Genomic DNA, 230,686 nt, shown 5'->3' with positions numbered 1-230,686 from the left:
CGATATTCATGAGCCCGCTCCACAGGAGGCCGCGACAGTGAAGATCGTCGCGCCGATACTTAGCTAATTAACTAAACGGAGGCATGATAACAGCCGGGTTCCATCCCCCGCACGGGGGTGCGTAAGCCCCGCCTGCCGGGCCGACAATGGCAGGCGCGTCCGCGTTCACCCATCTTCCGTCTCACCCATGAAGCCCTTCCCTTCGCGCCCGCGGCCTCTCGCTGCAGCCGCCTTCCTCGCTGCCTGCAGCACCAGCGCCCGGGCAGCCGGCCCGGTCCCCGACTGGGTCGGCATCGGCGTGATGGCCGGCATGCTGGGCCTGGTCAGCTTCGCGGTGGGCTTCCATGTCCGGCGTTTGGTGCGCTCGCTGCGGCGGCGGCGGCTCGACCGTCGTTGTCCGTGGCCGGCGGCTGCCTGGCAGGGCCCGGGGCAGGCGCTGTCTGCCCGGCTGCTGGGCTTTGGCGCGGTGATGACGGCGAATGCCGGGCTCGCCCCGGAGCGGCTGCAGGCCCGCCTGGCGCAGGCGGCCGAGAAGGAAGGCCTGCAGCAATGGTGGGGCATCGTCGACGGCGACAGCGCGCGCAAGTGCATCGACGATCTGATCGATGCCGCCCGCGCGCCGCAGCGCGGCGCCGACGCGATGCTCGCGGTGCTCAACAGCGGCCAGCCGGGGAGCGAGCTGCAAACCTGGCTGGACGAGCTCTACGGCCGGCGCGGTTATCTGGAAGCCCCGGACGAGGAGCCCCCGCCCTTCACCGCCGAGGAGGCGGCGCAGAGCCCGCGCGTGCCGGCCAGCTGCCGCGGCCAGGCCGCCGACCTGGCCAACTTCTGCCTGCTCGAGCGCGGCTGCAGCACGCTGGCCGAGGCTCGCAAGCACCTTGCGGCGGCGGTGCAGGCCACGGCGCGCGCCCGCGACCTCGTCCACGACGCCTTCGGCGCGGCGGCTGCCGGCCGCTGTGACACCACCGCTGCCTATGACTTGGAGCGCGCTGCCTACCTGGCGCGCATCTGCTGCAACCTCGGCTACCTGCATCCGCGCGAGGCCTGGAGCTGCCTGCAGCGCGCGGCCCTGGCGGCGCGGCGTTTCCCCGACTGGGACACCTACCTGCTTTCGCTGCTCTACGGGCGCGGCGTGTGGATGGGTTTCAACGCCGACGAGTTCGCCGAGGCCCTGCACCGCTACAAGGCCAGGCGCGACAACCTGTGGAGCCGCCATCCGCTGCCCGAGGTCTGTGCCACCGAGTGGCCGCTGGACTTCTACGCGCAGGACTGGGGACGCGACGCCGCGCTGCCCTACGCCCGCGCCTGGGCGGCCGCGTCGCTGTGTGTCGACCATCTGGCTGTCGGCGAGCTGCCGCGCGGCCGGGCCCTGCTCGACGTGGTGGCCGCGATGAAGGACCGGCCGGGCGAGCCGCCCCGCATCGCCGGCCTGCACGCCTGGGCCACCAAGGAATTGCGCAGCGCCCTGGCGGCCGCCGGCCGGCTGGCCGAGGCGCAGGCGGCCTGCGCCTCGCTGGAAGCGCTGGCCCGGCACCATCCCGACTCGCAGCAGGTGGCGCGCAGCCTGGCGCTGGCCGCCGCCCAGATGGCGAACGACCTGTCCGCGCAGGACGACGCGCTCAGCCACATCGACGCGATCTCGGCCCTGCTGGCGACGGCCGAACGGCTGGCACGCCGCTTCCCGCGCGACCCCTTGTGCGCGGCCATGGCGAGCGGCATTGCCGCCGACCTGGCCTTGCTGTCGCAGCAGGCGGGCCAATGGAGCGGCGTGCGGGCGGTGTTCCGGCTGGCCGCCGACATGGAGGCCCTGCACCCGGCCGACGCCTTCGTGGCCGGGCGCTTCGCGACGGTGGCCGCGGCGCTGCAGATCGGCGAACTGAGCCAGGGCCGCCTGCACAAGGCGCGCGACCTCTACAACCAGATCGCCATGGTGGCGCATCGCCATCCCGGCGATGCCCAACTCGCCGCCGCGCATGCCGGCGCGGCGCAGCGTCTGGCCCGCGCCTATCTGCACGAGGAGCTCGACAGCGAAGCACACGAGATGCGCTCGGTGCTCGCCGGCATCGTCGGCCGCCATCCCGCCGACGCGGGCTTGAGCGCGCTGGAGCTTGAACTCGATGCCCTGTTCCGCGGTCTGGCCGATGGCGGCGACGAGGAGCCGCGTGCGCAGCTGGCGCGCAACCGGGCCCTGCACTAGTTCAGGGGACTAGGAGGAGCCGGTCGACCCGTCGGCCGCCGGGCGACCCGGCAGCAGCTGGCGGATCTTCCGGGCCAGCTCCTCGCGCCGGTAGGGTTTGCTGATGAGGTGCACGCCGGGGTCGAGGCGGCCGCCGTGCACGATGGCCTCCTCGGTATAGCCGGAGGTGAACAGCACCCGCAGCTGGGGCAGCAGGGCCTGCGCCTGACGCGCCAGCTCGGGACTGCGCAGCGGCCCCGGCATCACGACGTCGGTGAACAGCAGGTCGATCGGGATGCCGCTCTGCACGATGGCCAGCCCGCTCTGGCCGTCGTGGGCCTTGAGCACACGGTAGCCCAGCTCCGAGAGCGTCTCCACTGTCGTGGCGAGCACCTCCGGATCGTCCTCGACCACCAGGATGGTCTCGTCGCCGCCCCGGACCGGCCCCGTGGCCGGCTTGTCGCTGCGGGTGTCATCCTCCAGCGCACGCGGCAGGAACACCTTGACGGTGGTGCCGTGGCCCGGCTCGCTGTAGATCTTCACGTGCCCGCCGCTCTGGGTGACGAAGCCGTACACCATGCTGAGGCCCAGCCCGGTGCCCACGCCCTCCGGCTTGGTCGAGAAAAACGGCTCGAAGGCGCGCTCCAGCACCTCCGGCGGCATGCCGCTGCCCGTGTCGGTGACCGCCAGCAGCACGTACTCGCCCGGCCGCACATCGGCCTGCGAGCGGGCGTAGTGCTCGTCCAGCACCGCGTTCTCGCAGGCCACTGTCAGCTTGCCGGCCTCGCCCATCGCGTCGCGCGCGTTGATCGCCAGGTTGAGCACCACGTTCTCGAGCTGGGAGGGATCGGCGAAGGTGTTCCACAGATCGTCCGCGACCTTCACCTCCAGCTCGACCGTCTCGCCCAGCACACGCCGCAGCAGGTCATTCATGCCGCGCATCACGCGGCCCAGCGCCAGGGTGCGGGGCTCCAGCGGCTGGCGCCGCGCGAAGGCCAGCAGCTGGCCGGTGAGCTTGGACCCGTTGGCCACCGCGTTGTCGGCCACACCCAGCCAACGTTGCGCGGTGGCGTTGCCGCTGGTGAGACGCTTGAGCAGGTGCAGGCTGTTGCCGATCACCTGCAGCAGGTTGTTGAAATCGTGCGCCACCCCGCCGGTGAGCCGGCCCAGCGCTTCGAGCTTCTGCACGTGCTGCAGCTGCGCCTGGGTCTCGGCCCGCTGGGCTTCGCTGCGCTCCAGCGCCTCGGTGCGCTCGCGCACCAGCGCTTCGAGCTGCGAGCGGTAGCGGTTCATCTCCTCCTGGGCACGACGCTGCTCGGTGATGTCCTGACCCTGGGCGAAGATGCCCGAGACGTTGCCGCCGGCGTCCAGCACCGGCTGGTAGACGAAGTCGAGATAGCGCTCCTCGAGCGCGGCCTCGGGCTCGCGCTGTACCTCGACCCGCATGCCGCGGCCGACGAAGGCCTCGCCGGTCTCGTAGACACGGTCCAGCAGCTCGAAAAAGCCCTGCCCGGCAACCTCGGGCAAGGCCTCGCGCGCGGGCTTGCCGACGATGTCGCGATGGCCCACCAGCTGCACATAGGCCTGGTTCACCAGGTCGAACACATGCGACGGCCCGCGCATCACCGCGATGAAACCCGGCGCCTGCTCGAACAGCCGGCGCAAGTGGCGATGCTGCATGTCCAGCACCTCGTGCGCCGCCTGTACCGCCTGAGCGCGCTTGAAGACCCCGCCTTCGATCTCGTTGGCGCGCGCCTGCTCGACGGCGCGCAGGGCCTTCTTGAGCTGCTGCAGCTCGGTCACGTCCACGGTGTGCTGCAGCACCGCCACCACCTCGCCCGCGTCGTCCAGCACGGGGGTGTGGGTGGCACTCCAGTAGCGCTCCTCGAACACGGTACGGCCGTCGCGCTGCTGCGGGATCGCGTAGCGGATCAGCGCCAGGTGGTGGGGCCGCCGCTGTTGCAGGGCCTGTTCGAGCGAATCGCGCAGCTGCGCCACGCTGGCATCGTCGGGATCCGCCGGGTTGCCGGGGAAGGCCTCGAACATGTTGCGGCCGATCAGCTCGTCGCGCGTGCGCGAGGTGACGGCGAGGTAGGCGTCGTTCGCGTCGACGATGGTCCACTGCGGGTCCAGCACCGTGTAGGCGTTGGGCGACAGTCTGAACAGCAAGCTGTGGTTGATGCGGTGGGGCATGGGAGGGCAGTGACCCGCAGGGCGGCAGGGTCGGTGACCCCGGCGCGAACGCCCATGCGACGCATGAGCGGCGATTATAGGAGCCCGCGGCGGGCCTCAGCCGGCCCCGCCGTCCCAGTAAGCGCCTGCGTAGCCCCGATAGGGGTTGCCGTACACGCGCCGACCGGCCTCGCGGTGTTCGGCCATGAAGGCCTCGACCGACTCGGGCCCGCCACCCTTGTACATCTCCTTGAGCACGCCGTCGGGCAGCAGGGCCCGGTAGCGCACCGGCATGCCGGCATAGGCCGCGCCCTCGGCGAGGTCGACAGGAATCTCGGTGGGGTCCAGGAAGCGGCTCTCGCCGAATTCGCTGTCATGGTGGCGGCGCACGCGCTGAGCTGCGTCGAGAATGCCCTCGACGACGTCACTGAGCGTGCGGCCGCTGATCTTGGCCCGCCAGGAGGCGCGCAGGAACAGCAGTTCACCCGGATCGACACCGGGGCAGGCGCCCTGGTAGGCCGCCGTCAGGCAGTGGTCGCCGGCAGCCAGCAGGCGCTGGGTCTCGGTGGGCTCGCGCTCCAGCAGCATCAGCACCTGGCCCAGCGAGGCGCCGCGCAGGTAGTCCTCGGGTGGCACGGTGTAGCCGGGGTCGCCGGGATGGTGGTGGTCTACCCTGAGCGCCGCCTCGCGCCCCGGCAGGCCACACTCGACAAGCACCAGCGGCGCCTTGGGCAGCAGCAGCGCGGGCCGGTGCACGTTGTCGGGCCCGACCTTCACGACCCCGTCGGCCGCATAGGCGGTTTGCGGGCTGCAACGCCGCCCTGCCCTGGCGGCATGCAGGCAGACCAGCTTCTCATCCTCGAGCAGGCGCTCGATCTCCCGCATCTCGGGGTCCTGAGCGCCCAGCACGAAGGTCGAGTCCTTGTCGATCAACAGCCACTCCTTGTTGTCTTGTACGGCCGGTACGGGGGACGGCGGTTCCATCCACGCGGACCTCGCGGCGATCCTCGGCGTCCGGTTCAAGCCCTGTGGATCTGCGCCTGCCCTGCCTGAGCCTCCCTGGCATCGAATCGCGCCTGGGCCGCCAGCGTCCGCACGATGGTCTTGACCGACCAGGCGCGCAACAGCAAGCCGGCCCAGGGCCCTTCGACGTCGTTCCCACCATCGTGGTTTCCTCCGGGTATCCAGTCACCTTGCGGTATCCGATTGATACCGCCTCCCTGTCACGCCAGCATAGCGTCAGTCGAAGGAAGGGCCCGGGCTGTCCATCGCTCCACGCCCCCGCCTCCATCGCGCCATACCGACATGAAAGGAAAAACCATGAATCCATCTTCTTCAGACCGTCCGGCTCGAGCGCTCGTCGCGCATGCCTTCGATCGTTTCGCTGCGGGCGAGCTGGAGCCGCTCATGACCCTGCTGGCCGACGATGTGGTCTGGGAGGTCAAAGGCAGCACGAGCTGGTCCGGCGTCTATACGGGAAAGGATGCGCTGACTCAACAGCTGTTGTCCCCCCTCTTTGCTGCTCTTTCGGCTCCGCTGGTCCCGCGAGCGATACGCATCTATGCGGACGGCACGGCCGTGATCGTCGAATGGAAAGGGGACGCTCTGACACAGGCAGGACAGCCCTATCGAAACGACTATTGCTGGATCTGCGAGATGAACGGAGAAAAGATCGCTCGCGTCAGCGAATACCTGGACACGGCCCTGGTCGAAACAGTCCTCGGAGACAAGAACCCCGGCGCTGCGCGATGAGCAGCTCCGCAGCGCCGTCCGAACCAGCAGTGATGCCTGCCGACGCTTCCACCCTTGCGTTCGAATCGCGCCGTGTGACGACCGACGGCATCGGCATCCACGAGATGAAAAACTGCGGGCACAACATCCCGGAAGAACAGCCCGAGGCGCTCGCACGAGCCTTGTTATGGTTTTTCGGGCGCCGGCATGGCGGGCAGCGGGTGCACGTCTGAATCCCGCCAACGTTCGCGCAGCGGCGGACAGGGGCCACCGAGGGAGCTGTACCGTTGGGGACGCCGGTTGCCATCTCCATCTCGTCCATGCCGCCAGCCGGTCGAAGACCACGGTGCCGACTGCGTTGGACGCCGGCGGCACGCCTTCGACCGGCATCAACTGCTACTTCACCGGCCTGACGCAGTTTCGTCACGCGACCACCCGACCGTGCTTCTGGAACGGCATCACGGCCGTGATGCGACCGACCACGGGCAGGATCGTCAAGGTGGTGCTGCCCGACTTCGCCACGGTGACGAGCATGAACATCGTGCGGGGTCGCCCGTCGGGCATGGCGGAGGGCTCTGCAGGGCGAGTTTCGGTGGTGGCGGTTCTGGCATCGGAGACGCCTATCGCGGATAGGTGTCCTGGATGAGGATCGCCAGCGTTTCTGAGCCCGGGACTTCTCCCAATTGTTCCAGATCTTTCAAGCAATGCTCGAACTGTGACTTCAGATCTGCCCGGTCCACGCCCCGACCTTGATGGTGTGGCGGCAAGCCCAGGCATTCAGAAATGCGATCCACGGCATCCAGAAATTTTTCCTGGCACTCAGAAGGAAGAAACGCGAACAGATACTCCAGATCCGCTTGATCCCATTCACCGTCCTGTTCAAAGATCTCCTCTCCCCGATTCAGCACTTTCACCTCAGCCACCGCACTGTGCTGCCACGGCGGCACCCGCCCCTTCCGGTCCAGGCTGAATACATCGTCGTGCAATGTGAACCCGGCCTGAAGCAGGCACGCTCGCAGTGTTGCGATGGGTTTCGGAGACTCGGCGATAAACGACACCACCTCTTTCTCGTGCAATCTATCGTATTCCATGACTATAGAATTCCCCTACATGTCTGGACGCCAGCCCTGTGCCTGAACGGATCGACTTCAGCGTGCTGATCCGGCGTCAATTCGCGCAGATTCAATGGGTTGTTGGGCCCGGCATATTGTTGCGCATGCACATGATGCAGTTCGCGCCGCTCCCATTGTCCGGTCCTTCGATTGTAGTCCATCGGCGCATTTCCCTTTCGCAGTTCAGCGAGCTGCTGCGGCGAAAACTCCCCCGTGTGTCTTGCTAGCTCGTACCTGTTTTTCCAGTATCTTGATCTCACGGTATCCCAGTCGGGCGCGCTTCCATCCGGCAGCGGCTTGTCGATGGGCTCGCCTCTGCGCCATCTCTTGAAGCCGACAACACTCGCCAGACCGAGGGGATCTGACCATGTTTTGGTGTTCGGCGCATATTGGTAGACATTCGTCCCACCGAGAAGTCCAATCGGGTCGGGCGCCAGAAAACACCCGACATGCGGCGCATAGTACCTATATCTGTTGTAGTAAAAACCCGTCTCCACGTCTTCGTACTGCCCTTGCATGCGGATCGGATTGAAAACTGTGCCGATATGCAAGGTACCGAGCCGTCCCCATACGTCGTACTCCGCGGCCCAGACCACCTGCCCGCTTCTGTCGATCAGCCGTGTGGGAGAACCGTTCGGTTCATTTTGGTAATAGAAAAACGGCCCCGCTCGCGCTTCTTTGTCTATCAGGATCAAAGGAATGAAAGTACCCGGGTCGTACACGTACTCCCTGACGCCGCTGCCCGGTCGATGCTCGCCTTGGAGGCCGGGCAGCACGGGCTCGACCGCTTTTGGCCACAGTTCGTCGCGGGGGGCAGCAAGGCTTTGCTCACCTAACAGGGCATCGCCATCCCAGAAGAAGACCGTACTGCTGTCGCCGGTTCTCTTCAGCACTCTCCGGCCCAAGGGGTCGTACAAGTAGATGGTTTCGGTGCCATCGGTCTCACTGCGCACCAGTCGCTGATTGGCATCCCACAGCAAGCTGACGTCTTTCTCCGCAGCATGCGAGGCGTCGGTCGAACTCCCTGCGGAGTGGCAAAAGACCAGACGGCCTGCGCGGTCGAACCGGTAGCAGTCCTCCTCGTAGTGGCACACCCTTTCCCACTCGCACGCCATGTGCTCATGAGGCGCAACACCTCCCGCAGCCGTTTCGAGGACGTCGCTGCGCCAGCGATCCCCAGCGGGATCATTGAAGAAGCGCCTCAGTTCCCCTTGCGGATTGACGTGCTCGTGGATCTGTCCCTGCAGATCGTAGCTGTACCGGTCCAGCCCGTACTTGGTATCGCGGCGTTCTGTCAGTTCACCGGCACGGTTGTACTCGAACTGGGTCGCAAAAAGCCATTCCTCGCCTCGCTTCAGCCCTTGAGCAAGGACGCGACCTTGTTCGTCATACCGATAGTGCCGATCCAGTCCTGAGCCCAGTGTTTCCTTGAGCGCCTGTCCGGCCGCGTCCCGTTCGATGGTCAATGCCGGCTCGTCATTGACCTGCACCATAAGGAGGCGGCCCAGAGCGTCATGGTCATAGAGAACGCGGTTCCCAGCACTCGTCTCCCGTTTGACCCGATTGCCGACTTCGTCGTATGTGTTGCGGACAACGAAGGAGCCTTGTCGTTCTTCGACCAAGCGACCCTCGAGGTCGAAGCATCGGACAACCTCGATATCAGGATTTGCGCAACGGATGAGCCTGCCATTGAGGTCGAAATCGAAGCTTTCCTCGTACAGCTTGCCGGCCACCAGAGGATGTTCGAATGTCTTGCGGCGTATCCTGCCGCATGCATCTGCGTCGAACAGGACAATCTGGCCCAAGGCATTGCAACTGCGCCGGAGATGCCCGCTGACGTCGAATTCATAGCTCGTGGATTGCCCCCAGTAGTCGATTTCTTCCACCACTCGGCCGAGCGCGTCACGTCTGAGTTGGTAGGTCTCGCCGCGCTGGTTCGTCACACCGACCAAGCGCTCTTCCCCATCGTAGTGATACTCGATGCTGTGTCCGTCCGGCTGGGTTCTCCGTTTCACTGCCCCCTGCCCCAGATAGTCGAACCGGGTCTCGGCACCGTTCTCGTCGACATATCGCACCAGGCGGTCCTGCGCATCGTAGTTGCAATGAATGCGCGTACCGTCGGGCAGCCCTACCTCGATCAGCCGGCTCTTCTCATCGTAGGCATAGGTCCTCGCGTGTCCCAAAGGATCGGTACGTTCCAGGACATTTCCGAGATCATCTCGGCGCACCCGCGTGACGTTCAGCAACGGGTCCCGTATTGCAGCGAGGTAGCCGTTGACGTCGTAATCAAAGCCCGTCATTCCCTGGAGGGGATCAATCTGGGCAACAGGCAGACCGGATTCCGCGTACTCGTATCTCGTCACCGCCCCCAATGGGCTAGCTTGTTCCAAGAGAAGTCCGCGGGCGTCCCAGCGCTGCCGCCAGAGTCCCCCGTTCGGGTCCCTGATACATGTCGGCTTGTTGTCCGCATCGAACTCGATCTCGATGGAGCTTCCGTCCGGCCGGATCAACGTGACCAGGTTGCCGCGTTCATCGAAGCTGTACGCGGTCCGATGGTTCCCGGCATCCACGACTGCCACGGTCCGGCCCGCATCGTCGTATTCGAAGATCGTGCGTCCCCCGAGCGGGTCGATCTCCAGAATGGGCAGGCTGCGCTCGTCGCAGTGCACCACCCAGACATGGCCGAGTGCGTCCGAGATGCGGGTCTCGCGAACCGCAGGCCAGTACGAGAAGCGATAGTCGTGCAAGCCGCCGTCGCCCCAGGCATGCACCACCTGCCGGCTCTCGCCAGAGCTGTCGTACGCATAGTGGAAGGACAGCCCGGTGCGGTCGGTGTGCCGCACCATATGGTGCGCGTCGTAAGCGAAACAGTAAGGGTTACCCAGCGCGTCGCGCACTCCGGTCAGGTCGCCCGCCGCGTCGTACTCGTACTCCACGAATGGATGTCTGAAGCCGGTCTCGGGCACCGACAGCCAGAGCCGGTATATCCGCCCGTTCTGATGCTCGATACCCAATTGCCGTCCGGCCGACTCGCGGATGGCACTCAGCTCTCCTTCTAGACGCTCGTACTGGAGCCAGTTGCCACACAAGTCGCTGATGCGACCGATCGGGTACTCCAGCCGGCCTTCGTCGATTGCCGCCATGAGTGCTTTGGGAAAGTGATAGATCAGATCACCCTTGGTGCGCACTCGAAACTCGTCGCCGTGCTCGCTCAGCAAGGCCCCGTCCATCAGCTCCAGCACTGCGGCGCCGTCGCCTTGTGCGGCGGGCAGGTTCGGGAATAGCGCCGCCCCCTCGCTCGGATGACAGAACATCACACTGCCGTCTTCACGGTCGACTTCCAAGCGTGCATCGGCCGGGCTCTCCCAGCCGTAGCCACAGGCGCCCTGACGGCGGCTGTTGGAACTGTAGGAGCGCACCCACGCGAGCGAGATGCGCCCCTGAAGCGTGAAATCCACCTGCTCGACCACGACCTCACCGGTCAGGATGTTGACCGGCTCCGCCCGCAACACCTTGCACTTGAGGAATCCCGGGTCCATGTTTTTGAACAGCTTCTGGCGGAACTTCTTGAAGCGGTCGCCCAGGTTCTTTGCGAACTTCGACTTGGCCAGCTTGCCCAGCCCGGCGAAGGCCCCCTTCGCCGCCATCCCCATCATCGAGATGGTCGGCGGCCCTCCCACCCTCACAGTGGTCGGGATCGCGAGGTTGAAGGTGGTGGGTAGCAGCCGGGGCGGCGAGATGCGCTTTTTCTTGGGCCGCGGCGGGCTTGGCATGCCGGCCACCTGGCAGCCGAGCACTGGCAACGCAAGGTAGGACAGCGGGTCGCCGTCGGCCAGCACGGTGGCGCTGCCCATAAACAGTTCGTCGTCCTTGTCCGGCAGCATCGGCGCGAAGGGAAAGCCCGGCGGGATGTGCACGACGATGGCGCCGGTGCCGGCGGTTGCGCGCTTCATGCCGAACACGGAAACCGTCGCACCGATGATCGGGACGTAGTCGAACGGATCGAAAACCACCGACATGTGCGGCGTTGGCAGCGGCACCGGCGAGGGCGACGGCGGCACGACGCACAGGTGGATGTCGATGCCCAGCTGCGGGTCTCCATGCTTGGCTGAAGGCATCATGATGTGGGCGCTCCTGACGCACGGGCAGCGGTCAGCCGCGCCTTCGGAACAGTACCTGGCAGAGCCAGCGGCCAGCCGGGACGGGATAGGCCGGGCACCGGTTCGAACACTCGGAGAACATCGGGACAGCGGCCCCCTCCCGAGCACGGTGGGAGGGTCTCATCAAAGACTCTTGTTGCCATCTTCAGTCTCAAGAAAGGATGGTGTGTTTGCCGGGTTCGCGGTGGCGCCCGCAACGCCGGGCTCCAGCAGACAACGATCCCGTCGAGATGTCGACGCGCCTCCCGATCAGGGCATCCTAGAAGACGTTGCGAGGCCCCGCGCTCCCTAGCTCTAGGGTGCCCAAAATTGAGAGGCAGCTCCGATCTGACGCCCGTCTTGCTCACGGGCTCAAACCCCCTTCCATTCCGCGTGAGTCCCCTCACTCGACGTGCAGCGTGTAGGTAAGGGCTTGCAGCATGCTGGACAGCGCTCCACCGAAGTTGAGGGTGTGCGTGCCCGGGCTCAGCGGGCGCAGCATCACGTAGTAGCCGTTCGCCGCGGAAGGAAAGACGCAGATCCTGGGCTCTACCCGAGCCCCCGTGTCGAAACACTGTCACGCCCGCATACCGACCCAGATGACCAGCTCGGTCGAGAGCGAGACGACCGGCGCGAGCAGCTTGATCCAGAAGCCGTCGCCCCTCGTGTGCGAGACGGACCGATCATGGTGCGCCTGCTCCTCACCCACGATGGAGCGGATCGCGGCGACGGCGGTTTCATCGGTCCCTGCGAGCGCCCGCAGCTGCTGCTCGAGATGCCTCAGGACCACACGCTCCACCGCGACCGTCGTCGCTGCCATGGCGCGGCGCCCGAACAGCGCGGTCGACAGCCCCAGGACATAGCCGCCGACACCGCACAGCCAGTAGCTGCGACAACGCGGCCGGTGGCGCCGCTGCAGTTCGTCTCGGAAGACGGCTCTGTGACGCTCCTCGTGGGATTTGAACTCCTTCAGCTCCGCCACCATGGACGGCGCGGTCCATCGGGCGAGCAGCAGCTGAGCCCGATAGATGTTCACCGCGCCATGTTCGCCGGCGTGGTTCACCTTGAGCAAACGATCGCCCAGGCTCTCGTTGCCACGCAGACGTACGCTCAATGCCATAGCTTCCCCAGAGATGCGAGCGAATTCGGAATCGGCTTGCATCATCCCATGGACGGGTGAAGCGCCTGTGGGGAAGCTCCGTTGCAGGCCGCGACGTCCCCTCCGCCGGAGCGCTTCACTCCGCGTGCACCCTCAAGTCTCGAATGACGTGGCCCCCTGCCTGCCATCTCGCTCGCCACAAGGTGCACGGTCTCGCGCGGCGTGCCGGCCGGGGCGACACGCCGGCCCAGGTGCTGCCCGTGTAGCCGACAGTGCCCAGGTCGATGAAGCACAGCGGGATGCTCTTGGCGGCGGCCCACTCCGGTGAACTTGTGGTGCTCGCCCGGGGCACCCGACCCGGCTGCGCGCGACGCGTGGGCTGCGGCCGTTTCGACAGGATTCGCCCGCACTTCAGCGCCCGCCCACACCTCTTCAACGAATTTCCAATTCAGCACGCTGGCGCGCCAGCACGCGGCCGCGCTCAGAACGTGTGGGGATGGGTGAGCAGGCCGACGGCGAAAGCCTTGGGCCCGATGGCCACCGCCACGCCCAGACCGCAGATCGACTCCACCACCTGCACGCCGGACTGGGCCAGCCGCCCCTTCATCCCTGCATAGGGGGCAATTCGCTGCAGTTCCTCCAGCGGACCGCCATAGGAAACGCAGACGATGGGCGACTGCAAACCCCGCGCTGCCTCGCGCTCGATCACCTGGCACAGCTGCTCGACCGCGGGCTCGAAGCCGCGCGCCTTGCCGACGGGGTAGCTGTCGCCGGCTTCGACGCGAATGATCGGCTTCACGTCGAGCATGGCGCCGACGCGGTACTTGAACCAGCCGACGCTCTGGTCGCGATTGGCCTGCTTGCTGCGCTCGTACATGGTTTCGAGGTCATTCGGCACGAAATAGCCGACGACCCTCGGCACCATGCGCTCGACGAGCTCGATCAGTTCGACGAAGCTGACGCAGTGCTGCGCCTGCTGCGCCAGGTGCGCTACCAGCGCGGCATAAGCGGCGGAGACGTTGGCGCTGTCGATCACGCGCAGACCGAACGGCGCCTTGATGCCGCGCTGGAAGCGCGGCGAGACCGCCTCGCGCACGATCTCGCCCTCAACGGCGCGTGCGTTGGCAAAGCAGTTCGAGCGCGTGCGCATCGTCGTGATCACGAACACGAACTCGTACTCGAAAATCAACTTGTCGAGGAACAGCGACTTGAACTCGTCGCTGGAAAACGGCGTCGATGTCGAGTCAGCCGCATGCGACCTGTCGAGCGCCTGCAGCCATTGCAGCGTGGCGGCCGGGTCGCGTTCGTCGCGCACGCGCGTGTCGCCGAGCTGGATATGGGTAGGCACGACGGTGATGCCGTACTGCTGCAGAAACTCCGGCGGCAGATCGCAGCTGGAGTCGACGACAAAGCCGACGCGTATGGACATGGACTCTCTCCTGGAACGCAGGTTGTGCGGACTGCAGGCGCTGCTGCAGCACAGACAATCTGTAACATTCTAGAGTAGGCATCGCTTTGCCGATCCGTGAAAACCGTCATCGCGCCACCGCTGTCCAAGAACACCGCGTCAGCTTCCCGTGAAGTAGACGTTCCAGAACTGGAGTCTGCGGCGGATGTGATCCTGGGCAAGAACTGCCGCGGAGGCAGACCGCCCGGAGCGCCATGAGGCCGGCGCTCGTTGTCTTCGAGCGACCGCTCCTCGGTCATGTGCTGCACCTGCTTGATCGACTTCAACAGGTCTGCGTCGAGTACCTCGGTGCGGTAGGTGCGGTTGAAGCGCCCGATGTGGGCATTTTTGATGGGGCTCGCCCGGCCCGACAATGTCGTTCAGCGCCTGCACCACTTCCGTGTCTAGCGTACTGCTCCGACAGCCGGATATCGTGAGCCGTGGCGAGCAAAGTCCACTCGTTCGATCTAAGGCTGTGACAGCTGCGCGCCTCAGCGAACCAACATGGCTACCGCCGCCGCTATCATGATCGCCGCCACGCCGCGGAACAACTGCTGTTGAGCACGTCGACTCGACAGGAGGTGCCGGATGCGCACTGCGGCGAAAATGCACAGCGTACCGACGCCTAGATGCACCAAGATCGTAATTGGTACCAGCATCAGTGCCCAACTCTGTAACGAGACCGTTTCCAAGTTGATCACTACCGGCAAAAGCCCCAGATAGAATGCAATGGTCTTCGGGTTGCCTAGAGTAATGGTGAGTCCAGATATTGCCGCCGACAGCAACTCCTCCTTCTTCGCTGGCTTGCCCACGACTATCACCTGGGGGTTGGCAAACCAGAACTGCCAAGCCAAATAACAGAGATAAAGCGCTGCCCCCCAGCGCACCAGCTGAAACAATGGGTTGAAGTACTCGGCAATCATCGCTAGACCAAAGACTGCAAACGACAGGTAGATCAAATCACCGAGAACCAACCCACCCAGCAGGCAAAAGCCCGACAACGTGCCACCGCTTACGCTCCTAGCGATCAGCGCTGCCATACCGGGGCCTGGAATAGCAGCGCCAATGCCCATCGCCACTGAAAAGGCGAGTATTTGCGTCAAATCAAGCATGTGGTGTTCCTCAGTGACTTGCTGTTGTCTTGCACGCCCAGGAAACAGGAAAACCAATGATTTCAGCCGGATGCGGCGACCCACCGCCTAGTTGCTTTCCTGAAAAATGACCAGATCCTGTACAGCCAAATCCGATTGACTGGAAGATCGTCATGCCCTGCTCATGCTCATACAGCCTGCGTGCCATCGGCGAAGATGAGTGCCGATCCCTGCCCCTTGGCATGGCACGAAGCCTTTATTAACAGCCTTAATCGCGCATTCAGATACGGCAAAACTGATCGGCTGCAGTCAGTGAACAGAACGCTGTCCTGACGCCTGTCTTCATGCAGTTTCTTGGATCCCGCTGCAGCAGGAAATCGACCATTACAGCGAGACCGAAGTAAAGAAATTCGAGCAGGAAGCAGTGCAGCTAGAGGACAGTTGCGTGCGATACCATCAGTGTCGACGTCGACTTCCTATAGCAGGCGGTGAGTGACACGTCTCACTCCCATGGCGTTCCTTACCTTGGTCAAACGAACATCTGTCCCTTCCGCGGGCCCGGATGAGGTTCGGCCTAAAAACAGTTGCAGGCGGCAAAACAGAAGGCAACCGCACCCAACATGGGCGGTGATGAACCGTCGTCACCTCGATGCAGCGGAGCAAAAAATGCCCAGTTGATGTTTTCAATGTGAAATACATCGGCCATCATAATAGCGACAAATTGGGTGAACACCAACCTGCGAGAGGTGTCAGTCAATGCACCCAGCCGTGAATACTCAACTCGGCTGACATCGCAAGTGACGCGCTCGTCCAACCGGAGCCAAAAGCAAGCGCGCTTCAGCCTCCCGACGAGCCGCCGAGCCGGGCAGTTCCCGCCTGAATCGCCCCGGGTTTGGTGGAGCTTCCAACCTTTTGAGAGGATGGAGCCGTGAACAAGTCGACCAAGTTCTCAGCGGAGGTGCGCGAGCGCGCGGTGCGTGGTGCAGGAGCATCGCGGGGAGTACGGGTCACGGTGGGCGGCGGTTGAATCGATCGCGCCGAAGATCGGCTGCGCACCGCAAACGCTGCTGGAATGAGTCAAGCGAGCGGAAGTCGGTTTGGGCCTACGCGAAGGCGTGACGACGGTCGATCTGCAGTGTGCAGTAGCTTGCTCCTTCGGGATCTCCTTCGGAGATATCGGTGCCATACGTTCGAGCAGCGCGATGCGTCGCGCAGGAGCGCACGTGCTCGACGTGACGAGATGCTCTTGCCGCACATCGAGCGGGTGTGGCAGATCAACATGCGCGTCTACGGAGCCGACAAGGTCTGGCGCCAAATGCACCGCGAGGGCCTTGCCGTGGCCCGCTGCACCGTTGAGCGGCGAGCGGCCCAATCAGCCAATCAGCGGTGGGCGTCCGATTTCACGTACGTCTCGACTTGGCAGGGCTGCGTCTACCTGGCCTTCGTCATCGACGTGTTCGCGAAGCACACCGTGGGCTGGCATATCAGCTCATCATGCGAACGGATTTCGTGCTGAACCCTCTGGAGCAAGCCCTTATATGCCTGGCAACCCGAACGCGACAGCGAGTTGGTACATCACTCGGACCCAGCGGGCGCAGTCCGTCAGTATTTGACGGGGAAGCTTGCCCTTGGAATTCTCGTCGACCATACGCTCGATTAGAGGACGGCCTGACGCAAAGATCAGCTGCAAGAAATTTCATTGCAAACGCGAAGCGCGCTTCTAACATTAAAGCGTCCTTGCTGAGAGGTCGAAGTAAAAACCCAAGCGAACCGATCAAAAAGATGAATGGTCTGCCGCAGCAGGCCCTCCATACGAGGAAGAGCCCGGAATGCCAACGAACAGCACCACAGACGAAGTTCTCGAGAAATTACGCGCCGAACTCGACAGGATCGACGAGGAGTTCCTGGAGGTGCTGTGTCGGCGCATCGAATGCTGCAGTCGCATCGGTCACCACAAACGCGAACACGACGTGCCGATGATGCAGCCTCACCGCATCGGGCTCGTCCATCGGCGTGCCGAGGAGTTCGCGATCAAGCACGGGCTGAACTCCAAGTTCCTGCGCAACCTGTACGACCTGATCATCGAAGAGACCTGCAGGCTCGAGACGTTGATCATCGGGAAGGGCTAAACCCAAAGGGGCCGGCTGCAACGACGATTCGACTGCGGGTCCGGATTATGGGTCCTTGAAAATTCTCTTGGATGATTTGAGCAAACATTGCTGGCATAACGGCGCATTGCCGGATTGCCGGGCTGCGGCCGCGTCGATCGCTAGCCGCTCCCATGAACCACCGAGCAGTTCGTGGACGGCGTGGACGGCGTTACGCAACTGCTTGCGTTCGGGCCACCGCGCACGTACTGCATCCGTCCGATCGTCTACCGAGGCGGACAGGGGTTATGGCTGACGAGGGCAGAAGGCCGTCGATCTGTCGATCTTCGGCGTGCCGTCCAACGGGGCGCGCGGACGCTGGTGTATTACGAGATCTCTCCGATCGAGCACGTGTCGAGCCGTGCCATGCCGGTGCGCTGGAAGGCCTCGAGCGAAACCTCTTCCCCGCGGACCTGCTGGATTTCGACGGTGTTCCTGTCGTCGTCGAGCTCGGCCACTTCCCGATGCCGGGCTGTTTTTACTCGAAACCTATTTCCGCACAATCATGAAAACATTATTGATCGACAATTTTGACTCGTTCACCTACAACCTCTATCAGCTGCTGGGGGAGGTCAACGGCATCGCTCCAACCGTCATGACCAATGACGCAGACTACGAGTCCATCCGCTTCGAAGACTTCGACAACATTGTCATTTCTCCGGGGCCCGGCCACCCGAAACGCAATGAGGACTTCGGCATTTGCGCGAGAGTGATCGACGAAGGCATGCTGCCAATTCTCGGCATCTGCCTCGGACACCAGGGCATCTGCCATCAGTTCGGCGGAGTCGTCGAGCACGCGCCGGAACCAAGGCACGGGCGGTCGTCGAGGATTTACCACCGGGGCGAGAACCTCTTCGCCGGCATTCCGTCTCCGTTTTCCGCAATCCGATACCACTCCCTGGTGGCAACGACCTTGCCTGACAGTCTCGAATCCATTGCCTGGACGGAAGACGGTCTCATCATGGGCGTCCGTCATGCCACGAAGCCGATCTGGGGCGTGCAATTTCACCCGGAGTCCATCTGTTCGGAATTCGGGCGCAAAATTCTTGCGAACTTTCGCGACCTTTGTAAGCGGCGCTCCGGCACCGACGAATCGAATGGCCGCGATGTGACCGTGCAAGTGCCCGCAGCACCCGCGCGCGAGTCCTATGAGATCCATGTGCGCAAGATCGCCGGCTTGCCGGAAGCCCTCGACTGCTATCGAGGTCTCTTCGCCGATGCTCCGCATGCTTTCTGGCTCGATAGCAGCCTGGTCAAGGAAGGGCTGTCGCGATTTTCATTCATGGGAGACGGCAGTGGTCCGCTGTCGGAATGCGTCCGCTACGATGTCAACCGTGGTGAAGTCACTTCGAGCGTGGGCGGAGAGACGCACGTCATCAGCAAGCCCTTCTTCGACTATCTCGACGAACAGCTCAGGACGCGCGCGGTTTCGGTGCCGGAAGGACTGCCGTTTGACTTCAACCTCGGTTATGTCGGCTATCTCGGCTACGAGCTCAAGGCTGAGACGGGCGGCAAGGCCGCGCATCGTTCGAACGCTCCCGACGCCTCGCTGCTGTTCGTCGATAGGATGGTGGCGCTCGATCACATCGACGAGGCCTGCTACGTCCTCAGTCTGAGCGAGGAATCCACGCGCCACGTCGCCGAGGCGTGGGTCGATGCGACCGCTGACCGCCTGTCAGCCTTGATCGAACAGGCGGCGGTGATGGACTTTCCCTTTGCTCCGGCAAGCGCCATCGATCCTGTGGACATGCACGCCCGTTGTTCGTTTGAACTCCGGCATGACAGGACAGCCTACCTCGAGCGAATTCAAGAGTGCCTGAACGCCATCCGCGATGGTGAATCGTACGAAGTCTGTCTCACCAACACCGCCACCGCTGATCTGCAGTTCGACCATCTTGATGCGTATCAGCGACTGCGAAAGCTGAGTCCTGTGCCTTACAGCGCGATCTTGAAGTTTGATTCCACCTCCGTGCTATGCGCATCGCCCGAGCGTTTTCTCACGATCGGAGCGGACCGGCGCATCGAATCCAAACCCATCAAAGGAACCCGACGCCGAGGCAAGGATCGTCAAGAGGACGACGCCCTTCGGGTCGATTTGGAGGCGAGCGAGAAGGATCGCGCGGAAAACCTGATGATCGTCGACCTGCTGCGCAACGATTTCAATCGGGTGTGCGAGATCGGGTCGGTGCATGTCCCGGTACTGTTCGACGTCGAGACCTACGCTCCGGTCCACCAGTTGGTGTCCACCGTGAGAGGGACGATACGTCGGGACAAGACCGCGGTGGATTGCATCCGCAGCGCGTTTCCCGGCGGTTCCATGACCGGGGCGCCGAAGATCCGCACCATGGAAATCATCGACCGCCTCGAAGGCGGCGCGCGCGGCGTTTACTCGGGCGCCCTGGGATGGATGGGACTGAGCGGTGCTGCCGATCTCTGCATCGTGATCAGGACCGTCGTGGTTGCCGGGACGCGGGTTAGCATCGGTATCGGTGGCGCGATTGTCGCGCTGTCGAACCCGGTCGACGAATTTGAGGAGACGCTCATCAAGTCGAGGGTCATGGTATCGGCGGTCGCCGGCCAGGCGGGCGTGCTGATTGGAGCTGCGCAATGACGGGAACGAGCACCGACATCAAGCAATGCGCGGTCGTTGGGGCGGCAGGCTCGATCGGCGAATTTTTCCTGAAGACTCTCCGTGGCTTTGGCGTGACGGCCTCCGGAGTGGATCTGCGGCCGGGTTCGCCGCTCCAGGCGTCGCTCGGCGAAACCATCCTGGCCGGAGACATTCGCGCGCCGTCCGCGGAGATGCGCACTCTCATCGGTACATCGCAGCTCGTCATGCTCGCGCTTCCGTTGCCGGTGACGCTCAAGGTTGTGCTGACGGTGATTGATGCGATGCAGCCCGGCGCTTTGCTGGTAGAAACATCTTCGGTGAAGACTGAGGTCGCCAAGCTGCTGGAGATCGCGGGTGACAAGGTCGAGGTGCTGGGCGTCAACCCGATGTTCGCGCCGGACCTGGGCGTGAAGGGCCGTGCTATCGTCGCTGTGCCCATCCGTTCGGGACACCGGACCGACGCTTTCCTGGATCTCCTCTTGAAGTCTGGCGCCAGCGTCGTGAAGATGGATGCGACCCGACACGACCGGTTGGCGTCGGTGACGCAGTCGCTGACCCACGCCGCCGTGCTGTCGTTCGGGCTCGCGCTCGTATCGCTCGGTGAGCCGATTGCGGACCTGCAGGCGGTGGCGCCCCCACCTTTTTCGCTCATGATGGCGTTGCTCGCGAGAATCAGCTCCGGAACCCCGGAGGTGTATTCGGAAATCCAGTACGCCAACCCGTCGGCGCATCACGCGCGTGTGGCGCTGCTCCAGGGATTGCAAGCATTGGCGCAAGACGGTACCGCCGAGAGCATCGACTTTGAACACGTGATCCAGTCGCTGAGGAAGTGCCTCGGCGGTGCACGCGAACCGCACGCGAGACTCTGCGCCGAGCTGTTCGGCTGTTTCACCGCGACTTCTCTGATGGCGACTCCGAGCCCCCAGAAATAGCAGGCGGATATTCCCAAGAAAGATGAAGTACTTTCGCGACACATCCAGGGTGGACGCGCACGCGTGTTTATAGAACGTGCTTCGGCTCCCAATGCCTGCAACATCAGGTACCGGAACGACTCCTCGTGCCTCGTCTTGACGAGACGTCTCGCTCACCGGCTCAAGCGCCCCTGCCATTGCGCGCGGGTCCCCTCACTCGACGTGCAGCGTGTAGGTCACGGCCTGCAGCATGCTGGGCAGGGCTCCGCCGAAGTTGAGGGTGTGCCTGCCCGGGCTCAGCGGGCGCAGCATCACGTAGTAGCCGTTCGCCGCAGAAGGAAAGACGCGGATCCTGGGCTCTGCGCGAGCGCCCATATCGAAACACTGCGGCGTCGCCTGGCGATGACGGACCAGGTTCTGCACCCGGACGCCGTCGATGTCCAGAACCAGCGCCGCGACATCGTTCGTCATCGAAGCGGCCGAGCTCATAACCGCCATGCAGCTGGTCGGCCGGTCCGTCCTCGGCATGACCACATAGTTGATCAAGGGGAAAAACAAGTACGTGCCGCGTGGCACCCTGCAGGTCCTGACGGTCCGCCGAGTCCCGTACGTACCGGCGAGGAACCAGACCGCGCCGCTCTGCTTGCGGTCGCACAGCTCGCCGGTGGTATCGGCGACCGGACTCTCGCTGCGCTCGAAGGAGCCGGCCCACTGCCACCAGGCGCGCGACCATTCGGCTTGTGAAAGCCCGCCCACCGGCTCGTCGGCCGGAAGCACCGGATCGTTCTGGGCATGGCCGGCCGGGGAACCGAACAAACAGATCGAGAGAAAGAGCGCGACGGAAGATGCTTTGAAGAGGGTCATCGAGACGGTGCATTCAGGCCTGAGCAAGAGGCTGCGAGTGTCGCTTTTTTTCGCAGCTGGAGCAGGGCCGGCGGCGGGCTTTCGCGCCGGAACAACAAGGCGGCCCCGCATGCAAGGGTGCTCCCGCGTCTCGCGCCGCCCCGCCCCACGCCCGCATACCGACCGAGATGACCGGCTCGGTCGAAAGCGAGACGACCGCGCGCAGCTGCTGCTCGAGATGCCTTGGCTTGGCGAAGAATCGGCATCAAGTTGCGCCGGAAGTTGCCGATAACCAAGCGAATTCCGTACTCGGCTCGTCCGAAATCCCTGGTCCCGGCTGATTCTTGTCACCCCATGCCACTTGCCCGCACCCTGCATCAGTTGTCCATCGTCGCCAAGCTGCGGCTTCTTTCCGCCATCGGCATCCTGGCCTTGATCGCCGTCTCGGCCGTCGTGTTGCTGAACAACTACCAGCGGGGACTCGACGACAGGCGCCAGCTCGTCAAACAGACTGTGGAGACGGCCTATGGTGCCCTGCTTCATGCCCATCAGCAGGAGCTCGGCGGCACCCTGACGCGGGTGCAGGCGCAGCAGCTTGCCCTGCAGACGCTGCGCGGCATGCGCTACGGCCAGGAGGAGTACTTCTGGATCAACGACATGCAGCCGCGCATGCTGATGCACCCGATCAAGCCGGAACTCGAGGGCAAGGACCTGAGCACGAACAAGGATCCCAACGGCAAGGCCCTCTTCCTGGTCATGGTCGATGAAGTGAAGGCTCACAAGGCAGGCTTCGTGGACTATCTGTGGCCCAAGCCCGGTTCTCAGGCTCCGGTCGAGAAGATCTCCTATGTCAAGGGCTTCGAGCCGTGGGGCTGGATGGTCGGCTCCGGCCTGTACTTGGACGACGTCCACGCCGCGCTGTCGCGCGATCTGTGGGTCCTGGGCAGCTGGGTCCTCGCGGCCTCGCTGCTGAGCTGGTTCATTGGACGCATGGTCTCGCGCAATATCGTGCGCGGCATCGACAAGGCCGTGCGCGTGGCGGAAGGCATCGCCGACGGCGACATTGCGCAAGACATGGTGCCGCGCGGGCGCGACGAGATCGCCCGCCTCATCCGGGCCATGCAGCAGATGACCGTCAACCTGAACAGCATGGTGGGGTCGGTACGGCGGTCCGCCGACGCGATGGCGACGGCGGCGGCCCAGATCTCCAGCGGCAACCACGACCTGTCGCATCGCACCGAGCAAGCCTCGGCCGACCTTCAGCAAACGGCCGCATCGATGTCGCAGCTCAACGGCCTGCTGCAGCAAACCGAAACCTCCGCCCGGGATGCGGCCAGCGTGGCCAGCTCGGCGACCGGCGTGGCCACGCAAGGCGGCAGCGCAGTCCGTGACGTGGTGGCCACGATGGGCGAGATCCACGCCAGCTCGCAGACGATGGGCAATATCGTGGCCGTCATCGACGCGATTGCGTTCCAGACCAACCTGCTGGCGCTCAACGCGGCGGTCGAGGCAGCGCGCGCCGGCGAGCAAGGCCGCGGCTTCGCCGTGGTCGCCGCCGAGGTGCGCGGGCTGGCCGCGCGATCGGCCGAGGCGGCGCGCGAGATCAAGGCTCTGATCGGCGACAGCGTCAGCAAGGTGGAGTCGGGGACCCGCCTGGTCGAAAACGCCGGCACCACGATGCAGGCGATCGTCGAATCGGTCACGCGTGTGGCCGGCATCATCGAAGGCATCCGAGAGGCCGCCAGCCATCAGGCACAGGGCGTCGGCGAGGTTCACCAAGCGGTCACCCGCCTCGACGGCATGACGCAGCAGAACGCGGCGCTGGTGGAAGAGTCGGCCGCCGCCGCCACATCGCTGCAGGAGCAGGCGCAACAGCTCCTCAGAAGCGTGCAGGCGTTCAGGCTGGCCGGCCAGTCGGCGTAGTCTCGGCGGTTCCGCAGCGCAGTATCGACTTGCCGCCCCGGCCGCCCGCCAGGCCTGCCGAGCGGCCATACTTCGGCGCAGCCGAGTCGCACTTCGGAAGCACCCGGTGCGAGAGCCTGCCCCGCTGCACAGACATGAAGATCCTCACCGCTGCACAAGCCGCCTCGCTGATCGAGGACGGCTGGACCGTCGTCACCGCCGGCTTCGTCGGGGCCGGCCATGCCGAGGCCGTGACCTCGGCGCTGGAGCGCCGCTTCCTGGCCGAGGGGGCCCCGCGCGGGCTGACCCTGCTGTACGCGGCCGGCCAGGGTGACCGGGCGCACCGCGGCGTCAACCACTTCGGCCATGCCGGGCTGCTCCGGCGTGTCATCGGCGGGCACTGGATCTCGGCGCCCAAGCTCGGCGCGCTGGTCGCGCGCAACGAGATCGAGGCCTACAACTGGCCGCAGGGCGTCATCTCGCACCTCTACCGCGCCATCGCGGGACACAAGCCCGGCGTCATCACCCGCATCGGCCTGCACACCTTCGTCGATCCGCGCCACGACGGTGGCCGGCTCACGCCGCGCACCACCGAACCGCTGGTGCAGCTGATCGAACTGGCCGGCGAGGAGCAGCTCTTCTACCCCAGCCTGCCGGTGCACTGCGCGCTGATCCGCGCCACCACGGCCGACGAGCACGGCAATCTCAGCACCGAGCACGAACCCTTCCATCAAGACCTGCTGGCCATTGCGCAGGCGGCACACAACTCGGGCGGCATCGTCATCGCCCAGGTCAAGCGCCTGGCACGCGCCGGCTCGCTGAACCCCAACCTCGTGCGCGTGCCGGGCATCCTGGTCGACCACGTGGTGCTGACCGAGGACCCGGACGACCACTGGATGACCTTCGGCGAGGCCTACAACCCGACCTACAACGGCGAGCTGCGGGAGCCCGAGCACGCCTGTGCACCGGCGCCGCTGGACGCCCGCAAGATCGTGCAGCGGCGGGCCTTCCTGGAGCTGCAGAAGCTGCACGGCCCGGTCGTCAACCTGGGGGTCGGCATGCCGGCGGGCATCGGCCACATCGCCCGCGAGGAAGGCCACCGCGACTTCACGCTCACCGTCGAGGCCGGCCCCATCGGCGGCACGCCGGCCCAGCTGCTGAGCTTCGGCGCCAGCGCCAATCCCGAGGCCATCATCGACCACGCGGCGATGTTCGACTTCTACGACGGCGGCGGCATCGACATCGCCTTCCTCGGCATGGCCGAGCTGGACCCCGAGGGCAATGTCAACGTCAGCCGATTCGGCGACAAGATCGCCGGCGTGGGCGGTTTCATCAACATCACCCAGACCGCGCGGCGGGTCGTGCTGATGGGCAGCCTGACGGCCGGCGGGCTGGAGGTGCGGGCTGTAGACGGCCGGCTGCGTATCGTCAGCGAAGGCCGCGTGAAGAAGGTGGTGCCGCGGGTCGGGCACTTGAGCTTCAACGGCCCCTATGTCAGCGGCCTGGGGCGCGAGGTGCTCTACGTGACCGAGCGCGCGGTGTTTGTACTGCGTGACGGGCGACTGACCCTGACCGAGGTGGCGCCGGGCATCGATCTCGAACGCGAGGTGCTGGCGCAGTGCGCGGCGCCGGTGGACGTGGCGAGCGACCTGAAGACCATGGACGAGCGCATCTTCCGAGAGGCGGCGATGAACCGCGGGGCCTTGTCGATGAGGGGTTGAAGCCGCCCTGCCCCGCGCGCCGCGGGCCGTCGCTCGTCAAGCTGCACGGTCTTTCATGTCCCCACTTGTGTCCGCCGCGCGGGTGATCTGCCGCATCCGCCTCAGCAGTCGCTCTTTCCGCGATTCGGGGTGCCGGTCGAGTTCTCGCGTCATGTACCGAGGAGAAAGGGCTTCCGAGTGGCATGAAGGCTTCCTGTCGAACCCACTCCGGCTTGGCTCCACTGCATGTTCAGCGCTGAAAGGTGAACACGCCCATTGCGGACAGGTCCTTCGGATCCTGTTTCTGTTCTGTCGTTACCGGTTCTCCGACATCCCTCGCTGCACCGGTCCGAGGGCCGCGAGCACCTCATCGGGCCAAGTCACAGGGACCTGCGTCTTGTAGCTCAGCCAGTTACCCGTGCCCCAGAGCAGCGACATGGGCAGCGTCAGCGGAAGCACCAGGTGGTGCATCAAGGTGATCATGGGGCTGGTTTTCCACCAATGCAGGTACTTGGGGCCGAACGGGAGGCCTATGGCGCCCATGCTCTCCCACCAGCTCTGCGGCACCGTTCGGTCCGCCAGCGGTTCATCGGGACCGGGGAGATGAGGACCACCTTCTTCCATGAATCGACGAATGTGTTCCCATACCCCGTCCGTGATCCCATCGCTCATGGCCATCACGTTGCCTATGCGAAAGGTGTCAATCACGGTCGAATCCGTGGCGCTCTGCTTCACGAGAAACCACAACTCATGCTGGCGGTACGCCGTCGAGCCCGTGGTCACCAGCGTCGCACGGTGCTCCGCCTCCACGAGGTCCCAGTCGTACTCCAGCACCTGCAGCGGCCAACGCTGAAGCAATCCTTTGAAGCCCGATTTTGCTTCGCGCGAGATGCGGTACACCTTGCGTCGCTTGCGGTCGAAAATCGTTGGCTCGTCGTTGGGGCGGAATAGTTCCCAGCGCATCATCCAAAGAAGCATGTACGAGCCAAAGGCCAAGCCTCCCAGTGTGAGGAGGATCCCGCATGCAACAACGAACCAATCTTGAACATGCAGAGCCCAAATGCCTGAATCCGCTATCACGCCGCCTACTGCTGCGGCAAATACACCAAACGTTATCCCCAACCCTCGCACATCTTTGGCCGCGCCTACATACTCAATAGCATCAGCATACGTGGCCTTGATCCATTCCATGGCCAAGGGTTGCTGGTGGAGGCGTTCTTCCTTGCGATATTGCTTGACACTCGTGGCAAGTCCACGGTTTTGTGGGATCGGCCTCTGACTTCCCGGCTCCGAATCAACTTTACTCATCACAGCCTCTGGTTCGGTCAACCCAGCCGCCGTTCTTGTTGCGTTTCAAGTCGTCCATATTTACAGCCCAGCAAGGCGAAGGAACAAAACCAGCGCATTGGTCAGCACGTTTTTTCCTCCGGTTCGAACAGCTTCTTCAGCGCCTGGTGCTCCGCTTTCCAGTCATCGAATTTTTTGCTCTCGCTGTCAGTGCCACGGCTTTTCCCGAAGCGGGTACGGCTCACCCACACTTGCAGAGGAGTCGGGGTTCGCATCACTGCGAACACTTCGAACCCAATACCGACGCCAAGCAAAATCCATCCCAAGCCCGGAATGGAAACCCCAGCGAGGGCGAGTACACCGCCAACTCCCACACGAGTTGCAATACCTTGGAGCGCTTGTTGCCCTATCCGCCTCACAAAGAAGTTGCTTAGAGCACCGCGTGCTTGAGCTTTCAACAGAGTTTCTGCAACAGCCCCCGCCACCGACATTGTCCCCGTAACCGCAGTCCCATAAAACATAACCGCTGATCCGACATACAAGCGCATCACGTCGCTCTGGCCCGCCTGCTTGGCTTTATCGGCCTTCTTCATTGCGCTTATACCTCCTAGCACACCACCCACCGCGCCAAGGAAGCTGCCTATGGCTCGCATCCCAGCCAGCTTTGAGCTGTCCGCAGCTATTCCTCCAGCCGCTTCAAGGCGCTTTGTCATCGCAAAACCGACCAGTTCAAAACCAGCGGCAATCAATCCCGCTGACGCATCCATGAACCCCAGCCAGTCTCTTTCTTCGCCGGGCTTCACATTCGATAAGCTGCAGACGCTTTTGCCAAAACCGGCAGCGGCAATCGCCACCGTGCCTAGCGCGAGTCGGCCGTCGACGGTGCTCGCCATGCGCTGCCCGTCAATCACCAGTGCGTTGCTCGCCGCCGCACGTGCGAGTTTAAGGAGCTCGTTCCGCCGATGCCAGGCACGCTCAAACTGCGTTCTGCTGAGGCTGACCGGCAGGCGTCCGCTGCCGGGTGGGGGTTGAAGCAGAACACCGGGAGCATTCGCCGGCAAGGTCACCTTGCCCGCACCTTGGACAATGGCGTCGTCCACATCCCCCGCGTATTTCGCCAGATCCTCGCTGTCGATCAACAAATGCACGGTGACGGTATTTCCTGATGACCGGGCGTTCTCCACCTGCTGTCTGGAAAATCCACCGCGCATTTGGGCGAGCCGGTGGTCAGCCATGTGAACCGGATATTCCACACTGATGAGCACAGGAACGTTGAGGCGAGTGCCGGCCATCAGGGTCTTCAACGCCTGGTCAACCATACGCTGCCCGAGCTGGCTGCTCAATGCCCGATTGAAGGCCCGCTGGATCAAAGCTTGCGTGGCAGGGCTGGCCTGCACACCGCGCACCGTGGCAAGGAGCGCTGCTGCCGCCACAAAACTGTTGGCAATCGGCAAGCCGAAAGCCCCGACGATATCACCCAGGCCCCTGCTCAGCCAGCTGTACTTAACGATTGCTTTCTGGATTGCGTTCGGATTTTTTGCTTCTGCAGACAGGGTAATGAGGCCCTTACCCAAATCAAAGACTTTGTCGTAGCGGTCCTCTTTCAAATACGCAACGAGGTCCTGTTCCTGACCCACCTTCTTGTGGAGCTCCTCCTTGGGCTTCACAAATGCGCTTGCCACCGACAGATCGGTGTCGGCCACGGCGGCCAGCTGTGGCAGCACAGCCGCTTGATTGCACACCAAGGCTCGCCACATCAAAGCATCGGGCTGCGTTGGCGATCGGCTCAATTCGTCCAAATAGCCCGTCAGCGGCATCCCATCGCAAAAGGGCGCTGGTGTCAGTGCCCGGCTGACCTCGGCCGCATAGACGGCGCCGGGAGAGTGACGTTGCTTGGGCTCGTTCGGATCGTTCTCGTCGAAGTGCAGGGCGAAGTAATTGCAGAATTCGCTATCCTGCCGAGCACTCCACCAATCCGCTTCATACCTGGCCACGGGGTCATAGTGCTTGTCCTTCATCATCTTCTCGAAGGAGGCCAGCCATTCGACGCGCGCCGACTCGTCGTAGTAGTCCTTCTCCATTTTTGCCCAGGTGACCCTGGCGGCCTCCTCGGCCTCCTCCCGCAACTGCTTTTCGCGCCCGGGGGAGACGACACGGCCCATGCCGACGCCGTACTTTTCGCGGTTCTCCTTGGTGTCTTCCAATGGCTCCCAGCGTCGCGGCACGTCGGTGTTCGAGTAAGGGTCGAACTTGGGCATGGCGTCAAACTTCTGTTTGCTTACGATGGGCTCTTCTTTGGCCCTCCGTTCTTGCGCCTGCACAAGGTTGCCGTCCAGGATGACTTCCTTGAGCGTCATGAGCGCTTCGGAGCTTTTGAGCTCATGCTCGTATTCCGGCTTCTTCACCTCGAGACCTGCCAGCTCGTGTCGCCGCAATCTGAGAGTGTTGAGTTCGGTCGCAATGGCGGCGGGGTCGCGCAGCACGAGGGCCAGCTCCTTGCCTTTCGTCTTCGGATGACACGCAGCGGCTCGCGTCAGCTGTTCAGCCAGATTCTCGACCCGATCCGCCACGCTGATGAAGCGATAGTCCACGCCGATGCTGCTTCTGGTCAGCGCCGCCTCAAGAACCTTGCTGCGAAGCTGGGACACCGTCGGCTGGAATGTGTTGTTCGAGCCGCCCCCGAGAGACACCTGCTGCATGGCCCGAGGATTGGCTTTGTTCCGATGCCGCAGCGTGTCGTTCCAAAGGTTGGCGCTGTAGGCAATCCAGAGATCGCTGATCCGGTGTGCCTGAGGGATGTTGAGCAGCTTCATCCCCATGACGTTGTGCTTGTCGGTTCGCTTGCACGCGATGGACGTGTCGGGCGCTCCGAAATAGGCATTCCCCTCCGGCACCAGATCTGCATCCGATGTCACGCGAAACACCAGCCAGTTCTTCACGCCCGGCGGAGGCGCCGGGATGTAGACATGGACATACCCCGCCCGCAGCAGGCGCAGAACAAAACGCGACTCCGTGGGCAAGCGTTGCGGGAGAAGACCGCTCATGACGGCCTCGTCGCTTTCGACGGCCGACGAGCCGACAGGCGCCAGCTTGTCACGCAACGCGATCGGACTCGGACGTAGCAGCAGGAGCGACAGGGAGCTCTTGTTGCAGGTGTCGCACCCTTGGGCAGCTGTGGCAGTCATCTTGTTCTCCCTCGGTATTTCAACGGTTCAGGTTCCGACATCGCCGGCCTCTGGGTGAACCGCTTGGTGGTCAGCCCACTGGGTGATCGCTGTATGGAGGTAGCGCACCGGCTCCGGTGGATCCTCCGCACTGCCGGTTTGCTGCATCAAGTCCACGATGGCGGCCGTCTGAAGTCTTTCTGGGTACAGCAAGCTCAGCGCGGCCCAAACCGTCCGATCCTGAAGGCGATTGAAGCGGTGCGGCCAGCGTCTCGCCGCAGCCTCGGCCTGCGCCAATGCCTGTCTTGCGGATCCGTACAGCTCGGCCGCAGAAAGACGGGCAACTTCGGCGGCCGGTTCTTGGGCCCCGCCTTGCGCTCGGCGGGCCACCTCACCGAGCCACTGCGCCAAGGTTCGTGCGATGGCCTCACCTTCGTTCATCACCGCCCATTCCGAGCTGCTCAGACGCAGCGACTGCGTCTCTTCTCCTGCACTGCGCAGGACGATCAGACGGCCCTGCAGATCGAGATAGGCCCAGCTATGCAGGCGACCGAACTGGGCGGCGACCTTCGCGTCGCCAACGACGTGTCTCAACAACGCCATGACCCGCCGGTCGGCCAAACGAAGATAAGTCGCACGTGTTGGCGCTTCGGTGTTCACACGCATGAGAGGCGACAGTTGAGCCGCCAGGCGGTCGATCTGCAACGCGCTTTGCAGCCAAGCTCCTATGCGATGTGCTGCCGCGCCTTCGCCGTCCAGCCCACCGGAGAGTACCTGGTCGCGCTCTGCCTGGGCCAGCTCGAGGGTGGTTGCAAGCCAAGGATCGTCCGGCCCCTGAAGCTCAACCAGGTAGGGATGCAACCCGGGGGCCAGCTTCACATGGCGAGCCAGTTCGACCGCAGCGATCGGGCGGCTCCAGAGTTTTTCTCGCTCCCGTTGCCAGTCCGTCGTCGTGTTGTGTTCACCCGCACTCGGCAGCGGCTCGCCGAGCAAGGGGTCGATCAACACGAAGATGGGTGTCATCGGGTCGAAGGACATGTGCAAGTCCTTCAGCTGCGCCTCAGCGATCGCTGCGCGGGGGTCGAAACGCTGCGATTCTCGCGACTCTGGCTGCTGCATCTGCAAGCGCTCAGATCGCACTGGCACCACCGGCACCTGCCGCGCCAAGGGCGCTCGGGCATTCCGCGAGCTTGCCGAGGTCCGGCAAGACGAGATCGCTGCCGGCCCCCGCCGGCCCAGTCAACTCTTTCATGCTCGCCTTGAACCGCGCGGCCCCCGGCGTGGTGAGCGTGATATTGCCGCCCTCGATGCGGATCGCGGAGCCGCCGGCCGTCAGGAGGATGTGCTTCGGCGCCCCCATCTGGATCGCCGCGTGCGTGCTGCTCACCTCCACGGCCTTGTCCGCGGTCAGCTTCGTGGCCGCATGCTGGCTTTGCGAACTCACCTTGCCGCTGGCCGCATGCAGCTTGATGCCGGTCTCCTGGTTGGGCTTGCTCGCACGGCTGGCCTTGCCGTAGGTGAACCAGCCGATGCCGCCCTGCACCGCCAGGCTGTAATGCCGCTGCGCGGTGTGCGTGATGTCCTGCCCCGCCACCCAGCTCGCCGTATTGCCTGCGCTCATCACCGTATGAGCCGGGCTGAACAGGCCGATGCCGGCCGGCGCCGAGGTCACCAGATCCGGCCGGCCCCAGGCCTCGACCGTCCCCCCGCCGCCGCCGATCTCCCGGTCCGGGCTGCTGCCGGCGCTGCCGCGCTGGTCGGTGGCCTGCAGGCTCTCCTGCAGCGTCTTCTGCGCCTGCGCTACCGGCAGGTCCTGCGGCGCCGCTTCATCCTTCAGCTGGGCCTTGTGCTTCTGTGCCGTGTCGATCAACGTGGTGGTCAGCTCGGCGCTTTGCCGCAGCTGGCCCTCGGCCTCGCGGGTGTCCAGTTGTGATGTAGTGCCGGTCGAGCCGGCCGCCCGTGCGTCGGCGCTGATCAACAGCCCGCTGCCCGCGCGCACCGCCCCGCTGGCTTCGGTCACCAGCTCCGCACCATGCCCCCTGGGATGCAAGCGCTGGTTGTCGTTCTGGTTCAGCAGATGCCCCAGATTCAGCTGCGTACGGTGCTGCGTGCTCGCCAACTGCACCCGGCCTTGTCCGGGGCTGTCGTCGAACACCAGCTGGTTGTAGCCGCCGGCCCCGCTCTGGCTGGCCGACAGCTCCTGGGTCTTGAACCCGGCCATCACGGCCCCGTGCTGGTGCCCCTGGTGGGGCCCGGCCGCTTCCGAACCGGGGAACCAGGCCGGTGCATTGCCCGTAGCGTTCGCCGCGCCACCGCCGATCTGGTTGCCCTGCGCGTTGTCCTGGCCCACCCCGCTGTAGAGGCTGCCGATCACCACGGGCCGGTCGATGTCCCCGTCGAGGAAGGCCACGAGCACTTCCTGCCCCAGGCGTGGAGTAAAAACGCTGCCCCAGTTGGTGCCGGCCACCATCGTGCTCACCCGCACCCAGGTCCCGCTGGCGTCGTTGGCCGGCGCGTTGTCGGCGCCGGTCGCACCCAGCCGGTGGCTGCCGTTGGCGCCACGCTGCCAGTGGAACTGCACCTTGATGCGGTGGTCGCGGTCGGTGTGGATGGGCGCGTCCAGGCCCACCACCAGGGCCGTCTGCGTGCCATTCACTGTGGGCCGCGGGTGTTGCACGATGCTGTTCAGCCCGGCCTGCGGATCAAACACGAGGTCCAGCGCCGGTGCTCGCACCGGCACAGCTACCGGCAGTGCCACCACCTTCACGCTGTACAGCGGCTCCTCGCTGGCGTTGGCCGGGACGGACTTTTGTCCGGCGTCGAGCACCGTGCCCAGCAGGCGGTCGATCGCGGCCCGCTGGTCGGCCGACACGTTGTTGCGTGCCCGGTGTTCGGTCCGCAACAACACAAAACGGTCTTGTTCGCCGCCCTGATGGTTGGGGTGGTCCAGGACGGTGACCACGCTACAGGGCGCGAAGGTCCGCACGCTGCCCTCACCAAAGAAAATCTGCCCGCGGGCGTCCAGCGCTTCCTGCTGGCGCTGCACCAGCCGCTCGCCCTGGGCGCTGGTTTCGTAGGCGTAGACGCCCGGCACGTCCTGGCACTCGCTGGCGATACCGCCCGCGGTATGCAGCGCGGCGGCGCTGACCGGGCGCAGCTGGGTGCTGCGGTAGTCCCAGCTGACCAAGCTCACGGCCTGGGTGGTCACGCGTTGCTCGCTGTGCCACTGGCGCAGGCTGTCTTCCTTCATCACCGCGCCGGGCTGGGTGTAGCGCACGCGCGGCTGGGGGTTCGGCTTGAAGGCCGCGTTGTGGTCGGCGATGATCAGGGTGTGTTGACCCAAGGTCGCACCCCGGGCGTCGCCTTGGTGCTCCCACCAGAAAAACAGGCCCTCTTCCCGCAGAAGCCGCTGAAGGAAGGCCCAGTCGGTTTCGCAATATTGGGTGCACAACGAGCGCTGCGGATACGCTTGTCGGTCGGCCAGCTCCCAGCGCCAAGCGGGCACCAGCGTACCGTGTCCCTGGTAGCCGGCGAACACGGCCTCGACGATCTCCATCACCGTCCTGCCCTGGAAGGTGCGGCTGTCCTGCCGGTAGGCCGCAAAGGCCAGCCAGGGCTCGACGATCAGGCGGTAGCGCGCCAGCCCGCCATCGGCGCCCAGCAGCGAGACCGCCGTGACATGGCCGTGGAAGGGCCGCAGCTGACTGCGGCTGGCCTGGGTCAGCAGCTCCAGCAGCACGGGCCGGCCGATCAGCTGCTTGAGTTCCAGGTGGGCGTCGGCGCTGAGGGCGGTGATGTCGAGCTTGAAGCCGCAATCGGGGCCGCTCGGGCCGATGCTCTCGGTCGCCGTCACGCGCTCGGCCAGCAGGACGTTGTCGCCCAGCAGGGTGGACAGCCTCAGCAGGCGGTCGGTTTGGGTGTAGCCGCTCAACAGGGCCTGGATGGCGGCCGGCAAAGAGGAAAGGATGGACATGCGGGCCCCGGTCAGCGGGTGAGGCCGCCAGCACGACAACGGCGGGCCGCTCCAAGGCAGGCCCCGGTCAGAATGAACTTGAACATGGACTCCCTCGGCGGTTGGCAGGCGCGCGGCGCTGGAGCGCGGCACCCTTGTTGGACCGCCGAGTTTAACGACGCTCAACCGCAGGGAGCCGGTCTTTCCCCCACCTGAGGGGGGATTTCACCCTGAAGTGAAACGTCTCGTTCAGCGTCAGGCAGCGAGTCAGCGAATCGACACCGCCGCCACGCTCAACGGAAATCCCGGCTCTCGGTGTCCAGCCGCCCCAGCAGCGGCGTCCAGTCTTCCAGCCGGTGGGCCACCAGGTGTTTCACCTCGCCCTCGCGCTGCCAGACGCCGTAGACCGCCAGCAGGCGCGACTGCAGCAAGGCCTGCCGGAAGGCATCGCGCACGCGGCGCCAGACGATCACGTTGATGGCGCCCTCCTCGTCCTCCAGCGAGACGAAGATCGTGCCCTGCGCGGTGTCGGGCTGCTGCCTCAAGGTGACGATGCCGCAGGCACGCGCCAGCCGGCCGTTCGGCAAGGCACCCAGCTGTCCCGAGGACAGCATGCGCCGCTCGGCCAGCAGCGGCCGCAGCAAGGCCAGTGGATGGCGCCTCAGCGTCAGGCCCAGCGAGGCATGGTCGAACACGATCTCCTCGCCCTCGGGCGCGGCCGGCAGCTCCAGCGCCGCTTCGTCGATGGGCGCGTCCTGCAGCAGCTCGGGCGCCGCCTGCAGCGCGGCCGCGTCCCAGACTTGCTGGCGCCGGTGGCCCGCGAGGCCACGCAAGGCATCGGCCGCGGCCAGCAGCTTCATCTCGGCCAGCGACAGGCGGGCGCGCCGCGCCAGATCGTCGGCGCTGTCGAACAGGCGCTGCCGGCGCGCCTGCACGATACGCTCGACCGCCATCGCCTGCAGCCCGCCCACCATCGCCAGGCCCAGCCGCACCGCCGGCGTGTGCGGCAGGTCCTCCAGCGTCGCCCCGGCTTCGCTGTACAGGACGTCCACCGGCCGCACCTCCACGCCGTGACGTCGCGCGTCCTGCACCAGCTGGCTGGGTGAATAAAAGCCCATCGGCTGCGAGTTGAGCAGGGCCGCCAGGAAGGCCGCCGGCTCATGGCACTTGATCCAGCAGCTGGCGTAGACCAGCAGCGCGAAGCTGGCCGCATGGCTCTCGGGAAAGCCGTATTCGCCGAAACCCTGGATCTGCTGAAAGATGGCCTCGGCGAACTCGGCGTCGTAGCCGCGCTCGGTCATGCCCAGGACGATGCGGTCGTAGAACTTCTCCAGCCCGCCCTTGCGCCGCCAGGCCGCCATCGCGCGGCGCAGCTGGTCGGCCTCGCCGGCGCTGAAGCCGGCAGCCAGCATCGCCACCTGCATCACCTGCTCCTGGAAGATGGGCACGCCCAGGGTGCGCTCCAGCGCCACCTTGAGCGCCTCGCTCGGGTAGTGGACCGGCTCCTTGCCCTGGCGCCGCCGCAGATAGGGATGCACCATGCCGCCCTGGATGGGGCCGGGCCGCACGATCGCGACCTCGACCACCAGGTCGTAGAAGCAACGCGGCTGCAGCCGCGGCAGCATGGCCTGCTGGGCGCGGCTTTCGATCTGGAACACGCCCACGGTGTCGGCCTTGCAGATCATGTCGAAGGTCGCCTGGCAGCCGTCGGGGATGTCCTGCAGCTGGAAGTCGTGGCCGCGGCGCCGGCCGATGAACTCCAGCGCGCGGCGCAGCACGCTGAGCATGCCCAGCGCCAGCACGTCGACCTTCATCAGGCCCAGCGCGTCGAGGTCGTCCTTGTCCCACTGGATCACGGTGCGCTCGGCCATCGCGGCGTTCTCGATCGGCACCATGCGGCTGACCGGCCCGCGCGAGATCACGAACCCCCCGGTGTGCTGGCTCAGATGGCGCGGAAAACCCAGCAGCTCCAGGGTCAGCGACAGCCACTGGCGCGCCCGCAAGTCCCCGGGGTCCAGGCCGGCCTCGGCCAGGCGGTCGGGCACCGTCTGGCGTCCGTCCCACCACTGGTGGCTCTTGGCGACACGGTCCACCGTCTCCGCATCGAAGCCGAGCGCCTTGCCGACGTCGCGGATCGCGCTGCGCGGGCGGTAGCAGATCACGGTGGCGGTCAGCGCGGCGCGCTCGCGGCCGTATTTCTCGTAGAGGTACTGCATCACCTCCTCGCGGCGCTGGTGCTCGAAGTCCACGTCGATGTCGGGCGGCTCGTTGCGCTCCTTGCTGATGAAACGCTCGAACAGCACCGAGGTGCGCGCCGGGTCGACCTCGGTGATGCCGAGGCAGTAGCAGACCGCCGAGTTGGCGGCCGAGCCGCGCCCCTGGCACAGGATGTGGCGGCTGCGCGCGAAACGCACGATGTCGTAGACCGTCAGGAAGTACTTCTCGTAGCCCAGCTCGCCGATCAGCGCCAGCTCGTGCTCGATCTGCTGCTGCACCGCGTGCGGCAGGCCCTGCGGAAAACGCCGCCCTGCCCCCTCGTAGGCCAGCTGGCGCAGGCAGGCCGCCGGCGAGCTGCCCGCGGGCACCACCTCCTCGGGGTACTCGTACTTCAGCTCGTCGAGCGAGAAGCTGCACAGCGCGGCCGCCTCGAGCGTCGCGGCCAGCAGGTCGGGCGGGTAGAGATTGGCCAGACGCAGGCGCGAACGCAGGTGGCGCTCGGCATTGGGCTGCAAGGCCTCGCCGCACTCGGCCAGCGGCCGGCCCAGCCGCGTCGAGGTCAGCACGTCCTGCAGCGGCTTGCGCGAGCGCACGTGCATGTGCACGTCGCCCGAGGCGATGAGCGGCAGCCCGGTCATGCGCTGCAGGTCGCGCAGCTTCTGCAGCCAGGCCTGGTCGTCGATCGCGTGCAGCAGCTCCACCGCGGCCCAGGCGCGCTGCTTGAAATGCCGCTGCACCCAGCGCGCCTGGCTGAACAGCTCGGCAAAGGGGGCATCGCGACCGGGGATCCACAGCAGCACGCAGCCGTCCAGCTCGGCCGGGCGGATGTCCTCGAAGCGCAGCCGGTAGCTGCCCTTGGGCGAGGCGCGCCGCAGCCGCGTGATGAAGGCGCTCAGGTTGCCGTAGCCCTCGCGGTCGCGCGCCAGCGCGACCAGCCTGAAAGGCGCGCTGGCCTCGACCGCGAACTCGCTGCCGATGAGCAGCTTGAGGCCGGCCTTCTGTGCCTCGACATGGGCGCGCACCACACCCGCCAGCGAGCACTCGTCGGTGATCGCCAGCGCGCTGTAGCCGAGCGCGAGCGCACGCTCGACCAGCTCCTCGGGCCGCGAGGCGCCGCGCAGGAAAGAGAAGTTGGACAGGCAGTGCAGTTCGGCATAGGCCGGCAAGCCGCTCACATCGTGCTCCCGCTTCAGGCGAACACGCCGTGCAGAAACCAGTGGCCGTCAGGCTCGTCGCCCGGCAGCCGCTCGCGGTAGATCCACAGCAGCCCGGCGTGCGGGCTGAGCGCGACGTAGTAGTCGCGCCCGACCTGCCGCTGCCGCGACGCCTTGCGGTCCCCGGACACGCCCGAGTCCCACCAGCCGGCCTCGATGCGGTGCGGCCCGGCCAGCAGCTGCAGCACGCCCTGGTACATGGGTTTGTCCTGGCGCACCAGCAGCTTCAGCGGCTGCGGCAGCACCCACGAGGGCTGCGGCAGGCCTTCGGCCGGCGAGGCGGCCGCGCGCGGCAGTGGCTGCGTGGCCGGCAGCCAGTGCTGCATCCACTCGATGCGGTGGTCCGAGGCCAGCACCGGACGGCGCACCCGCTGCGGCCCCAGGCGCGCCGACAGGCGCTCCAGCAGCTGGTGCAGCGGCTCGCGCTCGCGCACCGCGTCCAGCAGCAGGCTGGCGCTGGCGGCTTGCAGCGGCTGCACCTCGTCGGCCTGCAGCACCAGGTCGCCGACCGGCGCTTTCAGGTTCACCCGGGCCAGGTGCTCGCCGAGCAGGCGGGCCAGGTGCTCGATGTCGCGCGTGGCCTCGGCGGTGCGAATGCAGAGTGCGCCGTTGGCATCGATGTCGCGCGGCCGGTGAGCGTCGTGCAGCCAGCGCAAGGTGAAGGCCAGCACACCCGCATGGCGGGCCGCCAGCCAGCCGGCCATCTGCAGCAGCAGGCGCCGCGCGCCCGCCATCATCGCCGGTGCGTCCTCGACCCGGCCCGGCAGCTCCAGCCGGGCCTCGAACACCTCCGGCAGGGCCAGCCAGGCATGGCTCTCCGGCGCGGCGCCGTAGGCACGGTCGAGCGCAGCGAGCAAGTCCTTGCCGAAGCGCCGGTTCATGCCGCCGCGCGGCAGCCCGCGCACCTCGCCCAGCGTGCGGCAGCCCAGCCGCGCCAGCACCGGCCGCTGCGCCGCGGCGGCGCTCAAGGACTCCAGCGGCAGCGCATCGAGCAGCCGGTGCAGCGGTTGCACAAAACCGTCCGGCAGGCCGCAGCGCGCGAGCGCGAGCGCCCCCAGGCTGGTGGGGGCGGCCGCCACCGCTTCGCAGCCCAGCGCGAGCGCTTCGGCAAACACACGCTCGCGCAGCCGCTCCCCGCCGCCGAACAGACGCTGGCTGGCCTCGACCTCCAGGACCACGGCCTCCTCCAGCAGGCTCACACGCGGCGTGAACTGCAGCGCCCACCAGCCGATGGCCCGCTGCTGGGAGCCGGCCGACGCAAGCAGCGCGGCGGCGGGCTCAGGGGCTGACGGGAAGGCTGCGGGAGACGAAGGTATCAGAGCCAGCCAGTACGGCATTGCTGTGCTCCAGATCGGAAAGCGGGAGGGAAGCCGGCGTGGCGGCGCGGAAGCGGTGAGCCAGCACCCGGCCCAGCGCCGGCTGCACGCTGTCCAGCTCGACCACACCGTCATGCACAGGCCCGCGGCGCTTGAGCACCTGCAGCTGCACGCTGCCCCGGTCCCCCAGCGCCAGCAGCAGCCGCAGCGGCGCGGCCGAGGCCTCCAGCTGCGCGCTGGCGGGCCGGAACAGGAACACCGGCGCGTCGCCCTGCTGGGCCCAGACCTGCAGCCGGCGCACCTGCTCGGGCCGCAACTGCGGCAGCCAGGCCAGCACGGCACCCTCGGGATTGGACTTGATCACCTGCTCGGTCGCCCACAGGCGCTCGGCCGGCGTGGCGGCCTCGACCCACACCAGCCGGCGCGGATCCAGCCCCTGCTTGCGCAGACCCGGCAGGTGCGGATGCTGGGGCGGCGCCACCAGCACCACCGAACCGCCGGCCTTGAGCCGGGCGCGCAGGGCCGGGCCGAGCAGGCGCCACTCGAACACACCGGGCTGCGGCTGCAGCAGCTCGGTCAGCGCGCCGCAGGGCCAGCCGCCGCCGGGCAGCTCGGCGTCGAGCGCCGCATGGCCCGAGGGCAGCACCGCCGCAGGCGGCTCCGCCATCTGGTCGCCGCGCCAGACGGCGCTCTCGATGCCGGCCGGCAGGACCAGGCGGTCCCCGGGCGGAACGCCGTCCATGGAGGGACGGCGCAAGGAAAAGCCGGGCAAAGACGGGTCCTCCGGCGGCGGGGACGGGTCCCCCTGCCGGGTCGGGCTAGCACACATAAGACATGAAATATACTGTACGCCTATACAGTACCTGATGCGGACCCGACTTGTCGAGAGGTGTCGCGGGGGAGGCCGATGCGGCGTGGAGGAAGTGTGATTTCCAGCCGCGCCTCAGCCTCGCCTCAGGGGCCCAGGTCGGCGCCCGACGCCGCCGGAGCTGGGATCGGTGCCGGCCCCGGCGCCGACGCCGGGGGAACCTGCGGCGGTGTCGCCGCGTCGGGCGAGGTCAAGGTCGGCCGCAGGTCGGCGCGCATGCGTTGCGATTGCAGCTGTGCGAAGCCACTGGCGCGCCGCTGGCTCTCCTGCAGCCGGACCGCGCGCGGCGTGATGATGAACAGGCGCTCGCGCAGCTGCCCTTCCTTCTGCTGGCTGCTGAACAGCCGGCCCATCAGCGGCACGCGGCGCACGCCCGGCACACCGGCATCGGTCAGCCCCTGCTGCTGGTAGTTGTAGCCGGCGATGACCAGCGACTGGTTGTCCTCGACGATGGTCTGGGTGCTGACGGTGCTGCGCGCCACGGTGGGCCGCGTGCCTTCGGACTGCACGATCTTGCCGTCCTCGATGTCGATCATCAGCTGCACGCTGTGCGGCGACCCCTCGCGGATCACGGTCGGCGTGACCCGGAGCATGGTGCCTGCCGTGATCGGCACCGCGTCGGCCACGCGCTCGCCGACCAGCGTCAGGTAGACGGTCTCGCTGAGGTCGATCACCGCGCCCAGGTTTTCCATCGTCATCACGGCCGGCTTGCCGATGATCGCGGCGTCCCCCTCGCTCTCCAGCGCCAGGATGCGCGAGAGGAAGTAGGAGAAGTTGTTGATGACCAGGGTCGGGCCGGGGGACTTCTGGCTGGCCGGCATGTTGTTGGACTCGATCCGGGTGGTGCCGCGCCCGCCGCCGAAGGTCGCCGACCAGTCGATGCCCAGCTCCCGCAGGCGGTTGCGCTCGACGTCGATGATCATGGCCTCGATCTCGACCAGCTGCTGTGGCACGTCCAGCTGCGCGATCAGGCTGCGGTAGTAGGCGCGCTTGGACGGGTCGTCGCGGATGATGACGGCATTGGTCCTCACGTCGGGCTCGATCGCCGGCCCGGCGTCGGCATGCAGGCCCGCCCCCAGCAGGTCGCCACGAAGGCTGCGCCGAGGCGCAGCCGCCGAACCGCCCTCCTCGCCGCCGCCGGCGGCCGCCGACAGCAACGGTCCCACCAGCTGGTTCGCGACCGATCCGCGGCTGCCGCGCTCGCTGCCCGCGGCCTCGCCCGGCGGCACCTCGAACACCCCTCCGCTGCGGCCGCGCTTGCCGCCCTTGGCGAGGTTGCGCAGCACCGAGACCACCCCCGGCACCACCACCCGCTTGTTGCGGAACTCGATGACACGGTCCTCCAGGAAGGCGTAGCGCAGCTTGAACACCATCGCGCCCTCCCCGTCCGCCTCGCTCTCGCCGGTGATGGCGGTGCGCACCCGCTCGACATAGGCACGCGGTCCGGACACCAGCACCGCGCCGTCGTTCTGCAGCTCGCCCCAGCCGAACTTGGCCTCGAACAGGCCGATGCCCTGCAGCGCCTCGCGCACCTCAGAGGGGCTGGTCTCGCCCGTCAGCACCCGTTCGGTCACCCGGTCGCCGAGCGGCGAGACATGCAGCTGGTTGTTGTAGATGAACCAGTTGAACTGATAGGACAGCGCCAGCTTGTCGAGGAACTCCTGCGGCGTGGCGCCGCTGTAGCGGCCGCGCACCACGGCATCGCCAGCGATGGACATCTCGAGCGAGGCGCCGAAGTGGCGCGCGAAATCCTCCAGCACCCGCCTGAGCGGCTGGGCGTCGCTGCGGTATGCGAAGGTGCCTGCCTCGTTCCAGCTGGGCGGCGGCGCCGCCACCGCGGCGCTCGTGAACGTACCCAGGCACACGGCCACGGCCGCGCTGATCGACTTCAACAACACACGACTCTCCTTGGAACCCTATACAGCCCAGCTGCAAGAAAACGCCCAGGGCGGCAGCCGGACGTCTTCAGCGCCCGCCCAGCAGCTTCTCGCGCAGGCGGCTCTGCAGCCGCAGGTTGGCGTTCGGCGCCTGCCACTTGTCGCTGGGCGGTGCATCGGCATGGCCCAGCGCCGGCGTGACGCCGAGCGCGGTGCGCCACACCCGCGCCTCGCCCTCCAGCGTGTCGCTGGCCTTTTTCAAGGCCAGCGGCCCGGCCGGCCCGGGCAGCCAGGCGGTCAGCAGCAGGTCGGCGCCATGCGCCGAGAAGGCCAGTCCGCTGCTGTAGTGCGCCGCCGCCTGGAACCCGAAACCCAGCGCGTGCCGGCATTGCCCGGGCGTCGCCTGCGGCAGCAGCACGGTCCACAGCAGCGTGCCTGCCTGCAAGGTCTCGGCATGGACACGGATGTCGACGGCGGCGGTCATGGCGGGTCTCTCGGGTCGGTGGGGTCTGGCGGGGCGACACGCGCGCCTTCAGCGCGATTCGTCCAGCACCTTGTGCAGGGTTTTGACATTGAGCTTGGCGGTCAGCTCGACGGCCTGGTTCACCAGGTCGGCGCGCTGCTTCAGCTGCAGGAACTCGGCCTTGGCGGCTTCCTTCTGCTCGGGATCCACATCCGGCCCGAACATCTCGGCGGTGCGCTCGTTCATCTGCGCCTCCAGCTCGCGGCTCAGGCGTTCGTTGGACCGGTAGATGTTGAAGGTGGTGTCGGCTGCGCTTCTCATCGGACTCTCCTGTGGCGTTGCAATTCGGCGCTGGCGGGCTGGGTGGCCCGGCTGGCCGCGGGATGTCTCATGAGTGCGGCATCGGGGCGGATGGTTCGGCCGCCCGGTCCAGTTGCAGCAGTCGCTCTTGCAGCCAGTCGAGCAAGGTTTGCCGGATGACCCCGGCGGCGGCGTCGAAGCTGGCGTGCCAGGCCCCGCCGGCGGCCTCCACGCGCACCTCGCCGGGTGCCAGGGTCTCGTCGCGCACGGCGACAAAATCGCCTTCGGGCAGCCGCTCGCGATCGGCCTCGGCGTGGCGCAGCTCGATGTCCACCGCGCGCGGCGGCAGCTCCTTCAGGGCCAGTGCCACCGCGGCGGCCACCCGCTCGCGCGCGGGCGTTGCGCTGCAGACCTGCTCGAAGGCGCCGGCGGCCAAGGCCAGCACCAGCGGCTCGAGGCGGTGCCGGGTGCGCCCCCAGGCCGCGTCGATCTGCCGCAGCCGCTCGTCGACGGCCTGCTCCAGCTGTTGCCGGGTGGTGTCGAGCAGAACGCGCGCCTCCTCCTCGGCCCGCTGCTGCAGCGCCTCGGCTTCCGCGCGCGCGGCGTCGATCAGGCCTTGTCCAAGACGCTGCGCATCGGCGAACTGACGGTGCACCTCGGCCGGCACCACGCCGACATGGTGCTCGTAGCCGGCCGGCAGGGACAGGCGGCGCGCGGTGAAGCCGAGGCTCATGACCGGCCGCTCACGACAGCTCCAGCGTGGCCTGGATGCAGCGCTGCCAGCCAGCCGCCGCGCGCCACTGGCGTCGCGGCGTGGCGGCTGCCATAGTGCCGGCGAGCTGCTCGCGCAGCCCCTGCGCCTCGTCGTGCCAGGCCGCGGGCACCCCCTGGCGGACACGGGCCCACAGCCCCGGAAAACCTTCGTCGAAATAGAACGACAGCTCGGCCAGCGCCAGCGCCTCCAGCGTGCACGACTCGAAGCTGTGCCAGTCCAGCCGACGCGGCAGCGGCTGCGTGCTGGCCATCGAGAGGCCCCATTGGCGCTCCTCGCGGCTGCGCAGGCGATGCAGCAAGGCCGGTGTCTGGGCGCACAGGAAAGCGGCGAAGCGACCGAGGGCCTGCGGCCAGCGGTCCGGTGTCAGGCGGCAGGTGTGATGCCAGTCCCACAGCGTGGCGTCTTCCAGCGAAAAGGTCAGCGCCGCGTCACCCCAGGCCATCGCGCCGGCATCGCGGCGCGCCACGCAGCTGCGCTGCACGACGTCGACCGCATGTCCGGGCCAGCCGCCGAACCACCAGGCGGCAAAACCGGGGTCGATATCCGGCATGCAGACGGCACTGCTCATGCCGCCCCCGGCCGCCGCAGCTTCAGCGCCGGCACACGCGCCCGCAGCTTGCCGAGCCAGCCGAAACGCCGGTTGCTCCAGGCGCCGACGATCACCAGCAGCAGCAGACCGATCACGAGCGCCATCAGTGCCAAGGCGGTGCGCAGCGCCGCGGCCGAGCGCGACTCGACCATGAAGCCGGCCACACGCTCCCAGCCCATCGCCTCGGCCTGGTCGGCCGGCTGGGTCGCCGGCACCATGACCACCTGGACCTTGGAGGCCTGGCCCTCCTCGGAGCTCAGGCCCGGGATGCTGGCCGCCACCAGGCTGCGCACGCGCGGCGTCACGAGGTCGCTGTCCAGCGGCTCGCGGTACTTGATGAACACCGAGGCCGACGAAGGCTGCACCGGCTCGCCGGGCGCCACCCGCTCCGGCAGCACCACGTGCACCCGCGCCACCACCACCCGGTCGATCTGCGACAGCGTGTACTCCAGCTCCTGCGACAGGCCGTAGATATAGCGGGCACGCTCCTCGAGCGGGGTCGAGATCATGCCGTCCTTCTTGAACACCTGCCCGAGGTGCGACAGCTGGCGCCTGGGCAGGCCGGCCGCGGTCAGCAACTCGGTGGCGCGGGCCAGGTCCGGCTCGGACACCTGCAGCGCCACGCCGTCCTTGGCCGGCGCCTTGGCGGCCATCACGCCGCCGCGCTGCAGCACGCTGAGCATCTCGTTGGCGTCGGTGTCGCTCAGGCCGGCATGCAGCACCACGGTCTTGCCGCAGGCGCCGAGCACACAGGCCAGGACCACCACGGCCAGGTAGCGCGCCAGGCGGCGCCACGGAGACAGAAGCAGATTCATGAGCCGGATCCCGCTGGGCGCTCGGCGCCTCAGTTCATGCGCGTGAGCTGGTCGAGCGAGGTGGCCGCCTTGGACACCGTCTTCGTCATCAGCTGCACATGGTGCTGGTACTCGCTCAGCGCCAGCGAAGCCTTCATCATCAGCTCGTGGTCGCCGGTCAGGCTGGCGCGCTGGATCAGCGACGACAGGTGGCGGTGGTCGCGCTTGAGGTCGGCGGCCACGCCGCTCATGCCGCCGGCCAGGCGCTCGCCGAGCGAAGGCCCGGTCGCCGGACGCGGCCCGGCCTCCAGCGGCGTCAAGCTCAGGCGGTGCTGCTCCACGGCAACGCGGAAGTCGGCCGCATCCGCCGCCGAAGCGGGTGCGGCCGGGCCGGCGCCGCCGCCCCGCAGGGGGGCCACGCTCTCGAAGGCACGAACGTTCTGCAGTGAATCGACTTTCATGGTGTCCTCTTGATGGCTGGACCGGACCGCGCTCGGGCGGTTTCGCTGCCATGAATGTCGGCCCGAGTGTTTTGGTTCCCCGGCCCGGCGTTCGGCCCTCGCTCTCCCTTCAACCCCGCCCTTGCAGCCGGGTGGCGCTGACCGGCTCGATCAGGCCCAGGTCGATCAGCCGCTGCAGATCCGCCAGCTGCGCCAGGCCGCGCGTCTGGTGCAGGATCTCGCGCACGCTGCGCTGTCCGTTGCACAGCAGCAGCACCGGACGCAGCCGCCGCTCCAGCGAGGGGCAGCGCGTCTCGATCACGGTCCTGCCCTGTTTCGTCATTGCGTACTTCACCACCGGCCCTCCTTCGCGTGACCACCTGCAGCGCCGGGCCGCCGGCACCGCATACGGCATGAGTGGCGACTGCCTGCAAAGGGTTTCCTGCCGGATGGATACGAACACCCTTACCTCCCCCCTTGAGGTAGGGGTGAGAAACACCCGCTCCCGCCGCTACCATCACGATCACGCAGCTCACAGGGAGGAAAACCATGCCTGAGAAGCGTTACATCGTGGCCGGCTCGGACGGCTGGCTGCTCATCAAGCCGGAGCCTGTCGGCGCGAACATTTCGGTTCCGGAGTACCTGCAGGTCGAGCTGACCTCATCCAGTGCAGGACGTGATTTCTTCACCGTGCTGGAGGGTGTGAACGGGGGGAAGAAGTTCTCCGTGAAGACCGGCAACCTGAGTGTTCAGCGACCGGAGTACAAGGGGCCTGCGCAGCTGACGTTCAGCGTCAGCAGAGAGACGCTGACCTACGCGCAGGGAAGCGTCAAGGCCATCACGGAGCCCCGCAACCCCATCCCCGAGGGCATGCATCCGATCCAGATACCCGACCACCCGCACAGCGGTGGCCTGGGTTATCTCGGGAAAAGCCCGTATGCGAAAAACTGGTTCTACCTGGGGCATGGCGAAGCCATCCGCTATCACGGTGACCGCTACTTGCATCCCGGGCGCGTGAGCGCTGGTTGCATCACGGTGGACGCGGACCGATGGACGCAGCTCTACCGGTATCTGATCCTTTGCAGGAGTGGTGATGGCAAGACAGTTGGCACTGTTACTGTGGTTCGCTAGCGTGCTGCCCCTGGCTCACGCCTCGGAGAGTTCGGCGACCGGGCCTTCCGAGCTGTCGCAGAAGGATTTGGGCAACCCGAAAGCGGTCGAGACTTGGCTCAAAGAGAACGGCGCGAAGGCTCACAAGGCTGACAAGAAGAACTCGCAAAGAGCCTACGAGTATGGGCAGCTGAAGAAGCAGCGCAAGGAATGGGGAGCGGCGGCGAAGGCGTTCGGCGAGAGCGCCTTGTTCTACCCCACACCGAAGGCACTGAACGAATACGCAGACAACTGGCTCCGCATGCTCGGTGAGATCAGGCAGCGCGAAAAGACCTATGGGGAGCGTTGGCAAGCGGATTTGAGCGAGGCCGAAGCCACCTATCGCACGGCCCTTGCGGCGGACTCCGTGCTGAAGCTGATGACCGACAAGGAGCGGCAGCAAACCCGGAAAAACGCCGAGTGCCTGGCCGACTACATCAAGTCCCAGGTGAAGCAGGGCGACTGCCTTCCGCTGCAGCTCTATGGCGTGAAGAAGTGATTCCGGAGTCCGACATCGGCCGCTGTGGAGCGAAGCGTGCCTGCGATGACGGGCAGAAACTGGTCCGGATCCCCGCCGGGCGGCATCAGCGATCGCAACTCGCGCAATGCGCGCAGCATCTCCTCGGGCCGTGCGCCGAGCATGCGAAACGCCTGCGTCGCCACCTCCAGGCTCGGCAGCGCGGCAGCCCCTTCCGCCCTCAGACGCTCCAGCAAGTACCGCACGTAGTCGGCATCCAGCACGGGGTAGGGAATGGAAGTAGCGCCGGCAAAGGCCTGATTGCGGCGCGCAGTGAGCTCGCTCACCAGGGCGCGGTGCGACCCCGTGCCCACGAAGATGAAATGGCCGGGCGTGCCGGGGCGGGGGTTGATCCCGTCCCGGGCAGCCTTCAGGGCCAGCAGCATCTGCTTGCCCTCCTCCGACGTGATCGCCTGCTGCACCTCGTCGACGATCAAGACGAGGTCGCACTTCGCCTGGTCGACGACCTCGGTCAAGGCCTCGGCGAGCGTCGCCCCGCCCTCGGCGCCTACGCTTTCAACCTTGAAGCCGAACTTGAAGCCGGCCACAGCGAGCTCCGCGTTGCGCAACTTCTGAAGTTTTTGGACCACGGCTCCTGCGGGCGACTGCAGTTCGGCGAGGGTGCGCCGGATCGCTCCTCGCACCAGGGTGGCGGGATGGGTCTGCGTGTTCGACCACAGGTCAACGTAGATGACCAAGGCGCCCGCGCCCTCCAGCGCTGGCACCAGGTCGGCTTGAAGGAAGGTCGTCTTGCCTGTGCGGCGCAGGCCGGAGATGAAAAGCCCGGATCGAAGCCCCTCATCCAGCACGCCGGGCTGGAGTAGCTGACGCGTCATCTCTTGCGCGAGCTTCGTGCGGTGGAAAATCGTGTGCATGGGGCAAAGTTGGAGCAGGAAGAAAATTAGTCGATATAGCTAATTTCACCTAAATTTCTCCGCTACCGGCCCAGACGCCCCTCAAGCCGGCGGCGCGCCGTCCCCTTCGCACTCGGCATAGCTCAGGCCGCTCTTCTTCAACTCGTCCACCACCGCATAGACCAGCGCCGCCGAGGTGTAGGTCGCGCGCGGCACCGCCATGCCGTGCTTGACGGTCGCGTACAAGGTCCTCGCCAGCCAGACATGGCGCACCACCGGGATGCCCCGCTCGTGGGCGCGCCGGATCATGGCCTGCGCCACCGCGTCGCGCCCCTTGGCGCGCAGCACCGGCACTGGCGTGTCCTGCTCGTCGAAGTACAGCGCCACCGCGAAGTGGGTCGGGTTGACCACCACCGCGTTGGCGTCCTCGGTCAGCGCGGCTTCACCCGACATGGCCAGCTCCATCGCGATCTGCTTGCGCTGGCCCTTGACCATCGGGTCGCCCTCCATCTCCTTGTATTCGCGGATCACCTCCTCGCGGCTCATGCGCATCGAGCTCAGGAAGGACTTGCGCTGGATCGCGAAGTCGGCGATCGCGATCACGAAGGAGATCAGCATGCAGATCCGGAAGGAGCGTGCGAGCAGCTGCATGAAGGCGGCGTAGACGTCGGCCGGCTGACCGCTCGACAGGGCCGCGATCTCGGGCAGGGAGGCGTGGATCAGCAGGTACATCGGAATGCCGATGGCGCCCAGCTTGACCAGCCACAACACCATCTCCTGCAGCTTCTGCTTGGAGAAGATCTGCTGCACCGCCGAGGCCGGGTTGAGGCGCTCCGGCTTCGGCGCCAGCGCCTTGGGCGAGATCAGCACGCCGAACTGCCCCCAGAAGCCGGCCACCGCCGTCGCGGCGACGATCACCAGCTGCGCCGCGAACACCAGGAACAGCACGCCGGCCGCCGAGGTCGCCGCCTGAGGCAGCAGGAAGTCCATGTGCCGGGCGGTCGCCTCCAGGCTGTTCAGGAACAGCGACTCCAGCGCGCTGCGGGCCAGCCCCTCGGCCGCCAGCAGCGTCTCGCCGACGCAGTACACGACCAGGCACTTGGCCAGGTCTTTGCTCACCGGCACGCGGCCCTCCTCGCGCGCCTGCTGCAGGCGGTGTTCGGTCGGCTCTTCGGTCTTTTCGGAGCTCATGTCGAGGTCACGGTCAGGAGCTGCGCGGCGGCGCGCCGAACACCTCGCGGATGAGGTCGAGCAGGCGCGCGAAGTCGCCGCCGATGTGGTGCGACAGCGTGGCCCAGTAGGCGATCAGGATGAACAGCCCCAGCAGGCTCTTGATCGGCGAGCTGGCCACCGAGACCTGCAGCGAGGGCGCGAAGATGCCGATGGCCCCCAGCGCGAAATCGACCAGCAGCAGCGGGATCAGCAGCGGCGCGCCGTACACCACGACATGCCACAGCAGCTCGCCGAAGCGGCGCAGGACGGTTTCGGCCTTCACGACGTCGAAGGCCGGCGCCAGCTGCATCGCCGGCCAGGTGCCATAGCTCTCGATCAGGGTGTTCACCAGCGCCAGGATCAGCCCGCCCTGGATCATGATCATCACGCCCGCCTGCAGCATCACCGAGCCGGTGCCTGAGCTGTCCTGGTCGTTGGGGTTGGCGCCGGCGATGGGAATCGGCGAGCGCTGCGTGTCCAGGATGGAGCCGATCGCCTGCAGCACCCACAGCGGGATCCCCAGCAACACCCCCATCACCAGCCCGATCAGCGCCTCCTTGAAGACCAGCGCCATGCCGTGCAGCATGTCCGGAGGCGCGTCGCGCACGGCGAGGAAGGCCGGCAGCAGCGCCGGCAGCGCCACCGCCGCGGCCACGCCGGCACGGGTGGCGCCGGTCATCGCATTGAGGCCGATGCCAGGCAGGATCACCAGGCAGACCAGGGTGCGCGGCAGCACCAGCGAGAAAGCGATCAGCAGGAACTGGAAGTCCGCGAGCATGCCTCGCCTCAGCGTCCGACACTGGAGATCAGATCCAGGTTGCGGGTCATCAGCTGGATCAGCTCGCTGCCGAACCAGCGGCTCAGCAGCGCGATCATCACGCTCACGCCGACCAGCTTCACGACATAGGGCAGGGTCTGGTCCTGGATCTGCGTCAGCGCCTGGAGGATGGAGACGACGATGCCCAGCCCGGCCGCGGCGATCAGCGGCGGCGCGGACAGCATCACGGCCAGCCACAGGGCCTGCTTGAAGGCGACGATGGTTTCCATCCGGGACCTTTCAGAGATAGGACAGGGCCAGGCCGTGCAGCAGCTTGCCCCAGCCGTCCACCATCACGAACAGCAGCAGCTTCAGCGGCACCGTGATGCTCTGCGGCGACATCTGCTGCATGCCCAGCGCCATCAGGATGTTGGCCACCAGCAGGTCGATCACGACAAAGGGGATGTAGATCAGGAAGCCGATCTCGTAGCCGGTCTGCAGCTCTGACACCACGAAGGCCGGCACCAGCACCAGCACGTCGGTGTTGGTCGCGTCCTTGGCGATCTCGGGCGGCCACATGCGCTTGGCGGTGGCCAGGAAAATGTCGCGCTGCTCGGGCCGCGTGAACTTGATCATGAAGTCGCGCACCGGCTCGAAGGCGCCGCGGGCTCGGTCGAGCAGGGGCGCGTCGTTGCGCAGCGCGCCGCCGCCGGGTGTGGCCGCGGTGGTACTGCCGCTCAGGCGCTGGCCGGTGGCCTGCAAGGTCGGCGCCATGATGAAGGCGGTGATGGCGAGCGCGATGCCGTACAGCGCCAGAGTGGGCGGCACCTGCTGGACGCCGATGGCGTTGCGGGTGATGACCAGCACCAGCGAGACCTTCAGGAAGGAGGTGGTCGTGATCACCAGCAAGGGGATCAGCGACATCAGCCCCAGGACCAGCGCCAGCGAAAACAGGTCGTCGGGCGCTCCCATCATCCCCGGCCCCAGCTCGTCAGGCGGATGGCGAGCCGGCCATCGACGTCCACCAGCTCACCCCGGCCCAGCCGGCGGCCGTGGCAGAGCACCTCGACGTTGGGCCCGGTGGCGGCGCTCTCCAACGGCAGCAGCTCGCCGGGCCCGAGCCGCGCCAGATCCGCCACCGCCGTGCTCACGCTGCCGAGCTGGAACACCAGCTCCACCGCCACGTCGCCCCAGGCGCTCGTGTCCTGCGCCGTTTCGCCGCCGGGCAGCGCGTCGTCGGGCGCTCCCGCCTTGTCCTGCTGCTGCTCCAGCTCCACCGACTCCACCTCGAACACCTTGTCCTCCCGAAAGTAAAGAATCACGCGCCGGCCGCCGATGCAGACGCTGCCCCGGCCCGCGGGCGTGAACAGCGGCAGGCCCGGCAGGATCAGGTCCCCCGGCTTCAGCGCCCCCAGCGCCGCCGCAGACAGCCGGTGCCGTGCCACGAGCACGGCGGCCCGCAGCACCAGGGCGCCGGTCCATCGGGGCGGCGGCGCGGCGGGCACCGGCTCGAAGCCGCCGCGCGCCAGGCGCTCCAGCGTCGCCGTATCGGCCCAGCCATGTGTGGCGATGACGTGGTCGAAGGTTCGCAAGCTGATGTCGATACGCGGCAGCTCCCGCAACGGCGCCTCGCCCGCCGCCGGGCGCGCGATGCGGTCGAAGGCCTGTCGCAGGGCTTCCGGCAGGCGGGCCAGGGCCGAGGCCTGCAGCCACAGCTGCACCGACTCGTCGCTGGCCGCCCCCAGGTCGACGCCGCTGAGGGCCCGCAGCAGGCGCACGCCCTGGTGCAGCCAGAGCACACCGGCGGGCCCCTGCAGCGCCAGGTCGCAGCCTGCGTCAGCGGCCGCCGCGCCGGTCACGGGCCGGCGCAGCTGCAGCACGGCATCCGGGTCGATCTCGGTCAGCCGGGCCGACAGGCCGTCCCCCAGCACGCGGTCGAAGACGCGGCGCCAGGCCGGCAGGGTCGGCGGACGCCAGGGCCTGGCAGCGGGCGCAGAGTCACCCAACTCGATGGCCGGCATCGCCTTACGACACATGGCTCGCCTCAGAAGGCATACACGCGGAACTCGCCCTGCCCCTCGGCGGCCAGCCGTTCGGCGATGCGCGGCTGGAGCTCGCGCAGCCGGCGCGCCAGCTCGGGCGAGCGCCCGTGCAGGAAGACGTTGCACCACTGCTCATGGCGCTCGAAGGCCACCGCGATCTCGCCGCCGTCGGGCAGGCAGATCTCGAAGGCGCTGGCCGCGCCCCGGCTGCGGCCCGCCAGCAGCTCGGCCAGTTCCTCGGCCGGCGGCAGGCTCGGCGCCGGTGCCTCGGGCGGCGCCGGGGACGCGCCCGCCGCCGTGCGCTTGCGCGGCCCGGCAGCGAGCTCGCGAGCTGCCGGGGCCGGCCCGCCGGCCGGGATGCCGACACCGGGCAGCGGAGGCGGCGTGGCCTGCACGGGGCTCATCGCCGGCATGCGACGCTCGGCGGCGTCACGCCGGCGCTGCGGCGGCGCTTCGGGCGGATTCAGGTCCGGCACCGCCAGCGACGCGGGCGGCAGTGTGGCCGCGGCCGGGTCGCGGGGCTCCGCGGCGGCGCCGGGCCGGACCTCCCCGGTCGCGCGCTTGCGCTGCGCATCGAGCTGTGCGGAGAAGGCCGAGCGCTCCGCCGCGCTGCTGCCAGCGCCGCTCCTGGCGATGGCCGGCACCCGCGGCGGCAGGGTCAGTGGTTTCATCCTCAAGCCTCCGCCTGGCGTTGCTGCAGCGCCTGGCTGAACAGTTCGAACTTCTCGCGCTGGCGGCGCACCACCCGCAGCGCGGCCTCCGCCGCCCGCACCGCGGCACGGCACTCGCGCAGCAGCGTCAAGGCGCGCTGTGCATCGGCGTGTCGCTCCAGCACCAGCTTCCTCAGCTTCTGGTAGACGGCCCGGCGCCGCACGAACTCGGCGGACGAGATCTCCAGCTGCAGAAACAGCCGCTTGGCCTCGTCCCAGTGGTCGCGCGCACGCTGCCGGGCCGCGCGCAGCAGCGCGACGGCGGCGCGGAAGTCCTCCAGCGCCCGGGCCCGCGCGCGCCGCGCTTCCAGCACCACCCCTTCGGCCCGCGTCAGGCGGCCCGACCAGATGCCGAGGACCTGCTTGAGCTGCTTGTCCGGCGGGGGTGGCGACCGTTCGGCCTCCGGCTCACCGGCACGGCGGGGAGCCGGTCTCATACCGCCACCTGGGCGATGGCTTGCAAGGCGGCCACCGACTCGGGATACGGCGTCAGGTGCCGGCAGTCCTGCCTGAGGAATTCCAGCTGCTGCGGGCGCGACTGCACCGCCGCGTCGGCGGCCGGGTCCTGGCCCGGCTTGTATTCGCCCAGGCGGATCAGCAGCTCCAGCTCCTGGTAGTCGGCCATCAGCTTGCGAAAGCGTGCGGCGGCGCTGCGATGTTCGGGGCTCACCACATTGCCCATCGTGCGGCTGATGCTGGCCAGCACGTCGACGGCCGGGTAGTGGCCCTGCTCGGCCAGCTTGCGGTTGAGGAAGATGTGGCCGTCCAGCAGCGAGCGCGCCTCGTCGCCGATCGGGTCGGACATGCTGTCGCCTTCCACCAGCACGGTGTACATCGCGGTGATGGCGCCTTCGCGGGTGGCGCCGGCGCGCTCGATCAGGCGCGGCAGCATGGTGTAGACCGAGGGCGTGAAACCGCCGCGGGCCAGCGGCTCACCGGCGGCCAGGCCGATCTCGCGCTGGGCCCGGGCGAAACGCGTCAGCGAATCGACCAGCAGCAGCACGCTCTGCCCGCGCGAGCGAAACGACTCGGCGATCGCGGTGGCGGTGAAAGCCGCGCGCGAGCGCTCCATCGAGGTCCGGTCCGAGGTCGCACAGACGATGATGGTGCGCGCGACGATGGACGGATCCAGCTCGTGTTCGAGGAACTCGTTGAGCTCGCGCCCGCGTTCGCCGATCAGCGCGAACACCACCACGTCGGCGCGGCAGCCGCGCGCGATGGCCGCCATCAGCGTGGTCTTGCCGCAGCCGGCACCGGCGAAGATGCCCAGGCGCTGGCCCTCGCCCACCGTCAGCAGGCCGTCGATGGAGCGCACGCCGGTGTCCAGCGGCTTGTGGATGCGCGGCTTGTCGGTCGCCGCCGGAGCCTCGCGCACCACCGGCACGCTCTCGCGCCAGCCGCCCTCGGCGTCGCCGTTGCAGCCCGGCACCCTGAACTTGAGCCGGCCGAAGCCGTCCAGCACGCAGCCCAGCAGGTGCGGCCCGCATTCGACACTGTGGGCCCGGCCGGTGGGCACCACCAGGCTGCGGTTGGACAAGCCTTCGATCGGGCTGAGCGAGGACAGCAGCGTCGCTTCGCTGGTGAAACCCACCACTTCGGCAAGCACCCGCTGGCGGGCGCCGGCGTCCTCGACGATCTCGCACACCTCGCCGATGCGCACCGGCGGCATGCGCGCCTCGATCAGGGTGCCCACCACCTCGGTGACGCGTCCCCAGCTGCGCACGCCGGGCCGCTGCGGCAGCCGGCCCAGCCACTGCTGCACCGCAGCCTCGAGGGTGTCGTCGGGCCCGCCCTCCGCCAGCGCCTGGCTCACCAGTTCACCTCGACGCGACGGCGGCCGTCGAACACGATGCGGCGGCCCTGGATGGACGCAAGGCGGTAGCCGGCATGCAGGTCGCCGACATAAAGCCGCTCGCCGCTGGTCAGCACCACACTCCCGAGCGGTCCGCCGCTGAACTCGCGGATCCTGAAGGGCAGCAGGTCTTCGGCCTCGGTGATCTTCGCCTCCACCGGGAAGCGAATGTTCTGCTCCTTGATGAAGGCGGCCAGCACGCGGCCGAAACGCTGGATGTCCTCGCCGCCCAGGCCGCCCTTGACGACCCAGCCCTCGGCACCGAACTCGACATCCACGTACCGGGACAGCTCGGCCTCGGCGAGCCGGTGGCGGAAACGTTCCTGCAGCTGGGTATTGCCGGCCGTCGGCGGTGGCGCCGGCACGACGGCCGAGGCGGCCGGCGCGGTGGGACGCGCCCCGACCTGCGTGGCGGCCATGGCCGCCGCGCCGGCCGGCAGCCCCACCCCGGCCGCAGCCGTTTCGGGCCGTGCCCCGCCCTGCACCACGGCATAGGCGCCGGCGATCCCGGCCGCCAGCAGCGCGAGCGCCAGCACCGGCAGGGCGCGTCGCCGCGCCGAGCGGTCCGGCCGCGTCTCGGTCGGGGCGGCAGCCTCCGGTGCCGGCACCGTGGCCTGCGTCTCGGCCGCCGCGCCGCGGGCCGGCTCGGCCGGCTGCGGCAGGTGGTCGAAGTCCCAGGGCGCATCGGCGCCGCACACCGTCACCCAGACCGGGCCGATGCGCGCCGGCTCGCCGTAGGCATGCTCGGAGCACTCGGTCCCGGCCTTCTGCGCGGGATCGAACACGCAGCGCCAGCCGCCCGGGCCGGTCTGCACCTGCGCGGCCCGCGCCGCCACGCCGGCATCCACCAGCACCACGTCATACGCATCGTCGCTGCCGATGCTCAGGAGCGGCTGCGTGAGCGGCAGCGCCGCACCACGGTGCAAGCCGCTGAGAACGCGAAACTCGTATTGCATGTTCGCCATCACCTGTCGAAAGGAGGACCACCAAAGGAGCACCGCCATGGGTGCCGCGGCGGCGCCGCCGGTTCCTGTCCCTGCGGTGCCGCGACCTCAGATCTCGATCACGCCGATGGGTTGCACCCGGTAGTGCTGGGACAGCTCGGTGAAACCGAACACCGGCATCGCGAAAAACTCCTCCTCGATCAGCCGGCGCACCTGGCGCCGGATGTCGGCGGTCGTCACCAGCACCGGCGCCTGGCGCTGCGTGCCCCAGTGGCCGCCGAACTCGGCCAGCTTGTCGAGCAGGGTCTGCTCGACCTCCTGGTCCAGCTCGACATAGGTGCCCATGCTGCTGCGCCGGATCGAGCTGCGGATCATGTCCTCCAGCTCGGGCGACAGCAGCACCGCCTGGATCAGGCCCTGGCGCGCCACCTGGTGGCACAGCTGGCGCTTGAGCGAGAGGCGCACGTAGTCCGCCACCAGGTCCGGGTCGCGCTCCTTCTGGCCCCACTCGTAGATCGACTCCAGGATCAGCCGGATGTTGCGCAGCGAGATGCGCTCGCGCGCCAGCCGCTGCATGACGTCCGCGACCCGCGTTGCGGCCACCACCCGCACCAGCTCCTTGGCCAGCTCCGGCACCGTCGCCTCGGCCCAGCGCAGGAAACGCTGGACCTCCTGCACGCCGAGGAACATCTGGCAGTTGCGCAGCAGCTCCACCTCGATGTCCGAGGCCAGCACGTTCTCCCAGCGCTCATAGGCGATGCCGGCTTCCTGCAGCTTCCGAGGATCGTCCAGGCGCAGCCAGACCCGCTTGCGGCGGCTGCCGGCCAGCTCCTCCACCTGGGCCTCGAGGCCCAGCTCCTGGAGGCGCTCGGGCGTCTCGGTGGTGGAGCCCCAGCCGACCCGCAGCCGGGTGGTGACCAGCGGCACCTCCACCAGCAGGAACTGCATCTGGTCGGGCGGCACGCTGCTGTCGTAGGTGAACTCGATGACCGGGAACTGCGGCAGCCCGACCCCCTGCACCATGCCGTTGCGCATCTGCCGGATCGCCAGGATGACCGCCTCGGCCTCCGGCGTGCCGCGCACGCTCTCGTGGAAGACCACCATGAAGGTCTTGGTGATCTGGAAGCCCTGCGCGTCCACCAGCTGCGGCTTGCGGGCGCTGGCCGCATCCTCCGCTTGCGCCCGCTCGGCCTCGGCGCGGGGCGACAGCAGGCCGACCGCGCCACCGGCCCCCAGCAGCAGCGCCAGCAGCAGGAAGACCAGCGTCGGCATGCCGGGGATCAGCGCGAACAGCAGCATGATGGCCGCCGCCGTCAGCAGCGCCTTCGGCTCGTGGAACAGCTCGCGCACGATCTGCTGGCCGACATTGGGCGGCTCGGGCGCGGCGCCGCCGTGCGCCGACTCGTCCTCGCCGCCGACGCGGGTGGTGATCATGCCGGCCGACAGCGAGATCAGCAGCGCCGGGATCTGGGCGATCAGCGCGTCGCCGATGGACAGGATGGAGTACAGCTGCATCGCGTCGCCGGCCGTCATGCCGCGCTGCACGACGCCGATCATGACTCCGCCCAGCAGGTTGATCACGACGATGAAGATGCCCGCGATCGCGTCGCCCTTGACGAACTTCATTGCGCCGTCCATCGCCCCGTGCAGCTGGCTTTCCATCGCCAGCTCGGCACGCTTTTTCTTGGCCTGGTCGGGCGTCAACAGCCCGGCGCGCAGGTCGCTGTCGATCGACATCTGCTTGCCCGGCATCGCATCCAGGCTGAATCGCGCCGTCACCTCGGAGACCCGCTCGGAGCCCTTGGTGATGACGATGAACTGCACCACCGTGAGGATCAGGAAGATCACCAGGCCCACGACGATGTTGCCGCCGACGACAAAGTTGCCGAAGGTCTCCACGATGTGGCCGGCGTCGCCTTCGAGCAGGATCAACCGCGTCGTCGAGACCTCGATCGCCAGCCGGAACAGCGTGGTGAGCAGCAGCACCGAGGGGAAGGTGGAAAAGGCGGTGGGTCCCGGCATGTACATCGACACCACCACGATCAGGCCGGAGGCGCACAGGTTCACCGCGATCAGCACGTCGAGCAGCCAGATCGGCATCGGCAGCACGAGCATGAAGACGATCGCGATCACCACCGCCGCGGCCACCAGCTCGGCGCGCCGGGCGGCCTGCGCGGCCCAGGCATTGATCTTCAGGACCAGCTCGTTCATCGTGGACCTCCGCCGTGGTCGGCCTGCAGCGCCAGGCGCACCTGCAGGGTCTGCAGCAGCGGCGCCCAGGCGCCGTCGCCGGGATAGTCGCCAAGGCGCAGCTGCACCGGCAGGCCGCACTCCATCGCCGACCACGTCTCGAGCAGCCGCAGCCGTACATCCTCGGGCCACACCAGCAGCGCGCCGCGCGCCACCGCGAGGGCATGGTCCCACTGCCGGCTGTGCACAAAACCCCAGGCCGCGGCGACCGCGGTCTCGCGGGCCTCGTCGCCGCCGCGTTCAACCTGCCGTCGCATGGCGCCCTCCCCGGCCGAGCAGCAGCTCGTCCTCGTCGTCTGTCAGGGGCGTCACCGGCTCGCGCAGCTGTTCCAGCCGCAGGCGGTATTGCACCGCCACCTCCACCGAGCGGATCGCCGCCAGCAGCTGCTGACGGTCCTGGCCCTGGGACTTGATGGCGGTCTCGAGCAGCCCTTGCTCGAGGGCCCTGAAGCGAGGCAGCGAGGCGCCGGTCCACAGCGGGCTTTCGACGGTGCAGGCGGCACCGAAGGCCTGCGCCATCTGCTCGCCGATCTCCGCCGGCGTCTCGGCGGCTTCGAGATAAAAGGCCTCGCCGGGCGCCAGCGTATCGGGTGCCAGGCCGCCGGGCTGGAGGCGCTCGACGTCGGCCGCCGCGGCGCTGCGCTGGGCGCGGCCGGCACTGCCGGGGCGCAGCGCCGGGTCGAGCCGGGGACGTTGAATGTTCATGCCATCAGCTCCCGGGCGTGTTCGAGTTCCTCGTCGCTGGGCGCTGCGGCCCGTCCGTCCTGGCCGGCCGACAGGCGGGTCGCGAGCACCAGGGTCCCGTCGGCCAGGGCGGCCGGCAGCCAGCGTGCATAACGCTGCGGGTTCAGGCCGCGGCGGCGCAGCAGGTCCTCCGCACTGGCCCGGGAGGGTTGGCGCGGCGCGATGGCCAGCACCAGCTCCTGCCCCTCCTGATGCACCAGCACCACCTCGTAATGCTCGTCGCTCGCCTCGACGGCGCAGCCCTGGTCGATCGCCAGGTCGATGGAAGAGATCACCAGACGGTTCATCCTTGTTCTCCGGACCGCGGCCGTGTCATGCGCCGCGCGGCGCACGCAGCGCCTTTTCGAGACCGGCCGCATCGCTGCGGCCTCGCGGGGCACCCGACTCCGCCGCCAGCTGGTCGATGCTGCCGAGCAGCCCGACCCGTGCGTCGAGCCGGTGCGCCGGCCACAAGGTCAACGGCAGCACCGCGACCGCATCTCGCAGAGCGGCCAGGCCGCGCGCGAGTTGCGGGCGCTGCTCAACGATGCGCTCGTTGGAGACCGAGAGCATCAGGCGCAGGGCGTCGGTGGCGGCGCTGTCGGCGGCCTCCAGCAGGGACGAGGCCAGTTCCGGCACACCGCGCTCCACCTTGGCGCCAGCCGATTCCAGACGCGCCTTCATGTCGGACGCCGTCGCCATCACCGACCTGGCATTGGCGAAGGCCCAGGCATCGTTCATCGCCGCCATCACGCGCTGCTCGGCGGATGCGGCCGGGCGGCCCTTCAAGCCGGACAAGGTGCCCTTGTGCAGGGTGTCGAAGGCCCGATCGAAATCCATCGTGCCGAGCTGCTTCAGCAAGGCGCGCAGCACCTCGCCCGACTTCAGGCCGCCTTCCTTCGCATCGCCGCCCAGGCTGTCATAGAGGCTGCGCAGCTGCACCCCGGCGGCGGCGTCCTGGGCAGCCTGCGCCTTGCTGCCTTCGGCCGTGGCCTCGAAGGCTGCGAGCACGTCGCCGGACCTCGCATGGGTGCGCTCGATGGCACCGTCCAGGACACGGGTGTCCTCGCCGTTCTGCTCGGCCCGCCCGGCAGCCACCTGCAGCAGCAGCAGGCGCTCCAGCGCGTCGGGATGCTCCTGGTCGAGGAAGTGATCGAGGGCCGCCTCGCCTTGAGACGCGAGCTCCTGCAACTTCAGCGACTGCGCCTGCAGGCGCCGGCCGCCGCGGGCGCCAAACAGGTCGCGCCAGCGGTCGGCGGCACGCTGTGCGCTGCGCGCCCGGTTCGCTGCCGCACCGGCGCCGGGCGCACCCGGGGCGTCGGCGGCGTGCGCATGGTGCTGCCGCATGGCCGATGCGAAATGGGTCCACTGGTGTTCGCCGGTGCGTTTCCTGGCGTCGTTCCCGGGCAGCAGCTGCTGGCGCCCGAGCGGATCCTTGCCGCCGGCCTCGGTCTGCAGCGTGGTCGCGCGGACCTGCGGCGAGGCAGGCTGCGGCGCGCCTTGAATCGAGCGAAAACTCATGTTCATGTGCATGAGTGCGGCTGGCGATATTTCGGTTCGCTCCCGACCGGCACCGACAGGGATTGGAGGGCCTGGCACAGCTGCTTTCCAAGTTCCTGCACAAGGTGTGTCGCGTGGGGTTTTCCCATTCCAGTGTTCACAAGGCTTGGCGGCCTGCGACCCGCTGGCCCTTGTTCTTGCATCGCTTGTCGGGCGGGGCTGTCGCATCGACGGCCCGACAGATGGATGAACAAGATGACCGACTTCGTGAACGACTTCCTTGAAGCAGCCCATGCGGGTCCCGAGGCCGACGCACAGGGTGCCGATACATCGGCGGGCTCGTCGTCTCTGGACGTGAGCGCGCTCTACCGGGCACACCGCCAGCATGTGTTCCTGTTCGTGCTGCGCCGCCTCGGCAGTCCCGAGGACGCCGAGGACGTGACGCAGGCGACCTTCGTCGAAGCCCTGCGCTGCGCGCATCGCTTCTCGGGACTCTCCAAACCCTCCACCTGGCTGTTCGGCATTGCGCTCAACATGGCGCGCAGCCATGTCCGCAAGCACCATGCGGAGCACCTGGAAGACACACAGCTGGAAGCCTTCGAGAACGTCGCCGACCCGCTGGCCGACCCGATGCGGGCGGCCGAGACGCGGGAGATCGCGCGGCTCGCGCAGGACCTGATACAGGGCTTGCCGCAACGCGTGCGCACCACGTTGGAGAGCGTGATCGACGAAGGACACACCTACCAGGAAGCGGCCCGGCGGCAGGGCGTGCCGATCGGCACGGTGCGTTCGCGCGTGTCGCGCGTGCGCGAGAGCCTTCGCGCAGCGGTGGACGGCTGAGCCGAGGGAATGGCGGAGGGAATGGCGGAGGGAATGGCCGAAGGAATGACCGCGTGAGTGGCAGATGGAGTGGTAGAGAGAGCGGCCGAGGGCGCGGTCCACCACCTCGCCCTCGGCACGCGGGTCTTACTCGACCCAGTCCAGCGCCTTCTGGGCCATCTTGGCATCGTGACCGATGCTGTCCATTTTGATGTTCTCCTTCATCTGCAGCACCTGCTGCTGCATCGATTGGGCCATCACCGACTTCATCTGGCTCTGGATGTCGTCCAGCTGGGCGTCGTTCTTGTTGTGGCTTTTCATGATGTCGCCACCGCTGTCCGCCACCTGGCCGTGCCCGAAGGAGGTCAGCGCGTTGTTACCGAAGCTGTCCATCGCTTGGCCGCCCTTTTGAAGGGGGTTCATGCCCCCCTTGCCGAAAAGACCCCCGAGCCCGCTGGCCAGACCACCGATAAGAGGAAGCATGTTCAAGTCCTTCACTGGTTGCTTGGTTGATTGACTGCCGAACCTTGACGGACCGGTTCGGCTCACATGGGTGGGGAGCTCGCGACCCGGAGTTCCATGTCCTAGGGATCCATACGCGGGCCATCCGCGGTCAGAATCGGAACCGGTTCCGTTCATCAACAAAGCAGGCGCGACCGTGTTGAAACGCACAGCTGCGCTCGCATGCCTGCGTATACATTCGCCGGCGACGCCAAGAGGTGCGGCAGTTGTTTTTGCTGTTCAATAAACCTGACGCATGCGAAACGTCAGCTTGCCGTCAGGCATGTCACAGAAGCAGGAAGAAAGGATTGCGGTCATGACACCACTGCTGGTCGAACTGGGTGTCTGCGCCCGCGAGCCGCGCGATGTCAGCCATGTCAGCGAGCACGCGCGCGGCCTGGGCTTCGAGGTCCGCCCGCTGAGTCCCCGCGAGGTCGGCCACTGGCTGGACCGACACACCCGCCGGGTGCTGTTGATCGACCCGAGCGACGACGACTGCGCGGCGGCGTGCGACGCCTGCGAACGCGCCTCGGTGGACGCCTCGCTGCGCATGCACGGCCTGCTGTCGTCGATGCGGCAGGTGCCCGCGCTGCGAAGCATTCCCTTCAGCGCCAAGCCGGACACGGCCTTGTCATGGACGCGCTTCCTGATGCAGTTCTCTCCGGTGGGAAGGAACGCCATCTCGGCACCGGGTCCCGCCGCCGAGGTCCGGCGCAGGCCGGCCCAGGGCCTGGACGCCGACGACGACGCCTACCGCCTGGCGGGATCGCTCGCGCGCCGCTCGGTCGACATCCTGGTTCGCGGCGAGACGGGCAGCGGCAAGGACCGGCTGACGCGTTTCATCCACCAGGAGTCGGGCCGCCGCGGCCCGCTGGTGTCGGTGAACTGCGCCGCCATTCCCGAGAGCTTGGCCGAAGCGGAGCTGTTCGGCTACCAGGCGGGCGCCTTCACCGGCGCGCGCAAGGCGCGGCCGGGCAAGATCGAGCTGGCCCATGAGGGCACGCTCTATCTCGATGAGATCGACAGCTGCCCGCTGTGGCTGCAGGCCAAGCTGCTGCGCGCGCTGCAGGAGCGCGGCACCGAGCGGCTCGGCTCCTCGGTGTTCCGTCCGTCGAGCTTCCGGCTGGTGGCCTCGACGAAGGTGAACCTGCAGGAGCTGGTCCAGCAAGGCCGCTTCCGCAGCGACCTCTATTTCCGCCTGCTCACTGTCGAGATCCGCCTGCCGCCTCTGCGGCAGCAGCCCAAGCGCCTGCTGCGGCTGTTCCGGCAAGCAGTGCAGGAGTCGTGCACCTCGCTGGGCGTGGCGGTCGCCGATGTCGGCATGCCGAGCGACGAGCAACTGCTGTCACACGACTGGCCCGGCAACATCCGCGAGCTGCAGGCGGCCGCGCTGCGCTGGTCGCTGGGCCTGCCGCTGTTTCCCGTGAGCGAGAACCGTTTCTCGCTGAGGGAGGCCATGCGCGAGTGCGAGCGTTTCCTCTTGAGCTGGACGCTGGAGCGCCACCAGGGCAGCGCGATCCGTGCCGGCCAGGAGCTGCACATGGCCGTGCGCACCCTGTATGCCAAGCTGCGCAGCCATGGGCTCTCGACCGTCGCCTCGACGGGATCGCTGGTGCCCGCCGGCCGCGCCGGCGGGCACGAATAGCAGAAGAAAAAGCAAAGCCCGCCCGTCAGCCCGCCGGCTTCAGCACTCGTTTCCCAGTCCCAGTCGGTTGAGCCGGTAGTAGAGCGTGTTCAGCGGCATGCGCAGCCCCTCGGCAGCGTCTCGCACCGAGCCTTCGGTGCCTCGCAGGGAAGATGCCAGCAACATGCGTTCGTAGGCGCGCAAGATGCCGCGCAGCGACACGTCATCCGCCTCGCCCTCGGTCTTGCCAGCCGTCTCTTCGGCATCGGCGTGCAGCGGCAGTCCCAGCACATGGCGCGTCGCGGCGGCCCTCAGCTCGCGGATGTTGCCCGGCCAGTCATGCGCCAGCAGCGCCCGGGCCACCAGCGGCGTGAGGGGCGGCTGCTCCAGCTCCAGCCGTATCGCGGCGTCGTTCATGTAGGCCTCGAAAAGCTTGAGCACACGCGCGGGGCTGCACCGCAGCGGCGTGAGCTGCACCTGCAGCGCGCCCAGGCGGAAATAAAGATCGGAGCGGAAGCGCCCCTGCTCGACCAGCGCTTCGAGCGGCGTCTTGGTAGACGCGATCAAGCGGAAATCCGACGGCCGGAATACCGAGGAGCCGAGCCGCTCGGCGCCGCGCTCCTGCAGCGCGCGCAGCAGCTTGGCCTGCAACCACAGCGGGCAGCTGTCGATCTCGTCGAGATACAGGGTGCCGCCGTGGGCATGTTCGAGCTTGCCCGCGCGCGCCTGCTCGGCATGCGTGAAGGCACCGGCCTCGTGGCCGAACAGCTCGGCCTCCGCGAGCGCCTCCGGCACCGCGGCGCAATTGAGGGCGATGAAGGGTCCGTCGGGCGTGTCGCGCTCGTGCAGATACTGGGCGAGCCGGTCCTTGCCACACCCCGTCTCGCCGCAGATGACCAGGTCGACCCGACGGCCCTGGATGCGGTCCAGGGTGGCGTAAGCGGGGTCGCTGGTGTCGAGCGGCTCGGGAAGTGATGCCGGGGCGTTTACACGCTTCATGCTGTGATGTCGATGGTCTGAGGGGACCCCGGCGGTGGCCTGCCGGCGCAATACGCGCCCGACGATTCGGGGGAGGCCGCTCGGAGTGGCGCGAAGGTAAATGAAGGCACAAGCTTTGGGACCGCCATTGGGTAACATTTTGTGAGTCAAACCGTCTGGTCGGATTGGCAGACGGACAGGGGAACCGCCGCACGCCGCAACGCACCTATCGCTCGAAAGGTGCATGCGCATATTGCATGCCAACCTGCTTGAACCGGCATCGGCCCGAAAGCAATCTCTCATGCAAACACAACAGCTCGTGCTGCTCGTCGGGGCGGTGTGCGAAAGACTCGGCGTCGGCAGGTCCGATCCCCACCGCGGCTGGCTGGAACACCGTGAGGTGCCGATCACGGTGTCCTTGCATCCGAGGCGCGACCAGTGGCTGGTCCTCGTCGCCGAACTGGGCGAGCCGGATGCAGCCTGCCGCCGCCAGGCTCTGGAGTTGATGGCGCAGGCCAATCTCGAAGCGGCCGGCCCGGTGCACGGAATCCTCGGGCTGCACCCCGAGCATGGCCGCGCGGTGCACACCGTGGCCACCCCTGCCGAAGCGGCAAACGTCGCGCAGCTGGCCGCGCTCGTGGACGCGCTGGCCGTGCACTCGCTGGCCTGGCGCATTCAGGTCCTGCAGCCTCGTGGTGCGCAAGCCGCACCGGTCCGTGCACCGGACCGCTTCCTGTGCCCCGGGCAGGTGATGCATGCAGACCATGGCTGAGGCCGCGCACGGCACCGTCCGGGGCGGCGACGCCTGCCCGGACGTGACCATCGGCGGTGTGCCGCTGATGCTGCGACCGAGCAGCACCGATCACTCCATGGAGCTGTGGACCCGGCTCGGCGAGCTGCCGCCTGCACGCGAGTCCGAGGTGCTCGAAGCGGTGCTGCTCGCCAGTGCCTGCCTGGACCCCTGGACCCCCTGGGTGCTGGGACTGGAATCCGCCTCGCGCGCCGTGATGCTGCGCGTCACCATGCCGGTGGATGCCGACAGCCGGCCGGAGGCCTTCGATGCCGGCGTCGACCTGGCCGTCCTCACCTCGCTGTGGTGGCGGCCGCTGTTCGAGTCGCCGGCGCCCGGAAAGGACGCCGATGTTTGAACCTCGACACACCGCGGGCCCCACGCTGCCCTGCGCAAGGCGCACGAACCGGAGGCGACTCCCCGCCCTTGCGCTGGCCGGCGCGCTGGCCGCCTCGACGCCGGTCGCCGCGCGGGCCGACACCGAGCCGCGGCTGTTCCGCTGTCCGAACAACCGCTTCACCAATGTGTTGTCCCAGGCCGAGGCCAGCGCGCGCCGTTGCCGGCTCGTCGACGCCCCCGCCTGGGCGCCGAAGACGCGGCCCGAGGGGTCCCGCCGGGTGCAGGCCGACGCGCCCCCGGCCGTCCGCGGTGCAGCGCTGGGCGTCAAGGTAAGCCGCGAGGAACAGCGCGCCCGCGACGCCGACGCCCGCCACATTCTCGAAGCCGAGCTGAGCCGCGAGGAAGCCCAACTCGCCGCCTTGCGCCGGGAGCACAACGGCGGCTCACCGCTGCGCCGCAGCGAGGACCACGGCGACCCGCAGTACCGTCAGCGCACGCTGGAACTGGGACTCGCGGTCAGCCGCAAGGAAAGCGACATCGCGTCGATCCGGCGTGAGCTCGCCAAGCTGCAGCCGCGCTCATCGCCGTGACCGGCCCGGAGTGCCATGGCAGGCACGAGCGGGCTTTTGGAACCCGGGCGCCGCTTGCCGCACCCATAGCAGACCGCGGGCCGCCGGCCGATGCGGAGAAGGAGGGCTGAATGCAATACGAAGACGTCGTCGCCCAGTGGTGCGAGCAGGTCGGCATCGCGGATCCGGCGCCCGTGCTGGCGGGCGGCAGCTTTTTCGTGCACCGGCTGCCCTTCGGATTTCTGCACGACCCGCAGGCCGCCCCCGACCTGGTGATCGTCCGCGCCGATTGCGGCCCCATCGCGTCGGACAGCGGGGCGGCGGCGTGGACCCGGCTGCTGCAGGAGAACTTCGTGCATTTCATGTCCGGTGCCTCGCTCGGCATCGCGCCGGAGAACGGCCACTTGATTTATGCCGAGACGGTGAAGCTCGATGAACACGCGCTCGAGCGTCTGGCCGAGCGAGTGCTCGCGATGTCGCGCCGGGTGCTGCAACTCCGGCCGAAGCCGGCAGGGCCGGCCAGCGCACGCGATGCACGGCTGGGTCGGCTGTGTGTTGTCCCCGGTTGACGGCGATGAGCACCGCAGCATTCATCGAACTGGTCGACGGCTTGTGCCGGCTCACTGGCCTGGAGGGGCCCCGGCCATCGCGGCGGGCCGCGTCTTCCAGGCCGACGGCGTGAACTGCGCGCTGATCCACAGCGCCGAGCCGGACCCGGCCGGCTTCTTCTGCTGGATCGAGCTGGGCCGGCCGAACGATCTCGACCAGTCCGCCATCCACCTGCGCTTGCTGCAGGCGAACTTCGAGACCGGCGGCGGCCGGGGGGCGGGTTTTGCGCTGTCTCCGATCACCGGCACGCTGGTGCATGTGGCGCAGATGCGTTTGGCGGTCGTGACACCGGAGCGGCTGGCCCAGCACATCGTGAAGCTGGCCCGCTTCGCCAACGGCTGGCGAGAAGCTCAACGCTGGCAGCTCGCGGCGGCGCCGCGCTGAGCCGGCCCTCACACGCAGGAGAACAGGCATGGCCTTCAACATCGCTGCCTTGAGATCCGGCGCCGCCGCATTGCAGAAGCTCCAGCAGGCGGCGGCGCCGGCCTTGCAGAAGGCCGGGCCGGCCCTGCAGAAGGTCGCGTCGGCCGCGATGGGCAATGCCAGCCAGGCCTTCCAGACCCTGCGCCAGGCGGTCACCACGGCCGCCGGTCAGGTGCGCATGCCGGACGCCGCGCTGCTGAACAAGCTGCGGCCGGCCGCTGCCTCCGGCGGCTCGACCGGCGCCGCAGCGGCGCGCAACACTGCCGGGGCGGCGCCAGCCGCGGCGGCAGCCGACAGCATGGCGTTGGTCAAATGGAGACCGCCGGCCGCGGCGAGCGCGGCGGCAAGCCACGCCCAAGCCGCCGCCGGCCCCGAGGCGCAGAAGCCCACAGGCGGCACCGGGCTCCGCGCCGCCGCGCAGAAACTGATCGAGTGGCACGGTAGCCAACTCGCCCTGACCCCACTGCCCGGCTCCTCCGAGCACTATGTGAAACACCCGGACAGCAGCGCACCCAGCAGCCGCCCTGCCCTGCCGGCGCGCCAGCGGGCACCGGACAGCGAGGCTGCCGCGGCGCCGGACGCCACCACCGGCCCCCGCCCGCCGCCGTCGCAAGACACGCCGGCGCTCGGCGAGAACGGCAAGCCGCCGGCAGCCGACCTCCTGCCGTCTCCACCTCACGGCGCGGTCCGGACCGAGGGCGGGCAGGCCGCCCATGCCACGCCGGTCGCGTCCTCTCACCACGACTTGATGGCCTCGATGCAGGAGCAGTTCAAGGAGCAGCTCAAGCTCAATTCGATGCAGGAGATGCAGCAGATGGCCTTGCAGCGCATGCAGGACTGGATCAAGGGGCTGGCCGACATGGCGAAGCGGGCGCTGGACTGGAGCTGAAGCGGCTGGCGCGGTGCACCGGCACCACGATGGCCGGGATATGAAAGGCCGCTCCCGCCCACTCATGGGCTGGCGTCTTCTGCGCCAGGCATGCAGCTCCGTCCGAGGGCTTGCGGTCCGGGTGCAGTCTCCGAACAACCGACTCGATGAGGCCGACGACGATGACCGGTGTCCCCCCCCCCAGCCGCTTCCCTGCCGCCGCCTCGACGGCCGGGGTCGCCAGCGTCCAGCACACCGCCCAGCCGGCGACCGCAAGCCAGCCGGCGCCCTCCCAGACGTCCTCGGCCGATACCGCCGCTTCACTGCAGGGTTTGCGGCGTGCCTCGATGTCCTCGGAACACCGCCTGCGGCAGGCAGCCTCCCAGCTGCCAAGCGGCCCGGGCATCGGCAGCCCTTCCTTGGCGCGCCGCGACAGCACCGACAGCCAAAGCAGCGTGGACAGCCACTACAGCACCGCCAGCGAAGGCAGCATGCACAGCCACTACACCTCGCTCAGCGAAGCGAGCGTCGGCAGCCACTACACGACCGCCAGCGAAGCCAGCCACTACAGCACGGCCACCGAGGGCAGCACGGCGTCGACGGCCAGCTCGTCCTCCGCCAGCAGTGCCTCCAGCCAGCCGCCGCAGCTGACGCCCGAACATGCGATGCAGGCCCTCAAGGCCACCTTCGTGCAGCGCGGCATCACGCACCTGAGCGCGCAGCTGGGCACCTGGGTGAGCCAGGTCGGCGCGGTGGCCGGCGCGGCGGCGGCGGGGGTCAATCCGCAGCAACTCGGCCTCACCTCCCAGCTGGTGAGCGGCGCCGTCAGCGCCGCACTGAAGGAGGTGGTCGGAGAGCACCTCAAGACCAAGCCGGCCTACAGCGCCACCATCGACCTGCCCTCCAACACCACCGGCGAATGGCTGGCCCCCAAGGTCATGGCCGGCGCCAACGACATGCTGGCCGGCATCGCGAGCTCGCTGAGCAATGCCGCGATCGGCGCGAAGCTGACCCCCGCGATCCAGCAGGGACTGGAGAAGGCCGGCCTCAACCCGGCCGTGGCCCTGCCCGTGGCGATGATGCTCACGGCGGTGGTCCAGCGTCTGGTGTCGGCGACCGCGGACACGGCCTCCGACGTGGCGAGCACCGCCATGAAAACGAGGTTCTCCGGTGCCCAGGGCTCGCACAAGGTCAACGACGGGTTCGACACCGCGACCATGCTCGGCGGCATGGCCGCGCGCGGCATGATCAACTTCGGCCTGACCCTGCCGGTCGGCGTACCGGCGGCGCTGGGCAAGCTGATGGAGCACGGCACCGCGGTGCAGAAGGCGGCCGCCTCGAACGCGATGGCCTGGGCCGGCCTGAACGGCTGGATCGTCGCGAAGTCGGTCATCACCGACAAGATCAAGGAGGTGGCGCCGAATCTGGCCGCCAACACGGTGGTGTTGCCCGGCCCGGGCGCCACGGCCGGCGATGCCGCCGCCGTCGCCTTGCACCCCCTGCCCGCCCGGAGCGGCGCGGGGCCGCGGCCGGCTGACGACATGGTGTAGGGTCCGTCGCGCACCGGAACCGCGGCTTCAAGGTTTCGAGGATCACCGCCTCCGCATCGCCGGGTGGTCCGGTGCAAGGGTCTCGGGCAGCCCGGCAAAGGCGCGCGTCCGATAACATGACAGCGCCCGCCGCAGCGGGCCTGGGTCCGCGGCCCCACCGTGCCGGTCGCCGCCCTGTCTTGTGCCGCCATGTCGATGGAGAAGGACTTCGAATGCCTCTCTGGGGCCCTGCTCGTTCCCGCCGCCGCTGCCACCCTGCTGGCCGCCTCGCTCGTTCTGCTGCCGGGTGCCGCCGTGCTGCTGGCCTGCGCCGCCGGGCTGATCGGCGCGGTGATCGCGGCGGTGCACCACGCCGAGGTGGTGGCGCACCGCGTCGGCGAGCCTTTCGGCACTCTGGTGCTGGCGGTGGCGATCACGGTCATCGAGGTCGCGTTGATCGTCTCGATGATGCTGGCCGGCGGCCCTGACAAGGCGGCCCTGCCGCGCGACACGGTGTTTTCGGCGGTGATGATCATCTCCAGCGGCGTGGTCGGCATCTGTCTGCTGGTGGGCGGGCTGCGCCACCACGAGCAGTCCTTCCGGGTCGAAGGCGCGAGCTCGGGGCTGGCCGCGCTGGTCGCGCTCGCGACGCTGTCGCTGGTGCTGCCCAGCTTCACCACCAGCTCGCCCGGCGGCACCTACACGCCCAGCCAGCTCGCCTTCGCCGCGGTCGCCTCGCTGGCGCTGTGGCTGCTGTTCGTGTTCGTGCAGACCGTGCGTCACCGCGACTACTTCCTGCCAGCCACCGGCACCGCCGACGAGAACACCCATGCCCCGCCGCCGCCCGCGGGCCAGGCGTGGGCCAGTTTCGGCCTGCTGCTGGTGTCGCTGGTGTCGGTGGTGGGGCTGGCCAAGGTGCTGTCGCCCGCGATCGAGTCCGCGGTGGCGGCGGCCGGCGCGCCCAAGGCCGTCATCGGGATCGCCATCGCACTGCTGGTGCTGCTGCCGGAGACCTGGGCCGCGGTGCGCGCGGCGCGTGCCGACCGGCTGCAGACCAGCCTCAATCTCGCGCTCGGCTCGGCACTGGCGAGCATCGGGCTGACCATCCCGGCCGTCGCGCTGGCCTCGGTGCTGCTGGACCTGCCGCTGGTGCTGGGGCTGGCGCCCAAGGACATGGTGATGCTGGCCTTGAGTTTTGGCGTCAGCACGCTGACCCTGGCCACCGGCCGCACGAACGTGATGCAGGGCGGCGTGCACCTGGTGATCTTCGCCGCCTTCTTGTTCCTGGCGCTGGCGCCTTGAGCCTGCCGCTCCCGCCTCGCTTCACGCGCGGTGACGTGCCGGCGTTTCGAGCAAGCGGTACCAGTCCACCCCCGCGGCATCGACTTCGCGCACCGCTTCTCCGCGCTGCACCAGGTGGTTCAGGCAGGCCAGGCTTTCGCCGGTCGCCATGCCCAGCACGGCCACATGCGCCTCGCCGACAGGCCGGGCGAACAGTGCGCTGAACACGTCGACCACACGCCGGGGTTCGCGCAGCGCCTGCCGCAGCCGCATCAGCGAGCGGTGCTGGCCGGACCGCAGCGCGTCGATGCGGGCATGCAGGCCGCGGAAGCAGTCGTGGTGGGACGGCAGCACGAGCACGTCGTCCGGCACCTCCCGTTCCAGCTTGTCCAGCGACGCCAGCCAGTCGGCCATCGGATCGGCCTCGGGTTCCATCGGATGGACCGAGACGTTGGACGAAATCCGCGGCAGCACCTGGTCTCCCGAGATCAGCAGCTTCAGCCCGGCGCAGTACAGGCAGGCATGTTCGGGCGAATGGCCGTTGCCCATGATGACGCGCCACGGACGGTCGCCGATGCGAACTTCTTCGCCGTCCCTCAGGCGCCGGAAGCTGTCCGGCAAGGTGTGGATGAGCTTGCCGAAATTGCCGAAGCGGGCGCGGTAGGTTTCGAGCGCCGCCTCGCCCCAGCCGGCGCGACGGTAGAAGCGGATCGCGTCCTGGGGCGCTTCGCGGCCGGTGTCCGAGGTCAGCACTCGGCAGGACAGGTACTCCTCGCGTGTCATCCAGAGCCGGATGTCGAACTGGCGCGTCAGCCAACCGGCCATGCCGACATGATCGGGGTGCATGTGGGTCACGAACACACGGGTCAGCGGCACCCCCTCGGCGGCCTCGCAGAGCAGCTGCTGCCACAGCAGGGCCGTGTCGTCGGTGCGGGCGCCGGTGTCCACCACCGCCCAGCCCTCGCCGTCCTGCAGCGCCCAGACGTTGATGTGGTCCGGCTTGTAGGGCAAGGGCATGCGGATCCAGTGCACGCCCGGGGCGACCGCCAGCGTGTGGCCGGGCTCGGGGCCCCGGGCAAAGGGATAGTCGAGCCGTGCCTTGCCGGCGTCGTCGTTCAGGTCGTCACTCATGACTGTGCTCCTTGCAGCGGCCGGGCCGCCGATCGTGGGTTCGGGCGCGCTCGAGCGACGGCCGCCGGCCGAGCTCTCAGCGCAGGCGCGGATCGAGCCGATCGCGCAGTCCGTCGCCGATGAAGTTGAAGGCGCAGATGGCCAGCGTGATCAGCAGGCCCGCGGAGACCGAGAACCAGGGAACCGATTCGAGATAGGTGAAGCCGGTCTGCAGTTCCTTGCCCCAGCTGGGCGTCGGCGGCTGCACGCCAATGCCGAGGAAGGACGCGCCGGCCTCGGTCGCGATGGCGCTGCCCGCAGCGATCGAGCAGGCGACGATCAGCGGTGTCGTGACGTTGGGCAGCACATGCCGCGTGACCTGACGCCAGCGCGACACGCCCATCGCCTGCGCGGCCTCGACGAAAGGCAACTCGCGTACCACCAGCACGCTGCCGCGCGTGATGCGTGCAAAGACGGTCCAGCCGAACAGCACGAAGGACAGGATCACGTTGTGCATGCCGGGCCCGAGGTGGGCCGCCATCACGAGCGTGAAGAGCAGCGGAGGGAAACACAGGAAGGCATCGCAGACGCGCATCGCCACCGCATCGAGCCAGCCGCCCAGGAAGCCGGCCGCGAGTCCGATCGACACGCCCAGCAGCGCCGCCAGCGCCGTGCTGACGAAGGCCACCAGCAAGGGCACCTGCGCACCGAAGATCAGCCGCGACAGCAGGTCGCGGCCCAGGTGATCGGTGCCGAGCCAGTGGGTGCTCGACGGGCCCTGCAGCACCTGCTCGAGGTCCTGGTCGTCGATGTCGTAGGGCGCGATCCAGGGAGCGAACAAGGCCACCAGCAGCAGGGCCGCGAGCACGAGCAGGCCGAAACGCGCCTGCAGCGAGCCGCGCCACAGATTGGCGACCCCGCCGGCGAGGCGCCGCCAGGCCTCGCCGCCTGCCCGCAGGCGCAGCGCCTCTTCGCGCGGGGACACCAAGGGGAGCCGGCTCATCGCCCCGCCACCCGCACCCGGGGATCCAGGGCTGCGTACAACAGATCCACCAGCAGATTGACGGCCAGCATGTTGACCGACACCAGCACCAGGGCCGCCTGGATGACCGGGAAGTCCTTGCCCAGGATGGCCTCCAGCGTCATGCGGCCGAGACCGGGCAGCGCGAACACCTGCTCGATGAAAAACGAGCCGGCCACCATGCCGCCGAAGGACAGGCCGATGACGGTGACCAGCGGGATCATGGCCGGCCGCAAGGCGTGGCGGACCAGCACCTGGCGCTCGCTCAGGCCCCTGGCACGCGCGGTGCGGATGTGGTCCTGCTGCAGCGCGTCCAGCAGGCTCGAACGCACATAACGTGCGAGCAGCCCCGCCGTGTGTACCCCGGCCACGAAGGTGGGCAGCAGCATAGCCCGCAGGTTGCCTGCCGGGTCCTCGGTGAACGGGACGTAGCCCGACGGCGGCAGCCACTGCAGCTCGACCGCCAAGGCATAGATCATCACGATGGCCAGCCAGTAGGCCGGTATCGCGATGCCGACCATGGCGGAGCCGGACAACACCGTGTCGAGCACCGAGCCGCGCCGCAAGGCGGCCACCATGCCGACCGGAAGGCCGAGCACCAGGGTCCACAGCGTCGAGCCGACAAACAGCTCGAGCGTGACCGGCAGACGCTGCGCGAACAGCTCGCGCACCGGTTGTCCGGTGCCGATCGAGCGGCCCCAGTCGCCTTGCACGAAACCGGTGATCCACTGCACGAACTGCGCGGGCACCGAGCCTTGCAGGCCGAAGGACTCGCGCACGGCGTCGATCTCGCTCGACTCCGAGACGTGTCCGCCGGCGCTGAGCGCCGCGAGCAGCTGGTCGCCCGGGATCAGGTGCACGGCCGCGAAGCACAGCACGGTCACGATGCCCAGCACGACCGCCGCGTGCGCCAGCCGGGACAGCAGAAAGCCCAGCATGGCGCTCAGGCGACCCGACCCGGCTTGCCGTCGACGAACCACATCGGGTGCGAGCGCAGGTAGACCTCCTTGTACTTGCGCGCCGCGATGTGGTCGTAGCCTTTGACGTAGTGATGGTAGGCCACCGCGGTCTCCTCGTACCACAGCCAGACGTCGTAGCAGCCCTCGGTGATGAGCGTCTCGAGCTCGTGGTACAGCCGACGACGGCGCTCGGGGTCGAGCTCCTTGCGGGCGCTCTCGATCAGCCGGACCAGGGCCGGGTTGTTCTCGCGTCCGGCCGAGAGCGCGCCGCTCGGGTGGTAGAGACTGGTGACGACGGGGTCGGGATCGTGGATGAAGGACCAGCCGCCGGGCCCCAGGTCCCAGTGGCCCTGCTCCAGCCGCGCCGTGGCGGCCACCGGTGTCAGCAGCTCGACCTTCCAGGTGATGCCGACCTGCTGCAGCATGCGCTGGATCGCCTCGGCGCGCAGTGCCGAGACCGTGTCGTTGAGCAGGAAACCGGTGAGGCCGAGTCCCTTCTCGAAGCCGGCCCGGGCCAGCAGCTCGCGCGAGCGCCGCGGGTCGAAGGGCACGGGCTGGAGCTTGGGATTGCGCGCCCAGTGCTCGTGCGGGAACAGACCGGAGGCCGGGCGACCGAGCCCGTATTCGGTGCCGGCGATGAGGGCGCGGCGGTCGATGGCATGAGACACCGCCTGCCGCACCCGCAGGTCGCTGCACGGCCCCCTGGCCGAGTTGAAACGCAGCGCCGCCGTGTTCGGCGACGGCGTGACGAACACCGCCACACGCTTGTCGTCCTTGAGCAGCAGGTACTGCGACTTGTCGAGCGACAGACCATCGAGCTGGCCCGCGCGGAAGTTGGCGAGGCGGACCCCGGGCTCGGGGATCACGGCGATGTGGATGCCGTCGAAGTAGGGCATGTCGGGCCGGCCGACCGCCTTGGCGAACCACCAGTGCGGGTTGCGCTTGAGCTTGAGGAAGTTGCCGGGGCTGACCTCGTCGACCAGAAACGGGCCGGTGCCCGCGGGCTGACGGGTCTCGAACTTGCGGGCATCGGCCCGCAGCGCGGCACTGGACAGCACATAGCCCGGGACCGTGGACATCAGGCCGGGAAACGCGGCCCAGGGGTGGCTGAAGCGGACGCGCAGCTGCAGCGGCCCCACCACCTCCACGGCGGCCAGGGCACTGATCATCGGGCGGCTCCAGGCCTGGCTGTCGGCGTCCTGGATCCAGGCGAGCTGCTGCTTGAGGCTGTCGGCGGTCATCGGCGTGCCGTCATGGAAGCGGGCGCCAGCGCGCAGCGTGATCAAGGTCGTCTTCGCGTCTTCGGCGACCAGCGATTCCGCCAGCCACGCGATGGAGGGCCGGTAGTCCTCGCCGGTGAGCAGCAGCTTCTCGTGGATGTATCCCAGCGAGTTCCAGTCCAGCACCGGCCACCGGTTCGGGTTGAGCATGCCGATGTACCGCGGCGCGGCTGTCCTGAACACACCGCCGCGCCGGGGGCGATCGTGGTCGTCCCAGCGGGCCCAGGGCTGCTCGCTCAGCGCGCTGCTCACGCCCGGCGGCCGGCCGCGGGCCGGCGTGCTCAGCGCCAGGTAGGCCGCGCCGGTCAGCAGCAGCGCGACCGTCCTTCTGTCGGTGTCCATCGGGCTATCCCTCCTTGTGCGTGGCCGATGCGTTATTCAGCCTGCATTGACCCCCGGTCGGCGATGCCCTGTGCCCTGAGGTCCAGGCCCTGGAGCAAGGCTTCGAGCCAGAGCACGCCCGCGTCGCAGGTCTGCCGTCGCACGGCCCACCATTGCGGACTCTCGGGCACGGCAACGCCGGCAGGGATGTCGTGGGCCTGCAGCCCGAAGGCATCGGCGCACCGCTCGACCAGCCGCCGCGGCGCCAGCATCACCTTGTCGCTGCAGCCCACCAGCATGAAACCCAGCAGGAAGCGCGGCACTGTCGCGACCACCCGGCGCTTGATGCCGATGTCGTTGACCCCGCCGGGCTTGAGGTCCGTGAAGTCCCCGGCGATCGACGCCGCCACGTGGTCCAGCCCTTCCAGGGTCTGGCGGGTGAGCCTCGCCTGCAGCTTCGGATGCTGCCTGCGACCCGTGACGCAGTAGCTGTCGCCGAACAGCCAGGTTGTCGCCAGGCCCTCCAGTGCCTCGCCGAACTGTCCGATCGCAATGTCGATCTCGTTGCGCCTGAGCGCGCGCAAGGCCTGCTCGCCAAGCAGCATGCGGAAGGCGAAACGGGCCTTCGGCGCCTCGCGCGTGAAGGCATCGAGCAGGGACGGTGCCACCAGCGCGGTGATGAAGTCCGAGCAGGCGATGCGAAAGCCGCGTTCGGTTTCCAGAGGATCGAAGCGGGCCCCCAGCCCGAGCGCATGGTGGGCGTTTTCGAGCAAGGCGTCCACCAGCGGTGCCAGCTCCAGCGCATGCGGGGTCGGCTCCAGGCCGTGAGGACGCCTTTCGAACAAGGGGTCGTCGAACAGCTCGCGCAGGCGTGCCAGCGAATGGCTCACCGCCGAGGGGCTCAGGCACAGGCGTTCACCGACAAGCGTGGCGCGCCGCTCGCGCATCAGGCCCTGGAAGACCAGCAGCAAGGTGCCGTCCAGGCGCCTGAGTTTCGAGTTGTCGAACTCACTCATGAAGCGATTTCAGCCAGAGGTGTCGAGGGCGCTTCGAGAATCCGCCGCATGCATCGAAGGAGATGGAATGAAGACCATCGTTCCCGAGGAGTATCGCGACGCGGACCGCCTGTCGGTGAGCCGCTTCAAGGCCGCCCTGCCCCTATGGGGTCCCCGCCTGAGGGCGGCGGTGACCCTGGAGGCCTGCGCGATGGCGCTGCTCGGCAGCGCCGTCACACCGGCCTGGTCGCAGGACGTCGTCAGGTTGGACGGCCGGGTCAGTGCGGCGATCGGCAAGCGGGCCGGAAACAGCGAGCTGCAATACCTGGACCTCTCGCTCAGCCAGATCAAGCTGACCGCCATCGAGCGCCTGCCCGGTGGCGTGACGGTGACGGCCTCGCTGGACCACCGCCTGAACCTGGGCAGCGGCACCACTGCCACCCTGCTGCCGGGCACCTTCTGGTCCGGGCACAGCTATGTGAGCGTGAGCGCGCCGGGCGTCGGCCAGCTGCTGCTCGGCCGCTTCTATACCGCGGCGCTGGTGCTGGCGCAGGACCGGTCGGACCCCTTTGCCGGAGAGACGATCGCGGACCTGCGCAGCGTCAGCGTGGCGCCGTTCGAGATCCAGGGGCTGATGGCCAAGGGGGGCTCGGGCTGGATTCCGCGCGGGCGCGTCAACAACGGCCTGCTTTACTCGGTGCGTCCGACGAGCAGCTGGAGCAGCGACGGTGTCGATCTCATGCTCGGCGTCAGCCCCGAGCGCCGCGGCGAAAGGCCCACCGGCGGCGGACGTCACTGGTCGGTCGCCGCGGCCTACCGCAAGGGCCCCTGGTACATCGGCGTGGGCCACGAAGATCCGGAGGGCCGCACGGACCGGTTCTCGTCCATCGTCGTCACCCGGGACCTGAAGTCGGTGAAGCTGAACTTCGGCTTCAGCGCCGGCCGGGACAACGCGGGGACCGCCACCGCGCCGGCGCCCAAGCACTACCGCGGCTGGCTGGTAGGCGGCACGGCGCGCCTCGGTACCGGCGACCTGCGCTTCGGCTACGGCAGCAGCAGCTTCGACGGCCACCACTACGGGGACAAGCTGGGTCTCGGCTACCGCTACCACCTGTCGCGCAGGACCTACCTCTACAGCGATGTCGCCTACAGCCGCAAGCAGCTGGGCCAGTCCTTCGACGGCTCGCGCCGGACCGGCTTCGACCTCGGCCTGGCGACCCTGTTCTGAGCCATCCCGGACCGCGGCCTGCCGTGCCCCGGCTCTCAAGCCTCGCACAACAGGCCGCAGAGAGCCGGTCGCAGGTAGAGACCGACCACGTTCTCGGCGCGCGCCGAAGGCACCCAGCGGCGCAGCTCCGAGGCCGCGTTCAGCTGCGCCAGCAGCAACTGCGCCGCCATGCCGGGATCGAGCGGACGCACCGAGCCGTCCACCATGCCGTCGACCAGCAGGCTCGCCAGGCGCTCGGTCAGGCGCTGCGTGTCCAGGCTCACGCGCTCGCGTTGCGCCGGGTCGGGCAGCGCACTGGTGGCGCTGCCGCGCAGCAGCGGCCCCTGCCCGGAGAGCTGAAAGCACAGCACCGCGGCGGCCGCGCGGGCGGCGCGCTGCCAGCCGGATCCACCGGCGGCTTCGGCCTCGGCGAGCGCTCGTCGCACCACCGAGAAGCTGCGCTCGAAGCAGGCCGCGATCACGTCGCACTTGTTGTGGTTGTGGTGATAGAACCAGCCCTTGGTGAGGTTCAGCCGCGCCGAGATCCGGTCGACCGAGGCGCCGCGGTAGCCCTGCTCGTTGACCAGTTCGGTGGCCGCACGCAGGAAAGCTTCTTCGGTCGCATCGCCGCTGCCGAGCAGCGCGGCCTGGTCGCCTGCCGGCGGATCCTGCCAGGCCCGCGCGGCGCCACCCAGCCCGCGCAGCAGGAGCTCGGTGACACGGGTGGCCCCGACAGGAGCCCGCTCCGGCTCGAAGCGGGGCAGCCAGGCCCGCATCCAATGGGCCGTCGACACCAGGAGGTGGGTGCGTGCGTTCAGGTCGGCGCGCGACCAGGCCGCCGTCTCCGGCCCCATGAACAAGGCGCGCACCCGCCGGAACATGTCCGTGTAGGCCCCGAACACCTCGGCCTCCTGCGGCTGCGGCAGCGCGCGCAGGTCGTTGAAGAGGATCAGCGTCGGCCGCGCGCCCGTTTCGATCCCGGCCACCATGCCGGCGAGGCCTTGCACGAAGGCGCTCAGCCGCTCGGCCACCGTGCCAGCCCCGGCGGCCTGCCTCGCAAGCGCCTCGTGCGCCGCGATCGCGCGCAGGAAGCAGGCCGTCGCGAGGTCCTCCTTCTTGCGGTAGTAGTAGGTGACGCTGGTCGTCACCAGGCCCACGCTGGCCGCGATCCCCCCCAGCGTCGCGCCCTTGACCCCCTGCGCGTTGAAATGTCGCGCCGCCGCGGCCAGCACGGCGTCCTGCTTCTCTTGGAAACGGGAGGTGGGCGAGGTTTCGGGGGGCGGGGTGGGCATGGCAGGCCGGGACGCTGCCGGCAACAGCGCCGGCACGCTGACAGTAACACTGACGGAATCGAATATACGGTACGCCGGAGATCACTTCATGTTCCGAAGCGCAGTACAAGGCATCCCCTTGGTTTCGAAAGAACAGTTTGCGGTGGGGGGCGCGCCTCCTATCTTCACCGAAAGCGAAGAGGGTTCATTCATCCCGATGCCGAGGAGACACATGAGCGACACCCCCGAGATCGACGACTTCCGCCGCCAGACGCGCGCCTGGCTGGAAGCCCACTGCCCGCCCGAGATGCGCCAGCCGCTGCAGGACGACGACGACGTGGTCTGGGGCGGCCGGCGCTTCAGCTTCAAGTCCGAGGCACAACGCCTGTGGCTCGAACGCATGGCCGAACGCGGCTGGACCGTGCCGACCTGGCCCCAGGCCTATGGCGGCGGCGGCCTGGACGGCGCGCAGGCGCAGGTCCTGGCGCAGGAGATGCGCCGGCTCAATTGCCGCGCTCCCCTGCAGAGCTTCGGCATCTCGATGCTGGGCCCTGCACTGCTGAGGTTCGGCAACGAGGAGCAGAAGCGCGAGCACCTGCCGAAGATCGCCCGCGGCGAGATCCGCTGGTGCCAGGGCTACAGCGAGCCGAACGCCGGATCCGACCTGGCGTCGCTCGCGACCCGTGCCGAGGATCGCGGCGACCACTTCATCGTCAACGGCCAGAAGATCTGGACCTCCTACGCGGACGAGGCCGACTGGATCTTCTGCCTGGTGCGCACCGACACCACCAAAAAGCACACCGGCATCAGCTTCGTGCTGTTCGACATGGAGACCCCCGGCGTCAGCACCCGCCCCATCCTGCTGATCTCGGGCAAGTCGCCGTTCTGCGAGACCTTCTTCGACAACGTGCGGGTCGAGAAGCGCAACCTGGTCGGCACCCTCAACCGCGGCTGGGATGTCGCCAAGTACCTGCTGGTCCACGAACGCCAGTCGATCGGCGCGGCCACCGAGCGCTGGCAGCCCCGCCCGGCGGGCCAGTTCGCCGCGGAGCAGATCGGGCTGGACGGCCAGGGTCGGCTGGCCGACCCGGTGCTGCGCGCGCAGCTCGCCGAGTTCGATACCGACGACGCGGCCTTTCGTGCGGCCGTCGAGCGAGCCACCGACCTGGCCCGCGCGCAACAGGGCCACCCGGCGACCTCCTCGATGCTCAAGTACTACGGCGCCGAGCTGAACAAGCGCCGCCTGGAGCTGTCGATGGCGGCCGGCGGCAGCGCTGCGCTCGAGTGGGAAAGCGAGCGGTCCCAGCACGGCAGCCTGGCGCGCACCTGGTTGCGCACCAAGGGCAACTCGATCGAGGGCGGTACCAGCGAGGTGCAGCTCAACATCATCGCCAAGCACCTCCTCGAACTTCCGGGAGCCTGACCATGCCCCTCCTGCTCAACGAAGAACAGGCCATGCTGCGCGACAGCGCGCGCGACTTCCTGGCGGCCCGGGCACCGGTCGCCGCGCTGCGCCGCCTGCGCGACGAGCGCAGTGCCGACGGCTACTCGCCCGAGCTGTGGCGGCAGTTCGCCGAGATGGGCTACACCGGCGTCCTGGTGCCCGAGGACCTGGGCGGCCTGGGCCTGGGCCATGTGGAGGCGGGTATCGTGATGGAGCAGATCGGCCACCACCTCACCGCCTCGCCGCTGCTGGCCTCGGGCATCGTCGCGGTGAGCGCCTTGCGCGCCGGCGGCACGCCCGAGCAGCAGGCCCAGTGGTGCCCGAGGCTCGCCGCGGGGGCGGCGATCGCGACACTGGCGGTGGACGAAGGCGTCAAACACCGGCCCCTGCAGATCGGGCTGAGGGCTCGGGTCGAAGGGGCCGAGCTCGTGCTCGACGGCGACAAGACCTTCGTGCCGGACGGACACGTCGCCGACCTGCTGGTGGTCGCCGCACGCAGCGCCGGTCAGCCGGGTGAGGCCGACGGCATCACGCTGGTGCTGGTGCCGCGCGACGCGGCCGGCGTCGAGGTCGAACGCACCGTGATGGCCGATGCGCACAATGCCGCGCGTTTCGGCTTCCGCGCTGTGCGGGTCGGGACCGATGCGGTGCTGGGTCGCCTCGGCGAAGGTGCGGCGGCCCTGCAGGCGGCGCTCGACGCCGGTCGCGCCGCGGCCGCAGGCGAGCTGCTCGGCCTCGCCGACGAGGTCTTCGCGCGCACCGTGCGCTATCTGAAGGAGCGCACCCAGTTCGGCCGGCTGATCGGCGAATTCCAGGCGCTGCAGCACCGCGCCGCGATGCTGTACTGCGAGCTCGAACTCACCCGGGCCGCGGTGCTCAAGGCCCAGCAGGCACTCGACGGCAACACGCCGAAGGCGAGCGCGGCCGTCGCGGTGGCCAAGGCGCGTGCCGGCCGCACCGCCACCCAGGCGGTGCAGGAAGGCGTGCAGATGCACGGCGGCATCGGGATGACCGATGCATTCGACATCGGCCTGTTCATGAAACGCGCCCGTGTGCTGCAGGAGCTGTACGGCGACAGCGCCTTCCACCAGGACCAGCTGGCCACCAGCCGCCAGTACTGAACCCGCGCCGGCCCGCCTTGCAGGCCGGCACCTTCCTTTCTTGGCAGCCAGAGGGAGTTTGCATGTCCCCATCCCCCGCAATCCCCGCCTCCCCGTGTCCGCCGGTGATGAGCCTGGCGCTCGCTCACGGGTTGATGACCCGGCCGGGGTCCTTCTTTGAAATCGAACAGGTCGACATTCGCGGCATCCCGACGCGGGTCTGGAAGTACGCGCCGCCGACGCTGCGCGAGGTGTTCCTGGCCGGGCGCCAGCACGGCGACCACACCTTCCTGGTGTACGAGGGCGAGCGCGCCAGCTTCGAGTCCTTCGCACGCGCCACGCTGGCGCTCGCGCAGGCCCTGGCGGCACAGGGTGTGGTCAAGGGTGAGCGTGTCGCGATCGCGATGCGCAACCTGCCGGAATGGCCGGTGGCCTACTTCGCCACGCTGCTGCTGGGCGCCATCGCAGCGCCGCTGAATGCCTGGGGCACCCCGGCGGACCTGCTGCACGGCCTGACCGATTCCGGTGCCCGGGTTGCCGTGCTCGATGCCGAGCGCTGGGAGCGGCTCCAGCCCGGGGTCGACGGCTGCCCGGAGCTGGCGCAGGTGCTGGTGTCGCGCCATCGCGGCGCGCTGATGCATCCGAGAGCCCGGGCGCTGGAGCAGCTGATCGGCCGCGTCTGCGAGTGGCCCGGGCTGCCGGACCGGCCGCTGCCCCCGGTGCCCTTGGCCCCCGACGACGACGCCACCTTGTTCTACACCTCGGGCACCACCGGCAGCCCCAAGGGCGCACTCGGCACCCACCGCTGCTCCACCAGCACGCTGATGGCGTCCGCCTTCTCAGCATTGCGCGGTTTCGTCCGGCGCGGCGAACCGCCCCCGGACCCGGCCGCACGGACCACGCAGCGCACGCTGCTCGTGTCCGTCCCCTTCTTCCACACCACCGGCTGCCAGGGCATGTGCGGCGCCCTCTTTGCCGGCAGCAAGCTGGTCCTGATGCACCGCTGGGAGGTCGGGCGGGCCCTTCAGCTGATCGAGGCCGAACGTGTCACCCACGCCGGCGGCGTGCCGACCATCGCCTGGCAGCTGCTCGAGCATCCGGCCGTCGACCGCTACGACCTGTCCAGCCTGGAGGCGGTGGCCTATGGCGGTGCGCCGGCCTCGCCCGAGCTGGTCGAGCGACTGCAGCGCGTCTTCCCGCAGGCCGAGCCGGGCACGGCGTGGGGCATGACCGAGACCTCGGCCGGCTTCACCGGCCACAGCGGTGACGACTACCGGGCCAAGCCCGCCAGCGCCGGTCCGGCGCCGCCGGTGGGCGAGCTGAAGATCACCGACGACACCGGCCGGCCGCTGCCCGCCGGACAGATCGGCGAGCTCTGGGTCAAGGGCCCGAATGTCGTGAAGGGCTACTGGCGGCGTCCCGAGGACACCGCGCAGACCTTTGTCGACGGCTGGCTGCGCACCGGCGACCTGGCGTATCTCGACGACGAGGGCTGGCTGTTCATCGTGGACCGCAAGAAAGACATGCTGATCCGCGGCGGCGAGAACATCTACTGCGCCGAGATCGAGTCGGCGCTCTACAAGCACCCGGCCGTCGTCGACGCGGGCGTCGTCGGTGTCCCGCATGCCTCGCTGGGCGAGGAACCGGCGGCGCTGGTGGTGCTGCGGCCCGGCGAAACGCTCGAGCCCGAGGCCTTGCGCGAGTTCCTGCGCGGCCATCTGTCGGCCTACAAGCTCCCGGTAAGCATCGTCATCCACCCGGAACTGCTGCCGCGCAATCCCGCCGGCAAGCTGATGAAGCCGGCGCTGAAGCAACTGCTGCAGGCCGCCCTCTCGAGATCCTGAGATCCTGAACCTCTGAAGCGAGATCTTCATGAGCCAACCCGTCTCCCTTTCGACCCACGGCCCGGTGGCCGTGATCACGATGGACAAGCCGCCGGTCAACAGCCTGGGCGCGGCCTTGCGCGCCGGCATCGCCGACGCCGTCGAGCGCGCGGCCGCCGACGAGCAGGTCCGGGCCATCGTGCTGACCGGCACCGCTCGGGCGTTCTCGGCCGGCGCCGACATCACCGAGTTCGGCACGCCCCTGGCCGGGCGGGATCCCCACCTGCGGGCCCTGATCGAGCGGGTGGAACAGACGCAGAAGCCGGTGGTGGCCGCCGTGTCGGGCCAGTGCCTGGGCGGCGGCCTGGAGCTCGCGATGGGCTGCCACTGGCGGGTCGCGCTGGCCGATGCCCAGCTCGGCCTGCCGGAAGTGAAGCTGGGCCTGCTGCCCGGCGCCGGCGGTACGCAGCGACTGCCACGGCTGGTCGGCCTGGAAGTGGCCGTCAACATGGTCGTCAGCGGCAACCCGATGTCGGCCGCGACGCTCGCCGGCACGCGGCTGATCGACCGCATCGTCACCGGCGACCTGGTCGAGGCGGCGGTCGCCTTCGCCCTCGAGCTGCTGGAAGAAGGCCAGCCGATCCGCCGGGTGCGTGACCTGCCGGTCCAGGACCCGCAAGGCGAAGCCTTCCTGCAGTTCGCCCGCAACACGGTGGCAACCACCGCCGGCCCCTTCCCCGCGCCGCTGAAGGGCCTGGAAGCCGTGGGGCACGCGCTGACCCGGTCCTTCGACGACGGCCTGCGGCTGGAGCGCGAGGCGTTCCAGGCGCTGATGGTGACGCCCGAGGCGCGCGCGCTGCGCCACATCTTCATCGCCGAGCGGGCCGCCGCGGCGATTCCCGGCCTTCCCGAGGGCACCGCGCCGCGCGCCATCGAGCGCGTCGGCGTGGTCGGGGCCGGCATGATGGGCGGCGGCATCACGATGAGCTTCGTGAACGCCGGCATGCCGGTGGTGCTGCTGGAGACGACGCAGGAGGCGCTGGACCGGGGCCTCGCGACGATACGCAGGAACTACGAGAACTCGGCCAGGAAGGGCAAGCTCGATCCCCGGCAGATCGAGCCGCGCATGGCCCTGATCACGCCGACCCTGGACGACAACACCCTGCGCGAGGTCGACCTGGTGATCGAGGCGGTGTTCGAGGACATGGAGGTCAAGACCGCGGTGTTCCGCCGGCTCGACGAGGTGTGCAAGCCGGGCGCCATCCTGGCCTCCAACACGTCCTACCTGAACATCGACCGCCTGGCCGGCTGCACCGGGCGCCCTTCGGACGTGATCGGGCTGCACTTCTTCAGCCCCGCGAACGTGATGCGGTTGCTGGAGATCGTGCGCGGCGCGGCCACCGCGCCGGAGGTGCTGGCGACCTGCATGGCGCTGGCGCGGCGCATCGGCAAGGTCGCGGTGGTGGCGGGCGTGTGCGACGGCTTCATCGGCAACCGCATGCTGGCGCGCTACGGCGCAGCGGCGCTGGGCCTGGTGCAGGCGGGCGCGCTGCCGCAGCAGGTCGACGGCGCCTTGCAGGCCTTCGGCATGGCAATGGGCCCCTTCCGCATGGGCGACCTCGCCGGTCTCGACATCGGCTGGGCCGCGCGCAAGCGCCGCGCGGCCGAAGCCGGCAGCGGGCCGCCAGGCGGCATCGTCGACCAGCTCTGCGAGGCCGGCCGCTTCGGCCAGAAGACCGGTGCGGGCTGGTACCGCTATGAAGCCGGGCGCCGCGAGCCCCTCCCCGATCCGCTCACCGAGCAGCTGATCCAGGCGTGGCGGTCTGCCCAAGGGTTGGTCGCGCGCGAGGTGAGCGACGAAGAGGTGGTCGAGCGCTGCATCTTCGCGCTGGTCAACGAGGGCGCGCGCATCCTGGAGGAAGGCATCGCGGCACGGGCCTCGGACATCGACGTGGTCTACATCAACGGCTACGGCTTCCCGCGGCACCGCGGCGGCCCGATGCTGTACGCCGACATGGTGGGGCTGCCCAAGGTCGTGCGCTGCCTGCGGCATTTCGCCGCCGAGCCGGGCGCCGACGGATCCTGGCAGCCGGCGCCGCTGCTGGTGAGGCTGGCCGAGGAGGGCCGAAGCTTCAACTGAAACGAACGACGCATCCCCGATGCTTCGGAAACATTCGCGCCTGTTGCGGCCATGAACCGCCAATTCCTCTACCAAAGCCATCCTAGAGTGGTCACCAGCTCTTTGTCGTTTCCAGCTGGAGGACCTTCATGCGTATCGGAGTACCGAAGGAGATCAAGAACCACGAGTACCGGGTCGGGCTGGTGCCCTCCTCGGTCTCGGAGCTGGTGGCGCGCGGTCACCAGGTGCTGGTGCAGCGCGGCGCCGGCGCCGGTATCGGTCTGAACGACAGCGACTACCAGGCGGCCGGCGCGCACCTCGCCGACGACGCGGCACAGATCTGGACGGACGCCGAGATGGTGGTGAAGGTCAAGGAGCCCCAGGCGACCGAGAGGCGGCTGCTGCACGAAGGCCAGCTGCTCTTCACCTACCTGCACCTGGCGCCCGACCCCGAGCAGACCCGCGACCTGCTGGCCGGCGGCGCCACCTGCATCGCCTACGAGACCGTCACCTCGCCGAGCGGCGGCCTGCCGCTGTTGACGCCGATGTCCGAGGTCGCGGGCCGGCTCGCGCCCCAGGTCGGCGCCCATTGCCTCGAGAAGGCCCAGGGCGGCCGCGGCGTGCTGCTGGGCGGTGTGCCGGGCGTCGCGCCGGCCGAGGTGCTGATCCTCGGCGGAGGTGTCGCGGGCAGCCACGCGGCGGCCATTGCGCTGGGCATGGGCGCCGACGTCACCGTGATCGACCGCTCGCCGGAGGTGCTGCGCCGCCTTTATCAGCAGTTCGGCACCCGGCTGCGCACCCAGCACTCGACGCGCGACGCGATCGCGCAGGCGGTGGCGCGGGCGGAGCTGGTCATCGGCGCCGTGCTGGTGCCCGGCGCCGCCGCGCCCCGGCTGGTGACGCGCGAGATGCTGGGCACGATGAAACCCGGCACCGTGATGGTGGACATCGCGATCGACCAGGGCGGCTGCTTCGAGACCTCGCGCCCGACCACCCATGCCGAGCCCACCTTTGTGGTCGACGGCATCGTGCACTATTGCGTTGCCAACATGCCGGGGGCGGTCGCGCGCACGTCGACCTTCGCGCTCAACAACGCCACCTTGCCCTTCGTGTTGGCGCTGGCCGACAGGGGTTGGCGCCGCGCGCTGCAGGACGACGTGCACCTGCGCGCCGGGCTCAACGTGCACGCCGGGCAGCTGACCTGCCGTCCGGTGGCCGAGGCGCAGGGGCTGGAGTGGGTGTCGGCGGACGGCTTGTTCGGCTGAGTGGCGCAGACATCGGCGCATGCGGCACACTCTGCCGCCATGCCACTTGTCCGCATTTGGACTTTCGACGCAGCGCTTGCCTCGGGAGTCGCCACGCCGATCGACATTTTTCTGGCCGCGAACTACCTCGCCACCCCGGGCGGTGAGCCAGGCAGGCGAACACGCCCCTTCGAATGGCAGGTCGAGTCGCTGGACGGCAAGCCGGTCCGGACCGCATCCGGGCAGTTGCTGCCCGTGGACGGGCGGATCAGCGGAACCGCCGGCGCCGACGCGATCTGGCTCACCGGCCCGTTCGTGCCGGACGTCGCACGTTTTCTGGCGACACGGCGCGACCTCGAGCCTCTGCTGTCCGCGCTGCGGCGACAGCACGAGCGCGGCACACTCCTGGCCACCTACTGCACCGGGTCGTTTCTTTTGGCGGAGGCAGGACTTCTGCATGGCAAAGCCGCCACCACCCATTGGTCTCATGCGAGGGCGTTCCAGTCGCGCTACCCCGACGTCCAGCTGAAACACGCCGAGCTCATCACCGAACAGGCCGGCATCCTGTGCAGCGCCGCGGTCACGTCCTACCAGAACCTGGCGCTGCGCCTGGTGGAGAAGCTGGCGAATGCCAAGCTGGCCCTCGACACCGCCAAGCTGATGCTGATCGACCTGCACCGCGACCTGCAGAGTCCCTACGCCAGCCCCTTTCATGAGCTGTGCGATCACGGTGATGACCTGGTCGCACGTGGACAGCGCTGGATGACCAAGCGCCTGAAAGAGGGCTTCAGCATCACCCAGCTCAGCCAACAGCTCGCGGTCAGCGAGCGGACCCTCAACCGCCGCTTCAAGCAGGCGCTGGGCGAGCCCCCGCTCAAACACCTGCAGTCGCTTCGCATCGAGATGGCCAAGCGGCTGTTCGAAACCACACGTGCCACGGTCGAGGTGGCTTGCGACCGGATCGGCTACAGCGATCCCGCCAGCTTTCGGGACCTGTTCAAGCGCCATACGGGCGTCACTCCGAGCGAGTACCGGCGCCGGTTCGGTCGCCGCTGAGGGGGTGCGGCAGACGGCGTGAACGGGTGTCCGAAATGCCACCAAAGATGGCATTCCAGCCTATTCCTGCCGTCGGGTCGGTTTTCGATACTCGTCCTGCGGCATGCCCTCCCGGCGGCCCGCACCCACCAGGAAAGGAACTGCCATGCCCATGATCGACGTGTACATCCCGAACGGCGCCTTGACGCCGCAATCCGAGGCCACCCTGATGCGCGAGCTCACGGACATCCTGATTCGCCATGAGGGGATGGACCCCAGCAACCCGCAGATTCGCGACGTCACCTGGATCTTCGTCCACCGACCGGCGCAGATCTATCGTTCCGGAGCGCCGGCGCCCGCGCCGATCTACCGCATCACGCCAACGGTGCCGGAGGGCCAGTACACCGACGAGGCGCGCGCCGGTCTGGTCAGGGATGTGACCGCGGCTGTCGCCAGAGCCGAGGGCTCGTCAGTCGCCGAGGTCGGCGCGAGGGTCTGGGTGTTTCCCACCGAGGTCTTCGATGGCGGCTGGGGCAGCCGAGGTGTCATACGGCGGCTGCCCGACATCCTGGAGTTGTTTGGCGGGCCGGAGTCCCGCGCCATCGGGATCGAACGCCTCGCCAGGAAACGCCGCAGCGACGCGATCTCGCTGCTGAAGGAAGCGCTCAGCGAGGTTCGGCCCTAGAGCAAGCCGGACCCGAAGCCGCTCTCGCGTGCCGCACGTGTGGCCTTCTTGTCGGCATACATCGCGGCATCGGCACCCGAGAGCAACTGCTCCGGCGTGCTCGGATCGCCTGGTCGGTAGAACGAGACGCCGACGCTGGCGCTCATGCTCAGCAGCAGACCCGGCGCGACCTCGACGGGCTCGGCCAGCGCGGCGTGCACTTTCTCGACCACCGACTGCGCGGCCTGCGGCTCACCGCCCATGGGCTCCAGCAGGATGACGAACTCGTCGCCGGCCAGCCGTGCCACGGTGTCGCCCTTGCGGATACAGCCCTTCAGGCGAGCCGCCAGGAGCTTGAGCAGCACGTCGCCGGCCTCGTGTCCGTGCACGTCGTTGACTTCCTTGAAGCCGTTCAGGTCGAGGAACAGCAACGCCAGCGACTGCCCGGTACGCCCGCAGCGGGCCATGGCCTTCGGCAGCAACTCCATCAGATGGCGCCGGTTGGGCAGGCCGGTCAGTGCGTCGTGACTCGCCTCGATGGACAGTTGGAGCTCGCGCTGCTTGCGCTCGGTGATGTCGAACACCACGGCGAAAAACCCGCTCACCTCACCCTCCTCGGCGGTGCGGGGGATGAAGGTGGCGTGGACGTGACGGTCCTGCCCGCGCAGCACCAGCGGCCGCTCGAAAGACACACGCCGGCCCTGCAGCACCTTGTTGACCAGCGGGCGCAGGGCGGTCACGACGGCCTCGCCGAGGTGGTCGGCCACCGCAGTGCCGATCAGAGCGTCCGGCTCGACGCCGAACCACTCGCGATAGGCCGCGTTGGTGTAGCGGTAGTGGAGCTGCCGGTCGATCAGGGCAACCAGCGCCGGAATGTTGTCCGCCACCGCGCGCAAGGTCTCGCGGCTCTCCCGCAGCGCCGCCTCGGCTCTCTGCCTGGCCTCGATGTTGTGCAGGAAGGCGTTGAAGCGCCGCTCGGGGCCGTGCCCGGTGACGCCGACGATCAGCTCGACCGCCAGCTCGCGGCCGTCTCGACGCAGCGCCGGCACCTCGATGCGGCGGTCGACGATCGGGCCCTCCCCGGAGGCGATCATCCGCGCCAGTCCGCGCCTGTGCAGCTCGCGCAGGGCCGGCGGGATGATCAGCTCGGCCAGCTCCCGGCCCAGGACCTCGGCGCGCGACCAGCCGAACAGCTCCTCGGCATGACGGTTCCACTCCACCACCTGGCCGGCGGTGTCGATGCGGATGAAGGCCTCCTGGGTCTGTTCCAGGATCGCGCGCAGGTCCTCCTCGCGCTCGGCCAGTTCCGCGGTGCGCTCCGCCACGCGCTGCTCCAGGCCTTCGTTGAGCGTCTGCAACTGGGTGGCATGCCAGGCCGCGTCCTTGCGCATCTGGAGCAGCGCGTCGGACAGCAGCTCGGCCTCCAGATAGCCCTGCACCGGCTCGATGTCCGGCAGCCCGGCCTCGTCGCGCCGGGCCAGCGAGCGGGTCAGCCGCGTGAGCGGCCCGGCCAGCCGGCGCCCCACCAGCGGTGCGATCAGCAGCATCAGGACGCAGGCGGCCGCGCTGGCCAAGGCGATCTCGCGGCGCAACTGATGGAAGTCGGCCAGGGCCCGCGATTGCGGCTGGCGCACCACCACCGACCAGCCCAGCCCGGGATAGCCGCCGCGCCCCTGGGTGGGCACGGTCGCGGTCGCGAATTCGCTGCCATCCTGCCAGCGCTCCATCGCCGCACCGGAACGCATCGGCCCCGGCCGCGGCAGGGGCTGCCCGTCGAACCCGGGAGGCCCCAGCAGGACCCGGCCATCGGCCTGGAGCACGAAAACCTCGATGTCGTAGTCCCTGGCCGCCGGACTCAACAGGTCGCGGCGCAGTTCGCGCGCCCACTCCCAGCTCAGATGGGCCCCGACCACCCCACGCAGCTGCCCGCCTACCAGCACCGGCACGGCGATGTCGACAAAACGCCAAGGCTCCTGCTGGCGCGGCAGCAGCTTCTCCAGCAGCACGGCCGGGTGCACATCGCCGACGAAGGGCCCCCGCAAGGCGCCCTGAAACCAGGGCCTGGCGCTCACGTTCTGGCCTTCGAGCAAGCCGCCGATGGCCGCCTCCACCCGACCGTCGGGCCGGCAGTACCCGAGCCAGGCGTATTCGGGAAACCGGCTCTTGACACGCTCCAGCAGGTGGCGCGTTTCGACCGGGTCGCTGCCTTCGACCAAGGCCTCATGGCCGGCCAGCACGACCATCTGGTTGTACCGGTAGGACATGCCGCGGTCGAGGTGGTCGCGCATCTGCCAGGCAATCTGGGTCAGGGCGATCAAGGCCTGCCGGGTGGCATGCTGCCGCGCGTAGCGCTCCACCAAGGCTGCCACCAGCAGCGCGGTGACGAGCACGGCGGCCACGAGGCACAGTGCCACCAGCCGCGACAGGCTGCCGCGGCCGCGTGGGGAAGCCGGGGAAACGGGCGAAACAGCAGAGGCAGTCAAGGTGGACACGAACTCGCTGACGGAACCGTACAGCCGAGGCAGGGCTCGTGCCCGTCCCGAGCGCCGCCCCTCGACACGGCGGCCTGGCCTCGGTGCCCTGGCACCGCCCTCCTTGTAACAGGGCTCAATAATGCACAGCTTGCGTCGATATTCTGCGCAGAGACCCTGCCAGATCTTTCGCCCGCCATCGTTCGGAAGCTCGGCAAGGGCTCTGGCTCCAGCAGGCACCACCGTCCCAGGATCATGAAAACACAGGCCCCTGCCGGTGCGCCGGCGCAAGACAGCATGAGTTTGCGGGAGACTCTGGCGCAGACCATCCGGGCCCACAGCGCGGACCTGCTGGCCGACCGTCTCTCGAGCAGCGGGTACCGTGACCGTCTGTGCGTCGCGCTGCAGCAGGCCTTCGGCTGCTCGCGGGCCAGCCTCTGGCGCTTCGGCGGCCCCGCCGCCGACGACCTGTCCCTGACCTGCGTGGCGGCCTTCGACGTGGCCGAAGGCGCGACGCCGGGCGGCGACGTGCTGCGGCAGGTCGAGTACCGCGGCTACTTCGAGGCCTTGCTGCAGAGCGGCGTCTATGCCAGCTCCGACGTGCTGACCGACCCTCATCTCGGCGGACTGGTCGCGCCCTACTTCCTGCCGCGTGGCATCCGCTCGCTGCTGGACACGACCTTCAAGGTCAACGGCCGGATCTTCGGTGTGGTCTGCATCGAGCAGACCGGCGAGCCGCGCCATTGGAGCGTGCGCGAGCAGCACGCCTTGCGGCACGCGGCGTCGCAGATCAGCCTGGCGGTGGCGCGCTACAAGAGCCGCGACGGCTGACGTCAGGCGCTCAAGGCGGGCCGGCACACCCGGGTTGACCCACCTTGGGGCCTCGCGAGCCCGGCGGTGGCGATGCTGCTGCCAGGTGCTGCTGTCCCGCTCGGCGGTCACCCGGTCCCCGGGTCGTCCGCTGCCGGCTTGCTGAACGTCCGGACACCCCACCTTCCCGGGGCCCGCCCTTGTGCCCCGCGCAGCGCGAGCCAGGGGCCCACCCGTAGCAGGCGGACACAAACAGGGGGCACGACAGCCGCCAGGAACACACAACATCCAGCTCCTGCGAGGGGGAGCGCGCGATGACGCCACACAGTTTCGGGTCCTGGGGCATGGCAACGGCCATCGGCATGCTGGCACCGGCCGCCGTGCAGGCGCAAGCGCTCCCCGGCGAGCCGCTCTCGCCCTTGCCGGCTCCGCCGGCCGCCGATCCGCGCAAGCTGGCGCTCGGCTCGCGGCTGTTCCGCGACCCCCGCTTCGCCAAGGACAACTCGGTCTCCTGCATCAGCTGTCACAGTCCGCAGCACGGCGGCGCGGATGCGCGGCCCCTGTCCGTCGGCGCAGGCGGCGTGGTGCACGTGGTGAACACGCCCACCGTGCTGAACTCGGGTTTGAACTTCAGGCAGCAATGGACCGGCGGCGCCACCTCGCTGGAAGAGCTGGTCGGCATCGTGCTGAAAAGCCCGCGTGTGTTCAACTCGAGCTGGGAAGAACTGCTGGCCAAGCTCGGACGGGACCTGCAGCTCGTCAGCGGATTCAAGGCGGCCTACCCGGAAGGCATGACCCCGCGCAGCGTCGCCGATGCGCTGGCGGTCTACCAGCGCTCGCTGCTGACCCCTTCGCGTTTCGATCGCTATCTCCAAGGCGACGGCACGGCCATCACGGCCCTCGAGAAGCACGGCTACGAACGTTTCAAGGCCTACGGCTGCGTGGGTTGCCACCAGGGCGTCAACATCGGCGGCAACATGTTCCAGCGCTTCGGCGCCATGGCCGACTACTTCAAGGCGCGCGCCGCCGCGGGCCAGGCCCTGACCGATGCGGACCGCGGCCGCTACAACGTCACCCTCAAGACCGACCACCTCTACGTCTTCAAGGTGCCCAGCCTGCGGAACGTGGCACTGACACCGCCCTACTTCCACGACGCGTCGGCCCGGTCCCTGGAGGAAGCGGTTGAGGTGATGTTCCGCTTCCAACTCGGCCGCACCGCGCCGCCCCAGGACAAGGAGGCCATCGTCGCCTTCCTCGGCAGCCTGAGCGGCGAAGCCGTCAAGGAGTGACGCTTGACCGCCTGGCTTCGACTCCTTCTGACGGCGGTCGTGCTGGTGCTGCTGGCAGCGGGCTGGACCTATCTGTACACGCACAGCCGCACCGTCAGCGCCGAGCGGCAGAACGAAACCCTGGCGCTGCTGAAAGACCTCAAGCAGATCGACACCGACTGGGGCGCCGACGTGCTGCGCTCGCAGGCGGGCATCAACAGGTCCTACGACGCGCTGGCGCACCCCTTGCAGACGCTGGCGGCCCTCACCGCCCGGCTCGATGCGGCGGCCGCGGGCTGGGGCGACGCCGCGCTGCAGCAGGCGGTGCTCGAGATCAAGGCCGCCATCGACACCAAGTCCGAGCTGATCGACCGCTTCAAGGCACAGAACTCGCTGCTGAAGAACTCGCTGCACTACCTGCCCACCGCCCACCTCGACCTCCAGACCGCGATGCGCGCGAAACGCGACCGCGGCTTTTCGGCCGGCCATCGCCTGCTCGGTGCCCTGCCCCGGGAGGCCGCTGCGCTGGAGCGTTCGGCGGCGCGCCAGGCCGGCGGCGGCAGCGACGCAGAAACCGCCCTGGCCACCATGCGGCGCAGGATTGACATCCAGGCCCGCGAAGCCCGCACCGCGAACCGGCAAGCGCTGGCCATGGTGCAGGGCGAGAACGTCATGGCTCAGGTGGTGAACGACACGCTGCGCTACCACGCCGCACCCGATGTCGCGACGGCTGCCAGCCTGAAGGCCGTGGTCGAGCGGCTGAGCGCGGATCTGCCCAGCTACGACGACACGCTGCAGGAACCCATCGGCAACCTGGTGGCGCATGCCGAGGCCGTGCTCAACCTTCGTGACCGCGAGGCCGAGGTGCTGCGCCAGATCGCCGCCGTGCCGGTCACGGCCCGGATCGACACGCTGAGCAATGGCTTGATCGCCCGCTTCGACACCGAGCTGGCGCAGCAAGGTCGCTACACCCGGCTGCTGCTGTTGTACAGCGCGGCGGTGCTGGCCCTCGTGTTCGGCGCCGCCGGCTTCATCGCCTACCGCAACGCCACCGAGCGACGCCGGCTCGCAGAGCTGGTGGAACACCAGACCCGGGCCCTGAAGGACCACGAGGTGCAGTTGATCCACGCGCAGAAGATGAACGCCTTGGGCGAGATGGTGGCCGGCATCACGCACGAGGTGAACACGCCGCTGGCCGCCGTCAAGAGCGGCCTGCAGAGCACCCGCGAACTCATGGGCGGCATCGCCGACGTGGTGCACGGCGCGGGCGAGCTTTGCGCCAGGCTGCGCCAGCCGGTGCCGCGCGACGAGGTCGAAAAGCGCGACCGCACCGCGGCCCTGGCGCAGTCCATCCACCGGCTGGCGGAGCTGCATGGCGAGCTGGCCTCGTTCCGGGCCCTCGAGTCGCTCGACGAACTGCTCGACAGCGGCATGCGCAGCGTCGAGCACATCAGCCGCGTGATCGCCAACATGCTCGAGTTCTCGCGGCTGGACAGGAGCCGGCTTGCGCCTTGCCGGGTCGAGGACGCGGTGGAAAGCACGCTGGCGATGGCGGCTCACTTCCTCGGCAGGAGCCGGGTGGTGAAGGACTTCGGCAACACCCGGCCGATCCGCTGCGACCAGGCGCAGATCAACCAGGTGCTGCTCAACCTCATCCGCAACGCCGTCCAGGCGCTGCCGGCCAGCGGCGGGACCATCACCGTGCGCACCCGCATGCAGACGCACACCCGGCTGAGTCTGGCGGTGATCGACAACGGCCCCGGCATCGCCCCCGAGCTGCTGCCCAAGATCTGGCAACCCTTCTTCACGACCAAGAAGGAAGGTGCCGGAACCGGCCTGGGCCTGAGCACCAGCAAGAAGATCGTCGAAGCCCACGGAGGCCGCATCGAGGTGAGCACGGCCTTGGGCGTCGGCACGTCCTTCACGGTGCTGCTGCCCGTCGAGCCGCCGACCGGCTTGTGCGAGGAACCCGACCCACTGCCCCTGGCGGCCGGGCCTGCGGAAGCTGCCACGAAAGTAAGCTCACATGGACAGCAACAAGCCCGTTCTGTTGTTCGTCGATGACGAACCCGCCATTCTCGTCGCATTGAGGGTGGTGTTTCGATCCAACTATGAGGTGGTGACCACCACCGACCCCGAGCAGGCCGTAGAGCTGCTCAAGACCCGGCGCTTCGACGTCATCGTCAGCGACCAGCGCATGCCCGGCATGGCGGGGGTGGCGCTGCTGCGCGAGGCCTGCGAGCTGTCGCCCGAAACCACCCGCCTCCTGCTGACGGGGTACTCCGACACCGGCGCCATGGTGGACGCGATCAACGACGGCGAGGTCTACCGCTATGTGCAGAAGCCCTGGGACAACGGGGCGCTGAAGGCACTCGTGGACGAAGCGGTGGAGGTGGCCCGAAGGCTGCGCGGACCCTGCGAAGGATCCGCAGCGGGCGAGTTCGACGAGCTGTCGCCCACGGCCGCGCGTGCCGCGGGGCCGGACCAGGCGCCTGCGGCGGGCACGGGCAAGGAAGTGGTGCTGGTGGTGGACCCGCACTCCTCGCTGTACTCGCAGGCACGCCGCAGCATCGCCATGGACGTCGAATTCGTGCCGGCCCGCAACTTGAACGAAGTGCTCGACGTGATGGGCCGCTCGCCGGTCGGCGTCATGGTGTGCGCCTTCGACGTGCAGAACGAGGCCGACTGTCGTGTCTTGCAAAGCCTCAAGCAGCAGTACCCGCACCTGCTGGTCATCGCGGTCTGCGACTCGATGGATTCAAGCCGGCTCATCGATCTGATCAACCGCGCCAAGGTGTTCCGCTTCGTCAAGAACCCGGTGCCCTGGGCGCTGCTGACACGCTACATCGCCAGCGCGGTCGCGCACGTTCGAGAGCTCAGGCGCAACCCGGCCTTGCTGTACCGTCAGGCGCCGCAGCCGGCCCCGGCCGGCGCACTGCGGACCTCGGTCGGCACGCCCTTCCCGGCCGGCGCAACGACGGCGAGCCCGCGTGGCGCGTTCGGCGGCGGCCGATCGCTCGGCAGCTACCTGGCCAAGGTGTTCGGGCTCTCCAAGCGCCGCTGAGCCCCTGGGTTCGTGATCGTGCTGGCACGGCGCATCGCATCGACAGTGGGTTACAGAACCGTCCCCCGCACCCGGGAGGGCGGGGAACACTGCGCAAGACAGTGAGCTGTCGCAAGACGCTCCGCGCTCCGATGAGGGCGTGCGCGACCAGGAGGCGTGTCCCTCGTTCCCGGCGGTTCTGCCGGCAGATCCGGCAGCCGGCGCGTCGGCTCCCTGTCCCTCTTGGACCCCGCGAGGCTCGACGCTGCCCGGCATCGCGGGACCTGTCGCGCAGCACCTGTGCAAGGAGGAGACATCATGACGATCGCATCGTTCGCCGCGTCCGTGTTGGTTCCCGTGTCCCTGTCGGTCTTCGCCTCGGCGGCGCAGGCCGCCCCGACCAGCCTGGAGATCGGCACCGACCGGCCCGGCGCCGACTACACCCGCTTCGAGACCGCGCCCGACTACAACATCTGCAAGTCGGCCTGCGAGAACGACGCCCGCTGCCAGGCGTATACCTATGTCCACCCCGGCGTGCAAGGCAGCAGCGCCGCCTGCTGGCTGAAGTCCGCAGCCCCTCTGCCGACCGCCTCGGGCTGCTGTTACTCGGGGGTCAAGCAGGTGACGCGCGAAATCGGCTGGGACCGGCCGGGCAGCGACTACACCAACTTCGACCTGCCGTGGTGGGCCACCGTGGCCGAATGCGAGGCCTACTGCCGCAATGACAACCGCTGCGTCGCCTACACCTATGTCCGCCCGCAGGTCCAGGGCCCCAACCCGCGCTGCTGGCTGAAAAACCGCATGCCGGCGCCCACCCCGAACAGCTGCTGCGATTCGGGCACGGTCAACTGGCGCTGACGGACCAGGCAGAACAGCCGCTCCGGGAGCGGGCCTGCTCCCCTCGCCGCTGCCGGCGCCTTCGGCGTCGATGCGGCGCCTGCCTGGCGACCGGCACAAAGGCGAAGGGAAGGCAGATAGGCGATATCCGTCGATTTTTCCAGCCAAGAGCTAGGGAGAGCCGGGCAGGGTCGGCTTCCCTACGATACGTCGCTGGAAACACGGGTGCTGCGGCCTGGGGAGGCGCGCCACCTTGGAAAGCACACCCACAGATCGATGGAATCGCCGGCGGCGACCGCCATTCGGCTGGCCGCGCACCCGCCGCCTGTGCCCCGGTGAAGCTCGCATCCGCGGCTCGACCACCGAGGTCCGCGGCACGGCTGAACGCGGAGCGCACATGGTCTTGAATCCGGTCGAGTGCCGGCTCGTCCACAGGCTGCAGCGCAGGAGCATCCTGCTTGCCGGTACCGGCAAGCAGGCGCTGCCTGGCACCCTCTCCAATGCACCGCCGGCGGCTGACGGCGCCGCAGGAGGGCCTCCCGCATGATGCCCTCGGCCAAACACGGTGACCCGCAACTGGGCGTCGACATCCACCTGTGTGTCGTGCCGCCCTCACCCTCGCCGGTACCGCTGCCCACGCCTCACCTCTCGGTCGTCTTCGACCCCTTCGACTACGTGCCGATCATCGGCGCGACCGTCTCGGTGTTCGGCATGAAGCGGGCGACCGCGGGCACCGGTGCGATCGTCGTGCACATCCCGCCGGGTTTCCCTTTCGCCCCGATGCTGCCGGACAAGGACGACGAGCTGTTCATGGGCAGTTCGACGGTGCTCGCCGACGGCGACCCGCTGTCCTACCTCGCGCTGCCGGTACTCGGCTGCCAGGTCGCCGGCATGCCGAGCCCGCCGCGGCCCAAGAAAAAGCGCATCTCGCCGCCCCGACTGCTGCCCACGACCTTCAACCTTGCGATCCCGACCACCGTGAGGGTGGGCGGAGCGCCGACCATTTCGATGATGGGGATGGCGGCCAAGGGCGCCTTTGCCGGGCTGGGCAAGCTGAGAAAGTCGAAGTTCGCCAGGAACCTGGGCGACCGCTTCAGGAACTTCCGCCGCAAGTTGTTCAAGAACATGGACCGGGGCTTTCTGAAGTGCAAGGTGCTCAGGGCCGAGCCGGTGAACATCCTGACCGGAGAGGTGGTGGTGGAGCAGGTCGACTTCACGCTGCCCGGCCGTATCCCGATCGAGTGGGTGCGCTCCTACAGCTCCAGCAGCCGGCGCCGGGGCGCCTGCGGCTACGGATGGGAAAGCCCCGCCGACGCCCGCTTGGAGATCGACCGCGAAGACGGCAGCGTGATGTTCCGGCACCCGAGTGAAGGGGTGGCGCTGTTCCCGAACCTGCCACTCTCGCCGGGCGACACGGGCGCCGTGCTGGAGTTGATGGACGGAGCGCTGCTGAGCGACCACGGTGACGAGTTCCGGGTGCGCCTCAAGAGCCGCCTGCTGTACCACTTTCCGAAGGCACTGGCGATCACGAACGACCAGGGTGTGTCGGAGGTCCCGTTACGGTGCATCAGCGACCTGTGCGGCAACTGGCTGCAGTTCGAGCGCCACGAAGGAAAACTGCGCGCGATCCGCGAGTCGAGCGGGCGGCACATCCTCGTGGAGCAACACCTAGGACAGGTGCGTTCGCTGTCGTTGTTCGTGCCGGAAAGCGGGTTCAGTCATTCTTTCGTGGACTACGAATACGACCAGGCCGGCGACCTGACAGCGGTTCGCGACGCGCTCGGACATCCCTATTGCTTCGCTTATGACCGGCACCACATGGTGCGGCACACCAACCGTACCGGGCTGTCGTTCTACTACGAGTACGACACCACCGATGAGAACTGGCGCGTGGTGCACGCCTGGGGCGATGGCGGGTTGTACGACTACAGATTTGCGTACTGGCCAGAGATTCACGAAACACGCATCACCGACTCCCTGGGGCACGTCTCCACCGTGCAATGCGACCAGCACGGCCTGCCCATCCTGGAGATCGACCCGCAGGGCGGGCGCACGATCTTCGAGTACGACGAGGCGGGGCGGACCACCTCGATCGTCGATGCCGCCAACCACCGTACGGCATGCCTCCATGACGAGCGTGGCAACCTGCGCAAGCTCACCCGGCCGGACGGCAGTACCGTCGCGATCGATGTCAACGAGAACAACCAGGTCACGCGCATCGAGTACCCCGGCGGCGCAAGCTGGCTGCAGAGCTGGGACAGTCGCGGCCTGCTGGTACGGCAGACCAGCCCCCTGGGTGCCGTCACGACGTATGAGTACGACACCGGCGGGCTGCCGGTCTGCGTGACCGATGCATGCCAAGCCAGCACCCGGTTCTCGTTCGATACCGACGGCTATCTGGTGGCGGTGATCGATGCGCTGGGCCACGTCACCCGCCTGCAGCGCGACGAACTGGGCAACCTGCTGGCGCGCTCTGACCCGCTGGGTTTCACGACCCACTACCGCTACGACCGCAAGAGCCGCCTGACCGAAACCACGCTGCCCGGCGGCGCCCGCATCCACTGTCGCTACGACGCGCAGGACCTGCTGACGTCCTACGAGGACGAGAGCGGGGCCCGAACTCGCTTCGAGTACTTTGGGCAGGGCCTGGTCAAGAAACGCTACCAGCCGGACGGCCATGTCGTGGAGTACCACCACGACACCGAAGAGCAGTTGATCGGGGTGAGCAACCAGCGCGGCGAGACCTATCGGCTTCGCAGGGACGCACTCGGTCGGGTGGTTGAGGAAGTCGACTACTGGGGGCAATCCACCGCCTACAGCTTCGACCCCGCCGGGCACTTGCGCCAGAGCTGCGACCCCCTGGGACGGATCGTTTCCTACACCACCGACCAGCTCGGGCGCATCCGGCGCAAGGCGTTTGCACATCCCGAGCATCCCGGCCGCGAGTTCGAGGAGACCTTCGACTTCGATGCCAACGGCCATCTGACGGGTTGCGCGAACGAACATGTGAGGGTGCAGCGACGGTTCGACCTGGAAGGCCGGCTGCTCGAAGAACGGCAAGGCGAGTTTTTTGTCAGGAACACCTTCGACGCGATGGGCCGGCGCGTTCGGCGCGAGACGAGTGCGGGGAACACGGTCGTCTACAGCTACGACGCCTTGGGGCAAGCCGCCACCATCCAGGTCAACGATGAGCCGCCGATCACCATCGAGCGCGACGCCGGCGGCCAGGTGCGCAAGGAGACACTGGGGCAGACGCTGGATCGGTACTACCAGTATGACGCCCGGGGACGCCTGACCGCCCAAGGTCTCAAGCAAGGCGCTCACTGGCTGTTCCACAGCCGGTATGAGTACGACCCGACCGGCAACCTCACGCGGCGCCAGGACAGCCACCACGGCACGGATCAGTACCGCTACGACCCGCTCGGGCAGATCGTCGAGCACATGGACCCGCGGGGTCGGCTCACGCGCTTCTTCCAGGACCCGGCAGGCGATCGCCTGCAGACACAGGTGCTGGAGCAGGCAGGTCAGCAGGTGGTGGACGGTGTCGACATCCCTGGCAAGTGGCTGCGCGAAGGTCGCTACGACGGGGTTTACTACCGCTTTGACCGAGCCGGCAATCTCGTCCAGCGCAGCGACGAAGGGCGTTGCGCGCTGATCGGCGCGGCAGGCAGGACGACGATCCTCACCTGGGATGCCAACCAGCGTCTGGTGCGCAGTCTGAGCAACGGCATCGCGACGGCCTACGGGTACGACCCGCTCGGTCGACGTGTGTTCAAGCAGACCGGAGCCACCGGCGTTCGCTTCTTTTGGGACAGCGATGTCATTGCCGGCGAACAGCCCTTCACGGCCCAGCCCTCGCCGGGCAAGCTCCGGGAAAACGACGCGTTCATACCGGGCGCGAGCATGGATCCGCAGCCCGCTGCCCGGTGCTCGCCGCCCCCTCCGCGCGAGTATGTTTGTTATCCCGGCACCTTCAGGCCCGTCGCGCTCGTGGAAGCGCAGTCGACGACCGGGGAACGCTGCTGTTACTACTACCACAATGACCCGAACGGGTACCCAGTACGACTGACGTCGGGCAGCGGGGAGGTGAAATGGGCGGCAAGCGCTGCCACCTGGGGCGAGGCGGAGATCTTTTCAGGCGCGGCTGTCTTCAATCCCATCCGTTTCCAGGGACAGTATGCAGATGAAGAAACCGGGCTGCACTACAACCGGTATCGGTACTACGATCCCCACGCGGGCCAGTTTGTCGGCCAGGATCCGATCCGGCTGTTAGGTGGCCCCAACCCCTACGCCTATGCCACCAATCCTCTGGTGTGGAGCGACCCGTGGGGACTGATTTGCCAGCGCCTGGCTCGCACGTTGCCGCAAGGCCCCGGGGTCTACCACATCGAGCTGAACGGCCAGTTCTATACCGGGAGCGCCGACAACGTACGGGTACGCTTGTCCCAAGGCGACCACCCTGCGGCGGCCTTGCTGAACGATCCCAATGTCCGGGTCACCGTCCACCCCGTCAACCTCGGCAGCGCTTCGGGCAACCGGCGCATGACAAACCACGTTCTTCGCGGGTATGAACAGGGGGTGATGGACAACCCCGCCATCAACAACATCCCGCTACAGAATGGCTCCCTCAACCAGATTCGGGCCGCGAAAGTCACTCGTGTCGCGGAGTATGCTCAGGATGCCGCAAATCATGGCGCGTCGATCGGACCCGGAACCGCCTATTGACCTCTTGAATCCACGAACATGACTCTTGAAGCTCTTCCGAAGAACGCTCTCGACCGTCTTGAATGGGTCATGACTGATTCGCGGCACGCCACTGCAGTGACCGACATGGCGCCGAATCCGGCGCTGAAGATCCTCCTCGCGGACGAACCCGAGGACCCGGCCAGGGATGCGCAGATTACCGAGCTGCGTCTCTACGCGCCGGCGACGGATCGGCTGAAGCAAATTCCTTCACGCGTCAGGCAGTTGAAGCGTCTCGAATGTCTCGCGATGGGGCCGTCCGTCGACCCCGCGCTGGTGGCAAGCATCGACGAAACCAGCGTTCCGCCCGGCGTCACGGCCCTCGGCGTGTTTACCAGCGGCGCGGCGGCCACCTGGCCGCGGGCCGTTTCCTTGCCCCATGTGATCGACTTGAGAACCGACGGGCCACTGACTTTTGCTCATGAGAACTTTCCCAATCTCCAGGCAGTTTCTCTGGAGCCCACGCGCAACGGCAAGAATCTTGACGCAGCACTGGCGTGCCAGGGGCTGCGCGAACTTCAATTGCTGAGCGTACCCGGCCATGAAGTATTTCAAAAGAGCCGGCACCTGCCGCTGGCCAAGCTCGGATTACTTGGCGGGAAACTGGAGACGCTGCAGGGTATCGAAGCCTTGAGCCAGGTCGAGTGGCTGCGGCTGCACAATCTCCGATCGCTCAGGTCGATTTCGGCGGTGAAGGCCTTGACTCACCTGCAAGAGCTGGAGATCCGGTACTGCAAGAAAATCGAGGACATTGCATGTCTGGCGGACTTGCCCAATCTGCGCCGGCTGCAAGTCCTTGCGTGCGGTGACCTGGGGCTGTCCAGGATCAAACCCTTCCTTGAGAAGCTCGATCAAGTCATGATCAGCGCTTCTGCGTAAAGGGATCGCACCGGCTCACTCGTTGCTGATCGCCCGCACTTCCGCCAGGCTCGTCGCGCCCTGCAGGACCTTTTCGATGCCGTCCTGGCGCAAGGTGCGCATGCCCTCCAGCAGGGCTTGCTGCTGCAATTGCTCGGCCGTCGCGCCGGTCTGGACCAGACGGCGCAGCCCGCGCGTCGCCACCATCAGCTCGTGCAGGCCGAGCCGTCCGCGAAAGCCCGTGTGGGCGCAGGCGTCGCAGCCCGGACTGTGGTGCGACATCAGCCGGCCCTCGCGCCCATAGCGCCGGAGCCAGCCACCCAGCACCTCGGTACGGGCCGGGCGGCCGGACTCCGAGAGGTGGGCGTTCAGGTAGTCGCCCAGCAGTTCCCCGATCTCCTCTTCGGTGGCCGGGCGGCTTTGCCGGCAGGCGCTGCAAAGCCGGCGCACCAGGCGCTGCGCCAGCACCGCCAGCAGCGAATCGGCGAAGTTGAACGGGTCCATGCCCATGTCCAGCAACCGCGTCACCGTCTCCGGTGCGCTGTTGGTGTGCAGGGTCGAGAGCACCAGGTGGCCGGTCAGCGAGGCCTCCACCGCGATCTTGGCGGTCTCCTCGTCGCGGATCTCGCCCACCATGATCACGTCCGGGTCGGCGCGCAGGAAAGCCCGCAAGGCCTTCGCAAAGGTCCAGTCGATCTTGGCGTTCACCTGCACCTGGCGCAGCCCCGGCTGGGTGATCTCCACCGGGTCCTCGGCGGTCCAGATCTTGCGCTCGGGCACGTTGATAAAGCTCATCGCCGAGTGCAAGGTGGTGGTCTTGCCCGAGCCCGTCGGCCCGACGCACAGCACCAGGCCGTAGGGCCGCTGCATCGCCTCCTTCAGCTGGCGCAGGTTGGGCTCGCTCAGGCCCAGGTCGTCCAGCGGCAGCGGCTTGGCCGAGGCCAGGATGCGCATCACCACGTCTTCCAGGCCGTTGTTGGTCGGGATCGTCGCCACGCGCAGCTCGAGCTTCTGACCCGGCACGAAACGCGCGAAGTTGATCTTGCCGTCCTGCGGCTTGCGGCGCTCGGAGATGTCGAGGTCGCACATGATCTTGATGCGCGAGATCAGCGCGTTGCGGTAGGTGTGCGGCAGCTCGAGATAGGACTGCAGCAGGCCGTCCTTGCGGAAGCGGATCTTGATCTTCTCGCGCCCGGGATAGCTCTCGACGTGGATGTCCGAGACCCCCTGGTTGTGCGCCTCCACGATCATGTTGTTGATCAGCCGCACCAGCGAGTTGTCCGACTGCTCGATCTGCACCTCTTCCTCGATACGGCTGGCGCCGGTCGCGCCCTCCTTCTCGAGCGTCTCGACCAGCTTGCTGGTGTCGCTCGGCTCGAAGTCCAGCACCAGCGGCGCGCCGCGCAGTGTCCACACATCACTGCCGATCTTCTCGTAGGCGGCACGGATCGCGGCCTCCATCGAGCCGACCTGCGCCAAGGCGGGCACGATCTTCAGCTGGCTGACAAACTCCAGCTCCTCCAGCGTCGAGCGGCGCGAGGGGTCCTCCAGTGCCACCACCAGCCGGCCCTCCCGCACGACAAGCGGCAGCGCGTGCAGGCGCGACGCGACCGCCACGGGCACCTTGCGCAAGGCCTCGGGCTCGGCCGGGAAATTCAGCACATCGACCAGCGGGTAGCCCATCTTGTGGGCCAGCGCGGTCTGCAGGTCCCGCCGTGAGACGACCTTGCTCTGCACCAGCAGCTCGCCCAGCGGCAGCGAACGCTCGGCCTTCTGCTCGCGCAACGCGCCATCCAGGTCGGCCTGGGTGACCAGGCCCAGCGACAGCAGCGCTTCGCCAATGCGCACCATCGGCATGCGTGACTGCTGTTCCAGTGCTGCCAGCAGCTGTTCCCTGCGAACGATCTTGCGAGTGACCAGGATGTCGCCGAGCTTGCGCTCGCGAATCTCCTGCTGCTGCGCCGCGACCTGTTCGACCGCGCGCGGCGTGGCGGCCTTCTGAGCCACCAGGAGCTCACCGATGCGCGGACCGATCTCGACGCTACGGTAGCTGTGGCGTGGCACGAAAACACGCCGCACGCCGCCCTGCGCGTCGGCCGGCGGGAACAGGAACAGGCCCTCGTCGGTCTCGACGTGGCCCACGGTGTGGCCTTCGAGGTCCTCACCCGAGTTCATGCGCACGTGGAAGGGCATGCGCGGATGCAAGTCGAGCACGCCGGCATAGGGGTCCTGGCGCACCTCCGGCAGCGCTGGCAGCACGTCCAGCAGCGTGAGGGAGCGGAACTGCCCGAAACGCAGTGTCATCGTCGTGCGCGCCGGCGGTATCTGCACATGAGCCACCTCTTCCTCCGGCACGATGAAAACCAGCCGGCCGCCGCGGCGACGACCGTTGAGGCCCTCGATCTCGCAGGCCAGGGCCTGCTGCTGCTCGGACGGCGGCGGGTAGGCGCCGAAGGGCGGCGTCGGCCAGCGGAAAGCGGGGCGCTGCTCCTTGGCGCTGAAGGACTCGTAGCCCTCCACCTCCGGCAGCTGCGGCAGCGGCCCGAAGGGCGCGGTCTGCTCGCTCCAGGATTCGTTCGGGTTCGGCATGGGGGGATGTGTGGAGGATCAGGTCGGCGGCGCCTCCGCGTCGCGGCGGTAGGCCGTGCGCGCATACAGCCGGCGGTCGAACAGGCGGCCGAAGGTGAACAGGCTGCCGAGCATGCCGCCCACGCTGGACAGCTGGTTCACCGAACGCAGCGCCTCCAGTGCGAACTGCTGCACCACCACCCGCTCGCTGACATGCTCGCCCTCCTGCACCTTGGACAGCCGGTGCAGCACGTAGAGCCCGAACAGCGCGGCCATCGCGAACAGGAACTCCCAGTGCGAGAAGGCGATCACGGACACCTCGTGGGTGTCCTTCGCCGAGGTCCATTGCAGCACCAGGGACAGTTCGTTGTCCTCCAGCCGCTGCGCCAGCGCCCCGGCGACCAGCGGCGCCAGGCCGCCCACCACCGAGCCGACCAGGCTGATCGCCGCCAGGTAGGCGGTGCCCTGCCCCTGCGGCGCGAGCTTGAGGCCGATGTTGCCGTTGGCCAGCCCGATGCCGCCCGCCGAAGCGCCCATCAGCAGGTGCAGCAGGTAGAGCAGCGGCAGGGTCAGCGTGTGCTTGGCCGGCTCGGCCGTGAACACCAGCGCCAACATGCAGGCAAACCAGGCCGGCATGGCGACCGAAAGGATGGCCTTGTTGGTGAGCCGGTCCGAGAGGCGGCCCCAGGAGTAGAGCGTGAGGGCATTGGCGACCTGGCTGGCCACCCACAGCGTCGTGACCGTGCTCAGCGAATAGCCGAGCTGCTTCATCAGGTAGACGGTCAGGAAAGGCGCCGCGAAGCTGGAGGCCACGTTCCAGCTCGCCATGAAGATCAGGAAGTTGCGGAAGTTGGTGTCGCCGAAAGGCAGCTTCAGGCGCGACCACACGTTGCCGTGCGCGCCGACGCTCGCCATGCGGGGCTCGGGCACGCGCGAGAGATACCAGGAACTGACATAGCCCGCAAGCCCCGCGGCGAGGAAGGAGACCGAGTAGGCGTAGATCTCCCGCTCGAAGGGCGCATGGTCGACCAGCAGGCCGGCGCCCAGGGTACCGACACAGGCGATGGTGGTGGCCCAGAACAACCGGCGCGAGAAGAAAGCGCCCAGCCCTTCACGCGGCAGCAGCTGGTGCAGCCAGGAATTCAGCGAACAGGCAGTGATGGAGCCGAGCGCCGAGATCGTGAACTGCGCGATGACCAGCAAGGTCAGCTGCACCGGTGCGTCGGCGATGAAGGGCAGCACCGCGAGCGAGAGGATCAGGGTGCGCGCCACGGTGACCGCGATCACCGTGATCTTGCGTCTTTGCTGCAGCTTCTCCACCAGCGCGATGGCGGGCAGCTGCACCACCTGCGCGATCAGCGGGATGGCGGCGAGCAGGCCGATGTGCATCGGCCCGGCTCCCAGCGCGAGCGCGAAGCCCACCAGGATCACGCCGCCATACAGGGAGCCCGCCAGGCTGGCCCAGGCGGCATCGCGTATCAGGGCGCGCTGGCCGCGCTCCACGTCCGTCAATGTGACGTTGTCATCGGGTCTCAGAGGCATACAGGCGCCCAGCAAGACGGATACCTGGCCCGGTCTGCGCCTTCGATTTACCTGTGCTCTCGTGTCAGGCATCCGCCGACCGACAGCCGCCGCGCCCTCTGGCGCAATGGGGACCTTGTGCAGTACAGGGATGCCCGCATGCGAACGAGGCCACCAAGCTTGAAGCTCCTCTCGACATCCGGCGCGGTCGCCGCGGCCGCGCTGCTGCTGGGTCTGGCGGCTTGCGGCGACGGCGGCCGCCAGGGCAGTGACAGAGCGGCGGCCACAGGCGCCTCCTCTGCGTCGCAGCCGGCCTTGGCGGGTGCCGCCGAAGCGATCCGCAGCCGCATCGCGGGGCCGGCCGCTGCCTCCGGAACGCAGGACGCCGCCCGCCCGCCGGCCGATGCATCGCAGGACCTGGAGGCACTCTACGCGCCCGGGGCTTATGCACCGCTGTGGTTCGATGCCAAGCGCCGACTGACCCCGGTGGCCGCCGAAGCAGTCACGCTGCTGTCGGGCTCGGTGGCCGACGGCCTGGACCCGGCGGACTACGCAGCCGCGCAGCTGGCCGCCGGCAGCGACGCGCTCAAGGGCGGGCGCTCGCCCGAGGACCAGGACATCGCGGCGCTGGATCTCGCCTTCAGCGAGGGGGTGCTGCGTTACCTGCGCCACCTGCACACCGGCCGTGTCGATCCCCGCAAGATGGGCTTTTCAATCCCCCGGGACACGAAACGCGAGGACCTTCCCGCGTTGCTGCGCAGCGCGCTGCAGCAGCAAAACCTCGGGGAGCTGGTGGAGCGCGTCAGGCCGCCGCTGGAGCCCTACCGCAGTCTGCGCGCGGCGCTGGCGCGCTACCGCACGCTCGCGGCCCAGCCGGCACCGGCGGCCCTGCCGGCCGCGGCCGAGTTGAAGCCAGGGCAGGCCTATGCCGGCATTCCGGCCCTGCACCAGCGGCTGGTGCTGCTGGGCGACCTGCCGGTGGACAGCGCCGCCCCGTCCGGCGGGCTGTATGAAGGCGCCCTCGTCGACGGCGTCAAGCGTTTCCAGACCCGCCACGGGCTGGAAGCCCATGGCGTGCTGAACAAGGCCACTTTGGCAGCGCTGGAGGTGCCGGCGGCGCAGCGGGTGCGCCAGATCGAGCTGTCGCTGGAGCGCCTGCGCTGGTTCCCGAGACTGGAGCAGCGCCGTTTTGTCGGCATCAACATCCCGATGTTCCGCCTCTGGGCAGGCGGCCCCGAGACGCTGGACGGCAAGCTGGCCCTCCACATGAACGTGATCGTCGGCAAGGCGCTGAACACCGAGACGCCGGCGATGGTGGAGGAGATGCGCTACATCGTCTTCAGTCCCTACTGGAACGTGCCGCCCTCCATCGTGCAGAAGGAACTGCTGCCGGCCCTGGAGCGCGACCCGGAGCACCTGGCGAAGCAGGAGATGGAACTGGTGCGCGGCAACAGCGACGACGCCGAGGTGGTCGAAACGACGCCCGAGAACCTGGCCCTGCTGCAGCGGGGCGAGCTGCGCGTGCGCCAGCGCCCCGGGCCGCGCAACTCGCTGGGGCCGGCCAAGTTCATCTTTCCGAACGACGAGAGCGTCTACCTGCACGGCACACCGGCCAAGCAGCTGTTCGACCGCCTGCGCCGTGACCTGAGCCACGGCTGCGTGCGCGTGGAAGACCCAGCGGCGCTGGCCTTGTGGGCGCTGCAGGACCAGCCGGAGTGGACCCGCGAGCGTGTCGAGGCCGCGATGGCAGGCGGCCAGCAGGTCAAGGTCGACCTGAAGGAGCCGATCCAGGTGCTGCTGTTTTACCTCACCGCGATGGCGATGCCCGGCGAGGACGAGGTGCATTTCGCGGCCGACATCTACGGCCACGACAAGAAGCTGGAGCAGGCGCTGGCGCAGCGGCCGCGCTGAACGGCGAGCGCGGGGCCGGCGCGCCGCTTACCAGGAGCGCACGCCCCCGGTGTCGACGTGCACGAAGTTGGAGCCGGGGTAGTAACCCACGCCGCCACGACCGAGGGCGAGCGCGGCTTTGCGCAGGTCGCCCAGCGCCACGTCGGCGAGCCGGATGTCGACTGCCTGCCCCACCATGTGCAAGCTGCGCTTGGCCACGCCGCTGTGCTCGCTCTTGCCACGCAGTGCTGCGTTGGTGTGGGGCGAGCGGTAGCCGGAGATGATCTGGAAAGGCTGGCGGCTTTCGATGCGCAGCGCCAGGCCGTGCAGCAGGTCCAGCAGGCGCGGATCGATGGGGCTGACGTCGCCGGTGCGGAAGTCGCGCAGCAGGCGGTCGACCTCACGCAGGGCCTCGGGCACATAGGCGCCGGCGCCGAAATACTCGACCTTCAGGCGTTCACCGGTGTGCAGATGGGTGAAGTGCAGGGAGCGGGCCTCGGCGACGCTGGCGCGGGCCCAGCTGGGGGCGGCGAGGACGGCAGGGGCGGCGGCAAAGGCAGCCAGCAGGCGGCGGCGGGAGGTGTCGGTCACGGCGGGCGTACAGCGAAATCGCGTTTTATAGAGGCGCTGGCGCAGGGGCGTCAACGCGTGTGGATAAAACAGGCGCCGCGGCAGGTCTTTTAAGACCGCCGTTGACGCGCCCGGACGCTGCGCGTCCCGGGCCTCGCAGAGGCAAGGCGGCCGACAGGCGCAACTTTCTCTGTGCAGGAAATGCCGCCCAGGTTCCCCATTTTGTTCGGGAGGCCGGCGAAAAAACCCGCGCCCGGGCTGCAACACGTGATTTTTCCTCGATCCCGGCGGCTTCCCGGGCATCGGCCGGGCTGCGGGTGCGCAACTTGCCCGATCGGCAAAGGCGGCCGCCGGTCACGCCCGGCGGACCGGCAGGCCCTGTCCACCCCACCCGGCCGCCGAGGGCGCCGGGCCGTTCCCGGAGGCACGACACCATGAGCGACAAGACCATCCTGCAGCACATCACCGAGCTGGTCGACGAGGAAAACCGCCTGCGCGCCGAAGCCAGCGCGCCGGAGCAGAACACCGAGCGGATTCAGCACATCGAAGAGGAACTGGACCAGTGCTGGGACCTGCTGCGCCAGCGCCGTGCCCGGCGCGAGTTCGGCGACGACCCCGACAAGGCCACGCTGCGTGACGTCGGCACCGTCGAGCGCTATCTGAACTAGGGCTTCGACCCGCGCCTGCGGGCGGCGAGCAGTGCGCCGCCCAGCAGCCCCAGGCTCCAGGTCCCCGGCTCGGGAGCGGGCGTCACCGTCAACTCCAGGTAGTTGGGCATGTAGCTCGCGCTGATCCGGTATTGCGCCGGATCGAGGCCGGAGGCCACCGCGGTGAACCGGCCTTCCAGGCCCTCCGTCGCCGTGAGGACGCGGAAGCTGCCCAGCGTCGGCTCGGCACCCCCGACGTCGACCCGGAGGATCCCGTTCAAGGCCACGCTTCCGGTGATCCGCACCTGATCGAAGGCCTGCTCATCCCGGATGTCGAGCAGCAGGCGGCTGTCCTTGGAGAAGGAGGTCTTGCCGATCAGGTTCGCCACACCGATGCCGCCCCGCGTTCCCGGACCCAGGTCGCCCTCGTCGAACGACACGGCGCGCCCTTTCAGCGTCCCGTCCAGCCAGGTGACGGGGGTGGGGCCCTCGACGGGGATGCTGTGCTCGAGGTCGTACGGCTGCCAGAAGCCCTCGGCCTGCACCTCCCCTCCGCCGGCGACGACAAGAACGCCGCGGTTGGCGAGTCCCGTGAGTGTCGTCAGCGTCGCGCCGTTGAGCACCTCCAGGCGGCCGGTGGACATGCTCAGCCGGGCCAAGGCGTCCTGCTCCAGTCCAAGCCAGATGGTGGACAGGCGGGCATGCGGCCCGTCGAGCACGAGGGTCGCTTCGTTCCGGACAATGCCCATCGGCCGGGTCGCGCCGGGCTCATCGACCCCTGCGAAGACCAGCGTGCCGTTGCGCGCGATATACCGGCCCTCCGTGAGGACCCCGCCCTGCAGCTGGGACAGCGTGCCTGCCATCGTGACGCGTGAGCGCACCGCCTCGAGCGTGCCGGTGTTGTTCAGCGTTCCGGCAAACACCAGCGGCGCGGCATCCACCACCTGCACAGTGCCCCGGTTGTCGAAGCGGGACTGGACCACGGTGATGCCAGCCCCCGTTTTCACGTAGCGGCCGTCGTTGATGAAGGAGGCGACCTCGATGCGGGTTGGCCGGGGCAAACGCTGCCCCCAGGCAAAGTCCAGGGTCCCCTGCGAGTTGTGGTCCTCGAAGCGGGCCCCGATGGCCACCCGGATGTTCCCGGTGCCGAACAGGTCGCCGTTGCCATCCCACTCGGCTCGGCGCTGGAAGGTGAAAGCGGTGTTGATCTCCTTGCCCAGCCTGCGCATCTGCGGGTTGTTCCAATAGGAGGACCAGTCGTTCGACAAGCGGGCGGCGTTCAGGACCGTGACGTCGCCGGTCGGATCCAGGAACCCGTCTTCCCAGTCCAGTTCGTCCACGACCACGGTGCCGGCCGCTACCACTCGGGAGAACACGTAATCCCGGGGCTCCAAGGGGTCGTAAGGCGCCGGCTCGCCGATCCTGAGGCGCCCCACGTGCAGGTCGCGCTCGATCTGCAGTTCGACGCCAGCAGCGGCTTCGATGCTGCCGCCGCCGCTGATCGCAAGGTCTCGACCCAGGATGAAAACACCTGTCGGGCCGCCGCCGTCGAAGTAGCGAGCGCCCCGGAAGACCAGCGTCCCCTCGTTGCGGATGGCTCCCGAGGTGAAGGTGGAAGCGATGTAGCCGACGGGCGCCCCGTGCCGGGCGGCATCCTGCAACTCCACCCGGCCGCCCTTTGCGATCGTCCACACACCCGTGCTTCCCACACCGCTTTCGTCTGCTGCGAAGGTCAGGCTCCCACCGGCCTGCACATCGAAGGTGCCGCTGTTGCTCAAGCCGCCCTGGTGTCCGCGGATGGACATCGCGGCATTCTCGATGCGGGTCACGCCCGCGTTCTCGAAATACTGGTTGTCCAACTCGACGTTCAACCGGCCGCCCTGCACGTCGAGCCGCCCGCGATGCACCGGGCTGCCTATGCCCGTGTCCCAAGTGGTGGTCGCGCCGCCGGTCTTCAGGTACTGTCCGTCGATGCGGAAGTCGTCCAGGCGGCCCAAGCCGAGACGGAGCACGTGATCGCCGGAGGCCGCATGATCGTGGAAGCGGCCCCTGGCGCCAATGGTCAAGGCGAAGGGGCCACCCTCGAGCGAGGAGGGCCCGTCTTTCCACAGGCTGGTGCCGTTCAGCTCCAAGCTCGTGTCGATGCCGACGTGCAGCGTTCCGGACAGTGTGGCGGCACCGGACACCTGGAGGGTCCGGTGCCTGCCATCTGCGGAGGTGAAGCCGCCGGCACGCCAGTCCAGGCTGCCGACGGTGATCTCCGCCTCGCCGCCCAGGGTGCCGCCGTGCAGGTCGAGGTGGCCGAGGGTCGAGCCCGGCCCCTGAAGCTGCAGGCTGCCTCCCGCCAGCCTCAGACGGCCCTGCCCCGTCACCTGGCCCGCCAGAAAGGCGCCGTGCCGGATCGTCGTGTCGCTGCTGCCCAGCAGCGCGCGGGTGTCGAGCGAATCGGGTGGACCCGCCGACCAGTTGCTGGCGAGGTCCCAGAAAGGCAGGCCAGCGGCGCCGGTCCAGGTCGTGTCTGCAGCCAGGGCACCGACGCTACAGGTCGCCAGATAGGCGGCGGCACCGAGCGTGAAAGATCGCGAGCGTTGTGAGACAGGGACAGGGGTCATGGCAGTCTCCGGTTGGCGCCGCTGCCGGCTCGAACAGGACGGCACTGCCCCCAAGAATGGGAGGTCGAACCAGAGACGTCCGGTCAAATTGCAACCGGGCTTGCGCTGCAGGACCGGTGCGACCATAAAGCAGCCTCCCGTACATCCTCTCGACCCCGCATGGGACGGCTGTGCGCTGTTGTAGTCGGCGCCCGTGGTCCCCCAAGCGCCACCACCGTCAGCAAGTGCGTTGAGACCGTAGAAAACATCTGCACGGCGCACGACCTCGATTGCCCCATCACCTTGAACAGCCTGTCGGAACGAGCGTTCGACAACAGGCTACCCTTGCTGTTTTCACGGGACGTTGATGTTTCGTGACGAAAATTCGCTCGCGTGCTCGGTCTCAGGCTGAAGCAGTCCATCGATCCTGGCGGCATCGTGGCGCCGCCGCGCTATGCGATACGAAGTGAGACGTCCGCCGACGTCCCGTCGGTCAGTCCGGCGGCGGCAAAACCGGTGCAGGAAGGACGGAGAGCTTATGGCAGTGATTGCGGTCGACCGACTGCATGAGTTGAACCTCGGAGCGCAGACGAAAAACCTCGCCGAGTGCTTGGCCATCGATCAGGCCGGGCTGGCAAGGGCCGTGCTGCCCTCCCTCGGTCTTGAAACCGGGGCAGAGGCCGTAGCGCAGGTCGCCGAAGGGGCCAGGGCAGCCGGCATCAGCCGTCAGCTGGTGCTGATTGCTGATGCCTTGCGAGAGACGCTGCACAAGGAGCACAGGCAGGCCGAGATCCTGCTGGCAGCTTCTCGTCACCGGTCCGACACGGTAAGGAGTTGGGCCGCTTTCGCGATTGCCCGCGACGAGCGCGGGATGCCGCTGCAGGACCGCCTTGAGTCGATGCGTCCGTTCGCGGCGGATCTGCACTTCGGCGTGCGAGAGTGGGCGTGGATGGCGGTCCGCCCCCATCTGGCACGTGACATCCCGCACGCAATCGCCTGCCTGAAGCCCTGGACGTCGGACCCCGACGCGAACATACGCCGTTTTGCGGTCGAGAGCGTGCGGCCGCGTGGTGTCTGGTGCGAGCACATCAAGGAGCTGAAGGAGCAGCCGCAGTTGGCGGAAAGCCTTTTGTCCTCTTTGCGGGCCGACACCTCGAAGTACGTGCAGGACTCGGTCGCCAACTGGCTGAACGATGCCAGCAAATCGCGCCCGGAATGGGTGGTCGAGTTGTGCGAGCGTTGGGAAGCGGACGGCAACGCGAACACGAAGAGGATCATCTCGCGCGCCCTGCGCACGATCAATAAGAAGCGGTGAACCGCCCCGGGACCCTGGAGGCTCCAAGCTCTGAGTCGACCGACGACGAACAAGTTGATGGTGGCAACCAAGCTGGCCGAAGAAGCGATCCGGCGCCTCAGTCGCCAGCGTCCGGTCATTCCTCGCTACTTCCCGTTGGCGCCATCCAGCCAGTTCCGACGATATTGCCGCACGGTGGAACTGACGCCCAACTGGGCGATGGCCCTCCCCAGTTGTAGTCCCTATACCAGCGGAGCGTGCCGTCCCTGTGTACCGCATACATGACCCCGCTCCCGCCGCCGAGAATCGTCTGCGCGAGGACACCACCTGACCTTGCCAGCAGCAGGCGCACGCGGCAGTACTTCAACTCCAGCAGTGCACGGCGCCGGTGCGGCGCATGGTCATCGAGGACATCCTCTTGCCAATCTCCCGGACAGCTTCGGGACGACCGGTGGCCTGGATCATCGGCTGCAGCACCCCGTCGCCCATGTCCGCCAGCAAGCCCTAGCGGCCACCGCCGCCCTTCGAGGAAACGGAAACCTGGATCGCACCGGGCTGGAAAGACAGCGCTCCGGTCCTCAGGATCTGCGCGATCAACAGCACCTCCTTCGGTGACCGGCTGCCGACAGGCACCTCGATTCGCCCTTCGGTGATGGGCTGGCTCACCCGCGCCGCGGTCAGCTGGCGGCGGTCGAACATGACCTGCACGGTCGCCGGCACGTGTTTGGCACTAAAGCGCGCCAGTCGTTCGCGGCCCTCGTCAGACAACCTCAGCCGCAACAACGCTTGGCCAGACTCGTCGATTGCCGCCTGCGCGTCGACGATGTGACGGTGTTCGAACCAGGATGCGCCAAGCTCGGGCCGCACCACGAACTCCCCTCGGTGGGACAGGAGATAGCGCAGGTCTTCGTCGACCGGCGCCGCACTCGCGCGGACCTTGATGCCGCCGGCTGTGGCGACGAAGGAATACGTCGGCTCGGCCTCCCACAGCTTGCGCTCGGTGGCATCGCGTAGCCGCGCTGTGATCACGCGTGCATCGTCCTCGGTGAACGCGGCTGCGCCTGCTACTTCAATGTCCCGGGCCCGCCCGGCCTCGGAGCCGCAGCCACCGAGCGCTACAAGGCAGCCAATGGCAAACAGGAAGCGAAAGAATCTCACGGGTACTCCCTCCCGGCAGTCTCTACCTTCGGCCGGATCGCGTCGCTCGAATGCCTGTCGTCCTCCTGCGCCGATGCTGCGGCTCCTTCGATAGGTCACCGTGTGGCTCTCTGAGACGCAGGTAGGTCTCTCCCTGGGGGCGAATTATGCGGGACAACGCGCCAGCGCCTGGCCGTTTGAGGCTCCGGGCCCGCTGAGCTGGCCCGGGCATTCAGCGCATAGCAGGCCCAGGACTCTCTCCCGCCCTGGGGCGCCTGTTCATCGGGAGACCCCCATGTCACTCTGGCAGAAGCTGGCCGATCCGCCGGCTCGCATGTGAGGGCAGCCGGTTCAGCACGTCCTTGAGGTAGACCCACGGTGTGCGTCCGGTCAAGGCGCCCCCCGGCCGGTCCGGCAGCACGTTTCGGCTGCCTGCTGCTGATCGGTGCCGGCGCCGCTGACCTCAAGCTGCTCGGCTGAGGCAGCAGCCGCCGCCTCACTTCGCCGCGGACCGGGCCTGGTCGGCCTTGCGGTCGGCCGTCACCTTCTGGGCGCTGGCGCGTTCGCCGACGTGGTCGCAGTAGGTCTTCCAGTCGATGCCGTGCTCGGCGAGCAGGTCCACGCCGTAGACGGCTCGCGTGGCCCGCGCGATGATCGGCAGGTGCACAAAGGCAGCGCAGTCGGCCTGGGTGAAGCTCTCGCCCGCGACGTAGGGCGAAAACTTCGCCAGCTGCCTGAAGCCGACGAGGTGCTTGTCGAGCAGCTTGCGCACGCGGGCCTTGTTGCTGTCGCTCACCGTGCCGCCGAAAAAGGCCTGGAGGTACAACTCACGCGCCACCAGCTCGAGGTGAAGGTCGAGGAAGGTGGTCAGCTCACGCACCTTGGCCGCTGCCCAAAGGTCGGCTGGCAACAAGGCGGGGTCCGGCCAGCGCGCTTCGATGTAGTCCAGGATGACCTGGCTCTCGCACAGCGCGCCGTGCTCGGTCCGGATGAAGGGCACCTTGCCGAGCGGGGACTCTTTCAGCGTCTCGGGCTGGCCGATGGCTGCAAGCTCTTCACGGAAGGGCACGCCCTTCTCGAGCAGCGCAAACTTCACCTTGTTGTAGTAGTTGGAGCGCGGGGATCCACACAGGGTCAGCATGTCGGGGTCTCCTTTGGTGGTTGTAGCCCAGTCTAGAGTCGCCCGCCGGATGGAGGTGTAGTGCAGGCGACAGACCTGTCCGACCGGAAACGCGTCGCCCATGAATGCAACCCTCCGTCTTGTGACTTTGGCCCTGCACCACTTCGCCCAGGCACGTGGCTGCTGTCACGATGGTCTCGGCTGGCCGCGGGGACGCCGAGCGCGTGTGAAGTGAATCGGCAGAACGACTCGGCGCACAGCTGAGGTAGACCCGCGCAACTCGGCTCGAACTCCCGGCGTTGTGCGCGCTGAACCTTGAAGGCTTGCTGCCATAGCGCTTCCTTCTGTTGGACCGTCAGCGTTTCACGGTGACTCTCCAGGACCGAACATCCACGGTGGGAACCTTCAAGCGAGCTGGACCTCGACCCGGTTGCGGCCGTTGCGCTTGGCCTCGTAAAGCCTTCTGTCCGCGAGCGTATACAAGGCGTCCGGGTCCAATGGCTCGCCTTGCGAAGTCGAGTCCAGGATCACCAGCCCAAAGCTGGCCGTGAGCTTCCCGAACCTGGACCCCTCATGGATCACCGCCAAGTCCTCGATCGCCTGGCGCAGCCCGTCAACGTACTGGGCGACGGTGTTCGCAGGCCTGTCGACGCTCAGCAGCACCCCGAACTCCTCGCCGCCCAGACGGAACAGCCGGTCGTCCCTGCGCCGCAGCCGTGCGCTCACCGTGGCCGCTACCTTGCGAAGCACCTCATCGCCCGCTGGATGACCATAGCGGTCGTTATAGGCCTTGAAGAAGTCCACATCGAACATGCAGAAGGACAGCACACCCCCTTGCCTGCCATGTCGGGCCAGTTCGGTCCGGATCACTTCTGTGAAGTGGCGTTTGTTGTAGGCGCCCGTCAGCTCATCCTTGATCGACAACTCGCCAAGTTTCGCATTCAACTGCTCGAGTTCGTGGGTGCGCTCCTTCACGAGCGCGTCCAGCCGGTTGACGAGGGCGGTCTGGGCGGCCGCCGCTTGACGTTCCGCTTCCAGTTTCTGCTCCCGGAGCGTGTTCATCTGGTCGGCGAGGCCGAGGGCAAGAATGAGCATCTGCAGCGCCGAGCCGACTTCGAAGCCGTACTCGGTCATGAAGTTGGGCGTGAGGACACCCAGCAGCCGAAGGAGATACATCGTGACGCCCAACGCGAGTGCGGCATAGGACACGAAAAAGATCAACGCCGGCCTGGAGCCTTTGCGGACCAAGTACCCGGCACACAGATACGTCACCACGGTTCCCGCCAGAACGCCGAAGCACGCCACGAAGAAGGGAACAGCGTAGCCGCCGAGCAGAGGGCTGAGCAGTGCCAGCGCGTTGGCCGCAATGACGGCCACCAGGACGGGATACAGACGTGGAGCCGCACGACGGACTCTCAGGTAGTGCATCGCGAACAGGGCCTGGGCTACCGCGCTGAGGCTGATGCAGGCCAACAGGACGTGCTGGTTGACCCCGGGCGATTCAGGCCAGAAGTATCTGAAGCCGTATCCCCGGAAGGTCCAGGCCCACGTGCCGAACGCGAGCAGGTGCAGGACGTAGTAAGCGAGGGCCCGATCGCCGCGGGTGGACAGGAAGAGAACGAAGTTGTAGAGCAGCAGCGCCAGCAGCATGCCGAAGTACAGCGCATGGACCAGCGTGTCGACTTGATCGTGTTGGGATTGCTCAGCCAGCGAACGCAGCGCCGGCCTGACTCCCACGTGCAGTCCGTCCTCGCTCGCGAGCCGCAGATATAGATCTCTGCCCTCGTCGTTCTCCAGTGCGACGAGGAATTTGAGCGTGCGGCCTGCCATCTTCCATCTCGACATCGGAAGATGATCCCCGGCCTCGTCCTGGTCCACGACGTGGCCGCCAGGATCCACCTGGAGAAGCTGCACGTAGTCCTGCAAAGGACTGTTCAGGTCCAGAATGGCTTGAAGCGGCGCGCCACTTCGGTTGGTGACGCGCACCCGCATCCACCAGACGCCATGCGAGTACCCCCCCGGCACCGTGTCTGATGACGACAGGCGCCACTGGTCCGACTTTCGCACCGCCTCCAGGTCCATGGTGCCCGTGCGGTCATGGAGCACCTGGCCCGAGCGAGCGAGCGCGGCCTCTGCAAAGGTCGAGGTCAGATCAAGCTCCGTCGTCGGTTTCGCGGTCGCAGACAGAGCGGCAAAGGTCGTCCATGCCAGCGACAGGAAAAGCGCCTTGATGGTGCGATGCACAAGCTCAAGAGAGGGTGGGGTCATTGGATCCTCTGTACATCTCGGCAAGCCCGGCCGACGGTCGCCATCATGCGCCGCCATGGAACTGTGGTTGCGGCAGTTGCTGTCCATGCCCGCGCTGCCCCGGTACGGTCTCAGCACTCTGTTGGTCGTGTCGCTCCTGCCGGCGACCCGTATGCGACCGCCGCCGACGTCTTGATTCCATCAACGAGTATTCATCAGGCCGGAGGACACCACCGATGCGGCAGCAGTTCCTCCATTCGGCGGGAAAAACCCGGTCCCGGTCTTGCCGCAGGTCCAAGGTGTACCGGCAAAGCGATCGAAGTGGATGAGGTCGGACCCAAATTCAGACCGTTCACGACTGGACTTCGGCCGCTGGTGGGATGGGGGACACCGCTCACCTTCCATCGGTCCTCCGGATACACGCCCGGTTGAAGTTCTTCCGGCCGGGCGTCGGCTTTCGGTCGGAGAACTTCACGGCGGTGCGCCGGCGGTCGTGGACCTTGCCCCGCCCCTGCGGGAGGCAGTCACTTCCTTGGGCCCCTTACCTGAGGGGGGGAGCGCTGCCGTCGCACCACTATCGTTAGGCAGACGAGCGGCCGATATCGCGTGTGCCGCTCGGCCTTGCTGCTCAGGAGACGGCGATGGAACATTCGATGCAAGCTCGTGCGTTGTCCCTGGTGATTCTGGCGCTGTCCGCGGGATCGGTCTTGAGTGCTCCCTACTACCGGGCGGAGCAGATTCTTCTCGCGAACGGCATCAGCGACGTGGGTCCGATGAACGACCGGGGCCAGGTGGCCGTCCGGCTGTACTGGACAGCGGACTGGGTGCTGTGGAGTCCCGGTGGCGCCTTGGTTCAGTTTCCGAGACTGGCCCCCCCCGGGCCGGGTCATGGCTTCAGCAGGGTCATGGACCTCAGGAATGACGGCGTCGCGGTGGGCGTCTCCGACACCGCCGACATCAACGGCGTTTACAAGGGGCCACGTGGTGTGATCTGGCAGCGCGGCCGGGCCGTCGACCTGGGAACGCTGCGGACGGCGCCGAACGGCAAAGGCTACAGCTGGGCCACGGCCGTCAACGACGCGGGAATCGTTGTCGGCATCTCCCTTCGCTTCGACGCGGCCGGCGAACCCATCGAGCAACATGCTGTGCGCTGGTCCAACCGTGGTCTACAGGTGTTGCCTTCTCTGAGTCCGATCCCCACCGGCGCCGCCGAAGACACGAGGCCCCGGGGCATCAACGAGGCCGGGCAGATCTATGGCCAGTCGCCTCTCTATGCAGGCGGAAAATCCCTCGGCATGCGAGCGACCCTCTGGGACGCGCAGGGTCGGGCCATCAACCTCGGCACGCTGCGGGTCAACTCGGAGGGGTTTGGCTACAGCGAAGCCGTCGACATCAATGAACAAGGGCAGGTGGTCGGGAGGTCAAGCACCGGCGGGTCGGGCAGTTGGCCGCCGAGCCAGGATACGTCCTCCCAGGCCACGTTGTGGGCCCACGGTGAAATGACCGACCTGGGTGCTCTGCGGTCACCGGCCGGTCGACCGATGCCCAGCGAGGCCGTCGACCTCAACAACAGGGGCCAGATCCTGGTCAACGCCTGGGCGCCCGGCGAACAGTCCTACCTCTACAGCGGGAGCTCCATTACCGCATTGTGGGACGAAGGGGAGCTGCGTGAGATTCGCGGTCCGACAACGCGGATGCCGCAGACTGGCACAAGCGCCTTATTCATCAACGATGCGGGCGTCATTGTCGGCATGGGCATCTGCTCGGACTCTATCGTCTACATTTGGGACGGATGCGCCGTGGTCTCGCTCGACGGCCAGTCCTACCAGGATCTCAACAAACTCGTGGATCTGCCGGGCTGGCAACTGACGTGGGCGAGGGATCTGAACGAAGCCGGGCAAATCGTCGTCCATGGCCAGGATCTGCAATTCAATCAGGCAGTGTTCTTGTTGACACCGGTGCCTGAGCTGGCGAGGGCTGAACGCTGATCGGGCTGGCCGCACTCGGCGCTTGTCGAGTTCGGCTGGACGCATGGCGGGCGCGGGCTGAAGTTGGACTTGACCCACTGTGACGGACAGGTATTTGCTTGAATCTCAAGCGTTCACAAGCGCACGGTGATCGACGAAGGCGATCGGCGCCCGCGACGACCCAGAACGGACGTCTACGGGTCAGCCGGTGGCGCTGCGACTACTTGGCCGCCGCAAGTCGCCAGCGGCGTACAGCATGGCGGAGCAGGAACTCTGGATATTGAACCGGCAGCGCGTACTGCATGCGGGCCCGAAAATCTTCCTTGAAGGACTGCTGCGCATGCACCCGGGTGGCGCTGCGGGAATGAATCCGAAAAGCAGCCAGGTACTCGTCAAGCTGCACCGGTTCATGCTGCTTGCCGATTCTCAGCCACATTTCATAGTCCATGGCCAGGCGGTATCGCTCGTCGAAGCCACCCAAGGCCTGCAGGACCGAGCGGCGGACAAAAGTGGCCGCATGCGGAATGTGGTTGCGCCTGAGCTGACGGGCATAGCTGTAGGGCGGCATCGCGTGACGCTCGGGCAATATGCGCCCCTCACCGTCGATGCGATGGACCTTGCCGAACAGCCAGGCCGCTCCGGTGGCCTCGAGCTGCTCAGCGACCAGACCGAATACGTGTGGGCCGACGTAGAGATCGTCGGAATGCATATGGGCGACCACGTCGCCGCCCGCTTCAGCGATGCCGGCGTTCATGGCCCGCGCGATGCCACCTTGCACGTTGCGCAGGAGCTTCACTTGGCGCGGAATGTTCTGAATGAACTCGAGGGTTCCGTCGTGTGAGCCGCCGTCCACAAAAATGTATTCATAGTTCTCGTAGTTCTGTGACAGCACGCTGCGCACACATTCCTCGATATATGGAAGGCTGTTCCAAGTACAGGTGATGATGGAGAACCTCAATCCCATGCCAGCCCCCCAAGAAGTTATGGAGAGATGCTAGCCCTCGCTCCTTGCGAATGTAGCTCGCAGTTATTGCAGTGCAGCACGCTGGAATGGCGGTAAGACAGGTGTTGCGCGCACTCCAAACCGAATGCTGGGATCCCAGCAGTAAGCCGACCTCACCGTGGCGTTCCGATTGTCTGGCGGCTGGCTATGGGATGGACGCCCCCACCCGATGACGGGTCGACCTGCCAGAGTGGAAGTGCCCCTGTCCCGGGTTTTCGATCCGTTCGGTAATAGAACAGCCGGCTGAGGAAGGAGCTGGCCGAGGCACGGTTGGACGTGGAGATACTTCGAAAGGCGACGCCGTACAATGCCCCGGCTGGCGTGCACCAGCCGAGGGCCTTGGAATGGAGTGATTGGTCCCTGATAGCGCCGCTACTGCTGGGTAGTCAATTCTGTGCGATATTTGTTGGAATGAACACAGGTTCAAGATCGTATCCAACGTGTCCGTACGCGCCTTTCATGGCTGATCGAGAGTCTGGCTTCGCTCGCTACGAATTCGATCGGCAACGATGGCACCCACAATGAACGTCGATCGACGCTTCCTGTTCAACAAGGTGGCCCGCAACGACCTGGCGATGGTTCAGGTCGTGAGCGCTCCACGCCACCAGGTGTTACGCGCGAAGGTAGAGCGGATCTACTCGGCAAGAAGGGGGGCCCACCGGCGCTGGGTCGGGGGGAGATTGAATTCGTTCGATCGCCAGGTCACTTCGGTGACATGGTTCTACGAGCCGGCGAAAGAGCGCTCCTCTTCATTTCGGCGTTATCAGATGAGCTTTATGAAGATCCTTGGCGCGGCCACATGGTTGTGGAGCAGATCGATGGGGATTTGTACGCCATCTTTCAGCATGAGGAACTATGGCTGAGAGATGACGTTCCCGATGCAATCCGGGCGTCCGCGCGGCAGGACCCGAAGCGACCCTACGCATCCGCGATACGCCTTGAGGCTATGGAGGCCTATCTGCTGGATCTCATTGAGAAGATAGATCAAGGCGGCTGCCCGACTCCGTCAGCTGAGAAGCAAGCGATCGATATGAATGAACCGTTCGAATGAACTACTCCACCCTATGCGATGCAAAGGATGGAGTTTCACGGGCAGCGTGAGGGTTGCGCCGGCTGCGCTCTCCCCCTCCATCCAATTCGGGGGGCTGCGCCTCCATGCCGCCATCGGCTTACCGGCATGGATGGAGCCCCCCGCGCATTCGGTGGGCAGAGGCAAGAGAGCGAATGGCAGGTAGCGTCGAGGCGCTGCTTTGCTTCGATCTCGGGCTGACCGGCGCTGAGCTGTATCGCGCTGTCTCCTACGTCCTCGACCAAGTGGTGCGACCCGAGTTTGATCGTGCCGTTGGCGTCAGCACCCCGGACAAATGGTGTGTGATGCGGATGGTCCTCGGCGGGCAGAATGTTGTTGTGGCCACTGACCTCTCCCAGCTAGGGGCAGCCCAACTGGCGGCCGAACTGGACCAGCAGCATGGGCGACGACATTGGGTTCAGAGAGCGTAAGAACGTGGTTCGCCATGCCCGCAGCGCCAGTACGCGCGTCTATAGGATGGTCGATCTCAAGGGGCCAGAACCCACGGAGCTTGTTTTCGGTTGAACCAACCCCCAAACCGAACTGCAGCCCGCTTCGCCGCAGCCAACCGCGCCTTCTCTGCGTCGCCCCCCCGCCGCGATTGCCGCCAACACGCCCTTCCCATACGGGTATTCCGCAGGGGTGGGAGACGGGACAGACCTCTCGGATACGCCACGCCCCTCAGGCCGGACTGACCGCGGCACCAAACGGTGCGCCGGAACCCAGCCCTTGAGTGCGTGCGCGAAAGTCGGCTTGTTACCATCGGCTCCACCCGCTGGTCAGAAAGGGCCTATGTCCATCCCGTTTTGGTCCTTGATCCTGGGCCTGCTGCTTGTCAGCATGGTTCTTGTCGGCACCTTGCTGGAGCGACTGCCGTTGAGCAGCGCGATGGTCTACATGGGTTTGGGTTGGTTGCTCGGCCCCGCCGTCTTTGGCCTGCTGCGGCCTGACGTGAACGAGCATGTCTGGGTGCTCGAAGGGCTGACGGAGGCGGCCCTGCTGATCTCGCTGTTCAGCGTGGGCCTGAAGATGGGCGGCGTCACGCTCCGCGACCGCCGCTGGGTGCTTCCGCTGCGACTGGCATCGCTCTCCATGGTTCTCAGCGTGGCGCTGGTTGCGGCCGTGGCCATGTGGTGGCTGGACTTGTCGCTGGGCGCCGCCTTGCTGCTGGGCGGCATCCTGGCGCCTACCGATCCCGTGCTCGCCTCGGGAGTACAGACGGAGGGCGGATCGGACCCCGACCGATTGCGTTTCAGCCTGGCTGGCGAGGGCGGCATGAACGATGGCACGGCCTTTCCCTTCGTCCTCCTCGGCCTGGGCCTGCTCGGACAGCACGAGCTCGGAGCATGGGGGTGGAGATGGGCTGTGGTCGATCTCGCGTGGGCGACGCTTGGTGGCGTCGCCATCGGAGGGCTGCTCGGCGCTCTCGTCGGAGGCGTGGTCGTCTACCTGCGGACACGCCATCGACAAGCCGTGGGACTCGACGAGTTTTTGTCTGTTGGACTGGTTGCGATGTCTTACGGCGCGGCGCAGTTGTGCTTGGCATCCGGGTTCCTGGCGGTCTTCGCCGCCGGCATTGCGCTGCGTCGGGTGCGAGAGAGGCCGATGCCGGGAACGGTTGCCGTGCTGCTATCGCCGCTTCCTCAGGAGCGCACGGCCTACGAGCACACAGCGACCCATTCTCACCACGCCAGCGCTACCATGATGGACGCGGTCCTGAGTTTCACCGAGCAATTGGAGAAGCTCGCCGAACTGGTCCTGGTGTTGGTCGTGGGGGCCTTGCTGTCCTCGGTGGTTCCTTCCCTGGAACTCGTTCTTTTCGTGCCGGTTCTCCTGTTCGTCATCCGGCCTGTGTCGGCCTGGGGCGGCACCTTGGGTGCCGGCATAGGGCCCCGGCCACGCCTGTTGATCAGCTGGTTCGGGATCAGGGGCATCGGCTCCGTCTATTACCTGTTGTTCTCCATTCGGCACGGCTTGGCTGGCATGGTGGAGCAGCAACTCTCGTCCCTCACGCTCATGTGCGTTGCCGCGTCCATCGTGCTGCACGGGCTATCGGCGGGTCCATTGATGAAACGCTACGGGACGCCTGGGAGCAGACCTCCCTCGCGAGGCTGAGGGCTGGCCTCACCTCCGCTGCCGATCGGTGCGCAGGGGCCCGATGCGCGCGCTGGTCAGGGCGCCCCCCGTCAGACAGCTCCCTCTCAAGGGTTTGCGATGAGCATCCGGACGCGGTCAAGGTTACACGGCAACAGGTCGAGCCCGGCACCCAGTTCCCGGGGTTGCATGCAAGGTGTCTGACCCGTGGACCAGCAAGGTGATCAGATGACCCCACAGTGCTTCCGCTCGAAGAAGAAGCGCAGCATCTCCCGGGTCGCGTTGGGGCCGCGGCCGTCGGTGTAGGAGCCCTTGGAACTGCCGCCCGACCAGGCATGTGGCGCGCCGTGCACAACCCACCGCTCCGCGATCACGCTGCCATCTGCGGCACGGTGCAGATGGCGCGTGCAACGACGGTCATGGCTGCCTTGCACTTGCTGGCACTCGACCGCTGCTGTGGGGCCGGCGGCCGCGGCGACGATCTGCTCGGCGTTGCCAGGATGCACGGTAGTGTCCGCATCGCCGTGAAAGACGATGGTGGGCATGCCGCTGGCCGCCCGCTGGCCGCAGCCGCGACCACTTTTCATGGCCGACAAGGCCGATGGCAAGTCGGTCGCGCTGCCAGGGGCCAGGCCGGAATGCACACCAACGGCCGCATAGAGGTCGGGGTAGGTGTTGCCAAGGATCGCCGCCATGGCACCGCCAGCCGACAGGCCGGCGACATACACACGTTGTGCATCGATCGAATGCCGGGCGATGATGTCGCGCGTCAGCTCTGCCAGCAAGGCGGGCTCGCCACGGTTGCGTTGCTGATGGGTGTGTTTGAACCAGTTCCAGCATCGCTGCGGGTTCGCCCGCGCGGGTTGCGCGGGATACAGCACAAAAAAGCCCTGCGCCAGGGCGGCATCGTTCATGCCGGTGCCAGCGGCGAAATCGTCCGGGTCCTGGGTGCAGCCATGCAGCATCACCACTAGCGGCAAAGGGCGGACGTCGGCGCCCGGTGGAATGAACAACTTGTACTCGCGGCTTCCCGCAGCGTTTGTATAGCTGCCGGCCACGAATCGTCCACCTCGCATTGCAGCGGGCTGGGGATGTGCCGAGGCGGACGGGCCGTCCTTGTCGCGGCACTCGCGTGCCTCAACGTCGATCACCATGCAACGCTCGCCCGCGGGGACCGGTGACCGGCCTGCGCCAGCTGCCATACCCGCCCCTGGAAGGCCCTGCCCTAGGGCGGCCCGAATGGCGGAGCTTGCCGCGGCCAAGTCGCCGGCCCGGGTGAGGCGCGTCGCCTCGTTGATCAAGCGCTGGAAATCGGGATTCATCGTGTGCTCTCGGTGGGGTGGGTCCATCGTCAACGGATGCGCTTGGCGAGAGCGGCCTTGACGGCCGGACTCGCGTGCAGCGCGCCCAGCACGGTCAGCGACTCGATGGTTTCGAGCGCCAGTTCAGGGGTGACATCGGCGGCGATGGATGCGAGGCCGAGCACACGGATCTGCAAGGTTTCCCCGGCGGCCTGCACGGCGCGAAGATCGGCAGCGGTGTAGTGCTGAATGCCGAGCACCAAGGTGCGGCGCGAGACGACTTGGCGCACCACATCGCTATGGGTACCAAGCTGGTTGCGGATCGCCGTGCGGATCAGGTCGGTCCGGTTCGCATAGAAGCCTTCCTGCACCAGCAGGTCGATCTGTCCCAGGTCCACACAGCCGATGTTGATCGTGATCTTTTCATCGGACGGCTTCGAGACAGGAGCTTGGTGGGCTGTACGGGGAGGCATAAGAACCATCCTACCACCATCCACTTGGATGGTTAACCGACGTCGTGCTGGTTCCACCTGAACGATGCCCCGCGGCAACTGTCTTTCCCTTGACTGGCAGGCTGGCGAGACCGCAGAGGCCGGCAGTCTCCCGTGCCATGTCGGTCCGGCAAAAAAATCAGTGTCGCTGTCGCCGATCCGGTGTGACCGCGGGTCATCCTGTCCTGGATCCGTTCGTCCGCTCAGACGGCGACCCTCATGCTGCTGGCCGTTCCGCTTCATCGTCCGGGACGGCACCCTGGCCTTGAACCTCGGGGACAGCGAGAACGGCCTCGGTCCGGCCCGCATCGCCACCAACCGCAGCAGCATCGTGCTCGAAGGGCCCAGGGCGCGTCTGGTCACCCTGTGGCGAGGCCTGGAGCTGGATGCCCTCGGCGGCGACCTGTGGAACGAGGGCAGCCTGACGCTGCTCGGCGGCGCGGTCCTGCAAACCCAGAAGGTCGCCAATGCGGGCCGTCTGGAGGTCGGCGCCGGCAGCGTCTTGCGCAGCGCCGGCCTCTATCAGTGGGACGAGCCGGCCGGACGCCCGCAGCCGAGCGCCTGGCTCAGCGGCACCGTGGAGGGCGCCGAGATCTGGTTACAAGGAGGTCGCGTGAGCGCGGGGGCGGAGGACGAGGTGGGATCGGTCCACCTGGTCTCGCCCTCGGCGTCATTTGGGGCGGCCCTGCTGCTCGACATCGCCGGGGCGGACGCCCACGACCGGATCCACGTGTCGGGCCCGCTGGGGTTGAGCGGCAGCCTGTACGCGGACTTCGACGCGGCGCCCGAAGGCCCCGGCACCTGGCGCTTCCTCACGGCCGAGGGTGGCATCGGCGGCAGCTTCGCCTCCGTCTCCAGCAACCTCGATCCCGGGCAGTATCGAGTGGCCGCCCGTTATGGAGACAACTTTGTCGATCTTGTCGTATCCGCTGTCCCCGAACCGGGCAGCTGGGCCCTGGCGCTCGCCGGGCTGGGGCTCCTCGGCATGCGAGAACTCAGGCGGCGTGCGGTTTCTCCTCTGAGGGAGGCGATCCATGAGGCTTGAGTCCATCGCCCGACGAGATGGCAAGACGCCAGGCTGGCCAGCCACTCAAGAACGGCTCTCAGGCAGACTTCCGGCTCTCAAGGGAGCAACTTCAATTGGCGAAGAACCTTCTTGAAGTCATCGACGAGCTCGATGCCCGCTTGACCGAGCAAGAGAAGGCGCACTTGAGGACGACGAAGGAGCGGGAGCTTATCGCCCTGCACTTCGGTCTCGGCCTCTGGATCCGCAACCAGTGACGTCTTGACAGTTCACAACTAGCCATTCCCGGGCCGCGACAGCCCGGCGCCGGCGCGCGTCCTCGGGCCCAGGGAAGGTTGATAGGCACTGAACAGCTCAGTGAAAAGGGGCCCGGATGCTGCACTCACCCCGAATGTATGTGGGCCGCCTTGCGTCGTAGGGTCAAGCTGTGGCCAACAAGCGCAGCGCTTCGCCGTGGCGATGAGGACCGCGTTATTGCCATCTCTCTGTGTTCAAGCCGGCGGCAGCAATCGCCGGACGAGGAGTTCCCATGCAAAAGCCAGCAAGGGCGGTCGCCTTGGCTGTTCCGGCAGCACTCTCTGCACTGGTACTCGGATGCTGGGAACCGGTAGCGGCTCAGAACTGGACAGCCGTCCTGAAAAACACTCCCGCAGAGGATTTGAATGAAGACGATGTGCGTCTCCTCGGGGAAGTTGCACGCAAGGTGCTGAACGACCCGCAGGACTCTGCTTCGGGAAGTTGGATCAATTCCACGACCCGGAACCAGGGCCAGATCACGGCGGAAAAGTCGTTTCGCTGGCGTGACCACCCCTGCCGCAGCCTGCGGCTGGACTATGAAGTAGGCGGCCGCAAGGGCAGCACTCCGATCAGCCTGTGTCAGGTGGAAGGACGGTGGAAGGCGGTCAGTGCCAGCGAAATCGGAGACGCCGCATCCCCATGACAAGAGCGCGTTGCCCACGGAAGCGACCCATCCCCGAAGGGTGCCATGGCAACGGATCACCGGGACCTCTCATCGATATCCGCCAAAGAGACGCTGCGGGAGGCGCAGGCCTTTTCACTGGTGTTGGGCGGCCCCCTGTTTCAGCTGCTGCGCCACGCACATCTGTCGGACGACGCGCTGTTGCTGGTGCGCCAGCGCATCGCGGCCATCTCGCTCCTGGCGTGGTTGCCGCTGCTGTCGATATCGGCGCTCGAAGGACACTTGATGGGCGGCAGCCTGGCCCTGCCCTTTCTGCTCGACGTCGAAGCGCACGTCCGATTCCTGGTCGCGCTGCCACTCTTGATCCTGTCCGAACTGGTCGTGCACAAGCGCATACGCCCGATCGCGTTGGCATTCCTGGAGCGCGATTTGATTCGCGAGCCCGCAATGCCGGGCTTCGCCGAGGCCATCAGGAAGGCCTATCGCATGCGCAACTCGGTGCGCGCCGAGCTCGGGCTGCTGGTCGCGGTCTACTTCGCCGGTGCCTACGTCCTGTCGCACCGGTATGTCGCCCTGCCTGCGTCCACGTGGTATGCGGTCAGCTCAGGCGCGGACTCGCAGTTGACGGTCGCCGGGGTCTGGTATGGCTACGTGAGCCTGCCGATCTTCCAGTTCCTGTTGGTGCGATGGTATTTTCGGCTGTTCATCTGGGCGCGATTTCTGTGGCAGGTCTCGCGCCTCCGGCCTGTCCTGGTCGCCACCCATCCGGACCGGGTCGGCGGCTTGGGATTCCTTTCGAATGCGGTCTACGCGTTCACGCTACTCCTCGTTGCGCATGGGGCGTTGGGAGCTGGCCAGTTTGCCAGCCGCATTCTCTTCGCCGGCGCGACGCTGCCGGACTTCAAGGTACAGATCGCGGTGATGGTCGTCTTCCTGCTGGGCCTCGTATTCGGACCGCTGCTGGTGTTTGCGCCTCAGCTGGCGCAGGCAAAACGCATCGGACTGATGGAATACGGCGCGTTGGCCGAGCGCTATGTGCGCGGCTTCGAAGTCAAATGGCAAGGTGGCGGTGCGGCTGCCGACGACCAGTTGGTGGGCAGCAGCGACATCCAGTCGCTGGCCGATCTGAGCAATGGTTACGACGTGATCCGGAGCATGCGTATCGTGCCTATCACGCGCGACACCCTCCTGCAACTCGCCGCTGCGACACTGGCACCCATCGCACCGCTGGCGCTGACGATGATGCCACTGGAGGAATTGCTGAAGCAGTTGTTGGGCCTGCTGTTCTAGGGGAGGCGTCCACGCCGCCGGTTCGGATGAGTCGGCAGCCGGGTCAGCACGTCCTTAAGGTAGGCCCAGGGAGCGTGCCCGTTCAACTTGACCGATTGAACCAGGCTCATGGCGATGGCCACGCGTTGGCCAGCAGCCTGGCGCCCCATCCTCTTGAAGCTTCACAGCGAGCCGTCAGCACACCTTCGCAGCCACTCGGTGGCGTAGAACCAAGGGGCTGTCGGGAGGTGCCACGCCGCCCGCCGAGCCCGCAGCGGCAGTCGCTGAAGGTGATGCAACAGGTCGTCCGCGAACTGTTCGGCCGACGCATAGCGCTTGGCCGGGTCCTTGCGCAACGCCATCAGCAGCACGACGTCCAGGTCACCCCGCAGCCGGCGGCGTTCGTCGACCTGCAGCGAGCCGGCGCGACTCGGCGCCAGCGGCTTGACCTCGCAAATGGCTTTGGCCAGCTCGTAGTCGCTGCGGAAAGAAGCGGCTGGGTAGGGCGTGGTGCCGGTCAGCAAACGGTACAGCACGACGCCGAGCGAATAGATGTCGCTGGCCGGCGTGACCTGGACGCCGCGCACCTGCTCCGGGCTGGCATAGGCCAACGTCAACATCCGATCGGCTGTTTGCGTCACGGGTTGAAGGCCGTTGTCTTCCAAGGCGATGCGCCCGGCTGCGCCGAAGTCGAGCAGTTTCACAGTGCCATCGTGAGTGACCAGAATGTTGCCGGGTTTCAGGTCGCGGTGGACCACTCCCTTCTGATGCGCGTAGTGGACCACCTGGCAGACGGCACGGAACAACTGCAGCCGCTGTCCTACTGTCAATCGCCGGCGCTTGGCATACAGGTCGATCGGCTCGCCGGCAACCAACTCCATCACAAAGTACGGATGGCCATCGTGGGTCACGCCGTCATCCAAGACCTTGGCGAGGTTGGGATGGTCCAGGCTGGACATAATTTGGCACTCGGTGCGAAAGCGCGACACAGCCGGTTTGCCGGGGAAGCTGTCGCGCATCAGCTTGACGGCGACCGCTGGCTCGTACCGTCCGTCGACCCGCTCGGCGCGGTAAACGAGGCCCACGCCTCCCCGGCCGATCAGCGCGCCGAGGCGATAGGCCCCCACGCGCTGGCCGAGGCGCGAATCACCGCCGGCTTCTGTCAGCTCCCGATGTAGCGCTCGGAGAGGCTGATCGAGCGGCCCACTGCGGGCCGCTTCTGCGCCGGGCAGCGATGGCGGATCTTCGCCCACCACGCGACTGAGCACGGCAGGGCCTTGCTCGGTGGAGAGGTCCGGCGCCTCCTCCACCCGTTGAGAGACGCGGTGCCGCTGTGCTGCATGGGTGCTTGCCTGTACGGAATGCCACGAATCGTTGGCGTGCATCGGTGAGCTCCTTGATGAGGCTGTCTTTCGCCCTCGGCGAGATGGGTTTGCATCAGCGCCACAAGGTTGCCGAGGACGCTGGAGATGTCTTCGCCCTGAGTGCCTTGCAGCAGGACGTACGGCACGGCGGGTCTGGGGGGCTTGCATCGAGCTTGCATTGAAGCCCCAGGACGCCCAGACCTCCAGCGTCGGTTCCGACATCTTTCCTGCGTTTTCCGTCAATGCTCGACTTCACCGTCCTCGTTCTGCCCAGCGCGTCTGCGTCCAGCGCCGCGTTGACGCTGGACATCCTCTCGACGGCCGTGGCGATGTCCTCGCGCATCGGCGTGGCTCGGCCGACATGGCGGTTCTGCTCGCTCGGACCCGAGCGGTTGACGCCACTCAGCAGCGGCTTGCTGATCGATGCGCCTCCCCTGCCCAATCATGTCCGTGTGGCCACCGGGCGCAGCACCTTGGTACTGATTCAAAGTGCTCGGCTCAGCAAGGCCCGGATGCTGCTGGAAACCAGCAGGCTGACGGTCGAGCAGGTGGCCGAACGCACGAACCGCACCCTCAAGGAAGCCACCGTCGAGGCCTTCCACTACTCGGGCTTCGACGCTCTCAAGGCCAGCTGCAGCAGCAAGCACCAGACGCGCAAGCCCAGATCGCCCAGCCTTCGTCTTGCCCCTGCTAGCATGACGGTCATCATATTCATCCCTACACTGCCACACATGGACAAGACACCCACCCGAAAGGAACTGACCCACGAGCGCATCCTCTCGACCGCCGCACGGGCCATCCGCCGCGCCGGCTTCCGCGGCGTGGGAGTGGCGGACATCATGAAGGAAGCGGGCCTCACGCACGGCGGCTTCTACGCCCATTTCGCCTCCCGCGACGCGCTGCTCGTCGAGGCCCTCGACCATGCCGGCCGGGAGAGCGCCGAGCGCATCGGTAAGGCCACTGCGGCGCAGGTCGCCAAGGGCGCCAGCCCCTTCCGGGCCCTCGTGGAAGCCTACCTGTCCAACGCGCACCGCAACAACGTCGAGCTCGGCTGCCCGGTGGCGGCACTGGGCGCGGAGATGCCGCGCCAGGTGCCCGAGGTGCGCCAGGCTGCGGCCGCGCGCGTTCATGCGCTGATCTGCCGCGTGCGGGAGGCTTTGCCTGCCGATCCGGCGGCGAGCGCCGAGGCGATCACCAGCGAGATGATCGGCGCCCTGCAACTCGCCCGAGCGCTGCCATCCGACGAGGGGGCACGGCTGCTCTCCACGGTCCGAGCCGACCTGCTATCGCGATACGACGGCTGAAGGCCGTGAACCCGCCCGCCGTCACCTTCTTCGCCCCGAAATATGACGACCATCATACCGGTCTGAGGACCCCTCCCTCCCCACCCATCCGCCCAGGAGACCCCATGAAACTCGCCCACGCCACCGTCCTGATCACCGGCGCCAACCGCGGCATCGGCCCTGGATTCGCTCCGGAAACGCTCGCCCGCGTCGCCCGTCGCCTCTACGCCTCCGTGCGTGACCCCGGCCTCGGTGACACCGCCCGCGTCCAGGCGGCGAAGTCGCGGTCCGGGGACATCGTCGCGCGTGCCCTCGACGCGCTGGAAGCCGGGGCCGATGAGGTGCTGGCCGGCGACTTCACGCGGCAGGTCAAGCAAGGCCTCCGCACCGAGCGCTTCACCTACCTGCTGGCCGAGTGACCCGCTGCCCGGAGCCCACGCCATGGACGCCCCCACCGCATTGCCCGCCGCCACCCCGGTGCGCGCCGGCACCTCGCCCTGGTCGACCTTCCGCATCGCCAGCCTTGCCGTCTTCCTCGTCTCGCTCGACAACACCATGCTCTTCGCGGCGTTCGGCGCCTTGCGGCAGGCCTTCCCGGGCGTGGCGGCGGCCGAGCTGTCCTGGGTGCTCAACGCCTACACCGTCGTCTTCGCCGCAATGCTGATCCCCGCCGGCGGCCTCGCCGACGCGCACGGACGCAAGCGAGTGTTCATGGCGGGTGTCTCCCTGTTCGTCATCGCCTCGGCCGCCTGCGGCCTGGCCAACAGCGTGGCCGTGCTGATCGCCGCGCGGGTGCTGCAGGCGGTGGGCGCGGCGCTGCTCACGCCCGCGTCGCTGTCGATCGTGCTCGCCGCCTTCCCCCAGAACCGGCGCGCCGTGGTGGTGAGCCTGTGGGGCGCGGTCAGCGGTCTCGCGGCGGCGGTGGGACCGAGCCTCGGCTCCTTCGTGGTCGACACCGTCGGCTGGCGCTGGGCCTTCCTGATCAACCTGCCCATCGGCGCGATCGCGCTGTGGCGCGCGGCGGCCGTGATCCCCACCTTCGCGCCGACCGGTGCCCGCCCCCGTCTGGACTGGATCGGAATGGCCTTGCTGATCCTCGGCGTGGGCGCGCTGGCCCTGGGCATCGTGCAGTCCGAGTCACCCGATTGGTCGCGCGGACGGATCGCCCTGGCGATCGGCCTCGGCATCGCGGCCTTGCTGGCCTTTGTCGCCTGGGCGCGCCGTGTGTCGGCGCCGCTGATCGACCTGCGGCTGTTCGAGACGCCGACCTACCGCTGGTCCAACATCGCCACGCTGGCCTTCGGCACCGCCTTCGCGATGATGTTCTTCGCGGTGTTCTTCTACCTCACCGGCATCTGGCACTACTCGCTGCCACGCGCGGGTCTGGCGATCACGCCGGGGCCGCTGCTGGTGATCCCGACCGCGATCGTCACCGGCCGCCTCGCCGCACGGCACGGACACCGGCCCTTCCTGGTCGGCGGCGCCGTGGTCTACGCGTTCAGCGGCCTCTGGTACCTCACGGTGCCCGGGCTGGAGCCGGCCTATCTCACGCAGTGGCTGCCGGGGCTGCTGATGAGCGGGCTGGGGGTCGGCTTGGTGCTACCGTCGCTGTCCGCCGCGGCGGTGAGCCGGCTGCCGGCGGCACACTTTGCCGTGGGCTCGGCGGTCAACCAGGCGACCCGGCAGATCGGCATGGTGCTCGGCGTGGCGGTGACCGTGCTGCAGCTTGGCCAGGCCGAGCTGCAGCGGGCCGACTTCGATCCGCTCTATACCCTGCAGATCGTGCTGGCGATCATCACCGGCGCCTGCTGCCTGCCGGTGGACACGCGGCCGCGAGCGGCTTGAACCTGCAGGGCGCGCGGCAGAATGCGCCGGCTGGTAAAGGCGCGGGAGTGGCGCCGCCACGCCATTTTCTCTTTCCTGTGCAGCGGGGGTGCTGGAATCAGGTGTGGCTGTTGGCGTCGATCACGCGCCCTTTCGCATTGTCATAGGCGGTCTCGACGGGCTCGTTCTCGTAGGCTTGGCCATCCGCCTCGCGTGGGTAGGCCAGTTCTCCCAAGGCGTCGCGCAGGTCGCGCAGATTCGCTTTCAAGTCACGCACGATGGCGTCCGTGCCGATCACTCCGGTCGCCCCCACCACGGCTGCAACCGCGCCAGCCACCGCCTTCTGGGTTGAGGCGGTCAACCAGGTGTTGGTGGCCAGATCCTTGCCACCTGACACGGTGCCACCGAAGATGGCTTTGACGATGTTGGCCTGAACATCGAGACTGCGCGTCACGGCCGACACGCCCGCGTGAATGCCACCAACGAAGTAGCCCAGCGTCTGGGCATTGCGGTGGGCCCTGTCCGGGCCCTCGGTGGCCTCGAAACGCTTGATCGCATCGCCGTCCAGATTGTTCCCGTATTTGAGCTGCTCGATGATCACCTCCAGATCCTGGGTGTGCTCAAGCCGGATCATCTGCTCGGTATAGGCCGAAATCCCCCGGCCGTCCCGGAAGTCTTGCTCCAGTTCACGCATGACCCCGTTGGTATCGCTGGTCAGGAGCTGGGTCAGCGCCCGGGTGATCTTCTCTTCTGCCCCGTTCTTGAACACCGCTGCGCCCGGGGTGTTGCCGGACTCGGCAATCTGCTTGACCTGACGCGCCGCAGCCTCGAAGACCTGGGCCTTCAGTTCGGGGTTGTTCCCGGTGGCCGCGGCATCGATCAAATTCACCAGCGGTTCGACTTCGTACTTCGCGCTTACGGAGTGGTCGCCGTACTGGGTCCACAGCTGCTTGGCCGCGTCGATCACGGCCCCCAGGTTGCCGCTCTTGATCAGCGCAGCCAGTGCGGCATCGACCTCCGCCGGGTGGCCTTTCAGGCCCCCGATGGCCTTGGCGATCTGCAAGGCCGCACGCGGATCGTTGGCCGCCCGTGGTGCCATCTCCTTGACAAAGTCCGCCTTGGCTTGAGGGCTGGCCTTGGCCGCGATCGTATCGCCCAGGCGCTTGGCGTCGGCTTCACTGTTGAAGGCACCCGCCACGCGCGCCAGCTGCTTGCCGTCGAGCCCTTCTGCGAGCATGTCGAAGAGGGCCTGCTTTTCACCATCGCTGAGGCCTCCCGCCCCGAAGATGCCATTGCTGTCGACTTCGTCGGCCCAGGTCTTGAGCTGCTCGTCCGACATCTTCGAGATCACGTCGTTGCGCTGCTGCGGCGGAAGTTTGCCCAGCTCCTTGTTGATGTCACGCAGCTCTTCGTGCGTCACGTCGTCGAGCCAGCCCTCGTCGTGCAGTTTCTTGTCGATCACCTTCTTGGCTTCGTCCGCCGGCGACGGCCCGGTCGGCGCAGGCCCGTTCGGTTCCTGCAAGGGTGGGCTCTCCAGCGCCGTCTGCGTGTAGGTCACGCGGTCGATAACGAAACTCATGGGCTCTCCTCTGCCGTCGAATGGTGAACGCGATGTGGCGGGGCCCGCGGGTGCGCCTCTGCAAGGAGCGGGCAGCGAGAGGCACGCCGCGGTTTTCGGATGGCGGGCGCGATGCCGCCTGGCGCACCTTTATGTGCGCTCGGATGTTCGCGCGCGTTCCAACCTAAGGCAGCATGAAGTAACTGAATAGGATCGAAGCGTTTCCATTTGCATGCGAACCGCACGAGGCCGGGCCTCTTGGTCGTCTGCCTGTTGCTCGCGATGACCGTGTTGCGCGCCCATAGCATGAAGAGGAGGCCCCCCGCCAAAGCGGATGGTCGGGCCGCATGAGAAATGTGAAGTAGTCGGTGCCGTAGCCGGGGCCTCGGAAAGACAAGAGTGCAAGAGCCCCGATAGGCGTCGTTGCTGATCTTGTTCGCGACAAAAGTCGACCTTTGTCTCGCGGCCGGAGTATGTAGGGGATAAGTCTCGATTTGGAAGCCGTCTGCCGTGGAAAAGGTGCTGAATCAGAAGCTTCCACGGGCGTTCAGGTGGGCGCTCTTCATGTCACACCCGAAACCGTCTGTGAGCCGAGCTGGCCTGTGCACTGCTCCGCGAAACTGCAAAAGCTCACGGAATGCCAGGCGAAGCCGGCACAGTCGACGCGCCGGACCGGCCTGTTTCCGGGCCTCGGGCCGGCTTGCCGGCGACACGGGCCGCCCTTAAGCTGCCTGGCACCGTTGCACAGGGAGGTGATTGCGATGACCTACATTCCGCCGAGTGCCGACGCCACCCGGACCTATTGGCAGCATATGCCACAAGACCCCGGGATACCGGAACCGACCGACGCTGCGGACCCGGAGCTTCAGCGACATCTGACCACGCTGAAAAACGACTTCAAGAAGTACGACACCGCGAACGAGGACGTCAACGGCAGCTCCTTCCTGGGCCGCTTCTTCGATGGGCCGGACGGACGCGTGAGCGCCGACGACCTCAAGGCGGTGGTGAAGGACGGCGGCAAGTCGGGCGATTTCACTCCCGCGCAGGTGGAGGCCGCACGCTACTTCCTCGATCATCCCGAGGCGCTGGCCCACCTCGACACGGCCGCCGCGCCCCGCAACGGCGGCAGCCACTGGGAGCGACCCGACGGGCTCGTGGGTCTGCGCGACGTCGACGCCGCCCTGCAGGACACGCAGACCTTCGCCGGTGGGCACACCTTCATCAGCCAGATGCCCGTCATTCCGGTGAACGAAAGCTCGTGGACCCCGCAGCAGAAGGCGGCGGCCGTCACGCTGGCCGCCGGGCAAGGCCTCGACCCGGAGCAGCGGGCGGACCAGCAGATGTTCCTGAACACGCTCGAGGCCCACAAAGACGACGCGGCCTGGCTGCAGGGCTACCTGAGGGCGCTCGGTGGCGCGCGCAGCGGCGAGTTGTTGTACCGCTCGCTGACGGCGGGCGGCCGCGACCAGGCCACCGCGCGTGCGGCGCTGAAGACGCTGAAGGCCAACCAGAGCCTGAGCGAGTCCGACCTCACAGGGGCGGTGTTCAAGACCAGCCCCGCCAGCAAAAGCAGCGTGCCCTTGAAGACCCTGATCGCCGCCGACGAGTTGCAGCAGACGATCGAGGCACGGCGGACCACGCTGAGCCAGGCCGGCCCGGACTCGATGCCGGTGGACACCTCCACCTACAGCAGCTACGACGCGCTCCTCACCGTGCTGCATCCGGACAATGCCAAGGTCATCAGCGAAACGGCAACGCGTTACGGCATTCCGCCTGCACTGCTGAGCGGCACGGTGGCCTCCGAGATGGATTTCGACCACGCGCCGAAGGACAAGCTGCACGACGGCCTTTGGCGCCATGCGCCGGACGGATTGATCCCGGACAGCGTGTGGACCGCGGGCGAGAAGGTGGGACCGGGCGCCGGCATCACCAGCGTCCATGCCGACACGCTGAAATGGGCCGTGGACTACATGAAGGAACACCAGGTGCCGGGCGCCGCTGAAGCGCAGGCGTTCTGGGATGCCGAAGGGCGCCTGGCCAACGCGGCCGACTTCCCTCAGTCGGTGGAAGCGGCCGCGATCGTGCTCGCCGCCCTCACGCATCTGCGTACCGGGAGCTTGCCGAGCGACATGTCACCGCAGGACATGGCCGTCACCTGGGGCGCCTTCCGCACGGGCGTGATCGGGCATACCCCGGGCGGCAAGGGTTACACGCTTGAAGAGTTCCGCGCAGGACAACGCACGGCCGACGACGCGAACAAGGTCGTCACCGCCACCGGCGACGAGCACACCCGCATCGGCGGCAACGCCTATCAGTCGGAACCCTACTTTCAGTATCTCGACGGAGCACTCGGCTGACCCCACGCGGCCGCTCAGGCGGGTCCGGCGGCATCTGCAGGGACGGGCCTCAGCCTAGCCTATATTCGCCTAGCGGCAGCGCTGCAGTGCCCCTTCAGGAGAGCTTGAATCCTGCGCCCCCCGCCAGCGATGCCGACGTTCTCAACCCTATGGAGAAACGACTTGGTCAGCAAGAACACCCTCTGCCTGTGGTTCGACGGCACCGCCGTCGACGCCGCGAACTTCTATGCCGAGACCTTCCCTGACAGCGCGGTGGGCGCAATCCATCGCGCACCGGGCGACTATCCCGACGGCAAGCAAGGCGACGTCCTCACGGTAGAGTTCACCGTGGTCGGCATCCCTTGCCTTGGGCTCAACGGCGGCCCGCATTTCAAGCACAACGAGGCGTTCTCGTTCCAGATCGCGACCGACGACCAGGCCGAAACCGACCGCCTGTGGAACGCGATCGTCAACAATGGCGGGCAGGAAAGCGCGTGCGGCTGGTGCAAGGACCGCTGGGGCCTGTCATGGCAGATCACGCCGCGCGCCCTCACCGCGGCGGTGACCGACCCCGATCGCGCGGCGGCCAAGCGCGCGTTCGACGCCATGATGACGATGAGGAAGATCGACATCGCGGCGATCGAGGCGGCGCGCCGAGGCTGACGTACGTCCTGGAGGATGACCAGACGCATCCCGTCTTTGCGCCCTTCGTTTCGCCCTACTAGGAAAACACCAGGGCCACAGGTCATGTCCGGGTCATCCGACGGGGAGGTGCGACCGCGCCCATGTGGGGCAAGCCGGGTTGGGCAAGGGCCGGCGCGACGACAGAGGTGAGTGAAAGCGCCGCGCTGCGCTGCCGACGCGTGGCGAGTGGCCCCGGCTCAGGTCGGCACGTAGCACGCGTTCTGGTCGATGCGGATCGCGTCGTTGCGGTCGTGCGTATTCCTTGTCATGAAGCATCAACAGCTGATCCACGACCTGCCACCCCAGCGTTCCGGGGTGGCCGAGCCGCGCCCGGCGCCCCACGAAACCGGGTTCAGGGAGCATCGCCTGTCGCCAGGTCGAAGCCTTCGTCGGTCCAGCCGGTGATCCCTCCGATCATCAGCTTGACGGGGCGCCCGAGTTGAGCCAGCCGGACCGCACCCTGGTGCGCGCCATTGCAGTGAGGCCCTGCGCAGTACACGACGAACACCGTGTCGGCCGACCACTCCGCGAGTTTCGACGCGCCGATCTTTCCATGCGGGAGCGAAAGTGCGCCTGGCACATGCCCACGGGCATAAAGCTCGGGGCTGCGCACGTCGAGCAATACGAAGTCCTTGGCGTCGCTCTGCATCGAGGCATGGACGTCCCAGCAATCGGTCTCGAACTCGAGGGCCGACTGGAACCTCTCGAGTGCACGGTGGCTGGTAGCGGGGGGAATGCGGGTGACGGGCGACGGCATCGATGACTCCTTGGCGACCTTGATGACGCCACCAGTGTCTCGGTGCGCGATGCCTCGGCCAAGACGTCAATGCGTCACCGAGCGGTAAGATCGTGCCATGCCGCACCTCGTCGCGATCCTTGCCTACGACCGTTTGTGCACCTTCGAATTCGGATGTGCGGTCGAACTGTTTGCACTGCAGCGTCCCGAACTCGGGGTTGAGTGGTATCGACACGTGGTGTGCGCCGTGGAGCCGGGACCGCTGCGCGCGATGGGCGGAGTGCGGGTGGAAGCGGCGCATGGCCTGGCGGCGCTGCGTCGGGCCAACACCATCGTCATTCCTGGCTGGCGGGACGCCGACGAACGGCCGCCCGAGCCGCTGCTGAACGCACTGCGGCGCGCGCATGCACGAGGGGTGCGGCTCGCGTCCATCTGCTCAGGCGTTTTCGTGCTGGCGCATGCGGGGGTGCTGGAGGGCCGACGCGCAACCACACACTGGCGCTACCTCCCGCGCTTGGCCGAGCGCTTTCCTGGCATTCAGGTGGTCGAATCGTCGCTCTATGTGGACGAAGGCCCGGTGATCACCTCCGCCGGATCTGCGGCCGGGCTCGACATGCTGCTGCACCTGGTACGCCGCGACTTCGGTCCTGGGGTCGCGAATCGTGTCGCTCAGCGTCTGGTGATGCCGCCCCATCGCGACGGGGGGCAGGCGCAGTACGTCCCCCGACCGATGCCTCGCACACCCGAGCAAAGCGGCATCGCCCGACTCATGGACTGGATGCGCGAGAACCTGCGGCAGCATCACAGCGTGGAGTCAATGGCGAAGCGCTCGCACTTGAGTCGCCGAAGCCTTCAGCGCCGCTTCCTGGAGGCGGCAGGGATGTCACCCGGGGAGTGGCTGATCCGCGAACGGATCGCGCTCGCCAAGGAACTGCTCGAAACCCATGCAAGCCGACCGATTGAAGAAGTGGCCGAGTTGGCGGGGTTCGGATCGGTGGAATCGATGCGGCGGCATTTCCGGCTGCGAGGGCTGGTCTCACCCGCCAGCTATCGCCGCCAGTTCGGCTTGAAGCGGCCTTCGGTGGGTGGCGCAAAGCCGGGCCAGCAGACAGGCGAGCCGGTGTCCCTGCCTTTCGCTCCGGATTAGGGCTTCGAGGACTTTCGGCTGCTACCGACGCGCCGTCCGGCGAAGCCCGAGCGGCGGTGGCGCGCGGCCAGCAGCGTCAGCCCCAGCCCCGCCAGCGCCAGCGTCCCCGGCTCGGGAACGGGTGTCACCGTCAGCTCCAGGTAGTTCGAGGTGTAGCGGACGCTGAGCCGGTACTGTTCGGGGTCGAGGGTGGAGCTCAGCGACGCAAACTCACCGACGATGCCCTCAGTGGCCGTGAGGACGCGAAACGTGCCGAGCACCGGCTCAGTGCCCAAGAAGTCGACCAAAGCCGCCCCCTTCAACTCGACGCTACCACTCACCTGCAACTGGTCGAAAGCCGACTCGTCCTGGATATCGAGCAGCAAGGTCGCTCCCTCGGCGAAGGTGGTGCTGCCAACCACATGGGCTACGCCAGTGCCACCGCGCGTTCCCGGACCCACCTCACCCTCGTGGAGCATCACGTGGCGGCCCTTCAGCGTCCCGTCGATCCAGGTACTCGGAGTCGGGCCTCCAGGCTCGTACGTCTGCGAGAAATTCTCAGCTTGCACGGTGCCACCGCCGGCCACCAAGAGCTGACCGCGATTGACGAGTTGCGTGTGGCTGGCCAGCGTCGCGCCGTTGAGCACCTCCAGCTGACCGGTGTTCTCATGCAACAGACGCAAGGCGTCGTGCTCCAGCCCAAGCCAAAGAGTGGACAGGCGGGCCTGAGGGCCGTCAAGCACGATGGTCGTTTCATTCCTGACGATGCCTCTCGGCTGCGTCGCGCCGGGATCCTGGCCCGACTCGAACAGCAGCGTGCCATTGCGCGCGACATACTGGCCGGCGGTGAGAACGCCGTCCTGCCACTGGGCCAGCGGCCCGGTGACCACGATGCGCGAGCGCACCGCCTCCAGCGTGCCGGTATTGTTCAGTGCGCCTGCAAACACCAGCGGCGCCGCACCCACCGCCCGCACCGTGCCGGGGTTGTCGAAGCGGGACTGGACCACCGTCACGCCGGCCCCGCTCTTGACGTAGCTGCCCTGGTTGACGAAGGAAGCGACCTCGATACGCGTTGGCCGCGGCAACCAATCCCCTTGCACGTACTCCAGGGTGCCCTGCGAGTTGTGGTCCTCGAAGCGCGCTCCGGTGGCGACCCGGACGTTCCCGGTGCCGAACAGGTCACCATCGCCGTCCCACTCGGCGTGGCGCAGGAAGGTGAAGGCCGTGTTGATCTCCTTGCCCATCCTGCGAGTCGGCATGCCCTTCCAGTAGGACCCGTCGTTGGACAAGCGGGCGGCGTTCAGCACCGTGACGTCGCCGGTCGTATCGAGGAATCCGTCTTCCCAGTCCAGCTCGTCCACGATGACGATGCCGGCCACCGCCACGCGGGAGAACACGTGCTCCGAGCGCACCACAGGGTCGTAGGGCACCGGCTCGGCGATCCTCAGCCGACCGACGTGCAGGTCGCGCCCGATCTGCACCTCGACCCCGCCGATGTTTTCAAAGCTGCCGCTGCCGCTGATGGCGACGTCCCTGTCGAGGATGAAGCTGCCCCTGCGCTGGGAGTCGCCGTAGGGGCCACCGCGGAAAACCAGCGTCCCGTCGTTGTGGATGGCGCCCCCCGTGAAGGTGCAGGGAAACACCCCGGGAGGGGCCGAGTGCCAGCCCGCGTCCCGAAGATCGACGCGCCCCCCCTTCTCTATCGTCCACGCGCCCGTGCTCGCGAAAACGCCTTGCTCCGGCGCGTAGTCCAGCGTGCCGCCGGCCCGCACATGCAGCATGCCGTTCTGGCGGAAGTGAATCGCCCGGCTGCTGATCGACAAGGTCGAGGCCTTCTCGATACGGATCTCCCCCAGGTTGTCGAAGCTCGCGTGATACGCGTCGATGTTCAACCGTCCGCCCTGCACCTCGAGCAGCCCGCGGTTCTCCGACCTGTCGAAGCTGGACCTCCAAGTGGTCGTGCCGGCGCCGGTTTTCAGGTAGCGCCCGTCGTTGAGCAGGCGCCCGTACTCGCCGACGTCGAGGACATGGGGCCCCGAATCGGCGTGGTCGTGGAAGCTGGCACCGGCGCCGATGCCCAGCGTGAAGTACCCGCCCTTCATCGAGGAAGGCCCGTCTTTCCACTGGCTGGGCCCGTTCAGTTGCAGGGATGTTCCCGTGCCGGCGTCCAAGGTCCCGGACAGCGCGGCCGCACCGGACACCTTGAGTGTCGATTCGAGGCTGCCGTACTCGGCCACAGCAAATCCGCCGGCGCTCCACTGCAGGCTGCCGGCCGTGATCGCGGCCTTGCCGCCCAGGCGGCCACCTCGCAGATCCAGGTGGCCGAGGGTCGAGCCCGGCCCCGACAGTCCCAGGTTGCCTCCGGTCAGCGTGAGGCGACCCTGCCCGATCACATGGCCGGCCAGGAAGGCGCCGTGCCGAATGGTCGTGTCACTGGCCCCCAGCAGTGCCCGGGTGTCGGACGAGCTCGGCCCGCCCGCGGACCAATTGCTCTCCAGGTCCCAGAACGGCGCGTCCGGTCCGGCGGCGCCGGTCCAGCGGGTGTCTGCAGCGAGGGCAGCGGCGCTGCAGGCCGCCAGGTGGGCGGCCGACGCGAGGGTCAAAAGTCGCGCGCATTGCGAGGCAGGGACAAGCGTCATGGCGGTCTCCGGTTGGCATCGGCTGCCGACTCGGGAAGGACGGCAACGCCCCAAAGAATGGGCGGTCGAACCAGAGACGTCCGGTCAAATTGAAACCGGGCTTGGCAACGCGGATGGATGCCAAGCCCGGTCTCTCAGCGAGTCGCCTCAATCGAAGCGCTGCAGGAACCAGAGCTGGTTGTTGGCGCCGGTGGCGTCCCACTGGTAGATGTTGGCGCCGTTGTCCTGCGAGCCACCCGCTACGTCCAGCACCCGACCACTGACGCGCGAGACCAGCGTGAAGTAGCCGCGGCCCTTGGAGACCGGCTTCCACTGCTGCGCCGTGCTGCCGTTGCAGGACCACTGCTGCACATTGACGCCGTTGGCCGTGCCGCTGTGGTCCACGTCCAGGCACTGGCCGCTGTGGCGCGCCTTGACCTCGTAGTACCCGTTGCCCAGGGACCTCAAGGCCCAGCGCTGGTTGTCGCCGCCGTGGCAGCGCCACTGGTGCACGTTGGCGCCGTTCTCGTCGCTGGCGGCCTTCACGTCGGCGCATTTGTTCGAGTGGCGCGCCCGCAGCAGATAGGTGCCGTCAGGCAAGGTGCCGCTGGTCGGCGGCTCGACCGGTCCGCCGACCTTGGTCGGCCGGAAGTTCTCCAGCTCGGCGCGCACGTTGTTGATGGCCTTGGCCGCATCGGCCTGCTGGCTCTGGCCCTCCGGCACGCCGCAGGGCACGCCGCTGCAGGTCAGGCGCGGGTTCGAAAACTTGCCGACCCGCGGCGCGTTGAACAGGTGGGCATAGCTCATGATGGTGCCGAACAGGCGGTCCACGCCATGGCCGAGCGCATACGCATAACGCGCGCCGCCGGTGTCGCCCTGGCGGCGCGAATGGCTCAGGCCCATGTTGTGGCCCAGCTCGTGCGCCAGCGTGAAGGGGCCGCACTGCGGGCCGACCACGCTGTAGGCCGCGCTCGCGCTCACCGCCATGTAGGCCACACCGCACTGCCCGTGGCGGTGCAGCTGGGTCACGAAGTCGGCGCCGACCTGGTCGCGCTTGGCGGCGATGCTGCTGTTGCGGCGCAGCTGGCTCAGCACGTCGCCCATGTCGCTGCCCGGCGCGTCGTGCTGCTGAGTGCCGACCAGGCGCAGCTGCACATCGACCTGGCTGTTGGCATAGATGGTGTTGACCTGCTCGACCCAACTGCGGATCGCCGTCTGCGGCTGGCCCTTGAAGTGGTTGGCGGTGTGGCTGTCGTACAGCACCAGCAGGTCGAGCGTGACGGCCTGGGCGGCGCCGCCGGCCAGGGCCAGGGCGAGTGCGGCGACCGGGCGCGTCCAGCGCCGGGCCCGGGATGGCGGTTGGGTCATAACGGTCTCTCCTGTTTTGAAGGATGGCGCCCGAGGTACGGGCAAACGCGAAGGACACCCGGGGTACGGGCGGATACGAAGGACGCCCGGCAGTGCGGGCGGGTGCTGGGCCGCCAAGGCGGCCGAGGTTCAGGGCAGGACGGGCGGGTCGACGGCCGGGTTGTGGCCGGTGTGCGGTCCCATCCGGTAGCGGCCGCTGGCGTGGTCGTGTCCGTCGTCGGTGGGCTTGAACAGCGAGGCGCTCTCCGCGATAAAGCCGGCCGTGCCGTTGGACTGGATCACATAGAGCTCGTCGCGCGCCGTGAAGCCACCGTAGACCAGGTCCCCGCCCTTGGTCATCGTCGCCTGGTTTTCCTCCGGGAAGTCGCGCAGCCGCCCGTTCCAGGTGACGCTGCCGTCGCCGTGCGCCTGCACATCCTCGACCACCATGTGGTAGACCGCGTTGCGCTGCGGGACGGGAATCTCGAGGGTGTCGCCCGGCATCAGGGTCTCCAGCTTGACCGGGTCGAAGCGCACGAAGCTGCGGCCGTCGGCCGCCTCCTGCGGCGACAGATTCAGCTCGGCGGCGGCACTGGGGTCGGACCGCCAGGCGCTGCGCTGCTCCATCGCGGCGAGCGCCTGCGCGGCGCTCACCCCCTGGCCGTTGCGTCGCGCCGCCATCTCGGTCAGACGCGAGCCCAGCGTCGGGTAGTCGGGGTTGTTGCCGACCTGCAGGCGGTCCGGGTCGGTCTCGGCGCCGCGCGGGGCGGCCGCCAGCGTTCGGGCCGCGCCGCTCGCGGCGGCTTCGGACGGGTTTGCGGTGTCGGGCATGGGCGTGTCGGCCGGCGCCGAACCGGCCGGCCCGAAGGGCGAGGCCGCCACCGCGGCGGGCCCTTCAGGCTTGTCCGCGGACAGATGCCAACGGGCCGCTCCTCCGATGGCAGCCAGGACCACGGAGGCGAGGATCAGTGCGCGATGCTTCATGATGGCTGCGAATTGAAAGCCAGAAGCCGTGCGAAGTCCAGGCTAAGCGAGCACATCACCCACATCTCTTACGGCATTCACATTTGCACAGGCGCGGGTGACGCTGCGCGGCGGCCCCTGGGGGCTCCGGAGCAGGCTGTTGACGATTCCGGACACCGGCCGCAGCCGGCATCTGTAGCTGCATGTGTCCCCCGAATGGGGGCCATCGCCGCCGCCGCGGGGGTGGCGGCTTCGGAGAGAATGCGCGCAGCAAAACAGAGGGATCGGAAGAGATGTCGCAAACGCTCCGCGCCAAGCTGCTATCGGCGGTGGCGGTCCTGGGCCTGGCCGCTGGGGCGGCCGGGGTGTGGTGGCTGGACTCGCGCGGCGGTGCCGGCGACGAGGCCGCCCCGCCGCTCTCCGACCCATCGGCGCGTTTCGTCGCGCTGGACTGCAAGCCGCGACTGCTGGACGATCGGCCGGCGCTGTCGGTGAGCTTTTCGCAGCCGCTGGACCGCAAGCAGTCGCTGGGCACCCTGATCCGGGTGGTCGACCTGGGCCCGGTGGACGGCGCCAAGGCCGGGGCGGCCGCGGCCTCGGCCGCCGAGGGCAAGCCGCTGGAAGGCGCCTGGACCATCGGCGAGAACCCGCGCATCGCCTACTTCCCCTACATCCAGCCGCAGCGGCGCTTCCGCATCGAGGTGCAGAACGAGCTGCTGTCGGCCGACGGCGTGAAGCTGGCCGAAGCCAAGACCTGCGAGCTCAGCAGCGAGGCGATGGCGCCCTCCTTCTACTTCGCCAGCCGCGGCGTGGTCCTGCCGGCCGGCCAGAACGGCGGGCTGCCCATCGTCACCGTCAACCAGCCGGAGGTGGACGTGCAGTTCCTGCGCGTCAACCCCTCGGACCTGCCGCGCTTCCTGGAACGGGTGGCCGGACGCCCGCGCAGCAGCGACGACGAGGACGAATACGGCTACAGCGAGAACTCGACCCTGAAGGGCCACGTCGGCGGCTGGGAGCTCGACAGCCTGCGCAGCAGCACGCGCAGCGTCTACCTGGGCCGCTTCCGCACCGGCGAGACCCCCAACAAGCGCCATGTCACCTTCCTGCCGGTGGAAACCATCAAGGAGCTGCAGGAGCCGGGCGTCTACATCGCCGCGATGGCGCCGCCGGGGCGCTTCTCCAACGACTACCAGGTCACCTACTTCTATGTCAGCGACATCGGCGTGCACGCGCGGCGCTACGCCCGCTCGCTGGACGCCTTCGCGACCTCGCTGAAAAGCGGCCAGGGCCTGTCGGGCGTGGAGTTCGAGCTGCTCGACGAAGACGCCCGTCCGCTCGGTAAGGCGAAGGCCGACGGCGACGGCCATGCCGCCTTCGACAGCGTGCCCGAGTCGGCCCGCCTGCTGGTGGGCCGCCAGGGCAAGGACATGAGCGTGATCGTGCTGAAGGAGCCGGCGCTCGATCTCTCCGAGTTCGACATCGGCGGCCACAGCGCGGGCAACACCAAGCTGTTCGCCTATGCCGGGCGCGACCTCTACCGCCCCGGCGAGCAGTTCCAGGTCTCGGTGCTGGCGCGCGACGCCGACGGCCGGGCGATCGCCCCGCTGCCGCTGCACGCGACCCTGGTGCGCCCCGACGGCCGCACCGTCTCGACCACCGTGGTGCGGCCGCGCGACAAGCTGCCGGGGTACTTCCAGCACCCGGTGTCCCTGCCCGCCGATGCCCAGACCGGCAGCTGGTGGCTGGAGCTGCGCACCGACCCGGGCTCCAAGGAGGCCGACACGGTCTGGCGCTTCCAGGTTGAGGAGTTCCTGCCCGAGCGCATGAAGCTCGACCTCCAGACGGCCAAGCCGGTGCTGACGCCGGCCGACGAGTTCGAGGTGCAGGTACAGGGCGACTACCTGTTCGGCGCGCCCGCGGCCGGCAACCGCCTGATCGTCAGCGCCGCCGTGGAACGCGAGCGCCTGGCGCTGCCGCGCGAGTGGCCCGGCTTCATCTTCGGCGACTTCGCCGACGACGAGCGCAAGGAGCGCCAGCAGGTCAGCGACGACAGCCTGGACGACGCCGGGGCTGCCACCATCACCCTGCCGCAACTGGCCGCAGGGGCGGCCTCGCCGATGCAGGTGCGCGGCAGCTTCAGCCTGCTGGAGTCGGGCGGGCGCCCGGTGGTGCGCTCGATCGAGCGGACCGTCTGGCCGGCCGACAAGCTGCTCGCGCTGCGCCCGCTGTTCGACCGCGGCGTGACGCGTGAAGGCGGCAAGGCCGAGTTCGAGCTGGTGCGCGTGAACGCCCAGGGTCGTTTCGTGCCGCTGGGCAAGGCGCCGGTGCGGCTGATCCGCGAGGAGCGCGAGTACTACTGGCGCTACGACGACCAGAAGGGCTGGCACTCCGGCTACACCGAGACCGACGAGCCGGTCGAGAGCCTGGAAGTCGCGCTGAAGGAGCGCGCGCGGCTGGCGCTGCAGGTCGGCTGGGGCCGCTACCGCGTCGAGATCGACGACCCCGAAACCAAACTGACCCTGCGCTACCGCTTCTACGCCGGCTGGAACGCCCAGGACGCCGAGGCCATCGGCAACCGGCCCGACCGGGTGCAGGTCAAGCTGGCGAAGGCACCGCTGAAGGCCGGCGACACCGCCGAGCTGACCGTGACGCCGCCGCACGACGGCAGCGCGGTCGTGACGGTCGAGGGCGACCGGCTGTTGTGGAGCGACCGCATCGATGTCTCGACCGACGGCACCACGGTCAAGGTGCCGATCGACAAGAGCTGGGCCCGCCACGACCTCTACTTCACCGTGACGGCCTTCCGTCCCGGCAGCCAGGGCGAGCGCGTCACGCCGGCGCGCGCGGTGGGCCTGGCCCACCTGCCGCTGGCGCGCCAGGAGCGCCAGCTCAAGGTCGCGATGACGGCACCGGCCAAGGTGCTGCCCGAGCAGCGCACGCTGGTGAAGGTGCGCGCCGAGGGCCTGCAGGGCCAGCCTGCACACGTGACGCTGTCGGCAGTGGACGTCGGCATCCTCAACATCACCCGCTTCAGGACGCCCGATCCGATCGACTATTTCTTCGGCAAGCACCGCTACGGCGCCGAACTGCTGGACCTGTACGGCAAGCTGATCGAGAAGATGGAAGGCAGCCCCGCCAAGCTGGCCTTCGGCGGCGACGCCACGCCGGGCGACTCCAAGAGCCTGCCCAAGAAAGTCAAGCTGGTGGACCTGTTCAGCGGGCCGGTGCAACTGGACGCCCGCGGCGAGGCGCAGATCCCGCTCGACATCCCCGACTTCAACGGCACCCTGAGGCTGATGGCGGTGGTCGCCTCGGCCGAGCGTTACGGCCGGGCCGAGGCCGAGATGGTGGCGGCTGCGCCGGTGGTGGCCGAGCTGGCGACGCCGCGTTTCATCTCGCCGGGCGACACCGCGACCATCGCGTTGGACGTCACCAACCTGAGCGGCAAGCCGCAGCAGCTGACCGTCAAGCTCGAAGGCGCCGAGCCGGTGCGCATCCGGGGCGGCGAACAGAGCGTCAGCCTCAAGCACCAGCAACGCACCACGCTGCGCTTCGCGGCCGAAGCGACCGACGCCTATGGCCTGGGCCGCCTCAGGCTGCAGGTGTCGGGCGGCGGGCTGCGTATCGTGCGCGAGTCGGTGCTGCAGGTGCAGCCGGCCGCGCCGCTGGAGCGCGAAGTGCGGCGCGTGCGGCTGGAGCCGGGCGGCAGCTTCAAGATCGAGCCGGCCTGGGTGGAGCGTTTCCACAAGGGCTCGACCAGCATCGGCCTGACCGTCTCGAACAAGCCGCCGCTGAACGTTGCCCAGCTGGTGCAGGGCCTGCTCGACTACCCCTACGGCTGCCTCGAGCAGACCACCAGCGCGGCCTATCCGCACGTGCTGATCGACGAGGCGGCCGCCAAGGCGCTGGGCCTGAAGCCGCGCAGCCACGAGGAGCGCACCCGCTTCATCGAGGGCGCGATCGGCCGGCTGGCCGGCATGCAGGGGCACAACGGCGGCTACACCTTGTGGGGCAACGGCAGCTACGAGGGCTGGCTGTCGGCCTATGTGATGAGCTTCCTGCAGGATGCGCGCCAGCAGGGCTTCACGGTGCCCGACCGCATGTACAAGCAGGGCCAGGACTGGCTGCTGCAGCAGCTGCAGCAGGCGCCCAACCGCTTCGGCAGCCTGCCGGCCGAGGCCAAACCCGACGCCGCCGGCCGCTACCCCTCGCAGCACCACGGCACGCTGCGCGAGAGCCACCAGCGTTTTGCCGAGCTGGCCCATGCCGGCTATGCGCTGGCACGCGACCAGAAGGCGCCGCTGGCGATGCTGCGCCTGCTGCACGACAAGTACCGCGACCGGGCCCGCTCGCCGCTGCCGCTGATCCACCTGGGCCTGGCGCTCAGGCTGATGGGCGACGAGAGCCGCGCCAAGGTGGCCCTCAACGAGGCCATGCAACGCCCCTACGGCATCGCCTACACCCGCGACAGCTGGGGCGACTACGAGTGGCTGGGCGACTACGGCTCGCCGGTGCGCGACGTCGCGATGGGCTATGCGCTGATGGTGCGCCACCAGGTGAACCATGCGCGACGCGAGAACCTGCTGATCGACCTGGTGAACCGGCTCGGCAGCCGCCAGTACTACTCCACCCAGGAACGCCTGGCGCTGGTGCTGGCGGCCCGTGCCGCGGGCGGCTCGTCCGGCGGTGAGTGGACGGCGCTGCTGAAAACCGGCGAGCGCAGCGACACCATCAGCTCCCGCACCACCGAGCAGCGTGCCCTGGACGTCGCTGCCCTGGCGCGTGGCGCGACGCTGACCAGCCAGCACGGCGAGCCGCTGTTCCTGGAGTTCGAGGCCTCGGGTTACCCGCTCAAGGCGCCGGCGCCCAAGACCGACGTGATCGAGCTGCAGCGCGACTGGTTCAGCATTGACGGCAGCCCCTGGAAAGGCGGCAAGCTCAAGGTCGGCGACATGCTGATCGTGCGCGTGACGGCCCGGGCCAGCCGGCAGATCGACGACGGCCTGATCGTCGACCGCATCCCCGCCGGCTTCGAGGTCGAGAACCTCAACCTGTCGCAAGGGCCGGAGGCGGGCGAGTTTTCGGTCGGCGGCGTCAACCTGGCGGGTGCCATGGCCGACGACCGCATCCGCCACCGCGAGTACCGCGACGACCGGTATGTGGCGGCGGCACGCCTGAGCCATCAGGACCTCCACGTGTTCTACCTGGTGCGTGTCGTCACACCCGGCCGTTTTGTCGTGCCCGCGCCCTTCGCCGAGGACATGTACCGCCCCGAGCTGCGCGGCATCGGCCGTTCGCCGGCCAGCGGCATCGTCATCACCGATCCGCGCGGCGGCGGCGTGCCGGAGGAAACCCCCGCGCCGGATGAGGCGGCCTCCGCGCCCGCCGCCGCCCCGGCGGCCAGCGCTGCGGCAGCGGCTGCGGCCCCCGCCGCGGCGGCGTCCCGCTGACCCGGAGCCACTCCTCGTGGCGCAGTCCCGGCCACCAGGCAGCAGCAGCGGCCGCCCACGCTTCGGCCGCCGGCGCTCTCTCGAACTGGCGGCCGCGGCGCTGCTGGCGGTGTTGCTGGCCCTGGACCAGGCCCTGCCGCCGCCCCTGCCCCGTCCCGACGGTGCCAGTGTGGTGCTGGCGCGCGACGGTACCCCGCTGCGCACCTACCCCAGCGGCGACGGCATCTGGCGCCAGCCCGTCGGCCCCGAGCGGGTCTCGCCGCTCTACCTGCAGGCGCTGCTGAACTACGAGGACCGCTGGTTCTACTGGCACTTCGGCGTCAACCCGCTGGCGCTGCTGCGCGCCGGCTGGCAATGGGCCAGCAACGGTCGGGTGGTGTCGGGCGGCTCGACGCTCACCATGCAGGTGGCCCGCATCATCGACCCGCCCCCACCCGGCGGCCGCGGGCTCGCCGTCAAGCTGCGCCAGATGGCACGCGCCGTGCAGCTGGAGCTGCGCCTCAGCAAGGCCGAGATCCTCACGCTCTACCTGCACCATGCGCCGATGGGCGGCATCGTCGAGGGTGTCGAGATGGCCAGCCGCAGCTACCTGGGCAAAAGCAGCGAGCACTTGAGCCATGCCGAGGCGGCCCTGCTCGCCGCCCTGCCCCAGGCCCCTTCGCGGCTGCGCCCCGACCGGGCGCCGCAGGCCGCCCAGGCGGCGCGCGACAAGGTGCTCGCGCGTCTGGCGGAGTTCGGCGTCTGGAGTGCAGCCGAGATCGAGGATGCACGCATCGAGACCGTCGCGGCCCAGCCCATTCGCGGCCACTGGCTGTCGCCGCTGGCCGCCGAGCGGGTACGCCGGCAGGCGCGCGCCGCCGGCCGGCCGGCGACCGCGCTGACCACCACCATCGACATCGAGCTGCAGGCCAGCGTCGAGCGCATGCTGCTCGACCGCGTCAACAGCCTGCCGCCCAAGGTCTCGATGGCGGCCCTGGTGATGCACAACGACACGCTGGAGGTGCTGGCCTACGCCGGCTCGGCCGACTTCGCCGACCGCTCGCGCGCCGCCCATGTCGACATGGTGCGCGGCGTGCGCTCGCCGGGCTCGACCTTGAAACCCTTCCTGTATGCGCTCGCGCTCGACGACGGGCTGGTGCACGGCGAGAGCCTGATGGTGGACGCGCCGCAGTCCTTCGGCGGCTACCAGCCCGGCAACTTCCAGGCCTCCTTCAGCGGGCCGGTGAGTCTGTCGCAGGCCCTGCAGCGCTCGCTCAACGTGCCGGCCGTGGACCTGCTCGACCGCCTGGGGCCGCCCCGCTTCGCCGCGATGCTGCGCGCCGGCGGTCTGAAGCTGCGCCTGCCGGCCGGCGCAAGCCCCAACCTCAGCCTGATCCTGGGGGGTGCGGGCACGACCCTGGAAGAGCTGGTTGGCGCCTACCGGGCGCTGGCCCGCGGCGGCGTCTCGGGCCAGCCGCGGCTGACGGCGGCCGAACCGCGTCTCGAAGCGCGCCTGATGAGCGAAGGCGCGGCCTTCATCGTGCGCGACATCCTGGAGGCCGGCGGCCATCCCGACCGGCCCTTCGCGGAAGGCGTGCAGCGGGTGGCGTGGAAAACCGGCACCAGCTTCGGCTTCCGCGACGCCTGGGCCATCGGCGTGACCGATCACCACACGGTGGGCGTCTGGGTCGGCCGGCCGGACGGCACGCCCAACCCCGGTTTTTTCGGGGCCAATGTCGCGGCACCGCTGCTGCGCGACATCGTCGCGGCGGTGCCCACCCCGCCACAGGCTCTGGCGCGGCGCCGGCCGGCCAGCGTCAGCAGCGCGACCACTTGCTGGCCGCTGGGCCTCAAGCTCGAGGCCACCGACCCGGCCCATTGCGGGGTCCGCCACACCGGCTGGGTGCTGGACAACACCGCCCCGCCCACCCTGCCCGACCGCTCGCGCAGCGACGGCCTGCTCGCCACCCGCGGTGCCTGCGGCGGCGCTGGCGAGCGACATGCGGTGGCACGCTGGCCGGCCGCCCTGGAGCCCTGGCTGCGGGATGCCGTGCCGCAGGCGCCGGGGTGCGAGACCCAGGCCGGCAGCGGCACCCGTCTGCGCATCGCGGGTCTCGAGCCCGGCGCCCGCCTCAAGCCGGCGCCGCGCCTGCCTCATGTGGACCTCAGCCTGTCGGTGGTCGGCGGCGAGCCGGCCGACGCCACGGTGTACTGGCTGGTCGACGGCCGGCAACAGCGCCGTGCGCGGGCCGATCGACCGGTCACGCTGAGGCTGGCCGACAACGGCCCCCACGCGATCACCGTGCTGGACGGTCTGGGACGCTACCACCGCGTCGACGTGGTCGTCAGCGGGTTGCCCGAGCGGCAAGCGCCCTGAGCCTTCGCCCCCGCCACTCGACATCCTGATACAGGTCCGCGTGACAAACGCAGAGAAACTCCTGTCGAAGTTGGCAGCAGGAGGGTCTGACAGGACGGACACGGCTGCCTGACCGGCCCAGCGGCCGCCCACAACAACATGCCGTTCATGATCGACTTCAACGCCAGCGCGGTCGACCTCGCCAGCCTTGCCGACATCGCGGCCGACGCCCTGGTTTTCGTCCTGCCCGCCGGCGGTGATGCCGCCCCGGACCTGGGCGGTCCACTGGGCCGACACCTGCAGGACGCCCTCGCGCTGGGCGGCCTGCAGCTCAAGGCAGGCCGCACGCTGTGCCTGTACCAGCCGGAAGGCGTGGCGGCACGGCGGCTCGTCTGGTCGGTCGCCGCGGACACGGGTCCCAAGGCCTTCAGGGCTGCGGTGCACGCCGGCATCTCCGCGCTCAAGGGCCAGCCGGTCGAGCATCTGGCCGTGGCCAGCGCCGTGTCGCTACCGCTCGGCGCCGCTCATGCGGAAGCGCTCGTCGCCGCAGCCGGCGACGCCACCTACGTCTACCGCCACACCAGACCCGGCGCCGAACCAGCATGGGCGCTCGCCAGGGTCACGCTGCTGCAGCAGGATGCCGACGCCGCCGCAGGGGCACGTGGACTGGCGCGCGGCCGTGCCATCGCGGCCGGCGTCGAGCTGGCCCGCGACTGCACCAACCGGCCGGGCAATCACTGCCGGCCAACGCAGTTCGCCCAGCAGGCCGAGGCCGTCGCCGCCGCGCACGGGCTGGCGGTCGAAGTGATGGGCCGCAGGGACGTCGAGAAGCTGGGCATGGGCGCCTTCCTCGCGGTGGCACAGGGTTCGGAGGAACCGCTGCGCTTCATCGTGCTGCGCTACCAGGGCGCGCCGCGGCGGCAGGCGCCGGTGGTCCTGGTCGGCAAGGGCATCACCTTCGACACCGGTGGCATCTCGCTCAAGCCGGCCGCCGAGATGGACGAGATGAAGTCGGACATGGGCGGCGCCGCCAGCGTGCTCGGCACCTTGCGTGCCATCGCGGAGCTCAAGCCCCGCATCAACGTGATCGGCGTGATGCCCTGCTGCGAAAACATGCCGGATGGTCGCGCTGTCAAGCCGGGCGACGTGGTCACCAGCCTGTCGGGCCAGACCATCGAGATCCTCAACACGGACGCCGAAGGCCGGTTGATCCTGTGCGACGCGCTGGCCTATGTGGAACGTTTCAAGCCGGCTGCGGTGATCGACATCGCCACCCTCACCGGCGCCTGCGTCGTCGCCTTGGGCCACCACCGCAGCGGCCTCTTCTGCCGCGACGACACGCTGGCCGACCAGCTGCTCCGCAGCGGCGAGGCAGCGCTCGATCCGTGCTGGCGCCTGCCGCTGGACGAGGAGTATGGCGAGGCCCTCAAAAGCGAGTTCGCCGATGTCGCCAATGTCGGCGCCGGACCGGCAGGCGGTGCAATCCGCGCGGCGGCTTTCCTCAGCCGCTTCACCGCCGGCTACCGCTGGGCGCATCTCGATGTGGCCGGCACCGCCTGGCGTCGCGGCGAGAGCAAAGGCGCGACCGGCCGTCCGGTGCCCTTGCTGACGCACTACCTGCTCGGCCAGGCCGAGGCATCCGCTTCAAGCACAGCGAGGCCTGCACGATGAGCGAGACGACACCGAGCCCCATCGACGGCGTCGACCGTGGCGACAGCGAGAGCGGGTGTGCTTGCCCAGGCTCAGCCAGCCAGCGCCACGTCCCCGCGCCAGGCCGGGCGACGCGTGCGAACCTGGCCGATGCCGTGCACCGCGCCCTGGATCTTGTCGACCAGGCCGGCCAGCTGCTCCAGGTCCTTGCGCGATACATGGCGGAACAGCTCGCGGTCGGCTTCCTGCATCTTGCAGCGCACCTCGTCGCGCAGTTCGCTGCCCTTGGGCGTCAGGTAGGTCAAGGTATGGCGTCGGTTGGTGGGCAGCACCTCGCGGCGGATCAGGCCCGCACTTTCCATGCGTCCGAGCAGGGCCGAGACGGCCGGCGAGTCAATCTCCATCGCCCCCGCCAGCGTGCGCACGTCCACGCCCCGCGTCTCGCTGCACAGCTCGAGCACGTAGGACTGTGGCGCCGAGACACCTTGCGGCAGGAAGTGGCGGTAGTACTCCGAGATCGCGCGCCACCCGCGGTAGAAGTTAAAACAAACGTATGACCGGAGTTCCGGTTGCTCTCCACCTTCGTCGTTCATAAAAACGCGCCCCTTTTTTCAACGGCTTGTTTCTGGATGTTAAGACAGCTCAGGGAAGCGACCTGGCAGGGTCGTGACGAGTGGACACCCTAGAACTATCCCTAGTTCCATAGTAGAGGCAAATGATGTGCCATCAAGTCCGGCCGTCTCGCCCGTTTTCCGACGAGCGGCGCTCAGACTACCCGACGGTTTAACTTCTTGCGGGGGTGCGGGGATCCAGCGTCGGGGTGGCCGGGGCCTGGTGCGCCCGGGTCACGCCTGCCGACCTGCTGCGGCAGCAGGCGTTCAGCGGCGCTCGTGGGGGTGAGGTGCGGCGGCCTCGTCGGCATCGATCCGCCAACAGGCGAAACAGGCGGCGGCCGCCAGCAGGTTCAGCGGTGCGAGCCAATACAGCTGCCTGACGCCGTCCTCGCTAAGGGGCCCGAGGCTCAGCGGAGCGCCGAAGTGCCAGAGCAGGGCCAGCAGGTTGAGGTAGACGGCCGTTCCCGTCATCACCGCGGCGGGCGCCCGCGGCAGCAGCGTCCACGGCAGGTCGCGTGTTGCCATGCCGGTGCGCCACCAGGCTGCCGCGCCTGCGGCCAGGCCCGCCAGCAAGCAACCCCAGGCCGAGCACCGGCCGCTGTCGTCGAGGCCAGCCAGCGTCAGCGCCAGCACGCTGGCGACACCCAGTGAAGCGGCCGCCCCGGCGGCGCCATTCAGGGGCGGCATTCGCACACAGATCTCCTGGCGGCGCAGAGGGCGTCGCCGCTCGGGCCCGGGCTGCACCCTCCGCAGCGGCGCGCCGCGAACCGCCATCCAGACACGGACACGGACACGGCCGGACTCACACGCCGGCGGCCGGCTGCGGGCGCTCCGCCAGGCCCGCCTCGGCGGGCTGCGGGGCCGTCAACCGGGACTCCGAGCGCATCAGCCAACGGATCAGCGGCGTCGCGATGAAGGTGCTGACGATGGCCATGATCACCAGCATCGTGAACATCTGGCGCGGCAGGACGCCCATGTCGTAACCGATGTTGAGTGCGATCAGCTCCATCAGGGCCCGCGTGTTCATGCAGACGCCGATCGCCATCGAGCTGCGGTGCGATTCGCCGAGCGCCCTGGCGGCCAGGTAGGCCCCGCCGAACTTGCCGGCGAAGGCCACCGCGCAGACCAGCAGGCATTGCAGCCAGGCGTTGCTGTCCCCCAGCGAGCCAACGTCGGTCCTCAGCCCGGTGTAGGCGAAGAAGATGGGCAGGAACAACGCGTTCACCAGGCCGCCCATCTTGTCCTTCCATTGCTGCACGAACTGCCGGTTGTCATGCAGCGCGACGCCGATCACGAAGCCGCCGATGATCGCGAACACCCCCAGATTGCTGGTGACGGCGGCCGATACGAACAGCAGCACGAGCAGCAAGGGCAGCGCCACCGGGTTCAGGACGCCGTTCTTGTCGGTGTGCCGGTTCAGGCTCTTGTGGATCAAGGGCCTGAGCACCAGGAACACCAGCGCGATGTAGGCGGCCAGCCCGCCCAGGCGCCATGCGAAGTTGCCCGGCTGGAAGCTCGACGTCACGATGGCCGACACGACACCGAGCAGCAACCAGCCGAGGATGTCGTCGATGGCCGCGGACCCGATGGTCAGCGCCGCGGTGCGTGTGTGCGACAGCCCGAGCTCCATGAAGATGCGCCCGAGGATGGGAATGGCCGTGATGGACATCGCGGTCGCAAAAAAGAGCCGGAAGGCCAGCAGGTCGGGACGCTGGCCGCTCATTTGCTCCCAGAACCACGGCGCGGTGAGGTAACCGAGCAGGAAGGGGCACACGATGCCCGCGATGCTGATGACCACCACGGTGTGCCGCGCGGCCGACAGGTTGGACTTGAATTCGAACTCCAGCCCGATCTGGAACATCAACAGGATCAGCCCGGTCTGCGCCAGCCCGACGAAAATCGTCGAGGTTTGCGGCACGAACAGCGCCGCGAACACATTCGGGAACAAGGCGCCCAGCAGGCTCGGCCCGAGCACGAGCCCGGCCAGGATCTCCCCCGCCACGTCGGTCTGGCCCAGGTACCGTTTGCTGGCCCACGACACGACACGCGTGAGCACCAGGATCACGATGAGTTGATACAGCAGTTGCAACACCAGGTGCTCTGCCTGGCTGCCCACCGCGCTTTGGGCGGCGCCTGCAGCGGCCGTCCCGACTTGTTTGGCACTTTCCAGCATGATCCCCCCTTAGGGTTGAAAACGGCCCCGTTCCACACGACGGGCGCCGGAAGCAAAAAGGCGGTCTCGCGAGGCGCTGGCCCGGCATGGCGGGCAGCATTTGGGCGGGCATCGGCCCGCCCCGGCATCCTCAGGCCCCGGACAGGGCCTGGTCGAGAACCTGCACCAGGCGATCCACGTCGCCGGGCAGCGTGCTGTAGTTGTTGAAGGCGGCGCGCAGGTAAGGCTCGCCGCGCCAGTCCAGCAAGGTCAGGTAGGCCTGGCCGTCACGCGCGATGCATCGCTGCAGGCGCCGGGTCCGCTCTGCCCGGGCTGCGTCCGGGCCGCCCGGACGGAAACAGACCACGGGCAGTGCGCTGCGCGGCAGGAGCTCGAAGCCGCCATGCTCGTGGAGCTTCGCCGCCAGCCGGTCTGCGCAGGCCGTGATGCCGCGCAACAGGTCGCGGTAGCCGGCCACGCCGAGGGCGCGCAGGCTCATCCACAGGCCCAGGCTGCGCCACTGCCGGGTGCCGTTGAAGCTGAGGCGGAAAAACTCGGGCTCCTCGAGGTCCTCCCAGTAATGCCCGAGCACATCGAAGCTGCGGCGCAGTTGCGCCGGCTCGCGCACGAACAGGCAGCCGAGGCCAAAGGCCGTGAACAGCCACTTGCATGGATCCAGCGCGACCGAATCGGCGCGCTCCAGGCCGGCGAAGAGGCCACGCAGCTCGGGCAGCACGCCGAGGGCAGCGCCCGCGGCACCATCGACATGGAACCAGCAGCCGTGCTCTTCGGCCAGCCGGGCCAGCTCGGGCAACGGATCGACCGCGCCGTTGGCGCTGGTGCCTGCGACGCCGACGATACACAGCGGCCGGCAGCCGCGCGCCCGGTCGGCACGCATCAGCTCGGCCAGACGCTCGGGCAGCACCCGCCCCGCGGCGTCGGTCTCGACCAGCCTGACCTGGTCGCGCCCCAGGCCCAGCATGTCGGCCGCCTTCAACACCGAGAAATGGCCCTCGCGCGACATGTAGACGGTGAGGTCCGAGTCACCCGAGCGCAGGCCCTGCGACACCGCGCCCTGGCAAGCCCGGTCGCGCGCCAGCTTGAGTGCCGAGAGGTTGGCCATGGAGCCGCCGGTCGTGACGATGCCGGGCACCTCGCCGGGTGCGGCGGCCGGCAGGCCGATGAAGTCGCGCAGCCAGGCGAGCGTCTCCCACTCGATCTGGGTGGCGGCCGGCCCGGCGCGCCAGGCGCCCGGCGTCTGGTTCAGACTGGACGCGATGAAGTCGCCCAAGGTGGACTGCAGCAGCGGCTTGGGCGAGATGTAGCCGAGGTAAAGCGGGTGGGCGACATTGCAGTAGCCCTGCTCGATGCGGGCGAAGGCCTCCCCCACCACCGCCTCCAGCGGCTCGCCGACCTCGGGCAGCGGCTGCGGCCCCAGGGTGCGCTCCAGCAGCTGCGGCTGCCACTGCAGCGCCGGCCGCTCGGCCGCATTGGCGCGCAGCTCCTGCACCCGGTCGACGACATCGAGGAACAAGGCACCGATGTCCGGGCCGGGCGGCTCGGAGGCCGGTCGTGCGGGCAGTGGGTTCATGCGGCCTCCCGTGTTTCGACCACCGGCTGCAGGCGCGATTGGATCTTCTCGTGCGCCTGCAGCACGGCCGCGCGGTCGGCCCCCGACAACAGGTAGTAGCAGTAGTGCGGCTGGGCCGAGCGTGGCAAGGCGAACACCTCGTCACCGGGCCGGTTGAGCACCTGCAGGTCCAGCAGCCCGCGCACCTCCTGGAACACCTCCTCGCCGAGCACTCGCTTGAGCACGCCGCTGTGCGGGTAGACGACGCCGCCGTAGAGCACCGCCCCATGGGGCGTGGCCGGGGCCTCCAGCGCTCCGCCGGTGAGGGCCGCGGCCAGCCAGCGGTACTGGTTGACCCCGGTCAGAATCTCCGAGCCCCGCACGGTATACGCCCCGCCCGGCCGCAGGCCGGCCTCGAGCACCTTGGGGCCGTCGCGGGTGTAGCGGATCTCGACGTGCGCGGCGGCAGTGCGTGCGCCCAGCGCGGTCACTGCCTGCGCCGCGACACGACCCAGCTCCTCCTCGGCCGCCGCGCCCAGCGAGGTCGGCCACACCGACAAGGTTTCACCGAAGCAGGGGCCGCTGGAGCGGGCTTTCTGGAACACGCCCAGCACGCTGTGCCGGCCTTCGAACACCACCAGGTCGATGCCGACCTCCTCGCCGTCGCAGTACTCCTGCACGATGAGCTTCACGGCGCCGCGCCCGTAGGCAAAACGGTTGCGGTCGCGTGTCGCATCGGCCTGCCGTTCGGCCCCCAGCATGGTCCTCAGCAGGGCCAGCGCGCGGCTGCATTCGGCGGCGTTGCGGACGCGCACGACCCCCTGGCTGTTCATCGAGTCGGCCAGCTTGAGCACCGCATCGCCGCCGAACTGTATCGCGATGAGAGCCCACACCTCCGCGTCCGGCAGCTCGATGGGCAGCGGCAGGGTGCGCGGCACCGGCACCCCCTGCGCATCCCAGCTGAGCGCCGCCAGCAGCTTGTTGCGGCTGGCGACCGCAGCCGACTGCGGATAGCACGGCAGGCCGAGCCGGGCGCTCGCGGCGGCGGTCAGGACCGTCGCCCCCTCGTAGACCGGCAGCAGGGCATCGAAGGGCCGCATCTCGTGGTAGCGCTCGAGCTTCGCCAGCACCTCCTCGGACCGGCCCAGGTCGACCACCAGGGCGTCGTTCGCGCCGAGAGCCAGGTACTGCTCGGCGGGTCCCGGTCCGACCAGGACCAGCTCCCACGCGTCGAGCTTCAGCGCCTCCACCATCCAGCGGGAGGGATAGGCGTGCAGCACGCCAAGCCGGTTGTACTTGCGCATCGCGGTCTCCTCAGAACGTTCCGGTGCGCACGCCCGGCTTGGACGCCAGCTTGATCAGCGAGCCCTTGGCCGTCTGCAACTGCGAAGGCTCGAAGGCGTCGTGCGTGATGTTGTTGGTCCACAGCTTGCCGCGCTCGGACAACAGCCAGCGGTCCCCGCCGTCGTAGAGGTAGCCGGCGTCGATCCAGGACTGGAAGGTCTGGGCCGGGATGGACTCGCGCGCCTCGACCCAGCGCTTGTCCAGGGCGAGGAACTTCGAGAAGAACACCGCACCGCGGTTCTCGGGGCGCTCCAGCCGGCCCGACACCTTGTCGATCGGCAGCCGGCCTTCGTTGACGGCCTCGATGTAGCGGGTGGCCGAGCCCTCGTTCATGTAGCAGTAGCCGTCCACATATCCGCGCGCCGACGCACCGGCCGCCAGGGTCTCGGCATCGTGCCGGCCCGCGCCGCCGCCCCACAGCAGCCTGAAGTACTCGCACACCGCCGGGCGCTTCGAGTACACCTGGTCGGCCACGTTGGCGTAGCCCAGGCGCGGCAGCAGGTGGCGCACGTGCTCGGCCAGGGAGAGCATCACGCCGTCGGAGGGCTTGGGCGGGATCTCGCCGCTCGCCATCTGGTCGAGGAACTTCTTCGAGAAGGCGTAGTAGTGCAGGTTGTAGTAGTCGACGCTGTCGAAGCCGTCGGCCGCCAGGCTGCGGATGTCGCGCTCGAGCTGCGGGATGGTCTGGCCCGGCAGGTTGTACATCATGTCGACGTTGATCTCGTCGAAGCCCCACTCCCTGCACATGCGCCTGGCACGCTCCACGTCGTCGAGGGTGGCGTTGATGTTGAAGTGCGTACGCAGGGCCGCGTCGTAGGTCTGCAGGCCGAAGCTCACCCGGCTCACGCCGAAGTCCTTCAGCTCGTCGAGCCGGGCCCCGTCGCCGAGGGTCTTGGGCTCGCCCTCGAAGGAGATCTCGGTGTCCGGCCGCAGCGCGAAGCGCGACCGGAGGGTCGAGAAGATGCGCCGCAGCAGCTCCGGCGCGAAGATCGACGGCGAGCCGCCGCCGAAGTACACCGCGCGGATGTCGCTGGCACGCGCCCGCGGCGTTGCCGCGAGCAGCTCCAGCTCGCGGACCAGCGCGTCGGTGTAGCGCGCATAGACCTCCTCACCCTTGTCCACGCGCACATGGAAGGGGCAGAACCTGCAGAGGTCATGGCAATAGGGGATGTGGACGTACAGCAGGGTCTCGACGCCGGCGGCCGGAGGCGCCTGAAGGCGCTCCTGCACCGCCGCGGGCGGCGTCCCGGCGGCCGACTGGGTGTCGAACAGCGGGTAGAAGTAGTAGGTAACCGGGTGAAGCTGTTGGTACATGGCTGGCTTCCCAAAACGTGGTGGCTGACCGGAACCGATCGACAGCCTGCGCCTAATGCAGGCCCAGCAGCGCGGCGGCGTTGTCGTGGAACACCTTCTGCGCCAGCCGCTGCGACATGCCGGCGTTGCGGGCGCGCTCCAGCACGGCGGCGTAGCTGCCGCACACCGGCCAGTCCGAGCCGAACAGGATCTTGTCGGCCGCGCGGCGCGTCTCGACGCCGAACTCCAGCAGCGCGCGCACGTCCACCAGCGCCGTATCGACATAGACGTTCTCGTAGCTTTCCGTCAGCTCGAGCGCGTCGGCGTACCAGGTGGGCTTGCCGGCGTGCGCCAGGATGACCGGCATCCCGCGGTGGGCGGCAATGATGGGCTCGAAGTCGCGCGGATGGATGTACTTCTGCTCGGCGTCCTTCTGCGCGGTGGTCCCGGTGTGGAACATCACCGGCAGTCCGTGCAGCGCGCACAGCCCGTAGACCTCCGTCATGCCGGGTGTCATCGGGTCGAAACCATGGTCGGCCGGATAGAACTTGAAGCCGCGCACCCCCAGTTCGACGCTGCGCCGCCACTCCGCCACCGGGTCGGCGTGGAAATTGGGGTTGATGCTGCCGAAGGGAATCAGCCCGCTGTCCTGCCCGGTCAGGGCGACGATCATCTCGCTGTCGATGCTGAAGTTGGTGCCGGGCCCGCATTCGGCCAGCACCACTGCGCGCGAGACGCCATAACCCTGCAGGTAGGCCTTCATGGCCTCGCGCTGCGAGAAGATCTGCCGCACATCGGCGCCGGGCTCGAGCGGCCGCCGGGTCAGCAAGTCCTGGATGTCGTCCCTGAGGCGGAAGAAGTCGCCGCCGTGAACGTGGAAGTCGATGATCTGCATGTCCGCTCCTTGTCGTCCTCAGGCTGCCACCAGGCTCGGCTCCGTCCGCGGCGCGAGCACCTGCTCGAGATAGCGACGCAGCGGCTCGGTGTGCTCGGGTTCCACCCACTCCGCCGCGAGGTCCTCGATCACGTGGTGCTCGCTGCGCAGCACGCCGTCCTCGTAGTGACGGACCACCGGATGGAGGAAGTTGCTGCGGTTGGCTTCCATGTGGTTGTCGCGGGCGACGCGGCTCACCGCGAAGGGATCGGCGTACTTGGTAGCGCCGAACTCGAGGCTGACGGTCAGGTAGGAGGCGCCTTGATAGCGCTGCGCGGCGACCTCGAAAGGCAGCTCCTCCACGTAGGCGCGCGAGGCCCCGCCGCCCTTGAGCAGCACCACGTCGCACAGGAAACCCGGCTGCTGCCACAGCGCCGAGGTGCGGTTGATGCGGGCCAGGATGGCCTGCTGCACGCCGTCCAGACCGGGCTTGACGGGCGCGCTCGGGTAGTCCACCTGGTGGAAGCGCTCTTCGAGCAGCCGGTGCAGCGTGCGCACGTTGTAGCGGAAGCCGTGGATGAAACCCGACATCTGCTTCTTGAAGTCGCGCATCTGCATCAGCGTGCCGGCGAAAAACATGTTGCGCTGGTTGGTTGACTCCCAGGCTTCGGTCTGCTCGGGGAAGCGGTCGTTGATGCAGAGGCGCGGCATGGCGCTCGCGCCAAACATCCGGGTGTCCAGCGCGAAGCCGGTGCAGGCGATGATGCGGTCGTAGTCGATGGACTCCACCTCGTCTTGCGCGTGCGCATACCGGAAGGTGGCGCGCAGTCGGCCGTCGACGCGGCGGATGCTCTCGATGGTCGCGTCGATGATGGCGTTCTGCGACTTCAGCTGGTAGGTGTCGAGCAGGTTGTTGTTGACGGCCCGCAGGTGCCCCACGTAGTGCGTCGACCAGGCCATCTTCAGCGGGTTCGGGCTGGCGACGTGGATCATCGAGGCCGTCTCGACCAGGTTGTCGGCCGTTTCGAAGGCCGAGTTCCCCTTGCCGATCACCAGCACCCGCTGGCCGCGGTAGTCGTCCGCCGCCACCGATGCGCGCACGTAGTGCTCGGCCAGCTCGATGCCGTCGATGGGCGGCAGGTAGTCCTTCTGCACTCCCGCGGCGACGATCAGCACCTGGCAGGCGAGCGGGCCCTGCGAGGTGTCGAGCAGGTAGTCCTCGCCTTCCCTCTCGATGCGCCGCACCTGGCAGTCGTAGCGCACCGGCAGCGCGTGTTTCCGGGCGTAGGCGGCGAGGTAGTCGAGCATCGCGTCGGCCGGCGGAAAGTACTTCTGGCTGAACTTGCTGAACAGCAGCCGGTCGTCGCCCTCCTCCAGCAGCGAGTTCCAGTCCCAGCGGAGGTTGATCTCCGGGTCGGCGTAGCCGGTGTGGATCTTGTTGCTGGAGATCAGCTTGCGGTGGCGCGGGTGGCGCAGGAAAAAGGCGCCGGCCTGCTGCCCGGCCTCCAGCACGATGCAACTGCGCCCCGCCTGTTTCAGGTGATACGCCATTTGCAAGCCTGCCGGGCCCGCGCCGATGACCACATATTGGCTACGCTCGACTGACATTGTCTTCTCCTGATTGCTATTGATGGACGACGGCCGGTTCCAGTCCCTGCCGCTTACAGAACGGGCTTGCGCCCGGCAATGAGATGCTTTTCGCCCGAGGACCGCTGCACCGCCGCGAGCTCATAGCCCGCCTGCTGCAGCATCTCGGTGTACTGCGAGACGGTTCGGTGCCGGCCTTCGGTCTCGAGCAACATCGAGATGTCCAGCATGACCGCGGTGTACGGGCCGGCCGCGCCTTCGTCGAGCAGCTTCTCCAGGATCAGGAGGTGGCCACCGGGCGGCAAGGCTACGAAGACCTTCTTCATCAGGAAGAGGCAGTCCTCGTCCTTCCAGTCGGACAAGACGTAGCCCAGCGCGACCGCGTCGGCCGACGGGATGGGATCGCGCCAGAAGTCGCCGCTGACAAAACCCAAGCGCGGCGCCGCCGGACTGGACGTGGCGCGGGCATCGAAGGCGGCACGCACCGGCGCCAGGTCGAACACAGTCGCCGTGAGCCGGGCGTGCCGCTCGGCGGCGGCGATCGCGAAGGCACCCGGCCCGCCGCCCAGGTCCAGCAGGCGGGTGCAGCCCGCCAGCAGCGGCGTGTCGACCAGCTCCCGGGCCGGACCGATGCCGAGGTTCCACATCGCCTCGAGGAACACCCGGGTGCGCTCGGCGTCCTCGTAGAAGCTGAAAAACTCGGTCGGGGCCACCGCCGCGGGCGCTGCGGCCCCGGCTGCCGCAGGCGCCAGCAGCTCGGCCAGGTGCGGCGCCTTGCCGTAGACCTGCGACGACAGATGGCGGATGAAGCCGCCCGCGTACTGCGGTGAGGCGGCATCGAAATGCGGCCGCAGCTCGCCCGCCAGGGTGTAGCCCTCGCCCACCCGGACCACCACCCCCATCGCGGCCAGCGCATTCAGCACCCGGCGCAGCCGCGGCACGTCGAGCGAGCAGCGCTCGCCGAGCAGGTCGGCGGACAGCACCGCCTCGGTGCCGGCGAGCTGCTCCAGCACGCCGGTGCGGGCGGCGCAGAAGAGCAGCGAACTTTCGAGGAAGCCGTAGAGGGCACGCTGGAGCTGGATCGGATACACACGGATCTCCTGTGACGGACACGCCGACAGCGGCGCGGAACAGCGATGAGCGCCTGCGAAGGAAGCCGGCCGCTTCAGTGCTTGAGATGGAAGGACGAGCGCGCGACGGTTGCGCCGTTGACCAGCAGCTCGACCTCGTGCAGACCACCGTAGTAGCGGCGCACCGAGACGGGCACGACCGGATGGCGGCGGGCGAGTCGCAGCGCCTGGCCCGGGTCGGCATGGCTGACGGTCCACTTGAAGACGCGCCGCGAGGTGCCCCTGAGCTTCTGGAAGTGGATCGCGTAGTCGACCACCAGCTTCTGGCCGCCCTCCCCGGTCGACACCAGCTCGCAGTGGAGTGCGACGCCGGCGCCTACCGAGATCTGGCCGGGCGAGACCGTGAAGGAGCGGACCTGCACGCTGGCCTGCGGCGAGCAGCCGAGCAGCGCCAGAGCGCCCGCGTGGCCCGCCTTGACCAGGCCGCGGCAGGCATGCCGCGCGATCCACTCGAAGTGTGGCGAGCCGGCACGTGTCGCCCGTCGCTCGTCGAGCCAGGCCACCACGCGGTCGGGATGGTCCTTGGAGATGTCGTTCAGGTTGTTCGCCACCGAGCGGCGCACATACTCCGAGGGGTCGTCGATGAGCCGGTCCAGCAGCGCGAGCACCGGCGACGGATCCTGCACGAAGGGCGGCAGCCGCGACGCCCACGGCAGGCGTGGACGCGTGCCTTCGGACACCAGGCGCCGGACATGTTCGTTGGCATGGCTGCACCAGGACCACAGCCGTTCGAGCACCGCCCCGGGCGCGCGCAGCAGAAAGGGGCGGATCGCGAACTCGCCCGAGAAGCGGCAGGTCAGCTCCTCGATCGCGTCCAAGGCCTCTTCCAGGTGTTCCAGCCCGTGGTCCTCGACATATTGCAGCGCGACCCAGACGCAGAAACCACGCAAGGCCGGCAGCCCCTCACGGTCGATCGGACCGAAAGCAGCACGCAGGGTCTGCTGAGCGAGGGCAAAGTCCGGCGGCAGCCGGCCGGCGAGCGCAGCGCTGATCGCCTGCACCCGGACCTTCATCGCCAGCGGCTCGAGCGGCGGGACCGCCGCGCGGAAGGCCACGGCATCGAAGCCGGGGGAGACCGCCGAGAAGCGGCGGGCCAGCTCCTCGACGAGCGTGTCGTCGAACTCGGACTTGAAATCAGCGGACTCGGCCATGGTGATTGTTTCCTGCGCTGGGTCGTTGAAATGTCTCGTTGTCAGCCAGTGCGGCGCCCCGCCCCGGGGGCATGCTCTCGTGTCAGTGCAGTCTCTCCAGGGCTTCCTTGTCGAAGTCGCGCGCCGGCACGCCGGTGCCGAAGGCATAGTTGCTCCACGTCAGCACGGTCTGCTTGCGTGTCTGGTGGTTCGTCATGGTCATCTCGGAGGCACGCCAGAACTTGTCCCGGTACTGCTTGTAGCCGGCGTAGGTCTGGGTCTTGAGCAGCGCCCCCTTGCGGTCGAAGTAGTCGACCTTCACCGGCCGGTAGTGCTGCTTGTCCAGGTGCGTGACGAGCTTGGTGTAGCCGGAGTACTCATACTGCGGCAGCAGCTCGAGCACGTAGACCTCCATGCCGTCGATCCGGTCCTCGCCCACCATGCGGTACTTGAACTTGTCCAGCTCCCAGGCCGACATGTCCTCGTAGGCGAACTCGCTGCCCATGAAAGGCCCCGACTTGTTGGTCGACGCAATGCGCTTGACGCGTTTCATCGCCGGGAAGTAGAGCCACTGGTCGTCGGGCCGTACCGTGTGGGCATGCGACAGCAGTGCCGAGCCCCGCACGTCCACCGGCTCGTCGAAGACGGCCACGCTCTTGTCGCCCTCGCCGGTGACCTCCAGCATCTTCAGCCGCATCGAGCGCCGGCTCTCCTCGCCGGCGGCGTTCTTCAGCGTCATCGTGAGCTGCGCCGTCATGTCGGCCCAGCCGCTGTTGCGCCGGTCGGCTTCAACGGCGATCTGGTAGCCGCGTTCCTCGGGCGTCGCTGCCGTCGCCGGAGCCTCAGCGGCGATCAAGAGCAGCAGAGACGTGAGGCAGACCTTGGGTCGTGACATGTCGCTTCTCCATGAGTTTGATGATCAGTGCGGGCAGCAGCAGCAGGTCCAGCAGGGCCGCGATGGCCAGCGTGAGCGCCGTCATCAGGCCCATGTCGCGGTTGAGCGCGAAGGACGACATGCCGAGCACCAGGAAGCCGCTGAGCAGGATCACGGTGGTCGAGAGGATGGCGCCGCCGGTGGCTTCGGCGGCATGGGCCACCGCGGCCCGCGGCGTCAGTCCGCGCTGGCGCATGGCGTCGATGGCGGCATAGAGGAAGTGCACCGTATCGTCCACCACGATGCCGAGCGTGACCGAGGCAACGATGGCCACCGAGAAGCCGAGCTGCCCCACCGCCAGGCCCCAGGCGCCGAAGGCCATCGCGATCGGCAGGATGTTGAAGACCATCGCGAGCAGCCCGACGCGCAGCGAGCGGAACACCAGCGTGAGGCAGAAGCTCACGAAGACCGCCACCGAGAGCATGCCGGTCAGCATGCCGTGGATGTTGCGTTCGCCGATGTGGGCGAACATCAGCGTCGTGCTCGCCGCCGTGCTCCTGTCGACCTCCGGCGCATGGGCCGCGAGCCAGCCCATGCTGCGGCGCTCCAGCTCCAGCATCTCGCTGGTGCTCAGGTCACGCAGCGTCGCGACCACCCGCGTGGCGTTCTTCTGCACGTTGATCTGGTTGTTCAGGTCCAGCCCGTAAGGCAGCGACATCTCGTACAGCAGCAGGCTCTGCGCCGCCACCTGGCCGTCGCTGGGCAGGCGGTAGGCCTCGGGGGCCTCGCCGTTGAGGCTGCGGTTGATGCGTTTGAAGGTATCGGTCACCGAGGACACGTGCACCACCTCGGGTTGCTCGCGCAGCCACGCGACGTAGCGGTCCACGTCCGCCAGGAAGCCCGGCTTGGCGACCCCGTTGGGCGAGTCGGTGCGCAGCGAGTACTCGATCGAGTACAGCCCGGTGAGCCGCGCCATCGTGAAGTCGTTGGCCTGGCGGAAGGCGGTCTCCGGCGCGAACCACTTGATGTACTGGTCGTTGAACTCGTTGCGACCCACCATCGCGACCAGCAGCGCTGCCACCGGCGCCGCCATCCACAGCACCAGGCTAGAACGCGCCCCGACCCAGTCTCCGAAGGAGCGGAAGGTGGCGCCGAAGCCAGTCCGGCCGAGGCCGCGCGGCTTGAGCGGCAGCAGCGCGACGAGGGCCGGCAGCAGCGTGAGCGAGAGCACCATCGCGCAGGCGATACCGATCGCGACGATATTGCCGAGGTCGCGGAACGGCGGCATCTCGTTGAAGTTCAGCGCCAGGAAACCGGCGGCGTTCAGCACGCTGGTCACCACCACCGGCTTGGCCGACTCCTGCATCGCGAGCGACAGCGCCTGCAGGCGCGCCTTGCCCTCCCGCATGTGGCGCAGCACGCCGGCCAGGATGTGGACCGAGTCGGCGATGCAGATGGTCAGGATCACGAGCGGCGCCGAGGCCGACAGGCTGGTCAGGCTCATGCCCAGCCAGCCGGCGATGCCGGTGGCGGCGCCCACGCTCAGGTAGACCACGACCACCGCGCAAGCCGTCGCGAGCAGGCTCCTGAGCACGACCACGCCGATCAGCACGAGCACGCCGTACATCAGGGGCATGAGGCGGGCGCTGTCGCCCATGGCCGACTCGAGGAAGGCGTTGTTGTACATCGCCATGCCGGTCAGGTGCACGGTCAGCCCGGGGTAGCGCTCGGCCACCTGGGCCTGCAGCTTCCTGGCGTAGCCGACGATCTCGCCGTTCTCGAAGGGACTCTTGCCCGGCAGCTGGTAGGTGACGTTGACGGCGGCCACGGCGCCGTCGCGCGAGACCAGACGGCCCACCAGCTGTGGCTCGGCCAGCGCGTAGGCGCGGATCGCGGCGGCCCGTCCGGCGTCGACCTCCTGCCCGGGAGGCACCAGGTGGTCGACATGGATGGTGTCGCCGTCGGCCTCCGCGCGCTGGAAGTTGACATAGGAATCGACCCGCACCGAGTACGGTGTCTGCCACGCCTGCTCGGTGATCCAGCGCATCGCGTCGAGGGCCTGCGCGTCGAACACCGAGCCGCTCTGGGGCGCGACCACGATCATCAGATTGTCCGACTTGTCGTAGGTCGACTGCATCTGCTCGAAAGCGAGCAGCTGCGGGTTCGAGTCGGAGAAGTAGGCCCGGTAGTCGGTGCTGAAGCCGAGGCGGCTGGCGCCCTGGGCCGCGAGGACGGCGAGCACCGGCAGCAGCAGCACCAACAGGAGCCGCCATCGGATCAGACGGTCGGTCCACGAGTGTTTCATCTCGAACTCCCCAATCAGGACGGGCTGCGCCGTCGATGGAGGCAAATGCTACGAGTCAACAATTAACGCGTCAACAGTTCATGTGTTATTTGTGGTCTTCATTGATGAGCGGCCGGCGGCATGCCAGCATGCCGGCTCTTCAACACCACTCGGAGGAACTCCACATGTACATCACCGTGTCCAAAGAAGCGGGTCGCGTCGCCGGCACCCCCCGGTTCGCAGCGCAGGTGGCGCAGGTTGTGATGGGCCAGATGCCCTGGCGGCAGGTCGCCTTGAACGACGCTGCCGGGGAAGCCGGCAGCCTGGCGGTGGAGGTGGCCGCGTCCGACCTCGACCGCGGCGCCCAGCCGGGACGCGCTCAGGTGCTGGTGGTGTTCCAGTTCAAGAGCGGGAAGGCCGACACCCAGGCGCTCAAGCGCTACGTCGGCGACCGCGAGCCGGCGCTGCAGAAGCACGGCGGCCGGGTGCTGCTGAGCGGCACCACGGCGCGCAGCGGCGACTGGCAGTTCGACGGTTTCGAGCTGATCGAATTTCCCGAGCCGAAGACGCTGCAGGCCTTGATGGAAGACCCGGACTACCGAGGCCGCACCGCCGACTCCTCGGCCGTCTTCGGCGGCGCCTTTGCCGTGGCACTGCTGCAGCCCGCCGGCAACGCGGCCTGATCGCCACCCCGGGACGGTGCGCTTGTCACCGTCCCGGCCGGACCCGCTTCACATCACCGGGAGCCTCCATGTCCACCTCTCGTTTCGCGCCGGGCCCTGCCGGCCATGCCCTGCTCGGCTGTTTCTCGGAGTTCCGGGACCGCCCGCTCGAACTGCTGCTGCGTTGTCGCCGCGAGTACGGCAGCGTGGTCCGCCTGCCGCTCGGCCTGGGGCTGTCCGTCGGGCTGGTGTATCACCCCGAGCATCTGCAGACGGTCTTCCATGACGCGCGCTTCGGGCGCAGCGATCTGGCAGCCCTGTTCGAACCCCTGGCCGGCGGCAGCATGATCATCGCCGACGGCGAACCGTGGAAGCGCCAGCGCAAGGCGGTGGCGCCGTCCTTCGGCCAGGAGATGCTGCGCCGGCTCGCGCCCGAGGTGGAGAAGGAAGCCGAGGCGCTCGCCGAGCGCTGGCGCAGCGCCGCCCGCCAGGGGCAGGAGGTGGATCTGCAGTCCGAGATGGTGTCTTATGCGATGAGCACGCTCACGCTGTTCCTGCTTGGACGTCCGCTGACCGCGCGGGAGGTCGGCATCGTCGCGCCCGCGTGGACGCGCAGCCTGATCTGCATGAACACCCGGCTGTCGCAACCGGTGCCGATCCCGATGTGGATGCCGACGCGGACCAACCGCGAGCTGAGGCAGTCAGCCCATGCGATTGCCGAGGTCCTGCTGGCCTGCATCCGCGAGCACCGCGCCTTGCCGCATGCGCAGGGCGGCGCGAGCTTCCTGGCCGGCCTGGCGCGCCACCGCGACGAGGAGACCGGCGAGGGCCTGAGCGACGAGCAGATCCTGCGCGAGATCATGGGCGTGTTCCTGGCCGGCTTCGACACCGTCGCCTCGGCGATGATGTGGACGCTGTACGACCTGACGCGCCATCCGGACTGGCAGCAGGCCGTGCGCGAGGAGGTCGATGCGCCGGGCGACAACGCGCGCACGGACCTGCAGGACTGTCCCGTGCTCGACCGCGTGTTCAACGAGTCGATCCGGTTGATGCCGCCGCTCTGGCTGGTGGACCGCAAGTGCAGCGAGCCGGTCGAACTGGGCCGCTTCACGCTGCCGGCCCACACCAATGTCATCACCAGCCCCTACGTGACGCACCGGGACCCGGAGCTCTGGAGCGATCCGGAGCGTTTCGACCCGGACCGCTTCCTGCCTTCCGCGCAGGCCGGCCGGCCCCGTTATGCCCACTTTCCCTTCGGCGGCGGCCGCATGAAGTGCATCGGCATCGGCCTGGCCCTGCTGGAGCTCAAGGCCCTGCTGCGGGCCGTGCTGCCGGTGCTGAGGTTGGAGCCCGGCTCCACCGTGCAGCCGGAGCTGGAACCGGCCTTCGTGCTGCGCACCCGCAACTCGCTCTGGGTGCGGGCCCGCGCCGCCGCGGGCCGGCCGCGCTCCGGTGCACCCCGGCCTGCCGCCGACGCCGCCCTCCTGCCCGAATGACGGCGCTCCCCTCCCCGGCCTGGCCACGCTTCGTCCGCGCAGCAGCAGCAGCGGCGCTGCTGCTGCTGCTCCTGCCCGGCGCGTCCGCACAGGCGGCCCGGACCGGTGTCGGCAGCGAGTGGCTGGCGAGCCGCATCGACGGACGCACGGCCGACGCCATCGCGCTCGGCGTGTCGACCGAGGGCGCGCGCCGCGTGACCGAGTCGCTCAGCCTGCGTTTCATGCTCGAGGGTCGGCGGCGCCTGTCCGGATTCGACGCCGACGCGGCGGACCTGCGTGAGCTGCTGCTCGAATGGCGCGGACCCGCCGCCACCGTCCGTGCCGGCATGGGCAATGTCTTCTGGGGCGTGACCGAATCGCGCCACCTGGTGGACGTCGTCAACCAGCTGGACACCCGCTTCGACCTCAGCGGACACGTCAAGCTCGGCCAGCCCATGGCGGCCGCGTCGCTGCCCGTCGGCCCTGCGACCCTGGATGCCTATCTGCTGCCGTGTCATCGTCGCCGCCCGCTTCCCTGGGGGTCGCAGGGGGCGCACGACAGGCAGGCGGACGGCGCGTGGGTCGAGCTGGACTGCGACGGCCGCGTCGGCAAGGCGGTCCGGCTGTCGCTGGTGGCGGACGCGCTCGACCTCGGCCTGGGCTATTTCGACGGTATCGCGCGCGAGCCGGCTGCGGCCGCCGGCGGCAGGACTTATCCCGAGGTGCGACGCTGGTCGCTCGACGGCCAGCTGACGCTCGGCTCCTGGCTGCTCAAGCTCGAGGCACTCGGCGAATCGCGCCCCGGCCCGCACCGCCGCGCGGCGGTGGCCGGCTTCGAATACACGCTGGCGAATCTCGCGGCCTGGGCCGACATCGGCCTGCTGTACGAGCACCTGGAGGAGTCGGATTGCCCGGCCTTCACCTGCGGGGACATGGCCGGGATCCGGATCGGCCTCAACGACGAGCAGGATACGCAGGCGCTGTTCACCGCCTTGAGGGATTCGGAATCCGGCCGGACCGGCTATCTGCTGCAGGCCGAGCGCCGCCTCGGCAGCGCCTGGAAGCTGAAGCTCGATGCGCGCAGGCAGCGCTCGGCCTCCTTCCTCAGCCTGCGCCTGCAGTACTTCTTCTGAGACGTCGAGAGGAGACGGAGGATGGCGTACCCCCACCAGGCGGTCGGCGAGCTCGACCGCGCCAGCGCGCTGCGAGAGCAGCCCTCGCCAGCGAGCCCGGCGGCAGCGGCGTTCACCCAGCGCGAGTTGCGCCAGGCCCTCGCCTGCTTCGCGACCGGCGTCACCGTCGTGACCGCCTGGGGCGCAGACGGGCGACCGGTCGGCGTGACTGTCAACTCCTTCAACTCGGTCTCGCTCGATCCGCCGCTCGTGCTGTGGTGCCTGTCCAGGCGATCCGGCTCCCTGGCGGCCTTCTCGCGCGCGACGCGTTATGCGATCAACATCCTGTCGGACGCGCAGGCGGGCACCGCGGAGCGCTTCGCCAGCAAGGACATGGACCGCTGGGCCAGCGTCGCCTTCCGGCCCGGCCGGCACGGCTCGCCGGTGCTGGACGGTGCCGCCGCGGTGCTCGAGTGCGCCAGCCGCCGCCTCTACGAAGAGGGCGACCACCTGATGTTCGTCGGCGAGGTGGAACATTGCAGCCGCAGCGCCGAGGCCCTGCCGCTCATCTTCTGCGCCGGCCGCTACCTGGCGCGGCCTGCCGGCTGAGGGCGGCGCGTCAGCCGCTGGCGCCCCCGGGCAGGAGGTCGGCAAACAGCGACGGGCGGAACGCCAGGCCGCCGTGCTCGCCTGGCTGCCCGCTCATCCAGGCGCTCAGTTCACGAGCCGGCATCGGCCGCGCGAACAGGAAGCCCTGCAGTTCGTCGCAAGCGAAGCCGCGCAGGATGCGGTCCTGGCCCTCGGTCTCCACCCCTTCGGCGACGACCTTCAGGCCCAGGGCATGGGCCAGCCGCACCACCGCGTCGACGATGGCGCGCGCGTCGCTGCTGGTCTCCAGGTCGCGCACGAAGCTGCGGTCGATCTTGAGCTGCTGGGCGGGCAGCCGCCGCAGGTAGCTGAGGCTGGAATAGCCGGTGCCGAAATCGTCGATCGACAAGGTGGCCCGCATCGCCGCCATGCGCTCGCAGAGGCGCAGCGTCATGTCGGCGTCCTCCATCGCGGCCGTCTCGGTGATCTCGAAGGTCAGGCGCGACGCATCGATGCCGTGGCGGCGCACGGCCTGCTGGATGCGCTCGACCAGGTCGGCCTGGCGCAGCTGGTGGACCGAGAGGTTGACCGCCACGCGCATGCGCACGCCCTGCCGTGCCCAGACCTGCAGCTGCCGGCAGGCCTCCTCGACGATCCACTGCCCGAGCTCGGCGATCAGCCCGAAGCGCTCGGCCACCGGAATGAAAACGCCGGGCGCGACCAGACCGCGTTTCGGGTGGTTCCAACGCACCAGCGCCTCGGCACCGGTGATCTGGCCGCTCGCGCTGTCCAGCTTGGGCTGGTAGTAGAGCTCGAACTCGCGGCGCTCCAGCGCGAGACGCAGCTCCTGCTGCAGTTCCATCAGCTCGTGGGTGCCGGCATCCATGCGGGCGTCGAAAAAGCGATAGACCGAGCCGCCGGCCCGCTTGGCGGTCTGCATCGCCGTGTTGGCGTGCAGCACCAACTTGTCCAGCGGGCCGTCCTCGGGATAGAGGGCAATGCCCACCGAGCCGGACAGCTGCAGGGTGCGCTCGCCGAGGGTGACCGGACGGCGCACCGCCTGGATGACCCGCTCGGCGGCCTGGGCGGCCTCGCTGCTGTCGTGCGGCAGGTCCAGCAGCATCAGGAATTCGTCGCCCCCGACACGCGTCACGCTGTCCGATGCACAGGCCAGCGCGGCCAGCCGCGCGGCCATTTCGCGCAGCACCTGGTCGCCCGCCTGGTGGCCCCAGGAGTCGTTGACCGGCTTGAAGCCGTCGAGGTCGATGGAAAGCACCGCGGCGCGCTGGCCGAAACGGTCGCAGCGCGCGGCCACGGCACCCAGGCGGTCCTCGAAGACCAGCCGGTTGGGCAGCTGGGTCAGCGGGTCCAGCAGCGCCATGCGCTGCAGCTGGTCCTGCGCCTCGGCGAGCGACACGGCCAGACCGGCGCTGCGGCGCTCGGTGCGTGCGTCGATGGCTGCGGTCAGCAGGGTCATCGTCAGCATGACCACGGCACCCGCCGAGGTCAGCACGCCCAGCTCCTCGCCGGACAGCGAACCGGCGCTGAGGCAGAGGGCACCGGCCGGCACCTGGGCCGCCGCCATGCCCGCGTAGTGCATGCCCGAGATCGCGAGGCCCATGGCCACGGCGGCCACGAGCTGCCAGCGGCTGCCGGCGCGCCCGCTGCGGCTGCGCAGCCAGAAGAAGATCGACAGCGCCACCGCCGAGGCGGCCACCGCGATGCCGACCGAGGCCAGCACCCAGCGCCAGTCCCAGACGATGCCGGGCTCCAGCACCATGGCCGCCATGCCGACGTAGTGCATCGCGCAGATGCCGCCGCCCATCGCGAGCGAGCCGGCCAGCAGCCGCCCGAGGCCCAGCCGCTCGCCGCTGGCAATGCCCAGCGCGAGGCCCGACACCGCCACCGCCGCCAGCCAGGAGAGCACCGTGAGGCCGTAGGTGTAGCCGAGCGAAAACGGCAGGCGCAGGGCCATCATGCCGACGAAGTGCATCGACCAGATCCCCGTGCCGAGCACCAGCGAGCCGCCCATCAGCCAGCCGCGCGCGAGCGACGTGTCGCCGCCTCGCACGCGGCGGGTGAGGTGCAGCGCGATGTAGGACGCGTAGATGGCGATGGCCACCGACACGAACACGGTGCCCGGCTCGTAGCGGGGCGTGATCCACAGGGAAGTCATGACAGGCAAGAGGCGGCACCGCTGCGCGGGAGCCCCGGCCTCCCGACGTCCCGCCCCGCCCCTGAACGGTTTGCGTACCGGCATATCGGCGCCGCGGCGCGGGGCTTGAGCCTGCCGGCTGCGGCCGCGCCCCTCAATCGGGCACAAACAGGCAAAAGTCCTCGCGGTAGGCCGCCTGCTCGCCCTTGTGCTCATAGCCCAGCGGGTTGCCGACGACGCGGCAGGGCCGCCGGCCGGGGCGCTCCACCTCGTAGTCAGTGCGGCAGTGCACGTGTCCGTGGATCCAGTAGTCGGCGTGCTCGAACAGCGCGTCGAGGGAATTGCAGAAGCCGGCGGTGCCGGGCACCAGGCCGTACCGCGGGTCGGCACTGCGCAGGCTGGGCGCGAAATGCGTCACGACCACCGTGCTGCCCTCGAAGGGCGTGGCGAGCGCCTGACGCAACCAGTCCTGGCACTGCAGCGCCAGCTCCCGCATTGCTTCGGCCAGCAGGGGCCGCCCCTGGCGCAGTGTCGTGTTGCGGCTGAGGTAATAGTTGGCGGCGCGGAACGCCTTGCCGCGCTGCCGCAGCGCGGCCTCGGCATCACGCGGGCCGCCGCCCTGCTGCGCCAGGGCGTCGAAGTCGGCCCAGAGCGTGGTGCCGACAAAACGGACCGATCCTGCCGTGAAGGTCTCGCGCTCCAGCCAGACGATGCCCAGCGTGTCGCAGAGCTCGCGCAGGCGCGCATGGGTGGCGTCGAACTCGAGGCCGTCGTACTCGTGGTTGCCGGGCACGTAGAGCACCGTGGGCCAGGGCGCGCCGCGGCGCGGCGAGAAGCGGCCGAGGCCGAAGTCGGTGCCCGGCAGCCGCGAGCCGGCCTGGTAGGAGCCGATGTCACCGGCGAGCACCAGGACCTCGCAGCCGGGAACCGCCCGGGCGGTGAAGCCGGGCGCGGCTTCGAGGTGAAGGTCGGAAAGGATCTGTAGGCGCATGAGGCCTGCCAGTCTACGGCCTGGCAGTTCAAGGCGCGGCTCAGGTGCCGCCCTCGGCCGGACCCGCCGCGAGCCTGCCCAGCTGCACCCCGCCGTGCAAGGCCGCGACACTCTCGATGGGCACCGGCTTGCCCACCCCCCAGCCCTGCGCATGGTCGACGCCGATCTGCCGCAGCGCCTCGAGCACGGCCTCGCTCTCGACCCACTCGGCCACGGTCTGCAGGCCCGACAGGCGGGCGATGCGGTGGATGGACTCGACGATGGCGCGGTTCACCGGGTCCTCGACCAGGCTCTTGACGAAGGAGCCGTCGATCTTGACGTAGTCCACCGGCAGGGTCTTGAGGTAGGCGAAGGAGGACAGCCCGGCGCCGAAGTCGTCCAGCGCAAAGCGCACGCCCAGGGCCCGCAGTCGCTGGATGAAATGCAGGGCGGCCGCGAGATTGCCGATGGCAGCGGTCTCGGTGATCTCGAGGCACACGCGCCGCGGCTCCAGCCCGGTGTCTTCGAACTGCTGCACCACGTGGGCCAGGAAGTCGGCGTCCGAAAGCGACTGGCCCGAGATGTTCACCGAGGCGGCCACGCCGGGCAACTCTTGAAGCCACGCGACCGCCTTGCGCACCACCCAGCGGTCGAGCGCCGGCATCAGCTGGAAGCGCTCGGCGGCGGGAATGAAGGCGCCCGGCCCGAGCAGCCGGCCGGCCTCGTCGTGCAGGCGCAACAGCAGCTCGCCGCGCAGGATCTTGCTCGGCCCGCCGGCGGTGGCGACGATGGGCTGGAAAAACAGCGTGAAACGGTCTTCGTCCAGCGCGCGGCGGATGCGCGGCACCCAGCCCATCTCGATCTTCCGGTGCTGCCACAGCGGGTCCTTGTCGTCGAACAGGACCACCCGGTTGCGCCCGCCTTCCTTGGCCGCCTGGCAGGCCAGCGCGGCATGGCTCAGGACGCCCGAGACATCCCCGCCGGCCTCCAGCTCGGCCATGCCCACGCTGAGGCTGACCGCATGGCGCTGCCCGGCCCAGTCGAAGCGGAAGGACGCGACCCGTTCGCGCAGCGCCTCGGCAATGTCGCGGGCGCGCGGCACCGGGCAGCCGGGCAGCAGCAGCCCGAACTCGTCGCCGCCCAGCCGTGCCAGCGTGTCGGTCTGCCGCACGCCGCTGCGCAGCAGCCCCGCGACCTGCCGCAGCAGTTCGTCGCCGGCGACGTGGCCCAGCGTGTCGTTGACGATCTTGAACTGGTCCAGGTCGAGGTGGCACACCAGCCCGCCGCCGGCCGTTGCCTGGACCAGGCAACGCTCGAACTCGGTGCGGTTGGCCAGGGCCGTCAGACTGTCTTGCGCCCAGCCATGGAGCAGCCGATCCGAGGTCGAGTGCTGCTCCGTCAGGTCGCGACACAGCCAGACCACGCCGGTGACACGTCCATCGGCGGCGCGCAGCGGTGCCGCGCTGTCGGTGACCAGCCGCTCGCTGCCGTCGCCACGCTGCAGGGTGTAGGGCTGGACATTGCGCACCACCGCGCCGCTGCCGATGCACTCCGACACCGGCGAAGCGTGCGGGTAGTGTGTCGAGGTGTCGAGGTGACGGACCAGCTGCAGCAGCGGCCGCCCGAGGGCGAGATCCTCCGGCATGCCGATCAGCCGTTCGGCCGCCGGGTTCATCGACGCGACGCATCCGTCGGCATGGGTCGATACGACGGCGTCGGCGATGGCGTCGAGCGTGGCCTGCAGCGCGTCCTTCCGGGCGCTCAGGACCGTGTTGGCGGCGGCCAGCGCTTCGGCCGCGGCCTCGGCAGCGCGGCGCGCGGCAAGGTGCTCGTCTTCGGGACCGGCCGGGACGCCGGGCGCCGCTGGGTCCCCGGCGCGCTCGGGGTCCGGGGCCGACCGCGGCCCGCTCATCGCCGGGCTCCCGGGGTCGGGCCGCGCGCGACCACGAGCGCCGCGGAGCCGCTTCCGGTGGGTCTGAGAGGCTGGCCAAGCTCTGTGTACATCGCCCCCTATCCTGCCACCCTGCGGATGCCCCCGCGCGCTCTGCCCTTATCGGGACGGCGAGGGCCGTCGGCGCCGCTGGCTCGGGCGCCGCCGAGGTTCAGGTCGCGCCCTGGCGCGCGGCACCCGCGGGCACGGCGGCCGCCCCGGGCGCGCTTGCGTCGGACAGCGTGACCCCGGGCACCTCGGCGAGGCTGCGCGGCTGCTTGCGCTTGAGCCAGAGGTAGAGCCCGCTGCCCAGCACGACGATGGTCGCGATGTCGAGCAGGGCCCAGAGGATCTGCATCGGCATGCCGCCGTAGTCGCCGAAGTGCAGCGGCTGCGAGACCAGCAAGGCATCGAGGTACCACGGCATGTGCGGCGCGGCCGTCACCTGCGCGGTTCTCGCGTCCACCAGCACCGGCTGCAGCAGCCTCGAGGTCAGCGGCTCCTCGCCGCGCAGGAAGAAGGTGTAGTGGTGCGGGCTGGAGAAGGCCGTGCCGGGAAAGGCGATGAAGGACAGCTTCATGCCCGGCGCCCGGGCCTTCGCGGCCTCCAGCGCGCGCTGCACCGAGGCGCGCTCGGCCTGCGGCACAACCGGCCGGCCCTGATAGGGCGCCAGCAGCGCGCTCAGCTGGTCGTGCTGCCAGTACTTGATCAGCAGGTCGGCCCAGGTGTTGATCATGCCGGTGGCACCGACCACCAGCGCCCACACCAGCGTGACGATGCCCAGCAGGTTGTGCAGGTCCAGCCACTTGACCCGCGGCGAGCGGTCGTGCCGCACCTCGCCGAATGGCAGCTTGCGCATGAAGGGAGCGTACAGCACCACGCCGGTCACGATGGCCACCAGCAGCAGCAGCCCCATCAGGCCGAGGAACAGCTTGCCCGGCAGCCCCGCGAAGAGGTCGACGTGCAGCTTGAACATCACGTACATGAACCCTTCGTCGAAGCGCGGCTGGGCCAGCACTTCGGCGCTCCGCGCGTCCACCGCGACCGAGCGGAAGTCGTCGGTCGGCTCCGGCGTGTGCGTCAGCGTGACGAACCAGACCCGGTCGTCGTCCTCGTCGGGCGACGCGAACTGCACCAGCCGGTCGGGGTGGCGCGAGCGCGCCACGTCGAGCACCCGGTCGAGGCTGGCGCGCGGCGCGTCGGCCGCCATGGCCGGAGGCTCGACCTCGGTGCCGAGCAGGTGCTCGATCTCGTGGTGGAAGATCAGCGGCAGCCCGGTGATGCACAGCAGCAGCATGAACACGGTGCAGACCAGGCTGCTCCACTTGTGCAGCCAGGACCAGGTCTTGAGGGCGCGGGCGCTTTGCATGATGGGTGTCAGGAGGGGGTGCGGGAATCGGGCAGGAAGGCGGCGGACCCTGCGGCGGCGGGCGTCGAAGCGCCGCCCGGGTCGGAGGCCTCGGCGCAGCGGGCTGGGCGGCGCAGCCCGAACCATGCCATCACGAGCACCGGGACGCCCAGCGCCAGCCAGGACCAGGCGTCACCCCAGCCGTCGGACACCAGGGCGCTCAGCAGGCCGCTTGCGCTCAGCAGACCGAGAGCGATCGGCCATCGCCACAAGCTCCGTCCGGGGGACCTCATGACAGATCCCCGCAACGCCTGGCGCGCTGGGCCGCGCCTCGCCCTGTCCATGGAAGCAAGAACATTTGTTAAGCAGAAATGCGATTGATTCGCATTCTAACGAAAAGCCGCTGCGCTGCACCATGCCATGCCGGCTTCGGACCCGCACGGCACCACGGCCTCACGTCGGAAGACGAAAGAAGACGGCCTCGGCCTTGGGCCGAGGCCGTCTCTGGATGGACGCGGGTTCAGCCGCTTTGGAGGTCGAAGCAGAAACCGCTGTAGGACTCGAGGTCCAGGCCTTTCACGAAGGGCAGCACCAGCGTCTTGCCAGCGTTCTCCCAGGCGTCGTGCTGCAGATAGCCGTGCGCCTTGAAGTCGGCCAGCAGCTCTTCGCGGGCGACCACCCGGTAGGGACAGAAGGCGGTGCCTATGCTGTTGAGCGTGATGTAGCTCCGCGTGGGGTGGACCGCGGTGATGTTGAGAATGATGCGGCGCGGCAGCGCCGCCAGTTGCCCGAGCAGTTGACCGAGCGTCTGCGGGAGGTATTGCAGGCTGCCGGAGGCGAACAACACGTCGGTGCCGCTGGCCTCGCTGAAGTCGGTCGTGAAGCGCAGCTGCGGGTTGTGCCCCTGCGCGGCGGCGATCTGGCGGCCGCGTTCGACCACGGCCGGCACGTCGCAGACGGTCCAGCGCAGGTCCTGCGGATAGGCCATGTGGGGCCGGAAGGCGTGGTACTTGATGCCGACGTGGCCGCCCAGGTCGAACACGCTGCGCAGGCCCTCGGCGAAGGAGCGATCGAGCCAGAACATCGCCGCGTAGTCGTAGGAGTAGACGCAGGGCGCGTACATCCGCGCCGAGTGCGGGTTGTCATAACCCAGCGGGCGCACCGGGGGTGCGCGGCGGGCCGCTTCCTCGAAGCTCGGATAGACGCCGAGGAACAGATTGCGGTTTTCGTTCTGCAGGAAGCGCCGCCGGTAGGCGACCTGTCGCGCGTGGCGGATGCCCGGCACGGCGCCGAGCACCCGGGCGGTCTGGCGGAGGGCCTGGTAGGCGCTCATCAACTCTCTCCCTGGTGGTGTGGATCGTGCGTCTCGCGGCGCGGAAGGCGCCCGGACCTCCCATGGCGGCTCACTGGAATCGCCCGTAGAGAAGCCGCCGAAAGATCGTCACCGGCGGGATGACTTCAAGAAGTGAGTGCCACTCAAGGAAGCAGTCTAGGACGGGGCGGCGGGCTCACCAGGGCCTGCGGCGCCCGCCCCCCGCGAATGCGGGGCGGCCTGCTCGCTCCGCCCTCCCCGATGTCTCAGGTCTTCGTCTTCTCGATCACCGGCACCGCCCCCTGCCCTGCACTGCGAGCCGCCACCCGGACGCGGCGCAAGCACAGTTCGCACGACGTTTCGGTGACAGCCGCTAAAAACCTGTGTTCGGTGTCCCCAGGACTGGCGCAGGGCCGAACGGCAACGCAGACTGCCGGCTCGCCGTTCCCCGAGGTCCTGCGCCTCGCTCGAAAGGAACCGGCCCGAGCGCCTGCGCCGAGGCCGGCTCCACCCACGTTGGAGATCTTTTTCTATGACCGATTCCTGCCCGTCCGCGCCTGCCGCGCGGCGCGAGTTCCTGCGTCAATCCCTGTTCGCCGGCGGCCTGCTGGCCCTGGGTCCGGCCGCCGCCTGGGCCCAGGGGCTGCCCGCCACGCCTGCCAACCCCCGGCTGGACCAGGGCCTGCAGCGTATCGTCGCGCCCGGCGGCTTCGGCGAGCTGCTGCCGCCCAATGCCGACGGGCTGCGCCTGCCCGCCGGCTTCAGCTCGCGGGTGATCGCGCGCAGCGGCCACTTCGTATCCGGCACCTTGCACCTCTGGCACGCCGCGCCCGACGGTGGCGCCACCTTCCCGATGGGAGACGGCGGCTGGATCTATGTCTCCAACTCGGAGCTCCCGCTCGGCGCGGGCGGCGTCGGCGCGATCCGCTTCGACGCGAACGGCGAGATACGCGGCGCCCGGCGCATCTGCAGCGAAACCGAGCGCAATTGCGCGGGGGGCCCCACGCCGTGGGGCACCTGGCTGACCTGCGAGGAGACCGACCGCGGGCGGGTGCTCGAATGCGACCCCACCGGGGAGCGGCCCGCGGTGGCCCGCGACGCGCTCGGCTGGTTCGACCACGAGGCGGTCACCGTCGACACCCGCAGCGGCTTCCTCTACCTGACCGAGGACAAGGCCGACGGCCGGCTCTACCGCTTCCGTCCGGCCGTCCCCGGCGATCTCAGCCGGGGACGGCTGGAGGTGGCGCGCCGCAACGGCGCGGCCGCCCCCTTCCAGATCGACTGGCTGCCGCTGCCCAACCCCAACCCGCGCGCCTGGGGCATCCGAACGCGGCGCCAGGTGCGCGAAAGCAGCCCCTTCAACGGCGGCGAGGGCATCTGGTTCCACGCCGGGCAGGTCTACTTCACGACCAAGGGCGACAACCGGGTCTGGGCGCTCGACACTGCGAGCGACCGCCTCGACATCGTCTACGACGCCGGCACCGCGCCCGACCCGATCCTCTCGGGGGTGGACAACCTGGTGGTCTCGTCTCGCGGCGAGCTCTACGTCGCGGAGGACGGCGGCGACATGCAGATCTGCGTCATCGGGCCCGACCGCAGCGTCGCCCCCATCGTGCAGGTGCAAGGCCACGACGATTCGGAGATCACCGGCCCGGCCTTCTCGCCCGACGGCACACGCCTGTACTTCAGCTCGCAGCGCGGCACCCACGGGCTCGGACTGACCTACGAGGTGCGCGGCCCCTTCCAGGGCGCCTGAGCGCGCACCGGCCGGGGCGCTGGCGCAGAAACGGGGCATGATGCGAGGGATGCACCCCGCCGTTTCCAAAGACCCGCTGCACGGCAAGACGCTGGAGCAGATCCTGACCGAGCTGGTGGCGTTTTTCGGCTGGCCCGGGCTGGGCCGCCGCATCGCCATCCGCTGCTTCACGAGCGATCCCAGCGTGCGCTCCAGCCTGCAGTTCCTGCGCCGCACGCCGTGGGCGCGGACCAAGGTCGAGAGCCTCTACCTTTTCATGCTGCGCGAGCAGGCCCGCCAGGCCGCTGCGGCGCCACGGCGACCGCCGGACGGGGACCTTCCGCCCTGACGCGGCGCAGCGCCGGCCGCCTCACACCTGCGCCTTCATCAGGCGCAGCATGCGGCTGAAGCGCAGGTCGTCGACGCGGCCGCCGAACAGCCGACCGTTGATCTCCCGGGCGCCCAGCGACTCGATCTGGGCGTAGCCCATGTCGTGCAGTTCCTGCATCAGCGGACCGGCGTCGAAGTAGGAATGCCAGGGTTCGCCCATCCAGGCGCAGCGCCAGGCCACCAGCCGCGAGGCCCAGCGCTCGCCCGGTCGCATCGAGGCCGGCGGCACGAGGTGGTCGAACACGATGCCGCTGCCGCGCGCGGTGGACTGCGCGATCCATTGCAGGGTCCCCCTCACGGTGGCCGGCGTCAGGTAGACCGTGACGCCCAACCATGAGAAAAACACCGGCTCCTCGGCCCGCCAGCCGGCAGCCCGCAAGCGCTCGGCCAGGGTCTGCGATTCGAAGTCCACCGGCGTGAAGGTCAGTGACGCCGGGATCTCGATGCCCGCCTGGTCCAGCAGTTGCCGCTTCCAGGCCTGCGTGGCCGGATGGTCGACCTCGAAGACCCGCAGTTGCGACGCCGGATAGGGGTTGCGATAGGCGAAGGTGTCGAGTCCCGCCCCGAGCACGACGTACTGCCGCACGCCGCGCCGCACCGCCTCGTCCAGCGCCTCCTCGGCGATGCGGCTGCGTGCCACCACGTCGGCGCGGATGCGTCGCGCCATCTTGCCCCTGGGGCGCCCCGGGGCGCGGCGCAGCCTGGCCGCTTCCTGCTCGCCCAGGATGCGCAGCGAGACCGGGTCGACAAACACCTTGGGCTCGTCGTCGAGCAGCTGATGCTGGGCGCGCAGTGTCGCCACACGCCAAGCGGTGCGGCTGGGGCGGGTTTCTTCCATGCGGTCTCCTCCTTCGGCCCGCGTTGTGCAGGCCTCGAACGGTGTCTCGGATCGAGCGCCATGGTAGGCAGCCGGCTCGGCGCGCGGGGACGAGCACGTAAGTACTGGTCTCGCCGCCCGCCCTCGGCCGAGCAGCGTGCCAGGGGGCGGCGCGCGCGCCCCCGGCAGCCTCAGACCGGCGTGCCTTGCTCGCCGGCCGCGCTCTCGAACACGTCCCGGGGCCCGAAAAACTCGTAGCGCAGCCGCTGCGCGGGCACCTGCAGCGCCAGGGCCATGTCGTGCACGGCCTGCATGAAAGGCTTGGGCCCGAGGAAATACAGGTCCACGTCTCGGTCAGCCGGCAGCTCGCGTGCCAGAAGCGCCCGGGTCAAGCGGCCCGTGGCGTCTGCCCGGTCCTGCGCCCTGGGTTGCTCGTAGATGAACACCGCGCGCACATTGCGATGCTGCTCGACCAGCTGCTCCACCCGGGCGCGGAACGCATGCACGCCGCCGTGCCGCGCGGCGTGCACGAAATGGATGGGGCGCCCGGTCGGCGCGGCGGCTTCCAGCATCGACACGGCCGGCGTGATGCCGACGCCGCCGGTGACCAGGAGCAGCCGGCGCTCGCGCGGCGCCTCGGGGTCCAGCACGAAGTCGCCGCAGGGCGGCTGGACCTGCAGTTCGGTGCCCGCCTCGGCATGGTCATGCAGCCAGGTGGACACGCGGCCGCCTTCCTCCCGCTTCACGCTGATGCGGTAGCAGGGCTTGCCGGGTGCGTCCGACAGCGAGTAGTTGCGCCGCAGCGTCTCGCCGTCCAGCGTCAGCACCAGGGTCAGGTACTGACCCGGCTGGAAGGCGAGCAGCGGCCCGCCGTCGGCGGGTTCGAGATAGAAGGAGGTGATCAGCTCGCTCTCGGCCTGCTTGCGCGCCACACGGAAACTGCGGGTGCCCTGCCAGCCGCCCGGCTGGGCCGCCTTGTCGCGGTAAACCTGGGACTCGGCCGCGATCAGAAGATCCGCGAGCGCTCCATAGGCCTCAGCCCAGGCCGCCATGATGTCGTCGGTGGCGGCGTCGCCCAGCACCTCCTTGATGGCCGCCAGCAGGCAGCGGCCCACCACCGGGTAGTGTTCAGGCGCCACACCGAGCGAGACGTGCTTCTGCACGATGCGCGGCAGTTCCCCGACGAGTGCATCGAGACGGTCGATATGCGTGGCATAGGCAAGCACTGCACGCGCCAGCGCACGGGCCTGGGTGCCCTCGGCCTGATGGGCCTCGTTGAAGAAGCTCTTCACCTCCGGGTGGGTGCGGAACATCAGGGGATAAAAGTGCGCCGTGATGGCTTCGCCGTGCTGCTGCAGCACGGGCACGGTGGCCTTCACGAGGCGAATGGTCTGCTCGCTGAGCATCGAGGGTCCTCCGGACGAGTTGTGGTGCTTGCTCTATTTCAAGATGCGGGCCAGCGCCGGGATGCTCGCAAGTCCTTGATTTAAGGCAATACCGCACGTCGATGTTGTGGTAGTGACCACAGCGGAATGTGGTCCTATGGACCACAATGCAGTCATGACGACCTCTCCTTCTCTTTCAGAAGAGCAACGCTACCGCCAGCTGCTGGCCTCGGCGCGAGCGGTGGTGCCCTGCGACGCCCTGGCGCTGCTGCGGCTCGCCGACGGCGTGCTGCGGCCGGTTGCGGTGGATGGGCTGAGCGAAGAGACGCTGGGCCGCGCCTTCAGGCCCGAGGCCCATCCCCGGCTGGCGCAGCTGCTGGCCTCGCCCACCGGGCTGCGCTTTGCCGCGGACTGCGGCCTGCCGGACCCCTATGACGGCCTGGTGGAGGGCCAGCCCGAGATCCTGCCGGTGCATGACTGCATGGGAGCGCCCCTGCATATCGAGGGCCGCCTGTGGGGGCTGCTCACGCTCGACGCGTTGACGCCGGGCAGTTTCGATGCCGTCGGACCGGCACAGCTGCGCGCGCTGGCGGGCCTGATGGAGTCCGGCATCGAGTCCATCCGGACCATCGCCCGGCTGGCCGAGGAAGCCCGGCGCGAGCGTTTGCTGGCCCGGACCCTGCAGCGCGGCGATCCGGTGCTGCGCGAGCTGGTCGGCAAGAGCGCCGCGATGCTGCAGCTCAAGCGCGAAATCGACACGGTGGCCGCCACGGATCTGACGGTGCTCGTCATTGGCGAGACCGGTGTCGGCAAGGACCTGGTGGCCCAGCGGCTGCACGCGCTGTCGGCGCGCCGCGACCAGCCGCTGGTCCAGGTGAACTGCGCCGCCCTGCCCGAGACCTTGGCCGACAGCGAGCTGTTCGGGCATCGCAAAGGCGCCTACACAGGCGCGACGCAGGACCGCGCTGGCAGGTTCCAGCTGGCCGACGGCGGCACGCTTTTCCTCGACGAGGTGGGCGAACTGCCGGTCACCGTGCAGGCCAAACTCTTGCGGGCTTTGCAGAGCGGCGAGTTGCAGCGCCCGGGCAGCGACGCGCTGCTGCACGTGGACGTGCGCGTGATCGCAGCCACCAACCGCGACTTGGCGGCCGAGGTCGCGGCCGGGCGTTTCCGCGCCGATCTCTACCACCGCTTGTCGGTGTTCCCGCTGCGGGTGCCGCCGCTGCGCGAGCGCGGCCGCGACGTGCTCGCGCTGGCAGGCGGCTTCCTCGAAGAGAACCAGCACCGCCTGGGCGCCCGCAACCTGCGCCTGGTACCGGCCGCCAAGGCCGCCTTGCTGGGCCAGCCCTGGCCAGGCAATGTGCGGGAGGTGGAACACGTGATCGCGCGAGCGGCCTTGCGCGCGGTGGCCGAGCAAGGCCGCACGGTCCGCTGGGTGAGCATAGAGCCGCGCCACCTCGGTTTGTCGGAGCCGACCACCGCGGCCGCGCCCGAGGCCGTCACAGGCCGCCCGGTCGCAGCCGCGACAAGCGGCAAGACGCTGCGCGAGGCCACCGAGGCGTTTCAGCGCCAGTGGATCGAAACGGCGCTGATGCGACACGGGGGCTCGCTGGCCGGTGTCGCGCGCGAAGCCGGCATGGATCGCAGCAACTTCCACCGCCTGGCCCGACGGCTGGGCCTCTTGAAGCCGACCCGCCGGCCGGCCTAGGGAGTCGGACCTCGAACCAGCGCGGGGGGCCGACACCGTTCAACTCCGGGAATGTTTCACCTCCTTTCGCATCCATCAGTGAATAACGTGAGCACGGTCGACGATGGCGTCGACCTGTGCCTTGCCGATCGACGCCCCCAGGGTTCCGAGCAGTGAGCCCGAGATGCCGGAAACCGAACTCAAGCGCGTCTCCGAGAAGCAGCGCACCACCTCATCGGTGGAGTGTCGAATCAGCTGTACGCCTTGGATGGCTCGGGCCAGCGCTTCGCAGGCCGGCCGTGCCAGGAACTCGTCGTGCAACATGCCCTCGAGCAAAGGGTCGAGGCGCTCAATGAAAGCATCGAACTGCCTGTTGAAACCGCGAAGAGATCTGAACTCCGCCAGCAAGGCCGCACGGCAGTTCCCGTCCTTCATCAATGCACGGCGGACGTCCATGCACATCATGTTCGCCGTGCCCTCCCAGATGCTGTTGAGCGGTGCTTCTCGGTAGATCCGCGCCATCGGGTTTTCTTCGATGAACCCGTTGCCGCCGTGGCACTGCACCGCTTCATAGGCAATGGCAGGAGCTCGGGAACAGTTGAGGAACTTCGCGATGGGGGTGGCGACACGGGCGAACGCCGTTTCCTGCTCGTCGCTTCCGATATGGTCCGTCGCCTTCGCCACACGCAATGCCAGCAGGGTCGCTGCTTCAACTTCGACGGCCATGTCGGCGAGTACATTGGCCATCATCGGTTGTCGTGCCAAGCGCACACCGAAGGCCTTGCGCGTACCGGTGTGGTTCAGAGCCAGTGTCAGCGCTTGACGCATCAGGCCTGCGGACCCTATGGCGAAATCCAGCCGGGTCAGGTGGGCGTGTGAAAGGATCTCGCGAATGCCGGCACCTTCGGCTCCTACGCGGATGGCCAGGCTGCCGCTGTACTCGATCTCGCTGGAAGCGTTGGACCGGTTGCCGCACTTGTCCTTCAGCCGCTGTATGAAAAACCGGTTGTGCGTGTTGTCCGGCAAGGTGCGCGGCAAAAAGAAGCAGGTGATTTCGCCCGCCACCTTGGCCAGCGTGAAGAAGCCATCCGACTGTGGCAGCGAGCAAAACCACTTGTGGCCCGACAACTCGTACCAGAGGGCGGTCGCGCCGTGGTAGTCGGAGGCATGCGAGAAGACACCGGTCGTCTGGGTTTCCCGCAGGTCAGACCCGCCTTGCTTCTCTGTCATCGCGAAACCGATCACCACAGCGGACTTCTGTGCGACCTCCCGCCGGCTGAACTCGTACTGTGTGCCACGGACCTTCTCAGCCCAGATCTTCAACGCGGGCTCGGCCTTGAAGCCCGAGTAGGCGGCGTAGGCCTGGCCTACGGGACAGCCGGTGCCATGCTCGACCTGGTTCCAAAGATAGGACAGCACGGCACGCGCAAAGTGGGGCTGCGGGCCCGCCGAGCTCCAAGCCAGCGAGTGCACTTCGTGCTTCCAGGCCAGATCCATCAACTCATGCCAAGCCGGGTGGAACTCCACCCAATCGATCCGGTTGCCGTAACGGTCGTGCGTCTTGAGTTGGGGCGGGTTCTGGTTGGCGAGTCGAGCCAACTCCTGAACGTCTTCCTCGCCCGCCAAGCTCCCGAGAGCGGAACAGCGGCCTGCAGCCCAGGGCGCCTCGCGTTCAATCGCAGCGGCAAGAACGGCGTCGCCGTCGAAGGCGTTGAACCCGGTCGCCGCGCGTGCCTGGTTCTTGACGATGTGCGTGACGCGACAATCAGGGGTCGGTTCAACTGGCGGTAGCGGTTCCGATGTGTCGGGGGCATTCATGCTTGCCTCGGCGGGGAAGTGGCGAGCCCGTGAACGGAAGTGGACGTCCCGGGTGATGTAGACACTGCTGCGCAGCAGAGGTCGGCGATGCGGCCGGCGAGCTCACGCACACGTTCGATGTTCTGAACCTCGGCCGCTTCGAAGTCGGTGTTGAGCGGCGATAGCGGCCCGATCAGGCCTTCCATGAACCCACCGACGATGACCGTCGCCGCGATGCTGACGTCGATGTCTGCTCGGAAGTCACCGGCTTCCTGGCCATCGCGGACGATGCGCATGATCTGCCTGCTGATCGCGTGCCGGTAGGCCAGGCGGGCTTGATCGATTTCCGGGTCGCAAGGCTCGGCGATCAGGGCGTATGCCAATCGCCGGTTCCGCATGGCACGCTTGACGAAAGCCGCCACGGCGGCATGCAGCCGCAGGACCGCCGGCTCGGGGCCATTGGCAATGGTGTCCACGACATCGACCTCGCGCTGAGACACGGCCGACAGCACCTCGACAAACAGGTCGGCTTTTGAGGGGAAGTAGCGGTACACCGTCCCGGTCGCCAAGCCCGCTGCGGCGGCAACATGGCTGACTTGAGCCTCTCGCCAGCCACCCTCGCTGACCAAGGCACGCGCCGCCGTCAGGATACGGTTGCGGTTGTCTGCGAGACGTGCCTCAACGGTGTCGGTTTTGCGGTAGACCATGAAGAAATGAACTCAGGTTCACGATGACATGAACACTAATTCACTCTTTGGCACATTGCAACTGCGATATTTGCCTGGTGGTCGGACGGGGACTGGGCCTTTGCTGGCGGCTCGAGTGCAAGCGTCCAACCTCCGATACCTCCTGCAGTTGCAAGTATGGAAAAGAATGAACTAGAGTTCAGATTTTTGTGACCCCAAGGGTGACGCGCATGGCCAGGAGGGATCCACACAATCACTCGGAGTATTGGACCGACCCCGAATTTGCTGGCATCAGCCTCCTCAAGGCAGACTTTCGCAATTTTCAATATGCGCCCCATGCGCATGATGAATTGGTCATTGCCGTGACCGTGAACGGCGCCGGCAAATCAGTGACGCAACGTGGAACGGACGTGTCGACAAAGGGGCAACTGCTGGTCTACAACCCGGGCGAAGCGCACCAGGGAGGCACGATAGAGCAACCAGGATGGCAGTATCGCGCCTTCTATATCGATAACTTGGGCATCGCGGCACTCGCCACGGCGCTGTCGCACAGGAAGGCGGCACCGGTTTACTTCAATCACAATTGCATCCAGGATCAGCGGCTCGCGCGCGTGATGCAGCACGCGCACACCGTTTTCGAAGAAAGCCGGGATCCGGCTGAGAAACAATCATGTCTGCTCGACGCAATAAACGCCCTGCATGAACACCATGGTGAGCCCCGGTTCGAACCAGAGACGCTCGGCAATGAAGCGTCGCCCGTATCTTCTGCCGTCGAATATATTCAAGCCAATTTTTCATCCCCCATCACGATCGCAGAACTGGCGCGTCTGACACGGCTCAGCGAGTTCTATTTTTTGCGCGTGTTTCGCAAACATCGGGGCATATCTCCCTACGCCTTCCTGGTACAAGTACGACTGAAAGCGGCCCGACGTTTTCTGGAAAATGGTTTGAGCAGCGCAGAAACAGCCGTATCGTCCGGGTTTTTTGATCAAAGCCATTTCGTTCGCCACTTCAAGCGTGTCTACGGTATCACCCCCAGTCAGTTCACACGGACGCTGAGGAAGCCCGCGTCGCCATTCCGCCCTGAGCGACCATCTCCATGACCATGTGGAGCAGAAACGAGGATTCATGCATCGAGCCGAATTCGAACCCTTCGGTTTCGTTGCCCCTTATTTTCTATTTTCAGGATTCGGATAAACGCCGAATCGGAGGTTGAAGTCAGATGCGTTCCCCCGCATGCCTGGCGGTCAAGTCCTTCAATCTCGATAATACGCACGCCCCCGTCCGCTTGAGGAGGCGGCGCGACGGAGCGACTTCGGATTAATCCAGGTTCGGCGAGCGCCACGTCCAGCGGCATAAACAACTCCCGGACGGGCAATCCCGCCTCGATCACCGAGTTCACTTCGGACTCGAGAACACGCAAGTCGGCGCTAGCAACCTGCGGCAAATCAAAGTCGACTCGCGCCGTACCGTCCTCGGCCATCTGAACGCCTGTTACCAGCGCGCCACGAAAATGCTTGAAGACAATCGCATTCAGGATATGCAAGTCGGTATGTAGTTGACACATCATCAAGCGGAAAGACTTGTCTACAATTCCGACGACCTTGTGAGTAGGCAAGTCCTCCCGGTTCAGCACATGCCACACCTTTCCATCGATGCTTTTGATGTCGATCACCTCTGCCTGACCTGTCGCCCACCGCAACACTCCGCGGTCCGGCAACTGCCCGCCGCCGCCTGGGTAGAAGAATGAACGGTCGAGGCACACAGCATTTTCACGCTGCTCCGTGACATACGCAGGGAACTCGAAACATTCGGGATGCAAATGACAAAGCCCCAGGGACATATTCAACCTCACCCAAGTTTTTAAATTCGAGCGCACCAGCTCAAACACCGGAAGGTGCCGGACCAGGACGCGGCGGGTACAGCGCAGAGTGAATTATGAAAAGCGGGAGCTGTACGTATTGGACGATGCTGCGCAAGTGGCACAGGCAACTGGATAGTGACGGACGAGGGGAAAAACAAGTACAGCGAGGGGGCGATCAGGCAGCCTGCGCGGGCCGGTCCGGCCGGGTCAAAGGCTCAAGTTGATCGAACACATATGCCGCCTGGCCGGCAGTTCAGGACCGCCCTGAGGAGTTGCCATCGACAAGCAGCACCCCTCAGGACGCGAAGGTAGCCGGAGTTGGGCACCCGACGTTGTCGTTGTTGCGGTAGAGATGGCTTCTGCGACGCGGACTCCCCGCAGGACGCGGAGGGTCCGCGGGCTCTCACCCCGCCTCAGTGGCGTCGCCTCCGGCGTGAAGCCAGCCCGACACCGGCCACGCCCGCCAGAAAAAGTGCCCAGGTCTGCGGTTCCGGTACCACCGTGATGAAAGCGTTGACGCCTTCGCCCGGACCCGTGATGGCCTCACCGACATAGAGATACAGCGGCAAGGCGGCGGCAGTGATGTCCGAGGTCAGATCGAAACTGAGCCGCCCGCCGTCGCCGAGACTGATGGACCCGGTGGCCGCCCCGACGGGACGGTTGATGATGCCGGTGCCGTCGAAGGCCGCCAGCGAGGCAGCAGCGAAATCGACGGCACTGCCCGTCGCATCAGTCCCGTTCAGCTTGACATCGACGGGGGCCCGCTGGGTGCCGGGTGTGAACGAGGTTTCGGCTGTATTGAAGTCGAAGAAGTCCAGGGCCGGGGCTGCACTGGCCTGTGCGGCCGAAACGGCCCATGTCGATGAGATCTTGATGCCGTCAACGTCGAACCCCGAAGCCCGGCCATATCCGCCGCCGGTCACGGACTCGCTATCCTCCAGGATGACCGCCTGAATGCGTTGGAGATTGCTGAGCGTCAGGGCGGCACGGAAAACGGTGGTTCGCACACCGGCATGTCCGGATAGTCGCTGGAAGGTCAATGGAAGGTCTTCAGCGCTGGCTGACGCAGGTATTCCGAGCAAAACCAGCAAGGCTGGACCGATGGCTTTCGAGAGGGTCATCACAAACTCCTTGAATGGCGGCAGGCGCCAGCCACCCTCCCGGCTCGGGCGATGGTCCGAACCGTCGTGCTTGATTTTCCGCGGCCGATACGGTGCCCATGACCGCGTTCTGCGGACTCAGGAGCGTGATCGGCCAAGGTCGTTCAGCACCGGATCGGCAACCACCGGCGAGCCCCGCTCACAGGGCCGCGGCGTTTGGCATTCGAATCACTGCCTGGGCTGACGATATTCCGCTATCGCCAGGGGAAATCTGACCTTCGGAGCAGTTTAGACGGCGAGAAATGGAGATCAAGGCGGCTTCGACCCCTGTTTCGCGTGCTAACCACCGCAGCGCAGATTACGCGCAAAAGCAAGCCGCTCCGTCTCCCAGGACAGCTTCCGCGGGCCCCTGCGCGCTGAGGTATCCTGCCGGTCTTCCCGCCAGCGCCCCCTGGCGCCGCGACGTTTCCACGATGACAGCAGACCCCAGCCCTTCCCTTTCCGACACCTTTGTCGCCACCCTCGGCAACGGCGTGCGCGTCCTCACCCTCAGGTTGCCGCACCTGCACAGCGCCAGCGTCAGCGTGTTCGTGCGCAGCGGCAGCCAGCACGAAAGCCTGCAGCTCAACGGCATCAGCCACCTGGTCGAGCACATGGCCTTCAAGGGCACCCACGAGCGCGACTGCCAGCAGATCAACCTCGATGCCGAGCGGCTCGGGGCGGAGGTCAACGCCCATACCGACAAGGACCATACCGCCTATCACATGCGCGGCCTGGCGCACGACGCGCGGCGCTTCGTGCACATGCTGGGCGACATCGTGCGCAACGGCACCTTCCCCGAGGCCGAGTTGGAGCGCGAGCGCCAGGTCATCCTGCAGGAGTACATGGAGGACGACGACGACCCGCTGTCCACCGCGTTCAAGCTGTTCGACAAGATCTGCTTCGGCAACCACCCGGTGGCCCAGCCCATCATCGGCACGCGGCGCAACATCGAGCGCTTCACGCGTGAGGACCTGGTCGGCTATGTGCAGCGTCAGTACACCGGTGCCAATGTCATCGTCGGCGTGGCCGGCCCGGTCGATCCGGACGCCATCCTGAAGGACGTCGAGGCCGCCTTCGGCAGCATGCCGGCCGGCAGCGCCCACCAGGTCGTGCCGCCGGACTATGTCGGCGGCGTCCGCTCGCGCCGCCTGGGCGGCTCCAGCCAGTCCCACCTGGTGCTCGGCTATGCCATCCCGACGCTCAAGGACGACGACCCGTCCAGCCTGCTGGCCGCGGCGCTGTTCGGGGAGGGCATGAGCTCGCCCCTGATGGACCAGATCCGCGAGCGGCTCGGCCTGGTCTATCACGCGGCCTGCTCGGCCGACGTGATGGAGGTGTGCGGGCAGTTCGTGATCGAGGCGTCGACGGTGCCCGAGCACGTCGACCAACTGCTCGACAAGGTGATGAGCCTGCTGGCCCAGCATGCCGAGACCACCGACCCGGTCGGCCTGGAGCGCGCCCGCAACCAGCTCGCCGTGCGCAGCCTGCTGGCGCAGGAACGGCCGTACGGGCGCCTGGAGACGGCCGCCCAGGATCTGTTCGTGCACGGGCGCGTGCGCTCTCAGGAGGAGCTGACCGAGCGCCTGCAGACAGTGACGCCCGCCCAGGTGCGCGAGGCCTTCGCGCGCATGCTGGCCTCCCCGGTCTCGGTCGCTCTCGCAGGCAAGGTCGGCCAGCAGAGCAGCGAGCGGGTGCGCGATCGGGTCGCGGCCTACCGGCGCTGAGACGGCGCCCGGCGTCAACGAGCCGCAGAAACGCACCAGGCGACGCTGTTCGACAGCCATGCGGCACGCCGCGCCGGTCCGCACGGGTCCCGGGCTTGCTGGACTGGCCCCATGCCACTCCGCCCCGATGAACACGTCACGCCGGCCGACGTCGAAAGAGGCCAGCACGACCTCGTCAAGGACTCTGCCTGGGGCAGCCTGGCCGGCTCGCTGCACGGCGGGGTGATCCTGGTCGGCTTTGCGCTCGCGCTCGGCGCCCGGCCGGTGCATGTCGGCCTGCTGGCCGCCATCCCGCTGTTCGCCCAGGCCGTTCAGCTGCCGGCCATCGCCTTGGTCGAGCGCCTCGGCCAGCGCCGCAAGATCGCCGTGCTGTGCCTCACCGCGGCGCGCGCACTGGTGCTGCTGCTGGCCTCCCTGCCTTTCCTTTCCGACGCGCCCACGCAGCTCAGCCTGCTGATCGCCGCCCACATCGTGATCTCGGCGCTCGGCTCGGTCTGCGCCTGCGCCTTGAACTCCTGGCTGCACCAGTTGCTGCCGCAGGAAGGACTGGGGGCGTTTTTCGCTCGGCGCTTGTTCTGGGGCACCGCCGTCGCCTGCGTCGGCACCCTCGCGGCCGGCTTGTTCGTCGACCACGCGCCCTTCGACAACAAGATCTACGCCTACTCGGTCTGCCTGGTCGCGGGCGCGCTGACCGGCTTCATCAGCTGCCGGTATCTGGCCCGCGTGCCCGAACACAAGATGCCGGACGTCTGGGCCCACGGCAGCGTCTGGTCGCGGCTGAAGCTGCCCTTCGGCGACACCAACTTCCGCAATTTCCTCGTTTTCATGGCGGGCTGGAACCTCGCCTCCAGCTTTGCCGCGCCCTTCCTGACGGTCTTCCTGATGGAGCAGCTGGGCTATCCGCTGGGCACCATCACGACCCTGTGGGTGGTCAGCCAGCTGGCCAACGCACTGACGCTTTACGCCTGGGGCCGCATCTCGGACCGGCTGACCAACAAGGGCATCCTGTCGGTCGCGCTGCCGGCCTGGTTCGCCTGCATGCTCGCACTGGCCTTCGTGGCCGAGCCGGCCCGGCATGCCTTCACGCTGCCGCTGCTCTACCTGCTGCACATCGTGATGGGCGCGGCCGCCGGCGGCATCGGCCTGGCCAACGGCAACATCGGCCTCAAGCTGGCGCCGCAGGGCCAGGCCACGGCCTACCTGGCCGCCGTCAGCCTGACCGGCGCGGTGTTCGGTGGCGTCGCGCCCCTGCTGGCCGGCGCGATGGCGCAGTGGCTGGAGAACGCACGCATCAAGCTCGCGCTGGTGCTGGAGTGGGCCGGCAGCAGCCGCATGAACGAGTGGGCCGTCATCTCCTTCACCCACTGGGAGTTCCTGTTCGCGCTGTCCGCGCTGGCCGGCCTCTACGTCCTGCACCGGCTGTCCAAGGTCAGCGAAGGCAAGGAAGTCAGCGAGCGTGTCGTGGTGCAGCAGTTCGCGCTGGAAGCCGTGCGAACGGTCAACCAGCTCTCCAGCGTGGGCGGCATGCTGGGCAGCCTGTTCACCTTCGGGCGGCTGTTCGACCGGCGGCTCTATCTGCGCCCGGTGCCGCGCGCGGGAGGCGGCAAATAGGCAACGCGCGGATCAGCCCGGCGACGGCCCGGCGCTTTGTGTCCGGGCACGCGCCAGGCAACGCCGGTAGCGCGCCTCGACCCGCGAGGCGAACCACTCGGTGGTCAGCTTGCGCGTGATCTTGGGGCTTTGCAGCGCGATGCGCGGCAGCACCGCCCGCGGCAGCGCCCGGCCCTCAGCGCGCTCAGCCAGCGCGAACACCTCCCGGTAGAGCGCGGTGCGCTCGAAGCCCGGCCCCTGGCCCTGCTCCAGCGCGCGCCGTATCGCCGCCGCGCCGAGGTCGAGCCGCGGACCCAGCGACAGGGCCGCGCTCTCGGTGCTGCCGGGACGACGGTCGCTGCCCTCGTCGCCATGGCGCACCAGGTCGCCGTCCAGCACCAGCGGGATGCCCGTCGCGATCGACAGCGCGTGCTGGAAAGCCGCATTGCGGCTGGCGTAGTGCCCGGCGTTGAAGTCGGCGAAGCGGTAGAGCATGCGGTCGTAGTCCACCGGATAGTCCAGCAGGTGGGCGGTGCCGAAGTACAGACCGCCGCGCCGCGTGAAGACCTCGTTGCGCAGCCCGTCGTCCACCGGATAGGGATAGGGCCGCGCCGCCGCGTGGTGCTCGGCATAGGCGATGCTCACCTGCATCGGCCCGCCGGTGCGCACCGGGTTGTAGTCGCCGAACAGGCGCCGGCCCAGCGGCACCATGCCGATGAAGTCCTCGAAGATGCGGCTGAGCTCCTTTTCGGTGCGCGCGGCGTCGATGCGCGCCGCATAGCTGCGTCCGTCGGGCGACGCCAGCCGCAGGGCGGTGCGGACCACCAGGGCCGGCACCCCGATGCGTTCGGCGCGGCGGTCGATCTCCTGCCAGGTGATCTCGGCCAGCCGAGGTACCGGCGGGTCGACCTGGAAGGTCGACTCCTGCTCGGTCACCGCCAGCACCGCGCAGATGTTGTCACTGCTGGGCACCAGCTCCAGGGTCGTCAGGGCAGCATGGAGATCGGTCGCCCATCCGGCGCGATCCGGGATGCCCGGCGGCAGCAGCGACACGATCAGTGCGCGGGCGTCGGCCGGCCGCACCGGCTCCGGCTGAGGACCCCGGCCCGCCGTGCCGCAGGCTGCCAGCAGCAGGCTGAAAGTCAGGGCCGCCAGGGTGCAGGGGTGAGGCGAATCTCCATCGGGAAGGGCTGGGGGAGGGGCTAGCATCTCGCGACAGGCAGCGACCATCACAGGCCGGGATGCCAACTCTAAAGCCTCAGGCCGGCGCGTGGCCGACCCGCCCCTTCGTGCTGGCTGAGCGACTGTCCCACTCGGGCCCGGGGCCGCGGACGCACAATCTTTGCGGGCCGTCCCCGGTACGCCGCGGTCGCGGCCCCCTTACCGTGCCCCATGCCCCTCTCTTTCGCAAGGAGGTCCGTTCATGCTCAGCCGTCTTGCCCTCACCCTCTTGGCGCTGGCTTTCGCTCGCCCCGCCTCGGGCCAGCCCATGCCCGAATGTCCCGGCATCCCCGTCGGCGCGCCAATCGCCGACTACCGAGGCTTGTCGGGCAACTATGCCGGCGCCCTCCAGATGGTGGTGAACCGGCCGCTCAACCTGGGCCTGCTGGTTGTCCCGACCGATCCCGCCAGTCCTCTCGCCCGCGGCAGTTTCAGCGGGCTGTTCTCGGCCCCCTCCGGGGTACCGCAGACTTTCGCCGGCAGTTTCATCGCGGCGCCCGACAACCCGATGCTGCCCGGCATGCTGATGCTTGAGGTCGGTGTCGCGGGCCAGGCGCTGCGGCTGAACTACCGGGTCCTCGGGCTGCAGCGTGCATTGGCGGCCAGCCACATCACGGCGCTGTGCCTCTACGGCCCGCTCGGAACGGACGACCCGCAGCTGCGGCCGTTCGCGCTGTACCGCATCGGACCCTGAGGCCCTTCCCTGTCGACGGGGACGCCGCGGCCCGCTTGTTCCCCGCCGCGGCTTCTCCTAGGCGGTGCTCCAGTTCAGCGAGGTGGTGTGGTGGTCAGTGCCAAGGCCGATACCGGGGTGGCCTGAGCCCTCGCACGCCGGCCCTCAGCGGCCGGTCCCCTTCCCCGCATCGCCTTGCAGACTGCGCGCACCGGCGCCGCCGCCATGCCCGGCGTCCCCGCCGTGCAACAACAGGGTGACCAGCACGGCCGAATCGCTGCGTGCCCGCAGCCAGTGCCGCTGCTGCGGTGGCAGCACCACCAGCTCACCCGCCCCCAGCCGCCGCGTGCCGCCCGGCATCACGACCTCGACGTCGCCTTCCAGGCATTGGATCGTGCACTCCTCGTCCACGTGATGCTCGGGCTGGTCCTGGTGGGCGCGCAGCACCAGATGCAGCAGTTGCAGCCGCTCGGTCTTGAGCAGACTGGTGCTCTGCACCTGGCCCAGGGCTGCGCCCAGCGGGCGGACACTGATGATGTCGAGCGGTTGCGCGTGTGGCATGGCCATGCAGGTCTCCTGAAGATTCGACGTGGCGGCCGGCACGCGGGTGCCCGCCGCTTCCACGACGGGAGAAGCACGCCGGATGCCCGCCCGGCGCTCGGGTTCCGGCGACTCAGTCGCCGCCCTGCTCCACCAGCACCACATGCACACGCCGCGGGCCATGCACCCCGAGCTGCACCACCTGCTCGACGTCCGCAGTGCGCGACGGGCCCGAGACGATGTTGACCGCGCGCGGCATCCCCCCGCGGCGCAGGCGTGTCCAGACCTCCTCCTGGCGGCCGACGATCTGCTGCCGGCCGAGCACAACGATATGGTCGTCCGGCACGAAGTTCAGGCTGGTGGGCGAGGCGGCCGAGGACAGCAGCACCAGGCTGCCGGTCTCGGCGATCGCCGCGAAGCACGGCGTCACGCCGACCGCGTCACTTTGCTGGGCCGGCCCGATACGTACGCTCAGCGACGCCGGCCATGCCAGCGCGGCGAGCGGCGCCGCTGCCACCACGCGAGGTGCCAGCCCCTGGGCGGCGACATAGGCCGCCACCGCACCCGCGACCTCCTCCCGGCTCACCACCCGCGCCACGGTCATCGACAGCGCCGTCGCTCGTGCGACGAACTGCTCGACCCACTCGGCCCTGCCCGCGGGCCCGGGCGAGCCCACCCGGGGAGCGGTGCGTGCGCCGACCTGCGCCAGCGCGATGCCGCTCAGCGCGCCGCGGCCCAGCGCATCCCGGATGCGCTGGAGGACCAGAGCTCGTGTGTCCGTCATCGCGCCGCCTCCCGCTTCTTCCAGGCCTGCATGAAGGTCTCGCCTTGCGGCGCCGGCAGGTCGCGCACCAGGGTCCAGCCGCCGGCCAGCGGCAGCGAACGCAAGCGCCCTCGCCTGCCCGCAAGCCGCTGCAAGCCGAAGGCAGCCAGGCACGCCAGCAGTTGGTAGAGCCACGGTCGCCGGGCCACCGCGGCCCAGGCCCTGACACCCCAGCGTGTCGCCGGCGGCGCCAGGCCCTGCTCGAACTGCAAGGTCCTCAACTTGCGCAGCAGGTCGTTGAGCGGGATCTTGACCGGGCAGACCTCGCGGCAGCGGCCGTTCAACGTGCAGGCGTTGGGCAGGTCGCGGGTCTGGTCCAAGCCGACGAACAGCGGTGTCAGCACCGCCCCCATCGGCCCCGGGTAGACCCAGCCGTAGGCATGCCCGCCCACCGCGCCGTAGACCGGGCAGTGGTTCATGCAGGCGCCGCAGCGGATGCAGCGCAGCATCTCGCGGAATTCGCCTTCGAGCATGCGCGTGCGGCCGTTGTCGACGAGCACCACGTGGTACTCCTCGGGGCCGTCGGTCTCGCCGGGCCGCCGCGGCCCGGTGTGCAGCGAGGTGTAGGTCTCGCAGGCCTGACCGGTCGCGCTGCGGGCCAGCAGGCGCAGCAGCGTGCTCGCGTCGTCCAGGGTGGCCACGACCCGTTCGATGCCGGCCGTCACGATGTGCACACGTGGCAAGGTGGCCGAGAGATCGCCGTTGCCTTCGTTGGTGACGATCAGGCCGGAGCCGGTCTCGGCCACCAGGAAGTTGGCGCCGGTGATGCCGACGTCGGCCGCGAAAAACTTGCCGCGCAGCACCTGGCGGGCTTCGTCCACCAGGTCGGCCACCTGCTCCCGCGGGCCGTGCTGTCCCAGCTTCGCGTGCGCGGCGCGAAACAGCTCGGCAACCTGGGCGCGGGTCTTGTGGATGGCCGGCGCGATGATGTGGCTGGGCGGCTCGTCGGCCAGCTGCACGATGTACTCGCCGAGGTCGGTCTCGACGACTTCCATGCCGGCTTCCTCCAGCGCTTCGGCCAGCCCGATCTCCTCGCCCACCATGGACTTGCCGCGCACCACCGACCGGGCCCCGGCACGCCGGCAGATGCCCAGCACGATCTCCCGTGCTTCGGCCGCGTCGCGTGCCCAGTGCACCACGCCGCCGCTGCGCTCGACCGCCTGCTGGTAGCGCTCCAGGTAGATGTCCAGGTGCTGCAGCACATCGTCCTTGATGCGCCGGCCCTCGTCGCGCAGGAACTCGAACTCCGGCGTCTCGGCGACCACCCGGGCGCGCTTCGCGACAAAACCCTCCTCGCCCAGCTTGCCGAGCGCCGACTGCAGGCTGATGTCCTTCAGCGCGATGCGCGCGCGCTGCTTGAAGTGCTGGCTGGCGGGCAGCATCAGGCGCCCCCGGGTCACCGATGCCGGGTGCGTCGGCCATGCCGGCGAGCACCTCGGCGACGTGGTAGACGCGCACGGTAGAGCCCTGCCGCTTGAGCCGTCCCGCCAGGTGCAGCAGGCATCCGAGGTCGCCGCCGAGCAGGAGCTCGGCCCCGGTCGCCTCGGCGTTGGCCGCCTTGTCGCCGGCCATCTTGCCGGAGATCTCGGGGTACTTGACGCAGAAGGTGCCGCCAAAGCCGCAGCACACCTCACCGTCCTTCATTTCGACCAGCTTCAGACCTTCCACCGAGCGCAGCAACTCGCGTGGCTGGCGTTTCACGCCCAGCTCGCGCAGTCCCGCGCAGCTGTCGTGGTAGGTCGCCGTGCCGGGCAGGCGGGCCTGCAGCTGCGTGATGCCCATCACGTCGGTCAGGAAGCTGGTCAGCTCCCAGCTGCGCGCGGCCAGGCGGTTGGCCCTGGGGCCCCAGACCGGGTCCTCGACGAACAGGTCCGGGTAGGCGTGGCGCAAGGTCGCCATGCAGGAGCCCGACGGGCCGACCACGTGCTGGTGGTCTTCGAAGGCCTCGATGACCTGCTTCGCGATCGCCCGGGCATCGCTGCGGGCGCCGCTGTTGAGCGCCGGCTGCCCGCAGCACACCTGGCGTGCCGGCACCTCGACGCGGCAGCCCGCCTCGGTCAGCAGCTTGGCGCTCGCGAAGGCCACCGACGGCCGCATCAGGTTCGCCAGGCAGGTGACGAACAAGCCCACACGCACCGGCTCCATCAGTGCACCCCACCGAGGTAGGCGGCCCGCACGGCCGGGTCGTGCTTCAGCTGCCGGGCCTCGCCATGCACCGCGATGCGTCCGTTCTCCAGCACGTAGGCATAGTCGCTGACCTCCAGCGCGGCGGCCGCGAACTGCTCGACCAGCAGCATCGTGATGCCGCGCTCGCGCAGCCGGCGGATGATGCGGAACACCTCTTCGACCAGCACCGGCGCCAGGCCCATCGACGGCTCGTCGAGCAGCACGACGTCGGGATCCAGCATCACGGCCCGCGCCATCGCGAGCATCTGCTGTTCGCCGCCGGAGAGCGTGCCGGCCAGCTGCAGGCGCCGCTCCTTCAGGCGCGGAAACAGCTCCATCGCGCGCTCCAGGTCGCCCTGCACGTCGCCCCGGGGGCGGCTGCCCGTCAGGCGCGGAAAGGCGCCCAGCAGCAGGTTGTCCGCCACCGTCAGGGTCGGGAAAACGCGCCGGCCCTCGGGCGAGTGCGCCAGCCCGCGCCGCGCGACGCGGTGCGGATCGAGCCCGGCCACGTCGATGCCGTTGAGCCGCACCGAGCCGGCCCTGGGCTTGACCATGCCGCAGATGGCCCGCATGGTGGTGGTCTTGCCGGCGCCATTGGAGCCGATCAGGCTCACCACCCGGCCCTGCGGTACCTCCAGCGAGATCCCGTGCAGGACGTCCGTGCCGCCGTAGCCGGCACGCAGCTTGTCGATCTTCAGCATGACTGTCTCCTCCTACGCGATGGCGGCTTGCGGGACGGCGGCGGGCACTTCCTCGGCCGCCGCACCCAGGTAGGCTTCGATCACCTTGGGATGCCGCTGCACCTCGGCCGGCAGCCCCTCGGCGATCTTCTGGCCGAAGTCGAGCACCGTGACGCGGTCGCACAGGCTCATCACGACATCCATGTGGTGCTCGATCAGGATCACCGCGATGCCGTGGTCGCGGATCTTGCGGATCATCGCGACCAGCTGCGGCAGCTCGGCCGGGGGCAGGCCGGCAGCCGGCTCGTCCAGCAGCAGCACGCGCGGCGCCAGTGCCAGCGCGCGGGCGATCTCCAGCAGCCGCATCTGGCCGTACGGCAGGTTGCGGGCCTCCTCGCCGTCCAGCCCGGCCAGGCCGACGAAATCGAGCAGCGCGGCCGCATGCGCCCGCGCGGCCTGCTCTTCCTCGCGCCAGCGGCGGGTGCGCAGCACCACGTCGACCAGCGAGGCGCGATAGCCGTGGTGCAGCCCGACCAGCACGTTCTCCAGGGCCGACATCTCGCCGAACAGCTGCACGTTCTGGAAGGTGCGTGCGACACCGGCCAGCGCGATGTCCGAGGAGCTGCGTCCGGCGAGCGAGCGGCCCTCGAAGCCGACGCTGCCGCGGGTCGGTGTGTAGATGCCCGTCAGCACGTTCATCATGGTGCTCTTGCCCGAGCCGTTGGGGCCGATCAGTCCGTGGACCGAGCCGGGCGCAACCGACAGATCGACCTCGTTGAGCGCCTTCAGGCCGCCGAACTGCATCACCACGCCGCGGGCCTCGAGCAGGGGCGCGCCGCCGCTGCCGGCCTTCGCGACGGTCCGCAGCGCCATCGCCGGGGCCTTGCCGGGCGAGGCCAGGTCGCGGCCGACCGCAGCCGCGGGCCGCAGCCGCCGGGCCAGAGCGCGCACCGGGCCCATGATGCCGTCGGGCAGGTAGTAGACGACCGCGAGGATCAGCAGACCGAAGATCGTCAGCCGGTGCTCGGCGATGTCCTCCAGCGCGAACGCGAACACGACAAAGGCCAGCATGCCGGCCAGCGGCACCGCGAGCTGCCGCCATGTCGCCCGGCGACGCAGCAGCGCCTGCCCGGCGTAGACCGCCACCGCGACCGCGATCGCCACCGTGAGACCCCGGAACAGCTGGACGTCGGACAGCAGGTTGGGCAGCAGCACCACGATGGTGGCCCCGATCACCGCGCCACTGCGCGTCTTGCGCCCCCCCAGCGTGATGGCCAGCAGGAACAGGATGGTCAGCTCGAAGTTGAAGGTGGCCGGCGCGATGTACTCCTCCGAGAACGAGAACAGCGCCCCGGCCAGCCCGGCGAAGGCGGCGCTGATCACGAAGGCCAGCACCTTGTTGCGGTAGACCGAGACACCCATGCAGTCGCAGGCCACCGGGCTGCCGCGCAGGGCTTCGAAGGCGCGCCCCACGTGGGAGTTGAGCAGCCGGTGCACCACCAGCAGGGCCAGCAGCGCGAGCGCGATCACGAGGTAGTAGAACTCGACCTGCGACATGCGGTGGCCGAACCACTCGGGCTTGGGCACCGGCAGGCCTTGCGGGCCCTGGGTGACGAAGTCCATCTCGTTGATCAGGATCTGCACGATGGTGCCGAAGGCCAGCGTCACCATCGCCAGGTACGGACCGGTCACGCGCAGCGCCGGCAAGGCCAGCAAGGCGCCGCAGCCGGCGGTGAGCGCGATCGCGGCGGGAATGGCGAGCCAGAACGGCAGCCCCAGCTTGGCGAACAGCACGCCGCCCGCATAGGCGCCGATGCCGAACAGGCCGGCATGGCCGAGCGACACCTCGCCGGTGTAGCCGACCACGATGTCGAGGCCGAACAGCACGATGGCGTAGATGGCGATCACCATCACCAGGTGCAGGTAGTAGGGGTTGGGGACGGCCGCCGGGAAGGCCGCCAGCGCGGCCAGCGCCAGGCCGCCGAGCAGGGTTTTGGTGGGGAACTGCTTCATGATCAGACCTTCTTGATGGCGGTCTTGCCGAACAGCCCGGCCGGCTTCAGGGCCAGCACCACGAGCAGCAGGACCAGCCCTGGCACGTCCTTGTAGCCGGTGGAGATGTAGAAGCCGGTGAAAGTTTCGGCGAGCCCGAGGATCAGGCCGCCCGCGATGGCACCCAGCCCCGAGGTCAGCCCGCCGATGATGGCGACCGCGAAGGCCTTCAAGCCGAGCGAGGCGCCCATGCTGGCGCCGGTCAGGGTCAGTGGCGCCACCAGCACACCCGCGAAGGCGGCCGTCGCGCAGGACAAGGCATAGGAGAAGGTGATGACGTGGCCGGTGTGGATGCCCATCAGCCCCGCCGCGTCGCGGTCGGACGCGGTCGCGACCACCGCCTTGCCGTAGATCGAGCGGCGGTTGAACAGCTCCACGGCGGCCATCAGCGCGAGGGCGCCGCCCACCACCACCAGCTCCATCGGCATCACGTTGGCGCCCAGCACCTGCAGGGGGACCTCGGGCACCGGCGAGGGGAACTTGACGTCGTCCTTGCCCCAGAGGTTCTCGGCGACGTTTTTCATGATGATGCCCAGCGCGATGGTCGCCATGATCCAGCCCTCGGACTTGATCTTGAGCGCCGGCCGCACCGCCAGGCGCTCCACGCCGATGCCGTAGAGCGCACCGGCCAGCAGCACCAGCGGCAGCATCAGCCAGTAGCCCAGCTGCGCCGCGATGGACAGCCCGATCAGCGCCCCCACCGCCAGGGCCTCGCCCTGGCCGAAGTTGAGGGTGCCCGAGGTCGCGAAGGTCAGCTGGTAGCCGAAGGCGATGACCGCGTAGATCATGCCGAGGGCGATACCGCTGAAAAGGATCTGCAGGAGCACGTCCATGCACAGTCTCCGAAACAAAACAAGAGAAGGGAGCCGCGGGCCCGTCGGGCCCGCGACCGCCAGGCCTTACTTGCCCGCGGCGGCGACACGCTTGCGGTCGTCGTCGTAGGCGTAGACGACCTGCCCCTTGCGGACCTCACCCATCACGGGCAGGCGCTCGTCCACGGTCTCGTGGTCCTCGCGCGAGAAGGGCTTCACATAGGTCGTGATGACCCCTTCGACCGGCTCCTTCAGGTTTTCCAGCGCCTCGCGCACCTTGGGGCCCTCGGTCGTGCCGGCCTGCTTGATCGCGGCGGCGAGCAGGTAGACCGAGTCATAACCCTGGGCGGCGGACACCGGCGAGGGCATGCGCTCGACCTTGTAGGCACGCTGGTAGGCCTCGATGAAAGCCTTGCGCCGGGGCGAGGTGGGCTCCTGGATGAAGGTCTGCGGCATGCGCGCGCCCTCGCCGTTCGGACCGGCGTTGTCGATGAAGTTGGACATCGACAGGGTCCAGCTGCCCAGCATCGGGACCTTCCAGCCCAGCTTGACCATGCCGTTGGCGATCTGCGCCAGCTCGGGGCCGATCGCGTAGGTCAGCACCACCTGGGCGCCGGCCGCCTTGGCCTTGAGCAGCTGCGGCGTCATGTCCACGTCCTTGACGTTGAACTTCTCGACCGCGACCGGCGTGATGCCCTTTTTCGCGAGCGCCTTCTCGAGGTCCTCGCGGCCGAGTTGGCCGTAGTTGGTCGAGTCGGCCAGGATGGCGACCTTCTTGAAGCCGCGCCGGGTGACCGCCTCCTCGACGATCATCGCGGCCTGCAGGCTGTCGCTGGCCGCCACGCGGAAGACATAGTTGTCGGGGTATTGCGGCGGCAGGAACTGGCGCGTGACGGTGGAGCCGGTGGCCACGCCGGTGATCACCGGGATCTTGGCCTCCTGGTAGAAGCGCTGGCTGGCCAGCGCGACCCCGGTGTTGACGATGCCCAGCGCGGCGACCACACCTTCCTTGTTGATGAGCTCCTGCACCACCTGGGCGCCACGCTCGTTTTTGCCTTCGTCGTCACGCTCGATGAGCAGCAGCGGCCGGCCGAGCACACCGCCCTGGGCGTTGATCTCCGCCGCCGCGAGCTTGATGCCGTCGCGCAGGCTCACGCCCATGGGCGCGGAGCCGCCGGTCAGCGGGGCCGTGACGGCGACCTTGATGGGCTCGGCGGCCAGGGCGCCGGAGGAGGTCCCGAGCGAGAGGCCGAGGGTGGCCGCGGCGATCAGGGTGAGGCTGTGGCGTCGTTTCATCATGCTGTCTGTCTCCTTGGGTGGTGGCGAGCGGGTGTGATCCCCGTCTCTGCGTAGCCACTTTAGGAAGACGCGACAGCTGCCGGTTGAAACTTCTTGGGCGCGCGCTTGAGCGATTTTCAAGCGACGCGCGACACCGCTCTCAGCCGAGCGACTGTTTCATCCACTCGACGAAGGCGGCACATTCCCAGCGCTCCAGCGCACCGGGCTGCCAGCACAGGAAATAGTGGTTGGGCGAGGCCACCTGGCGCTCCGACAGGCGCACCAGCCGGCCGTTGTCGAGCCAGGCCGCGCCCAGCTTCATGCGCATCAGGGCGACGCCGAAGCCCGCCACCGCGGCATCCAGCACCAGCCCGATGTCGTTGAACTGGGCCCCTTCACGCGGCTCTGTGAGCGTGAGCCCGCACTCGGTGAACCAGGTACGCCAGGGCTCCAGCGGACAGCGGATCAGCCGGGCACGGCCCACCGTCTCGTCGCTCTGGAAGCCGTCGAAGGGGCCCGCGGTGTTGAGGTATTCGGGGCTGCAGACCGGACACACGGTGTCCGACTGCAGCCGCACCGACTCGCGGTCCGGGTAGGGACCGGTGCCGAAACGCAGCTCGATGTCGGCCTCCTCGGCCGTCACGTTGAGCATCGGAATGGTGACCTGCAGGATCAGGTCGATGTCGGGGTAGGCGTGCCGGAACAGCGCCAGCCGCGGCAACAACAGCTGACGCGAGAAGGTCGGCGTGACCGCCACGCGCAGCCGGGTCGCGCCGCCGCTGGCGCTGCGGCCCGGCACCTGCTGCAGGGCCGTCAGCGCCTCGCGCACGCGCGCGAGATAGGCGGCACCGTCGGTCGTCAGCGTGAAGTCGCCACGGGAGAACAGCTTGATCCCGAGCTGCGACTCCAACTGCCGGATGCGGTGGCTGACCGCGCTGGGCGTGACGTTCAGCTCCTCGGCGGCCAGCGTACCGCTGCGCAGCCGCGCGAGGGCTTCGAAAGCCAGCAGGCCCTGGATGGGCGGGATCCGGTGTCCGCTCATGGAAGCCGCCGCTCAGGACTCCTTGCGCCGGATGAAGCTGGAGCGCTTGGCGTCGTCGGGATAGTAGAACTGGATCTCGCCCTTGCGCCAGACGCCCAGCCAGATCATGTTGCGCGAGAAGGCATCGTGGTCGGCGGCCGAGAAGGGCCGGTCGTAGCTCGTCACCACCCCGGCATAGGACCGGTCGAGGTTCTCCAGCGCCTGCTTCAGCGCATCGGCCGAGGTGTTGCCGCGGGTCTGGAACACGACCCGCATCATCAGGTGCACCGCATCGTAGGTCTGGGCCGCCGCCATCAGCGAGCCCAGGGGTTGCGCCCCGGCATGGCGCTTGAGGCGGGCGAGGAAAGAAGCGCGCCGCTCGTTGGACAGGTCCTGGATGATGGTCTGCACCATCATCGCCCCCTCGACGGCGGGGCCGGCGCGCTCGGGCAAGGTGCGGAAGGACAAGGTCCAGGGGCCATACAGCGGAGCGTCGAAGCGCGCCTGGGCGCGCGCCTCGGCCAGCACCGCCATCTCCGCGCCGATGGTGTAGCCGAGGATGACCTCGGCCCCGGCGGCGCGGGCCTGCTGCACCTGCTCGGTGAGCCGGCGCACCCCGAGGTCGAAACGCGCCGTATAGACGGGCTTGAGCTGCTTCTCGGCCAGGAACTTCTCGACGTCCCTGAGCCCGCCCTCGCCGTAGCCGGTGGTGTCGGCGAACACCGCGATGCGCGTAAAACCGCGCTTGACGATCTCGTCGACCAGGAAGGCCGCCTGCAGCGTGTCGCGCGCCGACATGCGGAAGATGTAGCTCTTGTCGGCCGGGTACTTCGCGGTGACGGCCGAGCCGGTCGCCACCGGCACCATTAGCAGGTGCTTGTTGTCCTGGAACAGGTCCAGCGACTTCAGCGCCACGCCGGTGTTGCAATAGCCGACCGTGAAGTCGACCTTCTGCTTGAGCACCAGGTCCTCGGCCTGCCGGCGGCCTTCGTCGGGGTCGCCCTTGTCGTCACGCGCCACCAGCTCGACCTGGCGGCCCAGGTAGCCACCGACCTCGTTGATTTCCTTGACCGCCAGTTCGGCGCCGAGGCGCGCGCTGTTGCCGAACTCCTGGGAGCCGCCGCTGAGCGGGCAGACGAAACCCACACGCAGGGGCTGCGGGGTCTGCGCAGCGGCAAGCCCGGTCAGCGAGGTCAAAAAGGCGGCAAGCAGCAGTCGAGCCCGTGTCATGGTTGTCTCCGACGTTGTAGTTGCCGCCGATGTTGCAACCTGTTTCATCGAGCGGGGATCAGGTGGAACCCTCTTCCCGCTGGTGCCCGCGTGACATACGGCAGGGACCGCGACGCTTCTGGCGCCGAAGCGGCCGGCCCCGCTCAGGCGGTCTTGAAGACCGCCACCGCCTCGACCAGGCGCGCCGCCTGGCCCTGCAGGCTCATCGCCGAAGCGGCCGACTGCTCGACCAGGGCCGCGTTCTGCTGGGTGCCGTGGTCCATCTGCTCGACGGCCACGTTGACCTGCTCGATGCCCTCGGCCTGCTCGTGGCTGGAGTGGGTGATGCTGCCCACGGCCTCGGTGACCGCCTTGATGCCGCGCACGATTTCCTCCATGGTGCGGCCGGCGCGGGACACCAGTTGCGCCCCGTCGCGCACGCGGTCGCCGGACTCGGCGATCAGGCCCTTGATCTCCTTGGCCGCGCTCGCCGAGCGCTGCGCCAGCACCCGGACCTCGGCCGCGACCACCGCGAAGCCGCGGCCATGCTCGCCGGCCCGCGCGGCTTCGACCGCCGCGTTGAGCGCCAGGATGTTGGTCTGGAAGGCGATGCCGTCGATCACGCCAATGATGTCGTTGACGCGCGTCGAGGCCGACTGGATGGAGTCCATCGTGCCGACCACCTCACCCATCAGCTTGCCGCCGGCCTCCGCCTCGCCGGCCGCCGCGACCGCCAGCGAATTGGCGTTGCGGGCATGCTCGGCGTTGATCCTGACGCGGTCGGTGAGCTGCTGCAGCGAGGCAGCCGTCTGCTGCAGGCCCGCGGCCTGGCTTTCGGTGCGGGCCGAGAGATCGCTGTTGCCGCTGGCGATCTCGCGCGAGGCCAGCGCGATCGTGTCGGAGGATTCCCGCACGCGCTGGACCATCGCGGTCAGGTCGCGTGTCATCGCGCCCAGCGCCGCCAGCACCTGGGCGACCTCGTCGCGTCCGCGGTCCTCGGCCATTCGGCTGAGGTCGCCGCGCGAGATGCGATGCAGCACCACCACCGCCTCGGCCAGCGGGCCCTTGATGCTGCGCGTGATGACCACCGCGGCCGCAGCCGCGGCCAGCCCGGCGATCACACCCACCACGGTCATCAGCCGGTTGACGTCCTGGCCCGAGGCTTCCGCGGCCTCGAACAGTTCCTTGGTCTGCTGCGTCTGCAGGTCAGCGAACTCGCCCAGGCGCGCCAGCAGCTTCTGCTGCAGCGGGTCGACCTGCTTGTTCATCACGCCGATGGCCGCCTCGCTGTCGAACGCCAGCGACAGCGCGACGGCCTGGGTGAAGGGATGCTGCAGCTCGTTCTCCAGCTTGAGCAGCGCGTCGAGGGTCTGCTGCTCGGTGGCCGACAGGCCGCCGATCTCGACCAGCCGGGCACGCGCTTGCTGGAAGGCCTTGAGGTGCTCGCGCACCTTCTGCTCCTCCTGCTGGATCGGGCCGACCTCACCCTGCAGCACCAGATTGCGCATGCCCACCGCACTCGCGAGGATGGACGTCCGCATCGCCAGCGCCAGCCCGGCCTTTTCGGCCGAGCGGTCCAGCCCGTGCACCAGCCGGCTGCGGTCCCGGTGGCCGACGACGCCGGCGATCAGCAGCGCGGCGGCCAGCATCAGGATCGCCAGGCCGAAGCCCAGGTAGAGCCGCGTCCCGATGCGCATGTTTCTGAGCCACATGATTGCCTCCTTGCTCGAACAGCCGGGCGGCCTCGAAGCCCCCGGCTGCCTTTTCTCTCTCTACGCAGCTGTTTACTTGTAGATGCCACAGCCGATCAACACGTCGCCCACGCCTTCGATGTAGCTCGACTTCGGCTCGACCGCCTTGGTGACCGGGTTGGGCCACTTGTAGTCCCACCAGCCCTTGCCCGCCGGCCCGAAGGCGATGTCGATGAAGCCGCGGATGATGGGCTTGCCATCGACGTCCTTCATGTCGATCAGGTTCTTGCCGATCAGCTTGGGATTGCTGCCGATCGACAGCACGGTGCCCTTCTTGTCGTAGACGAAGATGTAGAGGTCGCGGTCACGGAACTGCCCGTCAGGCTTGTTGAATTCCGCAAACGCTTTCTCGGCGCCATGCTCCTTGTAGTAGGCCACGGCTTTTTTCGTCATGGCCTCGGCCTCCTTGGCCGTGCCCTTCTCGCCGGCTGCTTGCGCCGCCCCCATGGACAGGGCGGTGAGAAGAACGGCCGACATCAGCTTGGCGAACCACTTCATGAAGATCTCCCTCTGCGCTTAACCCTTGCGCGACTCACTGCACAAGCGCTCTGCGTCGGTGCTGTCACGACCTGCCGCGGAGCGCGGAACGTATCGATTGATATCGATACGCCCTCCCTTTTTCGGCAGGAGAAGGAGGTCTCTCGACTAGGGGAATCCCGTAAACAGCGCCGGCCTTGATCAGATCCGGTTGACAACCGGCTTAAAACGCCGTCTCAGCCCGCCAGCGGCGTTCGCCTTCATCCGTCGATGCGCTGGCGGGGCCCCTCCTCGCCCAGCGGCGAGTAAGGCACGCGGGTGTCGAGACGACCGTCGCGGTCGGTGTCGATGTCGGCCCGCGCCAGCTTGCCGAGCCGGAAGTATTCGACCCGCGCCGCTCGGCCGGTAGACGGGTCGACGTACTCGGTCGACCACAGCACACCGTCCCGGAAATCCGAGCGCAGATCGGAGTAGCCGTCGCCGTCGGTATCCGCTTCGGTCAGCATGAGGTTGCCCTGCCGGTAGATCGCACGCGTCTCGAACACGCCATCGAAGTTGTCGTCCGATGTGCCGGAGACGATCAGCCCCCGCTCGTCGAAGAGGGAGGCATAGTCCGTCTTGCCGTCGAGATTGCGGTCGACCTCGTTTTTCACGGGCCGACCGGTGGGGGAAAAGGTCCACCGGTCGTCCAGCACGCCGTCGCGGTTGTGGTCGATGCCGTCGACCTCCACCGGCGCGCGAAACGCGGCATAACACGCCGCGACCCCGAGGACCAGGCCCAGCAGGAAACCCGTGAAGCCGCGCGAGCGGCGCGCGGGGACGTCCTGTTTCGGCTCCTCCGGCTGAGTCGCCTCCCAGCGGGCGATGGTCTCGCGCGCCCGCTCGACATCGGCGTCGTCGACCGCGACCCTCACGAGACCGCTGGCCGGCAGTTCCCCGATGGCCCCCTGCAGGTGTTCGCCGTGGATGTGTGCCGACACACCCTCCTGCTTCAACAGGTCGACGATCATGTGGGCCTCGACCCCGTTCGCAGCTTGGTAGACGGTCTTCATGGTTCTCGGTGACAGTGAGGGTGGAACTGTCTCACTTTCCGGCGCACTTGCGTGCGCTGGGGAAAGGAACAGCGATTGCCTGCAGCGTCGGCATGCAGACATCCCGCAACACCGAAAGTGAAGCCCTCGTCGTGGTGATCACTGGCGGCTCGGCCGGCATCGGCCGGGCCACGGCCTGCGCCTTCGCCAGGCGCGGCGCCCGTGTCGCCGTGCTCGCGCGCGGCCAGGACGGGCTCGACGGAGCCGTGCGTGACATCACCGCGGCAGGCGGCCTTGCGCTGGCGATTCCGACCGATGTCGCGGACTCCGGCCAGGTGGAAGCCGCCGCGGCGGAAGTCGAACGGCGTTGGGGCCGCATCGACGTCTGGGTCAACAACGCGATGGTCACGGTCTTCGCACCGATCGAGCAGATCAGCCCGGAAGACGTCCGGCGCGCCACCGAGGTCACCTATCTCGGCGCCGTGTGGGGCACGCAGGCCGCGCTGCGCCGCATGAAGCCACGTAATTCGGGTGTGATCGTGCAGGTCGGCAGCGCCCTCGCCTACCGCTCGATTCCGCTGCAAGCCCCCTACTGCGCAGCCAAGGCCGCCCTGCGCGGCTTCACCGATTCGCTGCGCAGCGAACTGCTGCATGACCGCAGCCGCGTGCGCGTGACCATGGTGCACCTGTCTGCCTTCAACACGCCGCAATTCGACTGGGGTCGCACGACCATGGAGCGGCAGCCGCAGCCGGTGCCGCCGATCTTCCAGCCCGAACTGGCGGGCGAGGCCATCGTGTGGGCCGCCCTGCATCCGCGGCGCGAGCTCTGGGTGGGCTGGCCGGCGGTCAAGGCCACCCTGGGCACCAAGCTGGTTCCCGGTTTCATCGACCGGCTGCTGGCGCGCGCTGGTTACGACGGCCAGCAGGCCGAGCAAGCGCTGCCGCCCGGCCGGCAGGACAACCTCTACGCGCCGGTGCCGGGCGACCATGGTGCGCATGGCCGCTTCGATGCGAAGGCGCGCTCATCGAGCCTGCAGTTCTGGCTGACCACACGCCGCAGGGAGGTGGCGAGCGCCGCCATCGCCCTGCTCACGGCGGCCGGCGCGCTCGCGGCACTGCTCGCTTGAGCCCGCCCCGAGCGCCCGGCGGGAGAGCTTCGATCCTCGCTTCCCACTTGCAGTGAGGCATGCTGGTCCGCGATCATCCCAAGCCCATGCCCGATCTTCCAGACTACGCCAGTCACCTCGGCACGCTGCGCTTCACCTTCTCGGCGGGCATCGCCCAGGCGCGTCCCCCGTGAAAGCGTCGAGTCTCTGATCGCCCGCGCCGACACCTGCTTGTATGCCGCGAAGCGCGCCGGCGAGGACCGAAGCGTGCGCTGTGCGCCGCGACGCCCGAGTGCACTCGGTGAGCTGTTCACTGCAAGGCCTCTGTTTCTAATGGGCCCTGAAAGTCAAAAGGGTCAGCTCCTTTTGAGAGCTGACCCTTCGATTTAATGGTCGGGGTGGCGGGATTCGAACTCGCGACCCCTTGCACCCCATGCAAGTGCGCTACCAGGCTGCGCTACACCCCGACGAAGTCTTAGATTATAGACAGGTTTTTCTTAGCTTGCCAACAACATTCGGATCGACAGCAGTTCCTGTCGAAGTTGACTGAGGTTGTAGGCCTCACGCACCGGCGTCGCCAGTTCGCCTGCTGCGGGGGTCGACACGTCGGGCTGCACTGCCGCCTCGATGCGCGCGCCGATTTCTATGACTTCAGGCGTGGGCAAGGCCTCGGCCAAGCCGGCCTGCAGCGCCACCTCGGCCTCCGCTTCGGCGGGCACCGCCGCGAGCGGTTCGGCCTTGGCATGCTGACCCATCTCCGCCAGGCGGTTGCGCGCGCCGCTGATGGTGAAGCCCTGCTCGTACAGCAGCTCCCGGATACGCCGAATCAACAGCACCTCGTGGTGCTGGTAATAGCGCCGGTTGCCGCGCCGCTTCATCGGCTTGAGCTGGGTGAACTCCTGTTCCCAATAGCGCAGCACGTACGGCTTGACGCCGCACAACTCGCTCACCTCACCAATAGTGAAGTAGCGTTTGGCGGGAATGGCGGGCAGCGCTTTCTCCATATAAATCAATGAGATCGGAGGCAACTGGAGACTTTACTCGAACTCCTCCCCGGCAGGTATGTCTCCTTGCACGACGCCCTTCAACTTGTGACTCGCGTGGAAGGTCACGACATTGCGGGCCTTGATCGGGATGGCCTCGCCGGTGCGCGGGTTGCGGCCCGGCCGAGGCGCCTTGCGGCGGATCTGGAAGTTGCCGTAGCCCGAGAGCTTGACATCCTCGCCGCTCACCAGGCTCTCGTGGATGATCTCGAAAAACGCCTCGACCATGTCCTTGGACTCGCGTTTGTTCAGGCCCAGGCGCTCGAACAGCAGGTCGGCCAGTTCGGCCTTGGTCAGGGTCGGCGTCTCGATGGACGGTGAAATCGGTCGCTCCATGGGCATCCTTTCGCCTAGCCGCGCAGGCGGGCGCCGAGACGGGCCCCCAGGGTGTCGATCACGGCGCGCACCGCGGTGTCGATGCGCTCGTCGGTGAGCGTGCTGTCCTCGTCCTGCAACTCCAGCCGCACCGCGACGCTGCGCTCATGGGGCGCGATGTCGGCCGTGGCGGCCTTGGGCTTGTAGATATCGAACAGGCGGGCGTCGCGCACCAGGCCGCCGGTGGGCGCCAAGCGGATCGCCTCCATCAGTGCGGCGTGGCTGACCTTGTCGTCGACGATGGCGGCAATGTCCCGGTGCACCGCCTGCTGCCGCGAGATCGGTTTGTACTCGGGCACCGGACGGCGGATCAGCGCCTCGGCGTCGAGTTCGAACAGCACCGGGGCCAGCGGCAGCTCATAACGCTGGCGCCAGCGGGGATGCAGCTCGCCGACATGGCCGACCACCTGATCGCCCAGCATCACGCTGGCCGAACGGCCGGGATGCAGCGCCGGATGTGTCGCCACCTCGAAACGCAGCGACAGCGGCGCCAGCAGCATCTCCAGGTCGCCCTTGATATCGAAGAAGTCCACCAGGCGATCGACCTGGCCCCACTGCAGCTCGCTGGCGGGGCCGTACGCCAAGCCCGCGACGCGCAGCGGCTGGTGCAGGCCGCCGACCGTGGTGTCGCTGTCGACCACCTGCGGGTCACGCAGGAACACACGGCCGATCTCGAACACGCGCACCCGGCCGGCCTTGCGTGCGAGGTTGAAACGCAGCACCTGGATCAGGCTGCCGATCAGCGAGGAACGCATCACGCTCAGGGCGCTCGCGATCGGGTTCAGCAGCTTGAGCGGCTGCTCGTTGCCGGCCAGCTCGCGCTCCCAGGCTTCCTCGACGAAGCTGAAGTTCACCGTCTCCTGGTAGTCCAGCGCGGCCAGTGCATGGCGCACCGCATGCAGCGCGCGACGCCCCTCGGGCAGCGCCTTGGGCACCACCGGGCCTTGCGGCGGCGTGTCGGGCAGCTGCTGGTAGCCGATGACGCGGATCACCTCCTCGATCAGGTCTTCCTCGATCTGCAGGTCGAAACGCGAGCTCGGCGGCGTCACGGTCAGCAGGCCGGGCGCCTCGGTGAATGGCAGGCCCAGGCGACGGAACACCTCGGCGCATTGCTGCTGCGTGACCGGCATGCCGATCACCTTGGCGGCGCGCTCGACGCGCAACGACACCGGCTTGCGTTCCGGCAGGCGCAGCACCTGGTCGTCGATCGGACCGGCCTCGCCGCCGCAGATCTGCAGCACCAGCGCCGAGATGCGCTCGATGTGCTCCACCGTCTGCGACGGATCGACGCCGCGCTCGAAACGATGGCCGGCATCGGTCGAGAAGTTGTAGCGGCGCGAGCGCCCGGCCACCGCCTGCGGCCACCAGAAGGCGGCCTCGACATAGATGTTGCGCGTCGCATCGGACACCGCGGTCGCGTCGCCGCCCATGATGCCGGCCAGCGATTCGACCGCCTGGTCGTCGGCGATCACGCCGACCTGGCTGTCGACCTCGATGGTGTTGCCGTTGAGCAGCTTCAGCCGTTCGCCCTCGCGGCCCCAGCGCACCGTCAGTCCGCCATGGATCTTGTCGAGGTCGAAGATGTGCGAAGGCCGGCCGTACTCGAACATCACGTAGTTGGAGATGTCCACCAGCGGGCTCACCGGGCGCTGCCCGCAGCGCTCCAGGCGCTCGACCATCCACGCCGGCGTCTGCACCTGGGTGTTGACGTTGCGGATGATGCGGCCCGAGAAGCGGCCGCACAGGTCGGCCGCCTCGATCTTCACCGGCAGGCGGGCGTCGTGCTTCACCGGCACCGGCGGGAAGCCGGGCTGTCGGAGCGGCGCACCGGTCAGCGCCGAGACCTCGCGCGCGATGCCGAAGACGCTCAGGTTGTGCGCCAGGTTGGGCGTGAGCTTGAGCGTGAAGAGGGTGTCGTCGAGCTTCAGGTGCTCACGGATGTCCTGGCCCACCGGGGCGTCGTCGGCGAGGATCAACAGGCCACCGTGGTCTTCCGAGAGCTTGAGCTCGCGCGCCGAGCACAGCATGCCCTGGCTCTCGACGCCACGCAGCTTGCCGAGCTTGATGCGCAAGGGCTGGCCGTCCGCACCGGGCGGCAGTTCCGCGCCCACCAGGGCACAGGGGACCTTGATGCCGGGGCGCACATTCGGCGCGCCGCAGACGATGTTGAGGGTCTGGCCGGTGCCGGCGTCGACCTGGCAGACGTTCAGGCGGTCGGCATTGGGATGGCGCTCGACCTCGAGCACCCGGGCCACCACCACGCCCGTGAAAGGCGGCGCCACCGGCCGCAGCTCTTCGACCTCCAGCCCGGACATGGTGAGCAGGTCGGCCAGCTCCTGGGTGCCGAGCGGCGGGTTGCAGAACTCGCGCAGCCACGATTCTGGGAATTGCATGGATCGGATCCTTGACTACTTGAACTGCGAGAGGAAACGCAGGTCGCCGTCGAAAAACAGGCGCAGGTCATTCACACCGTAGCGCAGCATGGTCAGGCGGTCGATGCCCGAGCCGAAGGCGAAGCCGATGTAGCGCTCCGGGTCCAGCCCCATGTTGCGGATCACCTGCGGGTGCACCTGGCCCGAGCCCGACACCTCCAGCCAGCGCCCCTTGAGCGGCCCGCTGTTGAACATCATGTCGATCTCGGCACTGGGCTCGGTGAAGGGGAAGTAGCTGGGGCGGAAACGGATCTGCATGTCGTCCGTCTCGAAAAAGGCCCGCAGGAAGCTGACGTAGACCGATTTCAGGTCCTTGAAGCTGACGTTCTCGCCCACCCACAGGCCTTCGACCTGGTGGAACATCGGCGAGTGCGTCGCGTCGCTGTCGACCCGGTAGGTGCGGCCCGGCGCGATGACCCGAATGTCGGGCATGGGCTGTCCGGCGTCCAGCAGCGCCCGGTGCTTCTTGACGTGCTGCACCGCATGGCGGATCTGCATCGGGCTGGTGTGGGTGCGCAGCAGGTGGCCGCCTTCGACATAGAAGGTGTCGTGCATCGAGCGCGCCGGGTGGTCGGCGGGCGTGTTCAGCGCGGTGAAGTTGAACCAGTCGGCCTCGATCTCGGGGCCGTCGGCGACGTCGAAGCCCATCGAGGCGAAGATGGCCTCGATGCGCTCCATGGTGCGCGTCACCGGATGCAGGCCGGCATTGCCACGCTTGCGGCCGGGCAGGCTCACGTCGAGCGCCTCGGCCTTGAGCTGCTGCTCCAGTTCAGCGTCGGCCAGGGCCTGGCGGCGCTCGGTCAGCGCAGCCTCGACCTGCTGCTTGGCGACGTTGATGGCGGCACCGCGGGCCTTCTTCTCGTCGGGCGGCAGCTGGGCCAGCCCCTTGAGCAGTTCGGTCAGGCGGCCGGCCTTGCCGAGGTAGCGGGCCTTGGCGTTCTCCAGGTCGGCCGGCGCATCGGCCTGGCCGAACTCCGCACGCGCCTCGGCGACCAGTTGATCGAGCTCGTTCATGCTTAACAGTCGGACATGCGGCTTGCACCGCCTGTGGGGTTGGGTCGGGACATAAAAAAAGGCCGCACCAGGTGTCGGCCTTTATTGCTGGCCCCGGTTGCCCGGGGCATCGCAGTGGTCGGGATCAGGACCCCGACGCTATCACGGCAATCAAGCAGCGAACTGAGCCTTCACCTTTGCGACGATGCCGCCGAAAGCAGCCGGGTCGTTCACAGCCATGTCGGCCAGGACCTTGCGATCGATCTCGATCGAAGCCTTCTTCAAGCCGTTCATGAACTTGCTGTAGGTGATGCCCTGCTCACGGGCCGCCGCGTTGATACGGGCGATCCAGAGACGGCGGAACTCACGCTTCTTGGCACGGCGGTCACGGTAGGCGTACTGACCGGCCTTCATCACCGCCTGCTTGGCGATGCGGAATACGTTCTTGCGGCGACCGCGGAAGCCCTTGGCCAGGGCCAGGATCTTCTTGTGGCGGGCGCGTGCGGTTACACCACGTTTAACGCGAGGCATGTGTCTTCTCCTTCAACCTAGATTACAGGCCAGCGAAGGGCATCATCTGAGCGATGTGACCCATGTTGGTCTCGTGCACGTTGGCCGCGCCGCGCAGGTGGCGCTTGCGGGTCGTGGACTTCTTGGTGAGGATGTGGCGCTTGAAAGCCTGACCGCGCTTGACGGTGCCACCCGGACGAACGCGGAACCGCTTGGCCGCGCTCTTCTTGGTCTTCATTTTGGGCATGACTGCTCCTTTTTCGTTGTGCCCGTGAGGCGCCGCGAACCTTTCGCGGTCTTGCCGGCCCCGGGCCACTTGCCCTGCCTTGGCGACCAAACCGGTGGCAGGGTATCGAAACGGGTGTGGGGGCCTCGTCGAGGAGGCCGTCCGACCTGTTTGTCTATTTCTTCTTCTTGGGCGCCAGCACCATGATCATCTGGCGTCCCTCGAGCTTGGGCATGTTCTCGACCACGCTCACGTCCGTCAGGTCGTCGCGCACCCGCTCCAGCAGGCGCATGCCAAGTTCCTGGTGCGTGATCTCGCGGCCGCGGAAGCGCAGCGTGACCTTGCCCTTGTCGCCTTCCTCAAGGAAGCGGCGCAGATTGCGCAGCTTGATCTGGTAGTCGCCCTCGTCAGTGCCGGGGCGGAACTTCACTTCCTTGATGTCGATGACGTGCTGCTTGGCCTTCGCCTCCGCTGCCTTCTTCTGCTCCTGATACTTGAACTTGCCGTAGTCCATCAGGCGGCAGACCGGCGGCGTCGCTGTCGGCGCGATCTCGACCAGGTCCACGTCGTGTTCCTGTGACAGCCGCAGTGCCTCCTGCAGGCTGACGATACCGATCGGCTCATTGTCGGGCCCGTTCAGCCGGACTTCCGGCGCGGTGATTTCCCGATTCAGACGATGCTTGCGCTCCACGTTGGGAGTGCGCCGGTCCATGAAAGTAGCGATGGCTCAGATCCTCAGGGGTCCCGCCCCAATAAAAAAACACACACGGCCCGCCGGGCGCCGCGCGGCGACACCCGGCCGCCTGCGCTCACACCCTTTGCGCAATGTCGCTTGCAATCCTCTGGGAGAAGGTGTCGAGTGACATCACACCGAGGTCCTGGTTGCCCCGGGCGCGCACTGCGACGGTTCCCGCCGACCTCTCCTTGTCACCGACAACGAGGATGTAGGGAACCTTCTGCAACGAATGCTCGCGGATTTTATACGTGATTTTTTCGTTGCGCAAATCGGCCTCTGCCCTAAGTCCTTGTTTTTGCAGAGATTTGACGATCTCTTTCACATAGTCGGCCTGCGCGTCGGTGATATTGAGCACCTTGACCTGCTCCGGAGCGAGCCAGACCGGCAGCGCGCCGGCATGCTGCTCGATCAGGATGCCGATGAAACGCTCCATGCTGCCGACGATGGCGCGGTGCAGCATCACGGGCTCGCGGCGGTCGCCGGCTTCCGTGACATATTCCGCACCGAGGCGCCCTGGCATCGAAAAATCGACCTGCATGGTACCGACCTGCCACTGCCGGCCGATCGCATCCTTGAGCGTGTACTCGATCTTGGGGCCGTAGAAGGCGCCGTCGCCCGGGGCGATGCTGAACTCGCAGCCAGAGGCACGCAGGCTCTCCATCAGCGCATGTTCGGCCTTGTCCCAGTTCTCGTCGGAGCCGATGCGGGCCTCGGGGCGGGTCGCGACCTTGTAGATGATCTCGGTGAAGCCGAAGTCGCGGTACACCTTCTGCAGCAGCGCCGTGAAGGCGGTGCACTCGGGCAGGATGTGTTCCTCGGTGCAGAAGATGTGGCCGTCGTCCTGCGTGAAGCCGCGCACCCGCATGATGCCGTGCAGGCCACCGGTGGGCTCGTTGCGGTGGCACTGGCCGAATTCGCCGTAGCGCAGCGGCAGGTCGCGGTAGCTCTTGATGCCCTGCTTGTAGATCAGCACGTGGCCCGGGCAGTTCATCGGCTTGAGCGCGTAGTCCCGCTTCTCGCTCTCGGTCGTGAACATGTTCTCTCGGTACTTGTCCCAGTGGCCGGTCTTCTCCCACAGGCTGCTGTCCAGCAGCTGGGGGCCCTTGACCTCCTTGTAGCCGTTGTCCCGGTAGACCGCGCGCATGTACTGCTCGACGCACTGCCACACGGTCCAGCCCTTCGGATGCCAGAACACGACACCCGGCGCGTGGTCGTCGATGTGGAACAGGTCGAGTTCGCGGCCCAGCTTGCGGTGGTCGCGCTTCTCGGCCTCCTCCAGCATGTGCAGGTACTGCTGCAGCTCGTCCTTGGTGGCCCAGGCGGTGCCGTAGATGCGCTGCAGCTGCTCGTTGCGGTGATCGCCGCGCCAGTAGGCGCCGGCCACCTTCATCAGCTTGAAGTGCTTGAGCTTGCCGGTGCTGGGCACGTGCGGGCCGCGACACAGGTCGGTGAAGCCGCCCTCGCTGTAGAGCGAGACGTCCTCGTTGGCCGGGATGCTGGCGATGATCTCGGCCTTGTAGTGCTCGCCCAGGCCCTTGAAGTACTCGACCGCCTGATCGCGCGGCAACACCCGGCGCTCGACCTTCTCGTCCTTCTTCGCCAGCTCGGTCATCTTCTTCTCGATGGCCTGCAGGTCATCAGGCGTGAAGGGGCGCTTGTAGGCGAAGTCGTAGTAGAAGCCGTTCTCGATCACTGGGCCGATGGTGACCTGGGCCTCCGGGAACAGCTCCTTCACGGCGTAGGCGAGCAGGTGGGCCGTCGAGTGGCGGATCACGTCCAGGCCGTCGGGGTCCTTCTCGGTGACGATGGCCAGTGCCGTGTCCTGCTCGATCCGGTGGCTGGTGTCGACCACCTGGGCGGCATCGCCCTGGCCGACGCGGCCGGCGATGGCGGCCTTGGCCAGGCCGGCACCGATGGATGCCGCGACTTCCGCCACCGTGACGGGGCCGGGGAACTCACGCTTGGAGCCGTCCGGCAACTGAACTGAAACCATGCTGACCTCTCATGGCGCCTGAACCAGGACGCCCAAAACAAAAAAGCGCGGGGGTCGCCGCGCTTTCATGGGTTCGAAAAAGACAAACGCAAGCCGCGGCCGACCGACTAAACCTCAGTGAAGGGGGTGGTCGTAGTTCGCGGTGTCATAACCGGTGTGCCTTTCTCGCTCTTGCTGGTGAAAGTTGGCCCGAATTCTACCGCAGCACGCATAAAAATGCCCGGCCGCAGGGGCTGCGGCCGGGCCAATGCATCACATCAGATGCTTTCGCGAGCTTCTCACACTGCGCCAGGCCGGGGTCCAGCCTGGCGCCGAGGAGGCGGTTCGGCTGAGATCAGCCGTGTTTCTGGTCGAAGAACTGCTCGTCTTCGGTCGAGCCCTTCAGCGCGGCGGTCGAGGCTTCACGCTCGATCGTCGTGGTGACGGCGTCGAAGTAGCCGGTGCCCACCTCGCGCTGGTGCTTCACGGCGGTGAAGCCCTTCTCGGCGGCGGCGAACTCGGCTTCCTGCAGTTCCACGAAGGCGCTCATCTGGTTGCGGGCATAGCCGTAGGCCAGGTTGAACATCGAGTAGTTCAGGCTGTGGAAGCCGGCCAGCGTGATGAACTGGAACTTGTAGCCCATCGCGCCCAGCTCGCGCTGGAACTTGGCGATGGTGGCGTCGTCCAGGTTCTTCTTCCAGTTGAACGAGGGCGAGCAGTTGTAGCTCAGCAGCTTGCCGGGGAACTGCTTGTGGATCGCCTCGGCGAACTTCTTGGCGTAGGCCAGGTCGGGCTTGCCGGTTTCGCACCAGATCAGGTCGGCGTACGGGGCGTAGGCCAGACCACGGCTGATGGCCTGCTCCAGGCCCGGCTTGGTGCGGAAGAAACCTTCGACGGTGCGCTCACCGGTGGTGAAGGGCTTGTCGTTGTCGTCCACGTCGCTGGTGATCAGGTCGGCGGCTTCGGCGTCGGTGCGGGCGATCAGCACGGTCGGGGTGCCGGAGACGTCGGCAGCCAGGCGGGCGGCCACCAGCTTGGCGACGGCCTCGCGGGTCGGCACCAGCACCTTGCCACCCATGTGGCCGCACTTCTTGACGGAGGCCAGCTGGTCTTCGAAGTGCACGCCCGAGGCACCGGCCTCGATCATGGCCTTCATCAGCTCGAAGGCGTTCAGCACGCCGCCGAAGCCGGCTTCCGCGTCAGCCACGATGGGCGCGAAGAAGTCGACGTCGTTCTTGCCTTCGGACCACTGGATCTGGTCGGCACGCTGGAAGGTGTTGTTGATGCGCTTGACGACCTGCGGCACCGAGTTGGCGGGGTACAGCGACTGGTCGGGGTACATCTCGCCGGCCAGGTTGGCGTCGCCAGCGACCTGCCAGCCCGACAGGTAGATGGCCTTCAGGCCGGCCTTGACCTGCTGCATGGCCTGGTTGCCGGTCAGGGCGCCCAGTGCGTTGACGAAAGGCTCGGTGTTCACCAGATGCCAGAGCTTTTCGGCACCGCGCTTGGCCAGGGTGTGCTCGATGGGCACCGAGCCGCGCAGGCGCACCACGTCGGCGGCGCTGTAGCCGCGCTTGATGCCCTTCCAGCGGGGGCTCTCGGCCCACTCCTTCTCGAGGGCGGCGGCTTGTTGTTCGCGGGTCAGGTTCGTCATGGGGACCTCCGGTAGGTGAAAAACAGGTGTGTCGATGGGCTTTAGCTTAAGGGTGGCGGCCGGCTTTGGCGACACTTATGTCTTATATAAGACACAGCATCACATCTATAACAATCAACAACTTAGGCACATCTTTTCGGGATGCGGAATATCGTTTTTCACAATGAAAGATTTTTGCGCACTGCACCAATTTCATTTTTCATAATGTGGAAGCAGCGTTCCTGGATATGAAATGAAGCGGGTGTCCGCGCCGCCCTACGGTCATGCGGAGCAGACCGTCCAGGCGGCGGCGCATTTCGCGTGGGGCTATCCATGCTGGCAGCTGGCGCGCGCCGCAGCTGAAGCACAAAGCCGCTCCCGCTCGGCGCAGGTGTCAGATCGGCAAGGCCGTCGTGCGCTTGACGGTGCGCAGCACCAGCATCGAGTTCGACCGCACCACGCCCGGCAGCCGCGCCAGCACCTCGGTGTGGAACTGCTCCAGATCCTCCGCGTCGCGGTAGGTGAAGCGCAGCAGGTAGTCGTTGCTGCCCGCTACGTAAAAGCAGTCGAGGATCTGCGGCTCGTCCAGCACCGCCTGCTCGAAGCGGCGCAGGGTATCGGGGGTGGTGCGCTCGACGTTGACGATGGTGTAGGACGTACCCGGCTGGCCCACCGCTTTCGGATTGAGCAAAGCCACGTACTGTGCAATGACGCCGCTGTCTTCCAGCTGCTTGACCCGGCGCAGGCAGGCGGAGGGCGACAAGTGCACGCGCTCGGCCAGTTCCACGTTGGACAGCCGGGCATTGCTCTGCAGCACCTGCAGGATGGCGCGGTCGATCGCATCGAGTTGCAACACGCGGGTCAGGTTTCGCATGAAATTTCAGAGGCGTAGCGGTTTTTCGCATGATATTCGAGGGCCTGGCGCCTGCCCCCTCCAATGCGCAACCCCATTGCGGCGCGCGGCGCCTAGACTGAGCCATGCCGAGCACGACCCTGCAGAAGCAGTTGCAGCCGGGCCGCCGAGCGCCCTGCCCTGCCCCGCCACCGTCCATCGCCCGCCACCGGAACACCATGCACCAAGACCTCGACGCCTACTGGATGCCCTTCACCGCCAACCGCCAGTTCAAGAAGTCCCCGCGACTGCTGGCACGTGCCGAAGGCATGCATTTCTGGACCCCCGAGGGCCGCCAGATCCTGGACGGCATCGCGGGGCTGTGGTGCGTCAACGCCGGCCACGCCCGCCCTCGCATCGTCGAGGCGATCCAGCGCCAGGCGGCCGAGCTCGACTACGCGCCGCCCTTCCAGATGGGCCACCCGCAGGCTTTCGAGCTGGCGGAGCGCCTCGTCAAGCTGACGCCGCCCGGGCTGAACAAGGTTTTCTATACGAACTCCGGCTCGGAGGCCGTCGAGACCGCGCTCAAGATGGCGATCGCCTACCACCGCGTGCGTGGCGAAGGCCAGCGCACCCGGCTGATCGGCCGCGAGCGCGGCTATCACGGTGTCAACTTCGGCGGCGTCTCGGTCGGCGGCATGGTGGCCAACCGAAAAATGTTCGGCGCCCTGCTGGCCGGCGTCGACCACATCCGACACACCCACGATCTGCAACGCAACGCCTTCTCGCGCGGGCAGCCCGCGTACGGCGCCGAGCTCGCCGACGACCTGGAGCGTCTGATCGCGCTGCACGACGCCTCCACCATCGCGGCCGTCATCGTCGAACCGGTGGCCGGCTCGACCGGGGTGCTGATCCCGCCGCAAGGGTATCTGCAGCGGCTGCGCGAGATCTGTGACAAGCACGGCATCCTCTTGATCTTCGACGAGGTCATCACCGGTTTCGGCCGCCTCGGCGCACCGTTCGCGGCCAGCCATTTCGGCGTCACGCCCGACCTGATGACGGTCGCCAAGGGGATCACCAACGGCTGCGTGCCGATGGGCGCAGTGTTCGCGCAGCAGGCCGTCCACGACGCCTTCATGAACGGCCCCGAGCATCTGATCGAGTTTTTCCACGGCTACACCTACTCGGCCCACCCGCTGGCCTGCGCCGCGGCGCTCGGTACCCTGGACACCTACGAGGCCGAAGGCCTGCTGACACGCGGCCAGGGAGAGCTGGCGGCCTACTTCGCCGACGCGGTGCATTCGCTCAAGGGCTTGCCGCACGTGATCGACGTGCGCAACATCGGTCTGGTCGGTGGCATCGAGCTGGCCCCGCTGCCCGGCGAGCCGGGCAAACGCGCCTTCTCGATCTTCCTGGACTGCTGGGAAAGCGGCGTGCTGATCCGCACCACCGGCGACACCATCGCGCTGTCGCCGCCGCTGATCATCGAGAAGCAGCACATCGACCGGCTGGTGGGCACCATCGGCGAGGCGCTCAAACGCGCGGCCTGACGCGCGCCCCATTCCCCTCTCACCCAGCAGGACCTGCCTGGCGAGCACCGGATGCCTTGGGACCGCGCCGACCGGGACTTGACGCGCCACTCCTACTACGCGGCGACCGCGCCGCGCGAGGCCCGCCATCCACCGCTTCAGGGCGAGACCCAGGTGGATGTCGCCGTCGTCGGCGGCGGGCTGGCCGGGCTGTCGGCCGCCATCGAGCTGGCCGAGCGCGGCTTCTCGGTCGCGCTGCTCGAAGCGCGGCAGCTGGGCTGGGGCGCTTCAGGGCGCAACGGCGGCCAGGTGATTGCCGGGCTGGCCTGCGAGCCATCGACCATCGAGGCCCAGCTGGGATTCGCCGACGCAAGGCGTGTCTGGGACATGACGCTGGAAGCGATCGACCTGATCCACCGGCGCCGCGAAAGCTTCGGCATCGCTTGCGACTGGCAGGCGGGTTTCCTCAGCCTGGCCGTCAACGCCCGCAAGGCGCGCGCCCTGCGCGCCGGCCAGGAGCACATGGCGCAGGTCTATGGCTACACCACCGACTGGATTGCGAGCACCGAACTGCCGCGCTGGATCGCCAGCCCGCGCTTCCACAGCGGTGTGCACGACCCGCGCTCGGGGCACCTGCACCCGCTCAGGTACTGCCTGGGCCTGGCCCGGGCGGCTGCCGGTCTGGGTGTGCGCCTGTACGAGGACACGCCGGTGCAACGGCTCGTGCCCGGCCGCGTCGTCACGCTGCAAACGCCGCAAGGGCGGGTGCTGGCGGACCACGTGCTGCTGGCGGGCAACGTTTATCTGCGCGGCCTGGTGCCCGAGCTGGCGCGACGCATCATGCCCGTCGGTACCTACCTCGTCGCCACCGAGCGGCTGCCGCAGGAGCGTATCGACGCCCTGATCCCGTCGCGCTCGGCCGCCTGCACGACCGACTTCGTGCTGGACTACTTCCGCCCGACGCCGGACGGCCGTGTCGTCTTCGGCGGCGGCGTCAGCTACAGCACCGTGACACCCCGACGCATGGCCGCGCGGCTGCGCCGCCGCTTGGTCGACAGCTTCCCGCAGCTCAGGGATGCCGGCGTGGCATACGCCTGGGGCGGCTTCGTCGACATCTCGATGAACCGCGCACCCGATTTCGGGCGGGTGCCCCTGGACGGTGCAGGCCCGCAGGGCGGCGCACACAACATCTACTACCTGCAAGGTTTCTCAGGCCACGGGCTGGCACTGACCGGCCTGGCCGGGAAGCTCGTGGCCGAGGCCATCAGCGGCGACGCGACACGCTTCGATGTGTTCGCGCGCCTCAGGCACAGGTCGTTTCCCGGCGGGGCCTGGTTGCGCACGCCGGCCCTGGTGCTGGCAATGAGCTACTACCGGCTCAGGGACCTGCTGTGAGCGCGCCGCTGGGGCGCAACGCGATTGACAGACGCATGCCGTTTGGCACACTCATTGCACCGAGCTGCGCGGTCCCGCGCGCACCTCCTCCAGCCCAGGGCGTCGTGTCGAAAGACCGGGTTCACGCAGCAAGCTTATGACCTTCACTCTCGCTCCCAGCCAGCGCCCCCTGCCGGTGGTCCTGGTCCCCGCCTGCAACAAGTGGCTCGGCCACCACGCCTTCCACGTCGCGGGCAAGAAGTATGTCGATGCCGTCCGACTGGCCGGCTGCCTGCCTCTCGTCGTGCCCTCGGGCGAGGCGGCCGAGCTGGAACAGCTGCTGGCGCTGGCCGACGGCGTGCTGCTGACCGGCTCGGTCTCCAACGTGCACCCAAGTCACTTCGGCGAGGAAGTGCACGACAGCCGCCTACCACTGGACCCAGGGCGCGACGCCTGGACGCTGGCGCTGATTCCGGCGGCGCTCGAGCGCGGCCTGCCGTTGTTTGCGATCTGCCGCGGCCTGCAGGAAGCCAATGTCGCGCTGGGCGGCTCGCTGCACCAGGCGCTGCAGGAGCAGCCGGACAAACACGACCACCGCTCCCGCGACGAGGATCCGGTGGAGGTGCAATATGGTTTCGCCCACCCCGTGAAGGTGGAGGCCGGCGGGGTGCTGGACGCCCTGCTGGGGCAAAAGGAGTTCGAGGTCAACAGCCTGCATGGGCAGGGCATCAAGCGCCTCGCCGAGGGGCTGCGCGTGGAGGCGACTGCGCCCGACGGCCTGATCGAGGCCTTCTCCAATCCCCGGGCGCCGGGCTTCAACCTCTTCGTGCAATGGCACCCGGAGTGGCAGGCCCAGGACAACCCGGTCTCGCTCAAGCTGTTCAAGGCCTTCGGCGCGGCCTGCCACGCCTGGCGCGACCGTCACCGCGATCCCAAGACCTAGCGCCGCCTCGACCTGCCTTTCGGTCGAGCGACAGTCTGGTCAACACGGCGGGCCTGCCCCGCCACGGACAAAGCGGGGATGTATGGTGGTTCGAGACAACTTCACGTTCAGCGAGCTGGAACAGTGGCTCAACCAGCGCCGGGTCACCGAGATCGAGTGCCTGGTGCCGGACCTCACCGGCGTCGCGCGCGGCAAGATCCTGCCGCGCGAGAAGTTCACCGAGGACCGCGGCATGCGCCTGCCCGAGGCGATTGTCGCGATCGGCGTGACCGGCGAATTTCCCGAGCAGGGCCCCTACTACGACGTCATCACCCCGACCGATCGGGACATGCACCTGCAGCCCGACCCCACCACGGTCCGCATCGTGCCCTGGGCGGTGGACCCGACCGCCCAGGTGATCCACGACTGCTTCGACCGCGAGGGTCGGCTGATTCCCTATGCGCCCCGCTCGGTGCTGCGGCGCATCTGCTCGCTGTTCGACGCCGAGGGCTGGCTGCCGGTGGTGGCGCCCGAGCTGGAGTTCTACCTGATCGAGCGCAGCACCGACCCCAACCAGCCGCTCAAGCCACCGCGCGGCCGCAGCGGCCGGGCCGAGACCTCGCGTCAGGCCTATTCGATCGACGCCGTCAACGAGTTCGACCCGCTGTTCGAGGACATCTACGACTACTGCCAGCAGATGGAGCTGAACGTGGATACGCTGATCCACGAGGTGGGCGCCGGCCAGATGGAGATCAACTTCTTCCACGACCACCCGCTGCAGCTGGCCGACGAGGTGTTTTTCTTCAAGCGCACCATCCGCGAGACGGCGCTGCGCCACGAGATGTACGCGACCTTCATGGCCAAGCCCATGGCCAACGAGCCGGGCAGCGCGATGCATGTGCACCAGAGCCTGGTCGACAAGGCCACCGGCCGCAACCTCTTCAGCAAGGCCGATGGCAGCCCCTCGCAGGAGTTCTACTGGTACATCGGCGGACTGCAGCGGTACGTGCCAGCCGCCATGGCGCTGTTCGCGCCCTATGTCAACTCCTACCGCCGCCTGGCACGCTCGACCGCGGCGCCGATCAACATCCAGTGGGGCACCGACAACCGCACCGTGGGCATCCGCTCGCCGGTGGCCAATCCGTCGGCCCGGCGCATCGAGAACCGCGTCATCGGCGCCGACGCCAATCCCTATGTCGCGCTGGCCGCGACCTTGGCCTGCGGCTGGCTGGGCATCAAGCACCGCATCGAGCCCACGCCGGAGTGCCGCGGCGACGCCTACCTCGGCGAATACGGCCTGCCGCGCAGCCTCAGCGAGGCGCTGCACCGCCTGAAAGAGGAACCCGACCTTCACGAAGTGCTGGGCCAGGAGTTCATCACCGTCTATACCGAGGTGAAGGAGATCGAGCACGAAGAGTTCATGAAGGTGATCTCGCCCTGGGAGCGCGAGCACCTGCTGCTGCACGTCTGAGCGGCGCGCGTGGCTTCACCACATTCCGGGAGACTTGCATGAATGCTGTACACCCGCCCCTGGCCGTTGCCGAGCGCAGCACCCAGGACTGGCAGGCCGCCGACGCGGCCCATTTCCTGCATCCCTTCACCGACTTCCAGGCCCTGGCCCGCAAGGGCTCGCGCATCATCACGCGGGGCGACAACATCTACGTCTGGGACAGTGACGGCCACAAGATCCTGGACGCGATGAGCGGCCTGTGGTGCGTCAACGTCGGCTACGGCCAGCCCGCGCTGATCGAGGCGGCCACCCGGCAGATGAGCGAGCTGCCCTTCTACAACAGCTTTTTCCAGACCACCACGCCGCCGGCGATCGAACTGGCCGAACTGCTCGCCGAGCTCACGCCGCCGCAGTTCCGCCATGTCTTCTTCTCGGGATCGGGCTCGGAGGGCAACGACACCGTGGTGCGCATGGTGCGCCGCTACTGGGACCTGCTGGGCCAGCCCGAGCGCCAGGTGATCATCAGCCGCCGCAACGCCTACCACGGCTCCACACTGGCCGGTGCCTCGCTGGGCGGCATGAGCGCGATGCACGCGCAAGGCGGCCTGCCCATCCCCGGCATCGTGCACATCGAGCAGCCCTTCTGGTGGCAGCTCGGACGCGGCCGCAGCCGCGAGGAGTTCGGGCTGGAGGCCGCCGGCTGGCTGGAGCAGAAGATCCTGGAGGTGGGCGCCGAGCGGGTCGCGGCCTTCATCGGTGAACCGGTGCAGGGCGCCGGCGGCGTGATCATCCCGCCCGAGACCTATTGGCCCGAGGTGCAGCGCATCTGCGACCGCTACGACGTTCTGCTGGTCAGCGACGAGGTGATCTGCGGCTTCGGGCGCACCGGGCACTGGTTCGGCTGCGAGCGTTTCGGCAGCCGCCCCGACCTGATGACCTTCGCCAAGGGCGTCAGTTCGGGTTATGTGCCGCTCGGCGGCGTGATGGTGGGCGAGCGCGTCGCGCGCGTGCTGATCGAGCAGGGTGGCGAGTTCGAGCACGGCTACACCTACTCCGGCCACCCGGTGGCCTGCGCGGTCGCGGTCGCCAACCTCCGGCTGATGCGGCAGCTGGGCCTGGTCGAGCGCGTGCGCGAGGAAACCGGCCCGCATCTTGCAAAGCTCTACGAACGCCTGAAGGAGCACCCGCTGGTGGGTGATGCCGAGACCTGCGGCCTGATGGGGGCGCTGCAGCTGGTCAAGGACAAGGCCAGCGCCACGCCCTTCCCCGAGGAGCAGCAGGTGGGCATGCTGTGCCGCGCGCACTGCTTCGCCAGCGGACTGATCATGCGTGCGGTGGGCGACCGCATGATCGTCGCGCCGCCGCTCGTGATCACCCTCGAGCAGATCGACGACATGGGCCGGCTGATCACCCACTGCCTCGATCAGACCTGGGCCGAACTGAGGGAGAAGGCCTGGTGGTGACACCCCTTTCCCGCGCTGAAGGACCTGGAACCGACGACTGACCGACACGGAGGATCGAAGATGAGGACTTGTTCCCTGAACCGCCTGGCTGCCGCCGCGTTCGGCCTCCTGGGCGCCGGCGCCCTGCTGCTCGCGGGCCCCGCCCGCGCGCAGGACGAGGAGAAGGTGCTCAACGTCTACAACTGGTCGAACTACATCGCCCCCGACACGCTGGCCAACTTCGAGAAGGAGACCGGCATCAAGGTCCGCTACGACAACTTCGACAACAACGAGATCGTGCACGCCAAGCTGGTGGCCGGCAAGACGGGCTACGACATCGTCGTGCCCTCCTCCTACTGGGCCAAGCTGCAGGCCGACGGCGGCCTCTTGCAGAAGATCGACAGAAGCCGCATCCCCAACTACAAGAACCTCGACCCGGCGCTGCAGGCCCAGCTCGCCAAGCTCGACCCGGGCAACCAGTACCAGGTCAACTGGCTGTGGGGCTTCACGACCGTGGGCATCAACGTCGACAAGGTCAAGGCCGCGCTCGGCAGCACGCCGATGCCGGAGAACGCCTGGGACCTGGTGTTCAAGCCCGAGTACATCGCCAAGCTGAAGTCCTGCGGCGTCAGCTTCCTCGACTCGGCCAGCGAGGTGGTGCCGGCCGCGCTGCACTACCTCGGCAAGCCGGCCTACAGCAAAAACCAGTCCGACTACCAGGCGGTGGCACCGCTGCTCAAGAGCATCCGGCCCTACGTGACCTTGTTCAGCTCCTCGGGTTATATCAACGACATGGCCAACGGCTCGATCTGCCTTGCGCTGGGCTGGTCCGGCGACATCAACATCGCCCGGCAGCGCGCCATCGACGGCCGCACCGGCCAGAAGATCGAGGCGCTGATTCCCAAGAGCGGGGGCCTGCTGTTTTTTGACGTGATGGTGATCCCGGCCGACGCGCCGCATCCCGGCAACGCCCACAAGTTCATCAACTACATCCTGAAGCCCGAGGTGCACGCAGGCCTCACCAACAGCGTCTTCTACGCCAACCCCAACAAGGAGTCGCGCGCCCTGGTCAAGCCCGAGGTGGCGAGCAATCCCACCGTGTTCCCGAGCGACGAGGTCATGAAAAGGATGAGCGCGCCCGACGCGCTGAGCAACGACATCCGGCGCACCGTGACGCGGCTGTACACCTCATTCAAGACCGGCCTGTGATCCAGCCGGCGGCACGACACCCATGGGAGGGGGCATGACAGCCCTTGCGAAGCTGCCGGCCGTCGGGCCGGCCCCGGGCGCCTACTTGCGCATTGAGAACGTCGTCAAGCGCTTCGGCGCGCTCAAGGCGGTCGACCAGGTGAGCCTGGACATCGCCAAGGGCGAGATCTTCGCGCTGCTGGGCTCTTCGGGCTGCGGCAAGACGACGCTGCTGCGCATGCTGGCCGGTTTCGAGACGCCGGACGCCGGACGCATCCTGCTGGACGGCCAGGCGCTGGACCAGCTGCCACCCTACGAGCGGCCCATCAACATGATGTTCCAGTCCTATGCGCTCTTCCCTCACCTGAACGTTTGGGACAACATCGCCTTCGGCCTCAGGCGCGACGGCCTGCCACGCCACGACGTGGCCGAGCGGGTCGAGGCGATGCTGAAGCTGGTGCAGCTGTCGGCCTACGCGCGCCGCAAGCCCCACCAGCTCTCCGGCGGCCAGCAGCAGCGGGTCGCGCTGGCGCGCAGTCTGGCCAAGCGACCGGCGTTGCTGCTGCTCGACGAGCCGCTCGGCGCGCTCGACCGCAAGCTGCGCGAGGCGACCCAGATCGAACTGGTCAACATCATCGAGCAGGTCGGCGTGACCTGCGTGATGGTCACGCACGACCAGGAAGAGGCGATGACCATGGCCTCGCGCATCGCGGTGATGAGCGAGGGTCGCTTGCTGCAGGTCGGCGAACCGGCCCAGATCTACGAGACACCCGCCACCCGTTTCGTTGCCGACTTCATCGGCAACGTCAACCTGATGGAAGGCACCCTGGTCGAGGACGAGCCCGACCACGTCGTGATCGAGTGCCGGGACTGCCGCCACCATGTCGGCCACGGCATCACCGGCAGCGCCGGCATGCCGGTCACGGTGGCGCTGCGCCCCGAGAAGATCCGCCTGTCACGCAGCCGGCCGGAGGGCGAGCACAACCTCGTGCGCGGCAGCGTCAAGGCACTCTCCTATTTCGGCAGCTACACGGTCTACCACCTCCAGCTGCCCAGCGGCGCCGTGCTCAAGGTCAGCCAGGGCCACGTCCAACGCCACGCCGACGATGCGCTTGCCTGGGGCGACGAGGCCTGGGCCAGCTGGTCCGACACCGCCCAGGTGGTCCTCACGC

General features: G+C 68.1%; 189 protein-coding genes, 1 tRNA gene and 4 pseudogenes (1 of these 194 cut by a window edge). 75 read left to right on the top strand and 119 right to left on the bottom strand.

Annotation, left to right across the window (positions count from 1 at the left end):
• On the bottom strand, positions 1-10 hold the 5' end (the start) of the coding sequence (locus OOT46_RS04050; RefSeq protein WP_265402297.1) for a metalloregulator ArsR/SmtB family transcription factor. It extends 323 nt beyond the left edge of the window; 10 of the gene's 333 nt are visible here — the first part of the coding sequence; it begins with the start codon at positions 8-10; the stop codon falls past the left edge of the window.
• 177 nt (positions 11-187) lie between these two features.
• Here OOT46_RS04050 and OOT46_RS04045 point away from each other — a divergent pair, with 177 nt between their 5' ends.
• Positions 188-2,197, top strand: a complete 2,010-nt coding sequence (locus OOT46_RS04045; protein WP_265402296.1) for a DUF1266 domain-containing protein — start codon at positions 188-190, stop codon at positions 2,195-2,197.
• Between the two features lie 9 nt (positions 2,198-2,206).
• Here OOT46_RS04045 and OOT46_RS04040 read toward each other — a convergent pair whose 3' ends face one another.
• The gene (locus OOT46_RS04040; RefSeq protein WP_322114228.1) at positions 2,207-4,369 is read right to left on the bottom strand and encodes a hybrid sensor histidine kinase/response regulator; all 2,163 of its coding nucleotides are present in this window, start codon (positions 4,367-4,369) and stop codon (positions 2,207-2,209) included.
• A 96-nt stretch (positions 4,370-4,465) separates the two neighbouring features.
• Complete coding sequence (locus OOT46_RS04030; protein WP_265402295.1) at positions 4,466-5,281, bottom strand: hypothetical protein; 816 nt, start codon at positions 5,279-5,281, stop codon at positions 4,466-4,468.
• A 387-nt stretch (positions 5,282-5,668) separates the two neighbouring features.
• Here OOT46_RS04030 and OOT46_RS04025 point away from each other — a divergent pair, with 387 nt between their 5' ends.
• Both OOT46_RS04025 and OOT46_RS04020 read left to right on the top strand, forming a co-directional pair.
• A complete protein-coding gene (locus tag OOT46_RS04025) occupies positions 5,669-6,100 on the top strand; it encodes a nuclear transport factor 2 family protein (protein ID WP_265402294.1) in 432 nt (143 codons plus the stop codon).
• A gap of 32 nt (positions 6,101-6,132) precedes the next feature.
• Positions 6,133-6,312 carry an alpha/beta fold hydrolase gene (locus OOT46_RS04020; RefSeq protein ID WP_265402293.1) on the top strand — a complete coding sequence of 60 codons (180 nt, stop codon included), beginning with the start codon at positions 6,133-6,135 and terminating at the stop codon, positions 6,310-6,312.
• A 387-nt stretch (positions 6,313-6,699) separates the two neighbouring features.
• Here the strand turns inward: OOT46_RS04020 and OOT46_RS04015 are convergent, their stop codons facing one another.
• The 8 genes and pseudogenes from OOT46_RS04015 to OOT46_RS03985 form a co-directional block, all read right to left on the bottom strand.
• Positions 6,700-7,170 (bottom strand): hypothetical protein, encoded by a 471-nt coding sequence (locus OOT46_RS04015; RefSeq protein ID WP_265402292.1) that lies wholly within the window; start codon positions 7,168-7,170, stop codon positions 6,700-6,702.
• 2 nt (positions 7,171-7,172) lie between these two features.
• Positions 7,173-11,312 (bottom strand): RHS repeat-associated core domain-containing protein, encoded by a 4,140-nt coding sequence (locus OOT46_RS04010; protein WP_265402291.1) that lies wholly within the window; start codon positions 11,310-11,312, stop codon positions 7,173-7,175.
• A 595-nt stretch (positions 11,313-11,907) separates the two neighbouring features.
• Positions 11,908-12,450: a demethoxyubiquinone hydroxylase family protein gene (locus OOT46_RS04005; RefSeq protein WP_265402290.1), complete on the bottom strand. Its 543-nt coding sequence runs from the start codon at positions 12,448-12,450 to the stop codon at positions 11,908-11,910.
• Between the two features lie 460 nt (positions 12,451-12,910).
• Positions 12,911-13,858, bottom strand: a complete 948-nt coding sequence (locus OOT46_RS04000) for a DegV family protein (protein ID WP_265402289.1) — start codon at positions 13,856-13,858, stop codon at positions 12,911-12,913.
• Positions 13,859-14,079: 221 nt separating this feature from the next.
• Positions 14,080-14,250, bottom strand: a pseudogene (locus OOT46_RS30910) (integrase core domain-containing protein); the annotation flags it as partial.
• 117 nt (positions 14,251-14,367) lie between these two features.
• The gene (locus OOT46_RS03995; protein ID WP_265402288.1) at positions 14,368-14,988 is read right to left on the bottom strand and encodes a LysE family translocator; all 621 of its coding nucleotides are present in this window, start codon (positions 14,986-14,988) and stop codon (positions 14,368-14,370) included.
• Between the two features lie 10 nt (positions 14,989-14,998).
• Positions 14,999-15,142: a hypothetical protein gene (locus tag OOT46_RS03990; protein ID WP_265402287.1), complete on the bottom strand. Its 144-nt coding sequence runs from the start codon at positions 15,140-15,142 to the stop codon at positions 14,999-15,001.
• A 399-nt stretch (positions 15,143-15,541) separates the two neighbouring features.
• Complete coding sequence (locus tag OOT46_RS03985; protein WP_265402286.1) at positions 15,542-15,781, bottom strand: hypothetical protein; 240 nt, start codon at positions 15,779-15,781, stop codon at positions 15,542-15,544.
• Between the two features lie 114 nt (positions 15,782-15,895).
• Here OOT46_RS03985 and OOT46_RS03980 point away from each other — a divergent pair.
• Together OOT46_RS03980 and OOT46_RS03975 are read left to right on the top strand one after the other, a co-directional pair.
• Positions 15,896-16,552, top strand: a pseudogene (locus tag OOT46_RS03980) (DDE-type integrase/transposase/recombinase); the annotation flags it as partial.
• 244 nt (positions 16,553-16,796) lie between these two features.
• A complete protein-coding gene (locus OOT46_RS03975) occupies positions 16,797-17,096 on the top strand; it encodes a chorismate mutase family protein (protein WP_265402285.1) in 300 nt (99 codons plus the stop codon).
• A 344-nt stretch (positions 17,097-17,440) separates the two neighbouring features.
• Here the strand turns inward: OOT46_RS03975 and OOT46_RS03970 are convergent, their stop codons facing one another.
• Entirely contained in the window at positions 17,441-17,572 is a 132-nt protein-coding gene (locus tag OOT46_RS03970; RefSeq protein WP_265402284.1) for a hypothetical protein, read from the bottom strand.
• A gap of 47 nt (positions 17,573-17,619) precedes the next feature.
• Here OOT46_RS03970 and pabB point away from each other — a divergent pair, with 47 nt between their 5' ends.
• Complete coding sequence (gene pabB, locus OOT46_RS03965) at positions 17,620-19,725, top strand: aminodeoxychorismate synthase component I (protein WP_265402283.1); 2,106 nt, start codon at positions 17,620-17,622, stop codon at positions 19,723-19,725.
• Positions 19,722-20,657 carry a prephenate dehydrogenase/arogenate dehydrogenase family protein gene (locus OOT46_RS03960; protein ID WP_265402282.1) on the top strand — a complete coding sequence of 312 codons (936 nt, stop codon included), beginning with the start codon at positions 19,722-19,724 and terminating at the stop codon, positions 20,655-20,657. Before pabB ends, OOT46_RS03960 begins: the two co-directional genes overlap by 4 nt.
• A gap of 192 nt (positions 20,658-20,849) precedes the next feature.
• Here the strand turns inward: OOT46_RS03960 and OOT46_RS03955 are convergent, their stop codons facing one another.
• The gene (locus OOT46_RS03955) at positions 20,850-21,611 is read right to left on the bottom strand and encodes a hypothetical protein (RefSeq protein ID WP_265402281.1); all 762 of its coding nucleotides are present in this window, start codon (positions 21,609-21,611) and stop codon (positions 20,850-20,852) included.
• A 222-nt stretch (positions 21,612-21,833) separates the two neighbouring features.
• Here OOT46_RS03955 and OOT46_RS03950 point away from each other — a divergent pair, with 222 nt between their 5' ends.
• Both OOT46_RS03950 and OOT46_RS03945 read left to right on the top strand, forming a co-directional pair.
• Entirely contained in the window at positions 21,834-23,402 is a 1,569-nt protein-coding gene (locus OOT46_RS03950) for a methyl-accepting chemotaxis protein (protein ID WP_265402280.1), read from the top strand.
• Between the two features lie 134 nt (positions 23,403-23,536).
• Entirely contained in the window at positions 23,537-25,102 is a 1,566-nt protein-coding gene (locus tag OOT46_RS03945) for an acyl CoA:acetate/3-ketoacid CoA transferase (protein ID WP_265402279.1), read from the top strand.
• A gap of 294 nt (positions 25,103-25,396) precedes the next feature.
• Here OOT46_RS03945 and OOT46_RS03940 read toward each other — a convergent pair whose 3' ends face one another.
• The 15 genes from OOT46_RS03940 to OOT46_RS03870 form a co-directional block, all read right to left on the bottom strand.
• On the bottom strand, positions 25,397-26,272 hold the full coding sequence (locus OOT46_RS03940; RefSeq protein ID WP_265402278.1) for a DUF6708 domain-containing protein: 876 nt from the start codon (positions 26,270-26,272) through the stop codon (positions 25,397-25,399).
• Positions 26,273-26,490: 218 nt separating this feature from the next.
• Positions 26,491-29,553 (bottom strand): T6SS effector BTH_I2691 family protein, encoded by a 3,063-nt coding sequence (locus OOT46_RS03935; protein WP_265402277.1) that lies wholly within the window; start codon positions 29,551-29,553, stop codon positions 26,491-26,493.
• Between the two features lie 27 nt (positions 29,554-29,580).
• The gene (locus OOT46_RS03930; protein WP_265402276.1) at positions 29,581-30,570 is read right to left on the bottom strand and encodes a DUF4123 domain-containing protein; all 990 of its coding nucleotides are present in this window, start codon (positions 30,568-30,570) and stop codon (positions 29,581-29,583) included.
• A 91-nt stretch (positions 30,571-30,661) separates the two neighbouring features.
• Positions 30,662-33,505 carry a type VI secretion system Vgr family protein gene (locus OOT46_RS03925; RefSeq protein WP_265402275.1) on the bottom strand — a complete coding sequence of 948 codons (2,844 nt, stop codon included), beginning with the start codon at positions 33,503-33,505 and terminating at the stop codon, positions 30,662-30,664.
• A 272-nt stretch (positions 33,506-33,777) separates the two neighbouring features.
• Entirely contained in the window at positions 33,778-36,876 is a 3,099-nt protein-coding gene (locus OOT46_RS03920) for an error-prone DNA polymerase (RefSeq protein ID WP_265402274.1), read from the bottom strand.
• 14 nt (positions 36,877-36,890) lie between these two features.
• Complete coding sequence (locus OOT46_RS03915) at positions 36,891-38,252, bottom strand: Y-family DNA polymerase (protein ID WP_265402273.1); 1,362 nt, start codon at positions 38,250-38,252, stop codon at positions 36,891-36,893.
• Positions 38,194-38,973, bottom strand: a complete 780-nt coding sequence (gene imuA, locus OOT46_RS03910; protein WP_265402272.1) for a translesion DNA synthesis-associated protein ImuA — start codon at positions 38,971-38,973, stop codon at positions 38,194-38,196. The genes OOT46_RS03915 and imuA overlap by 59 nt, the downstream gene beginning before the upstream one ends.
• A 212-nt stretch (positions 38,974-39,185) precedes the next feature.
• Complete coding sequence (sctC, locus tag OOT46_RS03905) at positions 39,186-40,997, bottom strand: type III secretion system outer membrane ring subunit SctC (protein WP_265402271.1); 1,812 nt, start codon at positions 40,995-40,997, stop codon at positions 39,186-39,188.
• Between the two features lie 67 nt (positions 40,998-41,064).
• Complete coding sequence (locus OOT46_RS03900) at positions 41,065-41,460, bottom strand: hypothetical protein (RefSeq protein WP_265402270.1); 396 nt, start codon at positions 41,458-41,460, stop codon at positions 41,065-41,067.
• Positions 41,461-41,508: 48 nt separating this feature from the next.
• Positions 41,509-41,760, bottom strand: a complete 252-nt coding sequence (locus OOT46_RS03895) for a hypothetical protein (protein ID WP_265402269.1) — start codon at positions 41,758-41,760, stop codon at positions 41,509-41,511.
• A gap of 67 nt (positions 41,761-41,827) precedes the next feature.
• Complete coding sequence (locus OOT46_RS03890) at positions 41,828-42,472, bottom strand: hypothetical protein (RefSeq protein ID WP_265402268.1); 645 nt, start codon at positions 42,470-42,472, stop codon at positions 41,828-41,830.
• A gap of 10 nt (positions 42,473-42,482) precedes the next feature.
• Positions 42,483-43,082: a hypothetical protein gene (locus tag OOT46_RS03885; protein ID WP_265402267.1), complete on the bottom strand. Its 600-nt coding sequence runs from the start codon at positions 43,080-43,082 to the stop codon at positions 42,483-42,485.
• Positions 43,079-43,918 (bottom strand): type III secretion system inner membrane ring lipoprotein SctJ, encoded by an 840-nt coding sequence (gene sctJ / locus OOT46_RS03880; protein ID WP_265402266.1) that lies wholly within the window; start codon positions 43,916-43,918, stop codon positions 43,079-43,081. The genes OOT46_RS03885 and sctJ overlap by 4 nt, the downstream gene beginning before the upstream one ends.
• A 29-nt stretch (positions 43,919-43,947) precedes the next feature.
• Positions 43,948-44,358: an EscI/YscI/HrpB family type III secretion system inner rod protein gene (locus OOT46_RS03875; protein ID WP_265402265.1), complete on the bottom strand. Its 411-nt coding sequence runs from the start codon at positions 44,356-44,358 to the stop codon at positions 43,948-43,950.
• Positions 44,359-44,467: 109 nt separating this feature from the next.
• Complete coding sequence (locus OOT46_RS03870) at positions 44,468-44,695, bottom strand: hypothetical protein (protein ID WP_265402264.1); 228 nt, start codon at positions 44,693-44,695, stop codon at positions 44,468-44,470.
• Positions 44,696-44,886: 191 nt separating this feature from the next.
• On the opposite strand from OOT46_RS03870, the gene OOT46_RS03865 reads away from it, so the two are divergent.
• Together OOT46_RS03865 and OOT46_RS03860 are read left to right on the top strand one after the other, a co-directional pair.
• Positions 44,887-45,468, top strand: coding sequence for a hypothetical protein (locus OOT46_RS03865; RefSeq protein ID WP_265402263.1), 582 nt, complete (start codon positions 44,887-44,889; stop codon positions 45,466-45,468).
• On the top strand, positions 45,431-45,985 hold the full coding sequence (locus tag OOT46_RS03860) for a hypothetical protein (RefSeq protein WP_265402262.1): 555 nt from the start codon (positions 45,431-45,433) through the stop codon (positions 45,983-45,985). The genes OOT46_RS03865 and OOT46_RS03860 overlap by 38 nt, the downstream gene beginning before the upstream one ends.
• Here OOT46_RS03860 and OOT46_RS03855 read toward each other — a convergent pair.
• The 15 genes from OOT46_RS03855 to OOT46_RS03785 all read right to left on the bottom strand — a co-directional run bounded on the left by OOT46_RS03855 (position 45,967) and on the right by OOT46_RS03785 (position 58,874).
• Positions 45,967-46,878 carry an AAA family ATPase gene (locus OOT46_RS03855; protein ID WP_265402261.1) on the bottom strand — a complete coding sequence of 304 codons (912 nt, stop codon included), beginning with the start codon at positions 46,876-46,878 and terminating at the stop codon, positions 45,967-45,969. The two genes, OOT46_RS03860 and OOT46_RS03855, sit on opposite strands and share 19 nt — an antisense overlap.
• Positions 46,879-46,959: 81 nt before the next feature.
• Positions 46,960-48,048 (bottom strand): EscU/YscU/HrcU family type III secretion system export apparatus switch protein, encoded by a 1,089-nt coding sequence (locus tag OOT46_RS03850; RefSeq protein ID WP_265402260.1) that lies wholly within the window; start codon positions 48,046-48,048, stop codon positions 46,960-46,962.
• A gap of 13 nt (positions 48,049-48,061) precedes the next feature.
• Positions 48,062-48,847, bottom strand: coding sequence for a type III secretion system export apparatus subunit SctT (sctT, locus tag OOT46_RS03845; protein ID WP_265402259.1), 786 nt, complete (start codon positions 48,845-48,847; stop codon positions 48,062-48,064).
• Between the two features lie 8 nt (positions 48,848-48,855).
• Positions 48,856-49,116 (bottom strand): type III secretion system export apparatus subunit SctS, encoded by a 261-nt coding sequence (gene sctS / locus OOT46_RS03840; protein WP_265402258.1) that lies wholly within the window; start codon positions 49,114-49,116, stop codon positions 48,856-48,858.
• A 10-nt stretch (positions 49,117-49,126) separates the two neighbouring features.
• On the bottom strand, positions 49,127-49,801 hold the full coding sequence (gene sctR / locus OOT46_RS03835; RefSeq protein ID WP_265402257.1) for a type III secretion system export apparatus subunit SctR: 675 nt from the start codon (positions 49,799-49,801) through the stop codon (positions 49,127-49,129).
• Complete coding sequence (locus OOT46_RS03830; protein ID WP_265402256.1) at positions 49,798-50,862, bottom strand: FliM/FliN family flagellar motor switch protein; 1,065 nt, start codon at positions 50,860-50,862, stop codon at positions 49,798-49,800. The genes sctR and OOT46_RS03830 overlap by 4 nt, the downstream gene beginning before the upstream one ends.
• A gap of 8 nt (positions 50,863-50,870) precedes the next feature.
• On the bottom strand, positions 50,871-51,539 hold the full coding sequence (locus OOT46_RS03825) for a hypothetical protein (RefSeq protein ID WP_265402255.1): 669 nt from the start codon (positions 51,537-51,539) through the stop codon (positions 50,871-50,873).
• A 2-nt stretch (positions 51,540-51,541) separates the two neighbouring features.
• On the bottom strand, positions 51,542-52,015 hold the full coding sequence (locus OOT46_RS03820; RefSeq protein WP_265402254.1) for a hypothetical protein: 474 nt from the start codon (positions 52,013-52,015) through the stop codon (positions 51,542-51,544).
• Complete coding sequence (locus OOT46_RS03815) at positions 52,012-53,391, bottom strand: FliI/YscN family ATPase (protein WP_322114227.1); 1,380 nt, start codon at positions 53,389-53,391, stop codon at positions 52,012-52,014. The genes OOT46_RS03820 and OOT46_RS03815 overlap by 4 nt, the downstream gene beginning before the upstream one ends.
• Positions 53,388-54,386, bottom strand: coding sequence for an FHA domain-containing protein (locus OOT46_RS03810; protein ID WP_265402253.1), 999 nt, complete (start codon positions 54,384-54,386; stop codon positions 53,388-53,390). Before OOT46_RS03810 ends, OOT46_RS03815 begins: the two co-directional genes overlap by 4 nt.
• A gap of 96 nt (positions 54,387-54,482) precedes the next feature.
• Entirely contained in the window at positions 54,483-56,585 is a 2,103-nt protein-coding gene (gene sctV / locus OOT46_RS03805) for a type III secretion system export apparatus subunit SctV (RefSeq protein ID WP_265402252.1), read from the bottom strand.
• Positions 56,582-56,881, bottom strand: a complete 300-nt coding sequence (locus tag OOT46_RS03800) for a hypothetical protein (RefSeq protein ID WP_265402251.1) — start codon at positions 56,879-56,881, stop codon at positions 56,582-56,584. The genes sctV and OOT46_RS03800 overlap by 4 nt, the downstream gene beginning before the upstream one ends.
• Positions 56,865-57,329: a hypothetical protein gene (locus OOT46_RS03795; RefSeq protein ID WP_265402250.1), complete on the bottom strand. Its 465-nt coding sequence runs from the start codon at positions 57,327-57,329 to the stop codon at positions 56,865-56,867. Before OOT46_RS03795 ends, OOT46_RS03800 begins: the two co-directional genes overlap by 17 nt.
• Positions 57,326-57,655: a hypothetical protein gene (locus tag OOT46_RS03790; protein WP_265402249.1), complete on the bottom strand. Its 330-nt coding sequence runs from the start codon at positions 57,653-57,655 to the stop codon at positions 57,326-57,328. The genes OOT46_RS03795 and OOT46_RS03790 overlap by 4 nt, the downstream gene beginning before the upstream one ends.
• A 25-nt stretch (positions 57,656-57,680) precedes the next feature.
• Positions 57,681-58,874, bottom strand: a complete 1,194-nt coding sequence (locus OOT46_RS03785; RefSeq protein WP_265402248.1) for a hypothetical protein — start codon at positions 58,872-58,874, stop codon at positions 57,681-57,683.
• A gap of 219 nt (positions 58,875-59,093) precedes the next feature.
• Between OOT46_RS03785 and OOT46_RS03780 the strand changes: the two genes are divergently transcribed.
• Positions 59,094-59,687, top strand: coding sequence for an RNA polymerase sigma factor (locus OOT46_RS03780; protein ID WP_265402247.1), 594 nt, complete (start codon positions 59,094-59,096; stop codon positions 59,685-59,687).
• Positions 59,688-59,813: 126 nt separating this feature from the next.
• On the opposite strand, the gene OOT46_RS03775 is transcribed toward OOT46_RS03780, so the two are convergent.
• A complete protein-coding gene (locus OOT46_RS03775) occupies positions 59,814-60,089 on the bottom strand; it encodes a hypothetical protein (RefSeq protein WP_265402246.1) in 276 nt (91 codons plus the stop codon).
• Between the two features lie 394 nt (positions 60,090-60,483).
• Here OOT46_RS03775 and OOT46_RS03770 point away from each other — a divergent pair, with 394 nt between their 5' ends.
• Positions 60,484-61,812 (top strand): sigma 54-interacting transcriptional regulator, encoded by a 1,329-nt coding sequence (locus OOT46_RS03770; protein ID WP_265402245.1) that lies wholly within the window; start codon positions 60,484-60,486, stop codon positions 61,810-61,812.
• Between the two features lie 39 nt (positions 61,813-61,851).
• Here OOT46_RS03770 and OOT46_RS03765 read toward each other — a convergent pair whose 3' ends face one another.
• Positions 61,852-62,790 carry a sigma 54-interacting transcriptional regulator gene (locus tag OOT46_RS03765; protein WP_265402244.1) on the bottom strand — a complete coding sequence of 313 codons (939 nt, stop codon included), beginning with the start codon at positions 62,788-62,790 and terminating at the stop codon, positions 61,852-61,854.
• A 223-nt stretch (positions 62,791-63,013) separates the two neighbouring features.
• Here OOT46_RS03765 and OOT46_RS03760 point away from each other — a divergent pair, with 223 nt between their 5' ends.
• From OOT46_RS03760 to OOT46_RS03725, 8 genes are all read left to right on the top strand, one after another.
• Positions 63,014-63,541, top strand: coding sequence for a CesT family type III secretion system chaperone (locus OOT46_RS03760; protein ID WP_265402243.1), 528 nt, complete (start codon positions 63,014-63,016; stop codon positions 63,539-63,541).
• Positions 63,525-63,917, top strand: coding sequence for a type III secretion system chaperone (locus tag OOT46_RS03755; RefSeq protein ID WP_265402242.1), 393 nt, complete (start codon positions 63,525-63,527; stop codon positions 63,915-63,917). The genes OOT46_RS03760 and OOT46_RS03755 overlap by 17 nt, the downstream gene beginning before the upstream one ends.
• Positions 63,910-64,488 carry a hypothetical protein gene (locus tag OOT46_RS03750; protein WP_265402241.1) on the top strand — a complete coding sequence of 193 codons (579 nt, stop codon included), beginning with the start codon at positions 63,910-63,912 and terminating at the stop codon, positions 64,486-64,488. Before OOT46_RS03755 ends, OOT46_RS03750 begins: the two co-directional genes overlap by 8 nt.
• A gap of 110 nt (positions 64,489-64,598) precedes the next feature.
• Positions 64,599-65,036 (top strand): hypothetical protein, encoded by a 438-nt coding sequence (locus OOT46_RS03745; protein ID WP_265402240.1) that lies wholly within the window; start codon positions 64,599-64,601, stop codon positions 65,034-65,036.
• Positions 65,037-65,079: 43 nt separating this feature from the next.
• A complete protein-coding gene (locus tag OOT46_RS03740) occupies positions 65,080-65,460 on the top strand; it encodes a CesT family type III secretion system chaperone (RefSeq protein WP_265402239.1) in 381 nt (126 codons plus the stop codon).
• A 28-nt stretch (positions 65,461-65,488) separates the two neighbouring features.
• The gene (locus tag OOT46_RS03735) at positions 65,489-66,388 is read left to right on the top strand and encodes a hypothetical protein (protein WP_265402238.1); all 900 of its coding nucleotides are present in this window, start codon (positions 65,489-65,491) and stop codon (positions 66,386-66,388) included.
• A 161-nt stretch (positions 66,389-66,549) separates the two neighbouring features.
• On the top strand, positions 66,550-67,917 hold the full coding sequence (locus OOT46_RS03730; RefSeq protein ID WP_265402237.1) for a hypothetical protein: 1,368 nt from the start codon (positions 66,550-66,552) through the stop codon (positions 67,915-67,917).
• A gap of 189 nt (positions 67,918-68,106) precedes the next feature.
• Positions 68,107-69,198 (top strand): calcium:proton antiporter, encoded by a 1,092-nt coding sequence (locus tag OOT46_RS03725; RefSeq protein ID WP_416136145.1) that lies wholly within the window; start codon positions 68,107-68,109, stop codon positions 69,196-69,198.
• A gap of 21 nt (positions 69,199-69,219) precedes the next feature.
• Here the strand turns inward: OOT46_RS03725 and OOT46_RS03720 are convergent, their stop codons facing one another.
• The 5 genes from OOT46_RS03720 to OOT46_RS03700 all read right to left on the bottom strand — a co-directional run bounded on the left by OOT46_RS03720 (position 69,220) and on the right by OOT46_RS03700 (position 74,884).
• Positions 69,220-70,308 (bottom strand): MBL fold metallo-hydrolase, encoded by a 1,089-nt coding sequence (locus OOT46_RS03720; protein WP_265402236.1) that lies wholly within the window; start codon positions 70,306-70,308, stop codon positions 69,220-69,222.
• Positions 70,309-70,384: 76 nt separating this feature from the next.
• Complete coding sequence (locus tag OOT46_RS03715; RefSeq protein WP_265402235.1) at positions 70,385-71,290, bottom strand: ABC transporter permease; 906 nt, start codon at positions 71,288-71,290, stop codon at positions 70,385-70,387.
• Positions 71,287-72,246 (bottom strand): ABC transporter permease, encoded by a 960-nt coding sequence (locus OOT46_RS03710; protein WP_265402234.1) that lies wholly within the window; start codon positions 72,244-72,246, stop codon positions 71,287-71,289. The genes OOT46_RS03715 and OOT46_RS03710 overlap by 4 nt, the downstream gene beginning before the upstream one ends.
• 5 nt (positions 72,247-72,251) lie before the next feature.
• Positions 72,252-73,889 (bottom strand): ABC transporter substrate-binding protein, encoded by a 1,638-nt coding sequence (locus OOT46_RS03705; protein ID WP_265402233.1) that lies wholly within the window; start codon positions 73,887-73,889, stop codon positions 72,252-72,254.
• Between the two features lie 32 nt (positions 73,890-73,921).
• Positions 73,922-74,884, bottom strand: coding sequence for a LysR family transcriptional regulator (locus OOT46_RS03700; RefSeq protein WP_265402232.1), 963 nt, complete (start codon positions 74,882-74,884; stop codon positions 73,922-73,924).
• Positions 74,885-74,951: 67 nt separating this feature from the next.
• Here OOT46_RS03700 and OOT46_RS03695 point away from each other — a divergent pair, with 67 nt between their 5' ends.
• Positions 74,952-76,091, top strand: coding sequence for a porin (locus tag OOT46_RS03695; RefSeq protein ID WP_265402231.1), 1,140 nt, complete (start codon positions 74,952-74,954; stop codon positions 76,089-76,091).
• 35 nt (positions 76,092-76,126) lie between these two features.
• Here the strand turns inward: OOT46_RS03695 and OOT46_RS03690 are convergent, their stop codons facing one another.
• Complete coding sequence (locus tag OOT46_RS03690; protein WP_265402230.1) at positions 76,127-77,362, bottom strand: TetR/AcrR family transcriptional regulator; 1,236 nt, start codon at positions 77,360-77,362, stop codon at positions 76,127-76,129.
• A gap of 211 nt (positions 77,363-77,573) precedes the next feature.
• Between OOT46_RS03690 and OOT46_RS03685 the strand changes: the two genes are divergently transcribed.
• From OOT46_RS03685 to OOT46_RS03655, 7 genes are all read left to right on the top strand, one after another.
• The gene (locus tag OOT46_RS03685; RefSeq protein ID WP_265402229.1) at positions 77,574-78,764 is read left to right on the top strand and encodes an acyl-CoA dehydrogenase family protein; all 1,191 of its coding nucleotides are present in this window, start codon (positions 77,574-77,576) and stop codon (positions 78,762-78,764) included.
• Between the two features lie 2 nt (positions 78,765-78,766).
• Positions 78,767-79,906, top strand: coding sequence for an acyl-CoA dehydrogenase family protein (locus tag OOT46_RS03680; RefSeq protein ID WP_265402228.1), 1,140 nt, complete (start codon positions 78,767-78,769; stop codon positions 79,904-79,906).
• A 62-nt stretch (positions 79,907-79,968) separates the two neighbouring features.
• A complete protein-coding gene (locus OOT46_RS03675; RefSeq protein ID WP_265402227.1) occupies positions 79,969-81,729 on the top strand; it encodes a class I adenylate-forming enzyme family protein in 1,761 nt (586 codons plus the stop codon).
• A 28-nt stretch (positions 81,730-81,757) separates the two neighbouring features.
• On the top strand, positions 81,758-83,848 hold the full coding sequence (locus OOT46_RS03670; protein WP_265402226.1) for a 3-hydroxyacyl-CoA dehydrogenase NAD-binding domain-containing protein: 2,091 nt from the start codon (positions 81,758-81,760) through the stop codon (positions 83,846-83,848).
• A gap of 128 nt (positions 83,849-83,976) precedes the next feature.
• Positions 83,977-85,092 (top strand): alanine dehydrogenase, encoded by a 1,116-nt coding sequence (ald, locus tag OOT46_RS03665; RefSeq protein ID WP_265402225.1) that lies wholly within the window; start codon positions 83,977-83,979, stop codon positions 85,090-85,092.
• Positions 85,093-86,127, top strand: a complete 1,035-nt coding sequence (locus OOT46_RS03660) for a GlxA family transcriptional regulator (RefSeq protein WP_322114226.1) — start codon at positions 85,093-85,095, stop codon at positions 86,125-86,127.
• Between the two features lie 145 nt (positions 86,128-86,272).
• Positions 86,273-86,791: a tautomerase family protein gene (locus tag OOT46_RS03655; protein ID WP_265402224.1), complete on the top strand. Its 519-nt coding sequence runs from the start codon at positions 86,273-86,275 to the stop codon at positions 86,789-86,791.
• Here the strand turns inward: OOT46_RS03655 and OOT46_RS03650 are convergent.
• Positions 86,788-89,184, bottom strand: coding sequence for a diguanylate cyclase domain-containing protein (locus tag OOT46_RS03650; RefSeq protein ID WP_265402223.1), 2,397 nt, complete (start codon positions 89,182-89,184; stop codon positions 86,788-86,790). The genes OOT46_RS03655 and OOT46_RS03650 overlap by 4 nt on opposite strands.
• 354 nt (positions 89,185-89,538) lie before the next feature.
• On the opposite strand from OOT46_RS03650, the gene OOT46_RS03645 reads away from it, so the two are divergent.
• From OOT46_RS03645 to OOT46_RS03615, 7 genes are all read left to right on the top strand, one after another.
• Positions 89,539-90,072 (top strand): GAF domain-containing protein, encoded by a 534-nt coding sequence (locus tag OOT46_RS03645; protein WP_265402222.1) that lies wholly within the window; start codon positions 89,539-89,541, stop codon positions 90,070-90,072.
• 293 nt (positions 90,073-90,365) lie between these two features.
• Entirely contained in the window at positions 90,366-91,340 is a 975-nt protein-coding gene (locus OOT46_RS03640; protein ID WP_265402221.1) for a cytochrome-c peroxidase, read from the top strand.
• 3 nt (positions 91,341-91,343) lie between these two features.
• Complete coding sequence (locus OOT46_RS03635; protein ID WP_265402220.1) at positions 91,344-93,383, top strand: DAHL domain-containing protein; 2,040 nt, start codon at positions 91,344-91,346, stop codon at positions 93,381-93,383.
• Positions 93,346-94,383, top strand: coding sequence for a response regulator (locus OOT46_RS03630; protein WP_265402219.1), 1,038 nt, complete (start codon positions 93,346-93,348; stop codon positions 94,381-94,383). Before OOT46_RS03635 ends, OOT46_RS03630 begins: the two co-directional genes overlap by 38 nt.
• A gap of 297 nt (positions 94,384-94,680) precedes the next feature.
• Positions 94,681-95,220: a PAN domain-containing protein gene (locus OOT46_RS03625; protein ID WP_265402218.1), complete on the top strand. Its 540-nt coding sequence runs from the start codon at positions 94,681-94,683 to the stop codon at positions 95,218-95,220.
• A gap of 522 nt (positions 95,221-95,742) precedes the next feature.
• A complete protein-coding gene (locus OOT46_RS03620; protein WP_265402217.1) occupies positions 95,743-99,924 on the top strand; it encodes an RHS repeat-associated core domain-containing protein in 4,182 nt (1,393 codons plus the stop codon).
• An 18-nt stretch (positions 99,925-99,942) separates the two neighbouring features.
• The gene (locus tag OOT46_RS03615) at positions 99,943-100,821 is read left to right on the top strand and encodes a hypothetical protein (RefSeq protein WP_265402216.1); all 879 of its coding nucleotides are present in this window, start codon (positions 99,943-99,945) and stop codon (positions 100,819-100,821) included.
• Positions 100,822-100,836: 15 nt separating this feature from the next.
• Here the strand turns inward: OOT46_RS03615 and OOT46_RS03610 are convergent, their stop codons facing one another.
• Both OOT46_RS03610 and OOT46_RS03605 read right to left on the bottom strand, forming a co-directional pair.
• Entirely contained in the window at positions 100,837-103,389 is a 2,553-nt protein-coding gene (locus OOT46_RS03610; RefSeq protein WP_265402215.1) for a GspE/PulE family protein, read from the bottom strand.
• Between the two features lie 18 nt (positions 103,390-103,407).
• Positions 103,408-104,910 (bottom strand): MFS transporter, encoded by a 1,503-nt coding sequence (locus tag OOT46_RS03605; protein WP_265402214.1) that lies wholly within the window; start codon positions 104,908-104,910, stop codon positions 103,408-103,410.
• 159 nt (positions 104,911-105,069) lie between these two features.
• On the opposite strand from OOT46_RS03605, the gene OOT46_RS03600 reads away from it, so the two are divergent.
• Positions 105,070-106,800, top strand: coding sequence for a L,D-transpeptidase family protein (locus OOT46_RS03600; protein WP_265402213.1), 1,731 nt, complete (start codon positions 105,070-105,072; stop codon positions 106,798-106,800).
• Positions 106,801-106,827: 27 nt separating this feature from the next.
• Here OOT46_RS03600 and OOT46_RS03595 read toward each other — a convergent pair whose 3' ends face one another.
• Entirely contained in the window at positions 106,828-107,370 is a 543-nt protein-coding gene (locus tag OOT46_RS03595; RefSeq protein WP_265402212.1) for a DUF882 domain-containing protein, read from the bottom strand.
• A 413-nt stretch (positions 107,371-107,783) separates the two neighbouring features.
• On the opposite strand from OOT46_RS03595, the gene OOT46_RS03590 reads away from it, so the two are divergent.
• The gene (locus tag OOT46_RS03590; RefSeq protein WP_265402211.1) at positions 107,784-108,017 is read left to right on the top strand and encodes a DUF2630 family protein; all 234 of its coding nucleotides are present in this window, start codon (positions 107,784-107,786) and stop codon (positions 108,015-108,017) included.
• Here OOT46_RS03590 and OOT46_RS03585 read toward each other — a convergent pair.
• Complete coding sequence (locus OOT46_RS03585) at positions 108,014-110,608, bottom strand: PEP-CTERM sorting domain-containing protein (protein ID WP_265402210.1); 2,595 nt, start codon at positions 110,606-110,608, stop codon at positions 108,014-108,016. The two genes, OOT46_RS03590 and OOT46_RS03585, sit on opposite strands and share 4 nt — an antisense overlap.
• Before the next feature lie 517 nt (positions 110,609-111,125).
• Here OOT46_RS03585 and OOT46_RS03580 point away from each other — a divergent pair.
• Positions 111,126-111,902, top strand: a complete 777-nt coding sequence (locus OOT46_RS03580; RefSeq protein WP_265402209.1) for a DNA alkylation repair protein — start codon at positions 111,126-111,128, stop codon at positions 111,900-111,902.
• A gap of 483 nt (positions 111,903-112,385) precedes the next feature.
• Here OOT46_RS03580 and OOT46_RS03575 read toward each other — a convergent pair whose 3' ends face one another.
• The 4 genes from OOT46_RS03575 to OOT46_RS03565 all read right to left on the bottom strand — a co-directional run bounded on the left by OOT46_RS03575 (position 112,386) and on the right by OOT46_RS03565 (position 116,406).
• Positions 112,386-113,039, bottom strand: a complete 654-nt coding sequence (locus OOT46_RS03575; protein ID WP_265402208.1) for a SecDF P1 head subdomain-containing protein — start codon at positions 113,037-113,039, stop codon at positions 112,386-112,388.
• A gap of 277 nt (positions 113,040-113,316) precedes the next feature.
• Positions 113,317-113,439 (bottom strand): transposase domain-containing protein, encoded by a 123-nt coding sequence (locus tag OOT46_RS30905; RefSeq protein ID WP_416136144.1) that lies wholly within the window; start codon positions 113,437-113,439, stop codon positions 113,317-113,319.
• Positions 113,440-113,514: 75 nt separating this feature from the next.
• On the bottom strand, positions 113,515-114,159 hold the full coding sequence (locus tag OOT46_RS03570; RefSeq protein ID WP_265402207.1) for a glutathione S-transferase: 645 nt from the start codon (positions 114,157-114,159) through the stop codon (positions 113,515-113,517).
• 384 nt (positions 114,160-114,543) lie between these two features.
• A complete protein-coding gene (locus tag OOT46_RS03565) occupies positions 114,544-116,406 on the bottom strand; it encodes a diguanylate cyclase (RefSeq protein ID WP_265402206.1) in 1,863 nt (620 codons plus the stop codon).
• A gap of 620 nt (positions 116,407-117,026) precedes the next feature.
• On the opposite strand from OOT46_RS03565, the gene OOT46_RS03560 reads away from it, so the two are divergent.
• The gene (locus OOT46_RS03560) at positions 117,027-118,373 is read left to right on the top strand and encodes a hypothetical protein (protein WP_265402205.1); all 1,347 of its coding nucleotides are present in this window, start codon (positions 117,027-117,029) and stop codon (positions 118,371-118,373) included.
• A 199-nt stretch (positions 118,374-118,572) separates the two neighbouring features.
• On the opposite strand, the gene OOT46_RS03555 is transcribed toward OOT46_RS03560, so the two are convergent.
• Positions 118,573-119,316 carry a glycosyltransferase family 2 protein gene (locus OOT46_RS03555; RefSeq protein ID WP_265402204.1) on the bottom strand — a complete coding sequence of 248 codons (744 nt, stop codon included), beginning with the start codon at positions 119,314-119,316 and terminating at the stop codon, positions 118,573-118,575.
• A gap of 754 nt (positions 119,317-120,070) precedes the next feature.
• Here OOT46_RS03555 and OOT46_RS03550 point away from each other — a divergent pair.
• The 3 genes from OOT46_RS03550 (at position 120,071) to OOT46_RS03540 (ending at position 122,539) form a co-directional block, all read left to right on the top strand.
• Positions 120,071-120,406, top strand: a complete 336-nt coding sequence (locus tag OOT46_RS03550; RefSeq protein ID WP_265402203.1) for a hypothetical protein — start codon at positions 120,071-120,073, stop codon at positions 120,404-120,406.
• 173 nt (positions 120,407-120,579) lie between these two features.
• Positions 120,580-120,855 carry a hypothetical protein gene (locus tag OOT46_RS03545; protein ID WP_265402202.1) on the top strand — a complete coding sequence of 92 codons (276 nt, stop codon included), beginning with the start codon at positions 120,580-120,582 and terminating at the stop codon, positions 120,853-120,855.
• Positions 120,856-121,216: 361 nt separating this feature from the next.
• Positions 121,217-122,539: a cation:proton antiporter gene (locus OOT46_RS03540; RefSeq protein ID WP_265402201.1), complete on the top strand. Its 1,323-nt coding sequence runs from the start codon at positions 121,217-121,219 to the stop codon at positions 122,537-122,539.
• 203 nt (positions 122,540-122,742) lie between these two features.
• On the opposite strand, the gene OOT46_RS03535 is transcribed toward OOT46_RS03540, so the two are convergent.
• Together OOT46_RS03535 and OOT46_RS03530 are read right to left on the bottom strand one after the other, a co-directional pair.
• Positions 122,743-123,672 carry a PHB depolymerase family esterase gene (locus tag OOT46_RS03535; RefSeq protein WP_322114225.1) on the bottom strand — a complete coding sequence of 310 codons (930 nt, stop codon included), beginning with the start codon at positions 123,670-123,672 and terminating at the stop codon, positions 122,743-122,745.
• A gap of 197 nt (positions 123,673-123,869) precedes the next feature.
• A complete protein-coding gene (locus OOT46_RS03530; RefSeq protein WP_265402333.1) occupies positions 123,870-124,292 on the bottom strand; it encodes a CopG family transcriptional regulator in 423 nt (140 codons plus the stop codon).
• Positions 124,293-124,575: 283 nt separating this feature from the next.
• On the opposite strand from OOT46_RS03530, the gene OOT46_RS03525 reads away from it, so the two are divergent.
• The 4 genes from OOT46_RS03525 (at position 124,576) to OOT46_RS03510 (ending at position 127,543) form a co-directional block, all read left to right on the top strand.
• A complete protein-coding gene (locus tag OOT46_RS03525) occupies positions 124,576-125,355 on the top strand; it encodes a PEP-CTERM sorting domain-containing protein (RefSeq protein ID WP_265402199.1) in 780 nt (259 codons plus the stop codon).
• A 95-nt stretch (positions 125,356-125,450) separates the two neighbouring features.
• Positions 125,451-125,591 (top strand): DUF6794 domain-containing protein, encoded by a 141-nt coding sequence (locus OOT46_RS03520; protein WP_265402198.1) that lies wholly within the window; start codon positions 125,451-125,453, stop codon positions 125,589-125,591.
• A 272-nt stretch (positions 125,592-125,863) separates the two neighbouring features.
• Positions 125,864-126,274 carry a hypothetical protein gene (locus OOT46_RS03515; RefSeq protein ID WP_265402197.1) on the top strand — a complete coding sequence of 137 codons (411 nt, stop codon included), beginning with the start codon at positions 125,864-125,866 and terminating at the stop codon, positions 126,272-126,274.
• 45 nt (positions 126,275-126,319) lie between these two features.
• Positions 126,320-127,543, top strand: coding sequence for a hypothetical protein (locus tag OOT46_RS03510; protein ID WP_265402196.1), 1,224 nt, complete (start codon positions 126,320-126,322; stop codon positions 127,541-127,543).
• On the opposite strand, the pseudogene OOT46_RS03505 reads toward OOT46_RS03510, so the two are convergent.
• Positions 127,540-127,674 (bottom strand): annotated as a pseudogene (locus tag OOT46_RS03505) (transposase domain-containing protein); the annotation flags it as partial. The gene OOT46_RS03510 and the pseudogene OOT46_RS03505 sit on opposite strands and share 4 nt — an antisense overlap.
• A gap of 30 nt (positions 127,675-127,704) precedes the next feature.
• Positions 127,705-128,907: a serine/threonine-protein kinase gene (locus OOT46_RS03500; RefSeq protein WP_265402195.1), complete on the bottom strand. Its 1,203-nt coding sequence runs from the start codon at positions 128,905-128,907 to the stop codon at positions 127,705-127,707.
• A gap of 221 nt (positions 128,908-129,128) precedes the next feature.
• Here OOT46_RS03500 and OOT46_RS30755 point away from each other — a divergent pair, with 221 nt between their 5' ends.
• The 3 genes from OOT46_RS30755 (at position 129,129) to OOT46_RS03485 (ending at position 132,014) form a co-directional block, all read left to right on the top strand.
• Positions 129,129-130,190, top strand: coding sequence for a TetR/AcrR family transcriptional regulator (locus tag OOT46_RS30755; protein ID WP_322114224.1), 1,062 nt, complete (start codon positions 129,129-129,131; stop codon positions 130,188-130,190).
• A gap of 104 nt (positions 130,191-130,294) precedes the next feature.
• Positions 130,295-130,588, top strand: coding sequence for a hypothetical protein (locus tag OOT46_RS30900; RefSeq protein WP_416136143.1), 294 nt, complete (start codon positions 130,295-130,297; stop codon positions 130,586-130,588).
• Positions 130,589-130,610: 22 nt separating this feature from the next.
• On the top strand, positions 130,611-132,014 hold the full coding sequence (locus OOT46_RS03485; protein WP_265402194.1) for a DHA2 family efflux MFS transporter permease subunit: 1,404 nt from the start codon (positions 130,611-130,613) through the stop codon (positions 132,012-132,014).
• 97 nt (positions 132,015-132,111) lie between these two features.
• Here the strand turns inward: OOT46_RS03485 and OOT46_RS03480 are convergent, their stop codons facing one another.
• The gene (locus tag OOT46_RS03480; RefSeq protein WP_265402193.1) at positions 132,112-133,572 is read right to left on the bottom strand and encodes a hypothetical protein; all 1,461 of its coding nucleotides are present in this window, start codon (positions 133,570-133,572) and stop codon (positions 132,112-132,114) included.
• A 581-nt stretch (positions 133,573-134,153) separates the two neighbouring features.
• Here OOT46_RS03480 and OOT46_RS03475 point away from each other — a divergent pair.
• On the top strand, positions 134,154-135,908 hold the full coding sequence (locus tag OOT46_RS03475; protein WP_265402192.1) for a hypothetical protein: 1,755 nt from the start codon (positions 134,154-134,156) through the stop codon (positions 135,906-135,908).
• A gap of 162 nt (positions 135,909-136,070) precedes the next feature.
• Positions 136,071-136,550, top strand: a complete 480-nt coding sequence (locus OOT46_RS03470) for a VOC family protein (RefSeq protein WP_265402191.1) — start codon at positions 136,071-136,073, stop codon at positions 136,548-136,550.
• Positions 136,551-136,923: 373 nt separating this feature from the next.
• On the opposite strand, the gene OOT46_RS03465 is transcribed toward OOT46_RS03470, so the two are convergent.
• Entirely contained in the window at positions 136,924-137,328 is a 405-nt protein-coding gene (locus tag OOT46_RS03465) for a rhodanese-like domain-containing protein (protein ID WP_265402190.1), read from the bottom strand.
• A gap of 97 nt (positions 137,329-137,425) precedes the next feature.
• Between OOT46_RS03465 and ftrA the strand changes: the two genes are divergently transcribed.
• Positions 137,426-138,454, top strand: coding sequence for a transcriptional regulator FtrA (ftrA, locus tag OOT46_RS03460; RefSeq protein ID WP_265402189.1), 1,029 nt, complete (start codon positions 137,426-137,428; stop codon positions 138,452-138,454).
• Here ftrA and OOT46_RS03455 read toward each other — a convergent pair.
• From OOT46_RS03455 to OOT46_RS03445, 3 genes are all read right to left on the bottom strand, one after another.
• Positions 138,451-141,072, bottom strand: coding sequence for a PEP-CTERM sorting domain-containing protein (locus tag OOT46_RS03455; RefSeq protein ID WP_265402188.1), 2,622 nt, complete (start codon positions 141,070-141,072; stop codon positions 138,451-138,453). The two genes, ftrA and OOT46_RS03455, sit on opposite strands and share 4 nt — an antisense overlap.
• Before the next feature lie 147 nt (positions 141,073-141,219).
• Positions 141,220-142,419, bottom strand: a complete 1,200-nt coding sequence (locus OOT46_RS03450; RefSeq protein ID WP_265402187.1) for an RICIN domain-containing protein — start codon at positions 142,417-142,419, stop codon at positions 141,220-141,222.
• A gap of 129 nt (positions 142,420-142,548) precedes the next feature.
• On the bottom strand, positions 142,549-143,382 hold the full coding sequence (locus OOT46_RS03445; RefSeq protein WP_265402186.1) for a hypothetical protein: 834 nt from the start codon (positions 143,380-143,382) through the stop codon (positions 142,549-142,551).
• 272 nt (positions 143,383-143,654) lie between these two features.
• Between OOT46_RS03445 and OOT46_RS03440 the strand changes: the two genes are divergently transcribed.
• The 3 genes from OOT46_RS03440 to OOT46_RS03430 all read left to right on the top strand — a co-directional run bounded on the left by OOT46_RS03440 (position 143,655) and on the right by OOT46_RS03430 (position 152,817).
• Positions 143,655-148,811 (top strand): alpha-2-macroglobulin family protein, encoded by a 5,157-nt coding sequence (locus OOT46_RS03440; RefSeq protein WP_265402185.1) that lies wholly within the window; start codon positions 143,655-143,657, stop codon positions 148,809-148,811.
• Between the two features lie 16 nt (positions 148,812-148,827).
• Positions 148,828-151,167 carry a penicillin-binding protein 1C gene (gene pbpC / locus OOT46_RS03435; RefSeq protein WP_416136142.1) on the top strand — a complete coding sequence of 780 codons (2,340 nt, stop codon included), beginning with the start codon at positions 148,828-148,830 and terminating at the stop codon, positions 151,165-151,167.
• Between the two features lie 150 nt (positions 151,168-151,317).
• Entirely contained in the window at positions 151,318-152,817 is a 1,500-nt protein-coding gene (locus tag OOT46_RS03430; RefSeq protein ID WP_416136149.1) for a leucyl aminopeptidase, read from the top strand.
• A 71-nt stretch (positions 152,818-152,888) separates the two neighbouring features.
• Here OOT46_RS03430 and OOT46_RS03425 read toward each other — a convergent pair whose 3' ends face one another.
• The 12 genes from OOT46_RS03425 to OOT46_RS03370 form a co-directional block, all read right to left on the bottom strand.
• Positions 152,889-153,389: a MarR family winged helix-turn-helix transcriptional regulator gene (locus tag OOT46_RS03425; protein ID WP_265402183.1), complete on the bottom strand. Its 501-nt coding sequence runs from the start codon at positions 153,387-153,389 to the stop codon at positions 152,889-152,891.
• Positions 153,390-153,674: 285 nt separating this feature from the next.
• The gene (locus OOT46_RS03420; protein WP_265402182.1) at positions 153,675-154,097 is read right to left on the bottom strand and encodes a hypothetical protein; all 423 of its coding nucleotides are present in this window, start codon (positions 154,095-154,097) and stop codon (positions 153,675-153,677) included.
• 115 nt (positions 154,098-154,212) lie between these two features.
• Positions 154,213-155,583: a cation:proton antiporter gene (locus OOT46_RS03415; RefSeq protein WP_265402181.1), complete on the bottom strand. Its 1,371-nt coding sequence runs from the start codon at positions 155,581-155,583 to the stop codon at positions 154,213-154,215.
• Positions 155,584-155,713: 130 nt separating this feature from the next.
• Positions 155,714-157,153: a pyridoxal phosphate-dependent decarboxylase family protein gene (locus OOT46_RS03410; protein ID WP_265402180.1), complete on the bottom strand. Its 1,440-nt coding sequence runs from the start codon at positions 157,151-157,153 to the stop codon at positions 155,714-155,716.
• A complete protein-coding gene (locus OOT46_RS03405; protein WP_265402179.1) occupies positions 157,150-158,436 on the bottom strand; it encodes an ATP-grasp domain-containing protein in 1,287 nt (428 codons plus the stop codon). The genes OOT46_RS03410 and OOT46_RS03405 overlap by 4 nt, the downstream gene beginning before the upstream one ends.
• Positions 158,437-158,446: 10 nt before the next feature.
• Positions 158,447-159,790, bottom strand: coding sequence for a coproporphyrinogen-III oxidase family protein (locus OOT46_RS03400; protein WP_265402178.1), 1,344 nt, complete (start codon positions 159,788-159,790; stop codon positions 158,447-158,449).
• A 52-nt stretch (positions 159,791-159,842) separates the two neighbouring features.
• Positions 159,843-160,664, bottom strand: coding sequence for an amidohydrolase family protein (locus OOT46_RS03395; RefSeq protein WP_265402177.1), 822 nt, complete (start codon positions 160,662-160,664; stop codon positions 159,843-159,845).
• Between the two features lie 18 nt (positions 160,665-160,682).
• Positions 160,683-162,251 (bottom strand): NAD(P)-binding domain-containing protein, encoded by a 1,569-nt coding sequence (locus tag OOT46_RS03390; RefSeq protein WP_265402176.1) that lies wholly within the window; start codon positions 162,249-162,251, stop codon positions 160,683-160,685.
• Positions 162,252-162,304: 53 nt separating this feature from the next.
• Positions 162,305-163,321 (bottom strand): methyltransferase, encoded by a 1,017-nt coding sequence (locus tag OOT46_RS03385; RefSeq protein ID WP_265402175.1) that lies wholly within the window; start codon positions 163,319-163,321, stop codon positions 162,305-162,307.
• A 74-nt stretch (positions 163,322-163,395) separates the two neighbouring features.
• A complete protein-coding gene (locus OOT46_RS03380) occupies positions 163,396-164,511 on the bottom strand; it encodes a DNA alkylation repair protein (protein WP_265402173.1) in 1,116 nt (371 codons plus the stop codon).
• 82 nt (positions 164,512-164,593) lie between these two features.
• The gene (locus OOT46_RS03375) at positions 164,594-165,385 is read right to left on the bottom strand and encodes an outer membrane lipoprotein-sorting protein (RefSeq protein WP_265402172.1); all 792 of its coding nucleotides are present in this window, start codon (positions 165,383-165,385) and stop codon (positions 164,594-164,596) included.
• Entirely contained in the window at positions 165,333-167,669 is a 2,337-nt protein-coding gene (locus OOT46_RS03370; protein WP_265402171.1) for an efflux RND transporter permease subunit, read from the bottom strand. The genes OOT46_RS03375 and OOT46_RS03370 overlap by 53 nt, the downstream gene beginning before the upstream one ends.
• A gap of 164 nt (positions 167,670-167,833) precedes the next feature.
• Between OOT46_RS03370 and OOT46_RS03365 the strand changes: the two genes are divergently transcribed.
• The 4 genes from OOT46_RS03365 to OOT46_RS03350 all read left to right on the top strand — a co-directional run bounded on the left by OOT46_RS03365 (position 167,834) and on the right by OOT46_RS03350 (position 171,506).
• Positions 167,834-168,331, top strand: a complete 498-nt coding sequence (locus OOT46_RS03365; protein WP_265402170.1) for a DUF1330 domain-containing protein — start codon at positions 167,834-167,836, stop codon at positions 168,329-168,331.
• Positions 168,332-168,399: 68 nt separating this feature from the next.
• Positions 168,400-169,806: a cytochrome P450 gene (locus OOT46_RS03360; RefSeq protein ID WP_265402169.1), complete on the top strand. Its 1,407-nt coding sequence runs from the start codon at positions 168,400-168,402 to the stop codon at positions 169,804-169,806.
• A complete protein-coding gene (locus OOT46_RS03355; RefSeq protein ID WP_265402168.1) occupies positions 169,803-170,918 on the top strand; it encodes a hypothetical protein in 1,116 nt (371 codons plus the stop codon). Before OOT46_RS03360 ends, OOT46_RS03355 begins: the two co-directional genes overlap by 4 nt.
• 21 nt (positions 170,919-170,939) lie before the next feature.
• Positions 170,940-171,506 carry a flavin reductase family protein gene (locus OOT46_RS03350; protein WP_265402167.1) on the top strand — a complete coding sequence of 189 codons (567 nt, stop codon included), beginning with the start codon at positions 170,940-170,942 and terminating at the stop codon, positions 171,504-171,506.
• A gap of 10 nt (positions 171,507-171,516) precedes the next feature.
• On the opposite strand, the gene OOT46_RS03345 is transcribed toward OOT46_RS03350, so the two are convergent.
• The 6 genes from OOT46_RS03345 to OOT46_RS03320 form a co-directional block, all read right to left on the bottom strand.
• A complete protein-coding gene (locus OOT46_RS03345) occupies positions 171,517-173,661 on the bottom strand; it encodes a putative bifunctional diguanylate cyclase/phosphodiesterase (RefSeq protein ID WP_265402166.1) in 2,145 nt (714 codons plus the stop codon).
• 133 nt (positions 173,662-173,794) lie between these two features.
• Positions 173,795-174,631, bottom strand: coding sequence for a metallophosphoesterase (locus tag OOT46_RS03340; protein WP_265402165.1), 837 nt, complete (start codon positions 174,629-174,631; stop codon positions 173,795-173,797).
• A gap of 40 nt (positions 174,632-174,671) precedes the next feature.
• Positions 174,672-176,522, bottom strand: coding sequence for an EAL domain-containing protein (locus OOT46_RS03335; RefSeq protein WP_265402164.1), 1,851 nt, complete (start codon positions 176,520-176,522; stop codon positions 174,672-174,674).
• 190 nt (positions 176,523-176,712) lie between these two features.
• Complete coding sequence (locus tag OOT46_RS03330; RefSeq protein ID WP_265402163.1) at positions 176,713-177,909, bottom strand: PepSY-associated TM helix domain-containing protein; 1,197 nt, start codon at positions 177,907-177,909, stop codon at positions 176,713-176,715.
• A gap of 8 nt (positions 177,910-177,917) precedes the next feature.
• The gene (locus tag OOT46_RS03325) at positions 177,918-178,160 is read right to left on the bottom strand and encodes a hypothetical protein (RefSeq protein ID WP_265402162.1); all 243 of its coding nucleotides are present in this window, start codon (positions 178,158-178,160) and stop codon (positions 177,918-177,920) included.
• Between the two features lie 248 nt (positions 178,161-178,408).
• On the bottom strand, positions 178,409-179,221 hold the full coding sequence (locus OOT46_RS03320; RefSeq protein ID WP_265402161.1) for a TIGR04325 family methyltransferase: 813 nt from the start codon (positions 179,219-179,221) through the stop codon (positions 178,409-178,411).
• 511 nt (positions 179,222-179,732) lie between these two features.
• Between OOT46_RS03320 and OOT46_RS03315 the strand changes: the two genes are divergently transcribed.
• Both OOT46_RS03315 and OOT46_RS03310 read left to right on the top strand, forming a co-directional pair.
• Entirely contained in the window at positions 179,733-180,956 is a 1,224-nt protein-coding gene (locus OOT46_RS03315; protein WP_265402160.1) for an alkaline phosphatase PhoX, read from the top strand.
• 37 nt (positions 180,957-180,993) lie between these two features.
• Positions 180,994-181,284 carry a VF530 family protein gene (locus OOT46_RS03310; RefSeq protein WP_265402159.1) on the top strand — a complete coding sequence of 97 codons (291 nt, stop codon included), beginning with the start codon at positions 180,994-180,996 and terminating at the stop codon, positions 181,282-181,284.
• A 21-nt stretch (positions 181,285-181,305) separates the two neighbouring features.
• Here OOT46_RS03310 and OOT46_RS03305 read toward each other — a convergent pair whose 3' ends face one another.
• Entirely contained in the window at positions 181,306-182,163 is an 858-nt protein-coding gene (locus OOT46_RS03305) for a class I SAM-dependent methyltransferase (RefSeq protein ID WP_265402158.1), read from the bottom strand.
• 170 nt (positions 182,164-182,333) lie between these two features.
• A complete protein-coding gene (gene hmpA, locus OOT46_RS03300; RefSeq protein WP_265402157.1) occupies positions 182,334-183,548 on the bottom strand; it encodes an NO-inducible flavohemoprotein in 1,215 nt (404 codons plus the stop codon).
• 154 nt (positions 183,549-183,702) lie between these two features.
• Here hmpA and norR point away from each other — a divergent pair, with 154 nt between their 5' ends.
• Positions 183,703-185,235 (top strand): nitric oxide reductase transcriptional regulator NorR, encoded by a 1,533-nt coding sequence (norR, locus tag OOT46_RS03295; protein ID WP_265402156.1) that lies wholly within the window; start codon positions 183,703-183,705, stop codon positions 185,233-185,235.
• Between the two features lie 75 nt (positions 185,236-185,310).
• Here norR and OOT46_RS03290 read toward each other — a convergent pair whose 3' ends face one another.
• Complete coding sequence (locus OOT46_RS03290; protein WP_265402155.1) at positions 185,311-187,032, bottom strand: acyl-CoA dehydrogenase family protein; 1,722 nt, start codon at positions 187,030-187,032, stop codon at positions 185,311-185,313.
• Positions 187,029-187,718, bottom strand: coding sequence for a TetR/AcrR family transcriptional regulator (locus tag OOT46_RS03285; RefSeq protein WP_265402154.1), 690 nt, complete (start codon positions 187,716-187,718; stop codon positions 187,029-187,031). Before OOT46_RS03285 ends, OOT46_RS03290 begins: the two co-directional genes overlap by 4 nt.
• A 209-nt stretch (positions 187,719-187,927) precedes the next feature.
• Here OOT46_RS03285 and OOT46_RS03280 point away from each other — a divergent pair, with 209 nt between their 5' ends.
• Positions 187,928-188,800 (top strand): AraC family transcriptional regulator, encoded by an 873-nt coding sequence (locus OOT46_RS03280; RefSeq protein ID WP_265402153.1) that lies wholly within the window; start codon positions 187,928-187,930, stop codon positions 188,798-188,800.
• 23 nt (positions 188,801-188,823) lie between these two features.
• On the opposite strand, the gene OOT46_RS03275 is transcribed toward OOT46_RS03280, so the two are convergent.
• Both OOT46_RS03275 and OOT46_RS03270 read right to left on the bottom strand, forming a co-directional pair.
• Positions 188,824-189,540, bottom strand: coding sequence for an alanyl-tRNA editing protein (locus tag OOT46_RS03275; protein WP_416136148.1), 717 nt, complete (start codon positions 189,538-189,540; stop codon positions 188,824-188,826).
• Positions 189,541-189,974: 434 nt separating this feature from the next.
• The gene (locus OOT46_RS03270; protein ID WP_265402151.1) at positions 189,975-190,682 is read right to left on the bottom strand and encodes a PEP-CTERM sorting domain-containing protein; all 708 of its coding nucleotides are present in this window, start codon (positions 190,680-190,682) and stop codon (positions 189,975-189,977) included.
• A gap of 452 nt (positions 190,683-191,134) precedes the next feature.
• Here OOT46_RS03270 and OOT46_RS03265 point away from each other — a divergent pair, with 452 nt between their 5' ends.
• Together OOT46_RS03265 and OOT46_RS03260 are read left to right on the top strand one after the other, a co-directional pair.
• Positions 191,135-192,427 carry a M16 family metallopeptidase gene (locus OOT46_RS03265; RefSeq protein ID WP_265402150.1) on the top strand — a complete coding sequence of 431 codons (1,293 nt, stop codon included), beginning with the start codon at positions 191,135-191,137 and terminating at the stop codon, positions 192,425-192,427.
• A 111-nt stretch (positions 192,428-192,538) separates the two neighbouring features.
• A complete protein-coding gene (locus OOT46_RS03260; protein WP_265402149.1) occupies positions 192,539-194,038 on the top strand; it encodes an MFS transporter in 1,500 nt (499 codons plus the stop codon).
• Positions 194,039-194,050: 12 nt separating this feature from the next.
• Here the strand turns inward: OOT46_RS03260 and OOT46_RS03255 are convergent, their stop codons facing one another.
• A complete protein-coding gene (locus OOT46_RS03255; protein ID WP_265402148.1) occupies positions 194,051-195,226 on the bottom strand; it encodes a DUF1615 domain-containing protein in 1,176 nt (391 codons plus the stop codon).
• A gap of 214 nt (positions 195,227-195,440) precedes the next feature.
• On the opposite strand from OOT46_RS03255, the gene OOT46_RS03250 reads away from it, so the two are divergent.
• On the top strand, positions 195,441-195,932 hold the full coding sequence (locus OOT46_RS03250; RefSeq protein ID WP_265402147.1) for a hypothetical protein: 492 nt from the start codon (positions 195,441-195,443) through the stop codon (positions 195,930-195,932).
• 144 nt (positions 195,933-196,076) lie between these two features.
• Here the strand turns inward: OOT46_RS03250 and OOT46_RS03245 are convergent, their stop codons facing one another.
• From OOT46_RS03245 to OOT46_RS03185, 13 genes and pseudogenes are all read right to left on the bottom strand, one after another.
• On the bottom strand, positions 196,077-196,478 hold the full coding sequence (locus OOT46_RS03245) for a cupin domain-containing protein (RefSeq protein WP_265402146.1): 402 nt from the start codon (positions 196,476-196,478) through the stop codon (positions 196,077-196,079).
• 106 nt (positions 196,479-196,584) lie between these two features.
• Positions 196,585-197,235 carry a LutC/YkgG family protein gene (locus OOT46_RS03240; RefSeq protein WP_265402330.1) on the bottom strand — a complete coding sequence of 217 codons (651 nt, stop codon included), beginning with the start codon at positions 197,233-197,235 and terminating at the stop codon, positions 196,585-196,587.
• The gene (locus OOT46_RS03235) at positions 197,232-198,653 is read right to left on the bottom strand and encodes a LutB/LldF family L-lactate oxidation iron-sulfur protein (protein WP_416136147.1); all 1,422 of its coding nucleotides are present in this window, start codon (positions 198,651-198,653) and stop codon (positions 197,232-197,234) included. Before OOT46_RS03235 ends, OOT46_RS03240 begins: the two co-directional genes overlap by 4 nt.
• Positions 198,654-198,669: 16 nt before the next feature.
• Positions 198,670-199,410 (bottom strand): annotated as a pseudogene (locus OOT46_RS03230) ((Fe-S)-binding protein); the annotation flags it as partial.
• A gap of 8 nt (positions 199,411-199,418) precedes the next feature.
• The gene (locus OOT46_RS03225) at positions 199,419-200,141 is read right to left on the bottom strand and encodes an ABC transporter ATP-binding protein (protein WP_265402144.1); all 723 of its coding nucleotides are present in this window, start codon (positions 200,139-200,141) and stop codon (positions 199,419-199,421) included.
• 12 nt (positions 200,142-200,153) lie between these two features.
• Positions 200,154-202,133, bottom strand: a complete 1,980-nt coding sequence (locus OOT46_RS03220) for an ABC transporter permease subunit (RefSeq protein ID WP_265402143.1) — start codon at positions 202,131-202,133, stop codon at positions 200,154-200,156.
• Between the two features lie 2 nt (positions 202,134-202,135).
• Complete coding sequence (locus OOT46_RS03215) at positions 202,136-203,005, bottom strand: branched-chain amino acid ABC transporter permease (RefSeq protein WP_265402142.1); 870 nt, start codon at positions 203,003-203,005, stop codon at positions 202,136-202,138.
• A gap of 66 nt (positions 203,006-203,071) precedes the next feature.
• Positions 203,072-204,280: an ABC transporter substrate-binding protein gene (locus tag OOT46_RS03210; RefSeq protein WP_265402329.1), complete on the bottom strand. Its 1,209-nt coding sequence runs from the start codon at positions 204,278-204,280 to the stop codon at positions 203,072-203,074.
• A 142-nt stretch (positions 204,281-204,422) separates the two neighbouring features.
• On the bottom strand, positions 204,423-205,304 hold the full coding sequence (locus OOT46_RS03205; protein WP_265402141.1) for a LysR substrate-binding domain-containing protein: 882 nt from the start codon (positions 205,302-205,304) through the stop codon (positions 204,423-204,425).
• 12 nt (positions 205,305-205,316) lie between these two features.
• Positions 205,317-206,513, bottom strand: coding sequence for an ABC transporter substrate-binding protein (locus tag OOT46_RS03200; protein WP_265402140.1), 1,197 nt, complete (start codon positions 206,511-206,513; stop codon positions 205,317-205,319).
• 143 nt (positions 206,514-206,656) lie between these two features.
• A complete protein-coding gene (locus OOT46_RS03195; protein WP_265402139.1) occupies positions 206,657-208,204 on the bottom strand; it encodes a methyl-accepting chemotaxis protein in 1,548 nt (515 codons plus the stop codon).
• A 72-nt stretch (positions 208,205-208,276) separates the two neighbouring features.
• On the bottom strand, positions 208,277-208,741 hold the full coding sequence (locus OOT46_RS03190) for a cache domain-containing protein (protein ID WP_265402138.1): 465 nt from the start codon (positions 208,739-208,741) through the stop codon (positions 208,277-208,279).
• Positions 208,742-208,980: 239 nt separating this feature from the next.
• The gene (locus OOT46_RS03185; protein WP_265402137.1) at positions 208,981-209,772 is read right to left on the bottom strand and encodes a DUF2007 domain-containing protein; all 792 of its coding nucleotides are present in this window, start codon (positions 209,770-209,772) and stop codon (positions 208,981-208,983) included.
• Between the two features lie 92 nt (positions 209,773-209,864).
• On the opposite strand from OOT46_RS03185, the gene OOT46_RS03180 reads away from it, so the two are divergent.
• Complete coding sequence (locus OOT46_RS03180) at positions 209,865-210,878, top strand: SDR family oxidoreductase (protein ID WP_265402136.1); 1,014 nt, start codon at positions 209,865-209,867, stop codon at positions 210,876-210,878.
• Positions 210,879-211,247: 369 nt separating this feature from the next.
• Here OOT46_RS03180 and OOT46_RS03175 read toward each other — a convergent pair.
• From OOT46_RS03175 to OOT46_RS03125, 11 genes are all read right to left on the bottom strand, one after another.
• Positions 211,248-211,324 (bottom strand) — tRNA-Pro (locus OOT46_RS03175).
• 30 nt (positions 211,325-211,354) lie between these two features.
• The gene (locus OOT46_RS03170) at positions 211,355-211,861 is read right to left on the bottom strand and encodes a MerR family transcriptional regulator (RefSeq protein ID WP_265402135.1); all 507 of its coding nucleotides are present in this window, start codon (positions 211,859-211,861) and stop codon (positions 211,355-211,357) included.
• Positions 211,862-211,894: 33 nt separating this feature from the next.
• The gene (locus tag OOT46_RS03165) at positions 211,895-212,236 is read right to left on the bottom strand and encodes an integration host factor subunit alpha (protein WP_265402134.1); all 342 of its coding nucleotides are present in this window, start codon (positions 212,234-212,236) and stop codon (positions 211,895-211,897) included.
• Between the two features lie 14 nt (positions 212,237-212,250).
• A complete protein-coding gene (pheT, locus tag OOT46_RS03160) occupies positions 212,251-214,668 on the bottom strand; it encodes a phenylalanine--tRNA ligase subunit beta (RefSeq protein ID WP_265402133.1) in 2,418 nt (805 codons plus the stop codon).
• Between the two features lie 15 nt (positions 214,669-214,683).
• Positions 214,684-215,721: a phenylalanine--tRNA ligase subunit alpha gene (gene pheS, locus OOT46_RS03155; protein ID WP_265402132.1), complete on the bottom strand. Its 1,038-nt coding sequence runs from the start codon at positions 215,719-215,721 to the stop codon at positions 214,684-214,686.
• A 150-nt stretch (positions 215,722-215,871) separates the two neighbouring features.
• Complete coding sequence (rplT, locus tag OOT46_RS03150; protein ID WP_265402131.1) at positions 215,872-216,231, bottom strand: 50S ribosomal protein L20; 360 nt, start codon at positions 216,229-216,231, stop codon at positions 215,872-215,874.
• A gap of 22 nt (positions 216,232-216,253) precedes the next feature.
• Positions 216,254-216,457, bottom strand: a complete 204-nt coding sequence (gene rpmI / locus OOT46_RS03145; RefSeq protein WP_265402130.1) for a 50S ribosomal protein L35 — start codon at positions 216,455-216,457, stop codon at positions 216,254-216,256.
• A 154-nt stretch (positions 216,458-216,611) separates the two neighbouring features.
• On the bottom strand, positions 216,612-217,148 hold the full coding sequence (gene infC, locus OOT46_RS03140; protein ID WP_265402129.1) for a translation initiation factor IF-3: 537 nt from the start codon (positions 217,146-217,148) through the stop codon (positions 216,612-216,614).
• A 97-nt stretch (positions 217,149-217,245) separates the two neighbouring features.
• The gene (gene thrS / locus OOT46_RS03135) at positions 217,246-219,165 is read right to left on the bottom strand and encodes a threonine--tRNA ligase (RefSeq protein WP_265402128.1); all 1,920 of its coding nucleotides are present in this window, start codon (positions 219,163-219,165) and stop codon (positions 217,246-217,248) included.
• A gap of 334 nt (positions 219,166-219,499) precedes the next feature.
• Positions 219,500-220,789 carry an isocitrate lyase gene (gene aceA / locus OOT46_RS03130; RefSeq protein ID WP_265402328.1) on the bottom strand — a complete coding sequence of 430 codons (1,290 nt, stop codon included), beginning with the start codon at positions 220,787-220,789 and terminating at the stop codon, positions 219,500-219,502.
• A gap of 382 nt (positions 220,790-221,171) precedes the next feature.
• Entirely contained in the window at positions 221,172-221,651 is a 480-nt protein-coding gene (locus tag OOT46_RS03125; RefSeq protein ID WP_265402127.1) for an Lrp/AsnC family transcriptional regulator, read from the bottom strand.
• Positions 221,652-221,848: 197 nt separating this feature from the next.
• Between OOT46_RS03125 and OOT46_RS03120 the strand changes: the two genes are divergently transcribed.
• From OOT46_RS03120 to OOT46_RS03090, 7 genes are all read left to right on the top strand, one after another.
• Complete coding sequence (locus OOT46_RS03120) at positions 221,849-223,159, top strand: aspartate aminotransferase family protein (RefSeq protein WP_265402126.1); 1,311 nt, start codon at positions 221,849-221,851, stop codon at positions 223,157-223,159.
• A 51-nt stretch (positions 223,160-223,210) separates the two neighbouring features.
• Positions 223,211-224,533, top strand: a complete 1,323-nt coding sequence (locus OOT46_RS03115; RefSeq protein ID WP_265402125.1) for an NAD(P)/FAD-dependent oxidoreductase — start codon at positions 223,211-223,213, stop codon at positions 224,531-224,533.
• Between the two features lie 136 nt (positions 224,534-224,669).
• Positions 224,670-225,455: a gamma-glutamyl-gamma-aminobutyrate hydrolase family protein gene (locus OOT46_RS03110; protein ID WP_265402124.1), complete on the top strand. Its 786-nt coding sequence runs from the start codon at positions 224,670-224,672 to the stop codon at positions 225,453-225,455.
• A gap of 82 nt (positions 225,456-225,537) precedes the next feature.
• Entirely contained in the window at positions 225,538-226,905 is a 1,368-nt protein-coding gene (locus OOT46_RS03105) for a glutamine synthetase family protein (RefSeq protein ID WP_265402123.1), read from the top strand.
• A 38-nt stretch (positions 226,906-226,943) separates the two neighbouring features.
• Positions 226,944-228,347 carry an aspartate aminotransferase family protein gene (locus OOT46_RS03100; protein WP_265402122.1) on the top strand — a complete coding sequence of 468 codons (1,404 nt, stop codon included), beginning with the start codon at positions 226,944-226,946 and terminating at the stop codon, positions 228,345-228,347.
• 60 nt (positions 228,348-228,407) lie between these two features.
• Positions 228,408-229,535 carry a polyamine ABC transporter substrate-binding protein gene (locus tag OOT46_RS03095; protein WP_265402121.1) on the top strand — a complete coding sequence of 376 codons (1,128 nt, stop codon included), beginning with the start codon at positions 228,408-228,410 and terminating at the stop codon, positions 229,533-229,535.
• A 34-nt stretch (positions 229,536-229,569) separates the two neighbouring features.
• A partial coding sequence (locus OOT46_RS03090) for an ABC transporter ATP-binding protein (protein ID WP_265402120.1) occupies positions 229,570-230,686 on the top strand: 1,117 nt, incomplete at its 3' end.

It is taken from the genome of Aquabacterium sp. A7-Y (assembly GCF_026153205.1).
GTDB lineage: Bacteria > Pseudomonadota > Gammaproteobacteria > Burkholderiales > Burkholderiaceae_C > Caldimonas.
This window is presented reverse-complemented; position numbering and strand designations above follow the sequence as displayed.

Bases quoted from the DNA above. Each gene is read 5' to 3' on its own strand.
- OOT46_RS04045 (WP_265402296.1), top strand. From the start codon at position 188: ATGAAGCCCTTCCCTTCGCGCCCGCGGCCTCTCGCTGCAGCCGCCTTC.
- OOT46_RS04040 (WP_322114228.1), bottom strand. From the start codon at position 4,369: ATGCCCCACCGCATCAACCACAGCTTGCTGTTCAGACTGTCGCCCAAC.
- OOT46_RS04025 (WP_265402294.1), top strand. From the start codon at position 5,669: ATGAATCCATCTTCTTCAGACCGTCCGGCTCGAGCGCTCGTCGCGCAT.
- OOT46_RS04020 (WP_265402293.1), top strand. From the start codon at position 6,133: ATGCCTGCCGACGCTTCCACCCTTGCGTTCGAATCGCGCCGTGTGACG.
- OOT46_RS04015 (WP_265402292.1), bottom strand. From the start codon at position 7,170: ATGGAATACGATAGATTGCACGAGAAAGAGGTGGTGTCGTTTATCGCC.
- OOT46_RS04010 (WP_265402291.1), bottom strand. From the start codon at position 11,312: ATGATGCCTTCAGCCAAGCATGGAGACCCGCAGCTGGGCATCGACATC.
- OOT46_RS04005 (WP_265402290.1), bottom strand. From the start codon at position 12,450: ATGGCATTGAGCGTACGTCTGCGTGGCAACGAGAGCCTGGGCGATCGT.
- OOT46_RS04000 (WP_265402289.1), bottom strand. From the start codon at position 13,858: ATGTCCATACGCGTCGGCTTTGTCGTCGACTCCAGCTGCGATCTGCCG.
- OOT46_RS03995 (WP_265402288.1), bottom strand. From the start codon at position 14,988: ATGCTTGATTTGACGCAAATACTCGCCTTTTCAGTGGCGATGGGCATT.
- OOT46_RS03990 (WP_265402287.1), bottom strand. From the start codon at position 15,142: ATGACGATCTTCCAGTCAATCGGATTTGGCTGTACAGGATCTGGTCAT.
- OOT46_RS03975 (WP_265402285.1), top strand. From the start codon at position 16,797: ATGCCAACGAACAGCACCACAGACGAAGTTCTCGAGAAATTACGCGCC.
- pabB (WP_265402283.1), top strand. From the start codon at position 17,620: ATGAAAACATTATTGATCGACAATTTTGACTCGTTCACCTACAACCTC.
- OOT46_RS03960 (WP_265402282.1), top strand. From the start codon at position 19,722: ATGACGGGAACGAGCACCGACATCAAGCAATGCGCGGTCGTTGGGGCG.
- OOT46_RS03955 (WP_265402281.1), bottom strand. From the start codon at position 21,611: ATGCGGGGCCGCCTTGTTGTTCCGGCGCGAAAGCCCGCCGCCGGCCCT.
- OOT46_RS03950 (WP_265402280.1), top strand. From the start codon at position 21,834: ATGCCACTTGCCCGCACCCTGCATCAGTTGTCCATCGTCGCCAAGCTG.
- OOT46_RS03945 (WP_265402279.1), top strand. From the start codon at position 23,537: ATGAAGATCCTCACCGCTGCACAAGCCGCCTCGCTGATCGAGGACGGC.
- OOT46_RS03940 (WP_265402278.1), bottom strand. From the start codon at position 26,272: ATGGAATGGATCAAGGCCACGTATGCTGATGCTATTGAGTATGTAGGC.
- OOT46_RS03935 (WP_265402277.1), bottom strand. From the start codon at position 29,553: ATGACTGCCACAGCTGCCCAAGGGTGCGACACCTGCAACAAGAGCTCC.
- OOT46_RS03930 (WP_265402276.1), bottom strand. From the start codon at position 30,570: ATGTCCTTCGACCCGATGACACCCATCTTCGTGTTGATCGACCCCTTG.
- OOT46_RS03925 (WP_265402275.1), bottom strand. From the start codon at position 33,505: ATGTCCATCCTTTCCTCTTTGCCGGCCGCCATCCAGGCCCTGTTGAGC.
- OOT46_RS03915 (WP_265402273.1), bottom strand. From the start codon at position 38,252: ATGCCGTACTGGCTGGCTCTGATACCTTCGTCTCCCGCAGCCTTCCCG.
- imuA (WP_265402272.1), bottom strand. From the start codon at position 38,973: ATGGACGGCGTTCCGCCCGGGGACCGCCTGGTCCTGCCGGCCGGCATC.
- OOT46_RS03900 (WP_265402270.1), bottom strand. From the start codon at position 41,460: ATGACCGCCGCCGTCGACATCCGTGTCCATGCCGAGACCTTGCAGGCA.
- OOT46_RS03895 (WP_265402269.1), bottom strand. From the start codon at position 41,760: ATGAGAAGCGCAGCCGACACCACCTTCAACATCTACCGGTCCAACGAA.
- OOT46_RS03890 (WP_265402268.1), bottom strand. From the start codon at position 42,472: ATGAGCCTCGGCTTCACCGCGCGCCGCCTGTCCCTGCCGGCCGGCTAC.
- OOT46_RS03885 (WP_265402267.1), bottom strand. From the start codon at position 43,082: ATGAGCAGTGCCGTCTGCATGCCGGATATCGACCCCGGTTTTGCCGCC.
- sctJ (WP_265402266.1), bottom strand. From the start codon at position 43,918: ATGAATCTGCTTCTGTCTCCGTGGCGCCGCCTGGCGCGCTACCTGGCC.
- OOT46_RS03875 (WP_265402265.1), bottom strand. From the start codon at position 44,358: ATGAAAGTCGATTCACTGCAGAACGTTCGTGCCTTCGAGAGCGTGGCC.
- OOT46_RS03865 (WP_265402263.1), top strand. From the start codon at position 44,887: ATGCCTGAGAAGCGTTACATCGTGGCCGGCTCGGACGGCTGGCTGCTC.
- OOT46_RS03860 (WP_265402262.1), top strand. From the start codon at position 45,431: ATGGCAAGACAGTTGGCACTGTTACTGTGGTTCGCTAGCGTGCTGCCC.
- OOT46_RS03855 (WP_265402261.1), bottom strand. From the start codon at position 46,878: ATGCACACGATTTTCCACCGCACGAAGCTCGCGCAAGAGATGACGCGT.
- OOT46_RS03850 (WP_265402260.1), bottom strand. From the start codon at position 48,048: ATGAGCTCCGAAAAGACCGAAGAGCCGACCGAACACCGCCTGCAGCAG.
- sctT (WP_265402259.1), bottom strand. From the start codon at position 48,847: ATGCTCGCGGACTTCCAGTTCCTGCTGATCGCTTTCTCGCTGGTGCTG.
- sctS (WP_265402258.1), bottom strand. From the start codon at position 49,116: ATGGAAACCATCGTCGCCTTCAAGCAGGCCCTGTGGCTGGCCGTGATG.
- sctR (WP_265402257.1), bottom strand. From the start codon at position 49,801: ATGATGGGAGCGCCCGACGACCTGTTTTCGCTGGCGCTGGTCCTGGGG.
- OOT46_RS03830 (WP_265402256.1), bottom strand. From the start codon at position 50,862: ATGTGTCGTAAGGCGATGCCGGCCATCGAGTTGGGTGACTCTGCGCCC.
- OOT46_RS03825 (WP_265402255.1), bottom strand. From the start codon at position 51,539: ATGAAACCACTGACCCTGCCGCCGCGGGTGCCGGCCATCGCCAGGAGC.
- OOT46_RS03820 (WP_265402254.1), bottom strand. From the start codon at position 52,015: ATGAGACCGGCTCCCCGCCGTGCCGGTGAGCCGGAGGCCGAACGGTCG.
- OOT46_RS03810 (WP_265402253.1), bottom strand. From the start codon at position 54,386: ATGCAATACGAGTTTCGCGTTCTCAGCGGCTTGCACCGTGGTGCGGCG.
- sctV (WP_265402252.1), bottom strand. From the start codon at position 56,585: ATGAACGAGCTGGTCCTGAAGATCAATGCCTGGGCCGCGCAGGCCGCC.
- OOT46_RS03800 (WP_265402251.1), bottom strand. From the start codon at position 56,881: ATGCGACGGCAGGTTGAACGCGGCGGCGACGAGGCCCGCGAGACCGCG.
- OOT46_RS03795 (WP_265402250.1), bottom strand. From the start codon at position 57,329: ATGAACATTCAACGTCCCCGGCTCGACCCGGCGCTGCGCCCCGGCAGT.
- OOT46_RS03790 (WP_265402249.1), bottom strand. From the start codon at position 57,655: ATGAACCGTCTGGTGATCTCTTCCATCGACCTGGCGATCGACCAGGGC.
- OOT46_RS03785 (WP_265402248.1), bottom strand. From the start codon at position 58,874: ATGAACATGAGTTTTCGCTCGATTCAAGGCGCGCCGCAGCCTGCCTCG.
- OOT46_RS03780 (WP_265402247.1), top strand. From the start codon at position 59,094: ATGAACAAGATGACCGACTTCGTGAACGACTTCCTTGAAGCAGCCCAT.
- OOT46_RS03775 (WP_265402246.1), bottom strand. From the start codon at position 60,089: ATGAACCCCCTTCAAAAGGGCGGCCAAGCGATGGACAGCTTCGGTAAC.
- OOT46_RS03770 (WP_265402245.1), top strand. From the start codon at position 60,484: ATGACACCACTGCTGGTCGAACTGGGTGTCTGCGCCCGCGAGCCGCGC.
- OOT46_RS03765 (WP_265402244.1), bottom strand. From the start codon at position 62,790: ATGAAGCGTGTAAACGCCCCGGCATCACTTCCCGAGCCGCTCGACACC.
- OOT46_RS03760 (WP_265402243.1), top strand. From the start codon at position 63,014: ATGCGCATATTGCATGCCAACCTGCTTGAACCGGCATCGGCCCGAAAG.
- OOT46_RS03755 (WP_265402242.1), top strand. From the start codon at position 63,525: ATGCAGACCATGGCTGAGGCCGCGCACGGCACCGTCCGGGGCGGCGAC.
- OOT46_RS03750 (WP_265402241.1), top strand. From the start codon at position 63,910: ATGTTTGAACCTCGACACACCGCGGGCCCCACGCTGCCCTGCGCAAGG.
- OOT46_RS03745 (WP_265402240.1), top strand. From the start codon at position 64,599: ATGCAATACGAAGACGTCGTCGCCCAGTGGTGCGAGCAGGTCGGCATC.
- OOT46_RS03735 (WP_265402238.1), top strand. From the start codon at position 65,489: ATGGCCTTCAACATCGCTGCCTTGAGATCCGGCGCCGCCGCATTGCAG.
- OOT46_RS03730 (WP_265402237.1), top strand. From the start codon at position 66,550: ATGACCGGTGTCCCCCCCCCCAGCCGCTTCCCTGCCGCCGCCTCGACG.
- OOT46_RS03725 (WP_416136145.1), top strand. From the start codon at position 68,107: ATGTCGATGGAGAAGGACTTCGAATGCCTCTCTGGGGCCCTGCTCGTT.
- OOT46_RS03720 (WP_265402236.1), bottom strand. From the start codon at position 70,308: ATGAGTGACGACCTGAACGACGACGCCGGCAAGGCACGGCTCGACTAT.
- OOT46_RS03715 (WP_265402235.1), bottom strand. From the start codon at position 71,290: ATGAGCCGGCTCCCCTTGGTGTCCCCGCGCGAAGAGGCGCTGCGCCTG.
- OOT46_RS03710 (WP_265402234.1), bottom strand. From the start codon at position 72,246: ATGCTGGGCTTTCTGCTGTCCCGGCTGGCGCACGCGGCGGTCGTGCTG.
- OOT46_RS03705 (WP_265402233.1), bottom strand. From the start codon at position 73,889: ATGGACACCGACAGAAGGACGGTCGCGCTGCTGCTGACCGGCGCGGCC.
- OOT46_RS03700 (WP_265402232.1), bottom strand. From the start codon at position 74,884: ATGAGTGAGTTCGACAACTCGAAACTCAGGCGCCTGGACGGCACCTTG.
- OOT46_RS03695 (WP_265402231.1), top strand. From the start codon at position 74,952: ATGAAGACCATCGTTCCCGAGGAGTATCGCGACGCGGACCGCCTGTCG.
- OOT46_RS03690 (WP_265402230.1), bottom strand. From the start codon at position 77,362: ATGCCCACCCCGCCCCCCGAAACCTCGCCCACCTCCCGTTTCCAAGAG.
- OOT46_RS03685 (WP_265402229.1), top strand. From the start codon at position 77,574: ATGAGCGACACCCCCGAGATCGACGACTTCCGCCGCCAGACGCGCGCC.
- OOT46_RS03680 (WP_265402228.1), top strand. From the start codon at position 78,767: ATGCCCCTCCTGCTCAACGAAGAACAGGCCATGCTGCGCGACAGCGCG.
- OOT46_RS03675 (WP_265402227.1), top strand. From the start codon at position 79,969: ATGTCCCCATCCCCCGCAATCCCCGCCTCCCCGTGTCCGCCGGTGATG.
- OOT46_RS03670 (WP_265402226.1), top strand. From the start codon at position 81,758: ATGAGCCAACCCGTCTCCCTTTCGACCCACGGCCCGGTGGCCGTGATC.
- ald (WP_265402225.1), top strand. From the start codon at position 83,977: ATGCGTATCGGAGTACCGAAGGAGATCAAGAACCACGAGTACCGGGTC.
- OOT46_RS03655 (WP_265402224.1), top strand. From the start codon at position 86,273: ATGCCCATGATCGACGTGTACATCCCGAACGGCGCCTTGACGCCGCAA.
- OOT46_RS03645 (WP_265402222.1), top strand. From the start codon at position 89,539: ATGAGTTTGCGGGAGACTCTGGCGCAGACCATCCGGGCCCACAGCGCG.
- OOT46_RS03640 (WP_265402221.1), top strand. From the start codon at position 90,366: ATGACGCCACACAGTTTCGGGTCCTGGGGCATGGCAACGGCCATCGGC.
- OOT46_RS03630 (WP_265402219.1), top strand. From the start codon at position 93,346: ATGGACAGCAACAAGCCCGTTCTGTTGTTCGTCGATGACGAACCCGCC.
- OOT46_RS03625 (WP_265402218.1), top strand. From the start codon at position 94,681: ATGACGATCGCATCGTTCGCCGCGTCCGTGTTGGTTCCCGTGTCCCTG.
- OOT46_RS03620 (WP_265402217.1), top strand. From the start codon at position 95,743: ATGATGCCCTCGGCCAAACACGGTGACCCGCAACTGGGCGTCGACATC.
- OOT46_RS03615 (WP_265402216.1), top strand. From the start codon at position 99,943: ATGACTCTTGAAGCTCTTCCGAAGAACGCTCTCGACCGTCTTGAATGG.
- OOT46_RS03610 (WP_265402215.1), bottom strand. From the start codon at position 103,389: ATGCCGAACCCGAACGAATCCTGGAGCGAGCAGACCGCGCCCTTCGGG.
- OOT46_RS03605 (WP_265402214.1), bottom strand. From the start codon at position 104,910: ATGCCTCTGAGACCCGATGACAACGTCACATTGACGGACGTGGAGCGC.
- OOT46_RS03590 (WP_265402211.1), top strand. From the start codon at position 107,784: ATGAGCGACAAGACCATCCTGCAGCACATCACCGAGCTGGTCGACGAG.
- OOT46_RS03585 (WP_265402210.1), bottom strand. From the start codon at position 110,608: ATGACCCCTGTCCCTGTCTCACAACGCTCGCGATCTTTCACGCTCGGT.
- OOT46_RS03580 (WP_265402209.1), top strand. From the start codon at position 111,126: ATGGCAGTGATTGCGGTCGACCGACTGCATGAGTTGAACCTCGGAGCG.
- OOT46_RS03570 (WP_265402207.1), bottom strand. From the start codon at position 114,159: ATGCTGACCCTGTGTGGATCCCCGCGCTCCAACTACTACAACAAGGTG.
- OOT46_RS03565 (WP_265402206.1), bottom strand. From the start codon at position 116,406: ATGACCCCACCCTCTCTTGAGCTTGTGCATCGCACCATCAAGGCGCTT.
- OOT46_RS03560 (WP_265402205.1), top strand. From the start codon at position 117,027: ATGGAACATTCGATGCAAGCTCGTGCGTTGTCCCTGGTGATTCTGGCG.
- OOT46_RS03555 (WP_265402204.1), bottom strand. From the start codon at position 119,316: ATGGGATTGAGGTTCTCCATCATCACCTGTACTTGGAACAGCCTTCCA.
- OOT46_RS03550 (WP_265402203.1), top strand. From the start codon at position 120,071: ATGGTTCTACGAGCCGGCGAAAGAGCGCTCCTCTTCATTTCGGCGTTA.
- OOT46_RS03545 (WP_265402202.1), top strand. From the start codon at position 120,580: ATGGCAGGTAGCGTCGAGGCGCTGCTTTGCTTCGATCTCGGGCTGACC.
- OOT46_RS03540 (WP_265402201.1), top strand. From the start codon at position 121,217: ATGTCCATCCCGTTTTGGTCCTTGATCCTGGGCCTGCTGCTTGTCAGC.
- OOT46_RS03535 (WP_322114225.1), bottom strand. From the start codon at position 123,672: ATGGTGATCGACGTTGAGGCACGCGAGTGCCGCGACAAGGACGGCCCG.
- OOT46_RS03530 (WP_265402333.1), bottom strand. From the start codon at position 124,292: ATGCCTCCCCGTACAGCCCACCAAGCTCCTGTCTCGAAGCCGTCCGAT.
- OOT46_RS03515 (WP_265402197.1), top strand. From the start codon at position 125,864: ATGCAAAAGCCAGCAAGGGCGGTCGCCTTGGCTGTTCCGGCAGCACTC.
- OOT46_RS03510 (WP_265402196.1), top strand. From the start codon at position 126,320: ATGGCAACGGATCACCGGGACCTCTCATCGATATCCGCCAAAGAGACG.
- OOT46_RS03500 (WP_265402195.1), bottom strand. From the start codon at position 128,907: ATGCACGCCAACGATTCGTGGCATTCCGTACAGGCAAGCACCCATGCA.
- OOT46_RS30755 (WP_322114224.1), top strand. From the start codon at position 129,129: ATGCTCGACTTCACCGTCCTCGTTCTGCCCAGCGCGTCTGCGTCCAGC.
- OOT46_RS30900 (WP_416136143.1), top strand. From the start codon at position 130,295: ATGAAACTCGCCCACGCCACCGTCCTGATCACCGGCGCCAACCGCGGC.
- OOT46_RS03485 (WP_265402194.1), top strand. From the start codon at position 130,611: ATGGACGCCCCCACCGCATTGCCCGCCGCCACCCCGGTGCGCGCCGGC.
- OOT46_RS03480 (WP_265402193.1), bottom strand. From the start codon at position 133,572: ATGAGTTTCGTTATCGACCGCGTGACCTACACGCAGACGGCGCTGGAG.
- OOT46_RS03465 (WP_265402190.1), bottom strand. From the start codon at position 137,328: ATGCCGTCGCCCGTCACCCGCATTCCCCCCGCTACCAGCCACCGTGCA.
- ftrA (WP_265402189.1), top strand. From the start codon at position 137,426: ATGCCGCACCTCGTCGCGATCCTTGCCTACGACCGTTTGTGCACCTTC.
- OOT46_RS03455 (WP_265402188.1), bottom strand. From the start codon at position 141,072: ATGACGCTTGTCCCTGCCTCGCAATGCGCGCGACTTTTGACCCTCGCG.
- OOT46_RS03450 (WP_265402187.1), bottom strand. From the start codon at position 142,419: ATGACCCAACCGCCATCCCGGGCCCGGCGCTGGACGCGCCCGGTCGCC.
- OOT46_RS03445 (WP_265402186.1), bottom strand. From the start codon at position 143,382: ATGAAGCATCGCGCACTGATCCTCGCCTCCGTGGTCCTGGCTGCCATC.
- OOT46_RS03440 (WP_265402185.1), top strand. From the start codon at position 143,655: ATGTCGCAAACGCTCCGCGCCAAGCTGCTATCGGCGGTGGCGGTCCTG.
- OOT46_RS03425 (WP_265402183.1), bottom strand. From the start codon at position 153,389: ATGAACGACGAAGGTGGAGAGCAACCGGAACTCCGGTCATACGTTTGT.
- OOT46_RS03420 (WP_265402182.1), bottom strand. From the start codon at position 154,097: ATGCCGCCCCTGAATGGCGCCGCCGGGGCGGCCGCTTCACTGGGTGTC.
- OOT46_RS03415 (WP_265402181.1), bottom strand. From the start codon at position 155,583: ATGCTGGAAAGTGCCAAACAAGTCGGGACGGCCGCTGCAGGCGCCGCC.
- OOT46_RS03410 (WP_265402180.1), bottom strand. From the start codon at position 157,153: ATGAACCCACTGCCCGCACGACCGGCCTCCGAGCCGCCCGGCCCGGAC.
- OOT46_RS03405 (WP_265402179.1), bottom strand. From the start codon at position 158,436: ATGCGCAAGTACAACCGGCTTGGCGTGCTGCACGCCTATCCCTCCCGC.
- OOT46_RS03400 (WP_265402178.1), bottom strand. From the start codon at position 159,790: ATGTACCAACAGCTTCACCCGGTTACCTACTACTTCTACCCGCTGTTC.
- OOT46_RS03395 (WP_265402177.1), bottom strand. From the start codon at position 160,664: ATGCAGATCATCGACTTCCACGTTCACGGCGGCGACTTCTTCCGCCTC.
- OOT46_RS03390 (WP_265402176.1), bottom strand. From the start codon at position 162,251: ATGTCAGTCGAGCGTAGCCAATATGTGGTCATCGGCGCGGGCCCGGCA.
- OOT46_RS03380 (WP_265402173.1), bottom strand. From the start codon at position 164,511: ATGGCCGAGTCCGCTGATTTCAAGTCCGAGTTCGACGACACGCTCGTC.
- OOT46_RS03375 (WP_265402172.1), bottom strand. From the start codon at position 165,385: ATGTCACGACCCAAGGTCTGCCTCACGTCTCTGCTGCTCTTGATCGCC.
- OOT46_RS03370 (WP_265402171.1), bottom strand. From the start codon at position 167,669: ATGAAACACTCGTGGACCGACCGTCTGATCCGATGGCGGCTCCTGTTG.
- OOT46_RS03365 (WP_265402170.1), top strand. From the start codon at position 167,834: ATGTACATCACCGTGTCCAAAGAAGCGGGTCGCGTCGCCGGCACCCCC.
- OOT46_RS03360 (WP_265402169.1), top strand. From the start codon at position 168,400: ATGTCCACCTCTCGTTTCGCGCCGGGCCCTGCCGGCCATGCCCTGCTC.
- OOT46_RS03355 (WP_265402168.1), top strand. From the start codon at position 169,803: ATGACGGCGCTCCCCTCCCCGGCCTGGCCACGCTTCGTCCGCGCAGCA.
- OOT46_RS03350 (WP_265402167.1), top strand. From the start codon at position 170,940: ATGGCGTACCCCCACCAGGCGGTCGGCGAGCTCGACCGCGCCAGCGCG.
- OOT46_RS03345 (WP_265402166.1), bottom strand. From the start codon at position 173,661: ATGACTTCCCTGTGGATCACGCCCCGCTACGAGCCGGGCACCGTGTTC.
- OOT46_RS03340 (WP_265402165.1), bottom strand. From the start codon at position 174,631: ATGCGCCTACAGATCCTTTCCGACCTTCACCTCGAAGCCGCGCCCGGC.
- OOT46_RS03335 (WP_265402164.1), bottom strand. From the start codon at position 176,522: ATGAGCGGGCCGCGGTCGGCCCCGGACCCCGAGCGCGCCGGGGACCCA.
- OOT46_RS03330 (WP_265402163.1), bottom strand. From the start codon at position 177,909: ATGCAAAGCGCCCGCGCCCTCAAGACCTGGTCCTGGCTGCACAAGTGG.
- OOT46_RS03320 (WP_265402161.1), bottom strand. From the start codon at position 179,221: ATGAGCGCCTACCAGGCCCTCCGCCAGACCGCCCGGGTGCTCGGCGCC.
- OOT46_RS03315 (WP_265402160.1), top strand. From the start codon at position 179,733: ATGACCGATTCCTGCCCGTCCGCGCCTGCCGCGCGGCGCGAGTTCCTG.
- OOT46_RS03310 (WP_265402159.1), top strand. From the start codon at position 180,994: ATGATGCGAGGGATGCACCCCGCCGTTTCCAAAGACCCGCTGCACGGC.
- OOT46_RS03305 (WP_265402158.1), bottom strand. From the start codon at position 182,163: ATGGAAGAAACCCGCCCCAGCCGCACCGCTTGGCGTGTGGCGACACTG.
- hmpA (WP_265402157.1), bottom strand. From the start codon at position 183,548: ATGCTCAGCGAGCAGACCATTCGCCTCGTGAAGGCCACCGTGCCCGTG.
- norR (WP_265402156.1), top strand. From the start codon at position 183,703: ATGACGACCTCTCCTTCTCTTTCAGAAGAGCAACGCTACCGCCAGCTG.
- OOT46_RS03290 (WP_265402155.1), bottom strand. From the start codon at position 187,032: ATGAATGCCCCCGACACATCGGAACCGCTACCGCCAGTTGAACCGACC.
- OOT46_RS03285 (WP_265402154.1), bottom strand. From the start codon at position 187,718: ATGGTCTACCGCAAAACCGACACCGTTGAGGCACGTCTCGCAGACAAC.
- OOT46_RS03280 (WP_265402153.1), top strand. From the start codon at position 187,928: ATGGCCAGGAGGGATCCACACAATCACTCGGAGTATTGGACCGACCCC.
- OOT46_RS03275 (WP_416136148.1), bottom strand. From the start codon at position 189,540: ATGTCCCTGGGGCTTTGTCATTTGCATCCCGAATGTTTCGAGTTCCCT.
- OOT46_RS03270 (WP_265402151.1), bottom strand. From the start codon at position 190,682: ATGACCCTCTCGAAAGCCATCGGTCCAGCCTTGCTGGTTTTGCTCGGA.
- OOT46_RS03265 (WP_265402150.1), top strand. From the start codon at position 191,135: ATGACAGCAGACCCCAGCCCTTCCCTTTCCGACACCTTTGTCGCCACC.
- OOT46_RS03260 (WP_265402149.1), top strand. From the start codon at position 192,539: ATGCCACTCCGCCCCGATGAACACGTCACGCCGGCCGACGTCGAAAGA.
- OOT46_RS03255 (WP_265402148.1), bottom strand. From the start codon at position 195,226: ATGCTAGCCCCTCCCCCAGCCCTTCCCGATGGAGATTCGCCTCACCCC.
- OOT46_RS03250 (WP_265402147.1), top strand. From the start codon at position 195,441: ATGCTCAGCCGTCTTGCCCTCACCCTCTTGGCGCTGGCTTTCGCTCGC.
- OOT46_RS03245 (WP_265402146.1), bottom strand. From the start codon at position 196,478: ATGGCCATGCCACACGCGCAACCGCTCGACATCATCAGTGTCCGCCCG.
- OOT46_RS03240 (WP_265402330.1), bottom strand. From the start codon at position 197,235: ATGACGGACACACGAGCTCTGGTCCTCCAGCGCATCCGGGATGCGCTG.
- OOT46_RS03225 (WP_265402144.1), bottom strand. From the start codon at position 200,141: ATGCTGAAGATCGACAAGCTGCGTGCCGGCTACGGCGGCACGGACGTC.
- OOT46_RS03220 (WP_265402143.1), bottom strand. From the start codon at position 202,133: ATGAAGCAGTTCCCCACCAAAACCCTGCTCGGCGGCCTGGCGCTGGCC.
- OOT46_RS03215 (WP_265402142.1), bottom strand. From the start codon at position 203,005: ATGGACGTGCTCCTGCAGATCCTTTTCAGCGGTATCGCCCTCGGCATG.
- OOT46_RS03210 (WP_265402329.1), bottom strand. From the start codon at position 204,280: ATGAAACGACGCCACAGCCTCACCCTGATCGCCGCGGCCACCCTCGGC.
- OOT46_RS03205 (WP_265402141.1), bottom strand. From the start codon at position 205,304: ATGAGCGGACACCGGATCCCGCCCATCCAGGGCCTGCTGGCTTTCGAA.
- OOT46_RS03200 (WP_265402140.1), bottom strand. From the start codon at position 206,513: ATGACACGGGCTCGACTGCTGCTTGCCGCCTTTTTGACCTCGCTGACC.
- OOT46_RS03195 (WP_265402139.1), bottom strand. From the start codon at position 208,204: ATGTGGCTCAGAAACATGCGCATCGGGACGCGGCTCTACCTGGGCTTC.
- OOT46_RS03190 (WP_265402138.1), bottom strand. From the start codon at position 208,741: ATGAAGTGGTTCGCCAAGCTGATGTCGGCCGTTCTTCTCACCGCCCTG.
- OOT46_RS03185 (WP_265402137.1), bottom strand. From the start codon at position 209,772: ATGAAGACCGTCTACCAAGCTGCGAACGGGGTCGAGGCCCACATGATC.
- OOT46_RS03180 (WP_265402136.1), top strand. From the start codon at position 209,865: ATGCAGACATCCCGCAACACCGAAAGTGAAGCCCTCGTCGTGGTGATC.
- OOT46_RS03170 (WP_265402135.1), bottom strand. From the start codon at position 211,861: ATGGAGAAAGCGCTGCCCGCCATTCCCGCCAAACGCTACTTCACTATT.
- OOT46_RS03165 (WP_265402134.1), bottom strand. From the start codon at position 212,236: ATGGAGCGACCGATTTCACCGTCCATCGAGACGCCGACCCTGACCAAG.
- pheT (WP_265402133.1), bottom strand. From the start codon at position 214,668: ATGCAATTCCCAGAATCGTGGCTGCGCGAGTTCTGCAACCCGCCGCTC.
- pheS (WP_265402132.1), bottom strand. From the start codon at position 215,721: ATGAACGAGCTCGATCAACTGGTCGCCGAGGCGCGTGCGGAGTTCGGC.
- rplT (WP_265402131.1), bottom strand. From the start codon at position 216,231: ATGCCTCGCGTTAAACGTGGTGTAACCGCACGCGCCCGCCACAAGAAG.
- rpmI (WP_265402130.1), bottom strand. From the start codon at position 216,457: ATGCCCAAAATGAAGACCAAGAAGAGCGCGGCCAAGCGGTTCCGCGTT.
- infC (WP_265402129.1), bottom strand. From the start codon at position 217,148: ATGGACCGGCGCACTCCCAACGTGGAGCGCAAGCATCGTCTGAATCGG.
- thrS (WP_265402128.1), bottom strand. From the start codon at position 219,165: ATGGTTTCAGTTCAGTTGCCGGACGGCTCCAAGCGTGAGTTCCCCGGC.
- OOT46_RS03125 (WP_265402127.1), bottom strand. From the start codon at position 221,651: ATGCGAAACCTGACCCGCGTGTTGCAACTCGATGCGATCGACCGCGCC.
- OOT46_RS03120 (WP_265402126.1), top strand. From the start codon at position 221,849: ATGCACCAAGACCTCGACGCCTACTGGATGCCCTTCACCGCCAACCGC.
- OOT46_RS03115 (WP_265402125.1), top strand. From the start codon at position 223,211: ATGCCTTGGGACCGCGCCGACCGGGACTTGACGCGCCACTCCTACTAC.
- OOT46_RS03110 (WP_265402124.1), top strand. From the start codon at position 224,670: ATGACCTTCACTCTCGCTCCCAGCCAGCGCCCCCTGCCGGTGGTCCTG.
- OOT46_RS03105 (WP_265402123.1), top strand. From the start codon at position 225,538: ATGGTGGTTCGAGACAACTTCACGTTCAGCGAGCTGGAACAGTGGCTC.
- OOT46_RS03100 (WP_265402122.1), top strand. From the start codon at position 226,944: ATGAATGCTGTACACCCGCCCCTGGCCGTTGCCGAGCGCAGCACCCAG.
- OOT46_RS03095 (WP_265402121.1), top strand. From the start codon at position 228,408: ATGAGGACTTGTTCCCTGAACCGCCTGGCTGCCGCCGCGTTCGGCCTC.